Raw genomic sequence first — 191,655 nt, forward strand, 5'->3', positions numbered from 1 at the left:
GCCGTTGCCAGCTTCACGGTGGCTTCGACGCCGCGCACCTTCGACCGCCAGAGCGGCGAGTGGAAGGACGGCGAGGCGCTGTTCATGCGGTGCAGCATCTGGCGGCAGGCCGCTGAGAACGTGGCCGAGTCGCTCACCCGTGGTGCACGGGTGATCGTGACCGGCCGGCTCAAGCAGCGGTCCTACGACACCCGTGAGGGTGAGAAGCGCACCGTCATCGAACTGGAAGTCGACGAGATCGGTCCCTCGCTGCGGTACGCCACCGCGAAGGTCAACCGTGTCAGCCGTGGTGAAGGCGGCGGCGGTGGATTCGGTGGTGGCGGCGGAGGCAACAGCGGTGGCGGCAGCCGGCAGACCGTGCCCGCCGACGACCCGTGGGGCTCAGCGCCTCCGGCCGGTGGCGGCGGCGGTGGCGGCTTCTCCGACGAACCGCCTTTCTAACCCCCAGATCTCTCAGGAGTAGTTCTCGTGGCCAAGCCACCCATTCGCAAGCCGAAGAAGAAGGTCTGCGCGTTCTGCAAGAAGGACGCCGTGGACACGTTGATCGACTACAAGGACACCGCGCTGCTGCGCAAGTTCATCTCGGACCGCGGCAAGATCCGCGCTCGCCGGGTGACCGGCAACTGCAGCCAGCACCAGCGGGACATCGCCATCGCGGTGAAGAACGCCCGTGAGATGGCGCTGCTCCCCTACACGTCGACCGCGCGCTGATCGGAGGGACAGAGATGAAGCTGATTCTCACCACCGATGTGAGCGGCCTCGGCGGCCCCGGCGACATCGTCGAGGTCAAGGACGGGTACGGCCGTAACTACCTGCTCCCGCGTGGCCTGGCGATCCTGGCCACCAAGGGCGCGGAGAAGAACGTCCGCACGATCCGCCGGGCGCAGGACGCTCGCCGGGTGCGCGACCTCGACCACGCCAAGGAGATCAAGGCCACGCTCGAGGGCCTTGGTGCGGTCCCGCTCAAGGCGAAGGCGGCCGCCGGTTCCGGTAAGCTGTTCGGTTCGGTCACCACGGCCGACATCGTCTCGGCGATCAAGGCCGCCGGTGGTCCGCAGCTGGACAAGCGGACCGTCGAGCTGCCCGGTCACATCAAGAACGTCGGCAAGCACACCGCCAGCGTCCGGCTGCACCCGGACGTGAACGTGTCGGTGAAGCTGGAAGTCACCGCCGCCGGCTGACGTCGGATCTGCTGCGAGCCACCCTCCCGGGGCATCCTCGGGAGGGTGGCTTTGTTATCCACAGGCTGTCCCCACGATGGGGTGAAACCAGACATCGCGACACGCCGACGGCCACTTTCCGCGCGACACGCCGACGTATTTTCGACGAGTTTTTCCACACCTCGTACACAGGCCCTGACCTGCGGATTCGATTCTTATACCGGCAGTTGTCCCCAGCTTGCCCACAGGCCCATCGATGCCTGTGGTCAGCTCCGGTCATCCATCCACAGGTTGTCCACAGAAGCCTCCCCAGCACGGTTTGGTGACTGTCGGACAAGCCCTCTAGCGTGCATCGCGACACCCCGATGACGTTGCCTGACGCGGTACCGCCCGGGGTGTAAGTTCGAACATATGAGCGAGGAGGGGCTGCTCTGTGGCGCTGACGGATGACCGGGGACCAGCACCGGTTGACAACGGCGGGAGCCACCCGACGTTCGACAAGCAGCCGCCGCAGGACCTGCCGGCCGAGCAGTCCGTGCTCGGCGGGATGATGCTGTCGAAGGACGCGATCGCCGACGTGGTCGAAGTCCTGCGGCCCGGTGACTTCTACCGCCCCGCGCACCAGGCGGTCTACGACTGCATCCTCGACCTCTACAGCCGTGGTGAACCCGCCGACCCCATCACGGTCGCCGCGGAGATGGAACGCCGCGGCGAACTGCGCCGCATCGGCGGCGCCCCGTACCTGCACACCCTGATCGCCACCGTGCCGACCGCGGCGAACGCCGGGTACTACGCGGAGATCGTGGCGGAGAAGGCGGTGCTGCGCAGGCTTGTCGAAGCAGGCACCCGCATCGTCCAGCTCGGGTACTCCGGCCAGGACGGCAGCGACGTGAACGAGATCGTCGACCGCGCCCAGTCAGCGATCTACGAGGTCACCGAACGTCGCACGACCGAGGACTACGTCGCCCTCGAAGAGCTGCTGCAGCCCACGATGGACGAGATCGACGCCATCGCCTCGCGCGGCGGCTCCTCCCTCGGCGTCCCCACCGGCTTCGCCGACTTCGACGAACTCACCAACGGCCTGCACCCCGGCCAGATGATCATCGTGGCGGCCCGTCCCGGTGTCGGCAAGTCGACGCTGGGACTGGACTGGGCCAGGTCCTGTTCGATCAAGCACGGGATGAGCAGCGTCATCTTCTCGCTGGAAATGAGCAAGACCGAGATCGTCATGCGGATGTTGTCGGCGGAGGCGAAGATCCGGCTCGCGGACATGCGTGGTGGCCGGATGACGGACGACGACTGGACGCGGCTGGCGCGGCGGATGAGTGAGATCTCCGAGGCGCCGCTGTTCATCGACGACTCGCCGAACATGACGATGATGGAGATCCGGGCGAAGGCGCGCAGGCTCAAGCAGCGCAACGACCTGAAGCTGATCGTGCTCGACTACATGCAGCTGATGACGTCGGGCAAGCGGGTGGAGAGCCGCCAGCAGGAGGTCTCGGAGTTCTCCCGGTCGCTCAAGCTGCTGGCCAAGGAGCTCGAGGTTCCGGTGGTCGCGATGAGTCAGCTGAACCGTGGTCCTGAGCAGCGGACCGACAAGCGCCCGATGCTGGCCGACCTGCGTGAATCCGGTTCGCTGGAGCAGGACGCCGACATGGTCGTGCTGATCCACCGGCCGGACGCGTGGGAGCGGGACGACCCGCGGGCCGGCGAGGCCGACCTGATCATCGCCAAGCACCGTGCCGGTCCGACCGCGACCATCACCGTGGCCCACCAGCTGCACTACTCGAAGTTCGCCGACCTCGCCCAGGCCTAGTCACTTGTGAAGTAGCCGGGGGACGCTGCCTGGTGCGGTCGTCATTGGTACGGGATGGGGACGCCCGCGGCCCGCAGTTTGGTCTCGACGAGCGCGTTCAGCCGGGTCCAGGCCGGTGCGTGATCTTCGAGGTGGTGGTTGATCAGCCCGTATCGGGTGGCGTCGTCGGACCGGGGCCGGTAGTCGGTCGGCAGGGTCAGGTGCTCGCGGTTGGCCAGCAGGTTGTCGGCCAGGTCGGACGCCAGCTCGTCGATCCGAGGGTCGTCCGGCGGCCAGGACCGCGCGTCCCAGCCGCGCTTGGTCAGGGCGACGAACTGCGGGTCGTCCAGCCGGTGTTCGAGCTGGGTCAGGAAGATGTCGAAGAACTTCGGTGCCAGTGCCCTGGCCAGCACCAGGCCTTCCCGCTGGCTGGCCACGTAGACCGGGTCGAAGCCGAGATCGGTGAGCCGGTCCAGGATCGCGAGGGCGCGGCCGGGCAGCAGGAGCCGGTCGCCGTCGGCGAGCTGTCGCAGTGTGTCGCGCCGGGCGATCAGGTCGGCGATCCGTTCGGTGAGGCGACGTTCGACGTCGGCGAGTGCGGCGGTGAACTGCTCGGCGTCGGCGTCGAGCAGTGCCCCGACTTCGGCCAGCGGCACGCCGGAGCTGGCCAGGGTTCGGACCTGGACCAGCCGCAGCAGGTCAGCCGATCCATAACGCCGGTAGCCGGAGCTGTCGCGTTGTGGTTCGTTGAGCAGTCCGTGCTGGTGGTAGTGCCGCACGGTTTTCACCGTGACCCCGGCGAATGCCGCGGCCTGGCCGATCGTGACGCCTGTCGACTTGACCGAGATGGTCGGGGAAGCCATGCGACGAGTGTGCAGCCTGCCCCTAGGTCAAGGTCAACCCGACTGTCCTCGTACCGCACCGCCGCAGAACACCTCGTTGAGGAGCTTGTCCAACGCCTTCGGGTAGTCCGCTACCAGGTCGATGTCGGCGTCCCCGCTGGTGATCGAGGCGGTCAGGGTTTTGCTGCCGTCGGGCGTGCTGTACATCAGCGCTCCGTAGCCGATGGTGCTGCCGTTGTGGAAAAAGAGGGTGCCGCCGCAGTTCGGGCTCGCGTCCTGCACGCGCAGTCCCAGGCCGAAGCCGCTCTTCGGGTGTGGCGTGCGCATCTCGGCCAGCAGCGGGGCGGGCAGGAGTTTGCCGCCCAGCAGCGCGGAGAAGAACGTGTGGAGATCCTCGGTGGTCGAGATCATGTCACCGGCGGCGAACAGCAGGGAGGGGTTCTGGCGGGTGACGTCGACCGTCTTCGGTTGGCCGTCGTCCTGGTAGCGGTAGTAGCCGTGGGCGTGCGGCCCGGGGATGCCCGACCAGGCACCTGGCACCACAGTGCCCCACAGCCGGAGTGGCCGCAGGATCCGCCGTTGCATCTCCTCGGCGTACGAGCGGCCGGTGACCTTCTCGATCAGCCGCGCGGCCAGCGTGTAGTTGGTATTGGAGTAGTTCCAGTCCGTTCCCGGCGTGAACAGGGCCGGCTTGGACAACGCGAACCGGACCAGTTCGTCGGGTTGGTAGGTGCGGAACCGGTTGTCCACCCATTCCTCGCCCGTGGAGGGGAGGCCTGGCATGGCCGTGCCGTTGTAATAGTCGCCGGTGTGGTTGAACACTCCGCTGGTGTGTTGCAGCAGCATCCGCACCGTGATCCGCCGGTCCAGCGCGAACTCGGGCAGGTAGCCGTGCACCGGGGTGTCCAGTCCGATCTTGCCCTCGGCCACCAGTTGCAGCACCACGGTCGCGACGAAGGTCTTGGTGTTGCTGCCGATCCGGAACCGCCCGTTCACCGGCGGCTTCGCGGCGTCGCCCAGCTTGCGGACCCCGGCGCTGCCCACCCACTCGCCTCGCTGGTCGTGCACACGTAAGTGCATCCCGGCGAAGCCGATGTCGACGAACGTCTGGATGGCCTCCTGGAGTTCCGGACGGCTCTGCTGCCCGGCGGCCGCCGCGCCGGCCGGGGCGGCGACTCCGGCTACCACCGCGGCAGCCAGAGCCGTGACCGCCACTCGCCGCAACCCTCCGACCGGCGAAGTAAGCCGAGCCGTGGAAGTGATTTCGTTCTTCATGCGGCCAGGCTCCACCTTGCCCCAAGGGCGGGGTCAACTCCCGGAGATCACTTTCCGCCGAGCTTCCTGAGGGCCGCGGCCGTCAGGTCGGTCGCGGGCTGGCAGTTCGTGTCCTCAGGTGCTTCGCGGTAGACGCTGACCCGCAGCCGTTCGACTGTCTTGGTGCCCATCGGGCGATCGAGGGGCCGGTACGCGAGCTCGGCCGAGCAGCTCGGCACGTGCCGGTTGGCGCCAGAACCGCTGCCTGCCCAGGTGTCGGTGACCGCTTCGCGGCCGTCGATGGTGATCGCGCGGTCGGTCTTCTCGTCGACCTCCGGCCGGTGGCCGCGGACGAAGGTGACCAGGAGGCTCGGGTCGGCCGGGCCACCGGTGTCGATGGTGCAGGTCTGCCGGTTGTACGCGGGAGTCAGCTTGACGGGGTCACGGCCGAGCACTCGCCGGATCTCGGTGAACTCGATGACGTGGCAGGCGTCGTGGCGGGCGAGCGAGTCCGGTGACACCTCGGCAGGTTTCAGTTCGCCCCGCGCCAGCTGCGGCACCATGCCGTCGACCACCGCGTCCGCGAACTCGCACGCGGGTCCGCGAACCGGAGCACGGCTCGCGGCGACGAAGATCGTCGACTGTTCGGACACCACGATGTACCGGCGGCACCAGTTGGTGTCCTCGTCGCCGTGGAACGTGATGCCGTTGCGGGAGATCGGTTTCGCTCCGGCAGGCGGTGCGAACCTGAAGGCGACCTGAACGGTTGCCTGATCGTGTCGCGCCATGACGACAGTCATCTCGCACTCGGTGAACGCTATGCCGATGTTCATCGACACCCTGCCGAACTTCGCCAGCGAGTCCTGGTTCATCAACGCGCATGGGTCGGCCTGGGCGAGTTGTTCGGCGGTGACCGCGATACCGCCGGTAGGTGGCACCGCCGCGACCGACGTCACCGTCGTCGGGGCTGGTGGTGGCGGCGGCGGTGCCGGTTCGGACGTGCAAGCCACCGCGCACAGCAGCGCTACGAAGATGAAGCTGTGCCGGACCATGATCCGAAGGTAGTCACGATCGGCGGGACCCCTCCCGGTCAGTTCCGCGCCCGGTCGGCAGCGAGTCCATACCGGCCGGGATGGCGTCCGGCCGGATCACCGACAACCCGGTATTCGCCCTGATAGACCGGTCAGTCGCGGGCCTTGGGACGTATCCTGCTGGAGCGAGTGGCGACAACCGCGGCCGCACTGATGTAGCCTTGTTGTTGAAGATTCAACATTGGAGCCGCCTGATGAGCACCATGCCTGTGCTGTACCTCAGCCACGGCGCGCCGCCGCTCGCCGATGACCCGGTCTGGACGCGCCAGCTGGCGCAGTGGTCGCGTGACCTGCCGCGACCCACGGCGATCTTGGTGGTGTCGGCGCACTGGGAAGAGGCCCCGCTGACCATTGGCGCGACCACGTCCCAGCCGCTCGTGTACGACTTCTGGGGCTTCCCCGAGCGCTACTACCAGGTCCAGTACGCGGCGCCCGGCGCTCCGGAGCTCGCCGCGAAGGTCCGCAAACTCGTGCAGTCGCCCGAGACGCCGGTGCGCGAGGAGCCGTCGCGGGGCCTGGACCATGGCGCGTACGTGCCGCTCGTCGAGATGTACCCGGACGCGAACGTCCCCGTGCTGCAGATCTCGATGCCGACGCTGGACCCGACCGGTTTGCTCGATCTCGGTCGCAAGCTGGCGCCGTTGCGTGACGAAGGCGTGCTGATCATCGGCAGCGGCTTCTTCACCCACAACCTCACCGGCATGAACATGGCCGCGGGCACGGACATCACGCCGCCACAGTGGTCGAGCGAGTTCGACGACTGGGGCAGGCAGGTGCTCACCGAACGGGACATCGACGCGCTGCTTGACTTCGACCGCAAGGCACCCGCCGCGCGGCTCGCGCATCCGCGGACCGAACACTTCGCGCCGCTGTTCGTCTCGCTCGGCGCGAGCATCGACCGCAACGAGCACGCGGACACCACGATCGACGGTTACTGGTACGGCCTGTCGAAGCGATCACTGCAATTCGACTGAGAACTCACCGGCCAGGGTCCTTGTGAGTCCTACTTGGACAGTGGAGACTCGGCGCATGCGCGCGCCGGAACTCATCGTCGGGGTGTTGCGTGGCAAAGGTTTGCTCGATCCCCGGACCGGACTGCCCGGCCGTGAACTGCTGATCGACCGCCTCAGCCTCGCCCTCACCCGAGCCAGGACACACGGCACTCTGGTGAGCCTCGTGCTCGTCCCCGGGAACGCCGAAGTGGCGATGCTGCTGAGGAAAACGATGCGCGACGACCACACCGTCGCCAGGTACGAACCGCTCCTGGTCGCGATCGTCGCCGAACACCCGCACGGCGACGCCCGCCCGATCGTGGAGCGTGTCCGGACTGTCACCAGCGCCAGAACTGCGTGGTACACCAGCGATGGCACTGCGCGCGTGCACGAAGTGCTGTTCCGCGCCGAAGCCACGTTGATCCGGCAAGCCGGTCCACAGCAAAACGGGCCCGGGAGCTTCGTTGCTCCCGGGCCCGGTCAGCGCAACCCGCGACTCAGATCTTCGGCAACGAGAGCAGACCGGTCAGGGCCTTGAGCTTGGTCAGCTCCTTGAGCTTCGACAGGTCGTTGATGCTCGGCATCCCCGGGGTCTCGACGCCGGACACCGCGGGCAGGTTCTCAGGCACGCCGCCGCTCTGCACGCTGACGGTCTGCGGCGCGGTGGCGGGCAGCTGCGGGATGTCGGTCTGCGAGTCGGCGGCGGCCGCCTCCGAATTGGCGACCTCCTGGACGTCCACGCCGTCGACGCCACGAGCCACCTTCTCGACGAGACGCTTGTGGCCGTCCTCGCCCAGCAGCGGCAGGCGGTGTTGCTGCAGCATGTCGACGATCGGGGAGTCGGTGATGTCGCTGGGCCGGGTCGGCAGCTTGGGCAGCGGGATCAGCTGCGAGAGGTCGAGGGGCAGCCCGTCGAGGCTCGCCGTGGGCAGACCGAGGTCGCCGGTCAGCAGGTTGCTCGGCGCCAAACCGTCGGTCGGCAGTCCTTCGGTCGCCACAGTCCCTTCGGCTGCCAGCACGTCCTGGATGGGCAGGCCGTCGGTCGGCAGCAACTGCTTGGTCGTCAGCAGGTCCTGGGTCGGCAGCAGCCCGGCCATGTCGGTCAGGTCGCCGAGGCCGAGCAGGTCCTTGGCGAGCGAGGCGGCCTTGAGCAGGTCGTCCAGTTCGCCGGTGCCGGTCAGGTCGCCGAGCGGGAGGTCGCCGAGCGGCAGGTTGCGCGACTCCGCGCCGGGCATCGTCGGCATGGTGGGCATGGTCGGCAGGAGCGAAGTGCTTTCGGTCAGATTCGACAGGCTGTCCAGGTTGGTCAGCGCGCCCAGGCCGGACAGCGGCAGCTCCGGCACGGTGGGCACCGGCGCGGCGGCCGCCTGGAAGAGGCCGAAGCCGACGGCGCAGGCGGCGGTCGCGGTCACGAAGATGCTGCGGCGGATGGTCTTACGCACGAGATTTCTCCTAGAAAACGGGTGAGGAACAAGGGATTCCGAGTGGCCGGGGACAACGCCCCGGCCACTACCGGGGTCACGTCAACTTCGGCAGGTCATCGAAGTCCGGCTGCACGGGCAGCTGCTTGACCACGTCGATGGCGGGCAGCGTCTGCGTCACGTCCAGTGTGGACGGATCGGCGGCGCGGAGGATGTTCTGGATGCGCGACAGCTGAACGCCGTTGATGCTGCCGGTACCCAGCGCCTCACTGTCTACATTGGACAGTACCGGAAGCCCGTTGGGCCGTGCCGACCGGGTCCGGTCCTCCGACCGGGCCTCGGCCATGCCGATCGGCTGCGTCCGGGTGATGTCGTCGGCGACGTCGTCCAGGAACGGCAGGCCGAAGGCGCCGACGTTCGCGGCGTCCAGGTCCGGTGCCACGCTGAACTGCGACCTGACCAGCCTGTCCGGCAGCCCGGCCAGGTCGTTGACCGGGGTGTCCGTACGGGTCTGCTGCGGCGGGAAGGTTCCCCACACCGGCAGCCGCGGCAGCTTGTCGGCGGCCAGCCCGCCACCCTGACCGATGGGCAGCTCGACGATCGGCGCGGTGTCCTCGAGCTTGGCCAGCGGGTTGGTCCTGCCGTTCGCGACGGCGTGTGCCACAACGGGGACGGGAACGGCGAACACCTGCGGAGCGGCACCGGCCGGGGCCGAGTGGTTGACGCCGGACAGCGTGTGCAGCGGACCGTCGGTGGTGGCGGCACCGCCCACGTTCGTGCTGGTGTCGTTCTGCGCGGCACCGGTGGAGTGACCACCGCCGGAAGCGGCGTTGCCGTAGGCCTGCGGAGCGGCCCCGACAGGCGCGGTGAACAGGTTGCCGGACAGCGAACCGAAGTCACCGCTGCTCTTCGCGTCACCGCCGGACAGCGCGTTGGTGTCGTTCTGCGCGGTACCGGTTCCGTTGCCGACGACCGAAACCGCGTCGCCGAAGCCCTGCGGGCTCCCGGCGACCGGCACGCTGGCCAGGTTGCCGGACAGGTTGCCGCCCTTGGCGGACGTGGTGTCGTGGCCACCGGTGACGGCGGTGATCTCGTTCGGCCCGGTGCCGTTGGCGGTCCCGCCGACGCCGGCCGCGTCGCCGAAGACCTGGGCGATCGCGGCGACCGGCACGTCGGCCAGGTTGCCGGAGACCGAACCACGGTCGCCGTTGGTGGTGATGTCGCCGCCGTTGGTGACCTTGGTGTTGTTGTCGCCCCTGCCGTTCACCAGGCCGGAGAGCGCCGTGGCGTTGCCGAAGGTGTGGCTGGCCGCCAGCGGCTGAGCGCTGGCCACGTTGCCGGAGACCGAACCGTCCGCGCCGTTGGTCACCACGTCGCCACCAGCGGTGGAGGCGGTGGTGTTGTCGGCGGAACCGTCGACGACCGAGGCGATTCCGGCCGCGTCGCCGAAGAGTTGGACCGCACCGGCGCCGGGCACGGAGGCCGCGTTGCCGTTGATCGTTCCGGCCTTGCCGTCGGTGCTGATCCCGCCACCGGAGGTGGACGAACTCTCCCCGGTCACCCACGAGTTGGACTTGCCCAGCACGCCCGTGGCCGTTCCGAAGGCCTGCGAGGGCATGGCCACCGGGGCGGCCGCGACGTTGCCGGACCCGGCGCCGCCGGTGCCCTGGGCGATGGCCGGGCCGCCGGCCTTGGCCGTGGTCTGCTTGATCGCGGAGGCGTTGGAGATGCCGCCGCCCGTGGCGGAGTTGCCGAACAGCTGCGCCGGACCGGCCAGCGAGGTGACCACCGCGTTCGACGCCAGCACACCGGCGTCGTCGTGGGTGTTGGTCGCGGCACCGGCCACGGTGACCTTGTTCTCGTCGACCTTGCTGGAGGACAGGCCGCCGACGTTGGCGGTGTTGCTGAACACTTCGGCGGGCATGCCGACGGCCGGGGTCACGGCGTTGCCGCCGCCCGTGCTGTCGTTGCCCGTCGTCCCGGTGTAGCCACCGGCGGTGGTGGTCACGTCGTTGCAGACATCGGAGTTGCCGCGGCCGAGAACGGTCGCCGAGTTGCTCAGCACGTGGACGGGGCCGGCGGCCGACGGCCGTATGGCGCTACCGCCGATGACGGACTTGTCCGCGTGCACAACCGACTCGCCACCCGCGGTGGTGACCTTCTGCTCACCGACGAGCGCCTCGGCCTGGCCACCCACCGAATCCGCGAGACCGAAGCCCTGGGCGGGCATCGCCACAGCGGCGCTGCCGACCGTGCCGGAGGCCACGCTGTTGTCCGCGTTGGACAGCCCGTTCCCGCCGGCCTTGGTGACCGTGCCGTTCAGCGAGTCGGTCTTGGAGGTGCCGAGCACGCTGGCGGCGTTGCCGAACGTCTCGGCCGGGCCGGCCACGGCCGGATCGGCGATGGTCCCGGCCAGCACGGCGTCCTTGCCGCTGGTGACCGTGGTGCCACCGGCGTTCGACACGTCCGAGTTGACGTGGTCGACGCTGGTCAGGCCGGCCGCCGTCGGCGATCCGGCGAAGACCTGCACCGGCGAAGCGACCGACGGGGTCAGCGCGGTACCGCCACCGGTGGACTTGGTGCCGTCGGTCGCGGTGGACCCGCCTGCCTTGGTGACGGTCCCGGTGCCGCCGACGCAGTCCCCGGTGCCCAGCACGGTCACCGCGTTACAGGTCGCGTCGGCCGTCGTGGCGATCGCGGGCTCGGCGACAGCGCCGGACAGCACCGACTCCCGGCCGCTGGTGGAGATGTAGCCGGCGCCGTTCTTGGCACCGATCGGCTGCCCGGCGGTCGCGCCGACCAGGTTCTTCTCGTCGACCCAGGACTTGCCGCCCGCGGAGATGGCGTTGCCGTGCACCGCGGACGGCAGGGCGACCGGGACACCCGTGCCGGTACCGGCGACGACACTGTTGTCGCCGTTGGTCTTGATGGTGCCCGGCGCGTGCGCCTGGTCGTCCATGTCGGTGGTGGCTTTGGCGATCCCAGCGCCGCTGACCGCGTTACCGGTGACCTGAGCAGGCGTGGCCAGCTGCTCGGACACCACGTTGCCGGCCAGCACACTGTCGCCGCCGTTGGTGACGACGTCGCCACCGACGACGGTGGCGCTCCTGGACACGTAGTTCGTGGTCGCCTTGCCGGATGCTGCGGCCGCGTTGCCGCTGACCCGGACCGGCATGGCCCAGTCGAGGTTGACGACGTTGCCGGCGCCGACCGCGTCCTGGCCGTCGGTGTACACCGGCGAGTGCCCGGCGTACGTCTCGTTCGAGGTGGCGTTCACGTGCGCGTCGTGGCCTGCGGCGATCGCGTTGCCCGCGGCCTCGACGGGGACGATCATGTCCCCACTGACTTTGTTGCCTTGGAACACATCCTTGGCTTTCGGCGTGATACGGCCGATGCCGGGCAGTTTCTGTTCCGCCAGCCTGCCCGCGACCGACTGGGCCTTTTCGATGATGGGAGCGGCCTTCGCGACGGGCGTGCCCTTCGTCACCGCCTCCGTGCTCACCACGACATCGCGGTTCACGGTGGGGATGTTTTTCTGGCCGAACGGGGTGCCGATCGCGTTGTCGTGCACCCTTACCGGAATCTTCACTCGCGGATCGAGCGGCGAGGCCGGCCGATCCGGGTTGACGTTCTCGTTGGCAGAAGCGATGCCGGTACCGAGCATCAGCAAACCACCGGTGATCAGCGCGGTCTGGAGACTGCGCCGCGCCCAGGTTTGCATCGGGGTGTTTCTCCTTTTCCTTGTGCATGCAAGGGATGGGAAACGGGTGGCCGGACGCGAGAGGCGTCGGGGCATGCGACCACCCGGGTCTGAGGGGTGGGATGCGCGGCCGGCAGCGCGAAAGCACACGGGCGCCGTCAGAGGCCGCGCGTGGTTGAGTCAGTCAGGGGTGACGCCGGGCTGCGCACCGGCAGCCGGGGAAACGTGCTGCGAGATCAGGCGCAGCGCCTGCGAGGTGGCCGATCCGGAAGCCGGGAAGGGCCACGCGTGAGCACCCGCGATGCCGAAGTCGTCGTTCGATCCGCTGGTGCCGCACGAGGAGCACGCGCCGGCGGGCGCGGCCGGTGCGGGCAACGGCATCGGCATCGGCAGGCGGGGGAGAGCGGGGAGTTCCGGTGCCGGGTCGCCTGCCGACGGGGCAAGCCGGGGCGACTCGGCAACGGAGGCACGACGCACGTCGTGCGCCGCCACTCGCTCCGGACCAGGGGTGACGACCGGAACGAGCTGGGGGATGGCGGCGACCGGGGTGACGACCGGCGACTCGTCACCGGGCGTCAGAATCCGGAGCCTGGCAGGCGTGGTCTCGCCGGACTCGGTCCGGGGCGCGGGCAGGCTCAGGTGCGCCGCGACCTTTCCGACCGTGTCCCGCACCCGCCGGCCGACCTCTTCGAGCTCGGCGGACGGGGCCTGCGGCGCCGGCAACACCGTGTCGACGAAGTCCTTGAACTGCTGGGCATCCTGCGGGGCGAACGAGGAATCCACAGGCGCGGCAACGGTCAGGGCGTCGACGACCGGCTTGATGGCGTCGTCCGGTTCGGACGACTGCGCCGACGCGGTCGCTGTCGACAGCAACCACGCGGCGGCGGCACCTCCGACGATCACGGCGGCACGCGAAAGGACGCGCCGCACTCGGGCGCCCCTCTCGGTCCTTGCCGTGTCCACGGTTCGATGCCTGTCTTTCCGGTCTGGCGATGGTGGTCCGCACACCCGGCATCGGATGGATCACGTCCGGGGTGCGTCGCAAGACTGCCAAACCGACCCCGCCCGGCGCACGCCCGAAGCGACCAGTCCGCTCGATCGTGTGAACCTGCTCAAGTCCGCTTCAGCAGCCGTGTCGCGCCGGCGGCCACTGTGGTCGCCAGCACCCAGCCCGCGGCGATGAGGACTCCGGAGACCCACTCGGACGGCCCGGCCATCCGCCACATCCTGTCCTGGCCCAGATCGATGATGGGCAGCAACAGATCCATCGACAGCAGCGCCGGGCTCCACACCGGATTCTGGTCGTTGTCCAGTTTGGACAGTTCGTGCGACGCGAACCACACCGTGCCGGCGAGCCAGAACACCGCCAGCCACACCACCGCGAGCCAGGGGCGGTAGCCGAAGCCGACCGTCTTGTCCTGCAACACCCCCCAGATCCGGCCGGGCCACTTCAGTTCCGTGTGCCGCCTTCGCTGCTTCTCCATCAGCACCTTCTCGGCGAGCTCCTCCTCGCCCGCGTCCCGGTACACGGTCACCAGCTGGTCGTACGGCCCGGGCGCGAAATCCGGCTGCACCTGGCGCAACCACCGCAGCCGGTCCTTGACGGTGGCGTTCCCGTTGGCCTCGATGGACTCGTACACGAAGTCGTCGACGTCCACTCCGCACGTGGCGGCCCACAGCCCGGGGCCGTCGGACAACTTGCGGACATGCGCGTTGCCAAGGCGGACGGCCCCTTGCGGCGGTTCGTCCGGTGCGAAGTGCATGACGAGGTGGTGTGCGGTCAGTCCATAGCCGTCGAACGCGACGCTGTCCGGCCGGCCGTCCCCGATCGTCGCGTGCGACAGGTGCACGGTGTGCCGGATCTCCGCCACCCGCGCGCTCACGCCGCCCGTCGCGACGACGTTCCTGCTGCACAACAGGTTGTGACCGATGGAAGCGAACTGGAGGTCCAGCGAGGGCTTGCGGGTCCCGTTGGCGCGCAGCCGGGGCTCGGTGAACGTCGAGCCGGTGACGTTCAGCGAAGCGCCGATCCTGGCGTCCTGTAACCGGATCGACCCGGTGGCCTGAACGCCCTCCAGGAACAGGGTTTCGCCGATCGACAGCCGGTCGGCGAACAACGCGTCCCGTCCGGCGCAGTGCAGCCGTGCGCCGGACAGGCTGGCACTGCCGTCGATCTTCGCGCCGGGCAGCCGGACCTGGCCGTAGGCGACCAGCGGTTTCTCGTTCGGCGCACCGGCGATCGCGCCCGATCGCGCGTTCAGGTCGCCGCCGAGTTCGATGCCGTCGCCGAACAGCGCGCACGGAGCGCGGTACGGGTCGGGTTCGTCCTCCTCGCATCCCAGCGTGGCGCCGGTGAGCCGGAGGAAGCCGCCGATCCGGGCGTCCGCGAGCCGCACCGAGCCACGGGCGGAGAAGCCGTTGTCCAGGGAGACGTTGCCTTCCACCCTGATCCGGTCGGCGTCCAGCGGTGGCCTGCCGGGCGGCGCGGTCATGTCCGCGCCGGTGAACCTCGCGTCGCCGCCGATGTGCGCGCCCCGGAACAGAACCCGGCCGACCGACCGGAACCGGCCGCCCTTGGCGTCGGCCAACAGGTTGCCCTCGACGGTCAGGCCGCTGCCGTCCAGCGCGATGCCGTCCCGGTTGGTCAGGCACGCCCCGGTCAGTTGCAGGTTCCCGCCGACCTTCGCGCCCGACAACCGCATCTCGCCGTTGGTGCGCAACACCACAGCCTGCAGCGATCCGGAGATCCGCAGTCGTGCGCCGAGGAACGGGCCGTGCAGCACGGCACCGGAGATCCGCAGCGATCCGTCGATGCTGGCGTCGGTCAGGTCCAGCGCGCCGTCACACGTGAACCGCGGCTCCAGGATCAGGTCGCTCTCCACGCGCAGGTTGCGGCCGATCACGCCAGGCATCCGGCACGCGTGCATGCGCAACCCGATCAGCCGGGCCATCCGCAGGTCCAGCCGGTGCTCGAACACGCAGTCCCGCAGGTCGATCACCTGCCGGACACGTTTGCCCTGCAGGCTGAAGTACTCGGTGACCCGCGCCCCGGTCAGCCGGATCACGCTGGGCGACTCCGACCCGTCGAGCAGCTCGGCGAGCACCTGGCCACGGATCGCCTTGCCGCCCAGATCGATCCGGTCACCACGCCGGAACGCGTCGACGAGGTGCTGCTCGGTCTCGGTCAGCTCGTAACGGGACACACCGCGATTCTTTCGTGCCGACCCTTGTGCACGGCGCCCTTTCGCAGGCCCGTACCGATAACGTGACGCGCGTGACAACCGAGCCGAGGAAGCGGCCTGTGGCCCCGATCGAAGTGACGAATGTGGTGCCACGCGGCCTGCGGGTCGCCGCCGCGCTGGCGTGGCGGCTGGCCGTGGTCGCCTTGGCCCTGTACGGGATCATGCTTGTCGCCGGGTACTTCGCCACCGTGCTCATCCCGGTCGGGATCGCCCTGCTGCTCGCGGCGTTGATGGTCCCGGCGGTCGACAAGCTGGTCGAGTGGCGGATAGCGAAGGGGTTCTCCACCGCGATCGTGCTGATCGCGGGCCTCGGGGTGATCGGTGGCCTGCTGACGTTCGTGATCTCGGAGTTCTCCAGCGGCCTGCCGCAGTTGCAGACCCAGGTCGGCCAGTCGCTGGACACCATCGAGAACTGGCTGGAGCACGGCCCGCTGCACCTGCGTGACGAACAGATCAGGGACTTCATCAGCAACATCATCGAGACGATCAAGACCAACCAGGCCGCGATCACCTCGGGCGCGCTGACCACCGCGGTCAGCATCGGCGAGATCCTCGCCGGGTTCGTGCTGACGCTGTTCATCCTGATCTTCTTCCTCTACGACGGCGAGGGGATCTGGACGTTCCTGGTCCGCGGCGTGCCGGCGAACGTGCGCGAGCGGGTGGACGTGGCCGGCCGGCGCAGCTTCTCCTCGCTGGTCAGCTACGTGCGGGCGACCGCGGCCGTCGCGGTGGTCGACGCGGTCGGCATCGGCATCGGCCTGGCGATCGTGGGCGTGCCGCTCGTGGTCCCGTTGTCCGCACTGGTGTTCCTCGGCGCGTTCATCCCGATCATCGGTGCTGTCATCGCCGGGGCGGTGGCCGTGCTGGTCGCGCTGGTGGCGAACGGTTTCGTCGCGGCGCTGATCGTGCTGGCCATCGTGATCGGCGTGATGCAGCTGGAAAGTCACATCCTGCAACCGTGGCTGCTCGGCCGGGCGGTCCGGCTGCACCCGTTGGCCGTGGTCCTCGCGATCACCGCCGGGTTGGTCGCGGCTGGTATCCCCGGCGCGTTGCTCGCGGTCCCGCTGCTGGCGGTGCTGAACGCGGGCATCCGGTCGTTACTGAGTGACCGCGACCGGTTCACCGACGCCGACGACGTCGACGTGCTGGACGACGCGGGTTCGAGGCCGGGAAGCCATGCAAAGGAGTGACGCGACCACGCCGCTCTGGTCGAGCGTCGCCATTCTGCGGCTGGTGACGTTCGGCTTCGCGGTGGTGGCGGTGTTCGTGCACCAGGACCGCTATCAGCGGCCGCAGCTCGCGTGGATCGTGCTCGGCCTGATCGCGGTGTGGACGGCGTTCACCGTGAGCGCGTACCTGATGAAGTTCGGCCGCCGGGTGGCGGTGGTGTGGACGGACGTGGCGGTCACGTGCGCGCTGATGTACACCTCGGTGTGGATCTTGTCGCCCCAGCAGATGGAGGACATCGCGCCGCTGATCACGACGGTGTGGGCCAGCGAGCCGCCGATCGCGGCCGCGGTCCTCAACGGCCGGACGGCCGGTGTGCTGGCGGGGGTCGTCGTCGCGATCGCCACGGGGTTCACGCGCGGTGCGCTGACCACGGACGTGACGAGGGACGCCGTCTTGTTGATGGGCAGTGGTTTTGTGGTCGGGCTCGCCTCGGTCACGGCGAGACGCGCGCAGGAGCGGATGGCCCAGGCGGCACGAGTCGAAGCCGCGACCGCCGAACGGGAACGGCTCGCGCGCAACATCCACGACAGCGTGCTGCAGGTGCTGGCCCGGGTACGCAAGCGCGGCAACGAACTGGGTGGCGAGGCCGCCGAGCTGGCCCGGCTCGCCGGTGAGCAGGAAGTGGCGCTGAGATCACTGGTCGCGGCGGCCCCACCGGACTCCACCGACGACGGCACCACGGATCTGCGGTCGCGCCTGCAGGTGATGGAAACCGGGACCGTGCAGGTCTCCGTGCCCGGCACGGCCGTGCAACTGCCCGAGACGACAGTCACAGAGCTGACGTCCCTGGTGTCCGAGGCCCTGGTGAATGTGGCCAGGCACGCGGGCGACGGCGCCCGGGCCTGGGTGCTGCTCGAGGACCTCGGTGACGAGGTGGTGATCAGCGTGCGGGACGACGGGGCCGGGATTCCCGCGGGCCGGCTGGATCAGGCGGCGTCCGATGGCAGGCTGGGAGTGGCCCGGTCCATTCGTGGGCGTGTCGCCGACCTGGGTGGCACGATCACCCTGGAGACCGCGCCCGGCGCGGGCACCGAATGGGAGATCCGGATTCCGCGGGAGCCGGGCGGCCGGAAGGCGCGTCACAGGATGGGAGGTGGCCGATGACCAAGGCGATTTCGGTGATGGTCGTCGACGACCATCCGATGTGGCGTGACGGCGTGGCCCGTGATCTGGGGGAACGTGGCTTCGACGTCCGCGCGACGGCAGGCGACGCGGGTGCGGCGGTGCGGATCGCCAGGACGGTCACGCCGGACGTCGTGCTGATGGACCTGCAACTGGGCGACGAGTCCGGGGTGGACGCGACCCGCCAGATCGTCCAGGACGTGCCGGGCACGCGGGTGCTCGTGCTGTCGGCCAGCGGCGCGCACAGTGACGTCCTCGAAGCCGTGAAAGCCGGCGCCTCGGGTTATCTGGTGAAGTCCGCGTCGGCCGAGGAACTCGTGGACGCGGTGAACCGGACCGCGGACGGCGACGCGGTGTTCACCGCCGGGCTGGCCGGGCTCGTGCTCGGCGAGTACCGCAGGATGGCGGCCGCGCCCGCGGAGGCCGAGGCCGCGCCGAAACTCACCGACCGGGAGACCGAGGTGCTCCGGCTGGTGGCCAAGGGGATGACCGCACGGCAGATCGCCGACCGGCTCGTGCTGTCGCACCGGACCGTGGAGAACCATGTCCAGTCGACGTTGCGCAAACTGCAGCTGCACAACCGGGTCGAACTGGCTCGTTACGCGATCGAGCACGGTCTCGACGCCGAGTGACAGTAGGGTTTGCGCGTGACCGACCCACGCGACCTCCGTGTGTCCGACAGCGAACGTGAACACGTCGTGGGACTGCTGCACAAGGCGCTGGCGCAGGCCCTGATCACGCCGGAAGAGTTCACCACGCGCTCGGCGGCCGCGCTGGCCGCCAGGACCAGGTCCGAGCTGAACGGTGTGTTGATCGACATCCCGGGCGTCGTGCGTACCGGAACCGTGCCCGAACAGCGCCTCGAACTGCGCAGTGTGTTGTCGAAGATCCGTCGCCGTGGCCGGTGGGACGTGCCGAGCGAACTGGTCGTGCACTGTGATCAGAGCTGGTGTGAGCTCGACTTCGCGGTCGCCCGCATCCCGTACCAGGTGGTCAAGGTCGAGTTCGATGTGCGGGCCGCGCACGTACGGCTGATGCTGCCGTACGAATCGACGTTGGACGCGTCGATGCTGCAGGTGATGAACTGCCGCTACGTCAACAAAGTGCGACCCGGGCCGGTGCCCGGGCCGCAGTTCCAGCTCAGCGGGAAGGTGCGCGGCGGCACGTTGACCATCACCCGGCCGCCGGTCCTGCGGCTCGGTTCGGTGATGGTGCGCTTCCCGTTGAAGATCGACCGGATCGACTAGGCCGTGTTTCAAATGCCCGATCGCGATAGCCGGGCCGGATGCGGCCCCTGACGCCACCGCGGGACCGCCCAAAGACAACCAGTATTCGCGGCGATCCCGCGGCGACGCCAGGAACCGCCCCGATCCCGACTCTCATCGACCGGGACATTCAAAACACGACCTAGCTCAGCATCGCGTGCACGGCCGCCCGCGCGTCCGCGGGCGTGTGTGACACCAGTGCGGCCCTGGCGACCTGGCGGTAGGTGTCCTCGGTCTGCTTGGCCAGTGCCGCACCGACTTTGCGGATCGCGGCCGCGTTCATCGACAGGCTGCTGATGCCCAGGCCGACGAGCACACCCGCGAGGTTCGGGTCTGCGGCCGCCTCACCACAGACGCCCGCGGGCTTGCCCGCCTTGGTCGCCGCCTGGCCGATCATGCCGATCAGTCGCAGCAACGCCGGCTGCCACGGGTCGTTGAGGGCCGCCACGGCGCCGAGCTGACGGTCCGCCGCGAGGGTGTACTGCGCGAGATCGTTGGTGCCGATGCTGACGAACTCCACGACGCCGAAGATCTCGTCGGCGACCAGTGCCGCCGCCGGGACCTCGATCATCACGCCCGCTCGTTCGACACCCGCGGCGTGCGCCCGCTCGGCGAACCACGCGGCTTCTTCGACAGTCGCGACCATCGGCGCCATCACGGAGACTTCCGCGCCCGTCTGGTCGGCGGCGGCGACGATCGCGGCGAGCTGGCGGTCCAGGACGCCGACCCGTTCGCGGGACACGCGGATGCCGCGCACACCGAGCGCCGGGTTGGGCTCGGGATCGGGTGAGAGGAACGCGAGTGGCTTGTCCGCGCCTGCGTCGAGCGTCCGGACGATGATCGGTTTCCCGTGAAACGGTGCCAGCACCGCGGCGTACGCGGCCTGCTGTTCTTCGACCGTCGGTTCGTCAGTCGCGTCGAGGTACGAGAACTCAGTACGGAACAGGCCGACACCTTCGGCGCCCGCGTCCACGGCCGCCTGTGCGTCCTTCGCGGAACCGACGTTCGCCAGCACCTTGATCCGCATGCCGTCCGCGGTCACGCCCACGCCGTTCCAGTCCGCCGAAGCGCTGACTTCCGCGGCGAACGGCGTGATCGGGCCGCTCGGCACCTCGACCACACCGGTCGCACCGTTGACGATCAGCTGCTTCGGCTCGGCCGCGAGCACCCCACGAACCGCGACGACCGCGGGAATTCCCAGCGCCCTGGCCAGAATCGCGGTGTGACTGGTCGGCCCGCCCTCCTCGGTGACCAGGGCGAGCACCTTCGCCGGGTCGAGCCCGGCCGTGTCCGCGGGCGCGAGGTCCTGCGCGACAAGCACACTCGGTTCGGTCAGGTCCGGAACTCCGGGTGGTGCGATGCCCAACAGGTCAGCCACCACGCGGTCGCGGACGTCCTCGATGTCACGGACCCGCTCGGCCATGTAGCCGCCCGCCGCGCGCAACGCGTCGGCGAAACCCGCGGCCGCTTCGTAAACCGCACGGGCGGCAGGCAACTGCTTGGTGGTGACGAGTTGTTCGGCCTGCGTGACCAACGCGGGGTCCGCGGCCATCATCGCCGTGGTCTCGAGAAGTTGTTTCGCCTCACCGGTCGCCGCTTCCGCCCGCGCCGTCAGATCGGCCGCGACACGTTGCGTCGCGGGTGCGATCCGCTGCGACTCGGCCGCGGGATCAGACGGAGGCGGGCCCGCGGGTGGTTCCCCCGCGGGCTGCGCGACCACGACTACCGGGCCTGCGGCCCGACCAGGACTTACGCCGACACCACTGAACATGGCCCGACATTACCCGCGAACTTCCTCCGCTGTGGGATACGACGGCTGGGCACCTTTGCGGGTGACCGAGATGGCGGCGACCTTGACGGCGAGGTGTGCCGCCGTGACCAGATCGGCACCTTCCGCCAGTTGAGCGGCGAGCGCGCCGGTGAACGCGTCGCCCGCGCCGGTGGTGTCCACGGCGTCCACCTTGGGTGATTCGACCTCGTGGGTGCCGTCGGCCTCGATCACCAACGCACCGCGGGCGCCCAGCGTGACCACGGCCGAACGCGGCCCGAGATCGAGCAGTCCGCGCAGATCAGCGCCTTGGCCGATCAGCTGGGCGGCTTCGTGTTCGTTGACCACGACCGGGTCCAGTGCGGCCAGCGTTCCCGCGGACAACTCGGCCATCGGCGAAATGTTGACGACCGGCCGGATTCCGCGCTGCACAGCCACCGCCACCGCGTGCTCCACCGTCGGCAACGGGACTTCCAGCGACGCGACGAGCACGCGGGCATCCGCCAGATCCACGTCCTGCTCGCTCAACGCGCTGTTCGCACCAGGGGAAACGAGGATCGAGTTCTCGCCGTCCGGCGTGACGAAGATGTACGCGGCCCCCGTCGGCCGATCGCTGCGCCGCACCAGCGAAGTGTCCACACCGGCCGTGCGCAACGATTCGAGCAATAGTTCGCCGTGGCCGTCGTTCCCGACCGCGCCGAGCAAAGCCACCTTCGCACCCAGCCTGGCGGCGGCCACCGCGGTGTTCGCGCCCTTGCCGCCCGGGAGCACCGAAGTATCCGAGCCGAGCACCGTTTCCCCTGGCCCCGGCCGCCTTTCGACGGCCACTACCAGGTCGGCATTGGCCGAGCCCACCACGATAAGATCCAGCCCGAGATCAACTCCCACGGGCGACACCTAACCATGCGAAAGCCTGGGCGTCATGCGCATCTGTTAACGATTGCGGCTCTCTGTGGATGGTTGGTGCCACAATGTGAGTGAACGTCGTGTATACCCGTCGGGGACAGATAGGCCCTCGCTGCGACCATCATCGCAGTGGTGGGGTTCAGTTCCGCCAGATGGCGAAACTGGACTTCTGTGCTGTCGGTGTCGGTCGTGTAGCCCCCCGAGCGACCGGCACCGGCAGCACAATTAACGGATCCGGTGTCGGTCGTGTAGCCCCGCGGTGCCGATCCGGGGCGAACCGGCACCGGCAGCACAATTACGGCCTTCCAGCGCTAACGGCGTCGGTCGTGTAGCCCCGCAGTGCCGATCCGGGGCGAACCGGCACCGGCAGCACAATTAACCGCCTTCCCAGCGCTAACGGCGTCGGTCGTGTAGCCCCGCGGTGCCGATCCGGGGCGAACCGGCACCGGCAGCACAATTAACGGATCCGGTGTCGGTCGTGTAGCCCCGCGGCGCCGATCCGGGGCGAACCGGCACCGGCAGCACAATTACGGCCTTCCCAGCGCTAACGGCGTCGGTCGTGTAGCCCCGCGGCGCCGATCCGGGACGAACCGGCACCGGCAGCACAATTAACCCTAAACCCGCTCCAACTCTTTCTTATTTGATATATCAGCTTCGCCCATGCCTGCTTTCTGTTGCAGGCGCTTCAGGGACCTGGGCGCCCACCAGACGGCGTCGCCGAGCAGGCGCATGACCGCCGGAACAAGCGTCATCCGCACAACGGTCGCATCCAACACGAGAGCGACGATCATTCCTACGCCGACGAAACGCATCATCGAAAGCTCCGACAACGCGAACGCGCCGGTGACGACGATGAGCAGCACCGCGGCCGCGCTGATCATCCGGCCGGTACGGACCAGTCCCGTCTGGATCGCGTCCGGTGTGCTCAGCCCGGACTGCCGTGCCTCGATCATCCTGGACAGCAGGAATGTCTCGTAGTCCGTGGACAATCCGAACACGACCGCGCCGATCAGCACGAACATCCCGGCCTGCAACGGTTCCGGCGTGACGCCGAGCAAGTCGGCGCCGTGTCCCGACTGGAAGACGAAGACCAGCACGCCGTACGTCGCCGACAGGCTCAACGCGCTCATCAGCACTGCCTTGACGGGCAGCAACACCGAGCCGAAGGCCAGGAACATCAGGATCAACGTGGCGACCACCAGAATCCCGACCATCAGCGGCGCGTTCTCCACAATGGACTGGTTGGCGTCCATCACCTCGGCGGTCAGCCCGCCGACCAACACCTGGGAACCGCTCGGCGGCGGCAAGGCGCGTAAGCCGTCCACAGCCTGACGTGCGGCGTCACCGACCGGTTCGCCGGCCAGCTGGGCGTGGATCAGCGTGACGCCGTCACGTCCCGCGCTGACCGCGGCCTGTTCCACGCCAGGGATTTCGTTCACCTGCGAGACGAACTGCTCCACGTTGGCGTTCCCGCGCACCACGATCTCGGCGGTGTTGCTGCCGACGGCGGGGAAGTTGCCGTTGATGGTCTCGATGGCCTGGCGGGTCGGGTCGTCCGACGGAAGCTGCTTCTCGGTCACCGCACCGAAGCTGACCTTCGCGAACGGCAGCGCCATGACCACCAGCACGGCCAGGATCGGCAACGCGAACACAACCGGCCTGCGCATCACCGCGCGGCCGAGGCGCGCCAGCCCGCGCGGGTCACTGACCGGCTTGTCACGCCGCCACGGCAGAGACAGCCTGTCCACCTTGGGCCCGAGGATGCCAAGCATCGCGGGGAGCAGGGTCAACGAGATCACCGCCGCGATCGCGACCGCGGACATCCCGCCGTACGCCATGGACCTCAGGAAGTCGAGCGGGAACACCAGCAGCCCGGCCAGCGCGATCACCAGCAGTGTCGCGGAGAACGCGATGGTCCGGCCCGCTGTGGCCACCGTCCGGCGCACGGCCTCCTCGGTGCCGCGGCCTTCGGCGAGTTCCTCACGGAACCGCCCGACAGCGAACAGCCCGTAGTCGATGGCCAGGCCAAGGCCCAGCAGTGTGGCCACGTTGATGGCGAAGTTGTTCACGTCCACCACGTACGACAGCGCGTTCAACACGCCGAGCGACCCGAGAATCGCCAGGCCGCCGACCAGTACCGGCAGCAGCGCGGCCACCACGCCGCCGAAGATCAGTAACAGCAACAGCAGCACGACCGGCAGCGAGATGGCTTCGGCCATGGTCAGGTCGGACTTCGACTGTTCGCCGATGGTGTGTTCCATCGCGGTCGTGCCCGCGACTTGTTCGCGGAGCCCGTCGACGGCCAGCTTGTCCTTGATGCGCTCGAAATTCGCCAGTCGCGCGCTCTCGTCGTCGCCTGTCAGGGTGATGGTCACGAGGCCGTGTCGTTTTCCGGCGTCGGCCAGTGCCGGATTCTTGGTTTCCCAGTACGAGACGCGTTGTCGGACGGCATCGGCGGGCAGCATGTTGAGCTTGCCGACAACTCGGGCGGCCAGGGCGGGATCGTCGACGGACTTGCCCTCGCCCGCGTCGTAGACCACGACGACATCGCTTTCCCGCTGACCAAGGGCCTGTTCGGCGATCCGGCCCGCCTCGGCGGACTGGCTGGATTCGTTGTAGTACCCGCCTTGTTTCATCCGGTCGAAAACGCCGAAACCCCACAGTCCACCGAGGACCGCCAGGACGAGGACCGTGACCAGTACGGTCCACCGCCTGCGGTGCGCCACCATTCCCCAGTTGCTGAACACTTGTCCGTCCTCCCGTTTCGGTGGTGCACGACGGCCGTCGTGACTACCGTCGGCGTGAACGGGTCGAAACCTCGGTAAACACCGTTCACTGTCGCTGAGGGCCAGAGTACGGATGGTTAACGGTGTTTACAAGACGATGGAGTCAACCATGAGCGAGCCCACACGGCGCGAGCGTGCCCGGGCGGCGACGGATCGCGAGATCCGTCAGCAGGCACGCACCCTGCTGATCAACGAAGGGCCCGAGGCGGTCACGCTGCGCGCGATCGCCCGGCAGCTCGGCATCACCGCACCGGCGCTCTACCGCTACTACTCCTCACGCGAGGACCTGGTGCGCCACGTCCGCATGGACATCTGCGCCGATCTCGCCGACGACCTGACGGCCGATTTGGCCGAGGTGCCGGAGAGCGACACCGTGCAGCAGGTGCTGACGATCTGCCGCGGCTTCCGGCGCTGGGCGCTGGCGCACCCGCGCGAGTTCTCGATGGTCTTCGCGACCCCGCAGGGCACGACCGACGACCTGGCCGCCGACCCCTTCGGCCGGATCTTCCTGTCGGTCGCGGGCAAGGTGCTGATCACCAAGCAGATCAGCCCGCCGCCGGACGACGCCGTCCCGCTGCCGATGCGGGCCGACCTCGAGGCCTTCCGCGCGGATCTGTTGTCGACGATCGCGCACTCCGGGGTGGCCGTCCCGGAGGACATCCTGAGCCTCGGGACCGCGTACATGATCCTCCAGTTCTGGGTCCGGCTCTACGGCCAGGTCGCGCTGGAGGTGTTCGGCCACTTCCCGATGCTGATCAGCAACACTGAGAACTTCTTCGAGATCATGCTGGCCGACCTAGTCGCGGACGCCGGGCTGAACGTCACGTGACGTCCTATCTCGAACGCCGTCGGCACATCACCGAACGTGCGCCGCACGCCGACCTGGCCGAGGTCTGGGACGAGGACCCGGACCTCGCGCTCGACATGGCCGAAGTGGTCAACCACCTGCCGACCTTGCGGCGCGGACTGACATCCGGCGTCGTCGACCGGCAAAAACGAGTCGCGGCTTCGTCCAGCCTGCCCCGGCTCGATCCCCGCGTGGTCGTCGAGGCCCTGCCCGACTTGCCGATGGACGTCCGCCGTGTGTTGTTCCGCCGGGTCAGGTCCAAGCGGATGACCGCGCTCGCCGACGCACTCCTGTTGCCACTGCACGACTCGTGGGGCGCGTACGAGGCTGCCCAGTTGCTGCCGGTGTGCAGCCGTCAGGTCGTGGCGGAGTGGCTGCCCAAGCTGGAACACGTCGTCTCGTTGAGTGCGATCGCCAGGCGCTACCCGGACCTCATACTGGCCAAGGCACAGGCGGAACTGCCGGACGCGGACCGGGACGCGTGGTGGGGCCGCAACCTGGTCGCCGTCGACGAGGTGATCCCGCACTTCCCCGCCGAGGTGCTCGACCTGGTCGAACAGTTCGGGCCGACCACACTCATGCCGTTCACCCAGGCGAGGTCGGCGTATTTGGCCAAAGTCGACGCCGGTCGGTTCCTCCGCGTGTTACGGAACCGGAGCTACCAGCTCAGCAGGTCCGCGTACCGCGTGTTGGCCGAGGCCAACCCGCCTGAGCTGGTGTGGCTCGGCCGCCAGGACGCGCTTCCGGTGTTGCGCGCCATGCCGCCGTCCCGGCGCGAGGCGTTCTGGGACGCGGTCAACGCGGACAAGGACATGAGCCAAGCCGACATCGGCTTCCAGACCATGCATGTCCTGCCTCGCGAACGGCGTGCCGACGAGGCCCGTCGCATGCGGGCGATCGCGTTGAAAGAAGGCAAGGAGAACAAGGCCAACCTGCTCGCACAGTTCCTGCCGTACGACGAAGGCCGTGCGATCCTGACTGAACTGACGTACGCGGGTGAGGCGACCGATCGCCAGCTGGGTTACGGACTGCTGGTCGGCTGTGCCGCCAAGGACTTCCGGCTCGCCGAACTGCTGCCGTGGCTGGTCGACCGGCTCAAGCGGGACCAGGACCCGGTGCGGGTGGCGGCTTTCCGGGCGTTGACGGCGGCAAGCCCTCGCGCGTTCGGCGAGGCGGCCGAACTGACCCAACTGGCCACTGATGCCTTCAACGCACGCGACCTGTCCGTCGAATCGACCGACGCGCTGCTCCGGCTTTGCCTGAAACTGCTGGTGCACAACGACTCCCAGGTCGCGCTGGGAATCATCGAGGCGCTGTGGAAGCGGGACAGTCCGACCGGGCTCGGGCGACTGGACCGGATGTTGCGGCGCGGCCAGGAGCACGACATCTACCGCGTGCTCGCGCCGGTCATCCACGAACACGCGGCGCGGGCGACCTACTACCCGGCGCTGGTCCTGGCCGGCTCACTCGGCCGCCGCGCCTGGGACATGCCGGACCTGCTCGAACCGCTCTGGTCGGCGATCAAGGACGGCGACGACGCCGAAGCCAGGTCGGCGATCCGTTACCTGCTCGCCGATCCGCGCGCACGCGGTGAACGGGTCGAGCGAGTCCTGGCGATCGAGCCGAGTGCGGTGTTCCTGCCGCAGGTGATGAACGTCGTGCAGTCGGCCCGTACCGACCTGCTCGACCTGGTGTTCGGCGACGAACCACCGCACGGCCGGTTCGCACCCGGCGATGTCCGGCGGATTCCGTTGGGAATGCGGCAAACCCAGCGGTGGCTGCCGTCGCAGCGAGCCCGGTACGCCGAGTTGCTGGAGTCCTTGGCGGACTCGGACCACTCGCGGGAAGTCCGCGCAGCGGCGGTCCGGACGCTGGGCACTGTTCGCGGCCACAACGCGATCCGTTATCTGTCCACGGAGGACGAACTGATCGCCCAGGCCGCGATCACCGTCCTGCCGTTGCTCCCGGACCCGGTCGAAGCGCTCCGGCTGCTGATGGACCGGGCGCTGTCGGACAACCGTGGCCAGGCCGAACTCACCGCGATGTACACGATCCGCCGTTGCGCACGCCGAATCCCGCCGAGCGTGCTGGCCGAAACGCTTGCCGTGCAAGGTGGACGGGTCACGGTCCGCAAGGAACTCGTCCGGCTGATCAGCGACTTCCGCCTGCCGGACACCGTGGGCATGCTGCATCGCGCGTGGCACGGGGAGAACCAGCACCGCGATGTCCGGGCGGCGATCGCGTTCCAGGCACTGTCCTGGTTGGACGATCCTCGGGCCTGGGAACTGTTGCGTACGGCCGTGACCGGTCCACGCGAGGTCGCCATGCAGACGCTCCGGGTGCAGCCGTACTCGGTTCCCGTTCAGCACAGGGCCTCGGTCGCCGCGCTGATCCACGAAGTCGCGACCGGCTCGGACGAACGCCTGCGCGGCGAAGCACTGTCCCAGCTCAGTGCCTGGTTGCCGTGGTATCCCGAGGCTTTGCCGGTCCTGCGTGACGTCATCACGAATCTCGACGAGCGGGCAACGTGGCGCGCGGCGGTCAACGGCCTGATCCGCCTCGTGTGGCAGCCTGAAATCCAGGCCGCGGTACTTGATGTCCTGCGGACGTTGGCCACGGCCACGGGCCACGACGCGCAGAGCGACCGGGACCGCCCGGCATTGCAGCGGATGCGGGCGATCTTCGACGGGCTGTACCGCATGTCGAGCTGGCGTCAGCGCATGCACGACTTCGCCGGCGACTTGGTCGAGGCACTGTCCGGGGTCGAGGAGATCCGGCGGGAGCTGGTCCAGCTCAAGTTCGCGACGGTCCGGTTCTCCTCGCCGGACGAAAGCGAGCCCGTCGCGGATCTTCGTGCCGTCGACGCCCTGGTGGCAGGCCGTCCACTGCTCGCGAGCAACGCGATCTGGAACGTGCGGGCACGCCAGTGGAACGCCGACGCCATGCTCACCGCCGCCCGTAGCGTCACGAGCGGTCACCTGGCGTTACGGCTGCTCGCCATCGGCGGACCGCATTTCGGCTGGCCCGAGCGCTGGCGCGAGCTGCTGCGAGAGCTGCGCAGGCACCCGGACGCCGACGTGCGGGACGCCGCCATGCAGATCATGACGGCGTCCGAATGACTCAGAGGACCACGTTCACCAGACGGCCGGGCACCACGATCACCTTGCGGGGCTCGTTGCCTCCGGTCAGCGCGACGATCTTCTCGTCGGCCAGGGCGGCGGCCTTCACGTCGTCCTGACTCGCGTCCGCGGCGACGGTCACCCGTGACCGGACCTTGCCGTTGACCTGCACCGGGTACTCGATGGTGTCCTCGACCAGGTACCGCTCGTCCGCCACCGGGAACGGGCCGTGGATCAGCGACTGCTTGCCCAGCCGCGACCACAGCTCCTCCGCCACGTGCGGGGCCAGCGGAGCCAGCATCAGCACCAGCGGTTCGACCAGGGCACGCGGCGTGCCCGCGGTCGAGCTGTAGGTCTTGGTCAGGTGGTTGTTCAGCTCGATCAGCTTGGCGCCCGCGGTGTTGAACCGCATCTCCCGGTAGTCCTCCCGGACCCCGGCGATGGCCTTGTTCAGCTGCCGCAGGTCGGTCTCGGTCGGCTCGTCGTCGGTGACCCGCAGCTCGCCGGTCACCTCGTCGACGACGTTGCGCCACAGGCGCTGCAGGAACCTGTGCGCACCGACGACGTCCTTGGTCGCCCACGGACGCGAGACCTCCATGGGGCCCATGGACATCTCGTACAGCCGGAACGTGTCCGCGCCGTACGTCTCGCACATCTCGTCCGGGGTGACGACGTTGCGCTCGGTCTTGCCCATCTTGCCGTAGGTCTGGGTGACCTCCTGGCCTTCGTAGAAGAACTTGCCGTTCTCCTCGACGACCTCGGCCGCGGGCACGAACTGGCCACGGGAGTCGGTGTACGCGTACGCCTGGATGTAGCCCTGGTTGAACAGCTTGCGGTACGGCTCGGGCGAGCTGACATGGCCCAGGTCGTACAGCACCTTCTGCCAGAACCGCGAGTACAGCAGGTGCAGCACCGCGTGCTCGACGCCGCCGATGTACAGGTCGACGCCGCCCGGGTCGTTGCCCCCGAACTTCTCGGTGCGCGGGCCCAGCCAGTAGCGCTCGTTCTCCGGGTCGGAGAAGCGCTCGTCGTTGGTCGGGTCGACATAGCGCAGCTGGTACCAGCACGAACCCGCCCAGTTGGGCATCGTGTTGGTGTCCCGGCGATACGTCTTCTTGCCGTCGCCCAGGTCCAGCTCGACGTTCACCCAGTCGGTCGCGCGCGACAGCGGCGGCGACGGCTCGGTGTCCGCGTCCTCCGGGTCGTACGTGGTTGGGGAGTAGTCGTCGACCTCGGGCAGCTCGATCGGCAGCATGCTCGCCGGCACCGGGTGCGGCAGGCCGTCCTCGTCGTAGACGATCGGGAACGGCTCGCCCCAGTAACGCTGCCGGGAGAACAGCCAGTCGCGCAGCTTGTACTGGATGGTGCCGCGGCCGCGGCCGTGCTCCTCCAGCCACGCGATGATCGTTTTCTTGGCCTCGTCGATCCCCATCCCGTCCAGGAAGCCCGAGTTGATCGCCGGGCCCTCGCCGGTGTACGCCTCGCCGTCGAAGCCCTCGCTGGGCTCGACGGTCCGGATGATCGGCAGGCCGAACGCCGTGGCGAAGTCCCAGTCGCGCTGGTCCTGGCCGGGCACCGCCATGATCGCGCCGGTGCCGTAGCCCATCAGCACGTAGTCGGCGATGAACACCGGGATCTTGGCACCGTTCACCGGGTTGGTGGCGTACGCACCGGTGAACACACCGGTCTTGTCCTTGTTCTCCTGACGGTCCAGTTCGGACTTCATCGACGCGGCACGCCGGTACGCCGCGATGGCCTGCGCCGGGGTGGCGGCGTCACCGGTCCACCGGCTGTCCACATCGGACGGCCACGCGGCCGCCGCGATCCGGTCGACCAGCGGGTGCTCCGGAGCCAGCACCATGTACGTGGCGCCGAACAGGGTGTCCGGCCGGGTCGTGAACACCTCGATGTCGGTGTCCGACACCGCGAACTTGACCTGCGCGCCGTGCGAGCGGCCGATCCAGTTGCGCTGCATCGCCTTGATCTTGTCCGGCCAGTCCAGCCGGTCCAGGTCGTCGATCAGCCGGTCGGCGTACGCGGTGATCCGCATCATCCACTGCCGCAGGTTGCGGCGGAACACCGGGAAGTTGCCGCGCTCGGACCGGCCGTCCGCGGTGACCTCCTCGTTGGAGATGACCGTGCCCAGGCCCGGCACCCAGTTCACCGGCGCGTCGGACAGGTAGACCAGCCGGTGCGAGTTGATGATCTCCTGCTGCTCGACCACGGTCAGCTCGCACCAGTTGCGGCCGTCCGGCGTGCGCCGCTTGTCCTGCGCGTACTGCGTGACCAGCTCGTCGATCGGCCGCGCCTTGCCGGCCTTCTCGTCGTACCAGGAGTTGTAGATCTGCAGGAAGATCCACTGGGTCCACTTGTAGTAGCCCGGGTCGATGGTGGAGATCCGGCGCCGCTCGTCGTGGCCCAGGCCCAGCCTGCGGATCTGCCGCAGGTAGGTGTTGATGTTGTCCTCGGTGGTCTTGCGCGGGTGCTGGCCGGTCCGGATGGCGTACTGCTCGGCGGGCAGGCCGAACGCGTCGAAGCCCATCGTGTGCAGCACGTTGTGGCCCAGCATCCGGTGGTAGCGGGCGAAGACGTCGGTGCCGATGAACCCCAGCGGGTGACCGACGTGCAGCCCCGCTCCGGACGGGTACGGGAACATGTCCTGGACGAACATCTTGTCGTCCGGGACGTCCCCCGCGAGCGGGCCGACCGGGTTGGGCGCCTCGTAGGAGCCGTGCTCCTGCCAGTATTGCTGCCACTTCCGCTCGATCTCGCCGGCCAGCGCGGCCGTGTAGCGGTGCGCCGGTACAGCCTCAGCGCTTTCGCTCATCGCTTGTCCTTCCGCCAGGATTCTCGGCCCTGAACAACGCGAAACCCCTCAGCCCTTCTCGGGCATGAGGGGTCGCCGCGCCAACCAGTTCCTGCAGGTCAGCGCGGCCGGCGAAGAAGTCGGCGGGCCGTGCCCATGTCACCGAGGATAGCGGACGGCCAAAGCGACTATCTGGGTGACCTGGGAAGCCGAGAAGTTGTCGTCGCTGACCAAGATCAACGTGCGCTCGCCGCCGGGCAGCCGCGGGCCCCACGTGATGCCCTCGATGTTGTCCAGCCTGCTCAGCCCGGTGTCGGCCAGGTCGGCGAGCAGCTTCTTGCGCATCGGCCTGGCCTTGCCGAGGTCCTTGTCGTGGACGTTGGACGCGCCGCGGGTCGACGCCTCGTAGATCCGCACCTTGTTGCCCACCCCGGTCACGAACGCCCGCTCGACCACCAGGAACCGGGTCGGGTCGACCGGGTCGGCGGCCACCATCGCGGAGATGCCGTTGTTCCCGGGCGCCGCGGTCGGCGGGTTGGGCGAGGCGAAGACCGGTTCGAGCGGATAGGCGTACTGGGCGACGACGTGACCCGTCCGCGTCTGCACGGTGATCCGCGACAACGCCCCCTTGTCGACAGTGGGCGACGGGCCGTCCTGCTTCAACGGCCCCTCGACCGAGCTGACCACGAGGGTGCCCGCAGCGGCATAGGTCAGGCCTTCGAGCACGTCGTTCGGCTTCGGCCCGGTGGTCTGCGTGACGCGCAGGTTCCGCGGCAACGGCAGTTCGTTGACGAACTTGCCGTCCCGCCCGGCGTTACGGATCGACGGGTCGAGCGAGAACGGAGCGGTGCCGCCTTCCTGCGACCACGTGTAACGGCCGGTCCACGGATCCACCCGGATCTCCTCGGGATCCACCGCACCGGCGGGGTAGGTGGTGCCGTCCGGCTGGAGGAACGGGCGCGTGCCGGTGAACTCGACCGCGCCGAGTCCCTTGGCGGTCACGTCGATCCGCGCGGTGTAGAACCGCGCCGGTTGCAGCGTGGACCGGTCGTCGCTGATCAGGACGTATTCGCCGGTCCGCGGATCACGGTCGATCCCGGACAGGCCACCGACTGTCGTGCCCTCGAAGAGGAACCTGGGCACCACCGTCTCGCCGAGCAGGCGCACGTCCTTCGACGGCGAGGCCGAGGCGGGCGCGGCCACCAGGCCGGTGGTGATGACGGCGGCGGCAGCGGCCGCGATGAAGCGTGCAGACATGGCGTGAAGCACATCCGATGAGGGTGTCCGTTGGGTTGAATGCAGCTGACACCTAACATCGATCGTGTGATCGTCGCATCCCTGGTCGGAGCAATCGCACTCGTCGTAGGCGGCCTTGCCGTGACAGTGACGGGTCTGCTCGGTTTTCGTGAGCGGCTGCCGCTGAACAGGTACGCGGGGGTGCGCACCGCCGCGTCGATGCGTGACTCCGACACCTTCCGGGTCGCGAACAAGGTCGCCGGGCTGCCGTTCGCCGTCGCGGGCCTGATCGGCGTGCTCGGCGGCGTCCTGCTGCTGGTGATGCAGTCGGGCGGGCTGGTCGCGCTGATCATCAGCCTCGGCGGGATGGTCGTGATCGCCGCCGCGGGCGGGCTGCTCGGCCACAAGGCCGCACTCGCCGTGCCGGAGCCCGAGCCGGAACTGCCCGCCGGCTGCGCCGGATGCGCCTGCGGCAACTGCGGTGTCGCCAAGCTGAGGGCCTAGGCCGTGTTTCAAATGCCCGATCGCGATAGCCGGGCCGGATGCGGCCCCTGACGCCACCGCGGGACCGCCCAAAGACAACCAGTATTCGCGGTGATCCCGCGGCGACGCCAGGAACCGCCCCATCGAGCCGATTCCGGCCTCCGGCCGGGGCAGACTCTCATCGACCGGGACATTCAAAACACGACTTAGTTCACCCGCACCTCACCCGGATGCGTGGCCAGCAGGGCGATCGGCATGCCCTGGCGGCGCAGCACACGGCCCCATAGGTCCTGGTCGGGCGAAGCCAGCACGTCGTCGGGCAGCGCCGGGACCACGATCCAGTCGCCGCGCTCGATCTCCCCGGCCAGCTGATCCACGTTCCAGCCGGCGTACCCGGCGAAGACACGAAGTCCCCGGACCTTCGGCGCGACCGTGTCCGGATCGGTGTCCAGGTCCACGAGCGCGACCGGGCCCCGGACGCTGATCACTCCCTTGATGCCGGCCGCGTCCTGGCCGGTGCGCAACGCCGCCAGGCAGAGCGCGGTCTTCTGCTCGACCGGCCCGCCGACGAACAGCGACCGCGGCTCGCTGACGTGATCACCCCAGGCGGGTAAGACGTCGCGAACCGGCACTTCACTGGGACGGTTGAGGACGACGCCGAGGGTGCCCTCGCCACGGCGGTGATCTATCACATAGACCACCGTCCGGCGGAAGTTGTCGTCGAGCAGGGTGGGCGCCGCCACCAGCAGCGTTCCTGGCTCTACGTCAGCGTCGGGTCGCACAACGCACATGATCCCATCAGCCCCGGCACGCCCCCGACAGCCCAAGCTTGTCGCGAAAAACGCTGGATGATCCTCGGGAACATCCACAGGACCCGGTAACGTTAGGAGCTAGGTCGGTACGCCAACGTGTCCCCCGGGCTCAACCACAAAAGCCTTCATGGAATACCGGTAGCGCAGGAGCCATGTCGCGCCATTCGCCGTGAGGCGACCGGGCGTACCGACCGTCCAGCCTTCGGGCGTTTCTTTCCTGTCCGGTTGCTCGATGGTGGCTGCCGGTTTCCCTTCTTGCGTAGGCTGGACGCTCGTGACGGCGGTGGTCGACGAGAAGCAGAAGGTGCCCGCGCGGCAGTTGCTGGCGCTGCGGGAGTTCCGTCGATTGCTTTACCTGCGGTTCTCCTCGCAGTGGGCGGACGGGCTGTTCCAGACCGGCCTGGCCGGGGCGGTGATCTTCAACCCCGAACGCGGCGCCGATCCGCTGACGATCGCCACCGGGTTCACCGCGCTGCTGCTGCCGTACTCCATCGTCGGTCCGTTCGCGGGTGCCTTGCTGGACCGCTGGGACCGCAGGCGCGTGCTCGTGGTGGCGAGCCTGCTTCGTGCCGGACTGATCCTGGCCGCGACGGTCGGGCTGCTCGCCGGGGCGCCGAGTGGGTTGCTGTTCCTGATGTCCTTGATGGTCCTGGGCGTCACCAGGTTCATGGGCTCGGGTCTGTCCGCCGCGCTGCCGCACGTCGTGCCCGAACGAAATCTGGTGCAGGCCAACTCGATCGCCGTGACCCTCGGCTCGATCGTCGCGGTGATCGGCGGCGGCTGCGCCATCGTGCTGCGCAAGGTGTTCGGCGAGGACGACTACGGCTCCGGCATCACCACGTCGTTCGCGATCATCGGCACGGTGCTGGCCGTGTTGTTCGCGGTCCGGTTCCAGCGCGGCAAACTCGGGCCGGACGAAGTGGACGAGCCGGCCGGGACGGTCCTCGCGGTCGCGCGTGGTCTCGTCGACGGCGCCAAGGCGGCCTGGCGTGCGCCGCGGGTGATCGCCGGTTTTGTCGCGTTGTTCGCCCACCGGATCTCCCAGAGCATCGCGTTGCTGCTGGCCGTCCTGCTGATGCGCTACTACTTCACCGACTTCGGCTGGCTCAAGGCCGGCCTCACCGGTCTCGGCGAGATCGCCGCGTTCGCCGGGATCGGCATCTTCATCGCCGGGTTGGTCACGCCGAAGCTCGTCGACCGGTTCGGCAGGCACGCGGCGATCATCGGCTCGCTGCTGCTCGTCGCCGCCGCGATGGCCGGGCTCGGCCTGCCGATGACGTTGCCGACCATGCTCGGCGCGGCGTTCCTGATGTTCGGCGCGGGTCAGGTGATCAAGCTCTGTGTGGACGCGGTGATCCAGAGCGACATCGGCGACGAGTCCCGCGGCCGGGTGTTCTCGCTCTACGACACGCTGTTCAACGTCACCCAGGTGGTGTCGATCGCGGTGGCCGCGGCGGTTGTCCCCGCCAACGGCCACTCGCCCGGCCTAATCGTCGCGACGATCGTGTTCTACCTGCTCGGCGCGGTCGGCTACGTCTTCGCCAGCAGGCGGGACCACGCCCCGCACGTCATCTAGCCCCTGCTCGGCGGCCCAGCGCCGCAACTCGGCCACGGCCTCGTCGTGCTCGAGCGGGCCGCGGTCCAGGCGCAGGTCCTTGAGGAACTTCCACGCCTTGCCGACCATCGGGCCCGGCCGCAGCCCGAGCAGCCGCATGATCTCGTTGCCGTCGAGGTCCGGCCGGACCTTGGCCAGGTCCTCCTCGGCCGCGATCCGGGCGATCCGGGTCTCCAGGTCGTCGTACGAGCGCTGCAACGCCTGCGCCTTGCGACGGTTGCGGGTCGTGCAGTCGGCACGGACCAGCTTGTTCAGCCGGTCCAGCAGGTCACCGGCGTCGGTGACGTACCGGCGCACCGCCGAGTCGGTCCACTCGCCCTTGCCGTAGCCGTGGAACCGCAGGTGCAGGAACACGAGCTTGGCGACGCTCTCGATGATCTCCTTGGAGTAGCGCAGCGCACGCAAACGCTTGCGGACCATCTTGGCGCCGACCACCTCGTGGTGGTGGAAGCTCACGCCACCGCCGGGGATGTGCCGCCGGGTGTCCGGCTTGCCGATGTCGTGCAGCAGCGCGGCCAGCCGCAGGATCAGATCCGGCTCGCTGCCCTCGTCCTCCAGGTCGATCGCCTGCTCCAGCACGACCAGCGAGTGCTGGTAGACGTCCTTGTGCTGGTGGTGCTCGTCGATCTCCAGCCGCATCGCGGGCACCTCGGGCAGCACGTGCCCGGCCAGTCCCGAGTCGACCAGCAGCTCGATGCCCTGGCGCGGGTGCGTGCCGCAGAGCAGCTTGGACAGCTCGGCCTGGACGCGCTCCGCGGTGATCCGCTCGATCTGGCCGGCCATCCGCCCCATCGCGTCGATCACGCGCGGCGCGGGCGTGAACCCGAGCTGGCTGGTGAACCGCGCGGCCCGCATCATCCGCAGCGGGTCGTCGCCGAACGACTCCTCCGGCGGGGCGGGGGTGTCCAGCACCTTCGCCTCCAGCGCGGCCATCCCGTCGTACGGGTCGACGAACTGCTTGGTGGCCAGGTTCACGGCCATCGCGTTGACGGTGAAGTCACGACGCTTGAGGTCTCCCTCGATCGAGTCACCGAACTTGACCTCGGGGTTGCGCGACACGCCGTCGTACTCGTCGGCCCGGAACGTGGTGATCTCGCAGGTGAGCCCGTTCTTGGTGGCCCCGACCGTGCCGAAGGCGATGCCGATGTCCCAGACCGCGTCCGCCCAGCCCGACACCAGCCGCATGACCTGTTCGGGCCGCGCGTCGGTGGTGAAGTCCAGGTCGGTGCCCAGCCGGCCCAGCAGCGCGTCCCGCACGCTCCCGCCGACCAGGAACAGACTGTGACCCGCCTTGGCGAACAAGGCGGACAGCTCTTCCGCTACCGGGGAGACGCGCATCAGTTCCACAACCGCATTCTGCTTGGCCAGCATCGTCGACACGGCGAATCAGGCTAGTTGACGCCGGGACACGATTACGATCGAGTTCATGCCCTCGTCATCAGGCCGTTCTCCCGGCACCCGGTCCGGGCGCCGCGGCAGGCGCCGGGGCAGGCGGCTGACGACGGTCGACGAGACGTCCGCCGGGGGCCTGGTGATCGACGAGGACAGAGCCGCGGCGGTGGTCATCGGCCGGCTCGATCGCCGGGGGCGGCTGCTCTGGTCACTGCCCAAGGGGCACATCGAGGCGGGTGAGACGCCCGAGCAGACCGCGGTCCGCGAGGTCAAGGAGGAGACCGGGATCACCGGCGAGGTGGTCCGCTCGCTCGGGTCGATCGACTACTGGTTCGTCGCGGAGAACCGGCGGGTGCACAAGACGGTGCACCACTACCTGCTGACCGCGCTGTCCGGCGAACTGTCCGATGAGGACACCGAAGTGACCGAGGTGGCGTGGGTCGCCCTCGATGATCTTGACGGCCGGCTGGCGTATGCGGACGAGCGCCGGTTGGTGCGCAGGGCGATGCAACTACTCTCTGAGCCGGCAAACACACCGTATGAGGGTGATGTGTCGTTCTCGGACGGCCTTGACGCGCCGAAGGGTCGAAAACAATGAGTGGGCTGCGTTACGCAACCCGTCACAAGCTGGCCGCCGCGGTCGCGGCGGGTGTCCTGCTGGCCGGGTCGGCTCCGCTGACCGCCTTCGCCCAGCCACCCGGTCCGGAGCCGCTGATCGCGCCGATCGGGCTGGCCAGGACACAACCGGCCAACTCGCCACCCCGCCTTCAGCTGGACATCGACCAGCTGGACCCCCGGGTGGTCCGCTCGGACACCCCGACGGTCACCGTCAAAGGCCGGGTGACCAACGTCGGTGACCGGCGGATCGACCAGGTCGAGATCCGGCTGCAGCGGGGCGAGCCGCTGGCCGACGAGGGCAGCCTGCGGGCCGCGATGAGCCAGCCGCCGTCCGCGGAGATCGCCAAACCGCAGTTCACCCCGGTCACCAGGACGCTGGACAAGGGCGCGAGCGCCACCTTCACCGCCACGTACTCGCTCGAGCAGCTCAGGCTGGACCAGCCGGGTGTCTACCCGGTCCTGATCAACGTCAACGGCAGGCCGGAGTACGGCGGCGTGGAACGGCTGGCCGGCCTGAACGTGCTGCTGCCGGTCCTGTCGCTGCCCGGCCGCACCGCGCCGCCGCCGCAGGCCCCGGCCAGGATCACGCTGCTGTGGCCGCTGGTCCACGACCGCCCGCGAGTGGTCCGGGAGGCCGACGACGACCAGCAGCTCGTGCTGGCCGACGACGATCTGGCGTCGTCGCTGCAGATCGGCGGCAGGCTCTACGGGATGCTCAACGCGGTCGAGGCCGCCACGAGGTCGAACACCGAGCTGGCGTCGTCGATCTGCTTCGCGATCGACGGGGACCTGCTGGAGACCGTGCAGGCGATGGCCGGCGGCTACCAGGTGCAGCGGCCCAACGGGCCGATCGTTCCCGGCAAGGGCAAGGACTTCGCGCAGCGCTGGCTGGTCACCCTGCGGGCGTTGACCAACGGGCAGTGCGTGATCGCGCTGCCGTACGCCGACGCGGACGTGTCCGCGCTGTCCCGGGCCGGGGCGGCGGAACTGGCGAAGAACGCCGTCAACGAGAGCGTCACCGCCGTGGGCACCATCCTCCAGCCGACCAAGCCGCAGGCCGGGGTGATCTGGCCGGTCGACGGCACGATCGACCAGCGCGCGCTGAGCGACATCGCGGGAGCGGCGCCGACGATCGTGGTCGCGAACCCGGACCGGCTCAAGGGCGTCAACGGCGCCGCGCCGCTGTCGGTCGGCAAGTCCGACCGGGTGATCCCGCTCGACCAGCTGACGTCGTCCTCGCTGGCGGGCAGCGCCGCCGCGGCGAGCGGTCCGGTGTCGGTGCAGAACGGGCTGGCCACGCTGTTGTTCCGGACCACGCAGTCCGGCCAGTCCGTGCTGGTGGCGCCGCCGCGCCGGTGGACGGCACCGGCCAGCGAACTGACCGTGTACCTGCAGTCGATCGGCCGGATGATCACCGACCGGCTGGCCACCGCCCGCCCGCTGGCCGACCTGGTCGGCGCGCCGCCGGGTGGCTCGGCCACCGCGCTGGACTACCCGGAGCAGGACATCGCGGCCGAGGTCCCCGCCGCGGTGATCAGTCAGGTCGTCCAGAGCAACGACGTGCAACGGGATCTGTTCGGCGCGATGCTGCCGGACAACACCCGGCCGGTGAACCCGGAGACGCTGATCCACCCGCTGCGCAACGGCCTGCTGCGGGCCTCGTCCAGCGCCTGGCGCGGCGACCCCGAAGGCGGCAGGCAGGCCGCGGTCACCGTGGTCAGGCAGGTGGACGAACTGCGCAGCCAGGTGACCGTCAACCCGCCGGGGCCGCCGATCACGCTCGCGTCGTCCAACAGCCCGATCCCGATCCGGATCGCCAACAACCTCCCGGTCACCGTGCGGGTCAAGCTGGTCATCGCGGAGAGCGCGGGCCTGCGGCCGGGCACGATCCAGGAGCGGCCGATCCCGGCGGGCAACACGTTCACCGAGATCGTGCCCGCCGAGCTGCTGCGCGCGGGCAAGTTCACCGCGGACGTGTGGGTGACCACACCTGATGGCACTCCGTTGGGTTCCGTCTCCAGAATTGAGATTTCGTCGGGGTCGTACGGCACGATCACGGTCGCGGTCACCAGCATCGCCGGAGGCATGCTGGTACTGCTCGCCGCCCGGCGCGTCTACCGTCGGATCAAGCAGAAGAAGAACCAGGAGCCCACACCGGCTTGACCAGAGCGAGGACAACCGTGCCCCCCGCCGGCGGCGGCAGACCCCGACAACCCGAGAAGCCCGCGGCTGCCCAGCGCCGAGGGTCCTTCGGGCGTGCCGTCGGGTCGATGGCGATCGCCACCCTGGTCAGCCGGATCACCGGGTTCCTGTGGAAGGTCATGCTGGCCGCCGCGGCGGGCCTTGATCTGGTCAACGACTCCTTCACGATCGCCAACACGCTGCCCAACATCGTGTTCGAGCTGCTCATCGGCGGTGTGCTGGCCAGCGTCGTGGTCCCGCTGCTGGTCCGCGCACAGGACGACCCGGACGGCGGCATCGAGTACACCCGGCGCCTGCTCACCGTCGGGATGACGCTGGTCGGTATCGGCACGGTCGTCGCGGTCGCGCTGGCGCCGGTGATCACCCGGCTGTACGTGGACGACTCGACAGGCACGGCGAACATCGACCTGGTCAACGCGTTCGCCTACCTGCTGCTGCCGCAGATCTTCTTCTACGGCCTGTTCGCGCTGCTGACCGCGATCCTGAACGCCAAGCACGTCTTCGGCCCCACGGCATGGGCACCGGTGATCAACAACCTGGTGGTGATGGTGACCATCGGGGCTTACGTGATCGTGCCCGGCGAGATCTCGCTGGACCCGGTCCGGATGGGCGACGTCAAGCTGCTCGTCCTGGGCATCGGCGTGACGCTGGGCATCGTGGTGCAGTCGCTGATGCTCGTCCCGGCGCTGCGCCGGATCGGCTTCACGTTCAAGTGGACCTGGGGTTTCGACGCGCGCCTCAAGGAGTTCGGCGGGCTGGCGCTGTGGATCCTCGGCTACGTCGCGGTCAGCCAGGTCGGCTGGGTGATCAGCACGCGCGTGCTGACCGCGGGCGCGCCCGGTGGCGCGGCCATCTACAGCTACTCATGGCTGCTGCTGCAATTGCCGTACGGCGTCATCGGCGTCTCGCTGCTGACCGCGATCATGCCCCGGCTCAGTCGTGCCGCCGCGGACGGCGACGACCGCAAGCTGATCGCGGACCTGTCGTACGCCAGCCGCCTTTCGTCCGTGATCCTCGTGCCGATCTCGGCCGTGCTGACGGTGACCGGCACGTCCATCGGCATCGTGCTGTTCTCCTACGGCGCCAGCGACACGACCCAGGCGACCCGGCTCGGTGAGTCGCTGGCGGTGTCGGCGTTCGGCCTGTTGCCGTACGCGCTGGTGATGTTGCAGCTGCGGGTCTTCTACGCGATGAAGGACGCCCGCACGCCGACGCTGATCATGATCGTGATGACCGTGGTCAAGATCCCGCTGCTGTACATGTGCCAGGCGGTGCTGGCGCCGGAGCACGTGATCATCGGTGTGATGATGATCAACTCGTTGAGTTACGTGGTCGGCGCGGTGCTCGGTCAGGTGTGGCTGTGGGTGCGGCTCGGGCACCTGAGGACCAAGCGGGTCGTCGGCGTGACGCTCTTCTCTGTTTTCGCCGGCGCGCTCGGCGTGGCCGCCGGGCTCGGCATGGCGAAGCTGCTGGGCGGTTTCCTGCCGGAAGCGGCCGCTGCCAGGGCGTTGATCTCCTTGATCATCGAGGGGATCGTCGCGGGCGTGGTCTCGTTCGGCGTGCTCGTGCTGCTCAAGGTCGACGAGCTCAAACCGGCCACCGCCAAAATCACCCGTCTGATTCGTCGGCGCTGATCTGGGTGTCCGTCATGCTTTCCGGGTTTCCCGTACGCTCGCTACGAGGTATCCGTTGCGCGCGGACAGATGGCGCGTCAGACGGGAGAGTGCGGTGACACCCAGGAGGACCGACCACACCAACGACGCGACCGTCCGGGGCGTTCGCGCGACGGCTGGCGACCTGCTTCCCGGCGGCGTGATCGGCGACGGTCGCTATCGGCTGCTGGCACCGTTCGGGGTGGATCTTCGTGGCAACGCACACATGTGGCGGGCCCGGGACGGCCAGCTGCGCCGCGACGTGGCGCTGACCGTCCTGGTCGGTGATCCCACCAACCGTGACGCGACGCTGGCGGCCCGCCGGACGTTGGAGCGCGCCGCGCACGCCGCCCGGTTCATGAACCCGACTGTCTCCCGGGTGCTGGACGTCCTCGGTGTGGGCGGTGGCATCGACCCGAGCGAAGGCGTGCTCGGCGTTGTCGTGGCGGACTGGGCGCAGGGCACGGACCTGATCGACCTGATCGCCGAACACCCGCTGCCGGCCGGGACCGCGGCACGCCTGCTCGAACCGTTGGCCATCGCCGTGGAAGAGGCCCACCACACCGGGCTGGTGCTGGGCGTGGACCACCCGCAGCGAGTGCGGATCGGCCCGGACGGCGCGTTGCGGCTGGCCTTCCCCGGACCGCTGCCGCAGGCCTCGTTGCAGGACGACGTCAAGGGCCTCGGCGCGATCCTGTACCTGCTGCTGACCGGTCGCTGGCCGTTGCCCGGCGGCCCGCCGACCATCCCGCAACCACCCCGCGAGCGCACCGGCGCTCCGGTCTCGCCCGCGCTGCTGCGCCAGGACGTGCCGGACGACCTGGCGGATCTGGCCGTGCGCAGCATCGTGGACACGTCCTTGGGCGGAATCCGCACCAGCTCGGCGTTCCTGACCGTGCTCGAAGGTGTCGCACAGCGGGCGGAACTGATCGAACAACAGACCCAGCTGATCGACCCGGTGGTGCCGGGCGAGGTCCAGCTGGCCGACCAGGACACCATCTGGACCACCAACAAGCGTCCGCCGAGGGACGACGACCGGCGCCGCAAGCTGGCGATCGGCGTGACCGCGTTGACGGTCGCGACGGTCGGCGTGCTCGCCTGGGTGGGCATGCAGCTGATCAGCTTCTTCGGCAGCGACCCCGTTCCCGCCGCGGTCCAGCAGTCCGTGGTCGCCGCGCCGCCGTCGACCAGCAGCAACCCCGGCAACGAACCGCAGGCCAACCCGCCGCCCGCGCCCAAGCCGGCCGCCCCGGTCAAGCCGACGAAGGTCGCCGTCTATTCGGTCAAGGGCGACAAGGACAACGCCCGCAACGTCGCCCGAGTGACGGACGGCAAACCGAACACGTTCTGGGCCACGGGTCAGTACAAGCAGCCGTTCCCGGCGCTCAAGCCGGGCATCGGCGTCATGGCGACCTTCGAGCAGGCGACCAAGATGGCGTCGGTGTCGATCGACTCGCCCAGCGAGGGCACGGTCGTGGAGATCCGCTCGGCCTCGTCGGCGACCGCGAAGTTCGACGACACCAAGGTGATCGGCACCGCGACGCTGACCAACGGCAAGACCGACATCGCCCTGTCCAACGCCGAGCCGACCGAGTTCGTCCTGGTGTGGATCACCAAGCTCGGCGTCGACGGCAACCAGAACGTCAGCCAGATCAGGGAAATCGAGTTCCAATCGGCCCAGTAAATGGCCGCCTGCCAGGACATGGATAAGCTGCGCGGGTGACCGCCGCAGCAAGCTCGGACGCAGCGCTGATCGCGTCCCATGCCGCCGGGGATCCACACGCGTTCGCCGAGATCGTTCGCCGCCACCGGGACCGGATGTGGGCCGTGGCGTTGCGTACCCTGCGCGATCCGGAAGAGGCCGCCGACGCGTTGCAGGAGGCCTTCATTTCGGCTTTCCGCAACGCCGGGTCGTTCCGTGCCGAGTCACAGGTGACGACCTGGCTGCATCGGATCGTGGTGAACGCGTGCCTGGACCGAGTCCGGCGCCGACAAGCGCGCCCGACAGTTCCTCTGCCGGAGACCGGGCCTGGTGAGCCGGTCACTCCTGGTGACGCGATGTCGGAACGGGAGACAAGTCTGGTGGTGCGCAACGCGCTGGCCGAATTGTCCGAGGAACAACGCGTACCGATCGTCCTCGTCGACGTGGAGGGCTATTCGGTCGCCGAGACGGCCAAGATGCTCGGGATCGCCGAAGGCACCGTGAAAAGCCGTTGTGCCCGAGGGCGGGCCAAGCTGGCCAAAGTTCTCGGGCATCTGCGGAACCCGATTGCTGATGCGAACGTCCCAGGTGACGCAAGCGAAAAGCGCGAGGGGCGTCCACGGCGTCAGTGGGAGGGGACATGACCGGCATCGGACGGGGGAGCGGCGGGCCGCCGTGGTCGGTCGACCTGCTCGCCGACCTCCAGGCGGGTGCGCTGGACCCTCAGCAGGCCGACCAGCTGTGGCCGCGGGTCAACGCCGATCCCGAGGCCCGCGAGATCCTGGCCGCCCTGGAGGCGACGCAAGCGGACCTGCGTGAGTTCGCGAACGTGCCGGCGCCGCCGATGCCCGCGGAGTTCGCCGCCCGGCTGGACGCCGCGATCGCCGCCGAGTCACAGGCCCGCGCCCAAGCCACCCAGACCCAGACCGCACCACCGCCGCCCCAGCCACAGCCCGCTGCTCCCGTTGTCAGCCTTGACGAGGCACGCAAACGGCGTAACCGCAGGCTGGGTGTCGGCGTCGGGATCTTCGCCGCGGCGGCGGCAGCGGTCGGCATCACCTTCGCCACGCTGCCCAGTGGCAGCGACAGCGGCCCGCCGGTCGCGGCACCGGGACCGCTGAACTTCAAGTCCGAGCAGATCGGCCCCGAGCAGTTGCAGGCCGCCAAGGGCGGCGGCGACTACGGCCCGTTCAGCGACAAGACCAAGCTGGCCGGGTGCTTCGAGGCCAACGACGTGGCCGCGAGCGCCGAACCGATCGGCGTCAAGCAGGTCACCGTCGACGGCAGGCAAGGCACCCTGTTCGTCCTCGCCTCGACGCCGCCGGGCACGTTCCGGCTGCTCGTGGTGGGTCCGGACTGCGGTCCCGGCAACGCGGACACGATCGTCAACAAGCCCGGTGTGAGGTAGTCGCCCCGGTTTTCCCGTCAGTGCTCCCGGTCACCCGGACGGTCTGGAACAACCAGCACCTACGATCGGTTGTCCTAGATGTCACTGGCGGGAATTCCACGGAGGGCAGATGACCGCGCAAGACGAGGTCCGCAACCTGATCATCGTCGGTTCGGGTCCGGCGGGATACACGGCCGCGGTGTACGCCGCGCGCGCGCAACTGTCTCCGCTGGTGTTCGAGGGCAGCCAGTTCGGTGGCGCGTTGATGACCACCACCGAGGTCGAGAACTACCCCGGCTTCCGGGACGGCATCATGGGTCCCGAGCTGATGGCCCAGATGCGTGAGCAGGCCGAACGGTTCGGCGCCGAGCTGAGGACCGAGGACGTCGAGACGGTCGAGCTGGCCGGCGAGGTCAAGTACGTCACCGCGAACGGCGTCCGGTACGCGGCGAAGGCCGTCATCCTGGCGATGGGCGCGGCGCCACGGTATCTGCACGTCCCCGGTGAGCAGGAACTGCTCGGCCGCGGTGTGTCGGCGTGTGCCACGTGTGACGGCTTCTTCTTCCGTGGTCACGACATCATCGTGGTCGGTGGCGGCGACTCGGCGATGGAGGAGGCCATCTTCCTGACCAAGTTCGCCGACTCGGTGACCATCGTGCACCGCCGCGAGGAGTTCCGTGCCTCGCGGATCATGCTCGAGCGCGCCAGGGCCAACGAGAAGATCAAGTGGCGGCTGAACGCCGAGGTGGTCGAGGTGCTGGGCACCGACGGCAAAGTTTCCGGCGCACGGTTGCGTGACACCCGGTCGGGAGAGACCGAGGACATCGACGTGACCGGTGTGTTCATGGCGATCGGCCACGATCCGCGCAGCCAGCTCGTCGCCGGTCAGGTCGACGTCGACGCGGACGGGTACGTGCAGGTGGAGGGCCAGAGCACCTACACCAACCTGGACGGCGTGTTCGCCGCGGGCGACCTCGTCGACCGCACCTACCGGCAGGCCATCACCGCCGCCGGCTCCGGATGTGCCGCGGCGATCGACGCGGAACGCTGGCTCGCCGAGCACGGCGAAAGCCATGCCCACCAGGCCCCTGAACTCGTCGGGGGCGGCTACGCCCCGACCAACAACTGACACGAGGGAGACACCGTGAGCGGCAAACCCGTCACCGTTACCGACAAGTCATTCACCGAGGACGTGCTGCAGAGCGACAAGCCGGTGCTGGTCGACTTCTGGGCCACCTGGTGCGGGCCGTGCCGCATGGTCGCGCCGGTGCTCGAGGAGATCGCCTCCGAGCACGCGGAGAAGATCACCGTGGCCAAGCTGGACATCGACGCCAACCCCGAGGTGGCGCGGGACTACCAGATCATGTCGGTGCCCACGATGATCGTTTTCCAGGGCGGCCGCCCGGTCAAGCAGATCGTCGGCGCCAAGCCGAAGGCGGCGCTGCTGAACGATCTCGCCGACTACGTGGCCTGATTCCTCCACGAGCAACCCCGGCCCGGGACTCTGACGCCTGTCGGCGAGTCCCGGGCCGTGTCATGTCTCACACTTGATCGAGTGGTGCCGTGTCGGCCTGGACGCGGGACGTGACCCTAAGCAGACCGGGACGGCAGGCAGGGCACAATAGCCTGCGACACAACGTGAGATCGTCGGTTTCTGTATTTTCTGACCTGAGTGAGGGGTGCATGCGGGAACTCCGCCCCGGCGACGCCGGACCGGCTGTAGCCGAAGTGCGGGCCACGCTCGCCAGCCTGGGCCTGCTGCCCACGGTCAACGGCATGGGCGACCCGTCGGTGTACGACCTCGCCGTCGAGCACGCCGTGCGCGCGTTTCAGCAGCAGCGCGGCCTGATCACGGACGGGATCGTCGGGCAGGCGACCTATCAGGCCCTGCGCGACGCCACCTACCGGCTGGGCGGCCGCCCGCTCGCCTACCTGGTGTCCGCGCCGGTGAGCGGCGACGATGTCCTGGAGCTGCAGGAGCGCCTGCTGCAGCTGGGCTACAACGCCGGCCGCCCGAACGGCGTCTTCGGCCCGCAGACCGAGCGTGCGCTGCGTGAGTTCCAGCGTGACTACGGCCTGACGGTCGACGGCATGTGCGGCGCCGAGACCGTCGGCGCGTTCGCTCGGCTGTCCCCGCGTGCCAGCGGTGGACGGCCGGTGCTGCTGCGGGAGCAGGAGAAGGTCCGCAACGCCGGTCCTCGCCTGCGTGGCAAGCGGATCGTGATCGACCCGGGCCACGGCGGTACCGACACCGGGGTGACCGTGGACGGCATCCGGGAAGCGGACCTGATGTGGGACCTGGCGCGCCGCCTGGAGGGCCGGATGGTGGCCACCGGGATGGAGGCCATGCTGTCCCGTGGGCCCGACCAGTGCCCCACCGAGGCCCAGCGCGCGCACTTCGCCAACGAGGCGGGCAGTGACGTCTTCATCTCGCTGCACTGCGACCGCAACTCGTCCCCGCACGCGTCCGGCCTGGCGACCTTCTACTTCGGCACCGCCCGCCACAACACGTCCACCCTGGGCGAGGCGCTCGCCGGGCTCATCCAGCGTGAGCTGACCGCCCGGACCGGCATGTTCAACTGCCGGACGCACGCCAAGACGTGGGACTCGCTGCGGCTGACCCGCTGTCCCGCGGTCCGGCTGGAGCTGGGCTACCTGACCAACGCGGGCGACCGGGCCAGGCTCGCCGATCCGGCGTTCCGGGACCTGGTGGCCGAAGGCATCCTGGTGTCGGTCAAGCGGCTCTACCTGCTGGGCGAGAACGACCAGCCGACCGGCACGTTCACCTTCGCCGACCTGATGCGGCACGAGCTCACCAAGAGCTGAAACCCACGGGCTGAGGCACGGTCAGCGCTGGTACACCGGGCTCGCGGTGGTCACCGAGACCGTGCCCAGCAGGCGTTCCAGCGCTGCCTCGACGTCTTCCTTCCAGGTGATCGCGCTGCGCAGTTCCAGGCGCAGCCGCGGCCACCGGGCGTGTGGCCGGACGGTCTTGAAACCGACCGAGGCCAGGAACTCCGAGGGCACGACGCAGCAGTTGTCCTCGTCCGCGTCCTCGGGCTTGGCGTTGCCGAACGACTCGATGGCCTTCACACCGCGGCGGGTGAGGTCCTTGGCCACGGCCTGGACCAGCATCCGGCCGAGCCCCCCGCCACGGAACTCCGGCAGGACGTAGAACCCGGTCAGCATGACCGCGTCCGGGCTGATCGGCGACGTCGGGAACGCCAGGGAACGCGGTACGGCGTTCGGCGGGGCGTAGAGGACAAACCCCACCGGCAGCTTGTCGGAGTAGACCAGACGGCCACAGGAGCCCCACTCCAGCAGCATGCTGGAGACCCAGGCCTCCTTCTCCAGTTCGGTCTCACCGAAGGCCTCGGCCTGTTCCTTCAGGTGCGGTGCGAGCTCCCAGAACACACAGCCCCGCGAGTGCTTCGGGAGGTGCTCCAGGTTGTCCAGCGTGATGCCGACGACGCGTCGCGACACCCAACCTCCCCGGCTGCGGCGAAGGAACCTGACAAGGACGTGCGAGAACCACAGGTCCGGCGTCCAGAATAGGGGGATGTGACAAGTGCCGGAAGGACAACGACCTGATAGAGGCCAGAGTTACACTCGCTTGACTGACGAACGAGGTGGCGCATGCACTCGGAGGAACCGGAGGGCAATCAGGTGACGCCCTCCACCGGCCAGAATCTCGATCCGCACCTGAAGCGCTACGCGGCGCGGGCGGAGGGGATGACGGCGTCGGAGGTGCGTGCGCTGTTCGCGGTCGCGAACAGGCCGGAAGTGGTCTCGCTTGCCGGTGGCATGCCGAATCTCGCGGCACTGCCCCTGGACTCCATCGCGGCCGAGGTCGCCAGCCTGATCGCCAAAGAGGGCCTGGTGGCCCTTCAGTACGGCTCGGCACACGGCCTGCCCGCGCTGCGTGAACAGATCTGTGACGTGATGTCCCTTGAGGGGATCACCGGACATCCGGACGACATCGTGGTCACCGCGGGTTCCCAGATGGCGCTGGACCTGGTCACCCGGATCTTCATCGATCCCGGCGACGTGGTGATCGCGGAAGGTCCTTCGTACGTCGGCGCGCTCGGCACGTTCGCCTCGTACCAGGCGCAGGTCGTGCATGTGGAGATGGACGCCGCGGGCCTGGTCCCCGAGGCGCTGCGGCAGGCGCTCGCGGTCGCCCAGGCGCAGGGGCGCCGGGTCAAGTTCCTCTACACCATCCCGAATTTCCAGAACCCCGGCGGCGTCACGCTGGACGTGATCCGGCGCGCGGAGATCCTGGAGATCTGCCGCCAGGCGGGTGTGCTGGTGGTCGAGGACAACCCGTACGGACTGCTGGGCTTCGAGGGCCAGACGTATCCCGCGTTGCGCTCGATGGACCCGGACAACGTGATCTACCTGGGTTCGTTCTCCAAGACGTTCGCCTCCGGCCTGCGGGTCGGCTGGGCGCTCGCGCCGCACGCGGTGCGCGAAAAGCTTGTCCTGGCAGCGGAAGCGGCCGTGTTGTCGCCGCCGGTGCTGAGCCAGATGATTGTGTCGCGTTACCTGTCGACGCACGACTGGCAGGGCCAGATCAAGTCCTTCCAGCAGATGTACCGGGAGCGCAGGGACACGCTGCTGGCCGGCCTCGACCAGCACATGCCGGCCGACTGCACGTGGACCAAGCCGGACGGCGGGTTCTTCGTCTGGATGACGGTGCCGGAAGGCATCGACACCAAGGCGATGCAGCCGCGGGCGGTGACCGCACGGGTCGCGTACGTCCCGGGGATCGGCTTCTACGCGGACGGCTTCGGGTCCCGCCAGATGCGACTGTCGTTCTGCTTCCCGACGCTTGACCGGATCCGGGAAGGTGTCCGCAGGCTCGCCGTCGTGCTGGAGCAGGAGATGGAGCTGCTGCGCACGTTCGGGCCCGCGTCGAGGCGGATTTCGTCCGGTCCGCAGACGCCGAGTCCGGACACGGCATAATCCGGGCGTGTCAGATCGAACTGTTGCCGTCCTGTCCGGCGGGCTTTCGCACGAGCGTGATGTTTCCCTGCGGTCCGGGCGGCGGCTCTCGGCCGCCCTGCGCGCGGTCGGTCTGACCGTCGACGAATGGGACACCGACGGCTCGCTGCTGATGAAGCTCAGCACGCAGAAACCCGACGCTGTCGTGATCGCCCTGCACGGTGGTGAAGGCGAGAACGGATCAATCCAGACCGTGCTGGAGATGCTCGGGCTGCCCTTCGTCGGCACGGACTCGCACGCCTGCCGCCGTGCCTGGGACAAGCCGACCGCCAAGGCCGACCTGGTCCGCTCCGGTCTGCTCACCCCTGACTGGGTCGTGCTGCCGCACAGCACCTTCCGGGAACTCGGCGCCCAGGCGGTGCTCGACGCCATGGTCGAGCGACTTGGTCTGCCGCTGATGCTCAAGCCGGATCAGGGTGGCTCGGCGTTAGGTGCTCAGGTCGTCTGGGACGCGACCGAGTTGCCTGCCGCGATGGTCAACTGTCTGGCGTACGGCGAAACCGTTCTGGCCGAGCAGTTCATCTCCGGGACCGAGGTCGCGGTGACCGTCGTCGACAGCGACGAAGGACCGGTCGCGCTGCCGGCCGTGGAGATCACTCCGGAGAGCGGGGTGTACGACTACACGTCTCGGTACACCGCGGGCTTGACCAACTTCCACACCCCGGCCCGGCTCTCGGCCAAGGCGGCGAGTGAGGTCGCCGACTTGGCGGTGGCCGCGCACAGACTGTTGGGTCTGCGCGATGTATCCCGGACCGACGCGGTGGTCGCCGAGGACGGTTCGATCTACTTCCTCGAAGTGAACGTGTCGCCCGGACTGACCGAGACATCGCTGCTGCCGATGGCGACCGAAGCGGCCGGTCGCTCACTCGGCCAGATCTACGCCGACTTGGTCGACCGGGCCATCGCTCGCGGATGATTCACGTGAAACAAGCAAAGAGCCCCGGCACTCGCCGGGGCTTTCTGATGAGCTGAGCGACCGAGCGCGACGCCTCCTTAAATCGGGCAAATCGAGATCGTCACCGTGACGTAATGGCCTGGGGTGGTTGTACGTCGCCTCACGATGTCCCTTTTGCCCCATTTTGGTTGATGATGTCAACGATCCGTTCAAGATCGTCCACCGAGCCGAACTCGACGACAATCCGGCCCTTCCGCTGCCCGAGTTCGACCTTCACGCGGGTGTCGAACTTGTCCGAGAGTCGCTCGGCGAGGTCCTGCAGACCGGGGGCGTGGATCGGCTTGCGCGGCGCCGCCTTCTGCTTGGCCGGCTGGTCGTGCTTGGCGAGGGTCACCGCCTCTTCGGTCGCACGGACCGACATGCCCTCTTTGACGATCTGCGCGGCGAGCGCTTCCTGACGCTCCGGATCCTCCAAGCCGAGCAACGCGCGAGCGTGGCCCGCCGACAAGATGCCCGCCGCGACCCGGCGCTGCACTGGCAGGGGGAGCTTCAACAAGCGGATCGTGTTCGTGATGACCGGACGGCTGCGCCCGATGCGCGACGCCAGTTCCTCGTGGGTCACCTCGAACTCGTCGAGCAGCTGCTGGTACGCCGCCGCTTCTTCGAGCGGGTTGAGCTGGACCCGGTGGATGTTCTCCAGCAGGGCATCGCGGAGCATCGCGTCGTCCGCGGTCTGCCGGACGATGGCCGGGATCTTCTCCAGCTCGGCCTGCTGCGAGGCCCGCAGCCGCCGTTCACCCATCACCAGCTCGTACGAGCCGCTGCCGAGATCGCGCACCACGATCGGCTGCATCAACCCGAACTCGCGGATCGAGTGTTCGAGCTCCGCCAGCGCCTCCTCGTCGAAGACCTGGCGTGGCTGCTTCGGGTTCGGCTTGATCGCGGAGGTGGGGATCTCGCGGTAGACCGCGCCGGCCACCTCACCGCCCGGCTCGGGCGCGGGCACGCCCCGAGCCGGGACCGGGCGCCGGGGGACGGCCGGTGCGGCCGCGTCGGCTTCGGGACCACTGGGGATCAGGGCGGCCAGGCCTCGGCCAAGGCCGCCCTTGCGTGCCGGAGGGGCCGCTTCCGGCTTGCTCATTCCGCCGCACCTCGTTCTGCGAGTTCACGGGACGCGTCCAGGTAGCTCATCGCTCCCCGGGAACCCGGGTCGTACGCGAGCACGGTCTGGCCGAAGCTCGGCGCCTCGGAGACCTTCACGTTCCGCGGGATGACCGTCTGCAGGACGACGTCACCGAAGTGCTGCCGTACCTCCGCGCTCACCTGGTCGGCCAGCTTGGTCCGGCCGTCGTACATGGTGAGCAGGATCGTGGACAGGTCCAGATCCGGGTTGAGGTGCTTCTGCACCAGATCGATGTTCTTCAGCAGCTGACTCAGACCTTCCAGCGCGTAGTACTCGCACTGGATCGGGATCAGCACTTCCTGCGCGGCCACCATCGCGTTCACCGTGAGCAGGCCGAGCGACGGCGGGCAGTCGATGAAAACGTAGTCCGGGCCGAGCTCGTCGAACGCCTCGTCGGTCAGTGCCGCCTTGAGCCGCGACTCCCGGCCGTGCATCTCGACCAGTTCGATCTCCGCACCGGCGAGGTCTATGGTCGCCGGCACGCAGAACAGGTTCGGCGACTGGTCGCTGACCTGAGCCGCTTCCTTCAGCGACACCTCACCGAGCAGCACCTCGTAGATCGACGGGGTGCCGGAGCGACGGTCCACGCCAAGCGCCGTGCTGGCGTTGCCCTGGGGGTCGAGGTCGATGACGAGCACGCGCAGTCCGTGCATCGCCAATCCAGCGGCGAGGTTCACCGCGCTGGTCGTCTTGCCGACGCCACCCTTCTGGTTGGCGATGGTGAAGACACGGCGATGAGCCGGCTTGGGGAACTGCTTCTCGGGGTGCAGGAGCTTGGCGGCCCGTTCGGCCTCTTCGGCGATCGGCGTCCAGTTCACAGGTGGCTGCACCTCCTCGGCGCCGACGGCACCGTCTCAAGTTTCACGTGGAACATGCTCGGTCCGATCCTTCCTTATCGCCGCTTGCGGGTACGCCCGGCAGGCGGTTCAGCGCGCCGCACGACCACAACGGTCGTGGGTTCGGCGAGGAACCCACCACCACACGTCCGTACCTCCGGGTCGACGCCGCCCGCGCGAGCGATCTCGGCCCGATCTCGTTCTATCTCCTCGGCGGCACTCGATCCCTTGAGCGCGACCAGCCGACCACCGGCCCGAAGCAGGGGGAGGCACCAGCCGGCCAGCTTGCCCATCGGCGCCACCGCTCGCGCGGTGACCACATCCCGGTTGGCGAGCGTGCGCCGGATCTCCTTCTCCTCAGCCCGGCCACGGACCACCGTCACGTCCACCTCGAGCTTGGCCGCGACCTCTTCCAGCCACGCCACGCGTCGGGCCATCGGCTCCAGCAGAACGACAGACAGATCGGGCCGCGCGATCGCCAGGGGGATACCAGGGAAGCCGGCGCCCGATCCGACGTCGACCACGGTCGCACCCTCGGGCACGCACTCCGCGATCGCCACCGAGTTCAACAGGTGCCGGTCCCAGAGCCGATCGACTTCACGTGGACCGATCAGACCGCGCTCGACACCGTGTTCCACGAGCAGTTCGGCGAACTGCGCTGCCCGGTCTGCGCCGGCGCCGAACGCCTGCGACACCACGTCGGTCATGAGCTCCATCCGATGTTCCACGTGAAACCGCGCCGTCTCGATTGTCGCCGATCGGCAACTCTCGCCCCACCGACTCACCGCATCCGAAGGGCAGTTTCACGTGAAACACGCGTCGCGTGGGGACCCGGATCAGGATCTCACATCACGCGCACAAAAAAGGAACGCGGCCCGCCGTGTTCGGCGGACCGCGTCCAAACTCACTCAATAGAGTCAGGGCTTCGGGAAAATCACCACACGGCGGCGGGGATCTTCTCCTTCGCTCTCACTGTGCACGCCTTCGATCTCGGCGACCGCGTCGTGCACGACCTTGCGCTCGAACGGAGTCATCGGCTGCAGCCGGACCTTCTCGCCGGTGCTGAGCACCTTCTCCGCGCTGGCCTTGCCGAGATCGCGCAGTTCCTCGCGACGCTCCGCCCGCCAGCCGGCGATGTCCAGCATCAGCCGGCTGCGCACGCCGGTCTCCTGCTGCACCGCGAGCCGGGTCAACTCCTGCAGCGCCTCGAGGGCATTGCCGCGCGGGCCGACGAGCTTCTCCAGATCGTCACCGCCGTCAATGCTGACGATGGCTCTGCCGGCCTCGACGTCGAGATCAATGTCACCGTCGAAGTCGAGCAGGTCCAGCAGGCGCTCCAGGTAGTCCCCGGCGATGTCGCCTTCCTGAACAAGCAAGTCCTCACCGGTCGGACCGGACCGCCCTGGCTTCTCCTCGGCGGCGTCTTTGTCGACCTGCCCGCCCTCGGCCCCGAGGTCGGTGTCGGCTGCCGTCACGGTCTCTCCTCTCCAGGCCTCGGATCGCGTCACGGACGCTTCCGGCCTGACTTCTTGCTACGGGATCGGTCTGGCGTCAGACCGGGAACCTTGGTGCCGCCGGTGTGGTTGGTGTTGCCGCCCGCGGCGGGCTTCTTGGTCGTTTCGTTCGCGGGCTTCACCGACGGCTGCTTGGCCGGCCACTTCTTGGCCGGCTTGCCCTTGTTCTGTGCCGAGTTCGTCGTCTCGTCGGCGGAGGTCTCGTCCGTGGCGGGCCGCGCGGGGGTGGGGCGCTTCTTCGGCTGGGTCGGCTTCTGCCCGACCCGCGGGCCGAGGTTGTTGCGCTTCTCCTGAACCTGCGCCTTCTGCTCTTCTTCTTCGCGGTCGATCTTCTTGTAGATCAGGAACTGCTGGCCGAGGGTCCAGATGTTGTTGCTCAACCAGTAGACGAGCAGACCGATCGGGAAGAAGGCACCGAACACGAGCACACCGAGCGGGAACACCCAGAGGGTGATCTTGTTCATGATGCCGGTCTGCGCGGTGGCGGTCGCCGGGTTCTGCCGGGCCACGTTGTGCTTGGCGGTGAAGTGGGTCGCGACGCTGGCGATCACCATCAACGGCGCCGACACGAAGATGACCGACGTGAGGTTCGAGCCGATGTTCGTGATCTCGTGGCTCGCCTGCGCGATGTAGTTCGACAGCCGGGCGCCGAACAGGTTGGCGTTCAGGTACGAGCTGACCTCGTCCGCGCCGAAGTAGTAGTTTCCGGTGGCGCCCGGCTTGAACCCCTGCAACACGTTGTTCAGGCCGAAGAACACCGGGATCTGCAACAGCATCGGCAGACAGCCGCCCAGCGGGTTCACCCCGTGCTGCGACTGCAGCTTCTGCATCTCCTGGGCGAGCTTCTGCCGGTCGTTCTTGTACTTGGTCTGCAGCTTCTTGATCTCGGGCGCGAACTCCTGCATCTTGCGCATCGAGCGAACCTGCTTGATGAACGGCTTGATCAGAATCGCGCGGACGGTGAACGTCAGGAAGACGATCCCGAGTACCCAGGCGATGCCGGTGGCCGGGCCGAACACGGCACCGAAGACCTTGTGCCAACACCAAAGGATGAAGGACACCGGGTAGTTGATGAAATCGAGCACGGAGCTACTCCTCGGCGGAACTGTGGTGAGCCGGGGTCAACGTCCCGGTCGGCATGCGCCGGGTACGACGGGGTGGCACGGGGTCGATACCCCCGGGGTGCCAAGGGCCGCAACGCAGCAACCGGCGTACGGTGAGCCACGTTCCCTTGAAGGCACCGTGGACCTGCAGGGCCTCCACGGCGTACGCGCTGCAGCTGGGGTAGAAGCGGCAGGTGGGCGGCAGCGCGGGCGAGATCCACTTGCGGTACGCGTGGATCGGCAGCAGCAGAACCCATGCCACAGGACCGGGCCGGCGCCGCGCACCGTCCGGGCTCTCATCATGATCGTGATGATCGTGCGAGTCAGTCACTGTTCCACCGCCAGCTTGAGCCGCCGGACGGCCGCGTCGAAATCATGGGCGAGTTCAGCGCTCGACGCTTGGGCAGCCGGCGGGAGCGCCCGGACGACCAACGAGCTACCGGGAGCCAGAGTTCCGAGCCGGTCGGCCACGACATGGCGCAGCCTGCGGCTGACCCGGTGACGGACCACCGAGTTGCCCACGGCCTTGCTCACAACGAAGCCAACCCGGACGGGCGAGCCCGTCCGGGTCAGCGAGGTCTCAGTTGTCGGTTCCGTCATCGCCGCCGCCTGCACCGCGTGCACGACGAGCCGGGGTCGCCCAGCGCGTCGGCCGTGCCGGGTCACATGGGCGAAGTCGCCGCTACGCGTGAGCCGGGCGGTTGCGGGCAGCACGGCGCCGTGCCGCCTGTCAGGCCGACAGTTCGGCGCGGCCCTTGCGGCGACGAGCCGACAGGATCGCCCGCCCCGCACGGGTACGCATGCGCAGCCGGAACCCGTGGGTCTTGGCACGACGGCGGTTGTTCGGCTGGAAGGTGCGCTTGCCCTTGCTCACGGCTTCGTTCTCCCGATCTTGTCTTGAGGTCGCGTGTCCCCAGCTGGAGGTTGGCCCTCGGTGGACCGGCATGCGTCGTGGTGGTTCGAACGGCGTGAGTGGGCACGCAGAACACACCCGAAGCTAGCGGGAGACCTTTCGAGGGTACGCACCCGGCCGTCACCGGCCAAATCCGGGTCGCCTTTGTGACCGGCCACCGCGACACGCCGCCGCTGGGCGCGCTGTCCACGACCACGTCTTGTGGGCGGGGGCGGCGCTTGTTAGCGTGCGGCTTCCGGTTTGGTCACACGGGGAGTGGGAGCCCCGCCGTGTCACGTCCCGCCACTCGGTACGTTGAACCGAATAGGGGCTTCGCTGCGGTTCGCCGTATCTTCGTGCACAGTTGTGGACAACCCTGTGGATGCCCTCGGTTCGGGTGACCTCGGGCAGCGGCTGGCCCGCTATTCACAAGAAAGTACGAGGGGAGGGGAGCCCGCCAGGTGTCCGAGCACCAGATCAACTTCGGTCTCGTATGGGAACAGGTCGTACGGGAACTGTCTGCCGGGATCCTGTCACGCCAGCAACAGGCGTGGATGCGGGTGACACGACCGATCGGTCTGCTCGACGGAACCGCGTTGCTGGCCGCACCGAGTGACTTCGCCAAGGAAGCGATCGAGCGCGCACTGCGGGAACCGATCACCGACGCGCTCTCGCGCAGGCTGGGCCGGACCATCTCCCTCGCTGTGAAAGTCGACACGGTCGGCTCGCCGACCCCGGCCGTCGCGCCCCCCGCCCCGGCGATCGAACCGGTCGGCGTGAGCGCGCCGCTGGCCACCGCCGTCCCGGAGATCGACATGCCGTCGGTCACCGAGACCGACGGCGACGAGGTCGACGAGGAAGGCGAGGCGCTCGCCGCGGCCCGTGAGGTCTGGCCGACGTTCAACGGCAAGCAGCCCGCCGCGGTCGGCCAGCCGTTCACCGCGCCCGCGCAGCCGCAGACGTCCAAGACCCGGCTGAACGAGAAGTACACGTTCGACACGTTCGTGATCGGCGCGTCCAACCGCTTCGCCCACGCCGCCGCGGTCGCCGTCGCCGAAGCGCCGGCGCGCGCGTACAACCCGCTCTTCATCTGGGGAGAGTCAGGGCTGGGCAAGACGCACCTGTTGCACGCGGTCGGGCACTACGCCCAACGGTTGTTCCCCGGCATGCGTGTGCGGTACGTGTCGACCGAGGAGTTCACCAACGACTTCATCAACTCGCTGCGTGACGACCGGAAAGTCGCCTTCCAGCGCAGGTACCGCGACATCGACATCCTGCTGGTCGACGACATCCAGTTCCTGGAGGGCAAGGAAGGGACCCAGGAGGAGTTCTTCCACACCTTCAACACGCTGCACAACGCGAACAAGCAGATCGTGGTGTCCTCCGACCGGCCGCCCAAGCGGCTGGAGACGCTGGAGGACCGGCTGCGGACCCGGTTCGAGTGGGGCCTGATCACCGACATCCAGCCGCCCGAGCTGGAGACCCGGATCGCGATTCTGCGCAAGAAGGCCGCGCAGGACCGGTTGAACGCGCCCGCCGAGGTGCTGGAGTTCATCGCCGCCCGGATCGAGCACAACATCCGTGAACTGGAGGGCGCGCTGATCCGCGTCACCGCGTTCGCGTCGTTGAACCGCCAGCCGGTCGATCTCGGCCTGGCCGAGATCGTGCTGCGCGACCTGATCCCGGACTCCCAGGTCCCGGAGATCAGCGCGTCCACGATCATGGCGGTGACCGCGGAGTTCTTCGGCGTGACGATCGAGGACCTCTGCGGCCCGGGCAAGACGAAGGCGCTGGCGCAGTCCCGTCAGATCTCGATGTACCTGTGCCGTGAGCTGACCGATCTCTCGCTGCCGAAGATCGGCCAGACCTTCGGCGGCCGCGACCACACCACTGTGATGCACGCGGAGAAGAAGATCCGTAAGGAGATGGCCGAGCGCCGCCGGACCTACGACCAGGTCCAGGAGCTCACCTCCCGGATCAAGCAGCGCGCCCGCGGTTAGTCGTCGTCGTCGCAACGGGCAGGCGTTCGCGCCTGCCCGTTTCGCGTACCCACCCCGGCACGAAGGTGATCGGTAGGACACGTATCGCCGCGCGCGGAGTTTTCTGGCACCACCCCTGAGCCCAACCACCCACCCAGAAAACTCTCGCTTGCCCGTCGCGCCCGGTACTCCTCACCCCGGAACACCGCTCCGGAACGCCACCGGCTGACCAACGGCCCTCAGCCCATCCACCTCTGGAGAAAAGTTCCGCGGCGGCCGTCTGCTGATCCTCGCGCTCGCCCGCCGGTCCAGGGGTAACCAGCCGACCCTGCTTACGTCTTCTGCCAGACCCCCTCGGTCCAAGCCACCGATGTCCGGAGAAACCTTCAGCCCGCGCGGACGGGCGCCACATCGTCGGTCCGATCTTTCTGGTGAGCCGCCCGGCCCGGGCCGACCCCTTCCCGAGAAACCTCGGCGGCTACCTCACCTGTTCAGCCGCCACGTCCTCGATCAACCACCGCCGCGAGCCCGTCTGGTCCGGCACCGCACCTTTCTGCGACCACACCGGGCCTCGACCCACCGGCTCGCCAGAAAGATCGGCCGCCCGCCACCCGTCCCTGAAGGCCCGGCGGCGCACTTCACCCCGTCAGCGGCCATTCACAGGGTTGTCCACAGCCCCACACCAGCCAAAACCCGCCTGGACCAGCCCCAACGCCGCGACGATCCACACCATCCACCAAGATCATCACCAGCACTTCAGAAAAAGAACAGCCCCCGCCCATCCCTAGGGGGTGGGGGCTCCCCGGCTTCGAGTGTAGTCGTCGAAATGGGGCTTGAGCAGGGAAAACGTCAGCGGGCCGGTGCGAACGGACCGTTCGTACGAAGTTCACTCCGCTGCGCCACCGGTCGGGTGATCGTCCGCGGCGCCCGCGTGTCGACGGGGCTGTGACCGGCGGAAAGCCGATCATCTGGGGCGGCCGGCGATGCGGACCGGGCGGATCGGATCCGAGACTTTTCTGGGGCTGTGGAGAGTTGTCCACAGCCCCAGAAACATGCCGGAGGGCCGCCGGGCATCACCCAAGGGGGCGATTCGCGTCACTTCTCGGCATGCACAGCCCCTGGGCATGAATCGACCCACATCTGGGGATGAGGCTGTGGACAACTGGCGCTTCATGTGGACGGATGAGGGCCGGTCGAGAGTTGTACACCGCCGATCGGGTCTATCCACCGATCACATCCCGTGGTCTTCCACAGTCCGACGCGGCGCCCGACCAGCGCGGACGCCGGGCATCCACACAACCCACAGCCCCTATCTCTGTCACTGCTTTAGCTCTTTGAAGGAATCAACAGAACAAAAACAGGCGCCGTGGATGGTTGAGGACAACCGGCTCGCGACAAAAGCCGTCGGGCGACGCCCCGGATGACGGGACCGCCCGGCACGCTCTACGGTTGGAGCCTCTGCACCTCGAGGTGAGTCACTCCGGGGATCAACAGGTCGAGTCTGAAAGGACCTCCATGAAGATCCGCGTCGAGCGCGACGGTCTCGCCGACGCCGTCGCCTGGGTCGCGCGCAGCCTCCCGTCCAGGCCACCCGTCCCCGTTCTGGGCGGAGTCCTGTTGGACGCCGGTTCGCCGGACTCCGAAGGCGAAGCACTGACCATCTCCGGTTTCGACTACGAGGTGTCGGCCACGGTCGGTGTCCCGGCGACGATCGCCGACGGCGGCCGCACCCTTGTCTCCGGCCGGTTGCTCGCCGACATCACGAAGGCGTTGCCGAACCAGCCCGTCGAGATCGCCGTCGACGGCGCCCGTGTCTCGATCACGTGTGGCAGTGCGCGCTTCTCCCTGCCGACCATGCCGGTCGAGGACTACCCCCAGTTGCCGCCGATGCCACCGCACGCCGGTGAGCTCACCGGTGAGGTGTTCGGTCAGGCCGTCGCCCAGGTCGCCATCGCGGCCGGCCGCGACGACACGCTGCCGATGCTGACGGGTGTCCGTGTCGAGATCAGCGGTGAGACCTTGACGCTCGTCGCGACCGACCGTTTCCGGTTGGCGATGCGCGAGTTCACGTGGAAGCCGTCCGGTGACGTGGAGGACGCGGCGGTGCTCGTGCCCGCGCGGACGCTCGCCGACGCGGCCAAGTCCCTCGGCACTGCGGGCAAGACGGTCGAGCTGGCGCTGTCGTCGAGTGACGGTCTGCTCGGTCTGTCCGGTACCGGCCGTCGGACGACCACCCGGTTGCTCGACGCGGAATTCCCGCGCTACCGCCAGCTGCTGCCGACCGAGCAGACGTCGAACGCGATCATCGAGGTGTCGCCGCTCGTCGAGGCGATCAAGCGCGTTTCTCTCGTCGCCGAGCGGGGAACCCAGGTCCGGCTCGAGTTCACCGGCGGCGGGCTCAAGCTGTCGGCCGGTGGTGACGACGAAGGCAGCGCCGAGGAGGAGCTGCCCGTGCAGTTCGACGGCGAACCGGTCACCATCGCCTTCAACCCGGGCTACCTGCAGGACGGCCTTGGCGCGTTGCACACCGACCGCGCCGAGTTGTCCTTCACCACGCCGAACCGGCCCGCCTTGATCAAGCCGGTCGATGAGAACGGCGAGGTCGTCGCCGGATACTTGTACCTGCTTATGCCCGTGCGCCTGCCGGGCTGATCACCAAGGGGAGAACACCGTGCAGCTCGGGCTCGTCGGCCTCGGCCGAATGGGTTTCAACATGCGCGAACGTTTGCGCAAGGGTGGCCACGAAGTGGTCGGCTACGACCGCAACCCGGACGTCAGCGACGCCGAGTCGCTCGCCGACCTGGTGGGCAAACTCGACGCGCCGCGTGCGGTCTGGGTCATGGTGCCCGCGGGGGACCCGACGAGGCAGACCGTCGAGGAGCTCGGGTCACTGCTGTCCGAGGGCGATCTGGTGATCGACGGAGGCAACTCGAAGTTCACCGAGGACCAGCGCAACGCGGCCAAGCTCGCTGAGCGCGGCATCCACTACCTGGACGTCGGCGTGTCCGGCGGCGTGTGGGGTCTGGAGAACGGCTACGGCCTGATGGTCGGCGGGGCCGAAGAGGACGTCGAGCGGATGCTGCCGATCTTCGACACGCTGCGGCCGGAGGGCCCGCGCGAGGAAGGCTTCGCGCATGCCGGCCCGATCGGCGCCGGGCACTACGCCAAGATGGTGCACAACGGCATCGAGTACGGGTTGATGCAGGCGTACGCCGAAGGCTTCGAACTGCTCGACACCGCCAAGATCGTCGAGAACGTGCCCGCGGTGATCAAGGCGTGGCAACGCGGAACCGTGGTGCGGTCGTGGTTGCTCGACCTGCTCGTCCGCGCCCTGGACTCCGACCCCGAGTTGGACGACCTGCGCGGATACGTCGAGGACTCCGGTGAAGGCCGGTGGACCGTGGCCGAAGCGATCGACAAGGCGGTGCCCGCACCGGTCATCTCCGCCGCGTTGTTCGCACGATTCGCTTCCCGGCAAACGGATTCGCCCGCGATGCGGGCGGTCGCCTCACTGCGCGCGCAGTTCGGCGGGCACGCCGTGCAGAAGGCCGGCCCGAGTTCGGGATCCGGCAGCACGCAGGCGTAGGTGTACGTCCGGCAGTTGCAGGTGGTCGACTTCCGGTCGTGGAAGCAGGCCGACCTGACCTTCGAACCTGGGCCGTGCGTGCTCGTGGGCGCGAACGGCCAAGGCAAGACCAACCTGGTCGAGGCGATCGGGTACGCCGCGACACTCGGCTCGCACCGGGTGGCGACCGACGCGCCGATGATCCGGCACGGTGCCCAGCGGGCGATCGTGCGCACGGCGGTCGTCAACGAAGGCCGTGAGCTCACGATCGAACTGGAGATCACGTCGGGCAGGGCGAACCGGGCCCGGGTCAACCGCGGTCCGGTGCCCCGGCCTCGGGACGTCCTCGGAATTCTGCGCACCGTGTTGTTCGCGCCGGAGGATCTGGCGTTGGTACGCGGCGATCCCGGTGAGCGCCGTCGTTTCCTCGACGACCTCCTGGTGCTGCGCGCGCCACGGTACGCCGGTGTCCGCTCGGACTACGAAAGAGTGCTGCGGCAGAGAAACGCGTTGCTGAAGTCGTCCGGTGCCGCGCGGCGCGCCGGTTCGAAAGGCGACATCGCGACTCTCGACGTGTGGGACGGGCACCTCGCGACACACGGCGGACAACTTCTCGCCGCACGGCTCGATCTCGTTGCGGATCTCGCGCCGCACGTGATAGCCGCATACGCGGGGGTTGCGGGCAGTGACACGACCCGGTCGGCGGCCGTCGCGTACAAGTCGTCGATCGCCGACAACCTCGAACCGGGGTACGGCGTGCCGGGCGGGGACCGTGCCGATCCGGAGGTCGTCGCGGACGCGCTGCTCGCGGCGATGGCGGCAAGCCGGTCACAGGAGTTGGAGCGCGGGGTCAGCCTGGTCGGACCGCACCGGGACGAGCTCGAACTGATCTTGGGCGAGGCGCCGGCCAAGGGATACGCGAGTCACGGCGAGTCATGGTCGTTCGCGTTGGCGCTGCGGCTCGCGGCGTACGAGCTGCTGCGGGGCGAGGGAGCCGAGCCGGTCCTGGTGCTGGACGATGTCTTCGCCGAACTGGACCAGCGCCGCCGGACGCGACTCGCCGAAGTGGCCGCGGGCGCCGAACAGGTCCTGATCACGGCCGCGGTGGCGGAGGATGTGCCCAGCGAGTTGGCGGGCACACGGTTCGCCGTCGCGGACGGGGAGGTGCGTCGTGCGGGATGACGAGCAGCTACCGGACATCACCCCGAGTGGTGTGACCCGTCGCACAACTGGGGACAACTCTGTGGATAGTGTGGATAACACGGTGACCCCGAGCGGTACGCAGGGCGCTAACCCGGACATTTCGCCCAGTGAAGGCGCTCGATCGGGGGATGCCGCGACCGAAGGTGACGGGAGTCTGCGCGGTTCGGACCTCGCCCGCGCCGCGTTGCGGGCGGCGAAGGAAGCGGCCGGAACCAAGCGCAAGCTCCAAGGCAAGAAGACTCAGGCGCCGCACACCGGCTCCCGGAAGCGTCGGCGCTGGTCAGGAGCGGGTGCCGACAGCCGCGATCCGCAGCGGTTCGGCGCGCTTCTGGGTAAACTCGCAGCTGAGCGAGGGTGGGCCGACCAGCTGGCGAACGGTGAGGTGTTCGGCCGGTGGACGGCGATCGTGGGCGCCGAGATCGCCGAACACGCCAAGCCGCTGTCGTTGCGTGACGGTGAGCTGACCGTGCAGGCGTCTTCAACCGCATGGGCGACACAGTTGCGGTTGCTGCAGCGCCAACTGCTGGTGAAGATCGCCAAGGGCGTGGGCGATGGCGTGGTCAAACGGCTCAAGGTGCACGGTCCGGCGGCACCGAGCTGGCGGTACGGGCCCAGGCACGTGGCCGGGCGCGGGCCGCGTGACACGTACGGCTAACCTCAGCGTCTGAACCTGTCTTTCGGCCGGTGCCACCCGGCGAAGTTCACGGTATGACGTCTGTGAGCAATCTAGAGGTGTCCTAAGGCCGGTTCTGGCGAGCTAGACCAGTAAGATGTAGAGGGGATCAAAAGCAGGCCCGTCCAGGCCTCGGCGAGACGAGGAGAACCCACGCCCGTGGCAGCCAACGAGAACGGTAAGAGTTACGGCGCCGAGTCCATCTCCGTGCTCAAGGGTCTGGAAGCCGTTCGGCTCCGGCCGGGCATGTACATCGGGTCGACCGGTGAGCGAGGCCTGCACCACCTGGTCCAGGAAGTCGTGGACAACTCCGTCGACGAGGCGATGGCGGGGTACGCGACCAAGGTTGAGGTCACCCTGCTCCAGGACGGTGGTGTGCGCGTCGTCGACGACGGCCGTGGCATCCCGGTCGCCCAGCACGAGGAAGAGGGACGGTCCGCGCTCGAGGTCGTTATGACCGTGCTGCATGCGGGCGGCAAGTTCGACAGCGACAGTTATGCGGTGTCCGGCGGTTTGCACGGTGTCGGTATCTCCGTGGTGAACGCGCTGTCGACGCGCCTGGAAGCTGTCGTGCACCGGGACGGCTATGTATGGCGGCAGACCTACGTGGCGTCCGAGCCGACCGCGCCGATCGAGCGGGGCGAGGACAGCGACCACACCGGTACGTCGATCACGTTCTGGCCGGACCCGGAGATCTTCGAGACGGTCACCTTCAACGCCGAGACCATCGCCCGCCGCCTTCAGGAAATGGCATTCCTGAACAAGGGCCTGACGATCGTGCTGCGCGACGAGCGCGTCTCCGACGAGGAGGCGCAGGAGGACGCCGAGGGCCAGGCCGCGCGGATCAAGGAACGGGCCTACCACTACCCGGGCGGTCTCGAGGACTTCGTCAAGCACATCAACCACGCGCGCGAGGCCGTGCACAAGTCGGTCATCGCGTTCGAGGCCAAGGGCACCGGCATCGAGGTCGAGATCGCGATGCAGTGGAACACCGGCTACACCGAGTCGGTCTACACCTTCGCGAACACGATCAACACGCCCGAGGGCGGTACCCACGAAGAGGGCTTCCGCGCCGCGCTGACCCGGGTGGTCAACGTGTACGCCCGGGACAAGAAGCTGCTCAAGGAGAAGGACGCGAACCTCACCGGCGAGGACGTCCGCGAAGGCCTGGCCGCGATCGTGTCGGTCCGGCTGGCCGAGCCGCAGTTCGAGGGCCAGACCAAGCAGAAGCTGGGCAACACCGAGGCGAAGACCTTCGTGCAGCAGACCAGCAACGAACACCTGATGCACTGGTTCGAGGCCAACCCGGCCGAGGCCAAGACGATCGTCACCAAGGCGGTGTCCTCGGCGCAGGCCCGGATCGCGGCCCGCAAGGCCAAGGAACTCGTCCGCCGCAAGGGTGCGCTGGACATCGGCGGCCTGCCCGGCAAGCTGAAGGACTGCCGCTCCACCAACCCGGAGGAGTGCGAGCTCTACATCGTGGAGGGTGACTCCGCGGGTGGCTCGGCCAAGGAAGGCCGTGACTCGCGCTTCCAGGCGATCCTGCCGATCCGAGGCAAGATCATCAACGTGGAGAAGGCCCGGATCGACCGGGTGCTGAAGAACACCGAGGTCCAGAGCCTGATCACCGCGCTGGGCACCGGCATCCACGACGAGTTCGACCTGTCGAAGCTGCGGTACCACAAGATCGTGCTGATGGCCGACGCCGATGTGGACGGTCAGCACATCCGGACCCTGCTGCTGACCCTGCTGTTCCGGTTCATGCGGCCGCTGATCGAGGCCGGCCACGTGTACCTGGCCTCGCCGCCGCTGTACAAGATCAAGTGGCAGCGCGGTGTCGACCCCGAGTTCGCCTACTCCGACCGCGAGCGCGACGGGCTGATCGAGCAGGGCCTCGCGGCAGGCAAGAAGCTCGGCAAGGACGACAGCATCCAGCGGTACAAGGGTCTCGGCGAGATGAACGCCGACGAGTTGTGGGAGACCACAATGGACCCGGCGAACCGGGTGCTGCTCCAGGTCACCCTGGACGACGCGGCGACCGCGGACGAGCTGTTCAGCGTGCTGATGGGCGAGGACGTGGAAGCACGCCGGTCGTTCATCACCCGCAACGCCAAGGGAGTCCGCTTCCTTGACGTCTGACGCGGCCACGTCCTTGGAACAATGCCCGGTCTGCGACGGAACCGGGCAGAACCCGAAGGACAGCAGATACATCTGCCCGAGCTGCGGTGGTTCAGGAAAAGGGCGCTGACGTCCGACCCGCTTGAAAGGAACAACTAGTCGTGACCGAGACGACCCTGCCACCGGAGCGGGACCGCATCGAGCCGGTCGACATCCAGCAGGAGATGCAGAACTCCTACGTCGACTACGCGATGAGCGTCATCGTCGGTCGAGCGCTGCCTGATGTCCGTGACGGCCTCAAGCCGGTGCACGTCCGCGTCCTGTACTCGATGTACGACTCGGGCTTCCGCCCGGACCGCGGGTACGTGAAGTGCTCTCGCGTCGTCGGCGACGTGATGGGTAACTACCACCCGCACGGCGACTCGGCCATCTACGACACCCTCGTCCGGCTCGCCCAGAGCTGGTCGATGCGCTACCCGCTCATCGACGGCCAGGGCAATTTCGGCTCTCCGGGCAACGATCCGGCAGCCGCGATGAGATATTGTCTCTCTGCCAATAGCAGGATTCGACTGGCCGACGGCGCGACTATCCGGATCGGCGACATCGTTCCGGACGCCAAACCGAACTCGGACAACCCGATCGATCTGAAGGTCCTGGACCGGAACGGCGATCCGGTCCGCGCCGAGATGCTGTTCCACTCCGGCGACCACCCGACGCTGAAGCTCACCACCCGCGAGGGCTACGAGCTGACAGGTACCCACAACCACCCGGTGCTCTGCCTGGTGAACCTGCTCGGCGTGCCGACGCTGCTGTGGAAGCTGCTCGAGGAGATCCAGCCGGGCGACCGAGTGGTCATGCAGCGCACGCCCCAGGCCGAGGAGTACGTGCCGGTCAAGGACTACGACGCGGCCATTGTCGCTGGGGCCTTCGTCAGCGAGGGCTTTGTCTCCGAGAAGCGTGCCGGGTTCAACAACATCGACACCGAGTACTTCGCCACGGTGCTGGCGGCTTATGACGCCGCCGTCGGCGGTCCCCGGTACGTGTCCTCGCGAACGATCAAGTCCGGCTCAGTGCTGCACGAGATCGATGTCCACGACCTGACCGCGCTCCGCGGCAGTGCGCTCGGCGAGATGGTCGGCCAGCGCAGCGCCGACAAGCGTGTCCCGGAGTTCGTGTGGAACGGCGGGGTCACCGTCAAGCGTGCTTTCCTCAGCTCGCTGTTCACCGGGGACGGCTCCGCTTCCGCGTTGCCGCGGAGCACCGTCCAGGTCTCCTACTCGACTCGCAGCTCCCGCCTCGCCGCAGAGGTGCAGCAGTTGCTGCTGCAGTTCGGCGTGGTGAGCCAGCAGGTCCGGTACGAGAAGGGCGAGTACAAGGTCGTCATCACGAACCGGCGGAACGCTCGTCTGTTCGCGCTGCACGTCGGCTTCCTCGGCGCCAAGCAGGAGAAGCTGATCAAGATCCTCGACGCGGTACCGCTGGCGAGCCGTGCCATGTCGAGCGACCACGTGCCGTTCGTCGGCGACTACATCCGTGAGCACGGTGCCAGCCGGTGGACCGAACGGGACTGGCTGCGCCGGCACAACGTCGACCGGATCGAGCGGTGGGAGACCACGCGCGACGAGATCACCGAACGGATCACGAACACGGAAGTTCTCGACGTCGTCGAGCCCTTGGTGGACGGGCGGTTCTACTACGCCGAGGTCAAGTCCATCGTGGACGCCGGGGTCCAGCCGGTGTACAGCCTGCGGGTCGACACCGATGACCACGCGTTCATCACGGATGGCTTCGTCAGCCACAACACCGAGGCGCGGTTGACGCCGTTGGCCATGCACATGCTGGCCGACATCGAGGAAGACACCGTCGACTTCCGAGCGAACTACGACGGCCGGACGCAGGAACCCGTCGTCCTGCCCTCCCGGGTGCCGAACCTGTTGATCAACGGCAGTTCCGGCATCGCCGTCGGCATGGCGACCAACATCCCGCCGCACAACCTCCGCGAGGTCGCGGACGGAGTCGTGTGGGCGCTGGAGAACTGGGAAGCCTCGGACGAGGAAACCCTGGCCGCCTTGATGACCCGTATCAAGGGACCGGACTTCCCCACGCACGGCCTGATTCTCGGCACCGCCGGCATCGAGGACGCGTACCGCACCGGCCGAGGGTCGGTCCGGATGCGTGCCGTCGTCGAGGTCGAAGAGGACGCCAAGGGCCGCACGATCCTCGTCGTCACCGAACTGCCGTACCAGGTCAACCCGGACAACCTGATCGAGAACATGGCCTCGTTGGTCCGTGACGGCAAGATCGCCGGGATCTCCGAGATCGCCGACGAGTCCAACAAGCGTTCCGGGATGCGGATCGTGATCACGCTCAAGCGGGACGCGGTCGCCAAGGTCGTGCTGAACAACCTGTACAAGCACACCCAGCTGCAGCACAACTTCGGCGTGAACATGCTGGCGCTGGTCGACGGCGTGCCGCGCACGCTGCGCCTGGACCAGATCGTCCGGCACTACGTCAAGCACCAGGTCGAGGTCATCGTCCGGCGTACCCGCTTCCGCCTGCGCAAGGCCGAGGAGCGGGCGCACATCCTGCGCGGTTACGTCAAGGCGCTGGACATGCTGGACGAGGTGATCGCCCTGATCCGGCGGTCGCGGTCGACCGAGGAGGCCCGCAACGGCCTGATCGCGTTGCTGGACATCGACGAGATCCAGGCGACCGCCATCCTGGACCTGCAGCTGCGCAGGCTGTCCGCGATGGAACGCCAGAAGATCATCGACGAGCTGGCCGAGATCGAGCGCTACATCGCCGACCTGCAGGACATCCTGGACAAGCCGGAGCGCCAGCGCACGATCGTGCGCGACGAGCTGATGGAGATCGTCGACAAGCACGGCGACGACCGGCGCACGAGGATCATCCCGTTCGACGGTGACGTCTCGGTCGAGGACCTGATCGCGGTCGAGGACGTGGTCGTCACCATCACCCGGACCGGCTACGCGAAGCGCACCAAGACGGACCTGTACCGCGCGCAGAAGCGGGGCGGCAAGGGTGTGCAGGGCGCGGGCCTGAAGCAGGACGACATTGTGGCGCACTTCTTCGTGTGCTCCACGCACGACTGGATCCTGTTCTTCACCAACAAGGGCCGGGTCTACCGGGCGAAGGCGTACGAGCTGCCCGAGGCCAGCCGCAACGCCCGCGGCCAGCACGTGGCGAACCTCCTGGCGTTCCAGCCGGAGGAGCACATCGCCCAGGTCATCCAGATCAAGGACTACCAGGTCGCCCCGTACCTGGTGCTCGCCACCAAGGACGGCCTGGTCAAGAAGAGCCGGTTGTCCGACTTCGACTCCAACCGCAGCGGTGGCCTGATCGGCATCAACCTGCGGGAGGGCGACGAGCTGGTCGGCGCGGTGCTCTGCTCGGCCGAGGACGACTTGTTGCTCGTGTCCGCGGGCGGTCAGTCGATCAGGTTCCACGCCAGCGACGAGGCGTTGCGGCCGATGGGCCGGGCGACGTCCGGTGTGCTCGGGATGCGGTTCAACTCCGGCGACGAACTGCTTACCCTCGGTGTTGTGAGGGAAGGCACATTCGTGCTGGTCGCCACGGACGGCGGGTATGCCAAGCGCACGCCGATCGAGGACTACTCGGTGCAGGGTCGTGGCGGCAAGGGTGTGTTGACCATTCAGCACGACACCAGGCGTGGCAGGCTGGTGGGAGCTCTCATCGTCGAGGCACAGGATGAGATCTACGCCATCACGTCGGCCGGCGGTGTCATCCGTACCTCGGCCGGCCAGGTCCGCAAGGCGGGACGGCAGACCAAGGGCGTTCGGCTGATGAACATCGGCGAGGGCACGTTGCTGGTGGCGATCGCCCGCAGCGCCGAGGACACTTCCAACGTCGAGGCCGTCGTCGATGAGGATGAAGGCGCCGAAACGGCCGAGGAGACAACCACAGACCCATCCGGCGCGTCATCGGAACAGCCCGCAGAATAGATCTAGCTCGCGGGACACCGCCGACGAGGAGACGAGGATCAGCTCGTGACACCCCCCGAGACCCAGGACGGTCGAGGAACGGACAAGACGCAGGAGGCGGACGTCGACCAGACGTCCACCGTGTCCACGGCGAACCGTTCTGAGCCGGCCACACCGCCGGAGTCGCAGTCCAACGGGCAGGGTGAGAAGACCGAGGCCACCATCAAGCCGGTGGTGGCCGAGGAGGACGCGAACGGCGCGCCGCCGCCATGGCAGCGCGTCACCAGTGACGCCCAGTACGCGGACCCGGAACCCGCGCCTGCGGCCGAGCCGGAGCCCGCCGCGGCACCGGAGGCCTCGGCGGCGGCACCGTCCGAGGACGCCACCCGCCCCAGGCTGGCCGACGAGCAGACCGTGAACATGGCCCGTCCGGTGCTCACGGGCACGGCCGCGCCCCGGGCACTTGGCGAGTATCCGCCGGTCGGCCTGCATCAGACCGGCCCGCAGCCGCCCCTCGGCGCACCGGCCAGGACAACTGTGAATCTCGGCACAGGGAGCGGCTCCGTGCCGGGCGGCATGGCGGGTGCGGCCCAACGTGCGGGTACGGCTCCGCCGAGCGCCCTGCGTCGTCCAGGCCGGGGCCCACGGCGAGCGAACCTGCAGATCAAGCGCTTCGATCCCTGGTCGGTGCTCAAGCTGTCGCTGGTCCTGGGCGTGGCGCTGTTCTTCGTCTGGCTGGTGGCGGTGGGCGTGCTCTACGCCGTTCTGGACGGCATGGGCGTCTGGGACAAGGTCAACGGCACGGCCAACGAGCTGTTCTCCGCCAACGCCAACGCCGCGGCGGAACCGTTGATCAGCGCGGGCCGGGTGTTCGGCGTCGCGGCCATCATCGGCGCGGTGAACATCGTCCTGTTCAGCGCGTTGGCCACGGTCGCCGCCTTCGTCTACAACGTGTCCGCCGACCTCGCGGGGGGTCTGGAGGTCACTCTGGCGGAGCGCGAGTGACAAAAGGGGATACCGGTTTTGGGACCCGGGAAGGCATGCGGTAATCTTCTCGACGTTCCCAAGGGCCCATAGCTCAGGCGGTTAGAGCGCTTCGCTGATAACGAAGAGGTCGGAGGTTCAAGTCCTCCTGGGCCCACGATCGATTGGGTGACGTGTGTCGGCCTGTCGGCCGACCTTCATCGATCGTCATAATTTTGGGGGGCCCAGCCCCCCATGCCCCCCAGGAAAAGCAGGCGCTCCGCGCCCCCGCTCACAGCGTGGGGCGCGTAGTGTGGGGGAATCTGGGGAAAGCAGAGCATGTGCCTGAAGGAGGCCTGAAGTGAAGAAGCTTCTCGGACTGGTGGCTGTTGCCGGTGCCATCTTCCTGGTGGTTCGCCGTAGCCGTTCCGCGAAGGCCGAGGCCGACCTGTGGCGCGAGGCCACCGCCCCCGCGGGCAACAACGGCGCCGCCAAGTAAGACCGACCAACGCCGGTGGCCACCCCAGGCCACCGGCGACGGTTCCCCACCCGGGGACGTAGCTCAATTGGCAGAGCACTGCCTTTGCAAGGCAGGGGTTAGGGGTTCGATTCCCCTCGTCTCCACGGCCTCAGGCTTGCCCTGCTCGTTGCTCGCAACTTCGCCGGGTCGGCCGTCCAATTTTGGGGGGCCGAGCCCCCCAAGCCCCCCACGGTGCGTGCTCCGCACCTTCCAGCGCTGGGGCTTTGCGCGTTGACCAGCGTACCTTCACAGACTTCTGCCCGGGCTTCGCCCGGGCTTTGCTTTTTCTGAGCTTGGCTTCGGGATCTGATGGGGGATGATCACGTCCTCGCTTGGCACGTAGAGTGCGGGTGTGCGGGAGCGTGGCGGGTTCTGGGTGGGGCTTTTCGCTTCGGTGTTCTATCCGTTCACCTGGGCGTTGACGCGCCGGACTGTGCGTGGGATGCAGCACATGCCCGTGCGGGGTGGTGCGCTGTTGGTGCTGAACCACCCGTCGTACATCGATCCGATCGTCGACGCGGTCTTCGTGCACGAACACGGGCGGGTGCCGAGGTTCTTCACGAAGCACACCCTGTGGAACATCCCGTTGCTCAACCGGGTGCTGGACGGCGCCGGGCAGATTCCGGTGTTCCGGGGGACGGCCCAAGCCGGTGACAGCCTGCGCGGCGCGCACGATGCGCTGAAGGCAGGCAAGGTCGTGGTGATCTACCCGGAAGGCACGCTGACGAAGGACTCTGACGGGTGGCCGGTCGACAACCGGACCGGGGTGGCCAGGCTGGCGCTGGCCAATGATGTTCCGGTGATCCCGGCCGCGCGGTGGGGAACGCGGGAGATCTTCGACAGCAGGCGCAGGCGGTTCCGGCCGTTTCCGCGTAAACCGGTGAACATGGTCGTCGGCGAGCCGCTGGACCTGAGTGCGTACCGCGGCCGGGAAGTCGACGGCGAGCTGCTGCGTGAAGTCACCGAGGTCATCATGGACCGCGTGCGGGAGCTGTTGAAGGAACTGCGCGCGTGAACGTCGTGCGGGTGTCGAAGTTCCTGTCCCGGCACCTGCGGCATCGGCCGGCGGACATCGGGCTCACGTTGGACGAGGGCGGCTGGGTCGACGTCGACGAGCTCCTGGCGGCGTGCGCGCGGCATGGTGTCGTGATCACGCGGGATGAGTTGGAGCTCGTCGTGGCGAGCAATGACAAGCAACGTTTCGCCATCCAGGGCACCAAGATTCGGGCGAGTCAGGGTCACTCGGTCGCGGTCGACCTCGGGCTGGTGGCGACTTCACCGCCCGAGTTGCTGTATCACGGCACGGTGGCGGCGAACTTGGCGAACATCCGGGCTGAAGGGCTCAAACCCATGGCACGCCGGGATGTTCATCTCTCATCCGATGTGGACACCGCTGAACGGGTCGGCGCCAGAAGGGGAAAGCCGGTCGTGCTCACCGTGCGGGCGGCGGCTATGCACGAGGAAGGTTATGAGTTCCGGCTTTCCGAGAACGGCGTGTGGCTCGTGGCCGAGGTTCCGCCGCGATTCCTGCTGTGACAGCGGTTTCCACGTCCAGCCAGGTCAGGGTCGGCACGACCCAGTCCGGCGGATCAGCTTTCTGCGGGCCGAACAGGTAGAGGTGCTCGACGGTGTCCCGCAGGTGCCGCAGGACGTCCTGACGGTCGTCGATGAAATGTGTGATGCCAAGCCGCTTGCAGTGCACGGCTTTCTCCGGTCGTTTGCGGCAGAACCGCGTGTTGGCACGAGAAACACCGGTCGCTGACCAGAAACCATTGTGGTCCAACCACTCCATTGTGCGCTGCTGGATTCGTTCGCCCGCCTTGGACACGATCCAGACCTTCCCGTCGAACGCTTCGGTCAACCTGGCCAGGGTTTCGAACGCGCCGGGCATGGCGGGGGTTCGCATGGCCTCGTCGAAGCCACCGGTGAGGAACACCGTGTCGTCACCGCCCGGGTGTGAGGCGCCGTCGTTGATCACTCGGCCGAAGTCCACGCCGAGTCGTAACTCCTTTCGCATGCGCCCAGCGTGCAGCACCACAAACTCAATCTGAACTAGCTAAACTCGCGTAGCTATAGTTTCAGATTATGTTTCCGGCAGAGTCGCTCCCGGCGTTCCTCGTGTTCGCGGAGCGCCTCAACTTCACCGCGGCCGCGCGGGAGCTGCATATCTCGCAACCCGCGCTGCACGTCAAGGTGCGGAAGCTGGCCGAGGCGGTCGGCCGTCCGTTGTACGTGCGCCACGGTAAACGGCTTGTGCTGACCGCCGAAGGCGAGGCGTTGGCGCGGTTCGCGCGGGAACGGGCGGACCAGCTCGACCAGTTCCTCGCCGAGTTGGGCGGTGAGCAGCGCAGAGTCGCGCTCGCGGCTGGCCAGGGCGCGTACCTCTATCTCCTCGGCGACGTGATCGCGCGCGAGTCCGAACGACTGCGGCTTTTCACCGCGTCACGAGCGCAGACGTTGACGTTGGTGCGTGACGGACGTGCACAGCTCGGCGTCTCGGTGCTCGACGAACTGCCTGACGACTTGGACACCGTCAAACTCGCGACGTACGACCAAGTGCTGGTCGTACCGCATGACCACCCCCTGGCGAGCCGCGACCAGATCCGTCTGCCGGACCTCACGGGGATGCGCATGGTGCTGCCGCATCCCGCGCAGCCGTTGCGGGTGTCGCTCGAACGTCTGCGGTCGGTCGCCGACTTCGAATGGGAGGTCGCCGTCGAAGCGGGTGGGTGGCCGCTGATGCTGCACTTCGTCGAACTCGGTGTCGGCGCCGCGGTCGTCAACGGATGTGTGCGCACCGACCTGGCGAAGGTGCCGATCGTGGACCTCCCGCCAGTGCCGTACTACGCGATCCACCGGCCGGGTGCGCGGGCCGACCGGCGAGTGGCGCAGTTGCTGGACCAGATCTGTCACTCGCTTGGTTCAACGTGAAACAACCGGGATGATCGTGGGTGTGACTCAAGCGGCCGGAGTGGTCTTGGCGGGGGGTTCGGGCACACGTGTCGGACGGGAAATCAACAAGGTCTACCTGCCGATAGCCGGACGACCGGTGCTGGCGTGGTCGCTGGAGGCGTTCGCCAGTCACCCCGGCATCGGGCCGGTCGTACTGGTGACGCGACCGCAGGACGTCGAGCACGTCCAGGAAGTCACCGAAGGCCTGGACGTCGAAGTGGTGTCCGGCGGCAGCACGCGGCAGGGCTCCGAACTCGCCGCCCTCCGGCAGCTCGCCGGACGCATCAACGCCGGCGAGGTCGACACCGTGCTCATCCATGACGGCGCACGTCCGTTGGTCAGCCGAGAACTTGTTGCGGCGGTACTGCGGGCTGCGAGACAGTATGGCGGCGCGATCCCCGGGATGGTGAGCGAGGATCTGGCACTGGCGACCGACGAGCACGTCATCCCGATCTCCGAGGAACTCGTCGCGGTCCAGACACCACAGGGTTTTCTGGCGGCGCCCCTGCTCGCTGCCTACGAGCGGGCGGCTGAGGAGGGGTTCGTGGGCACGGACACGGCGTCCTGCATCGAGCGGTTCACCGACATCGAGGTGCACTGGGTACCCGGGGAACAACGCAACATCAAGATCACGTTCGGGCACGATCTCGTTGTCGCCGAACGGATCCTGGAGTCACGGTGACCCTGCACGCCCATTTGCTCGACTCGCTCGGCCTCGCGCTGACCTCAGGGAGATACCCACCCGGCACGATTCTGCGGCTGGACGAGCTGACCACTCAGTACGGCGTGTCGAGAACCGTTGGCCGGGAAGCGGTCCGGGTCCTGGAAGCGCTGCGGATGGTGCGCAGCCGGCCCAAGATCGGGCTGATCGTGCTGCCGACCTCCGAGTGGAACCTCTTCGACCCACAGCTGATCCGGTGGCGTCTCGCGGGTTCCGACCGCCGGGAACTGCTCAGGCAGATGTCCCAGTTGAGGGCGGCCGTCGAACCGGTCGCCGCGGGATTGGCGGCCGCCAACGCGTCCGACGAACAACGCGGCGAACTGCTGCGGCTGGCGGACGAGATGCGCAAGCACGCCGTCGCCGGGGATCCGTTGCCCTTCATCGAGGCCGACATCGCGTTCCACCGGCTGATCTTCGTCGCGTCCGGCAACGACTTGTTCGTGCAGGTCGGCGAAGTGACCGCGGAGGTGTTGCACGGCCGGGCCGAGTTGCAGCTGTTCCCGCCGGACCTGCAGAACACGGCGTTGGACTGGCACTTGCTGGAGGCGGAGGCCGTCTCGCGGGCGGATACCGCTGAGGCCGAACGGGTTTCGCGGTGCATCGTGCTCGACTCGGCGGCCGAGGTGGATCGGCTGCTGGACTCCTGAGCCCTGGCCGCGCTGCCAGGACCCAGGACGCCGCTCAGCCGACCGCGGTCGACGCGGTCTGCTTGTTCCTGTTCCACAGCCGGGACAACGTCCACGTGCCTGGCCCGAAGAAGGCGATCAGCAGGAACGTCCAGCAGTAGACCGCGGCGAGTTCCCCGCCGTTCTCCAGCGGCCACAACGCTTTCGACTGATGGCTGACGAAGTACGCGTAGGCCATCTCACCCGAGCAGATCAGTGCCGCGACCCGGGTGCCGACCCCGAGCATGACGGCGCCGCCGGCGACGAGTTCGATCAGGCCCGCGTAGAACGACGGCCAGGCCCCGAACTGGACTGTGCGTCCACCCAGCACGCCGAACAACTTGGCGGCGCCGTGGCTGACGAACAACAACCCGATCACGATCCGGAACAGTGAGAGCAGGTCTTCTCTGCGCCTGAGGATGTTCTCCATCCGATACCCCTTACGTATGCAGGCTTGGCAAGGTGGTGCGGAGGGGACTACGCCGGGCGGTTGGAGAAGGTTCACCAGATGCCGCGACAGGCCGTTCACAGGACTCTGGTTGACTGGCGCACCTATGAAGCGACTGACTTCAGCCCTGCTGCTCGCGTGCTGCCTGGCCGGTTGCTCGACCGGCCCTGACGCCGAGCCCGGGCCGCAGCCGACGGAGCGCCCGCGGGTCACGCCGACGACCACGCAGCCGGAAGGCCCGCCACCGGCGCCGGAACCTGTGGCCGACGGCCCGTGCCCGTACCTGGAAAGCGCCTTCGTCGCCGAAGCCAACGGCCAGCGCGCCACCAAGGTCCGTATCTCCGCGGACAAGCCGCATCCGGCCTGCTTCTTCTACCGTGCCGACGGCAAGGTCCAGCTGACCGTCCGCGTGTACGTCGGCACCGCGAAGAACGCGAAGGCACTGGTCGACGAGGCCGCCCCGATCGACAGCTCGAACCCGGCCAACGCGCCGTCAGGCTGGAAGGGCGGCTCGATCGGCGCCGACAAGGGATCGGTCTACGCGGTCGCCAAGCAAGAAACGGCGGTCATCGTGACGACCAACCAGGCGCAGTCGATCAAAGCCCGCCAAGTCGCCGAGAAGGCGATCGCCACCCTCGGCCTGTAGGCGACTGACCGTCACCACAAATCGGGACGCCACCCACCACGTGGCGTCCCGGAGTGAACTTCGTGCGAACGGTCCGTTCGCACCGGCTCGTGGAGCCAGAACCCCTGTTCACCCCGTTCCCACCGACTAGAATTGATGCCGGGGAGCCCCCACCCCCTTGGGATGGGCGGGGGACTGTCCTGGGCGCGGCGAGAAGTTCGTGGGTGGGCGAACAGGGGTTCGGGGCGTTACTTCTTCGGCTGGCTGCTGGTCGACTCCGCCGGTTGCGGCCTGCCGTTGTCCTGCTGCTTCGGTGTCTCGGACGGCTTCTCGTCCTCGGTGCGCGGCTCCGGCGGGACGGCCTCTTCCTGCTGCTGCGCCGCCATCGAGCGGACCGCGATGACCGTGCCCGCGGCGGCCACGAGCAAAGCGATCATCCACGGCCAGCGGCGGCGGCGCCGAGGTTGCGCGCCTGCCAGGTGCTGCGCGGTCACCTTGGCCTTCTTCGCGTTCTTCATCAGGTCCTTGCGGGTGGCCTTGGCCTTGCGTGCCAGCTTGCGGCGGGTTCGGCGGGTCTTGGTCGCGACCTCCCCAGCGCTTTCGACCAGCTTGTGCTCCGCCCGGCGGACCGCGTCGACGGCCTTGTCCACCGCCTCTGGGGCCCGAGTCATGTGCCTTCACCTCGCCAAGTGGGTTCGGGGGTGGTTCGTTGATAGACAGGTTCCCCATCCTGCCCCTTCCGAACCGTGCCCGCTCTGGATGGCACGATTGGAGGCGTGGCAGACAGCAACGAATCACTCGTCGGGATCAAGGTGACGGCCACCCTGCAGACTACGCTCGGTGACATCCGGATCGCCCTTTTCCCTGATTACGCCCCGAAAACCGTGAAGAGCTTCGTCGGGCTCGCCGAGGGCACGAAGGAGTATTCGCCGCAGAACGCACAGGGCGGTACATCCGGCCCCTACTACGACGGTTCGATCTTCCACCGGGTCATCGACGGTTTCATGATCCAAACCGGTGACCCGACGGGCACCGGGCGCGGCGGGCCCGGTTTCACCGTGCCGGACGAGTTCACCGCGGAGCTCCAGTTCAACAAGCCGTACCTGCTGGCCATGGCCAACATCAGCCGGCCGAACACGAACGGCTCGCAGTTCTTCATCACGGTCAAACCGACGCCACACCTCAACTTCAAGCACACGATCTTCGGCGAGGTCACCGACCAGGAGTCGCGCAACGTCGTGGACGCCATCTCCCGGGTGAGGACCGCGGACGAGGACCGGCCGGTCGAGGACGTCGTGATCAACCGAGTGGTCATCGAGCGTGGCTGACCAGGCCTGCGTGCGGCACCCGGACCGGCCGACGGGGTTGCGCTGTGTCCGGTGTGAACGGCCTGCCTGTCCCGAGTGCCTGCGGGAGGCCTCGGTCGGGTACCAGTGCGTCGACTGCGTGAACGAGGGCATGCGGACGCAGCGGCGCGCGGTGACGGTGGCCGGCGCGGAGTTGCACACCAAGCCGCTGGTCGTGCCGATCCTGGTCGCGCTGAACCTGGCGGTGTTCGCGCTGAACGCCTTTCAGGCGCAGAGCGTCAACAACAACGACCTGTCGTTCTCGTTCGACATCGGCGTGCTCTGGCCGCCCGCGGTGGCGGGCGGTGAGTGGTGGCGGCTGATCACCAACGGCTTCCAGCACTTCGGGGTGATCCACCTCGTGGTGAACATGGTGTCGCTCTACATCGTCGGCCGTGATCTGGAGATGTTGTTCGGCCGGATCCGGTTCCTCGCGCTCTACCTGGTGTCGTTGCTCGGCGGCAGCACCGCGGTCTTCCTGTTCGACGCCCAGGAGGTGCTCCGGACCAGCACCGGTCTGGTGCAGGACTACGGGAACACGGCCGGTGCGTCGGGCGCGATCTTCGGCCTGATGGGCGCGCTCGCGGTCGCGGTGTTCCGGCTGAAGATGCCGATCGCGCCCGCGCTGGGCATCATCGCGCTGAACCTGGTGATCACGTTCACGATCCCGAACATCTCGTGGCTCGGGCACATCGGGGGCCTGGTCACCGGTGCCGCCGTGGCGCTCGGGTTCCTCTACCCGCCGGCGAAGATCCGGACGAAGGTGCAGATCGCGACCGTGGTCGTGGCACTGGTCGTGCTGGTCGGGCTGGTGTTCGTCCGGGACAGCCAGTTCGTCGGACCAGCGGTGTGTACCTACGAGAACTCGCAGGTCAGCTGTTTCCGACTGTCAAGTGCGTAGTTCGCGCAGCGCGTCGGCGACGTCTTCGGGCGGGACGCCGAGGTCGAGCCAGCCGAGGACGACCAGGTCGTCCTCGGCGTCGAGCTCGAGCGTGCTCACCTGACGGCCGAGCCTGCGGGTCCGGACCAGCCGGACGTTGACCTCGGCCCAGGCCCACTGCCGCCTGCTGGCGAACCGGCGCAGGATCAGCCCGTTGCTGTCGGCGGTGAGGCGCGGCCGCGCCAGCGTGCCGTGCAGCGCCAGCAGGGCCGCGATCAGCGTGGCCAGACCGACGAGCACGCGACCCGGCGTGTCCTCGGTGAGGATGGCCCAGGCCGCGCCACCTGCCGCGGCCACCCAGCCGACGGCGACCAACACCGGTGGCGTTGACCAGACAAGACGGGCTTTCGGTGACGTCACGTGACGCTGCGTCCTACTTATCCACAAGAGTTGTCCACACTGGGGATGAGTTACATCCTTGTGGTTCAGTGACGCTGGGCTGAACGGGTGTAGACCAGCATCCCACGACCGGGTGAACAGCGGGTATCGTGTACCGGGGTCAGCGCCACCGCATGGTCATCAGCAGACCACCGATCATCAGGGCGAACCCGATCGCGAAGTTCCAGTTGCCGAGATCGGCCATGAACGGGATGTCCTGCCCGGCGATGTAGTTGACCACCAGCCAAGCAAGGCCGATCACCATCACACCGAGCATCACCGCGATGTACAGCGGATGCGAAGGGCCGCCCCCACGCACCTTCACCGGGGTACGGCGATCGCTGGCGGGCGCCGTGTAGACGCTCTTCTTGCGAACCTTGGACTTGGGCATCGTGTCCTCGCCTGGCGTTATGCGTGCGTATACGGCGGCAAGCGGAGGTCCGCAACTGCCGCCGTGGGAACACGTTAACGTAGTCGAAAAGGCTCGCGAACCACCAGGGGAGTACGAGTGGGAACTCATGAGGGTGACTACGACTCTGGACGCTTGTACGGCGACCTACAGGACGGGCCGCCACAAGCCGGGGATCGGGCGCGCAACGTGGTGCGCAACCTCGGTGAACTGCTCATCACCGCCGGCATGATCGTGCTGCTCTTCGTGGTCTACGAGCTGTACATCACCGACCTGTTCTCCGCGGGCAAGCAGCGTGAGGCCACCGCGGCGCTGGATGACGAGTGGCAGCACCAGCCCGGTGCGGACGTCGTGGAAGGCGGCGAACGGACCAACAAGATCGAGCTGGAGGACGGCAAGGGCTTCGCCAAGCTCTACATCCCCAAGTTCGGCGCGGATTTTCACTTCACAGTGCTCGAGGGCACCAGCGACAAGACGCTGGAGAGCGGACCGGGCCACTACAAGGGCACGGCGCTGCCAGGCGAGCACGGCAACTTCGCCATCGCGGGCCACCGGGTCGGCAAGGGTGCCCCGTTCAACGACCTCGACCTGCTCAAGTCCTGCGACGCGGTCGTGATCGAGACCTCGACCAGCTGGTTCACCTACCGGATGCTCCCCGTGGAGTCCGAGGCCAGGAGGTGGGAATCGGTGAAGACCAAGAGCCCGCGCTGCGAGCGCGTCAACAAGCTCGGCGCCGAGTACAACAAGGTCTACGGACGTGACATCGTCGCCCCGTCGCAGGGCGGTGTCATCTCGCCGGTGCCGTACGCCACCCCCGGCACGAAGCCCGGCGTGGCCCTGCTGACCCTGACCACGTGCCACCCGAAGTTCTCCGACGAGCAGCGGCTGATCGTGCACCTCGTGCTGACCGACCAGGAGGCCAAGAACCCGGCCGCGCCGAACCAGTTGCCCGCCGCGCTCTCGGAGAACGACTGATGTACGGGTGGATCTGGCGCAAGCTCCCCGGGCCGCTGGGCGTCCGGATCACCCTGGCCACGGTGCTGGCTCTCGGCGTGATCGCGCTCCTGCTGTTCGTCGTCTTCCCGTGGCTAGAACCGAAGCTGTGGTTCAACAACGTGACGACTGAGCAGTGACGGTCGGCGCTCCAGCCAAGCCCTGGACCGTACGAACGGTCCGTTCGCAAATCTGGTTGTCCACAACCGCTTAGTAACCCTCTTCACCAGCCCTTATCGCCGGTAGGCTGGGTGCGGGGTCGCCCCCCGGGAGTGGTGGGGGCTGCGCTGAGGGCGGTTGTGGGTTCGACGGGGTTGGTGTGCCTTCCTGGGGAGCGGTGCCTCCGAGGTGTCTCGATTCCCTGCGGGTGGGCGAGTCAGAAGTGCTTCAGCAGGTCGGTGAACCGCTCCAGGTGCAGGACGCCCTCGTCCGACGGGTCGAGTTCCTCCTCTTCGAGCACCCAGGTGTGCACGTTCGGGATGAACACCGCCCGCATCCCGGCCGCCCGGGCGGACAGGATGTCCGACTTCGGTGAGTTTCCGATCATCCAGGTCGTGGCCACGTCGAGGGACAGCTCGGCGGCGAGCTTGCGGTAGGTGGCCGGGTCCTTCTCCGGCACGATGTGGATGCTCCGGAAGTGGTGGGCGAGGCCGGACGCGTCGATCTTGCGTTGCTGCTCCTCGCGGTCGCCCTTGGTGAGCATCAGCATCGTGTGGCGGGTGCTCAGCTCGGCGAGGGTCTCCGGGACGCCCTCGATCAGTTCCACCCGGTGGTCGATCAGGGTGACGGCCAGTTCCTCGATCTCTTTGCTCTCCGCCGCTGTCACCTTGCGCTCGTAGAGGTGCTCGAACGTGTCGTGGAGGTTGCGCAGCAGTGCTTTGCTGCCGTAGCCGACAGTCACTATGTTGGCGCGCTCGATGTCGTCGAGGATGGGGCGCAGCTCGGCCTTGGCCAGGGAGGGGTGCGCCAGCCACTCCAGGAAGTCGTCGATCACCCGCTCGAACAGGATGTTGTTCTCCCACAGGGTGTCGTCCGCGTCGAAGATCAGCACACCGGAAGGGTAACCGGGAAAGTGGTACGGGCGCACCACTTTTTACCGGCGATACGAGAAAACACCAGAGCGCGTGGCGACTGGAGCCGCATAGCATGTCGGCATGCGCGTGCTGGTGGTCGACAACTACGACAGCTTCGTCTACAACCTGGTCCAGTATTTGGCCCAGCTCGGTGCGGAGTGCGTCGTGCGGCGCAACGACTCGCCCGATCTCGAGCTCGACGGGTTCGACGGGGTGCTGGTCAGTCCTGGACCGGGCACGCCGGAGCGGGCTGGCCGGAGCATCGAGTTGATCAAGCAGGCCGCGACGAGCCGGGTTCCGGTGCTGGGCGTCTGCCTGGGGCACCAGGCGATCGGCGTGGCGTGGGGCGCGACCGTCGACCGCGCGCCCGAGTTGCTGCACGGCAAGACCAGCCAGGTGCACCACTCCGGTGCGGGCGTGCTCGCCGGCCTGCCGGACCCGTTCACCGCGACCCGTTACCACTCGCTGACCGTGCTGCCCGAGACGATCCCGGCCGAGTTCGAGGTCACCGGGCAGACCGAGACCGGCATCGTGATGGGCATGCGCCACCGTGACCTGCCGATCGAGGGCGTGCAGTTCCACCCCGAATCCGTGCTCACCGAGGGCGGCCACCGCATGCTGGCGAACTGGCTGGCCAAGTGCGGCCACCCCGTCGCTGAGGACAAGGTGGCCGAGCTCGAGCGCGGGATGCGCACGCTGACCGAAGCCGCTGTGCTCCGTTAGGTCAGCAGTTCGGCGGCGTTGTGGTCTCGCCGGGGAACGACGGCACGTCCGTCGGCGCCGACGAGGGTGGTGTCGTCACCGTGCCGCCTGCGGGCGTGCTGGCCGGCGTGGTGGGAACCGACGACGTCGGCGGCGGGCAGTCGGTCGGCTCCTGGGGCTGCTGTTGGTCCTCCCGGCGCCACGTGTTGATGGTCTGGCGGGCCGCCTCCAGGTCGCCGACGGGGAAGCCCTCGTTCGCCTTCGTCTTGTTCGACGCGCCGAGGTCGTCGATCCGCAGCGGCTGACACGTCGGACCGTCGATGGGTGCACACGAGCCCTCGACCTTGCGGTGCAGCTCCACGCCGAGCACGGTCCCGCGAACGCCCTGGAACACCGCGATCTCGCCGCCGTCGCTGACGCCGACGTAGTAGTTGGTGTACGCCAGGTACCGGATCCCGGCCGCCGCCAGCGCGAGCAGGATCACGGCCGCCGCGACGATGATCGCGATCTTGCGGCCGCGCTTCTTCTTCTGCGGTGGCGGCGGTGGCTGCTGCTGCTGCTGCATCGTCGGCTGTTGCTGATGCGGCGGCTGCTGCTGCGGGGGCATGGGAACCGGCTGGCGCGGCGGTGACGTGGTCGGGCCGACCGGCTGCATGTGGTTGTTCGACGAGTCGAACGACTGCGTGACCTGAGGTTCCTCGTCCACCACGTCGGCGACGATCACGGTCACGTTGTCCGGGCCACCGCCCTGCAGGGCGAGCTCGATCATCTTGTCCGCGCACATCTGCCGGTCCGGGATCTGCATGGTCTCGGCCAGCTTCTCGAACCCGACGACGTCCGACAGCCCGTCGGAGCACAGCAGGTACCGATCGCCCACCCGGGCCTCGCGTACCTGCAGGGTCGGCTCGATCACCTCGTGGCCGACCAGTGCGCGCAGCACGAGCGAACGCTGCGGGTGTGTGAGCGCTTCCTCGGGCGTGATGCGTCCTTCGTCCAGCAGCGACTGGACAAAGCTGTCGTCCCGGGTGATCTGGTTGAACTGCCCGTCGCGCAACAGGTACGTCCGCGAGTCCCCGATGTTCACCAGGCCGAGCCGGCCGCCGCCGAACAGGATGGCGGTCAGCGTCGTGCCCATGCCTTCGAGATCAGGGTCCTGCTCGACCAGTTCGGCGATCGTGTGGTTGCCCGAGATGACCGCCTCGTGCAGCTTTCCGAGCAGGTCGTCACCAGGGACGTCCTCGTCGAGAGGCGCAAGCGCGGCGATGACCACCTTGCTGGCCACCTCTCCCGCGGCGTGCCCGCCCATCCCGTCCGCGATGGCGAGCAGGTGCGGCCCGGCGTACACCGAGTCCTCGTTGTTGGACCGGTGTAACCCGCGGTCGCTACGTGCCGCGTACTTCAGCGCAAGCGTCATGGCCGGCTGAGACTCTCACCGGAGCCGACTACCGCTGCGGGAAGTCGCCCAACCATTGCATTCCGCCTTTCTCAAGACGCTGCGGCGCGTCCGGGTACCGCCAGGCCAGGATCTCGGGGCAACAACATACAAAACCATGGATCACACACCGCAAGCCGTCAGGGTGTGCCGCCCGGTTTGAAGGTTCTGAACACTCTGACGTTGATGGTCTGGTTCTTGGCGATCTTCGTGCCGGGCTGGACGTCCTGCTCGGCGACCTCGTTGAGCTTGGTCACGTCGTTGGTCTCGTCCGCGTCGATCCGCATGTCGCCGTCCCAGCCGAGCACGCGCAACTCCTGGCGTGCGGCGGCCTCGCTCTTCCCGACCAGGTTGGGCATCGTGATCTGGTTCGGGTCCTGCTGCGGCTGACCCTTGGAGACCTGCAGGGTGATCGTCGAACCCGGCCGGGCCTTCTTCGGGTTCATCGCGACCACGATGTCCTTGGGCTGGTCGGACTCGATGTCGGTCCTGGTGACCTTGAAGCCCTCGTTCTCCAGGTTGGTCTTGGCCGAGTTGAAGTCCTGGCCGACCACGTTCGGCACGTCGACCTGCGCGGGCTGCTTGCCGACCACCAGCTTGACCGTGGTGCCCTTCGGGACCTCGACGCCGATACCCGGGTTGGTGTTGGTCACCTTGCCGACCAGCCTCGTGTCGGTGGTCTCCTCGGTGACCTCGTCCGGTGAGACCGTCAGGCCCGCCTCACCGAGGGTCTTCGCGGCGTCCTCCTTGGACTTGCCCTTGACGTCGGGGATCTTGACCGCGCTGGCGCTGCGCCCGATCTGCAGCGTGACCGAGCTGCCCTGGCCGAGCTTGCCGGGCGGCGGATTCTGCTGGATCACGGTGCCGACGTCCTCCGCCTTGCACGGCGCCTCCTGGCCGGGGCCAGGAGGCTCACAGGGGACGTTCTCGATGGTGACCTGGAAGCCCAGGGCTTCGAGCTGGTTGCGGGCCGCGGTCTCCTGGGCCCCCTTCACCGAGGGCAGGTCGACGAACTGGGTACCGCTGTCGTCGCCGGCCAGCAGTTTTGTGGTCAGCCAGATGCCGAGCACGATCACGGCGACGACGAGCAACGTGATCACCGCTGTCATCCACGCCTTACGGCGCTTGCGTTTGCGCTCTTCCTCACCGGCGTCGTAGTCGTCGTAGTCGTCGGCGAGCGCGTCCGGGCGGTGTCTGCCGCGCGGGTTGTCGTTGATCCGCGTCTGCTGGCCCAGCATCGCGGTGCGGTCGTCCTCGGTCATCACCATCGGCGCGGCCGGGCGCTGCCCGGACAGCACACGCACGATGTCCATCCGCATCTCCGCGGCCGACTGGTAGCGGTTCGCGGCGCCCTTGGCCATCGCCTTGAGCACGATCGCGTCGAGCTGCGGGCTGACGCGGGAGTTGAGCTGCGACGGCTTGCGTGGGTCCTCGCGGACGTGCTGGTAGGCGACAGCGACAGGGGAGTCACCGGTGAACGGCGGCTCCCCTGTCAACAGCTCGAACAGCACGCAACCTGTTGCGTAAACGTCACTTCGCGCGTCGACCGTTTCGCCGCGTGCCTGCTCCGGCGACAGGTACTGCGCGGTTCCTATCACCGCGGCGGTCTGTGTCACGGCCGCTTGGCCGTCATGCACCGCGCGGGCGATACCGAAGTCCATCACCTTGACGGCGCCGGTCTTGGTGATCATCACGTTGGCGGGTTTGACGTCGCGGTGCACGATGCCGTGCCGGTGGGAGAAGTCCAGTGCCGCGCAGACGTCCGCCATGATCTCCATGGCGCGCTGGCCGGGCAGTGGTCCTTCGGTCTTGACGATGTCGCGCAGGGTCCGTCCGTCGACGTACTCCATCACGATGTACGGCAGCGGGCCGTACTCGGTGCGCGTCTCGCCGGTGTCGTAGACCGCGACGATCGCGGGGTGGTTGAGCGCGGCCGCGTTCTGGGCCTCGCGCCGGAACCGTTCCTGGAACTGCGGGTCCCTCGCCAGGTCGGCACGCAGCACCTTCACCGCGACGTCACGACCGAGCCGAACGTCACGGCCCTTGTGAACCTCGGACATGCCGCCATAGCCGAGCGTCTCGCCCAGCTCATAGCGATTGGAGAGCAGTCGCGGTGTCGTCATCGCTGCGTAGTCCCGCTCCTAGTCAACTTCTCGGTCCCATCATGCCCGCTCTTGCCGGTCCGCCAGGCCGTTTTCAACCAGGTGGCTGTCTGTCCGGGTCGCATTCAACAGTCACCTTCGACCCCTGGTCCACCTGTCCGATCGGTTGCACGCTTGTCACGTAGCACGTCCGCAGGTCCTGCGACGGTTCGCCCGACAACGGTAGCGACCGAACTTCCGGTTGAAGACCAGCCTCTCGCAACCGCTCGACTACTTCCGAAGCGGGGTGGCCGAGCAGTTCCCCGGCCTTCACCTGGGCCACGGCCGGCCGCCCTTGTCCGTTCGGCTCACCATATGCCGGTCCGTCCGGCGGGAAACTGACCCCGGGGTTCTGGGTGGCGCTGCCGGAGACCGGGTTGGGCGTGCCGGGTGAGCGGGACGTGGACCCGGTCAGCCGCGGAATCGCCCAGATCGCCAGCACGACCAGCGCCACCAGCAGTAACGCCAGCAAAGTCCACAGCCAGGCCCGGCTGCCGCGGCGCGGCCGGCGGGGTGGCAACGGGAACGAGCCGGTGCCGTGCACCATCGGCGGGGGCATGCCCGCCGGGACGACACCCGGATGAGTCCCGGGATGTGTCACGGGGTGTGCGGCCGCCAACGCCATTCCCGACGGTGTGGGCAGCGGACGACCGGCACGGACCGCGGCGACCGCCGCGGCGAACTCGCCGCCGTTGCTGTAGCGCTGGCGCGGGTCCTTCACGAGGGTGGCCTCGATGACGGCCCGTGCACCAGGCGGCACGTCCGGCGGCAACGGCGGCGGGATGTCCCTGATGTGCATCATCGCCACCGTGACAGCGTTTTCCGACAGGAACGGCCGATGCCCCATGAGGCACTCGTACCCGACCACTGCCAGTGAGTACACATCGCTGGCCGGCTCGGCGTCGTGACCGAGGGCCTGTTCCGGCGCGATGTAGTGGGCCGTGCCCATGACCATGCCCGACCGGGTCACCGGAGCCGCGTCGGCGGCCTTGGCGATGCCGAAGTCGGTCAGCTTCACCACACCCGCGGGCGTGATCATGATGTTGCCCGGTTTGACGTCCCGGTGGACGTACCCGCCCGCGTGCGCGGCCTGCAGCGCGTTGCCCGCCTGCTCGAGGATGTCCAGCGTCCGCTCGGCGTTGATCCGGCCCTCCCTGGCCAGGATGGACGCCAGCGGTTCGCCCTCGACCAGCTCCATCACCAGGTACGCGGTGTCCTGCGGCCCGTCCGCCGTGGCGGCCGTCTCGCCGTAGTCGTGCACCGAGGCGATGCCAGGGTGGTTAAGCGAGGACATGGTCCGTGCCTCGGTCCGGAACCGGTGCAGGAACTCGGCGTCGCCGCACAGCTCGGGTTTGAGCACCTTCACCGCGACGGCACGGTCCAGCCGCGTGTCGGCGGCCTCCCACACCTCACCCATGCCGCCGACGGCGATGCGCCGCACCAACCGATACCGGTCGGCGAGCAGCTGCCCCGTCGTCAGCATGCTCACCTACCTCCGATGCCCGGCATGGCGTTGATCGTGGCCCGGCCGACCGACGCGGCCACCGAGCCACCGGTCGCGGCGAGCCCGCGGTTGCCGCCGCTCTCCACAATGACGGCTACGGCGATCTGCGGGTTGTCCGCGGGCGCGAAAGCGACGTACCACGCGTGGGGCGGAGTGTTCTTCGGGTCGGTGCCGTGCTCGGCGGTACCGGTCTTCGACGCGATGGTCAGACCGTTGACCTTGCCGTTGCCCCTGGTGTTCTCCTCGGACTTCTTCATCATGTCGCGCAGCACGCCCGCGTTGGACGTGGACATCGCGCGGCCCAGTTCGTCCGCGTCGAACTTCGACATCTCCGACAGGTCCGGGGCCAGCACCTTCTGCACCAGCTGCGGGCGCATCAGCACGCCGCCGTTGGCGATCGCCGAGACGATCATCGCGTCCTGCAGCGGCGTCAGCCGGACGTCGCGCTGGCCGATGCCGGTCTGGTAGATCGAGGCGGCGTCGGGCAGCGGGCCGATGCTGGACTCCTCGACCCCCATCGGGATCTGCAGGTCGGTCTGGCCGATGCCGAACTTGGCGGCCTGGTCCCGCAGCTTGTCCGCACCGAGCTGGTCGGCCAGCGTGGCGAACGCGGTGTTGCACGACAGCGCCAGCGCGGTCTCCAGCGACGCGGTGGCCTGGTCGTTGGGACCGCAGTGGCCGCCGTTGAAGTTCTCCAGATCGGTCCGGGTGCCCGGCAGCTGGACGCTGTTGGCCGCGGTCAACTGGGCGTCCTTGGTGACGCCGTCCTCCAGCGCGGCGGCGGTGACCACGAGCTTGAACGTCGAGCCGGGCGGGTACGTCTCCTGGATCGCCCGGTTGAGCATCGGCTTGAGCTTGTCGTCGGCGTACGCCCGGTAGGCCTTCTCCTGCTCGTCGCCGTCGTGTGACGACAGCGGGTTCGGGTCGTAGGACGGCGTGGACACCATCGCCAGGATCTCGCCGGTCTGCGGCCGGATCGCGACCACCGAGCCGGTGTAGTTGGCGGCTGTCATCGCGTCGTACGCGGTCTGCTGGATCCGTGAGTCGATGGTGGTCTGGATGTTGCCGCCGCGCGGGTCGCGGCCGGTGATCAGGTCCGAGAGCCTGCGCACGAACAGCCGGTCGTCCGACCCGTCCAGGATTTCCTTCTCCGACCGCTCCAGCGCCCGCGAGCCGTAGCGCACCGAGTAGTACCCGGTGACCGGCGCGAACGCCGCGCCGAGCGGGTACTGGCGCAGGTAGCGCAGCCGGTCGTTGGTCGGCGTGACGGTCGCGATCAGCTTGCCGTCACTGGAGATGATCTTGCCGCGTTCCCGGGAGTACTCGTCGAACAGCACCCGCTGGTTGCGCGGGTCCGCCCGGTAGTCGTCGGCGTTGACCATCTGGATGTAGGTGATGTTGGCCAGCAGCAACACCACCATGAGAAGCATGGCGAGGCCGACCCGGCGAAGAGGTGTGTTCATGACGGCCGCTCCACCATCACCGTGCTCGCCTCCGCGATTGGTGCCTGCTGGACCGGCCGCGGGCGCGACCCGGTCTGTGGCCGCCGCGCGGCGTCGGATATCCGCAACAGCAGGGCTATCAGGATGTAGTTCGCCAGCAGTGAGGAACCGCCGTACGAGAGGAAGGGCGCGGTGATACCGGTCATCGGGATCAGCGCGGTCACGCCGCCGACCACGACGAACAACTGCATGATGATGGCGAACGACAGGCCGCCGCCCAGCAGTTTGCCGAAGCTGTCGCGCACGGCGACCGCACTGCGCAGGCCCCGCATCGCCAGGATCATGTACACCATCAGCAGTGCGGTCAGGCCGATGAAGCCGAGCTCCTCACCGATCGCCGCGGTGATGAAGTCGGTGCTGGCCTCCGGCACGATGTCCGGCCGTCCCGCGCCGAGTCCCGTGCCCGCCATCCCGCCGGTGCCCAGGCCGAACAGGCCCTGGGCGATCTGGAAGCTGCCGCCGAGCTTCTCGAACAGGTCCTTGTCCATCGGGGTCAGCCAGTTCGCCACCCGCTGCTGCACGTGCGTGAACAGCGAGAACGCCACCAGACAGCCACCGATGAACAGCGACAGGCCGATGACCACCCATGCGGCGCGTTCGGTCGCCACGTAGAGCATCGCGAGCACGATGCCGAAGATCAGCAGCGACGTGCCGAGGTCCTTCTCGAAGACCAGGACGCCGAGCGCGACACCCCACGCGACCAGGATCGGCCCGAGGTCCCGTGCCCTGGGCAGTTCCATGCCGAGGAACCGGCGGCCTGCGACCATGAACAGGTCGCGTTTGGACACCAGGAACGACGCGAAGAACACCATCAGCAGGATCTTGGCGAACTCACCCGGCTGGATGTTGAAGAACCCGAGCTTCAGCCACACCTTGGCGCCGTTGGCCTCCGAGATGCTGGCGGGCAGCATCGCGGGCAGGGCCAGCGCGAACAGGCCGACCAGGCCGGCGGTGTAGCCGTACTTCGCCAGCACCCGGTGGTTGCGCACGACGAACAGCACGACCAGGAAGAACACCAGCGCGATGGCCGTCCACAGCACCTGTTTCGGTGCGGATGGGGCGTACTCCCGTGCCCTGGCAAGCGCTTGCTCAGCCTTGGCCAGGTCGATCCGGTAGATCATCACCAGGCCGAACCCGTGCAGCAGCGCCACACACGGCAGGATCAGCGGGTCCGCGTACGGCGCCCACTTGCGCACCGCCAGGTGCGCGATGGTGAACACGGCGAAGAACGCCAGGCCGTACCAGAGGATCTGGATCGTCAGCTCTTGCTTCTGGTTGATCGAGACCAGCGTTAACGCGCTGGTGACCAGCGCGGCGGCGAAGGCGAGCATCCACAGCTCCGTGCCGCGCCTGGTCGGCGCGACCGGCTGCATACCGGGACTGCTGTTGTTGCCCTGCCCGGTCGCCGTCGCCGGACCCGCCCCGACGGGGACCGGTTGCGCCATCAGCCGCCGCCACCCTCGTTGTGCTCGGGCCGGCAGTCCACACCCGGACGCGGCGACGACGACGGCATGGTGCTCGCCATCTCAGGGTTCGCCGGGTCCGTCGGCGGCGTGGACGTCGCCGACTGGTTCTGCTGTTGCTGCTGTGCGATCACGTCCGGGCACGGGTCGAGCACGTTCTCGGTCCGCAACCGGTTGATGAACTCACGTGCCTCGTTCAGGCTGCCATAAGTGTTGCTGCCGCCGAGCACAGTCGCCTTACCGGTTTCGTCGAGTTGGTCCACGTAACGCTTGTTGCACTTGGCCAGCGCCGGATCGCACGACCCCTGCACCTCACGCTGCAAAGGAATACCCAGCACGCTGCCCGGAACACCCTGGAAGATCGCGATCTCGCCCTTGAACTGAGCGGTTCCTTCGCCCACGTAGTAATTTCGCAGCACGAAGTACCGGATGGTGAACACCCCGCCGACGACCAGGACCAGCACCGCCAGCACCAGCGCGGCGATCTTCAACCGCTTGCGGCCCTTGGCTTTCGGGTCTTCCGGCTCGGGCTGGTCCAGCTTGCGCGGTTCGGGACGCGGCTGCGCGGCGGCGGTCATCGCCGCGGCACGCGACGCGGAGGAGTCCGGCGGAGGCGGGTCCTCCCGGCCGTCTCCCGCGGCACCACCGACGATCGGGTCGTCGTCGCCGTAGTCGACGTCCACGACATCGGCGACGATCACGGTGATGTTGTCCGGGCCACCGCCCTTCAACGCCAACTCGATCATGCGGTCCGCGCACGCCTGCGGATCAGGGATCTGGATCGCCTCGGCCAGCGTCTCGTAGCTGACCACCGAGGAGAGCCCGTCGGAGCACAACAGGTACCGGTCGCCCGCACGGGCCTCCCGGACCGTCAGGCTCGGCTCGACGTCATGCCCGGTCAACGCACGCAACAACAACGACCGCTGCGGATGGCTGGACGCCTCCTCCGCGGTGATCCGGCCTTCGTCGATCAACGACTGGACGAACGTGTCGTCATGGGTGATCTGCGAGAACTGGTCCCCCCGGCGCATGTACGCGCGCGAGTCGCCGACGTGCACCAGCCCGATCCGGTTGCCGGCGAACAGCATCGCCGTCAACGTCGTGCCCATGCCGTCCAGCTCGGGATCGCTCGTCACCAGCTCGGAGATCGCGTTGTTGCCCGCGACGGTCGCGTCGCGCAACGGACCGAGCAGATCCTCACCAGGTGTGTCGTCGTCCAACGGCGCCAACGCGCCCACGACGACCTTGCTCGCCACCTCACCGGCGGCGTGTCCCCCCAGCCCGTCCGCAAGCGCGAGCAGGCGCGGTCCTGCGTACACGGAGTCCTGGTTGTTCGAACGCACCAGGCCCCGGTCGCTGCGGGCCGCGTAACGGAGGACAAGGGTCATGAGCGCAGCTCGATCACCGTCTTGCCGATGCGGATGGGAACCCCCAGCGGCACCCGCATGGGAGCCGTGACCTTCGCACGATCCAGATACGTGCCGTTCGTCGAGCCCAGGTCCTCCACGTACCAGTCAGTCCCGCGCAGGGAGATGCGCGCATGCCGGGTGGACGCGTAGTCGTCGTCCAGCACGAGCGTGGAATCATCGGCCCGGCCGATCATGATCGGCCGACCGTCCAACGAGATCCGCGTGCCCGCGAGCGCGCCATGCGTCACCACGAGCTGCCGCGGCGCCTTGCCGCGCGCCTTGCCGGACTTGTCCCGGCGGAACCCCGGTATGCCGACCTTCAGCCCGGACGCCGCGTACAGATCCGAGCGGACAATCCGCAGCGCGGCAACCACGAACAACCAGAGCAGGACGAGAAACCCTGCTCTGGTCAGCTGCATCACCAGCTCTGGCACCTGTTGTGACCGCTCCCTAAAAATCGCAGCCGACACCGCTTGAATACAGAGACTGTATTCAAGCCCTGCGAACGACTGAACGTCAGCCCTGGGTGCGGAACACTAGGGACGAGTGACCGATGCGGATGACGTCGCCGTCAGCCAGTTGCCACGTCTGCACCGGAGTGCCGTTCACCGTGGTGCCGTTCGTCGAACCGAGGTCTGCGAGTGTGGCACTCTGGCCGTCCCACGTGATCTCGAGATGACGCCGGGAGACACCCGTGTCCGGCAGCCGGAAGTCCGCGTCCTGACCACGGCCGACCACGTTTCCGCCCTGCTTCAGGGAGTACGTGCGGTTCGACCCGTCGTCCAGCTGCAGGCTCGCTGCCAGCTGACGCGGCCCCGTCTGCACGGCAGGTGGCGCATAACCCTGCTGGCCGTACGGGTCGGCCTGCTGGCCGTACGGGTCCGGCTGACCGTAGCCACCGGGCTGCTGGCCGTACCCACCTTGCTGCGGGTAGCCGCCGGGCTGCTGGCCGTAACCCTGGTCGTAACCGGGCTGGCCGTAGCCGCCCTGGCCGTAACCCTGGTCATAGCCGCCACCTTGCTGCGGGGGCTGGCCGTAACCCTGGTCGTAACCGGGCTGGCCGTAGCCACCACCGCCGGGCTGCTGGCCATATCCCTGGTCGTAACCGCCCGGCTGCTGACCGTAACCCTGGTCATAGCCTTGCTGGCCGTAACCCTGCTGGCCGTACCCCTGGTCGTATCCGCCTTGCTGCTGCGGAGGCTGACCGTAGTTCTGATCGTTGCCGTATTGGCCCTGGCCGTATCCGTACTGGCCTTGCTGGCCGTACGGGTCACCCTCAGGCGGTTGGCCGTAGCCGGGAGGCTGGCTCATGGATCGGTCTCCTGCGTTGCGAGGTGATGCCGGCCGTCGGCTTACGTCAGGGTCGACGGACGAGCGTGTTCGGAACTGTCCGGTGTGCAGCGCGTCGGAGCGCTCCAGGGAGACTACGACGTCACCGTAGGTGTCCCACCCGTGCTCGGCGAGATTCTCGGAAATGACGTCCGTGAGCAGCGTGACGATGCGTTCCTCATCCACTGCGAGCCGGTCGTGGTCCGCCGGTCCCAACTGCACGACGTAGTGGTTGGGAGCCAGCAGCCTGCCGCCGGCCAACTCACGGATGTTGTCCTCGCTCTCTCGCTGAAGCGCCTGCGCGACCTCCTGTGGCACGACGTTGCCACCGAACACACGCGCGAAGGTATTACCCACGATGCCTTCGAGCCGGCGCTCGAAGCGCTGCACGAGGCCCACGGATCATCCCTCCACACGTACGCTCCTCCCCCGATCGTATCCGGGCGCGGGCCGGGAGACACCGGGATGTTCCAACCCCCCGCAAACTGCCCCCAAACGCCGTGCTACGCTTCCGCGGTCACTTCAGGGCGAGTGGCGGAATGGCAGACGCGCACGGTTCAGGTCCGTGTGTCCGAAAGGACGTGAGGGTTCAACTCCCTCCTCGCCCACGAGACGCTTAGGCGCTCCCTGCTCGGTTGCTTCGCAACCTTCGCCGGGAGCGCCTCGTCATTATTTTGGGGGGCCGAGCCCCCCACACCCCCACGGTGCGAGCTTCGCACCTTCCAGCGCTGGGCGCCTTGGTCTCGGACCAGCGTGTTTGCGGCTTCGCCGGGAGTGCCTCGTCGTTATTTCGGGGGCCGAGCCCCCCACACCCCCACGGTGCGAGCTTCGCACCTTCCAGCGCTGGGCGCCTTGGCCTTGGACCAGCGTGTTTGCGGCTTCGCCGGGAGTGCCTCGTCGTTATTTCGGGGGCCGAGCCCCCCCATGCCCCCACGGTGCGAGCTTCGCACCTTCCAGCGCTGGGCGCTTTGGTCTTCACCAGCATGTTTGCGGCTTCGCCGCAAAATAGACGGGTTGGGACCTGTGCCGTTCTTTCGGTGGCTTTGCTGTCTTGGTCACATTCGTCCGGGCGTCTTGGGCGTTGGCTGTGTGGGGTTCCGCTCTCAATTCGGCACTGTGGGGCGGGGAATTACAGGCTTGTCATTCGGGTAATTGTGGCGGTGGTCACTTTCGGCCGGTGTGGTTCTTGTGGGGGACCGTCCGGCTTCTTCTCACCCGGACGGCCGCATCGCCCGGCTGAAGTCGTTCGACGGCTCACCGACCGGTCACCGACCGCTCAGCGCCGCCGGTCGCAGGGGAGCGGAACTCCGATCCCTGGGGCTGGCGTAGCTGGTACCAAATTCCATGTACCAGTTCGGCCCGTGACCACCCAGGGGACACGGTCGAGTCGAAGGAGGCGGGGCTTCGTGACCGGCATTCCAGGGCGCATGGCAGCAGTGACTCAGGACGCTGCTTCACTGCCGATTCCGTCCGCCGTCGAGCTGCCCGCTCCGGACGACGAGCTCGCCTCGGCGGCCGTCGCCCAGCTCGGCTGGCCGGGTGTGGCTCTTCCCCCGATGACGCTGCTCGGTCGCCGGGTCTCGCTCGTCGCCGAACTGCTTCCCGACGCGCACGCCGAGCGGATCTGCCTCGGCCAGGCGCCGGTCACCGACCGGGCCACCGTCGCCACGTGGGTGTGGCCCGAGTTCGCCGGCCAGGTTCCTGCCGCGGCCGTGCGGATCGTCGGCGTCCTCGCCGTCGTGCGGCACTGGCGGACCGGTCTCGCCGCGCTGGCGCCGTTCGCGCGCTACGGCGACACCGCGATGGTCGTGCCTTCGTCCGTCGTGTTGACGCACGACTACCTCGCCAACTGCCTGCCGCGGGCGCGCAACTACGGCATCGCCGTCGTCAGCGCCGACCCGGACAACGGTGTCGAGCTGGACCTGCCCGGCCGCAACGACAAGGTCACCGCCGGGATCGACGCGGTGTCCCGGTGGGTCAACGAGGTGGCCTACGAGCGAGTTCTGTCCGCCTGACCCAACCGCTCTACGCTGGTCCGCATGCGAGTAGTCATCGCCGGTGGACACGGCAAGATCGCCCTGTACCTCGAACGTTTCCTCGCGACACGTGGTGATGAACCGGTCGGCTTGATCCGCGATCCGGCGCAGGCCGAAGACCTGCGCGACGTCGGCGCCGAACCGGTCGTGCTCGACCTGGAGAAGACCGGCCCCGAAGCCGTGGCCAAGGTGCTGACCGGCGCGGATGCCGCGGTGTTCGCGGCGGGAGCCGGGCCGGGCAGCGGGATCCAGCGGAAGGACACCGTCGACCGGGCCGCCGCGGTCCTGTTCGCCCAGGCCGCCGAGATCGCCGGAGTGCGACGGTTCCTGCAGGTCAGCTCGTACGGACTCGACCGGGCCGAAGACCCGTCACTCGACGAGGTGTTCCGCGCCTACCTCAAGGCCAAGGCCGCCGCGGAGGAGGACCTGCGGTCCCGTGACCTCGACTGGACCATCCTGCGACCGGTGCAACTGACCGACGAGGTGGCGACCGGCCTGGTCAACCTCGACTTCCACGTGCCGCCGGGCAAGATCCCGCGCGAGGAGGTCGCCGCGGTGCTGGTCGCGTTGCTCGACGACAACGACACCATCGGGCTAACCCTGGAACTCGCCAAGGGACCGACACCGATCGAGATCGCCGTCGATCAGGTCACATCGAGCACACGCTCCAAGTAGGCGTTGCGGAACACCCGCTCGGGATCGACCTCGGCCCGCACCCGGCGGAAATCCTCGAACCTCGGGTAGAGCGCGCCCAGCGCGGCGGCGTCCAAGCTGTGCATCTTGCCCCAGTGCGGACGCCCACCGACCTGCGCCACGATCTTCTCGAAGGTGTCGAAGTACTCCCGATAGGGCATGCCCGGGTACTGGTGGATCGCGAAGTACGCGGAATCCCGCTGGTAGGCGGTGGACAGCCAGATGTCGTCGGCCGCCGCCACCCGCACCTCGACCGGCAGCATCACCGGGTTCGCCAGCTTCGGCACCATCGCGCGCAGCTCGTTCAGCACGTCGACCAGGGACTCCCTGGGCACGGCGTATTCCGACTCGACGAACCGCACGTTTCGCTCGGTCACGAAAACGCGGTGCGACAGGTCACTGTAGGAACGCGGCGACAGCGCTGTCGACGAGAGCCGGTTCAACGGCTCCACCAACTTCGGCACCGCCCGGCCGGTCCGGCAGACCGCGTCGAACACGACGTTTTCCATGAAGGTGTATTCGAAGAACCGCCTGGCGCGGCTGAGCGGTCGTACTGCCGCGTCGAGCGGTAGACGGTCGTTCCGTTTCACTAAAGCCTTACGGCCATAGGGGAACCAGTAGAACTCCATGTGGTCGTGCCCGGTGATCAGTTCGTCGAGCCGCTCGATCACTTCCTCCAGCGGAACCGGCCGTTCGTCGGCCTGCAGGCAGAATGAGCGTTCGCAGCGCAAGGTCACCGTGCTGATCACGCCGAGAGCGCCGAGCCCGACCCGCGCGGCGGAGAAAAGATCCGGCCGTTCTTCAGCCGAGCAGGTGACGACGGACCCGTCGGCCAGCACGAGCTGGAGCGCGACGACCTGGGTCGCGATTCCGCCGAGCTTGGCGCCGGTGCCGTGCGTCCCGGTCGAGATCGCCCCGGAGATCGTCTGCGCGTCGATGTCGCCGAGATTGATCATGGCGAGGCCGAGCCGGTCCAGTGCGGCGTTGAGCTGCTTGATCGTCGTTCCCGCGCGGACGGTCACCAGGCCGGACTCGACGTCGGCCGACTCGACCCCGGTCCACCGGGACAGCTCGACGGCCGCGCCCGCGTGCGCCGAGGCGATCGCGGTGAAGGAGTGGCCCGTGCCGAGCGCCTTGACCGGCAGCTTCTTGGCCCGGGCTGTGGTGACGGCCTCGCAGATCTGTTCGACGCTGGCCGGCCGGGACACTGTCGCCGGGGCCGCGATCTCGTTGCGCGCCCAGTTCGTCCACCGGATCTGACCGTCAGCGCTGGTGTTCAGAGCAGTCATCGACGCAAGGCCTTCCGCGGCAGGTGTTCGCCACACCGTAAGTGAATCCTATTCACATTTCAACCGGAATCGACGTACTGTGGACACGTGACCCAGCAGGCCGACTTGGACACCGCCACCAAGGGACTGGACCCCCCGTTCGCCGTGGTGGACCTCGACGCGTTCGACGCCAACGCGCAGGAACTGGTGCGCCGCGCCGGTGGACGTCCGATCCGGGTGGCCAGCAAGTCGGTCCGATGCGCCTACCTGCTCGAACGCGTGCTCGGCCGGCCGGGCTTCCAAGGCGTGATGGCGTACTCGTTGCGCGAGGCCCTGTGGCTGACCCGCAAATGGCGCGGGACTCCGTTGGCGGACACAGACATCCTGGTCGCCTACCCGACAACGGACCATGCCGCACTCCGTGACCTCGCCACCGACCCCGAAGCCGCCAGGGTCATCTCGGTGATCGCCGACTCGACCGGGCATCTCGACCTGATCGACTCGGCGCTGGGTGCCGATCATCCTCCGATCCGCGTCTGCCTGGAGTTCGACGCGGCCTGGCGTCCCATGCCCGGCGTGTACGTGGGCACCCGCCGATCCCCGGTCCACACCCCACGCCAGGCGGCCCGGCTGGCCGCGGCGATCGTCCGCCGCCCAGGCTTCGCGCTGGTCGGAGTGATGTCCTACGAGGGCCAGATCGCCGGCCTCGGCGACAAACCGCCGGGCAACCCGCTGAAAGGCGCGGTCATCGCCTGGATGCAACGCCGCTCCGGCCCGGAACTGATCAACCGCCGCAGCGCGGCCATCGCGGCGATCCGCGCGGTGGCCGACCTGGAGTTCGTGAACGGCGGCGGCACCGGCAGCCTCGAACTGACCTCCGGCGACCCGTCGGTCACGGAACTGGCAGCAGGCTCGGGCCTGATCGGCCCGTGGCTCTTCGACAGCTACCGCGGTTTCACCCCGCGGCCGGCGGCGTTCTACGCCCTGCCGGTGGTCCGCCGTCCCGCACCCCGGATCGCCACCTTGTTCGCGGGCGGGTACGTCGCCTCCGGGACCGGCACGCCCGACCGTCTGCCGCAGCCGTTCCTGCCGCACGGCCTGAAGCTGCTCGGCTTGGAAGGCGCGGGCGAGGTCCAGACTCCCGTCGTCGGCAAGGCCGCGGACACCCTGAAACTGGGCGACCGCGTCTGGATGCGGCATTCGAAGGCAGGCGAACTGGCCGAGCGCTTTCAGGACTACCACCTGGTCAGAGGCGACCGCATCGAACGGACCGTCCCGACCTACCGGGGCGAAGGCGTGAACTTCGGCTGACCCGCCGCCCCTCGCCATTCCGGCCCCAGTACAGCCCCCACCACTCCCAGGGGGGCGACCCCGGACCCAGTCTACCGGCGGGTAATGCCTGGTAGGAGGGTTACCGGCGGGTTGTGGACAACCAGATTCGCCGACGGTTCCACCGGTACGGTCGCGGCGTGTGGCCAGGCCTGCTCGACGGGGTAATCCAGGCGCCGCGACCGCGCTACTCGCCGACCTTGCTCGACAGGTATTGCCTGAGGAGGTATTTGCCCTCGTCGATGATTGTCTGGTCGCCTCTCGGGTCGCGGCGGAAGGCCAGTTTGTGGATGCCGTCCGTCGCCTCGACCGCGATGGTGATCGGCAGGATCAGGTCTTCGGCCGGCAGGCCCGCCTTGGACGCGACGATTTCCGTCAGGCGCTCGGACACGACCTCGTTGTTGTGTTTTCCTTCGCCGTCGTCGAGCAGTTCGAGGTCGACCACGTCACCGAAATGCAGTTTGCTGAAGCCGGGAATCGTCCTGTGCATGTCGACGTAGATGTCGATGGCCAGGTCGACCGCGTCCCACCAGTGGTCGACGCAGGTTGTCTCGAATCGTTCGCTGACGACTTTGAGGAAGTGCTCGAGGTTGCGGCGGGTCAGTTCCCGCACGACCGCCCGCTTGTCGGGGAAGAACTGGTAGAGCGAGCCAACGGCGACGCCCGCGCGCTCGGCGATCAGGGTGGTGGTCACGCCGTCGTAGCCGACTTCCTCGATCAGCGCCGCGCAGGCCTCGAGCATCTGTTCCACGCGCTTCGTGCTGCGCTGCTGTACCGGCCTTCGCCGCAGTGGTGTCGGACTCGCCACAAGTGTCTCCTCTGCTCAACCCCTATCTTGCCGTGAATCGGCCGCTGGCGTGTGAGTGACATCGCCTCTAGCATCCGAAGGAATTTCACGTTCTGCCCGGCTGAGTCGAGATGAGGTGCGGATGGCGTTCCCGGACGACTTCGTGTGGGGTGTGTCCACGTCGGCCTTCCAGATCGAGGGCGCCACGAGGGAGGGTGGGCGCGGGGTGTCGGTCTGGGACACCTTCTGCGCGACTCCCGGCAGGATCCGCGACGGGCACAACGCCGACGTCGCGTGCGACCACTACAACCGGTTCCCCGAGGACGTCGCGTTGATGTCCGAACTCGGTGTGGGGGCGTACCGCTTCTCCGTCGCGTGGCCCCGGATCCAGCCCACTGGCCAGGGCGCGGTCAACATCGAAGGGCTCGACTTCTACGACACGCTCGTCGACGCCCTGTGCGAAGCGGGCATCGCGCCGGTCGCCACGCTCTACCACTGGGACACGCCGCAGCCGATGGAAGACGCGGGCGGCTGGCTTGTCCGGGACACGGCAGAGCGGTTCGCGGAGTACGCGCAGATCGTCGGAGAACACCTGGGCGACCGGGTGGAAATGTGGATTCCGCTCAACGAACCGATGGTGGAGACGCTCTTCGGCTACGCGTTGGGCGAGTACGCGCCGGGCAAGACGTTGCTGTTCGACGCCTTGCCCGCAGCGCACTACCAGAACCTCGCGCACGGTCTCGCCGTCAGCGCTTTGCGTTCCGTCGGGGCGAAAGCCGTTGGCACGGCGAACAACCACAGTCCGATCTGGCCGGCCAGTCAGGACGCGGACGACCTGGTGGCGGCCAGGCACCTCGGCGCCGTGATCAACTGGATGTACTCCGATCCCGTGCTGACCGGAACCTATCCGGCCGAAGTGATTCCCTACCTGCCAACGGGTTTCGCCGACGACCTGAGCGAAATCGCTGTGCCGCTGGACTTCTACGGCGTCAACTACTACGAACCGCAGGGCGTCGGCAAACCCGGTGCGGGCAACCCGTTGCCGTTCGAGTTGCGGCCGGTCGAAGGATATCCCTTGACCACCAACGATTCCCCGGTCGTTCCTGATGGGCTACGGCAGTTCCTGACCAGCCTCAAGAGCCGGTACGGCGACAAGCTGCCGCCGGTCCACATCACCGAGAGCGGCTGCAGCTTCGACGGCATCCACGACCGGCAGCGCATCGAGTACCACGCCGAACACCTTGCGGCGCTGGAGAAAGCGATGTCCGAGGGCGTCGATGTGCGTGGCTACTTCGTCTGGTCCCTGTTGGACAACTTCGAGTGGTCGAAGGGGTACCAACCTCGGTTCGGCTTGGTCCACGTCGACTACGAGACCTTGGCCCGTACTCCGAAGGACTCGTTCCACTGGTACCGCGCGCTGATCGGGGGCGCTCGGTGACGACCGCGTTGGCGGAGCCGACGCGACGGGTCCGCGCGGGCTGGATCAGCCTGCTGTTCCTGGCCAACCTCGGGCTGTGGCTGGCGATCTACGCGCCGATCCAGATCCTGCTGCCGCAGCAGGCCGAACTGCTCGACGCCGCCGACAAGGAGCTGGTCTTCGGGATCGTCACCGGCGCGGGCGGCCTGGTGGCGCTGATCGCCAACCCGGTGGCCGGGCTGCTGTCGGACCGGACCACGTCCCGGTTCGGCAGGCGGCACCCGTGGACGATCGGCGGCGCGGTGGTCGGCGCGGCCGGGTTGGTAGTGCTGGCCTTGGCGGGCAATGTCGCCGTGATGGTGCTCGGCTGGTGCCTCGTGCAGGCCGGGCTGAACGCCATGCTGGCCACGTTGATCTCCGCCATCCCCGACCGGGTGCCGGTCGGGCAGCGCGCGCAGACCGGCGGGTTCGTCGGGATCAGCCAGATGTTCGGCACTGTGCTCGGCGCGGTCCTGGTCACCTCGATCGTGACGGGTCTGGTCGCCGGCTACCTCGCGTCCGCGGTGGTCCTGCTGCTCGGTGCCGCCGCGTTCGTGCTGTTCACGCCGGACGCCGTGCTCCCGAAGGAGCTCGTCCCGAAGACCAGGCTGGAGCTCTGGGTCTCGCCGCGCCGGCACCGGGGCTTCGCGTGGATGTGGTGCTGCCACTTCGTGATCAACCTCGGCAACGCGTTCGGCACGTTCTACCTGCTGTTCTTCCTCAAGGACGTGGTCGGGCGCGCGGACCCGGAGGGATCGCTGCTGGTCCTGATGGCGGGCTACGGTCTCGCGCTGATCCTCGGCGCGCTCGTGGCCGGGCGGCTCTCCGACGCGTCCGGCCGACGAAAGCCGTATGTGCTGGTCGCGGTCGCGTTCATGGCCGGGGCCGCGCTGGTTCTGGTGGTCTGGCCGACCTGGGTGGCGTCGTTGATCGCCGGTCCGCTGCTCGGCGCGGGGTTCGGCATCTACTGGGCGGTCGCGATCGCGTTGCTCACCCAGTTGCTGCCCGCGGCCGCCGACCGCGCCAAGGACCTCGGCGTGGTGAACATCGCCAACGCATTGCCACAGGTCTTCGCGCCACTGCTGGCCTCGGGAATCCTCGCCGGCCTCGGGTACGCCGGTCTGTTCGGCGCGTCCGCGCTGGCCACCCTCATCGCGGGCGTCTTCGTCACGCGAATCAGAACGGCTGCGTAGCCGTCCGCCCGGCAGAGAGTGGGAGCCGCAGGCCGGCGTTGTCGGGGGAGGGGGGAGTGCAAGACGCCGGCCTGCGGGGCTGTGGATGACGGTCCGGTTCGCCTCGCTCGGGGGGACGGACGAACCGGACCGCCGGTCTATCGGGCGCCGGCTACTACTCGGCGCGGAGTGGTCGAAGCCCTGCGGACGTGCCTGCCGCCTGCCGGCGCGAGACCGCCTGCGACCAGGTGCTCGTAGGCCGCACGCCAGACCGAGCACGGCGCCTTCTGCTGGCGCCACCGTGACGAACAGGTCGGGCAGTTGCCTCGCTCGTCGGGCTCGTGGGCCGAGAGCATCGCGCGCCAGCCTTCGGTCAGGCGGGGCAGCTCGGATCGGGCCACGGACAGCAGGGACGGGGCGTCTGCGCGGGTCGCCAGCTCGGAGAGCATGTCAAGGCGTTCCCACACCGCATTGCGCAAAACCTGGCCGAGTATCTCGTCCACGGGAGCGTCACCGTCACCTTTCCGCCTGCTCGGCGGCTTCTCGTAGGGCGTCCCGCAGCTGGCCGAGCTGGCCGCTGGACAGGACAGCGGTCTCGCCGGGAGGTCCGACGAGCACCACCTTGTTCTGATCATTGACCAGCACAGTGAGACAGCGGTCGCGGTTGATGACGTCGCCGCAGCTGATGTGCCACACCTGACGGCCGCTGAACGAGCCGGTCAGATCTCTGAGGCCAGGGTTGTCCTGCGACTCCCCCTGCGGTGTTGTCGCAGGTGAGGCCGCTGGGGCGGGGCGAGTCACTGTCGAGCCGACCAGGTCCACGATCCGAAGTTTCCCTCCGTGCTCGAATGCTTACCAGAAACTAGATTGGTACGTGGCAAACTCGAGTGGGGTGATGGTGAGCTGATCGGGCAAGGTTTCACGATAAGCGGTCAACGGACTTCGGCCCGACCGATCAGCCCGACCGATCACCACTTCTCGGCCCTGCCGCAATGTGTTTACTCTGCGGTTGACGCCCAACGGACTGCAAGGGGGCGCGAGTGAACTCCACCGGGTCACAAGGTGCTGTGGTAACCGCCGATGTCTGGGAGAAACCGGAGATGCGGGCAGCCCTCGCCGCGAGGGAGATCAGTCAGGTCTACCGGCTGCTGCGCAAGCACGGCATCTCGCAACGGCAGATAGCCGCACAGACCGGCCAGTCGCAGTCCGAGGTATCGGAGATCCTCAAAGGTCGCCAGGTCATGGCCTATGACGTACTCGCGAGGATCGCCCAAGGCCTGGGCGTTCCAAGGGGATACATGGGCCTCGCGTATGACGAGGAGACACGGGTCAGGGTCGTCGCCACAGTCGACGACCAGACCCCCGAGGAGGCAGAGTCGGTGAAGCGTCGGAAGTTCCTCGCGCACGCCGCGGCCGTCACGATGGGCGCGAACGTGTTCGGCGCGGACTCCGGGCCGTGGGTGTCGAACCCGATCCAGACTCCGGCACCCGGACGGATCGGCATGACGGATGTGCGCCAGGTGGAGGCCGCCACCAGGGCGTTGCGGTCGTTGGACTACCAGTACGGCGGCGGGTCCTGCCGGGACGCGGTGATCGCGCAGCTGTCGTGGGGACAGCAGATGCTGGGGGCGTCGGCGACGGACGTGGTCAAGCAACGGCTGCACGTCGCCTTGGCGGACCTGCACAACCTGGCCGGCTGGACGTCGTTCGACATCGGCCTGCTCGATTCCGCCCGCAACCACTTCGGCAAGGGCCTGGAGCTGGCCAAAGAGGGCCGCAGTGAGCCGCTGGTGGCCAACATCCTCTACCGGATGGGCCGCGTCTACCTGCACAACGGCGCGCCGAACGACGCGCTCAAGATCTTCTCGCTCGGCCAGATCGCGGCGCAGAACTCCGGCTCGGAGCTGGCGGTGGCCGTGCTGTGCGCCAACGAGGCATGGGCCTACGCGATGATGGGCCAGCGTGAGCAGACGATGAAGCTGCTGGGCCGCACGCGTGACGAGTTCGCCCGCGCGGACCTCGACGGCGCCGAGACGTGGGTGAAGTTCTTCACCGAGACCGACGTGCACGCCATGATCGGCACCGTGCACACCGTGTTGGCCCAGGAGGTCGACACCAAGCACACGAAGTACGCGATCCCCGCGTTGCAACGCGCCATCGACGCGTACGGCGACGACATGGCCCGCAGCAAGACCTTCAACCTCAGCGCGCTGGCCACCAACCACCTGATCGAGGGCGACATCGACCACGGCGCCAAGGTCGGTCGAGCGGCGGTGGAGCTGGCCGAGAACCTGACCTCCGGCCGTGCCAAGGACCGCATGCGGCCGCTGAAGCAGGAGGCCGACAAGCGCCGCAACAACACCCAGGCCCGTGAACTCTCCGACGCGCTCAACAAGTACTTCGACGCGGACGCGTGAGCCGGCCGGGCCGCCCCGAGTACGGTCGATGGAGACCTCGGAGGAACGGTTCAGCAGGGACAGCCTTGCCGCGGCGCTGACCCAGATCTGCGATTCGATCGGTCTGGACGCGACCGGGGCCACCTTGCTCAGGTTCACCAACAACGCGGTGTACCGCCTGGCCGGCGACACCGCGGTGGTCCGCATCGTCGGGTCACGCGGGCTGCGGCACCGGGTCGAGAAGGTCGTCAGGATGGCCGCGTGGTTCGCCGAGCACGACATCCCGGCCGTCCGGCTGCTGGCCGGTGTCGAACAGCCCATCCGCGCGGGTGAACATCTGGCGACGGTCTGGGACGTGGTGCCGGAGGGCGGCCGCCGGCCACGAGGGCGTGATCTCGGCGGGTTGCTGCGGCGCGTCCACAGCCTGCCGCCGCCGTTGGACCTGCCCGAGTGGGATCCGTTGGACGACGTGCGCAGGCGGATCGACGACGCCGAGGACATCGCGGACGAGGATCTGCAGTTCCTGCTGAAGACCTGTGACCGCCTGCGGGAGGAACTCGCCGGGCTGGAATTCGAACTGCCGCCCGCGATGCTGCACGGTGACGCGCATCTGGGAAATCTGATCCCGTCACCGGACGGGCCGGTGTTGTGTGACTTCGATTCCACTTCGGTCGGTCCGCCTGAGTGGGATCTGACGCCTGTCGCGGTGGGTGTCGGCCGGTTCGGTGAGCCCGCGCGTACGTACCGTGAGATTGTTCGGGCGTATGGCTTCGACGTCACCCGATGGTCCGGCTTCCGGGTGTTGCGCGAGGTCAGGGAGCTGAAGCTGATCACCAGTGTGCTACCCAGCGTGCGCAGCAATCCGATGGTCCGTCCCGAGCTGATGCGCAGACTGGGTGATTTCCGGCGTGGCGACACCCGTGCGCGATGGGTCCGGTACACCTGAATGGCGGTAACGCCAGGGCCCTGAAGAGCGAATCCTTTCTCGACGGAGAGTTGCCGTTGCCCCAACCGGGTTATCGGCTACTCTGTGTTCAAGTTCTCGTGGAATTTCGCTCACCAAGAGGTGATTGATCACGGTGTTGGGGCTGCTGAGCAGGACAGTAGGTGATGGTCGGCGCGCCAAGCGTGCGCTGCGGTCCGCGCAGGTGCTGGACGAAGTCGTGGAAGCTCAGCTCGCCCTGGTCTCCCGGTTGCCCGAGGACAGTCGCCGCCGTGCGGCGGACTACCTCGCCGAACTCGTGATGCTGGCGCAGAACTACCGGCACTACGCCGCGGGCTGGATCACCCGCAAGGAGCTGGAGAAGCGTGGGGCCGCGACCATGCAGCGGCTTGCGGAGCTGCGCCGACCCCGCGAACAGGCGCAGTTCACCGAACAGGACTGACCGCTCGACTCTTCGGCATTTCACACCGTACCGGCCGACGAGTGACGGCCGCCACATAATCTTCCACATGCGACGAACGGCGCATCCTCAAGCGACCGGCGCACGGGTGAGGACGACCGCGAAACCAAAAGCCAGACCCATGATCGTGAGTTCGGCCGTCGCCCAGCCGGCCAGCGCGGTCCGCTGGTGGCGCATGATCCCCGGCAACAGCCGCCAGCGGATGTTCGCGCCGAGCAGTCCGAGCAGGACAATGCAGACGATCTTGAACAGCACCAGCAGGCCGTAACCGGTTCCGAACAGGTCACGCCACACCGAGCTGCCCGGCGTGAGCAGCAGTTCGGCGAACCCGTTGAACAGTCCGGTCACCGCGGACACCGCAATGCAGACCGTCGCCAGTTTGGAGAACCGCGGCAGCGCGTGTGCCAGCAGCGTGCGGTTGGCAGCCAGAAGCACCACGACCGCGCCGAGCCCGCCGGTCCACGCGACCGCCGCGAGCACGTGCAGTTCCATCGAGACCATCGTGATGTCGTGCCAGGACCAGTCGGTGGCGTGACCGGTCACCGGCAGCGGCAGGAGCGTGAACAACGCGGCGGCCGCGCGCAGTTCGGCGGGGACGGACTCGCCTTTGCGGACTGTCCACACCGCTAACACCGCACACAGCATGGCGAACAGGAACACCGCCACGAGCGCCTTGCCGGCGCCGACAGTCCGGACGTAGTCCCAGATCGCGTCGAGCGTGACCGATTGGGACAGTCGCAGCTCGGCGGTCTGCAGCACGAGCGCGACCAGCGCGGTGACCGCCCACGTCAGTGCGCTGATGACAGCCACCCGCCGGGTGCCCGCGAGCACGGCCTCGGCGAGCTTGGGCCGGTCGAAGCCGATGAGCAAGGGCAGCAACGAAAGCCCGACCGTGACCACGGCCGCCATGTCCAGCAGCACCCGCACGACCGGAATGCCGTACCGGACCACCGCGTCCGGCTCGACGATCCCCGGCAGCGCACTGGTCGCGGTGATCGTCAGTCCGATGAGGACACCGATGATCGCCGCCATGACCAGGACACCGACCAGGGCGAGCCGAGGAGCCGCGGTGGTCCGGTACGGCATCAGGCGTCTTCCTCTTTACCGCCCATCCGCAGCGCGAACACGATGCCGGCGCCGAGCACCACGACAGCGCCGACGATCCACACCCAGGTGGGGATGCCGCCGCTGTCCTCAGTGGCGCCGGGCTGCGCGGTGCCCGCGCCGTTCTTGAACTTCGCCAGTTCGTCCGCGGGCAACGGCGTGCCGTTGCCCGCCTTGCTCAACGTGAACGACAGCTGGCCCTGCACGGGATGACCGTCGGCCGACAGCACCCGCCACGAGATCTGGTAGACCCCGCTCGGGCCGAGCGGCCGCACCGGCGCGCTCACGACCGTGCTGTCCACCTGCGGCGGAGCCGCTTCCCAGTGGTTGCCCTGCGGGTCGAGGACCGAGATCGTGTTGATCCCCTCGACGTTCTGCACCGGCTGGTCGAACGTCAGCTTGACGGTCTGCGGGCCCGTCTCCACGGACGCCTTGTCCTTGGGGTTCGAGTCCACCAGCGAGTTGTGGGCGAGTGCCGGGGTGGCCAGCCCGACGAAAGCCAGGCCGGCCAGCACGGCAGCGGCTGCGAACCGCCTCATGCCTGCTCGCCTCCGCGAGCGGCGGCGCTCACCCGCTTCGCCCGCAGGGTCGCGCCGAGGCCGAGACCCAGGCCGAGCGCACCGACGACCAGGCCGATGCCGCCCAGCCACCGGGCGGTGTTGTCCGTGCCCGCCGAGGCGGCCTCGGTGTTCGTGTCGGTGGCCGCGGGCTTCACGTCGGCCTGCGTCCCGGCGCTGCCGTGGGCGTCCTCACCCGTACCTGCGGCGACCAGCTTGACGACCGGGGCGGGGTGCTCCGGCTCGGCGCCGGTGGTCGGCGGGGCGTCCCACTTCACGTCGCCCTTGGCGCCGTCGTACGTCTGGATCGCCGGGATGACCAGCTGGTCGGTGTCCGGCAGCGGGCCCGCGGAGACGTCGAACTCCTGGAACTCGCCCGGGTTGATCCGGGTGCCGGGCTGCGCGGTCCAGGTGATCGTGTCGATCGCCTCCTTGATCTCCGCGCCGTGGCTGCCCTTGACCGGCTTGTCCAGCGCGACCTTCTTGACCTCGGAGGTCCAGCCCGGCACCGGCTTGGGCCGGGCACCGGTGAGCGGGGTGTCCTTGGGGAACACCAGCGTCAGCTTGATCGTGCCCTGGGTGTTGTCCTCGTTCGGCACCCGGAAGGTGATCTTCGAGTAGCCGCCCTTCTTGGCGGGCTCGGTGACGTTGGCCGTGACGTGGGCGCTGGCCACGCCGCCACCGGCGAGCACGACCGCTCCGGCGGCGACCGCCACCGCGAAACCGCGCGCCAAGTATCGATTTGTAGACATGGTGTTACTGCTCCTGAGTATGCAGGGATGAGTGGAAAGTGTCGGTTTCTCAGGAACAAGCAGGTGGACCCCGCCGGGCGTGCACTCGGCGCAGCAGTACGGCACGGATGTGATCGGTACGTTCCGGCGCGTCAGGCAGCGCGTGGATCGCGCTCGCGACCGCCGGGAACCGGGGTGGCTCGATCAGGTCGAGCAGCAGCCGCATCGCCGAGCCGATCAGGCTGACCGCCGCGTCGGCCTTGGCCAGCAGCGAGGCGGTCACCACGGTCGCGACCGCATGGGTCGCCAGCATCACCATCGGGTCGACGGGTGCCGCTTGGTGACCGATGTGCGAGGGCACCGCGTAGTTGAGTACGAGGTGCATCGCTCCCTGGGCCATACCCAGGGCTGTGAGCACCGACAACAGCCCGTCGAACCGGCTGGCGACAGCTGTGCCCGCCCACGCGACGATCATCGTCAGCAGGACGGCCAGGGCAGTGTCCGGCGTCGCCCCGCCCGCCATGCCGTGCGCGGCGATCGCCAGCGCACCCGAGCTCACGGCAAGCGTCCAGCCGCGCATCGCACTGCGTGCTGTGGCTCGGCGCTTCCTCACAGGCAGGAGCGTAGCCAACCGACACGGTGAAGCGTGTCGGCCGGATTAATGAAACACCGACCGCTCAGATGCCCAACTTGTGCAGGATCCGCTGCTCCAGCTGGTCCAACTCGGCCGAGACCGCCTTGTGCACCGTCTTGCGCCGCGCGGTGGGCATGCGTTCGGCCGCCCGCACGGCGGAGGTGAGCTGACCGAGCTTGTCCGAGGTCTCGGCGGTGAACGCGGTGTCCTTGCCGCGGTCGGACAGCTCCTGCAGCACGTCGGCCAGCCCGGCCATCCGGGCGTGCAGCATGGCCCCTTTGCCGGTGTATTTCGCCAGGTCAGTGACGGGCACGCCAAGCTTGTGCGCCCGGCGGGCGTCCTTGAGGTCGCGCAGCGTGGCGGCGGCCTTGGCGACGAACGGGATCAGCACGGGCGCCACCGCCGGACCGATCACCTTCGCGACGGCGACAGCGTTCTTGGCGTTACGCGGGTTGATCCGTGGCGTTCGCTTCGTCACGCTCATGCTCGACAACCTACTGGCGAGGGGCAACAGGAGCATCTCGGCTGTCGGTGGGCTCGCCTAGAGTGCTCACTGTGATGGATTCGGTGCTGCTCGACGCTGGTGTGGTCAACCGTTGCCGGCGGCGGGTGCACTTGGAGCACGACCCGGCCATGCGGGACGCTCCCAGAGCCGCCCCGGACCCCACCGGCCAGCAACGCAAAGCCGACGCGACGGCGCACCGCAGGGCGGTCGCCGACCGTGTCGCGCGACTGGTCGGACCGGACTGGATGGAGGTCCCGGCAGGCGCCGACCTGCGTGGATCCGACCGTGAGCAGGCGACGCTGGCGTTGCTGACCGCGGGCGCCCGGTTCATCTGGGCCGCGCAACTGCCGCGTGATCCCCTCGGTGGCCGTCGAGGCTCGATCGACCTGCTGGTGAAGAGTGACAAGGGGTATGTGCCGGTGCTGGTCGTCCGGCACAAGGTGACCGACCCCGGGCAGGGTGCCCGCACGTCGCCGCTGGGTGAGCCGATGCCGGGCGGCAGCCGCGTGGACCCGTTGCGCAAGATCCGGCCGCAGCCGCGTGACCAGATGCGACTGGCGCATGCCTGGCGGATGCTGCAGGCCGCCGGGTACGCGGCGACCGGCCGTGCCGTCGGCGGAGTGATCGGCCTGGACGCCGATGTGGTGGCCTGGCACGACCTCGAGGCGCCGACGTGGCCGGGTGGCCGGACCGCGCTGTCCGAATACGACCACCGGTTCTCCGACCGGCTCGCCGTCGCGGCCGCGGCCGCCAACGGCGGGCAGCCGCTGGCGCGCCCGTCGCGGATCCTGGAGTGCCGCAGCTGCCCGTGGTGGCCGATCTGTGAAACGGTCCTGTTGGAGAAGCGGGACGTCAGCCTGGTGGCCCGCGGCGAGGACGCGGTGACGTTGCGGGCGGCCGGCGTGCAGACGGTCGACGAACTGGCCCAGGTCCCGGCAGGCACCGACCTGCAACTGGTCGGGCTGCCCTCGGACGACGCGATCGCGCTGGCCAAGGCCTGGCTACGGGACCTGACCATGGTCCGCCGTGTGTCCGAGGTGTCCGTGCCACGGGCGGACGTCGAGGTCGACGTCGACATGGAGAGTTTCGGCGACGCGGGCGCCTACATGTGGGGCGTGATGCTCAGCGGCGTCGACGTCGGTGAACGGCAGGGCTATCGCGCGTTCGTCACGTGGGAGCCGTTGCCCACCAAGGACGAGGCGCGTTCGTTCGCCGAGTTCTGGGAGTGGCTGACCAGCGTGCGCCTGCGGGCTCGTGCGCGTGGCCTGACGTTCCGGGCGTACTGCTACAACGAGCTCGCCGAGAACCGCTGGCTGCTCGCGTCCGCCCGCCGGTTCAAGGGCCGGCCGGGCATCCCGACCGAGAGGCAGGTGCAGGACTTCATCGACTCGGACGCCTGGTTCGACCTGTTCCGCAGCGTCCAGGAGCAGTTCCTGTGCGCGCAGGGCAAGGGCCTGAAGATCATCGCCCCGGCGGCGGGCTTCAGCTGGCGCGACCCGGAGGCCAGCGGCGAGAACTCGATGCGCTGGTACCGCGACGCGGTGGGGATGGACGGCGGCGAACCGCAACCGGACCAGCGCACCCGCCTGATCGAGTACAACGAGGACGATGTCCGCGCGACCATGACGTTGCGGCAGTGGATGTCCTCGCCGGAGGTCAAGAAGATCCCGTACGTGGGGGATCTGTGATCAGGCGGATGTCCGTCTGGACGCTGGCCGAGGTGCTGGAGCGGGCCGGGACGACGGATCGGGTCACGATCGCCCGGCTGGTCGAGCCGTGGCGTGATGCCCGGGAGATGCCGGTCATCCCGTTCGCCGAGCCGCAGGGGAGCCAGGCATGACCGAAGCCAGAATGATCATCTGGTTACCGGCGCCTGTCGACGAGGTACGTCAGGCGCTGCACAAAAGCGGTGTCGGCGCGGGTGTGGTGGTTCCGGTCGAGTCGGGGACAGTGGTGGTGCCCCGGGGCCTGATGGGCCTGTCGATCGCCGCGCAGTGGATCTATCGGGCGCGTCGGCGGCTGGGCAGGCCCGCGCTGCTGATCGGGTGGGACGACGAGGCGTCCGTGGTGTCCGTCCTCGGTGGTCCGGCGACGCTGGCCTGGGGGTGGGGCAGGGTGGCGGCCGGGCGCCGGTTGTTGGCGCGCCTCGGTGGTCTCGGGCCGCTGCGGCGAGCGCTCCTGTCCCTGAACGTGGCACTGGTCGGGTCACAGCGTGGTTCACGCAGGCAGGCGAAAAGTGCCAGAACCATCGCGACCGCGTTGGGTGCCGACGAAGCCCTTGTGCTGCGGTACGTCCAGCAGGACGAGAAGCGGCTGCCGCCCGAGGTGCTGCTGCGGGAGGTCGGCAAGCCGGACGTGGCCGACCTGGTGGTCATGGTCGAGCGCGGGGCGTTCGACAAGTGGCGCACGGGCAAGCCGGTGACCATGGGATGGGCCAACGCGTTGCTCGCACTGGCGTTGGTCGTCGCGACGGCCTTGCTGTTCTTCGTTCCGGTTGAGGCTCTGGTGGTCTATCTGATCGGACTTGTGCTCACCGTTGTGCTTCTTGTCGTCTCGCAGCGGCTTCGTTACCGGTATGCGCGTCAGCCCGTCGACGAGGTGCTGCCGGTGGCGTCGGACAACCAGTCGGCCAGATAGGTCGCGAACGAGCCGCGCACGAGCAAGCGGTAGACCGGTTCGTCCGAGGTCTGCCAGAGGATCACCTGGGTACGGGCGATCATCGTCTGCGCGCACCGGCCGGCGTGGAACGCGCGCGGGTGCAGGTCCAGTGTGCAGCCGTGTTCCAGCAGGTCACGGCTGCGTACCTCGATCGTCGTGCGGTTCGCCGACACGTCCACAACGGACGCCGACGGTTCTCGCAGCAGGTCCGGCAGCCCGGTGTCGCCGTCCGGGCCGACCACCAGCCACTCGTCCGGGCCGAGCATGAGGATGTGCCGGGAACCGGCGTCCACCACGGAGTTCGGCACGACCGGCAACGGGCCGCCGAGCCGTTCGGAGATCCGCGCGGCCGCGTCGCCGGTCGGCCTGACCCGGACGTTGACCATGGTCAGGAACGGGATCTCGGTGATGCCCGGGTAGCCCGCCAACGGGCTGCGGCGCAGTGACATCAAGGGGGACTCAACCGTCACGGCGGGCGCCTTCCTTGTCGTAGAACACCGGCTCGGTCACGGTCGCGGCGATCACCCGGTCGCCGAGCGGCGCCAGCAGGGTCTCGCCGATCCGGTGACGGCCGTTCTTGATCAACGCCAGCGCGAACGTCCGCTCCAGCACCGCACTGCGGTAACTCGAGGTCACGTGTCCTTCCATCGGGACCGGCGGGGTGAGCGGCGCGTCGGAGGCGACCATCTGCGCGCCTTCCGGCAGCAACTCGGCCGGGTCGACGGGCAGCAGCCCGACCAGGTGTTTGCGGTCGGGCCGGGCGGTGTCCGGGCGCCTGAGCGAGCGCTTGCCCACGAAGTCCTTCTGCCGGGACACGATCCACGACATGCCCAGGTCGTGGGGTGTCACCGTGCCGTCGGTGTCCTGCCCGACGATCGGAAAGCCCTTCTCCGCTCGCAGGACGTGCATCGTCTCGGTGCCGTAGGGAGTGATGTCGTACGGCTTGCCTTCGTCGTGAATCGCGTTCCATGCCGCGAGGCCGTACCAGCCGGACACGTTGACCTCGTACGCCAGTTCGCCGGAGAACGAGATCCGCGCGATCCGGGCGGGAATGCCGTTCACCAAGGTTGTCTCGCGGAACGTCATGAACGGGAAGGCTTCGTTGGACACGTCGAGATCCGGCGCCACCAGGCCGATCACCGCGCGGGACTGCGGGCCGACGACCGCGATCGTGGACCACTGCTCGGTCACCGACGTGAAGCGGACGTCCAGCTCGGGCCATTCGGTCTGGGACCACTCCTCGAACCAGTCGAGCACGTTCGCCGCGCCACCGGTCGTGGTCGTGACGTAGTAACGGTCGTCGGCCAGCCGCATCGTCACGCCGTCGTCGAAGACCATCCCGTCGGCCTTGCACATCATCCCGTACCGGGCCGACCCGACCGGCAGCTTCTTGAAACCGTTGGTGTACATGCGGTTCAGGAACTCACCCGCGTCCGCGCCGACCACCTCGATCTTGCCGAGCGTGCTCGCGTCCTGCATGGCCACCCCGGTACGGGCCGCCCGGCATTCGCGCAGCACGGCCGTTTCCATGTCCTCGCCGGGTTTCGGGTAGAACCACGGCCGTTTCCAGTGACCGACGTTCTCGAACTCGGCGCCGTGCGCGACGTGCCACGAGTGGATCGGCGTCGTCCGGATCGGATCGTGCAGCTTGCCGCGATCACGGCCCGCCATCAGCGCGAACGACACCGGCACACTCGGTGCTCGGAACGTTGTGGTGCCCAGGTCGCCGGGCGTCACGCCGAGCTCGGCGGCGATCACGCCCAACGCCGGGACGTTCGAGGTCCGGCCCTGGTCGGTGCCTGTGCCGATGGTCGTGTACCGCTTGACGTGCTCGGGTGACCGCATCCCGGCACCGACCGCGCGCCGGATGTCCGCGACCGTCGCGTCGCGTTGCAGGTCGACGAACTGGTTCCGCGGATCACCGGGCACGAGCCACACCGGGCTCGCCGGCGTGATCTCCCGTTCCCGCACGGCAGGAAGAGGCGGTGGCGGCACCGGATAGCCGACTGCTGCCGCGGCTTCGACGCCTGCCTCGGTTGCCTCGATCAGCGCCGCTCGGGTGTCGAAGGTTCCGTTCGCGGCGCCGACCACATGGTTGGCCTGGGCCGGTGTGTCCGGGACGAACGCCTGGCCGTTCCACCGCAACGTGCCGCGGGACTGGCTGAACAGGTGCACCGCGGGCTGCCAGCCGCCGGACACCGCGAGCAGGTCGCACTCGATCCTGCGGTCTTGTGTGGACACTGCGGTGAGCCGTTCGGGCCCGTCGGTGTTCGTGATCAGGCCACTGATCACCTCGACGCCTTGGGGCGCCAGATCAGGCGGATTGGGCCGTGAATCGACGACCGTCACCTCAGCGCCGGACTGCACGAGAGCGGCCACGGTCGCGTACGCGCTGTCGTTCGTGGTGAAGACAACGGCCTTACGGCCGGGTAGGACCGCGTAGTTGGTGATGTACTTGCGGACCGCGCCTGCCAGCATGATCCCGGGGCGGTCGTTGTTCTCGAACACGATCGGCTGTTCGTGCGCGCCGGTCGCCAGGATCACCCGACGAGCCCGGACGTGCCACAGCGTCTGCTGGTGCGCGACCAGAACGTAGTTGCTGTCGTAGTACCCGAAAGCCCTGGCACCACTCAGAACCCGCAGCTCCGCAGCCCCGTCCGCAGGAGGAATTCCCTGGGGGGAACCCCTGAATCTCACGTTACCGGAGGGGTACGACAATCCGACGAGCATGACGCGGGCACCACCGGCAGCCGCGGTCGTGGCGGCCATGCGCCCGGCCGGGCCCGCGCCGATCACCAGCACGTCCGTGTGCGTGTATCGCTTGTCGTACCTGCGTTGTCCGGAGTCCGGCGTGAGACGGCCGACGCCGGACAGCGTGCGGGCCACCAGGCCGTCGGTGAGCCTGACCGTCGTCGCCTGGAGCGACGGCTCGGGACCGACTTGGACGAGCGCGTTCGGCTCCTCGATGCCCGCCGAGAAGATGCCGCGTGGCCGGTGCCGGTACAGCGAAGGCGCTACCTGCAGAACACCGTTGGCGATCATCGCGGACGCCAGCGTGTCGCCTTCGAAGCCCGAGTACTCGACGCCGTCGAGAGTGAACGTGAGTGGTTTCGTGCGGTCGATCTCGCCGCCCTCGGGCAGCCTCATGACTGGAACTCGTTCGTCACGGTGTCGCGCACGGTGTTGAACCAGCGACGGCACCCGGCGCTGTGCACCCAGCGCTCGGCGAAGGCGCCCTTGGGGTTGTCACGGAAGAACACGTACTGGGCCCATTCCTCGTCCGACAGCGACTCAGGATCAGCGGGATAGGCGACGAACGCCTGGCCGCCGTAGTGGAACTCGGTCTCCTCGCGTTCACCGCACCAGGGACAACTGATCAGCAGCATGCGGCCCCTCCTAGTGGGCCACGGCGGCGGCGCCGTGTTCGTCGATCAGGGCGCCTGTGGTGAAGCGCTCCAGGGTGAAGGGTTCGTTCAGGGCATGCGGTTCACCGTGCGCGAGCGTGTGCGCGAACACCCAGCCCACGCCGGGTGTCGCCTTGAACCCGCCGGTTCCCCAGCCGCAGTTGACGAACAGGTTCTCCACCGGCGTGCGGCCGATGATCGGCGACGCGTCCGGGGTGACGTCCACGATCCCGCCCCAGGTGCGGATCAGGTGCGCGTTCGCGAAGATCGGGAACAGCTCCAGCGCCGCGGCCATCTGCTGCTCGATCACGTGCACCGAACCGCGCTGGCCATAGGAGTTGTACGAGTCGATGCCCGCGCCCATCACGAGCTCACCCTTGTGCGCCTGGCTGACGTAGACGTGCACGTGGTTCGACATGACCACGGTCGGGTGCACGGGCTCCAACAGCTCGGACACGAGCGCCTGCAACGGATGGCTCTGCAGCGGCAGCCGGATTCCCAGCGTCGAGGCGAGCACGCTCGTGTGCCCGGCTGCCGCGAGCCCGATCCGCCCCGCGTGGATCGGGCCACGATTGGTCCGCACGCCGGTGACCCGGTCGCCGTCGGTGATGAACCCCGTGACCTCGCAACCCTGGATGAGGTCGACGCCGTACCGGTCGGCCTTACGCGCGAAAGCCCAGGCCACGTAGTCGTGCTTGGCGATCCCGGCGCGCGGTTGCCACGTGCCGCCGAGCACGGGATACCGCACGTCCGGCGACACGTCGACGATCGGGCACACCTTGGCGACCTCGTCAGGAGTCAGCCACTCGCCGTCGATCCCGTTGAGCCGGTTGGCGTTCACCCGCCGCGTGCCCTCGCGGACGTCCTGCAGCGTGTGCGCCAGGTTGAGCACGCCGCGCTGGCTGAACAGGAAGTCGTACTCCAGGTCCTCCTGTAGGCCTTCCCACAGCTTCAGCGCGTGCTCGTAGATCGCCGCGCTCTCGTCCCACAGGTAGTTGGACCGGATGATCGTGGTGTTGCGGGCCATGTTCCCGCCGGCCAGCCAGCCTTTCTCCAGCACGGCCACGTTCGTGATGCCGTGGTTGCGCGCGAGGTAGTACGCGGTGGCCAGGCCGTGGCCGCCCGCCCCGACGATGATGACGTCATACGACCTGCGCGGCTCCGGCGTGCGCCAGAGCCAGTCGGGGTGCTCCATCCGTTATCCCCTCAACCGCGTCATCTTGGGGTCGAACAACGGCTCTTCGGTGACGGTCGCCTCGATCCGGCGGTCGAAGTATCCGATGTGGACAGTCTGGCCGGGGGTGGTCAGCTCGGTGGGCAGCCAGGCGTAGGCGATGCCTTTGCCGATGGTGTGGCCGTAGGCCGCACTGGTCACGTAGCCGACGCACGTCTCGCCGTCGAAGACCGGCTCCTTGCCCATCACGGTGTCGTCCAGCGTCAGGCACGTCAGTTTGCGCTTCGGATCGCCGGGCCGTAGCGCGGTCTTGCCGATGAACTCCTCTTTGGCCAGTTTCACCGCGAAGCCGAGGCCTGCCTCGAAGGGATCGTGCTCGTAGGTCATGTCGGTGCCGAAGGAGCGGTAGCCCTTCTCCAGGCGCAGGCTGGTGAACGCGGCCCGACCGCCCGCGATCAGGCCGTACGGCTCGCCGGCCGCCCACAGCGTGTCCCACAACTTCAGGCCCATGTCGGCCGTCGTGTACAGCTCCCAGCCGAGCTCGCCCACATAGGACAGTCGCAGCGCGGTGACCGGGACGTTGCCGATGTAGCCCTGCTTGCCGCGGAAGTACTTCAACGCGGTCAGATCGATGTCGGTCAACGGCTGTACGAGATCACGTGCCCGTGGTCCCCACACGCCCAGACAACACGTGCTGGCGGTGATGTCGCGGACGGTCACGTCATCGGGCAGGTGCCGGGTGAACCAGTCCAGGTCCAGGTTTCCGTTGGCGCCCACCTGGAACTGGTCCTTGGCCAGCCTGGCGACGGTCACGTCACTGCGGATGCCGCCGTCGATGTCCAGCAGCAGGCAGTACGTCACCGAGCCGACGGACTTGTCCACGTCGCCGGTTGTCATGCGTTGCAGGAAGTCCGCCGCACCACGGCCCTCCACCATCAACCGCTTCAACGCCGTCATGTCGTAGAGCGCCACACGTTCCCGCGTGATCTGCGCTTCCACCGCCGCGATGGGCGACCAGTAGCCGGCGGCCCACGCGTTCGGCTGGTGCACCTCACGGTCCTGTAGCTGGTCGAGGTTCACCTCGTACCACTGCGGCCGTTCCCAGCCGTTGGCTTCGAGGAAGTACGCGCCGAGTTCCTTCTGGCGCGGGTAGAACGGGCTCGTGCGCAGCGGCCGTGGCGCCTCCATCGGCTGCAACGGGTGCTTGATGTCGTAGACCTCGACGAAGTTCTGGCAGCCACGGGCCTTGATGTAGTCCGGCGCCAGGTGGTGCTTCTCGAACCTGTTCACGTCACATTCGTGCAGGTCGTAGGACTCGCAGTAGCCGTCGACCAGCCACTGCGCCATGGCGTGGGCCACGCCCGCGGAGTGCGTGACCCAGACCGCCTCGGCGACCCAGAACCCGCTGACCGTGGGCGATTCGCCGAGCAACGGCATGTCGTCGACGGTGAACGAGAACAGGCCGTTGATGCCTTCCTCGATCTTGGCGTCCTTGGTCGACGGCAGCAGCCAGTGCGTCTCGTGCCACGCCTCTTCGAAATCCTGCTCGGTGAACGGCAGCACCGACGGCATGACCTCGGCCTGGTCGACGCCGACGATGTCGTGCACGTCGACCGGCATCGGCCGGTGGCCGTAGAAGCCGATGCCGATCGTGTCGTACCGGTCCCGGTAGTACAGGTCCGCGTCCTGGTGGCGCAGGATCGGCCGGACCGCCTCGGCCCGCTGCCCGGCGATCGCGGGGACCTGCCCGGTCCACGCGAGCTGGTGGGCCAGCGGGACCAGTGGCAACGTCATCCCGACCAGACCGGCGACCTTCGGGCCCCAGATCCCGGCGCAGCACACCACGATGTCCGCGGGCAGTTCGCCCTTGTCCGTGACCACGCCGGTGACGCGGTCGCCGTCAGTCCTGATGTCGAGGACTTCGTGGCGCTCCACCAGTTTCGCCCCGCGCTCCGCCGCGCGCCTCAGTTGCACGTCCACGGCCTTGACCGCATTGGCAAGGCCGTCAGTCGGTACGTACAGGCCGGCGCGCACGGAGTCGTCGCGCAGCAACGGGTGGAGTTTCCTCGTTTCGTCAGCGTCGAGGATCGTGCCCTCGACACCCCATGCGGTCAGCCAGCCGAGCCTGCGGTGCAGCTCCTGCTCGCGTTCCGGCGTGACGGCCACTTCCAGGCCGCCGACCTGCCGGAAACAGTCGAGGCCGACCAGCTTCTCGACGGTGTGGCGGGCCAGCTCGGTCATGGTCTTGGACGGGTTGGCCTGGAACACCAGACCGGGCGCGTGGGACGAGGAACCGCCGGGTGTGGGCAGCGGGCCCTGGTCGACGACCGTGAGGTCGGTCCAGCCTCTGGCGGTCAGTTCGTCGGCGAGGGCGGCGCCGACCACCCCCGCCCCGATGATCACGACCTTCGGTCCGGCCACACCAGCCTCCCGTGTGCACTATTCGCAACACCACGCAGCTTGCGCAACAAGCGTCGCGCGGCGGTGCTTTCGTGTCAAGCGTCGGGCAGCCAGTTGCCGTGGAAGCCCGCCGGAACCCGGCGGGGCAGCCGGACCGACGCGGTGAACTCCAACGTCCTGGCGTCCAGGACAAGCAGTTCGGAGCCGCTGCCGTCGTGCTCGGTCACGACGGACATCAGCCAGCCGTCGTCCTCGTCCTTCGCGTCCTGCCTGCGGACGAACTCCGCCTCGCCGGGGTTTCGGCCCAGCTCGTTGACCTCGTTGTGGCCGTTTCCGGTGTCGTACTTGACGATCGCGTTGTCGGTGACCGTGTACAGGTACCGGCTCGGGCGGCCCAGGTGCTCCTCGTTGAACGACGGGAACTCGATGTCCCGGTCGTCCCGCAGTTCTTCCACGACCTTGCCGGTGTCCAGGTCGAGGATCCACCGGTACAGCCCTGATCCGACCGCGGCGACGACAGGGTTGGTCTCGCCGCTGACCTCTCCCCAGATGTCGGCGAACTTGCCTGGCGAGTACCGCACGGCGTCGAGCACGATCCGGCCGTGGTCCTCGTAGGCGTTGCCGACGTGGAAGACGTAGCACGGGTCCACGTCGAACCACTGGACCTCGCCGCCCCGGGGCATGACGCCGATCCGGGCGCCGTAGTCGTCGTCCCACCTGACCGGCATGCCGGAGTCGAGCAGTGACAGGTCGAAGACCGCGGGCAGGTCCAGCCAGATCACGTGGTTCTCGGTGATCGCGAAGTCGTGCATCATCGTCGGGCCGGGCACGTCGATGACCCGGCTTTCGGCCAGGTCACCGGCCGCGGTCAACCGGTGGTAGGTCAGGAACGGCGCGACGACGCTGTAGCCGAAGAAATGCAGTTCACCGGTGACGGGGTCCTCTTTGGGGTGCGCGGTCATCGCGCTGGTCAGCCTGCCGTCGAAGTCGCACGGCCCGACAGTGTCCAGATCGGGCGTCATCTCGTACGGAAACCCGCTCTCCACCAAGGCGAAGATCTTGCCGGCGTGCCGGATGACGTTCGTGTTCGCGTGGACCGCGGTCAGGTCGAACCCTTGCTCGGTGATGTACGGGGCGCCGTCCAGCAGCCGGGTCTTGACCCAGCGGTTGCGGTACCACTCGGCCCGGCCGTCGCGGATCCGGACGCCGTGGATCATCCCGTCGCCCGCGAACCAGTGCCCGGGATCTTGGCCGGGCAGCGGGTTCGGGCCGTTGCGGAAGTACCGCCCGGTCAGTTCACGGGGCAACTCGCCGGTCACCGGCAGGCTGACCGCCTCGATCTCGTCGGCCACTGGCGCGAGCAGGCCTTCCAGGTACGCGGGCATCACGTTCTCCTTCCAGTAGTGACATGTCAAAACTAGAAGGTCAAAATTCGACATGTCAATGCTGGAATGTCAAAATGACCGGCATGAGCCTTCGCCACGCCGTGCTCGGTCTGCTCACCACGGGCCCGGCCAGCGGCTACGACCTGCTGAAACGCTTCGAGGTTTCGCTCGCCTACGTCTGGTCGGCGACGCAGAGCCAGCTCTACGGCGAACTGGCCAAGATGGCCGACGAAGGGCTCGTCGAAGTCGCCGCCGAAGGCCCGCGCGGCCGCAAGGAGTACGCCATCACGGCGGACGGCCGAGCGGCCCTCCTGCACTGGATGACCGAGGTCGAGCCGGAACCGTTGCGCCGCAACGGGATGCTGCTACGGGTCTTCTTCCTGCACCTGGTCGACCCGGACAAGGCGGTCGCCTTCCTGCGTCGCCAAGCCGACCTGGCCGCGCAACAGCACGACGAGCTCAGCAAAGTCGCCGAACTCGTCGAACAGGAAGAACCCGACCAGGAGAACAAGTCCGGCCGGGTGGTCCTGGAATGGGGCCTGCGCGCCAGCGCGACCTACCGCGACTGGGCCCGCTGGGCCGAAACCCAGATCTCCTCGTGAGTGTTTGTCCGGGTTAGAACACGGACAAACACTCACGAGGGCTGATCAGGAGGAACTCGGCAGCCAGGCCTTGACCTTGTCCGGGTTCTCGTCCACCCACTTCTTGGCCGCGGCGTCCGGGCTCATCTTGTCCACCGCGATCCACCTGGCGACGATGTTCTGGTCGTCGTTGGTCCACTTGAAGTTCTTCACCAGCTGGTACGCCGGACCGTTGGCGTCGGCGAACTTCTTGCTGACGATCTTGTCCAGGTCGTAGTCCGGGTAGTCACAGGCGACCTTCTCCGGCACCGCGTCACAGCCCGGCGTGTACGGCGGCAGCTTCACCTTCTCCAGCTTGATCTCCGAGAACAGCCACTGCGGCGAGTAGAAGTAACCGATCAGCGGCGTCTTGCGCTCCTCGGCCTGCTTGAACGCCTGGATCAACGCGGTCTCGCTGCCGCCGTAGACCACCTTGTAGTTCAGGCCGAGGTTCTTCACCAGCGCCTCGTCGTTGGTCACGAACGACGGGTCGCCGTCGAGCAGCTGACCCTGGGCGCCGGACTCGGAGGTCCGGAACATCTCCGCGTACTTGTTCAGGTTGTTCCAGTCCAGGATGTCCGGGTGCTGCTTGGCCAGCCACGGCGGGACGTACCAGCCGATCTGCCCCTTCACCCCGGTCGACCCGGCCGAGACGCCGGTCTTCTGCTCGTCGATGTACTTCTTGCGCAGGTCGTCGTGGCCCCAGTTCTCCACCACCGCGTCCACTTCGCCGGTGCCGAAGCCCTGCCAGGCCACTTCCTCCTTCAGGTCCTTCTTGGTCACCCGGCAGCCGAGATTCTTCTCCGCGACGTACGCGATCACCGCGGCGTTGGCCTCGTAGCCGACCCACGGGTTGATCGCGATCTTGAACTCGCCGCACGACGCCTGCGAACCGCCGCCGCCACCGCCACCAGGGCTCTCACCGACCTTCGCGCCGCCGCAGCCGGTCAACGCCAGCCCCGCGACCGTGAACACGACCGCCAGAGTCCTCTTCACCGTGAACCTCCTCTTTGCGTGCGGTTGGCCGCCGCCTGAGTCAGGCGGTCGAGCATCACTCCGAGCAACACGATCGCGATACCGGCCGCCAGTCCCTTGCCGTAGAGCTGGCCCTGCGAGAACCCCGCGACGACGTCGTAACCGAGCGCTCCCGCGCCGACCAGGCCGCCGACGACGACCATCGAGAGCACGTAGATCAATCCCTGGTTGGTGGCCAGCGTCAGGGCCCGGACCGACATCGGCAGCTGCACCTTGGTGATCGTCTGCCAGGTGCTGGAGCCGGACGCCACCGCCGCCTCCACTGTCGTCGCCGACACGCCGCGGATCCCGTCCGCGACGATCTTCACCGCGACCGGTGCCGCGTACACGACCGCCGCGGCGATCGCGGTGAACCTGCTGGCCGCGAACAAGGCCAGGAACGGCACCAGGTACACGAACGCGGGCATGGTCTGGGCCGCGTCGAGCACCGGCCGGATCACCCGGTCGGCCCGCTGCGAACGGCCCATCCACACGCCGACGACGACCCCGATGACCATCGTGAACACCGTGGCCACGAGCGTCGACGCCAACGTGGTCATGCCGTCGGACCACAATCCCGTCGCGACAAGCAATCCCAAGCACACCGCGGACACGATGGCTGCCCGCACACTGCCGATCACCACCGAGATCGCGACGATCGCCACGGCTACCAGCCACCACGGCGAGTCGGCGAGCAAGGCTTGCAACGGGTCGATCAGCACCCACGTGAAGGCGTCCTTGATGCCGTTGGTGACCGGCGCGAGGGTCGACTGCACCCAGTCAGTCGCTTCCCCGGCCCATAAGACGATGGTGCTGCCGATGTCCAGCCGTGCATCGAACTCCGCGGCCCAGAGATAGGTGTACGACAACCAGATCGCGAACACCGTCGCCGCCGCGCCGGCCAGCAGGACGATCCGGTTCGGCCGCCGGCGGCCCCGGTCCGCGGCCGCGGTGGTGACGCGGTCGAGCACGATCGCCATCACGACGATCGCCAGGCCGGCGTTGAACGCGGTGCCGACATCGAGTGTCTGCAACGCCTTGATGACCGTCTTGCCCAGACCCGGCGCGTCGATCAGGGCCGCGATGGTGACCATCGCCAGCGCCGCCATGATCGTCTGGTTCACGCCGAGCACGATGGTCCGTTTCGCCGCGGGCAGCAGAACCTTCGTCAGCATCTGGGTTCTGGTCGAACCGAGCGATTCGCCCGCCTCGACGGTGTCGTGCGGCGCGGATCTGATGCCGTGCGCGGTCAGCCGGATCACCGGCGGGGCCGCGTAGATCAGGGTCGCGATCGTCGCGGACGCCGGGCCGATCAGGAAGAACAGCGTCAACGGCGCCAGGTACACGAACGACGGCATGATCTGCATGAAGTCCAGCACCGGTGTGATCAGCCTGGCGAACCGGTCGGACAGGCCCGCCCAGATGCCCAGCGGGATGCCGATCACCAGCGAGATGATCACGGCGGCCAGCGTGAGCGCGAGCGTGTCCATGCTTTCGCGCCACAACCCTTGCAGACCAAGGACGAAGAACCCGGCGGTGGCCAGCACCGCGACACGGATGTTGGCCACGGCGTACGACACGAAGCCGACCAGCGCGACCACGCCGAGCCAGCCGATCAGCGGTAACGGCCTGCCGAAGGACGGCTGGGCGATGACCGACTGGACGAAGATGACGAACTCGTCGACGAACAGCCGGATGTAGTTGAAGAAGTACAGGAAGACCGGGTTGGAGTTGCGGTTCGCCCCGATCACGTCGTTGAGGTTGTTGAACCAGTGGTGGACCGACGTGAGCTGCGCGCCGCCGAGGGCCAGTGTGTGCATCCCACGCAGGAACACCCACAGCAGCAGCCACACGGCCAGGATGCCGAGCACGATCCGGCCGCGGTCGCGCACCACGATGTGCACCCTGGGCAGCGTCCTGGACACCGGGGAACTCGATGTCGCCGCCATCAGGAGTCACTTCCTCCCGCGATGACCGACAGGATCTCCTCGTCGCCGACGATGCCGAGCAGTTCACCGTCCCTGACGACCTTCACCGGCTTCTCCGCCGCGAGCACGCTGCGCGTCGCCTCCCGGACGACCACGTCCGGTCCCAGTTCCGGCCCGTCGAGCGGGTCGTCGTCCCGCGGCGGGCGCATGATCCACTTCAGCGTCAGCACGTGCGAGCGCGGCACGTCCCGCACGAAGTCGCGGACGTAGTCGTCGGCCGGTGCGGCGACCAGTTCGTCACCCGTGCCGATCTGGACGAGCGCGCCGTCCCGCATGATCAGGATGCGGTCGCCGAGCTTGAGCGCCTCGGACAGGTCGTGGGTGATGAACACCATCGTCTTGCCGACCTCGCGGTGCAGCCTGATCACCTCGCTCTGCATGTCCCGCCTGATCAGCGGGTCGAGCGCGGAGAACGGCTCGTCGAACAGCAGCACGTCCGGGTCGACGGCGAGCGCACGGGCGAGCCCGACTCGTTGCTGCATGCCGCCGGAGAGCTGGTCGGGGTAGGACATCTCGTACCCGCCGAGGCCGACGAGTTCGATGACCTCCTTGGCGCGCTTGGTCCGTTCGGCCTTGGCCACGCCACGGATCTCCAGGCCGTACGCCACGTTGTCGACGACACACCGGTGCGGCAGCAGCCCGAAGTGCTGGAACACCATGGCGAACTTGTGCCGTCGCAGGTCTCTGAGCCGCTTGGGGTCGCAGGCGAGGATGTCCTCGCCCTCGAAGATCACTTCGCCCGCGGTCGGCTCGACCAGCCGGGTGAGGCAGCGCACCAGGGTCGACTTGCCCGACCCGGACAGGCCCATCACCACGAAGACCTCGCCGGGGGCGACGTCGAAATCGATGTCGCGGACCGCGGCCGTGCAGCCGGTACGGTCCATCAGTTCCCGCCGGGACAGCGCACCCAGCTCGGCCGAGCCGGGAACCCGCGCGGCCTTGGGTCCGAACACCTTCCAGAGGTTCCGGACAGAGATGACCGGTTGTTGCGTATCGTGCACCTGAGTTCCGTGCATGGAACACCATCATTCTACGACCGGTTCTTAGTCAAGACCGCGTCGTGGTGCAAATGGGTTTTCAGTGGCCATGCCATCCCAGTCTGCGGGACACCTCCCGTCCGGCGGCCACCACTCTGGCGGCGACATCCGGCACGTGATCAGGTGTGATGCGGAAGCCGGGACCGGAAGCACTGATGGATCCGACCACTGTTCCGTCGGCGCTGCTGATCGGTGCGGCGATGGCGGTGAGCCCGATCTCGAGCTCGTCGATGGCGACCGCGTAGCCGCGCTGCCGGACCTCGTCGACCTGGGCCCGCAGTTCGGCGCGGTCGGTGATGGTCTTGTCGGTGAAGCGCTTCAGCGTGCCCGACGTCAGCTCGTCGAACCGCACTTCGGACAGGCTCGCGAGCAGCACCTTGCCGTTTGACGTGGCGTGCAACGGAATCCGCTGGCCGACCCAGTTGTGCAACTGCAGCGCCGCCGAACCGGCGACCTGGTCGACGTACAACGCCTCATGACCGGACAGGACCGTGATGTTCACGGTCTCGCCGACCACCTCGGCCAGCCGCTGCGACACGGGCTTGGCCCGTTGCACCAGGTCGAGCTTGGCCGTGGTGGCGCCGGCGAGTTGCAGCACGCCGACGCCCAGCCGGTACTTGCCGCGTTCCGAGTGCTGTTCCACCAGGTCGTGCAGTTCCAGTGTGGTGACCAGGCGGAACGCCGTCGACTTGTGCACCTTCAGCTTGGCCGCGATCTCGGTGACGCCCAGTTCGCCGTGCCGGGCGAGCAGCCGGAGCACGGTCAACGCCCGGTCGACGGACTGGATCGTGCTCCCGCTCTCGCCGCCGGCCCTCATGGCTTGTGGTGGCGGTAGAAGGTGACGTCGGACGGCGGCAGTGGCGTGTTGCCGAGGATGAGGTCGCTGGCTTTCTCGGCGACCATCATCACCGGCGCGTAGATGTTGCCGTTGGTGACGTACGGGAACACCGACGCGTCCACCACACGCAGGCCCTCGACGCCGTGCACGCGCATGGTCGCCGGGTCCACAACGGACATGTCGTCGACGCCCATCTTCGCCGTGCACGACGGGTGGTACGCGGTCTCGGCGTCCTTGGCGACCCATTCGAGGATCTGCTCATCGGTCCGGACCCCGGGCCCTGGCGAGATCTCGCCGTCGTTGAACTCGTCGAACGCGGGCTGGCCGAGAATCTCGCGGGCGACCCGGATCGCCTCGACCCATTCCCGCCGGTCCTGGTCGGTGGACAGGTAGTTGAACCGCAGCGCCGGGTGCTCCCGCGGATTGGTGGACCTGATCTTCACCGAGCCGCGGGCGTCGGAGTACATCGGCCCGATGTGCACCTGGTAGCCGTGGCCCGCGGTCGGCTGCGAACCGTCGTAGCGCACGGCCAAAGGCAGGAAGTGGAACATCAGGTTCGGGTACTCGACGTCCTCGTTGCTGCGGGCGAATCCGCCGCCCTCGAAGTGGTTGGTGGCGGCCGGGCCTTTCCTGCCCAGCAGCCACTGCAGGCCGATCAGCGGACGGTTGCGCCACTTCAGCGCGGGGTTGAGCGACACGGGCTTCTTGGACGCGTGCTGCACGTAGACCTCGAGGTGGTCCTGCAGGTTCTCGCCGACGCCAGGCAGGTCGTCGACCACGTCGATGCCCAGCGCCTGCAACTCGGAAGCGTTGCCGATGCCGGACAGCTGGAGCAACTGGGGTGTGTTGATCGCGCCGCCGCAGAGGATGACCTCCTTGCCGCGCACCGTTCTGGTCCGGCCGAACCGGCTGATCTCCACGCCGGTCGCGCGCTTGCCGTCGAACAGCACCTTGTTGACGTGCGTGTAGCACTTGACCGTCAGGTTCGGACGGTCCATCACCGGGTGCAGGTACGCGCGGGCCGCGGAGAGTCGCCGTCCTTTGTGGATGTTCCGGTCGAACTTGGCGAAGCCTTCCTGCTGGAAACCGTTGACGTCCTTGGTGATCGGGTAGCCGGCCTGCTGCACGGCCCGGAAGAACGCGCCGAACAGGGGATTGGTGGCCGGGCCGCGTTCCAGCACCAGCGGCCCGTCGTCGCCGCGCCACGCGTCACCGCCTGCCAGGCAGTTCTCCATCTTCTTGAAGTACGGCAGGCAATGCGCGTAGTCCCAGTCCTTCATGCCCGGGTCGGCGGCCCAGCGTTCCAGGTCCAGCGGGTTGCCGCGCTGGAAGATCATGCCGTTGATGCTGCTGGAACCGCCGAGCACCTTGCCGCGGCCGTGCGAGACCCGGCGGCCGCCCATGAACGGTTCCGGCTCGGAGTGGTACTTCCAGTCGTAGAACCGGTTGCCGATGACCATGGTCAGCGCGGCGGGCATGTGGATGAAGACGTCCCAGCTCCAGTCCGGCCTGCCTGCCTCCAGGACCAGCACTTTTGTGGAGGGGTCCGCGGACAGCCTGTTGGCCAGCGCGCAGCCGGCCGACCCGCCGCCGACGATGATGTGGTCGTAGCCCATCGCACCCTCCATGTGTTGCGTAATACCCAACCCCGTTCGTAATGCGAAGCATTAGCAGGCTAGCCGGGGTTGACGCCGACGCCAACCGCTGCCGAAACTGTTGCTTATTGCGTTTTATGTCGCGTACAGCGCAACAGGAGGTCGCCGTGAGCGATGAGTTCGTGCTGACCCTCACCTGCCCCGAGCAACTCGGGATCGTGCACGCGGTCTCCGGGTTCCTGCTGGACCACGGCTGCGACATCGTCGACAACCGCCAGTTCGACTCGGAACGGTTCTACATGCGCGTGCACTTCGCCGCCCGCCGCGAACCGGTCGCGCTGGAGACCCTGCGCGCGTCCTTCGCCAGGACCGCGACCGTCTACGGCATGGAATGGCAGCTGCACGCGGTGGACGAACGCCCACGCGTGCTGATCATGGTGTCCCGGTTCGGGCACTGCCTCAACGATCTGCTCTACCGCTGGCGGACCGGTCAGCTGAAGATCGACATTCCGTTGATCGTGTCCAATCACCGCGACTTCGAGCCGCTGGCCCGGACCTACGGCATCCCGTTCGAACACATCCCGGTCACCAGCGAGACCAAAGCGGACGCCGAGGCACGCCTGCTCGAACTGCTCGAACGCCACGACATCGAGCTGACCGTGCTCGCCCGCTACATGCAGGTCCTCTCGGACGACCTGTGCCGGAAGCTGGACGGACGAGTGATCAACATCCACCACTCGTTCCTGCCCGGTTTCAAGGGCGCCAAGCCCTACCACCAGGCGTTCGAACGTGGTGTGAAAGTCGTCGGCGCCACGGCCCACTACGTCACGGCCGACCTCGACGAAGGGCCGATCATCGAGCAGGAGGTGATCCGCGTCGACCACACCCAGGACGCGAACCAGCTCGCCGTGATCGGCCGGGACGCCGAATGCCTGGCCCTGTCCCGAGCCGTCCAGTGGCACGTCGAGCGCCGTGTCCTGCTCAACGGCCACCGGACGGTCGTGTTCCGCTGACTCAGGCCTCTCCGAAGTAACCCACGCGGGAGCTGATCTCGGCGGCGCCGACGCGGAGCGTCTCGGCCACCGCCGGGAAGGACTCGACGGTGAGCCGGTAGGCCGGCCCGGAGACGCTGACCGCGGCGATCACGTCGCCGCTGCCGCCCCTGATCGGCGCCGCGATCGCGTTCAGCCCGATCTCCAGCTCCTCGTTCGTGCTGCCCCAGCCGCGTTCGCGGATCAGGTCCAGTTCGGACAGCAGCTTCGACCGGCTGGTGATCGTGGACGGGGTGTAGCGCTCCAATGTGTCCGTCGCGGCGGTCAGTTCGTCCTCGTCCGCCCAGGCCAGCAGGACCTTCCCGCTGGAGGTGGCGTGCAACGGGGTCCGCTGCCCGATCCAGTTGCGGGTCGTCACGGCCGCGGTGCCGTAGACCTGCGTGATGTTGGTGGCCTGCCCGGAGTCCAGCACCGCGACGTTCACCGTCTCGTCCAGTTCGGACGCGAGTCTCTCGCAGACGGGCTGGCTCTCTCTGGGCAGATCGAGTCTGGCGGTGGTGGCGCCGGCGAGCCGGACGATGCCGAACCCGAGGCGGTACTTGCCGCGCTCGGCCACCTGTTCCACCAGCCGGCGCTGTTCCAGCGCGCCGATCAGCCGGAACGCCGTGGACTTGTGCACGTCCAGTTCGGCCGCGATCTCGGTGACCCCGGCCTCCCCTCGGATGGCCAGGATGTCCAGGATCGCCAGCGCGCGGTCTACCGACTGAACCTGGACCGTGGCGGGCTTTTCGTTCCCCATGCCGCAACTTTACTCACCGGTCACGTACTTCCCCTGGTTGAACCCTTGACGCACCTCGAACCAAGCCTCACTCTGTTGCTTATCGCACGACTTGTTGTGTATCGCACAACGGAGGCTGAGCATGATTCCAGTCTGCGCGCTGGCCGACATCCGTCCCGGCGAGGCGGTCCGGGTGGACGGCGACCCGCCGATCTCGGTGTTCAACGTGGACGGCGAGCTGTACGCGATCGACGACACGTGCACCCACCAGGACGCCTCGCTGGCCGACGGCTGGCTGGAAGGCTGTTTGATCGAGTGCCCGTTGCACGCGTCGTGCTTCGACCTGCGGACCGGTCAGCCGACCGGCCCGCCCGCCAAGGTTCCTGTGCGCACCCATGAGGTGGTGGTCCAGGACGGTCACGTCTACGTACTAGCCGTCGCCGTCCCGGTCACGACCTGATGCGCACGATCACCGTGGTCGGCGCCTCACTCGCCGGCCTTTCCGCCGCGCGTGCCTTGCGAGCACAGGAATTCGCGGGACGCGTCATCGTGCTCGGCGACGAGCGACACGAGCCGTACGACCGGCCGCCGTTGTCCAAGACCTTCCTGGACGGTTCCGCGTCACTCGACGACATCTCACTGATCACGTCGGACGACAACCTCCTGGACATCGACTGGCGCCTCGGCACTCGCGCCGCCGCGCTGGACCCGTCGGAGCGTGCGGTCGTGCTCGACACGGGCGAACGCGTCGTGACCGACGGCGTTGTCCTGGCCACAGGTGCTCGCGCCCGGAAAATGCCAGGTCCGGCGGGCGTCCACACGCTCAGGACGCTCGATGACGCGCTGGTTCTCCGTGAGGAGCTGAGGCAGGGCGGCTCGGTGGTCGTCATCGGCGCGGGCTTCATCGGCGCCGAAGTCGCGTCGACCGCCCGTCGACTGGGGCTCGACGTCACGGTTGTGGAAACGCTGCCCACGCCGATGGCCGGACCGCTGGGCGTGGAGATGGGCCAGGTCTGCGCGGGATTGCACGCCCGCAACGGCGTCCGGCTCATCACGGGCGTACCGGTGTCCGGATTGGTCGGCTCGTCCCGTGTTCGCGCGGTGCGGTTGGCCGACGGGCGGGAGATTCCGGCGGACATCGTGGTCGTCGGCATCGGCGCGGTCCCGAACGTCGAATGGCTGGCCGGATCGGGACTGACCATCAACGGCGGCGTCGTGACCGACGCACGGTGCATCACCGACATCCCCGAAGTGGTCGCCGTGGGGGACTGTGCGTCCTCGTTCAACGACCACGCGGGCACGGTGATCCGTCTCGAGCACTGGACGAACGCGTTGCAGCAGCCCAAAATCGCCGCCGCGAGCTTGCTCGGCCGCACCAGCGTGCACGCCACGCGGTACTCCGTGCCGTACTTCTGGTCCGACCAGTACGGCTCACGGTTGCAGTTCGCCGGTCACCGTCGTGACGGCGACGAAGTCGAAGTCGTCGAAGGCTCGCTGGACATGTCGTTCGTCGCCGTCTACCGCCGCGACTCGCGGCCCGTCGCCGTGCTCGCCGTCGACCAGCCTCGCTTGTTCGGGCGCTGGCGCCGTGAGCTTGCCTCAGAAGGGGTGTTGAGTTGACCGTCAGCCTGCCGCCCAGCCTGCTCGCCACGCTGCCGGGCCGCTTCTACACCGACCCGTCGATCTTCGCCGTCGAGCAGGAGCGGGTCTTCGAGTCGATGTGGTTCGCGGTCGCGCGGTCGTCCGACCTCGCCACACCCGGCAGGTTCGAAACCGCCGACGTGGGCCGCGAAAGCGTTCTGATCGTGCGTGGGCGCGATGGGCGGTTGCGGGCTTTCCTCAATGTTTGCAGGCATCGTGGCGCCAAGCTGTGCGTCGAGCCTGCGGGCGAGACCAAACGCCAGCTGCAATGTCCTTACCACGCTTGGACTTATGGCCTGGACGGCAAACTGGTCGCCGCGCCGAACCTGACGAAGATGCCGGACATCGACCGGGTCGAGTACGGCCTGATCCCCGTGCACCTGCGGGAATGGCTCGGCTACGCCTGGGTCTGCCTCGCCGGCGATCCACCATCCTTTGAGGACACCGTGGTGGGCGCGGCCCGGGCGCGTCTCGGTGACGCGGAGATGATCAACCACTGGGAAGTGGACACGCTCGACGTGGGCCGCCGGATCGTCTACGACGTCAAGGCGAACTGGAAACTGATCATCGAGAACTTCATGGAGTGCTACCACTGCGCGACCATCCACCCGGAACTCACCGAGGTCCTGCCGGAGTTCGCCGACGGGTACGCGGCGCAGTACTACGTCGGGCACGGCGCGGCATTCGCCGAAGAGGCACAGGGTTTCACGGTCGACGGCAGCGAGGGCTTCGACAGGATCGGCGGGGTGGGCGAGGAGCAGGACCGCAAGTACTACGCGATCACGGTGAACCCGCAGGTGTTCATCAACCTGGTGCCCGACCACGTGATCTTCCACCGGATGTTCCCGAGGTCGGCCGACCGGACCGTGGTGGTCTGCGACTGGCTCTACACCAAGGAAGTCGTGGCCGGCGGGAAGGACGTGTCGCGTTCGGTGGAGCTGTTCCACCGGGTGAATCGACAGGACTTCGACGCGTGCGAACGGTGTCAGCCCGCGATGTCGTCACGTGCTTACGCGAAAGGCGGCGTGCTGGTGCCGAGTGAGCACCACATCGCCGCCTTCCACGACTGGCTCACCGCGAAGTTGGCCTAGCGGTGGGAATCGCGACCACGAGCGACGCAGGCGGCCCACAGCGAAGGCGCGATTTTGTGTGGCGCAGAGGCTCCACACCAAATCGCGCCGCCCCAGCTACCGAGGAGCCATCCGCAGCGCACCATCCATCCGGATGACCTCGCCGTTCAGGTAGTCGTGGTCGATGATCGCCAGCGCCAGCTTCGCGTACTCGGCGGGCAGCGCCAGGCGCTTCGGGAACGGCACGCCGTCGGCCAGCGCGGCCCGGAACTCTTCGCCCACCCCGGCCAGCATCGGGGTGTCGACGATGCCGGGGGCGATCGTCATCACGCGGATGCCGGACGAGGCGAGATCCCGCGCGGCAGGCAAGGTCAGGCCCACCACGCCGCCCTTGGAGGACGAGTACGCGGCCTGGCCGATCTGGCCGTCGAACGCGGCGATCGAGGCGGTGTTGATGATCACGCCACGCTGGCCGTTCTCGTCGGCGTCGGTCTTGGCGATCGCCTCGGCCGCCAGCCGCAGCACGTTGAACGTGCCGATCAGGTTGATCTCGATGACCTTGCGGTAGACGTCCAGGTCGTGGACGCCCTTCTTGGACAGGATCCGGCCGGCCGTGCCGATCCCGGCGCAGTTCACCGCGACCCGCAGCGGCGCCTCGCCCGCGGCCTGGTCCACCGCGGCCCGCACCTGCTCCGGGCTGGTCACGTCGGCCGCGACGTACGTGATCCCGTCGACGGCGTCCGCCTTCTCGATCGCACCGGGCAGATCGAGCGCGAACACCTTGGCGCCCTGCTTGGCCAGCGCCTGGGCGGTCGCACCGCCGAGACCTGACGCGCCACCCGTGACCACCGCCGCGATACCGCTGACCTGCATGCCTGCTCTCCTTTGGGCTCTGAACGGGAGAGAGGCTAGCCGTCGCGGTCAGGCGCGGTCGCTTGGTGTGACCTCCTTAACGGGTTGCCGTTGTTCCACCGCGTGCAACAGCAGCACGAGCGGCACCGCCGCCAACGCGGCCAGCACCACGACCCCGAGCACGATCGCCATGACCTCCCACATGCCCTCCACTCTCGTCCGCGCAGCACCACGACCGCGTCGGCCGGCAGTGCGGTATTCGAGTCCTTCCGAGGGACGTCCCAGATCACCCACCGCTACGACTCAGGTCTGACGTCGCCCTGTCAGGGCAGCCCTTGCGTCAGCCGGGCTCGGGCGATAACACCCAACGGGAGACATCCGACTGTGTACGTGTAGTGATCACTCGACACTAGGGGACCGCGTTGCCGGAGCAATGGCCGAAAGGCACCCTGATGGCCGGCCTTTCCACACAGCATCGCGAGGAGTTGCTTTCTCTCGCACCGTCGATGCGGTATCCGGCGAATGCGGTCCTGCTCCGCCAGGGTGAGTCGAGCACGAACGTGTACTTGCTGCGCGGCAGCCCGAACGGGCACCTGGCGTGTGTCAAGGTGACTGCTTCGCTGCGCGACGGAACGGAGGCGTTGCTGGGCATCCGCGTCGTCGGCGACATCGTGGGAGAACTCGCGACACTACGCGAGACGCATCGAAGTGCGACGGTCACTACTTGCATGCCGATCGTTGTGCACGCGATCCCGAAGAACAGTTTCCAAGCGTTTCTCGATCGGCACAACAGTGCCTGGCAGGCGATCAGCCGGATGGTCGCCGACCGGCTTGACTGGGCGAACCGGCGAAGGCTCGACTTCGCCGCCTATGACGTACCTGTCCGGCTTGCCAGGGTGCTGATCGAATTGCGCGAACGATTGCATCAGGATGGCCGCGAGTTGGGAGTGGATCTGTCCCAGACCGAGCTCGGCAGGCTTATCGGTGCGAAAACCGATGCGGTCGGCATGGCCATCCGCAAGCTGGGGGCGCTCGGGCTCATTCGATGGAGTTACCGTAAGGTAACCATTCTGAACCTCGACGCACTGTTGGAGTTCGCCGATCTTGCCTAACGAAATGTGGCAAACCCGTAGTTTTCCGTAGTTCCCGTTACTCCGCGCAGGCAAACTACCGTCCGATCGTGGCAGCCTCAGCCGAAGGACGTAGGTACGTTGCCTGTGGAAGAAGACTTCACTCGTCGCCTGTTCATCGCCATGGACGCCAAGGGGTACGGGAGCGCGGATCACCTTCAGCAGAAAGACATTCAGGCCGCACTGCTACTGGCGGCGGACACCGCCGCGCTCCGCAGTGGACTCGACCGCTCCACTTGGGACAAGCAGCCCGGCGGCGATGGTGAACTCGCCGCGCTGCCCGCGGACATGAGTGGCATTGAGCCGAAGGTGGTCGATGACTACCCGCGTGAATTCGCCGCCGCACTGTCCAAACACAACCACTCGCTGCGGCCGGCAATGCGGCTGCGCGTGCGGATGGCCATTCATTATGGGGTGGCGACTCCCGGACCGAACGGACACGTCGGCCAGGGGCCCGTTGTGGTCAGCCGGCTTGTGGACAGTGCGCCGGTGCGCGCGGTTCTCGCCGTGAACGACCAGATCGACTTCGTGGTCGTGCTGTCCCGCCAGGTCTACACAGACGTGGTGCTCCAGCGGCACACCTCGTTGCGGCCGGAGCACTTCCGTCGGGTCGCGGTCCAGAACAAGGAGTTCACCGAAGAGGCATGGGTGCGGGCTCCGGGACACGAGATTTCCGAGCTCAGTGTCGACGAGTCCGGGTCGGCCCCGGTGACGCCGCCCGCGTCCGGAGATCACCTGCACGCCTCGGTGATCAACAAAATGGACTACGTTCACGCGCCGAACTCGGTTTTCGGAGTCTCGAACCCCTGATGACCGAAACTCCCGAGAAGACGGAGAGTCCGTCAGCGACCGCAGCCGGTCCCGCCGCGAGCAAACAGGCCGACAGTTCGCGTGAGCAGATCAAAGGCGCCGCCGTGAACTTCACCATCGAGACGCTCAATGCGCATGGCTCGGTGTTCGGTGCGACCGAGCGGCCGCCTGCCCGGCTGCGTGCCGACACCGGACGGCTCGATGACCCGGAAATTGCGAAAGAACTTCGGGTGTTCGTGCCGCCAACGTCCTTCGACGACGCGTTGGCCTCGCTGAGCAGTGACCACGCAGTCGTTCTGCAAGGGGATGCTGGGACAGGAAAGCGGTTGTCGGCCATCGCGTTGCTGCGGGAGGTGACGGACGGGCCGTTGGCCCAGCTCTCGCCGATCATCACCTTGAAGCAGTTGGCCGAGCGCGAGTACGCCAAGAACAACGGATACATAGTCGTCGACCGCAAAACGGAAGACCGCGCCGCGGACACTGACTTCACCTGGCGCACTGTTCGTGACCGGGTCCGTGACCACGGAGCTTTTCTGGTGGTCACCGCCACCTGCAAGGCGGACAAGGCTGCCGCCGAAGCCGTGGCGCACATCGACTGGCAACAGCCGGAGTTCAGGGATGTCCTGCGAGCACATCTGGACACCATGGCGGACCCGGAAACGGTGATCGCCGAACTGGTGGAGATGTGGCCAGGCTGCCGCAAGCTCGCGGACGTCGCCGCCGTGGCCAAGGGCATTGCCGACGGCAAGGATCTGACGGCCGCGTTGGATTTGCTGGATACGACGTCATCGCAGGAGGTGCACCAGTGGTTCAACGAACCACGGTCGCGCCAGGAAGTGCTCAGCGTGACGGCACTGGCCTTTTTGGCGGGAGTCAGTCAGCGCACGTTCGAGTCCCTCCTGGCCGCCCTGGCGTCGAAGGCCGACGAGTTCATCCCGGTCGACAGCGGACCCGAGGATCGGCCCACGCCCACCGATCTGATGCCACAGAACCGGCGTCAGCTCTACCCCGAGGACGGACTGGTCAAGGTGGTGCGTGCCGACGCCCAAGGCGTCGCACGCCACCAAGTCCACTTCGCGGAGGGCAGGTATCGGCAGCATGTGCTGGCCGAACTGTGGCAACGCATGGACGCGCCCTTCTGGGACGCCGTCAGGGCTTGGCTTCCTGACGTCATCGAGGAACACGGCCTCGAAGTCGCGTCCGGGCTCACCGAACTGGCCAGGACGGCTTTCGACGAGGTCGACGATCTGATCTGGCCGTGGTCCGACGGTGAACTGGGCTGGCCCGGCCAGATCACCGCGATCTACGTGCTGTGGCTGATGTCCTTCGACGACACGCTGGCACCGGAGGCCTTGCAACGCGCGACGATGTGGGCCAACAGCACTCCGGCGCGGCGGTGGACGGCTGCTGTCTCGTTCAGCCAGGTCCTTGGTGTCCGGTATCCCCATGAGGCGGCCAAGAGACTGTGGCAGCTGATCAGGCAGAGCGACGCCGTCGCAGGGGACGCTTACTACGCGCTAGCCGCACTGTTCTGCACGCTCACCGAGGAGACCGACGACGCGGGCATCGTGTTGGTTCTGCTTGACGGACAACTCAACAAAACGAGGCCGAAACCGTGGCTGAGGAAGGTCACGATGACGGCGACCGTGATGGTCCTTCTGGCCACTGAGCGCACAGGGCGTTCGGCAGTCATCCGCTACCTCCATGACCGCCCGGAGAAAGCAGGTGTACTCGGCAGGCTTTGGGCAGCTGTCATCCGTAACCGTCCGACCAGGAAGAACGCGCTCATCGCCCTGCGGGACGGGCTGAAGGACCTCAGGGATATCAGCGATGACCCGGGCAGTCTCGCCCGCACCTTGGGCGAGGCGCTGGCGAGCAGCCTCCCGGCCGACGAACACGAGCCCTTACGCCGGGATCTGGCCTCGCTGGAGGCCCGCAACCGCAAGGACACGTCTCCCTTGATCGAGCAGCTACTCGACGCGATAACGCAGATAACGCAGGAGAAGGAAACGGGATGAGCTACCCGATCGTGCAACAGCGACCGCTTGACCCGTCCCAGAAGCGTGGATGGCTTGGCTTGCGCGGACGGGCACGCGAGTCTGGTGAACTGCCCAAGCCCGCCGCGCACCAGGTCCTGGTCTACCGGGTCAACGGCCACTACGTGGTGGACAACGCCGAACGGGCGCTGAACTCCGAGGACGTGGTCGAAGCCTCGCACGTGAGCGTGGTCGACATGACCCGCAACGCCGAGGTCATGGTGCAACTGGGCATTCCGTCGAAGGACGCCGACCAGTTCACCATGCAGGTCACGTTCGTCTGCACCGTCTCCAACCCGGCAGTGGTGGTGCGTGAGGGGATGACCGACGCGCAGGCCATGCTTCGTGCGTACCTCAAGAGCCACAACCGGATCTTCGAGCTGGGGCTGGCGCACAAGCTCGACGACGTCAACGAGGTCCGGCGGAACGTCAATGCTCAGGTCAAGGCGTTCGCGACGGTCAAACCGCCGGTGATGCCCGGGATCGACATCGAAGTCCGCAGTGTCGAGGTACTGACTCCGGCCGGACTGGCCGAATTCGAACGCAAACGCACGCAGCAGCAACGCCAGCATCGGCTCGTGGCCGAGCAACAGGGGTTCGACCAGGCACGGGAGTTGGACCAGGACGAACACACCCAGCTGCGGTCCACCAAACAACAGCGCCACGACCTCAGTCGTGAGGCGGAACGCAAGGACTTCGACAGGTACCAGCGGCGCGAGGACCGCCTGGAGTTGAACGAGCTGTCCGAGGCTATTCGCAACGACCCGCAGCGGGTGTTGCTGCTGGCCTGGGAACAGGGCCTGCTCGGCCCAGTCGAGATGGCGGAACGGATGTCGGCCGAAGCACGTCGGGTCGAGGACAACGCGCGCGAGGACCGGGCGGCCGAACTCGAGCACAAACGGGCGATGGAACGTGCCCAGTTGGAGCAGTCCACGGAAGATCGTCGATGGCGACGGGACATCGAGCAGCAACAGCTGCTCTGGCGGCGCGAAGACGAGAGCTTCCGGCGTGAGGACGTCCGTCAGCAGCGGCAGATCAAACTCGAGGTGATCAGGGAACTCGGCAAGCATGGGTACCTCGACATGACAAATCTCGACCCCAACCGCCTGGTGGACGAACTCACCACCAAGGACGACGCGCCGCAGGTGGGCCCCGCGGACGAAACGCCCGCTTTGCCCAGTGCCGCGGACGTGGACCTGGAGGACGACGAGGACGACGAGGACACGGGCGTGAGGGAAGAGGATGCCGGTTAAGCACCACATTGTCAGCCGTGCCCTGCCTGCTGACGTTCCACTCGGAACGTACCGTCCGGCTGTCTCGGTCACCGGCCCCAGCACATGGCTGCGGCGGGTCGCTGGGATCCGCGAGGAGATCCTCGATTGGGTGCCCGAAGAGCGGCCCAAGTACACCAGGCTGGGCGCGATCGTGCTCAACACCGGTCTGCTCGCCGGGATCTCACTGCTGGTCGCCCTTGCGCGGCTGGTGGACGCGCCTTGGGTGGTGATCCTTCCCGCGGCCATGCTGTGGGCGTTGTTGATCATCACGTTGGACAGCTGGCTGGTGGCCAGCACGCACGGGATATCCAGTGTGAGCAGAGTGGTGAAGTTCCTGCCTCGCCTGGTGATCTCCGTGCTGATCGGCGCGGTGATCGCGGAACCGCTGTTGCTGTGGGTGTTCCAGCCGGCCATCCACAAGGAGGTTCAGGACTTCCGTCAGCAGGAACTGATCAGCTACGAGAGCGCGTTGCGCAACTGCAATCCGCCGAGTGGTGAACTCGTCGCGAACCCCGCCTGTGCGGAGATGCTCGTGAACATCCCCAACTCCCCGCAAGCCGCCCGGGACGAGCTGGCCACGGTCGTCAAGAATCGCGACGAGCACAAGGCGATGGTCGAAGGCCTCACCGCGCAGTGGGAGCAGAAGGAAAAACTGGCTCGGGACGAATGCGCGGGTACCAGCGGCCAAGGGCTGTCCGGGGTTGTCGGCAACGGCCCGGAATGCCGGCGTAACCGGGAGATCGCCGACAAGTTCAAGGTGGACAGCCAGCTGACCAAGCACCAGGAGAAACTGCTGGCGTTGAACAGCCTGGTCGACGACATGACCAGGAAGAGGGCGGACGCCGAACAGACAGCCGCCCAGCAGATCAGTACTGCAATCAGGACGAAGGTCGACGAGAAGCGCAGTCATCAGAACAAGATCGGAATCCTCGACGAAGCAGCCGCGCTGGGGCGTCTGTCGGACCAGAGCGCATTCGTGTTCGTGGCCCAATGGCTGGTGCGGTTGTTGCTCGTCGCGATCGACTGCATGCCTGTGTTGGCCAAGCTGATGAGCGGTTCGACCAAGTACGACGTTCTCGTCTCCAGGCAGATGGACACGGCCAACCGGCTGCATGACAAGCACGTGACCATGCGTGAACGTCAGGACGCCGGTGACATGGACGTGCAGTTGCACCGGTTCGACCACAACCAGCGAACTCGGATCAAGAACATTGACGAAGAGGACCGGGCGGCTCGGGCCAAACAAGCAGCCGACCTGGACGCTGAGATCGACGCACTGGCCGCGAAACTCCGCGAGCAGTAGTTGACGCCCGTCCTGAGGACCTGGTGAAGGCGGCCGTCATCGGCCGCCTTCGTGGTCCGCGCGACTGCGGACATGGCGGTCCACCGATTACCATGAGGCCTGGGCCGTGACTGGCGTTCAGGTGGAGTACCACCGGGGAGCGGCTCCGCAGAGTCCTGCCGCGCGCCTGGGCGATTTCCTCACCGCAAGGAGTCGCGGATGGCCCTGATGTCCGGCACCGATGTCGCACGGGAGATCACCGAGCAGACGACCAAGCGTGCCCACGAGTTCGAGCAGCGCACCGGCCGGAAGCCCTGTTTGGCCGCGGTCCTCGTGGGCGAGGACCCGGCGTCGGTCACCTACGTGAAGATGAAGCGCAACCGAAGCGCCAAGGCCGGGATCGAGTCCCGGTTCGTGCATCTGCCCGCGGAGACCACGACCGAGCAGCTCGTCGCGGAGATCACCAAGTTGTCCCGGGACCCCGGGGTCGACGGCATCCTGTTGCAGCACCCGGTACCGCACCACATCGACGAGCGGGCGGCCTTCGAGGCGATCGCGCCGAGCAAGGACGTCGACGGCGTGACCATGCACTCCTTCGCGGCCATGGCGTTCAGCGAGCCCGGGTTCGCCTCGGCCACGCCCGGCGGCATCATGCGGCTGCTGGAGGCCTACGAGGTCGACCTGAAGGGTAAGCACGCCGTCGTGGTCGGCCGTAGCCCCATCCTGGGCAAGCCCGTGGCCATGCTGCTGCTGGCGAAGGACGCCACCGTGACGATCTGCCACTCCAGGACGGAGAACCTCGGCGAGATCGTGCGGACCGCGGACATCGTGGTGGCCGCGGTCGGCAAGCCCAGGTTCATCACCGACGTCAAGCCCGGCGCCGTGGTGATCGACGCCGGCTACAACGAGGGCAACGTCGGCGACGTCGACTTCGACAAGCTGGCCGGCAAGGCGGGCCTGATCACGCCGGTCCCCGGTGGGGTCGGCCCGATGACCATCGCCTTGCTGCTCGAACAGACGGTGTCAGCGGCGACCAGGCGGGCAGATCTCGTCGATGAGCGCGAGATCCTCGGCTGACGGGCGCCACTTGACCGCGGCGGCGTTCTCCACGACCTGCTCGGGCGTGGTCGCGCCCGCGATCACCGAAGCCACCGGGTTCTGCGCGGTCAGCCAGGAGATCGCCAGCGTGGTCAGCGAGATGCCCCGCTCGTCGGCGAACGCCCGGAGCCGTTCGATCCGGTCCCACGGTGCCTCGGCCAGCAGCTTGCGCCTGCCCGCCAGGCGGGCGCCGGGCGGTGGTTCGCTGTCCCGCCGGTACTTGCCCGTCAGCAGGCCGTTGGCCAGCGGGAAGTACGGCAGCACACCGAGCCCGAACCGCCGGGCGGCCGGGTTGACGTCACGCTCGGCCTCCCGCTCCAGCAGCGAGTAGTGGTTCTGCGCGGCGATCGGCTGGGCCGCGTGCTGGGTCCGTGCCGTCCACGCCGCGTCGGCGATCTGCCAGCCCGCGAGGTTGCAGACGCCGGCGTAGCGGATCTTGCCTTCGGTGATCAGCTCGGACAGCACGCCGAGCGTCTCGCCGATCGGTGTCTTCGGGTCCGCGCGGTGCAGCTGGTACAGGTCGATCCAGTCGGTGCCCAGGCGGCGCAGCGACGACTCGACCGCGCGCCGGACGTACCGCCGTGAGCCGCGTGCGCCGAAGTCGGGGCCGTTGCCGCCCTGCATGTCCACGCCGAACTTGGTGGCGATGATCGCGTGGTCCCGTCTGCCGGCTAACGCCTGGCCAAGCAGTTCCTCACTGCGGCCGCGGGGTGCGCCGTACACGTCGGCGACGTCGAAGAAGGTGATCCCGGCGTCGAGGGCGGCGCCGACGACGGCCCTCGATCCGGCGAGTGACTCCGCGGGTGTTCCTGGCCTGCCGAGGTTGTTGCAGCCGAGTCCGACGGCACTGACCACGAGCCCGGACTCACCGAGATGTCGGTGCTCCATGCAGCGGGACCCTATGTCGGAGTGAGCCGGGAGTTCCAGCCGCGTGGCGTCGCACGGAGTATTCGAGCTCGCCAGCTGGAGTTTTCGCGGCGGTCAACTCCGGCTGCGACCGTCCCCAGTAACGAACGGGGGTGGTTCGATTGCAGCGAAGGATCGCGGTGGTCGGCACCGGGTACGTCGGCCTCACCACCGGGGCCTGCCTGGCCGCGTTGGGACATCACGTCGTCTGCGCGGACATCGATCAGGGCAAGGTGGACCGGCTGCGCCACGGCCTCGTGGACATCCTCGAACCCGGACTGGACGAGCTGGTCAGGCGCGGGCTCGCGGCGGGCAACCTGGAGTTCGTCCTGGGCGCGGCGAACGCCGTTTCGGCTGACACCGACGTGCTTTTCCTCTGCGTCCCGACGCCGATGGGTGCGGACGGCGCCGCTGACCTGCGCGCGGTCGAGTCCGTGCTCGCCGAGGTCGGCGACTTGTTGCCGGCGGGCTGTGCCGTCGCGACGAAGTCGACGGTCCCGGTCGGCACCACGGACCGGTTGCGGCACATGGTCAACGTGCCGATCGTGGCGAATCCCGAGTTCCTGCGGGAGGGCAGCGCGGTCGACGACTTCCTGAACCCCGACCGCATCGTCGTCGGTTCGGCGGATCGCGAAGCGGCGCAACGGGTCGGCGAACTGTACGCGGCGTTGCAGGCACCGACGCTCGTGCTCGACGCGGCCAGCGCGGAGATGGTCAAGTACGCGGCCAACTGCTTCCTCGCGGTGAAACTGTCCTATGTCAACGCGATCGCGCAGCTGTGCGACCGGGTCGGCGCGGACGTCCGTGAGGTGACCGAGGGGATGGGCCTCGATCCGCGCATCGGCCGGTCGTTCCTCCGGCCCGGGCCCGGCTGGGGCGGGTCGTGCCTGCCCAAGGACACCAACGCGTTGCTGCACGTCGCCGAGTCCGCCGGGTTGGACTTCGCGTTGCTGCGGGCGGCGATCGAGCAGAACGACCGTCAGCGGCAGGACGTGGTCGACCGGATCAGGCAGGCGTGCGACGGCACGATCAGCGGTGCGCGGATCGGCCTGCTGGGCCTGGCGTTCAAGGCGGGCACGAACGACCTGCGGGACTCACCGGCGATCCGGATCGCGGACGCGCTGATCGCCGAAGGCGCGGAGGTCACCGCGCACGATCCGGCAATTTCGGGTGAACTGCCGGGAATGCGCCTTGTGGACGATCCCTATGAGGCGGTGAAGGGCGCGATCGCGGTGGTCGTGCTCACCGAGTGGCCGGAGTTCCGCACATTGGACTGGACCAGGGTGGCGGAGCTGATGGACGGCTTCACGGTCGTGGACACCCGTGATCTGCTCGACGGCGCCGACCTGGCCCGGGTGGGCCTGCGCTGGAAGGCCATCGGCCGGGCCGGTTGAAACGATCGAACGCGGCGGCTTAGATAGTTAGCTATGTTCACGACTCGTCCCGAGCTGGCCGGTACGCACGGAATGGTGGCTTCCACCCACTGGCTGGCCTCGGCGGCGGGGATGGCGGTCCTGGAGGACGGCGGCAACGCGTTCGACGCCGCCGTGGCGGCCGGGTTCGTGTTGCAGGTGGTCGAACCGCACCTCAACGGCCCGGGCGGGGAAGTGCCCGCGGTGTTCCAGGCCGCGGGCGAAGCGCGGCCACGAGTGCTGTGTGGACAGGGCGTCTCGCCGGCAGGCGCGACCATGGCGCACTACCGTGACCTCGGCCTGGAACTGGTCCCCGGCAGCGGACTGCTCGCCGCGACCGTTCCGGGTGCGTGGGACGGGTGGCTGATCCTGTTGCGCGACTACGGAACCAAACGTTTGCGCGACGTCCTCGACAAGGCGATCGGCTACGCCCGAAGCGGATTTCCGATCCTGCCGAGGATTCCGGACACGATCGACGCGGTCACCACGCTGTTCAGGGACCACTGGCCCAGCTCGGCCGAACTCTGGCTGCCCGGCGGGCGATCGCCCGCGGCGGGCACGCTGTTCCGCAACCCGGTACTGGCCGACACCCTGGAGCGGTTGCTCGCCGAGGCCGAACGCGCGGGCTCTGACCGGGAGGCCCAGATCGAAGCCGCCCGCCGGGCCTGGTACCAGGGTTTTGTGGCCGAGGCGATCGACTCGTTCGCCCGCAACGCCTTCCACGACGACTCCGGCCGGGACCACGCCGGTGTGCTGACCGGCCAGGACCTGGCTTCGTGGCAGGCGTCCTTCGAGGACGCGCTGACCGTCGACTTCGGCGACTGGACCCTGGTCAAGTGCGGCCCGTGGACCCAGGGCCCGGTGCTGGCGCAGCAGTTGCGCCTGCTCGAAGGCTTCGCCGACCGACTGTCCTATGTCGACTCGCTGCCGACCGCGGAGACGATCCACCTGGCGATCGAGTGCGCCAAACTGGCCTTCGCCGACCGGGAAGCGTGGTACGGCGACGATCCCTCGGTGCCGCTCGGCACACTGCTCTCCGAGGACTACGCGGCCAACCGGCGTGCACTGGTCACGTCCCACGCGTCGTTCGAGTTACGCCCGGGCTCACCCAACGGCCGACCGCCCCGACTGCCGGAGTTCGCGGTGCCGTATTTCGTGCCCGCCGAGGAAATCTCCGGCGCGTTGGGCGAACCGACCGTCGGCAACAGCGGCGTCGTCCGTGGCGACACAGTCCACATCGACGTGGTCGACGCGGCCGGGAACATGATCTCCGCGACCCCGTCGGGCGGTTGGCTGCAGTCCTCGCCGACCATCCCCGAATTGGGCTTCTGCCTGGGCACGCGCGCCCAGATGTTCACCCTGGAACCGCATTTCGCGAGCTCACTGCACCCAGGACGGCGACCCCGGATCACGCTGTCGCCGTCGATGGCGTTGCGTGACGGCGTCCCACGGCTGGCGTTCGGCACGCCCGGCGGTGACCAGCAGGACCAGTGGCAGCTGTGTTTCTGGCTGGCCCACATCGGCGCGGGCCTGAACATGCAGGAAGCGATCGACGCGCCCACCTGGCACTCGGGTGCGTTCCCGAGCTCGTTCTTCCCGCGCTACTGGCAACCAGGCGAACTGGTGGTGGAATCGCGGATCGGCGAGGCCGCCATCGCGGAGCTGCGTGACCGCGGCCACCTCGTGACCGACGCCGGCCCCTGGACCCTCGGCCGGATGTCCGCCGTCTCCCGTGACCCGGCGGACGGAATGCTGCGCGCGGCGGCGAATCCGCGCGGCATGCAGGGATACGCCGTCGGCCGCTAGGTCGTGTTTCGAATGTCCCGGTCGATGAGAGTCTGCCCCGGCCGGAGGCCGGAATCGGCTCGGTGGCGTCAGGGGCCGCATCCGGCCCGGCTATCGCGATCGGGCATTTGAAACACGGCCTAGCTCTTACGGGGCCGCTTGAGCAGGACGTGCGTCAACCGGCCCAGGAAGAACGCGGTGACCAGGGCCACGATCGCGACATGTACCCACATGAGGCCTCCGTCGGTGGTCGTCTTACGTTCCTTGGACGTCCACGGGGCTGCGTCGGTTGAGTCTGTGACCCGGGTAACACGGTGGTGCGCTACTTGCGGATCGGGTTGTCCTTCAGCACACGGATGATGCCGTCCACGACCTCGGGTTGCAGCAGCTGGTTGTTGCCCGACGCGATGGTCCGTTCGACCACCTCGATGGCCACGACCTCGTTCTGCGCCAGCATCTCCCCGGCGGCCCGGCCGTTGTCGGTGTTCACCTTGCCGTAGTGCAGCACGGTCAGATCGCCGAACGAAGCGGCCAGGTACCGCAAGGCCCGGATGGTGAACGAGTCGCCGAGCATGCCGACCGACTGCGTCACGGTGCCCTGGCCGGTCGCGTGCCCGACCTGGACCGGCGTGGAGAAGTCCGGCGGAACGGCCCGGGTCTGGTCGCGCACGCCGTCCGGCTTCAGCGAGTACATGAACCCCTTGTTGGTCCCGGACAGGCCGATCAGCGGAGGAGTGTCGGCCGGGACCGAGTACTCCTCGGTCGGCGTGGTCACCCATTTCCGGGTGATCGTCGGGTGCACGGCCTCGGCCATCCGGCGGGCCATGATGATGCCGCCCTCGTCCCACCAGTGGCCGTCCAGCGGCGGGTAGACCGGGTGGCCGAGTTGCTTTCCGCGCGCCTGCAGTTCGCCGCGCAGGTCGACCATGCCCGCCTCCGCGGTGAGCAGCGGCCACATCTCGCCGTTCACCTTCTGCAGGCAGTCCTTGCCCGCGTAGGTGTTCGGCAGGTTCTCCGGCACGATCGTGGACTTGTCCGGGGCGACCACCAGAACGAACTTGCGGCCGGACGCCTCGACGCCTTCCCGGAGCCGGCGGATCAGGTCCAGTGTGGACCTGAGGTCGCGTACCTGGTTGCAGCGGCTGACCACGTCGTCGCCGTAGTACATCCAGCCGTTCTTGCCCTCGATCGCCAGCGGGATCGTGATGCCCGGGTTGATCTGGCGTTTGTCCCCGCCCTGCGGGCCGGGCACCCCGGCGACCGGGCCGGACGACTGCGGGCTGCGGCCCAGGGCCGGCGGCTCGCCGAACAGGCCGCGGCTGATCCCGTTGACCGCGTCGATCGCTTCCCGGCGGAACGGCAGGTGGTCATTCGACCAGCCGTTGAAATTGGTGAAGAACGACCAGCCGTCACCGGGATTCGGAAATGACGCCAGCCGGTGGTTCTCCAATTCCGTCGGACGCATTCCGACGGCCAGGGAAATGACCGGCATCGCGAAGAAGACGACCGCGCAGATGATCGCGGTGAGCTGCCGGGCGCCGTGCCTCGGCCGGTAGAGGGTGTGTTCCTTGGGCAGCCACGCTTCGTGGATCGGAGGTAACGTGCCGGTCGCCATGAGTCATACCCTAGCCCGGTTCGGCCGGTCATAGACCGTGATTGATGTCCACCCGGTATTCGCCGACCTCGATCGCGTAGAAGTAACTCACCCAATCGCTGCCCGCGCGGTCGTCCGGCGTGGCCTCGAGCACGGTGCAGCCGATTTGCTCGAACAAGGCACACACAAGGTCCTTGCGCACGCCGTGCATCTCCATCGCGCCGATGGTCGCCGGGGCGGCGGCGGGCTCGGGAGTGTCAGCCGGCGAAGGCGCTTCGACGGCGGGAGCGGCCGCACGGACCTCGACGGGCACGCGCACGGTCTGGCTGCCGCGATCCGCCCACCAGGCCACGGATTCCTGCACGACGTCGACTTCCAGCTCGTACGAGCCGGGCTCGGCGGGTGCCTTGATCCGGATCAGCGCCTCGGTGTGCTCGCCCGGCTTCAACGGGCAGCGGACACTGTCCCGCCCGTCGTCCTGCACGGCCATCAAACCGTTGCGGCGCCAGTGGTTGCCCGCGTTCAACAGCTGCCCGGACGGCCATTCGCCGTCACTGGCGTTGGTGACGCCGACGCGGATGTAGCTGTTCTCGCCGACTTCGAGCGTCGACGGCGCCTCCAGCACGTGCAGCTCGGCTTTGCTGTGCCACGGCGGGATCGGCCGCACGGCCGGGATGTGGCTCGGGACCTGGAAGAGCAGGTGCCCGCCGGGGCGGACGATCCTGGCCATCTCCAGCATGTAGCGCAGCGACAGCGCGGGCCTGATGTGCTGCAACGTGATCACGCTGATCACCAGGTCGACCGAGTCGTCGTCGAACGGCAGCGTGGCGGCGTCGTTGTGGACGAACCGCACACGGTCGGGGAACGGGTTGCTGGCCCGTGCCTCCTCGATCATCGAGCGGGCCACGTCAACACCGGTGACGTGCTTGAAGTGCTCGGCGAGGGCGTAGCTCAACCGGCCGACACCGCACCCGAAGTCCACGGCGGCGTCGCCGTACGGCCTGCGGTGCTTGTCCAGGACGTCCAGCAGCTTGCGGATCTCGGCACGGCCGCTGTCGAAGAACCTGGTCTTCGCCTCGCCACCGTGGAACTCGTGTTCGGTGAGCACCGCCCAGTACGGGTCGGACGTGCCCAGCGTCTCCCACGCGTCGCGGACCCGGTCAAGCTCCTTGCTCATCTGACGATTCCCCTCTGGCAAGTCGTTCGTCCAGCATCCGTTCCACCTTGCCGAGCTGCTCGGTCAGCTGCTCGATCCGGTCGGACACCTGGTTCTCCAGCAGGTCGATCCGCATGTTCTGGGCGTCGGTGGTGTCCACGAACCGGCGGTTGAGCCGGTCGAGCGCGTTCTGCACGCCGTCCGTCAGCGTGGCCATGACCTTGCGCTGATGCACGTCGTAGTGGTCGATCACGCGCAGCACGACGCGTCGCATCGCGGGCGCCAACGGCAGCCGCGACGGACCGTTCGTCTCCGCACGCCACCGCACCGCCTCGCGTGCTTCGACCAGTGGCCGCAGCACGGGATCGGTCGACGCCAAGGACGGTGACGATGTCTCGGTCTTGCGTTCCTGCCATGTCTTGTAGGCGTCCCGCAGTTGTGTGGTGACCCAGGCCGCGGCGGCCTCCGGGGAACGGGTCCGCAGGACGTACTCCCGGGCGGCGCGGCCACGGCGGTCGGCTTCCGCCGGGTTGTCCGCGATCTCCCGCATCGCCTCCGCGGCGGCGTCCAGATCCGGATCGGCCCACTGCGCGTTCTCCTGGTACGGCGCCCAGCCAGGGCCGACTTCGACCATCCGGTACGGGATCGGCCAGCCGACCTCGTCGTTGAAGAACTCCGTCGTGCTGGAGTAGTCCGTGGAGATGACGGCCATTCCGCGCACCATCGCCTCGGCGACGGTCAGGCCGAAACCCTCACTGCGGTGCAGCGAGACGTAGCAGTCGCTGTCGGCGTAGAGCTTGTTGAGCTCCGCCACGCTGAGGTACCGCTCGACCAGTTCGATCCGCGGGTCGCCGTCGATCACGTGCAGCAGGCGCTCAACCGCCTTCGCGTGCAGCTGCCCGTTGGTCGCCTTGATCACCAGCTTGACGTCGTCCCGGCCTTCGAACGCCTTCTTGAAGGCGGTGACCACGCCCCAGGGGTTCTTGCGCTGCCCGGTGCTGTTGTAGTCGAACGCGAAGAAGAACTGGACGGTCTTGCCCGGGTCACGCGGCGGCCGCGGCGGCAGCCCGGGATCCATCACCGGAACCGGGATCACCTTCACCGGCACCGGCGAGTGCTTGGCGAACGCCTTGGCGCAGAACTCGCTGACGGTCCAGATCTCGTCGACGAAGTCGTAGCCCATGTGCTGCCACGCCGGGAAGTCCTCGAGTTCCCACGCCCACAGCCCGATCCGGTACCGCTCGTGGCCGACCTCCGGGTAGCTGGCCATCAGCAACTCGGTCTGGTCGGCGTTCACCGCCATGATGGTGACCGGGAACCGCGGCCTGCCCGCGGTCGGCGGCAGGTCCAGCGCGGTGCTACAGGCCAGCGAGTGCTCCTCGACCACGGACACCAGCGGAACTCCGGCCCGCTCGACCACCTTGCTGATGATCCGGCCCATTTCGCCGAGCCCCAGTTCCGCGGTGAGGTACCCGGCGATGTTCACGCCGAACTCGTCGACCGGCGCCCGCAGCGACCGGGGTTCCTTGGGCAGCGCCCATTTCGGGACCATCTTCTCCTGCACGCCGTACGTCCGGCACCACTGCCGGTACGCCGCCGCATCGGCACCGCACGGCCACGGGAAGGCACGCTGCAGGTCACCGCGGTTGGCCCAGACGGCCATCAGCAACCGGTTCATGCCCGCCGCCTCCTCGGGCGGCGAGCTCGGCGAGGCGAGCCAACGCTGGAAGCCGACTCCGCCGTCGGGGCCGAACGGGTGCGGCGGGATCTCGGTGATCGCCCGCTTGAACCGGAGCTGTTCGGCGTCCGGCTCCTCGGCCTCCATCCAGGCGTGCCGGAACATCCGGCGCAACGGCATCGTCAGCTTCGTGCCGTCCGGCAGGGTGTCGAAACCGTACGGAACCGACTTCAACGGCTCGACGTACCCGTTGGCCAGCAACGACTTCCGGTAGTCGTCACACAGCCGCTTCAAGTCGGGGTGCTCGGAGAGCCGCACGCGCGGCCGGACCTGGCAGTGCCTGCTCAGCAACCACGGGTCCTCCGGCCGGTACCCGCTGAAGTGGAAGAACCGCACCGGCGCCGGGCCGGCTAGCAGCGTGCCGTCGGCCTTCACCGTCAGCGGCCGCTCGTGCAGGTTCCAGTACGCGACGTTGAAACCGGGGTCGCGGATCACCGTGTGCCGGAACAGGGTCGGGATCTGGTCGGCCCACCGCTGGTCGGCGAACATCTGCACGGCGGTGTCGATCACCGCGTCCTGGCGCAGCCGTTCGGCCCAGAAGTCCAGGAAACCCCTGGCGCCCCGGCTGACCGCGAGGAAGCCGAGGTCGAACATGCCCTCGCCGAGGATCGCCGCCTCGGTGGGTTCCCGGCCGTCCCGCGGAAGCGGGTTGAGAAACCGGGGCGTGAGCACGATCTCGTGGTTCGCGGCCAGCTCCGCCACCTCGGGCATCGGCGCGAACACCTGGATGTCCGGCTGGAGGTAGACCACGACCGGAGCCCGGTCGAGCAACCGGCGCAGCAGCAACGGTTTCACCGCGCCGGCCAGCTCGGCGACCGAGTACGAGGTCGCCATCCGCAGGTAGTCGGTCTCGCTGACGTCCAGCAGCTCCGGCCCGGCCAGCTGGTAGCCGTCGCCGGTCACGCCCTCGGGAACGCCATCGGTGACGACCACGACGAACTCGTGGTCCGGATGGTGGTCCAGGTACGACTTCGCCAGTACACGCGCGAGAGGCAGGTAGTTACGCGCGACGATCGTGCACGCGATGACGCCGAGTCTGTCAGCCATTCGCGGCCAGGATCTTCAGCTGCTCGGCGAGCAGGTCGTTGAACGCCTCGGTGACGGTCACCAGGTCGTTGCCCGCGACCTGGATGCGGACCAGGGTGTTCTTGTGGGCGTAGTGCGCCCGGATGAACGCGGGGGTCTCGCCCTTCTTGTCGGCCTTGGCCGCGACCACGCCGGTCGGCGGGTTCTCCACCGCTGTCGCGCCGTAGACCAGCTGCTGTTCGGCCAGCTTGTCCCGGGCGGTGGTCGCGGTCTCGGCCGAGGTCGCCTCGGTGGTGAACACCAGGACGTTGATGCTCTCCGGCGTGTCCGACACCGCCAGGCGGGCCTTGCCCGCGCCCGCGTCGGTCAGGATGCGGATCTCGTCCGGGGTGAGGAACTTCACGTTCTGCGCGTCCGCGAACGTCTTCACCTGGCTGAAGTCGGAGGCCTTGCCGGGCAGGTCCGCGATCGACAGCGAGTCGCGTGGCTTCGGCGCGGAGGTGGACGTCTGCGACGGGGGCGGCGGTGCCGCGGTGGCGCCCGGGTCGTTGTTGTCCTTGCCGGTGAAGAAGACGAAGTAGGCGCCCACGCCGAGGCCGATCACCAGCACTAACGCGACGAGGATCTTGGCGCCCTTGCCGAACTTCGAGCCCTTGTCCTCGGCGAAGACCTCCGGGCCCTGCGCGAGCCACGTCGGCTGCAGCGACGGCATCGGCTGGTCTTCCATGCCCCACGGCGACCCCTGGTTCGGGGCCGGCGGCGTGGAGTGCCACGGCGCCTGGTGCTGGACGCCCGGCTGCCCGACCGGCCGCACCACCTGCGTGCGCTCGGCCTCGGCACCCGACTGCGGGCCCACGACCTGCGTCACGTCCGGGTTGCCGCCCGGCTGCTGGCCCACGATCTGGGTGGACTCGTTGGTCGCCTCCCACCGGAAAGGCGTCGGGAAGGGCCCGCTGTTGGGCGACTGGCCACCGGGCTGGTGCACCTGCGTCGCCTCAGTGGACTGCGGTGGCTGCGCGGGCGTGGGTGGCTGCGGCTGCGGGGCCGGCTGAGCCGGCTGAGCCGGGAACGGGTTGCTGGTCGGCTCGGAGACCGCTGGGGGCGTCGTCGCCCCGGTGGCCGTGGCCAGCAGCTGATCCCTGCGTTTGCGGTAGTCGTCGGCGTGGATCCGCCCCTCCGCAAGCGCTTGGTCAAGCTGCCTGAGGTCTTCCTGCCAAGACATCCGACCCTCCAGAATCGTTCAACGGGTCTCATTGTTGCGCATGCTCCCCGAGCTCCCGACGTCGCTGTCGTCCGCTGGATATGCGCTGGGTATCGCGGTGTTACTTCGGCTTGATGGACGTGACCGCCATTTCGACGGTCCGCTTCATCGCACCGGCCACCTGCCGCTCGTTGTTCGGCCCCGACTGCAGTACGACGAGCCGGACGGCACCGCGTTCCGTCGGGTACACCGCTTCGTAGATCGCGGAGCCCTCGACGAGGATCTTCGTGACGGTCACGTTGGCGGGCAGGCCGTCGATTGTGGCCGAGGTCATGCTGGCCCGCTTGCCGCGCTCCAGTGCTCCGGAGACGATCCGTGCGCCGCCTGTGTCGGTCTGGGTCTGGAACGCGAAGAGCTGGTAGCTGAGGTTGCCGACGACGACCGTCCGGAAGTAGATCCGCTGCAGGTCGGTGGCGCTGAGGTACGCCGCCTCGTCCGGCCGGATCAGGTTGTTGGTCTGGGCCTGGTCGACCGTGAGCACGCCCGCGGTCGACAGCGGGGAGTCGGTCGGGTTCGGCAGCTTCTCCAGCGTCAGCTCGCTGCTGACCGGGGGCGGGGGCGGAGCGGCCGTGCCGTTGCCGGTGTTGCCGTTGCCGCGGAACGCGAACCACCACGTGCCCGCGGCGATCAGGGCGAGCACCACGACCGCGATGAGGAATTTGGGCACCTTGGACGACTTGGCCGGGCCGGTCGGCGGCGTGCTGAAGACCTCGGAGCCGATCATCGGACCGGGGGGCGGTGGCGGCGGCTGGCCGATCGGCGGGCCGGACGGCTGCTGTTGCGGCGCCTGTGGCGGCCGGGCCGTGGTCCACGCGCCCGGCGAGACCTGCTGGGTCACGTCGGCCGACTTGCCGGTGTCCGGCTTGGTGTCCCCGTTGAACGCGTTGGCGATGGACGGCTTCGCGATGGACGGTGACTTCTGGCGCTGCACCCGGCGCAGGCTGACCGCCCCGCTCGATGCCGCGGCGAGCAGTTCGTCGCGGCGTTTGCGGTACTCCTCGGCGCGGATCTGGCCCGCGGACAACTGCTCGTCCAAGCTCTGCAGCTCATCCTGCCAACCCATGTGTCAGCCCCCTTCATCCCGGCAGTGGAAGCCCTGTGGCGATTCTCGCTCCCAGCCGTCAGCGGTGCGGCGCGACCGGGGCGGACTTACGTATCGGCAAGGTCGAGGCCCTGCGAACAAGGACGGTGATCAATCCTCTCGGGTTGCCGGCGGTTCACCGTGACAGGCGAATCTTGCCATTGTTGTACTACGGACAGTTCATGGCGGTCACCCGAATGGGCTTATCGGGATGTCAGCGGTCGGCCTGACGCGCCCAGTGGACCGAAGTATTTGCTTTCGCATGGTCGGAGCGTTCCGTCGAGCGGTCCGCCCGGCCCGCCCCGGTCAAGTATTGTCGCCGCTGGGTGTTCGCTGCTCAAGGGACGCGCGGCCCGTGAATCCGGTGGTTGCGGGGGGATAGTTGATCACTGAAGCGGTTGCCCCTGAGCGCACCGGGTCGGGCTGGCTCGAGCCCCCGGCCCGTGCGGGGCGTGCCAGACGGCTGCGCGAGCCGCTGCTGGTCATGTCCGGCGGGCTCGCCCTGACGCTGGCCTTCTGCTGGCCGATCGTGCGTGACCTGCGGTCGACGGTCCTGTTCGACCTCGGCGACCCGTTGCTGCAGACGTGGGAACTGGCGTGGTTACGCCACTTCCTGTTCAACGGCGGGGAGTTCTGGACCGCCAACATCTTCAGCGGCGCGGAGAACAACTTCGCGTTCACCGACTCGCTGCTGGGTTATCTGCCGTTCAGCCTGATCGGCGGCGACGGTCAGCACGGCGCCATCCTGCGCTACAACGTGGTCTACCTCTTCGCGACCACACTCGCGTTCGCCGGTGGCTACGCGCTTGTGCGGCAACTGGGCGCCAGTTGGCACGCGGCGGCGCTCGGCGCGGTGATGTTCACGTGGGCACCGTGGCGGCTCGCACACGCCCACCACCTGAATGTGCTTTCGACAGGCGGAATCGCGCTGGCGATGTTCGCCCTGGCGCGTGGCCACGGTTTCTCGCTGCGGCACGGTTTCCGGCCGGAACTCGGCAAACCCGGCTGGGTCGTGGCCGGTTGGCTGATCGCGGCGTGGCAGATCTCGCTCGGCTTCGCCACCGGGCTGCCGTTCGTCTACGCCATGGGACTGATCACCTTGGCGATCGCGGTGGGGCTGGTGTTGCGGCGGCGCATGGTCACTCGCCGTCTCGTCATCGTCAATGTCGTTGGGGCCACGCTGTTCTTCAGCGTCACGTACCTGATGACGATCCCGTACCGCCGGGTCGTCGAGCTCTACCAGTTCACCCGGACCTGGGCCGACATCCAGAACTTCTCCCCGCCGCCGCAGGGACTCGTGACCTCGTCGCACTTCTCGTGGCTGTGGAGCGACACCGCGCTCACCCGCTGGACCTGGGAGATGGAGCCGGCGCCGTGGGAGAAGTGGATCTTCCCCGGCTTCGTGCTGCTGCTGTTCGCGGTGCTCGGCCTGGTGGTGAGCGTGTGGCCGCGCCGAGTCCGGATCTGGTTCGGCGTCAGCGCGGTCGTGACCGGGATCTTCGCGTTGGGCTCAAGCTTCTTCCACGGCACGTTCACGTACCAGTTGGTCTGGAAGTACCTGCCGGGCTGGGAAGCGCTGCGCACGCCCGGCCGGCTGATCCTGTGGACGACGCTGTTGCTGACCGTGCTCGCCGCGGGCGCCGTGACCAGACTGGCGCAGACGTTGGCGGACAGGAGAATCCAGTCCCCGGCCAAGCGCAGGCTGCTCAGCCTGGTGATGGTCCTGCCCGCGCTGGGCGCGTTGCTCGAGTCCGTGCCGGTCTACCCGTACGCGCACCCGCCCGAGCTGCCCGCCGGGCTGCGCCAGGAGTTCGAGCGGCACTCCGACGGGCCGATCCTGGTGCTGCCCATGGACGTCATCGGCGACTCGATCCCGATGTTGTGGTCCACCAGTGGATTCCCGCTGCTGGCCAACGGCAACTCCGGCAACTACCCGAAGCCGTGGGTCGAGATGTCCGTGGCCACCAAGGCCTTCCCGAGCAGTCGCAGCATCGAGACGTTGGAGAAGCACGGGGTCCGCAAGGTCGTGGTCGTGAAGTCGTTGCTGGACAAGACGCCTTACCGCCGATCGCTGACGCGTTCGGTCGACGGCCTGCCGGTGACCAGGGTCGACCGAGGCGACGTCGTGGTGTTCACCCTGCGCTGAGGCCGGCCTAGCAGATCAAGCTCGTGCAGCGGGTGGTCGTCGTCGTGGTGACCGGCGGCTTGGTCGTGGTGGTGGTCGTCGTGGTAGTGGTCTTCGTCACTTCTTTGACGGTCGTGACGGTCTTGGCGCTCGTCGTGGTGGTTTTCGAGCTCGACTCGGACGATGCCGAGGAGCTGGACGACGAGGAGGAGGAACTCGACTGGGAGCTTGAGGACGTCTGCTCAGGGGCGGACGGTGCGCTTGTCGTGGACGTCGCTGACGAGGTCGTTCCGTGCGTGGCCACGTGTTCCAGCTGCACAGGCGCGCGATCGCCGGTGTGGCCACTCGTGACACCGACGGCGAACAAGGCCGCGGCGGCAGCTCCCAGGAACGCCCCCACGGCCACCCGTAACGGCGCGCCTCTTCTGTCAGGCACGGGTTACACCTATCGGGTTAACCCGTTCGGGTCAAGCGAAGTGGACGAACTGACCAATACCGCCTGCCCGGAGTACCAGGTCCGGATACAAGAAAACGACGTGTGTCCTGACTGTCCGCGGACACACGTCGTCTGAGTGAGCGGATGACGGGACTCGAACCCGCGACCCTCACCTTGGCAAGGTGATGCGCTACCAGCTGCGCTACATCCGCGTGGCGTTCTTCAACGCTGAGAACACTCTACCTGACCGTCGCGCCCGGTTTTACGGAGGGCCGCCCTCCCCCGTACGGGTGTAGTTCATTCGCACGACACATGAGCGATTCAGGCAGCTGAACAGCCGAGCCGATCAGGTTATCTGGCTCACATCCATGGTCTGATGTCACGAAGAGTCTTCACACTACCCACACTCGGCGACGCCTGGATGTGGCATGTTGTTCAACGTTCGCGTGTATCCGGAGGGAGGTACCTAGCCGGATGACCGCAACGGGCAACCCTGCCCTCGACGCTGGCGAGGAACCGTTCCACGATCGGGACTTGCTCGCCGCTCTGCGCGCCGGGGAGGACGCCGCCTTCGGCGAGCTGTTCTCGCGGCACGCGGACGCCGTGCGGCGGTTGGCGCGGAGTCTCGCGGCCGATCGCGCGGACGCCGAGGACCTCACGGCGGAAGCCTTCTTCCGGGTGCTGCAGGCGATCCGCCGCGGTGCCGGCCCTGTCGACAACGTCCGCTCCTACCTGCTGATCGTCACCCGGCGAGTGGCGTGGGAGTGGAGCGAGCGGCGCCGGGACGTCCCGGTGTCCGACGAGGTGCTGTCGCACCGGGCGGGCGAGAACCCGGACACGTCCGGCCAGGCCCACGAACGCAACCTGATCACGCGGGCGTTCACCAGCCTGCCCGAGCGCTGGCGCAGCGTGCTGTGGAAGGTCGAGGTCGAGGGCGAGCGGCCCGCGGTGGTCGCGGACAACTTCGGCCTGAGCGCCAACGCCACCGCGGCGCTGGCCCGCCGTGCCCGCCGTGGGCTGCGCGCGGCCTACCTCCAGGCGCACCTGTCCACCCACCACGGCTCGACCGGCTGCCGGTCAGTGCTGGAGAAGCTCGGCGCGTACACCGCCGGGACGATCAAGGGCGCCGAGCGGCGCCGCGTGCGTGCCCATCTGGTCAGCTGTTCGTCGTGTCAGTCGACACACGACGAGCTGCGCGACGTCTGCGCGGGCCTGCGTTCCTATGCGGGCCTGATGGCCGCTCCGGTCGCGCTCGGCGGGCTGGTGGTGCACAAGACCGGGTTCTGGACCACGCTCAAGGGCCTGGTGGCGTCCACGGGCGCCAAGCTGACCGTCGCCGGGTCGTCGGTGCTGGCGGCCGGTGTGGTCGGGCTGACGGTCGTGCCGGGCGAGCCCGACAACGCGGTGCTGGCGGCGCTGGACTTCACCGGGCAGGGGCCGTCCGAGCTGATGATCACCGAATCCCCGCTGCCCGAGGTCACGCCGGCGACCGGGTCGCTGACGTCCGCCGTGCGGTCGACGCGGACCAGCCGGGCGAAGCCGGAGCAGCGGAACCCGCTGCCGGACTCCCAACGGGACCACGACGACGCGGGTCCGATGGCGGTGCCCGGCGAACCGGCCGCGCCCGAGGTCAAGCACCGCGAGATCGAACTGCTGCTGGGCCGTGACTCGTCCTCGCCGACCGGCGCGCCCAGGGACATCAACGCGTCGGGGACGGAAGGCTCGACCAGCGTGCTGGTCGGCCCGCCGGACGAGACGTGCCCGACCAGCACCGACCGGAAGATCGCCTCGGAGACCGGGACACCTGTGTCGACACCCGAATCGGAGACGAAACCGACGGTGGCGACGACGGAGCAGACGACTCCCGCCCCGCGGAACACCACCAAGTCCACATCGGCCGAAACCACCGGCAAACCGACGCGCTGAGTGACGATCGACTTTCACCCGCTGGGCCTAGTCACGACACGGTACCGTTGAGGACGTGCGCGACCGCAGACCATGGGTCGGCGCCTACGCAGACGTGTCGTGGAGGAGGCGAACAGCATGACGCGCCTGGTACGTGGTGCAGACGGCCGTATGTGGACCGTACGTGGCGAATTGGAGTGGGGGCGCAAGCCCGCCACCGCCGAGGACTTCGAGCACGATGTGAGCGGTGGGCACGGCCCCGGCATCGTGATGGCGCTCCTGGTGATCCTGCTGGGGCTGATCTGGGTGGTCAGGATGCCCGCGGACGTCGTGGTGCCCGCCTGGGTGGTGCTGGCGCTGCTGATGATCTTCCTGTTCTTCCCGGCCCGCTGGGCGCTGCGCCGCCCGTGGAAGCTGGTCGCCGAGACCGGTGACGGCACGCCCGAGGCACCGGTCGAGAAATGGGTCGGCACGGTCCGCGGCATGTTCAACGTCCGCTCCGAGGTCGCCAAGGTGGCCAGGGACATCCAGCGCGACACGATGCCCAGCTTCGACGGCCCGTTGCATCCCGTGGAGTGACAGACCCGCCCAGTGGAGTGAACTTCGCGTCACTCGTGGCTTCTTGCCGCCCGATCTTTCCCGGACGTACAAAACTCGTACGTCGCAGGAAGGGCGCCAGTGAGAACCATGAGCTACTCCGAGTCTCGCGCGAAGTACGCCGAGACCCTTGACTCCGTGGTCAACGACCGCGACGAGGTCGTGATCACGCGCGCCGGACACGAGCCGGTCGTGATCGTGCCCCTCGACGACTACCAGTCGCTCAAGGAGACCGTTTACCTCCTTCGTAGCCCGGAGAACGCGCGGCGTCTGGTCACCGCCATCGAGCGACTGGAGTCCGGCGGCGGGAAAGCATGAACTCGTTGAATGACGAGTTCGCAGGCGAAGAGATCCGAATCGCAGCCTGCCGCTACCACTACGGCAAATAGTGGTGGCGGCAGAGTGACAGACCCGCCCGGTCGGGTGAGACTGTCGGTGTGCCAGAACTACCTGAGGTCGAGGCGCTCGCGCATCACCTGCGTGAGTTCGCGGTAGGCCGTACCGTCCACCGGGTCGACGTGGCCTCGCTGCAAGTGCTGAAGACAGCGACGCCACCGTGGACCGAACTGCACGGTCGCACAGTGACCGCCGCGGGCCGTTACGGCAAGTACCTGGACATGGACTGCGACGGGCTGCACCTCGTGGTCCATCTCGCCCGTGCCGGCTGGCTGCGCTGGGCGGACACTCTCAGCGCCGCGCCGCCCAAGCCAGGCAAGGGTCCGCTCGCCCTGCGCGTGCACCTCGGCCCGCCCGGCGAGGGCCCCGGCTTCGACCTGACCGAGGCGGGGACGAAGAAGGGCCTCGCGGTGTGGATCGTGACCGATGTCCAGCAGATCCCGCAGATCCAGTCCCTCGGCCCGGACGCGCTGTCACTGTCCGTCGAAGACTTGACGAACCTGCTGTCCGGCCGCACCGAACGGCTGAAGAACGCCATCACCGACCAACGCCTGCTCTCCGGCGTCGGCAATGCCTACTCCGACGAGATCCTGCACACCGCCAAGCTCTCGCCGTACGCGACCGCAGGCAAGCTGACCGACGGCGCCCTGGCCCGTCTGCACGAAGCCATGCAGTCGGTCCTGAAGGACGCGGTCGACCGCTCGGTAGGCCAGTCCGCGGCACGCCTGAAGGGCGAGAAACGCTCCGGTCTCCGCGTGCACGCCCGCACCGGCCTGCCCTGCCCGGTCTGCGGCGACACGATCCGCGAGGTCTCGTTCGCCGACAAGTCCTTGCAGTACTGCCCGACCTGCCAGACCAACGGCAAACCCCTCGCCGACCGCCGCATGTCCAAACTGCTCAAGTGAGCTGCGCGGACTTCTGAAAAAGTTCAGAATTGAGGCGTGGCTACCGAGGTGCAGTGGAGCGACCTGCAGCGTGATCCCAGGAGCGTCGCCGCACTCGCCGACGAAGGCGATGTGCGAGTGCGCCGCCGGGATGGCGTCGCGCTCCTGCTGACCAGGGAGGACCGGGTCCTGTCGGCGGCCGAGGGCTCTGTGGCCGCGGCCAGAGCGTTGCGCAATGTGCTGGCTCACCTGCCTTCCGACCTGGTCACCACCGCACTGCTGGACGAGTTCCCGTGGGTGGATGTGCTGCCCGACAGCGAACGTGCGCAGTTCGTCGCCGATTTCGCCCGCGCGTTCCAGGCGTCGGCGGAGCTCGGCCAGTGGTCGGTCCTGGCTCAGACGATCAGGGAATGGCAGAGCACCGCTGCCATCCATGCCGATCCGGTGCTGGCCAGGCAACTCAGCCGTCCGATCGACGACGATCTCGGTCCGGTGCCCGCACCGACGCATCCCAAGGGCACTGAGTGATCGGCTCAACCGTTGACGATCAGGACTTCGAGGGTTCGGGGGCCGTGTACGCCTTCGACCCGGTCCAGTTCGATGTCGCTGGTCGCGGACGGGCCGCTGATGAACGTCAACGGCCGGGTGGGTTCGAGGCGTTCCAGGGCTTCGGGCACTGTGCCCGCGATCTGGTCGGCTCGGACCACACACAGGTGGTAGTCGGGCAGCAGGGTGATGACACGGCGGCCTTGGGCGACGCCGCCGTCCAGCACGATGGTGCCGGTTTCGGCGATGCCGGCCGCGCAGCCGGTCAGTACGCCGTCGCACCCGTCCAGGTCCGCGTTCGACAGCGGCTCGTGCAGCCACGTCACTTCCGGCACGAGCCATTCCGCGGGCAGGTCGGGCGGGACCGCGATTCGCTTGCCCGCCAGCAAGGACCGGACCATGGCCACGGGGTCGTCCACTCGGTGCACGATCGCCCGGTAGTCGGCCACCCGTTCGGCGAAAAGGTCCAGTACCGACGGGAAAGGCCGGGAGCGCTGGTATTCGCGCGGGATCGGCCGGGCCGCCGGGCGGTTGCCGAGTGCGGTGCGGATCCGGCCCAGGATCACGTCCTTCGCCGCCGAATCAGCCACGGGTCCGCTTCCACCAGGCACTGAACGACTCCTTCGCGGGTGCGGGCAGGTCCCGGCTGTCTGTCCACTTCGAACCGGGGAACGGCAGTCTGCGGATCTTCCCGCCCCGGGCCAGCAATCGGCCGGCGGTGGCGAGGCGTTGTGCCACATGGAATCTGCGGGGCCCCGCCATCACCCACGACATCGCCGCCATGCCGATCGCCTCGGGGCTGTACCGGGGTTTCGCCGCAACGGCCTCCGACCGCAGGTGGACGAGCACGGAAGGGATGTCGATCCGCACGGGGCACACCTCGAAGCACGCGCCGCACAACGAAGACGCGAAAGGCAAGGACGCGGCGTGCTTGTCGTGCATGTCGCCGGCGAGTTGCGGGGTGAGGATGGCGCCGATCGGCCCGGGGTAGACCGAGCCGTACGCCTGACCACCGGTCCGCTCGTACACCGGGCAGACGTTCAGGCACGCCGAACACCGGATGCACCGCAGGGCCTGCCGGCCCACCGTGGAGGCCAGGGTGTCGGTACGGCCGTTGTCCACCAGCACGAGGTGGAAGTTCTGCGGGCCGTCGCCGGGTGTCACGCCGGACCAGATCGACGTGTACGGGTTCATCCGTTCCGCGGTCGACGAGCGGGGCAGCAACTGCAGGAACACCTCAAGGTCCTGCCAGGACGGCACGAGCTTCTCGATGCCCATCACGGTGATCAGGGTCTCCGGCAGCGTCAGGCACATCCGGCCGTTGCCCTCGGACTCCACGATCACCACCGAACCGGTCGACGCGACACCGAAGTTCGCGCCGGACACGGCGACCTTGGCGGACAGGAACTTGCGCCGCAGGAACGCCCGCGCGGCCGCGGCCAGTTCGACGGGTTCGTTCGTCAGGTCCTCGGTGCCGGGCATGGTCGTGCGGAAGATGTCCCGGATCTCCGTGCGGTTCTTGTGGATCGCGGGCACCAGGATGTGCGACGGCCGGTCGTCGCCCAGTTGCACGATCAGCTCGGCGAGGTCCGTCTCGATCGGCTTGACGCCGCCTGCCTCCAGCGCCTCGTTCAGGCCGATCTCCATGGTGGCCATGGACTTGATCTTCACGACCTCGTCCGCGCCCGCCTCGCGGGCCAGCCGCAGCACGATCTCGTTGGCTTCGGCGGCGTCCGCGGCCCAGTGCACGACACCACCGCGTGCGGTCACCGACTCCTCGAACCGCAGCAGGTACGTGTCGAGGTTGGCGAGCACCTCGTCCTTGATCGCCTCACCGGACAGCCGCAGCTGCTCCCAGTCCGGCAGTTCGGCGACCGCGCCCGCGCGCTTGTTCCTGATCAACCCCGTGGCGTGGTTGAGGTTCCGACGCAACTGGTCGTCGGCCAACGCCGTGCGGGCGGCTGTCGGGAAGGCCGGGCTGCCCAGCCAGGTCACCGGGTTGCGGCCCATGGCTCCTCCTCGGTGCTCGCCAGGATCTCCGCCAGATGCACCGGATGCACTCCGGCCCGCAGCCGCGACAGCCCGCCGCCGATATGCATCAGGCACGAGTTGTCGCCTGCCGTGACTACGTCCGCGCTGGTGTCGAGCACGCACGACATCTTGTCCGCCAGCATCGCCGAGGACACGTCGGCGTTCTTCAGGGCGAACGTCCCCCCGAACCCGCAGCACGAGTCGGCCGCGGGCAGCTCGACCAGGTCAAGGCCTTTGACCGCACGCAGCAGCCGCAGCGGCTTGTCCCCGACACCGAGCATTCGCAGCGAGTGACACGTCGGGTGATACGTGACCCGATGCGGGAAATACGCGCCCACGTCCTCGACTTCGAGCACGTCGACGAGGAACTCGGACAGCTCGTACGTCGGCGGAGGCGTGACCGACAGGTCGGGGTAGACATGCCGGACCATCCCGGCGCAGGAACCGGACGGCACGACGACCGCGTCGTAACCGGCGAACACCGTGGCGACGTTGCGTGCCAGTGGAGCGGCCTTGGCACGGTAGCCGGTGTTGAAATGCATCTGGCCGCAGCACGTCTGCGCTTCGGGAAACTCCACTGAACAGCCGAGACGCTCCAGCAGCCGGACCACCGCGCGTGCGGTGTCCGGGAAGAACGTGTCGGTCAGACAGGTCGCGAACAGCGCGACCCGTCTGGTTGCTCGCTCGGTCGGCACACCGACACCCTGCCTGAATGATTCATCGGATGTCTACTAATCTAAGAGCGAGAGCTTGCCTGTGGGTACCGAAAGCCAGAGCATTGACAAGTGGTCCAGTTCCTGACCGAGCACGTCGTCCTCAGCGCCATCGCGACGATGGCCGTGCTTGGCCTTTTCGTCTTCCTGTGCCGGACGCGGCGCGTGAGCACGTCGGTCGATGAAGCGCAGCTGGACGCGATCCAACGGCTGTCCAAGGCCGCGCCGGAACTCCGTGGCGGGCTGACCGAGGCCTCGGCCGACCAGACCGCGAAGCACCTGGTCGAGCTGCTCAAGTGCGTCGCGGTCGGGCTGAGCGACGCGAACGGCTCGCTGCTGTCGTGGGACGGGCAGGCCAACCACCACTACCGCGACCTGGCCGATCACATCGTCGCCGCGGTCTCGCGCGGGCAGCGTGAGCACGTGCCGCACGAGAGCCTGCCGTGCAGCAGGCGCGGCAGTTGCCCGATGCGCACGGCGGTGATCGTGCCGCTGATCGTCGAAGGCGCGGTCGAAGGCGCGCTGATCGTCGTCGGCGGAGTGAACTCCAGCCGGCTGATGCGGATGGCCGACGAGGTCGCGAAGTTCGTCTGCATCCAGCTCGAGCTGGCAAAGCTCGACGAGGCCAAACAGCAGCTGGCGCAGGCCGAGGCACGGGCGCTGCGGGCGCAGATCTCGCCGCACTTCGTCTACAACGCGCTGAACACGATCTCCTCGCTGATCCGCACCGATCCGGAGCAGGCTCGTGACCTCGTGCAGGACTTCGCGGACTTCACCCGCTACTCGTTCCGGGCGTCGGGCTTCTTCACCACACTTTCGGAGGAACTGCGCAACATCGACCGGTACCTGACCATCGAGAGCGCCCGCTACGGCAACCGGCTCAACGTCCGGCTCAAGATCGCGCCCGAGGTGCTGTCCGTGGTGGTGCCGTTCCTGGTGCTGCAACCGTTGGTGGAGAACGCGGTCCGGCACGGCATCGCGCGCAAGCCCGGCGGCGGCACGGTCACGGTGATCGCGCAGGACAACGGTTCCGAGGCGCTGATCAGCGTCGAGGACGACGGCGTCGGCATGGACGCGGACCGGCTGTTCGCGGACCTGCGGGACGCGCACAAGACCGGCTCGCACGTCGGCATCGGCAACATCAACCAGCGGATGCGGTCGGTGTTCGGCGACGAGTACGCGCTGATGGTGGAGACCGCGCCGGGCGCCGGGATGAAGGTCATCCTGCGGGTGCCGAAGTCGTTCCCCGGTGTGCGGCCGGCGCTGCCGGACTACTCGCACCCGGAGGCGGACGACGACTACGCCCCGGTGCCGGGCCCGGCTTCGCCATCCGCCAACGGTCACGCGCCGAGTCCGTAGAGTTTTGGTCATGAGCGTGACCGAGAAGCTGGTGTCCCGGTTGCCCGGGTTGGGTGACCGGATCGACCGCAAGCCCGTCGTCGCCGTGGTCAAGTTGCACGGGGTGATCACGCCGTCCCCGTCGCCGCTCGGCCGCGGTTCGATCAACCTCAACTCGATCGAATCCGCGTTGACCAGGGCCTTCGGCCACGACCGGCTGGTCGCCGTGGCCCTGCAGATCAACTCGCCCGGCGGCGCGCCGACCCAGTCGGCGCTGGTGGCCGAGCGGATCAGGCAACTGGCCGCGGCCAAGGGCGACGTGCCGGTCATCGCGTTCTGCGAGGACGTCGCCGCCTCCGGCGGGTACTGGCTGGCGTGCGCGGCCGACGAGATCTACGCGCACCGGACGTCGCTGATCGGTTCGATCGGCGTGATCAGTGCCGGGTTCGGGCTGCACGGTCTGTTGGAGCGGGTCGGTGTCGAGCGCCGCGTGCACACCGCGGGCACCAACAAGATGCGGCTGGACCCGTTCCAGCACGAGAAGCCCGAGGACGTCGAATGGCTGGTCGGGCTGCAGGGCCAGCTGCACGAACAGTTCGTCGACTGGGTGTCCGAACGGCGGGGTGACCGGTTGACCAAGGAGTTCGACGACGTGTTCTCCGGCGAGGTGTGGACCGGTGCCGGCGCGGTGGAGCGGGGACTGGTCGACGGGCTGGGCTCGTTGCGTGGCGTGATCTCGGAGCGGTTCCCCGACGCCGAGGTCTCCGTCGCCGAGCCGCGGCGGCCGTTGCTGGCCAAGCTGGGCGTCGGTGGTGGTGCGGCGACCGGGTTGCTGGGCGCGGCGATCGAGGCGATCGAGCAGCGAGCCACCTGGTCGCGATTCGGTCTGTGATCCTTGTTCCGGCGAAGATCACTCGGCAGAGTGGCGGTAAGGATGGCCATGGACATGAGGACGGTGCGATAGGCAAGATGCACCCCACCGTGACTAACGAGAGCGCTGCCGGACTCGTCGTGCTGTGCGTGGACGACGAGAAGGCCGGCATAGAGATGATCACCGAGCGGCTGGAGAACAACCGGCACGTTCGCAAGATCCTGACCGCCTTTGACGCCGCCGAGGCGCTGCGGGTGCTCAGCGGCAACGACGAGGAGCTGGTCACCCGCCGCAAGGCCGGGATGCCCGCGGTCGACGCGGTGTTCTGCGACCTGAACATGCCGGGCCTGACCGGCATCGAGATGGGCCGGGTGCTCTCGGAGTTCAACCCGCCGCCCTGCCTGGTGTTCGTCACCGGCGTCGGCGGCGACGAGGCGGTGGACGCCTTCGAACTCGGCGCGGTGGACTACCTGCTGAAACCCCTGAACGACCAGGCCAGAGTGGACAAGGCGGTCGACCGGGTGATCGCGAAGCTGCGCCTGAACAACCTGCCCGCGTCCGGCGCCGCGCCCGGTGCCGTCGCGGTGCCGGAGAGCAGGGACGACGAGGTCATCCCGGTCGAACTCGCCGGCACGACCAAGCTGGTGGCGCGCAACTCGGTCCGGTGGGTCGAGGCGCAGGGCGACTACGCCAGGCTCTACACGTCCGAAGGGTCGCACCTGGTCCGGATTCCCTTGGCACAGCTGGAGGAACGCTGGGGCAAGGTGGGTTTCGTGCGCATCCACCGGTCGTATCTGGTGCCGTTGAACCTGATCACCGAGCTGCGGATGGGAGCGTCCGGGTACACGGTCGTGATCGGCAGCGAGGAGAAGGAACTGCCGGTGAGCCGGCGGCACACGCGTGAACTGAAGGACAGGCTGGTCCGGTCGCCGCGGGCCGGTTTCGGGTCATGACCGGCCCGGCACCCCGTGTCCGCCTTTCCGGCACCCCGTGTCCGCCTTTCCAGCACCGTGAAATTCCCCCGGGAGGGCCGGCATGAGCAGGCACTCCGCCGGGGCCGGGCCCGGCAGATCCCCGCGCGACTCGCAGGAGAACGGCGTCGCCGGTCCGCCGCCCCGCCGCAAGCGGGTCGTGCTCGCGGATTCCCGTGCGCCCGTCACGGTCCTGCGTACGGTCGTCGAGCTGGAAGAGCAGACCAGCTACGGCGAGGAGCTGGTGCGCGGATTCATCCGGATCCAGTTCCGGACCGCCGTCCGGCTGGCGTTGCTGGCGGCCGTCCTGCTCTGCGGCCTGCCCGTGTTGTTCTACTTCGTCCCGGCCATCTCCGACATCACCGTGGCCGGGGTACGGCTGCCGTGGCTGTTGTTGGGGGTCGCCCCGTTCCCGGTCCTCTTCGGTATCGGATACTGGTACAACGTTCTGGCCGAACGGCACGAACGCGACTTCGTCGACATGGTCGAGAAGTAGCCCGAAGGGTTGTCCAGTGGGTGGCACGGCCGTTGAGCTGAACCTGTGGGCCGTGTCCGGCATCGCGCTGGTCGCGGTGATGACCTTCTATGTCGGTTTTCGCAGTTCACGGGCTGCCAGCACGACTCAGGACTTCCTGGTCGCCCGGCGGACGGTCCGCTCCCGCCGCAACGCCGCCGCGGTGTCGGGCGAGTACCTGTCCGCCGCCTCGTTCCTCGGTGTCGCCGGGCTGATCCTCAAGGACGGCGTCGACGCGCTGTGGTACCCGATCGGGTTCACCGCCGGGTATCTGGCGTTGATGTTGTTCGTGGCCGCGCCTTTGCGGCGGTCGGGCGCGTACACGCTGCCGGACTTCGTCGAGGCCAGGCTCGGGTCGTCCGGGCTGCGCAAGCTGGCCACGTTCTTCGTGATCTTCATCGGCGTGCTGTACCTGCTGCCGCAGTTGCAGGCCGCCGGGCTGGTGCTGTCCCGGATCATGCCTGTGCCGCAATGGGTCGGGCCGGTCATCGTGATCGTCGTCGTGGTGGTGAACGTGTTCGGCGGCGGCATGCGGGCGATCACGGTCGTCCAGGCCTTCCAGTACTGGCTCAAGCTTTTCGCGATCGCCGCGCCGACCTTCGTGCTGTGCGCGATCTTCATCGGGCGTGGTGGCGCCGGGACGGACACGACCGCGCTGACCGCCGACGCCCCGCCGACGTTCGCCGAGACCACCACGGTCCGGGTCGAGACGCCGGTTCGGTTGCAGGTCAAGGAACCTGTGTGGTTGTGGGCCGACGGCCGGGTCAACGGCGCGCCCGCGTCGGGTGACGTGTTCTGGCGGCCCGAGGTCGGCGAGGTGACCGTCGACGCGGGCACGACCTTGCGGTTCAACGCCGGTTCCGCGGTCCCCGTTGTCGCCGGGGCGCCCGCGGACAACGAGAGCTGGGCGAAGCCGTCGTCGGGCGGCGCTGGTGACCTCTTCACCACGTACTCGCTGATCTTCGCGACATTCCTGGGCACGATGGGGCTGCCGCACGTCCTGGTCCGCTTCTACACCAACCCCGACGGCAAGGCCGCGCGCCGCACGACGCTGCACATCATGCTGCTGCTCGCGTTGTTCTACATGTTCCCCTTGCTGCTGGGCGCGTTGTCCCGGATCTACGTGCCCGAGCTGCTGGTCACCGGCCGGACCGACGCGGCCGTCACCACGCTGCCGGTGAAGGTCATCCCGGGGATTCCCGGCGAGATCCTGAGCGCGGTCACCGCGGCCGGGGCGTTCGCGGCCTTCCTGTCGACGTCGTCCGGGCTGGTGGTGAGCGTGTCCGGCGTGCTGTCCACGGACGTGCTGCGCGGCCGGGTGCGTGACTTCCGGTGGGCCGCGCTGATCGCGGGGATCGTGCCGCTGGCCCTGGCCCTGGTGCTGCGGCCCAACGACGTCTCGCTGAGCATCGGTGTCACGTTCGCGCTCGCTGCCTCCACGTTCTGCCCGGTGCTGCTGCTGGGCATCTGGTGGCGCAAGCTCACCTGGGTCGGTGCGGGCGCGGGCATGATCGTCGGTGGTGGCCTGGTGATCGCCGCGATCGCGTTGGACGTGGTGAGCCGGTACACCGGGGACTGGGCGCCGTCGTTCGTCAAGCAGCCCGCGTTGATCACGGTGCCGATCGCGTTCTTCGTCGTGTACATCGTCAGCAAGGCGACGCATCGGCGGCAGCCGGGGGATACCAGCCGGACGCTGCTGCGAATGCACGCGCCGGATCCGCTCGGATTCATTCGCGACCGCGACGTCGCCCGGTTCGGGACTGCCGAAGAACGGGCCCGGCTGGCCGACGGGCGTCACCGTCGGTGAACTCAAGACAACTCGTCGGCGACACAAAGTCTTCTTACGGGTGCAAAATATTCCAACCGCCGGTTTACGCGTCCCCCGATCCGGGTAATCCAGTTCCCCTCTTTTGAGCGATAGCGATCATGAAAGGAGTGTGGGGGCACTTCGTCGGACGACAATGACCGTTCACCGCATCGCCGAACAGGCTGAGCGACACTGCCCGAACGGCCGCTTACGCGAAGGTCATCGCTTACCTAACGTCCGATCAGTTGCCCGGACACGAAGTGGCTTAGCGGGGAGGTCAAGTGAGCACAACCGAGCGAACTGGGGCCGAACACCTGCCGCCTGACCCGGCCAGGTGGCGTGAAGTGCAGGATTCCGCGGACTTCGCGGAACTGCGGCGCAGGTTGCGCCGATTCGTCTTTCCGATGACCGGGCTGTTCCTGGTCTGGTACCTGGTGTACGTGTTGCTCGCCGACTACGCGCACGGCTTCATGTCGACGCGGTTGTTCGGCAACATCAACATCGCACTCGTACTGGGTCTCCTGCAGTTCGTGTCGACATTCGTGATCACCATGCTGTACGTGCGGTACGCCAACAGGAGAATCGATCCGCAGGCCGAGAAGATCCGCGCGCAGATCGAGGGAGCGGACAAGTGACGCTCGCCCAGGGGGTCGCCGGCTCCAGCCCGGCGCTGAACATCTCGATCTTCGCCGCGTTCGTGCTGATCACTTTGGTGGTCGTGTTCCGGGCGAGCAAGAACACCCGGACCGCCGCCGACTACTACGCCGCGGGCCGCGCGTTCACCGGCCCGCAGAACGGTATCGCCATTTCCGGTGACTACCTGTCCGCCGCCTCCTTCCTCGGGATCGCGGGTGCGATCGCGTTGAACGGCTATGACGGATTCCTCTACTCGATCGGGTTCCTGGTGGCCTGGCTGGTGGCTTTGCTGCTGGTCGCGGAGCTGTTACGGAACACCGGGAAATACACCATGGGCGACGTGCTGGCGTTCCGGATGCGCCAGCGCCCGGTGCGGGCCGCGGCGGCCGTGTCGACGCTCGCGGTGAGCTTCTTCTACCTGCTGGCGCAGATGGCGGGCGCCGGTGGGCTGGTCGCGTTGCTGTTGGGCATCACCAACCCGGTGGGCCAGGGCGCGGTGATCGCCGTGGTCGGCCTGATCATGATCGTGTACGTCCTGGTCGGCGGCATGAAGGGCACCACGTGGGTGCAGATCATCAAGGCGGCGCTGCTGATCGTCGGCGCGGCCGGGATCACGGTCTGGGTGCTCGCCCGGTTCGGCTTCAACCTGTCGGCCATGCTCGGCGGGGCCGTGGAGAAGGGCGGCGCGGCCGTCCTCGATCCGGGCAAGCAGTACGGCAAGACCGGGCTGACCCAGCTGGACTTCGTGTCGCTGGCGTTGGCTCTCGTGCTCGGAACGGCCGGCCTGCCGCACATCCTGATGCGCTTCTACACCGTGCCCACGGCCAAGGACGCACGGCGATCGGTGGTCTGGGCGATCTGGCTGATCGGCATCTTCTACCTGTTCACCCTGGTCCTCGGCTACGGCGCGGGGGCGATCGTCGGTCCGGAGGCGATCAACGCGGCACCGGGCAAGGCGAACTCGGCGGCACCACTGCTGGCTTCCGCGCTGGGCGGACCGGTGCTGCTCGGGTTCATCGCCGCGGTCGCGTTCGCGACGATCCTGGCTGTGGTCGCGGGGCTGACGATCACAGCCTCGGCGTCGTTCGCGCACGACGTGTACGCGAACGTGATCAAGAAGGGTGAGGTGGACGACAAGGACCAGGAGGTCCGCGTCGCCCGGATCACCGCGCTGGTGATCGGTGCCGTGGCGATCGTCGGCGGCATCGTCGCCAACGGCCAGAACATCGCGTTCCTCGTCGCGCTGGCGTTCGCGGTGGCCGCGTCCGCCAACCTGCCGACGATCCTGTACTCGCTGTTCTGGAAGCGGTTCAACACCTCGGGCGCGTTGTGGAGCATCTACGGCGGCCTGGCCGTGTGCGTACTGCTGATCGTGTTCTCACCCGCGGTGTCCGGCAACGCCACCGCGATGTTCCCGGACGCGGACTTCGATCTCTTCCCGCTGGCCAACCCCGGAATCGTGTCCATCCCGGTCTCGTTCGTCCTCGGCTGGCTCGGCACGGTGCTGTCGAAGGAGCGCAACGACGACAAGTACGCCGAGATGGAGGTGCGTGCGCTGACGGGCGTGGGAGCCGAGAAGGCCGTACAGCACTAGAACGGGTACGGCTGAGCAGGCATAACAGCATTCCCACGCGGATCGTGGCAGCATTCGGGGCGTGACTATGCCCAACGTGCCGTCCGTGACGGTGAACGACGTGCCGGCCGACGTGACGCTGCTCGACGTGCGCGAGCAGGACGAATGGGACGCCGGTCACGCCCCGGAAGCGCTGCACATCCCGATGAGCGAGCTGGCCGGGCGGCTGGAGGAGCTGCCCAACGACAAGGACGTCTACGTGATCTGCCGGAGCGGCGGCCGGTCCGCCCGGGTGACCGCGTACCTCAACGGCAACGGCTGGGACGCCACCAACGTCGACGGCGGTATGCAGGCGTGGGACGTCGCCGGCAAGAAGATGGTCAGCGAGTCGCAGGCCGACCCGGTGGTCATCTGACCGTGCACCCGTATTACCAGGCCAGACCGCCTGCACCGCCGACGCGCTGGGTGGCGACCGTGCCTCCCGGCGCATACCAGCGTGGCTCCGGCGGGCGAGGACGTCGTCGGCCGTACGCCGGTCCGCCCGCGTACCCGACGCCGCCGAGGTGGGGTTTCCCCAGCGTGGCCTGGCGGTGGCCGACGTCCGTGCCCGGGGCGTTGCAGGAGACGCCCGCCGCGGTGGACCGCGTCAGGTCGATCGCCAAGCACACGGTCGCCATGCTCTGGCTGCTCGCTGGCCTGGCCGTGCTGGCGGCTGCGGCCGAGGTCTGGCGGTACGTGTTGCTGCTGCAAAGCCGGTTCGGTGCGCTGAGCAGCGGGGTCGTGTCGACCTCCGACACGTTCGTCTACACCGGGTCGATCCTGGCGCTGGCCGTCGGCGCGATCGCCGTCGCGCTGACGATCTGGTGGCTGTACGTGGCCAGGATGGCGGCGGCCGAGGCGTCCGGTTTCCGGCCGGGCCGCACGAACAAGCAGTTCTTCCTGGGCATGCTGATCCCTGGCGTCAACCTCGCGGTGGCCGGTTCGGTGTTCGCGGAGATCGAGCACGCCGCCGAACGCGGTGACCCGAACGACCGGCCGACACCGAGCAGGCTCGTCAAGTGGTGGTGGGGGATATGGATCGCCGACGCGTTGTTCATGGGATTCACGTTCGCCTGGCGGTTCCGTGACGGCGTGCAGGCCCAGGCTGACGGTGTCGTGCTGGCTGCGGTGACCGACCTGCTCGGAGCCGCCCTCGCGGTGCTCACCATCCTGCTGATCCGCAAACTCGTGGCGCTGCTCGCGCCCATCGACACCGTCAGCTTGCGACCGATGCGTGTGCTCAAGGTGGTCGACGCGCCCGCGCCGCCGCTGCGTGCGACCCGGGCATTCGGTTCCTCCCGGTGATGCGACCAGCTGACGCGCAGCGTCCCGCCTGGGACGCCTACGACTTCGCGGCGCTCAGTATCGCCCCGACCTGTGTGTCCACCAGCTTGGAGATCGGAATCGGCTCGGCGACCGAGTCCTCCTCGGCGAACCACTTGTCGAAGAGTTCGCTGAACGCTTGGCGGTGCTCACCGTCGACTATCCGCAGCGCTGTCGCGCACGCTCGAAGCCGGATCATGTGGGCGATCTGCCTGAGCCCGAACCGTTCCGCGACTGTCGCTTCGCCTTCGGCCTGATGGGCACGCATGGCGTTCGCGAATCGTTCGGCCGCAGGCTGGACCTCCAGGAACGAACGCGACAACGGCGAATCGGGTACGGCGGGCAGCTCCGGTAACTTGCGGACGTCGTCGATCATGTCCGCCACCTCCGCGAACACGTCGGCGCGGGGCAACCCGCTGCTCGTCGTGTCCGAGCTGCGGGGATCGGACCAGAGCGGCACTTCGACGACCAGGCTGAACGTTCCGTACTGGCTCGCGTAGTGCACGCTCGACATGCCGGGCACGAATTCGTGGCCCGGGAACAGGAACACCCCTGGCCGGATCCGCTGCGTTCCCGGCAGTTCGGCATCCCCGACGTGCAGCGGGATGCCTGTCGGCAGGTCGGCCAGCGCGTCCGCGAGCCCAGGACGGTCCGCACTGACGTAGTAGAAGACGCCACCGACTTCGCCGTTGTGCAGTGAGCACATCAGGTCGGGGCGGACCTCGTCGATCACGGCCCGCAGCGCCCGGGTTTCCGGCATGCCGTCCGGGAACGTCCATTCGACCTGCTCGTCGAACGGTGGCCGGTAGAACCCGCGGAAGTAGCGCTCGCGGCTCAGCGGCCCGGCGTACCAGCCTTCGTTGAGCCGCGCGCCGTCCGGATCGACGCAGCCGATGAGGTGCCACGTGAAACCAAGGTCGTCCCTGGTGACCGACTCGGCCAGCCGCGGCACGGTCAGAAAGCCGATCGGCTCGTTCGGGTGCGGTCCGGCGAAGACCAGGGCGCTGCGCGGGCCGTTGCCGATGCTGACCATCGTGATCGGTTCGCCCAGCCGTGACCTGCCGATCTGTCGCGGCGGGCCGAACTCGGCCAGCCGGGCGGTCACCTCGTCGGGGTGGGGGAAGCTCATAGATAATGACATTATTCAGATAGTGCTATTATTTCAACATGCCGAGCAGAGCGGAGACGCGGGAGCGCAGCCGTCGTGCCCTGATCACGGCGGCGATCGACCTGATCGCCGCGCAGGGGTACCGGGCCGCGACCGTCGAGGCGATCGCGGCGAAAGCCGGCCTCACGACCGGCGCGGTCTACTCCGGGTTCGGCGGCAAGCGGGAACTGTTCGCCGCGGCCGTCGAGCACTGCCGTGCCGAACGACCGCTGGATCTCTCCGGCGACACGCCCGTCGAGGTGCTGCGGAACTTCGGCACGGCGATGGCCGCCGCCGGGTCCACTTCGGACACCCGACGGCTCTTCCGGTTCGAGGCCGAACTCGCGCCGTTGGTCCTGCACGACCCCGTGTTCGCCGAACGGCTCAGCGCGGACCCGATGGTCGACGCGCTCACCGAAGCCCTGGTCGGCACGGGCGTCACACAGCACCACGCGGAGCGCGTGGCCATGTCGGCCGCCGCGCTCGCGCGTGGTCTGCTGCAGCAGTGGCTGTTGCGGGGCGCCGAGGTGGATGCCGAGCTCGTCACCACCGCTTGTGGAGCGTTAGCCGGTCTTCTGGAACTCGAAGGCCTTCGCGGCGTCTGACGTCGTGTTGTACTTGACCGTCTTCAAGCCGAACGGCTTCGTCGGATCGACCGCGAACAGCGTGCTGGATCGTGGCGGGTTACGGGACTCGACGGGGCCGTACTGGTAGTCGTCGGTCAGGCCGTCGAACGACACCCGGCCGAGCTGGTTCATCGCGTTCAGAATCCCGTCACGGGACAGGTTTCCGAGCTCGACGGCCTTCTCCAGGACCGCGGTCATCGCGCGGCCCTGGTTGTAGCCGAACGCGAGGTAGTAGTCCGGCTGCTGACCAGGACCGAACTGCGCGGTGCGGGCCACCAGGTCCTTCATGCCGGGCACCTTCTCGTCGCCCCACTCCGTGCCCTCGGCCACGATCAACGTGGTCTGTTGCAGGTACGGCGTGATCGCCGACTTCGACATGGCCGACGCGTAGGCGGGGGACTGCGCGTACCAGCGTGGCGTGAACTTGGCCTGCGCCGCCGTGCCCCAGATCTTGCCCGCGTCGGTCGGGGTCGCGGTCAGGAACACCATCTGGCAGCCCGCGCCGGCCAACGCCTGGATCTGACCGGTGAAGTTCTCCGTGCCGGTCTTGTACCGCTGGGTGTTGGCGATGCTGAACCCGTACTTCTGGGCGGCGTACTGCAGGCCCTGCAACCCGGCCTCGCCGTACACGTCGTCCTGGATCATGTTGCAGATCTTGGCGTCCTTGCTGCCGCCACCGTCGGTCAAGTAGTGGTCGAGCGCGTTGATCACCTGGATCTGGTACGGCCCGCCGACCGGCAGCAGGTTCGCCTCACGTACCCACAGCGCGTCCAGCGAGGCGGGCGCGGCCAGCACCTTGTCCGTCTTGAGCTGCGGTAACACCGCGAGAGTCGGTGCCGTGCCGAGGACCTGGGTGAACGCGACCACGTTGCCCTTCACCTTGTTGTACTGCTGCACGGTCACGTCCGGCTTGTACTGGGTGTCCTCCTGGACAAGCTCCACCTTGTACTTCCCGGCGACGCCGCCGCGCTGGTTGAGCGCGTCGAACCAGATCTTGTTGCCCGCGGTCAACGGCAGCCCGATCACCGCGACCGGCCCGGAAAGCGGGGACAGCACGCCGAGTTTGATGGTGGTCCCGTCGAACCCGGTGGTCGACGGGGGCGCTCCGGCGGTGCCACCGGAGCCACCGCCACCCTGATCCCCGGCGCCTCCGCAGCCCGCTATCACGAGCATCGCGGCCAACGCCAGTGTGATGCGTCGATGCATGGTGACGGCCTCCTAATACGAGAATGGCCAAGACTTGAAGTAAGCCTTGATCCGTAACCAGATCCCTGCCAGCCCCCGTGGTTCGAGCACCAGGAAAAGCACGATCAGCACTCCGAAGATGGCCTGGTTCAACGCGAACACGCTGATGAACCCCTCCCCGCCGACACTGGTCCGCACGCCGGGGATGGCGTCGCCGAACCGGTCGATCAACGCGGGCAGCGCGCCGACGAAGACGGCGCCGAGGATCGACCCGAACACCGTGCCGAGCCCGCCCACGATGACAATCGCGATGTACTGGATGGACAGCAACAGATTCCACTCGTCCGGGCTCACGAACTGTTGATAGGACCCGAACAGCGCGCCCGCGACGGACGCGATGGCGCTTGAGACGACGAACGCGCCGATCTTGTACCGGCCTGCCCGTACCCCGATGACCTCGGCCGCCTGGTCACGATCACGCACTGCTTGCAGCGCGCGTCCCGGCCTCGTCCTCACCAGGTTCTTCACCAGCAGGGCGACGATCGCGACCAACGCCCAGACGAGCCAGAAATACCCCTGGTTGCGGGAATACACCTCACCCGCGAGTTCCACGCGGTTGAAGTCGATCGGCCCCAGGCTGACCGGTGCGTTGACGGACGTCCCGGAATTGCCGCCGGTCAATCCCCTGAAGTTGCGCCACAGGTGTTCCCCGACGAACACCAGGCCGAGCGTCACGATCGCCAGATAGTGGCCGCGTAGCCGGAGCGCGAACGGCCCGATCACCGCACCCAGCAAACCACCGGCCAGTGCGGCCATCGGCAACCAGAGCACCAGCGGCAGCCCGAGCTCGCCGCCCGCCCAACCGGTCACGTACGCACCCGCGCCGATGAAGAACGCGTGCCCGAGCGATATCTGTCCACAGTAGCCAGTCAGGAGGTTGAGCCCGATCGCGCCGACGGCCGTGATGCCGACGTAGACCAGGACGCTGAGCCAGAAGTCGTCCTGCACCACCATCGGCAGCATAACGAGGGTGACCAGCATGGCGGCGAGTCCGGCTCGCGCGGCCGGTGACCCGAACAGGCGCAGGTCCTGCCGGTAGTCCCGGACGAGATTGCGGTGCGGCTTGGCCATCAGACTCGCCTCACGTCCTTCGTTCCGAGCAGCCCGTACGGCCGGATCAGCAGGATCACGATCATCAGGATGTAGGGAACGATGATGGAGACGTTGTCCCCGGCCCATGAGAACAGTTGGTCCTGGTAGCCCCGAGTCAGCGCCTCGGCGAGCCCGATCACCAGCCCGCCAAGCACGGCGCCGCCCGGCGAGTCCATCCCGCCCACGATCATCGCCGGGAACGCCGCCAACGCGATGAACCCGATCGACGGACTCAACCCGCCCGGCCCCGCCGCCATCGCGATCCCGGCGAGCGCGGCCAACGCCGCCGCGATCGCCCAGGACACCGCGTACACCCGCCGCGCGCTGATCCCTTGCGCCAGCGCGGCTTCCGGATCGAACGCGGTCACCCGCATCGCCAGACCCAGCGGCGAGTACTTGAAGAAGGCGAAGAACCCGATGACCACGGCGGTCGTGAGCCCGATCGTCCACAGGTCCTTGACCCCGAACACCAGCCCGCCGAGCTCGACGGTGTTGATGTTCCACGGATTGCGCACCTGCAGGTTGTCGAACCCCCAGATGGCGGTGATCACCGGCTCCAGGATGAAAAGAAGCCCGATGGTGATCATGATGACCGCGAACGGCGGCTGCCCCACCATCCTGCGCAGCACGATCCTCTCGAACCCGGCCCCGACCAACGCCGCGGCCAGACAGGCGAGCAGGATCGCGACCCCGAACCCGAGCAGCAGGTTGTTGGAGAAGGTGTACCCGAGGTACGCGCCCAGTGCGAGCAGCCCACCCTGCGCGAAGTTGATCACCCCGGTCGACTTGAAGATCACCACGAACCCCAGCGCGACCAAGGCATAGGTGGATCCAAGCGCCAGCCCGGCGAAGCAGTTCTGCAGAAAGGCGGTCATCCCCGTCCCTCCCAGCTCACCCCTCGTGAGTGTTTATCGGGGTTAGAACACGGATAAACACTCACGAGGTCTACCTGGGCTTTCATGGGTACATCGCCTCGATCTCGGCGTGGAACCGGCGTTCGATCGCCTTGCGTTTGACCTTCTGCGTCGCGGTCAACTCACCGTCCTCGTGGTCGAGTTCCTTGCTGATCAGCGTGAACCGTTTGATCTGCTCGACCTGGGCGAGTTCCTTGTTCGCAGCGCTCACGACGGTGCGGATCAGCGCGTGCACTTCCGGCTTCTCGGACAGGTCCGCGTAGGTCGTGTACGCCAGGTTCCGGCGGGTCGCCCAGTTGCCGACGGTGTCGAGTTCTATCCCGATCAACGCGGTCAGGTACTTGCGTTTGTCGCCGATCACCACGGCTTCGCGGACGTACGGCGAGACCTTGAGCAGGTTCTCGATCTCCGACGGGGAGATGTTCTTGCCGCCCGCGGTGATGATGATGTCCTTCTTGCGGTCGGTGATCGTCAGGAATCCGTCGTCGGACAGCTCGCCGACGTCACCGGTGTGCAGCCAGCCGTCCGCGTCCACAGTGGCCGCGGTCGCCGCGGGGTCGTCGAGGTAACCCAGGAACACACCGGCCGAACGCGTCAGGATCTCGCCGTCGGACGCGATGCGGACCTCGACGCCGGGTAACGCGCGGCCGACGGTCCCGAGCCGGACGTCGCCGGCCGGGGTCAGCGTGCAGATCGCGGTGTTCTCGGTCTGCCCGTACCCCTCACGAACGGGAATCCCGATCGCCCACAGGTACTCCAGCACTTGCGGAGCGATCGGCGCCGCCCCGGAGACCGGTACCCGGACCCGTGACATGCCGAGTTTCAGCCGCAACGGCCGGAACACCAGCAGCTCGCACCCGGCGAGCACCAGCTTGTCCACGACACCGAGCCGCCCGGCCATCCGGCGAGGAGCGAGCCGACGCCCCTGCTTCAGACACGTCCGGTACGCGAGGCGTTTCAGCCACGAGGCGTCGGCCATCCGGATCTCGACGCCGGCCATCATCTTCTCCCACACGCGGGGCACGCCGAGGAACACCGTCGGCTGAACGTCCCGCAGGTCCTGGGGGAACGCCTCGCCGCCCTCGCCGAAGTTCACCGTCGACCCGGCCCACACGGCGTCGATCACCGAGATCAGCCGTTCGGCGATGTGACATAACGGCAGGTAACTCAGCACTTCGTCGCGCGGACCGGCACCCAGGGCCGAGACGAAACTCCGGCCCGAGGCCACCAGGTTCGCGTGCGAGATCAACGCGCCCTTCGGCGGGCCGGTCGTACCCGACGTGTACACGAGGATCGCCGGTGCGGACGGATTCAACGAGGCGACCGACGAGGCATAGGTGTCCAATGAGGACTCAGTGGCCACGAGGTCGGCGAACACCGGAATGTCCTTGGCCCGCACGCCACGAGGATCGATCACCACGATGTGCCGCAGCGCGGGTAACTGGTCACGCACCGACAGCACCTTGTCCAGCTGCTCTTCGTCCTCGGTGATCAGCACCGAGACGGCGGCGTGCCTGAGCAGGTAGGAGATCTCCGCGGCGGGCGAGGTCGGGTAGATCCCGACGCTCACCCCACCGAGTCCCTGCACGGCGAGGTCCGCGATTATCCACTCTGGACGGTTCTCGGCGTGGACGGCCACCCGGGACCCCGGGCCCACGCCTAACGAGCGGAGACCGGCCGCGACCCTGGCGACTTGGTCCGCGTACTCGGCCCACGTCGTCTCACGCCAGCGGCCCCAGTGCTTGTGGCGCAGCGCGACCTCCTCGGGATGCGCCGAGGCCAGCTCCAGCAACCGGGCCGGCAGCGTTGATATGTCGACAGCGGACTTCTGCAGTGTCGCGCTCATGCCGCACCGCCCAGGTATGCCTCGATGACCTGCGGATCGTCCTGGATCTGGGCCGGTGTGCCGGACGCGATCACCACGCCGAAGTCCAGCGCGAGCACCTGCGTCGCCAGGTCCATCACCAGCCGCATGTCGTGCTCGACCAGAATCATCGTCAACGGCAACTGCCTGCGGACCTCGGTCAGGTACCGCGCCATGTCCTCGGTCTCCTCGAGGTTCATCCCCGCGACCGGCTCGTCCAGCAGCAGCAACGCCGGTTCCATCGCCAGGGCACGGCCGAGCTCGGCGCGTTTGGCCACGCCGTAGGGCAGCAGCCCGGCGGGCATCCGCCGGTACGACTCCAGTTCGAGCAGTTCGATGATCGACTCGACGGCCTCGCGGTGCGCCAGCTCCTCGCGTTTGGCCTTGCCCCACCAGAGCATCCCGGACAGCATCCCGGTGCTCATCAGGTGGTGACGGCCCAGCATCAGGTTGTCGATCAGGCTCAGGTGCTCGAACAGCCCGAGGTTCTGGAACGTCCGCGCGACCCCGAGCGACGCGATCGCCGCAGGGGACCGGCCGGTCAACGGGGTCCCGTCGAGCGTGATCGTGCCCTGCTGGGGCCGGTAGACACCGTTGAGGCAGTTGAAGATGGACGTCTTGCCCGCGCCGTTCGGCCCGATGATCGCGAAGAGCTCGCCCGCGCCGACGTCGAAGCTCACGCCGTCCAGCGCGGTCACCCCGCCGAACCGCAACACCAGGTCGCGCACCTCGAGCAACGGCGTCAGGCGCTCCAACGCTTCCTCCTCCGGTAGCTCTTGACGTCGGCGAACGACCGGCGCTCACCGGAACCCAGGTAGAACTCGCGGATGTCCTCGTCGGCCAGCAGGTCCGCGGCCGGGCCGTCCTTGACGACCTTGCCGTTCTCCAGCACGTAGCCGGAGTTCGCGATGGCCAACGCCATGACCGCGTTCTGCTCGATCAGCAGCACGCTCGTGCCCTGCTGGTTGATCTGCACGATGATGTCCCGCACCTGCTCGACCAGTCGCGGCGCAAGCCCCAGGGAGGGTTCGTCGAGCAGGAGCAGCCGGGGAGAGGCCATCAGCGCACGGCCGATCGCGAGCATCTGCTGTTCGCCGCCGGACAGGTACCCGGCGATGGATTTCCGGCGTTGCGCCAGGACCGGGAAGAGATCGAGCACGCGGGCGTACGACTCTTTGACCTCCGCCCGTGATCGCCGCGTGTACGCCCCGGCCTTGAGGTTCTCGTCCACGGTGATCTCGGCGAACACCCGTCTGCCTTCGAGCACCTGCGCGATGCCCCGGCGGACGATCTTCGCCGGGTCGGCGCCGGTGATGTCCTCGCCGTCCAACCGGACTGTGCCCTTGGTGATCCGGCCGCGGTGCGGTCCGAGCAGTCCGGTGACCGCCCGCAGCAGGGTCGTCTTTCCCGCGCCGTTCGCGCCGAGCACGGCCACGATCGAACCGGCCGGAACGTCCAGGCTCAGCCCGCGCAGGACCAGGACAACGTCGTCGTAGACAACTTCCAGGTTGCTGACCGACAGCATCCGCGCCCTTCCTTTGCGACGGTGCAAACCGGGCGTAGTGATCTGGATCACGACTATCGGAAGGTAGCTCTGGGTCTCGCGGACGAGCAAGCGTCAGGCCGAACCGTGACCTGACGCGTCGGTAGGTAGCTAGCCGGTCACGGGGAGCGTGCGCAGGCCGCGGATGACGAACTCCGGGCGCCGCTCAGGCTCGCCCGCCAGGTCGAGGTCCGGCATCCGGGTGGTCAGCGCCCGCAACGCGGCCATGATCTCGACGCGGGCGAGCGGAGCGCCGACGCAGTAGTGGATTCCGGCACCGAAGCCGAGGTGCGGGTTGGGATTGCGGCCGACGTCGAGGGTGTCCGGCTGGTCGAACACCTCCGGATCGCGGGCCGCGGCGCCGAGCAGGGCCGCGATCTTCTCGCCGGGCTGGACGGTGTGGCCCGCGATCGTCACCTCCTGCGTGGCCGTGCGCTCGAACATCTGCAGCGGTGCGTCGTAACGGATCAGTTCCTCGACAGCCGTTGGCAGCAACGAAGGGTCGTCGACCAGACGCTGCCATTGCGCCCGGTTGCGCATCAGCGCGAGTACGCCGTTGCCGATCACGTTCACGGTCGCCTCGTGGCCCGCCATCAGGAACAGCACCGCCGTCGCGACAAGCTCGTCCTGGTCGAGTTTCTCGCCGTCATGCGCCGCGACCAGGTCTTCGATCAGACTGCCGGGCGCCGGTTCCGCGGCCAGGTCCCGCAGGTACGCCACGAATTCGCCGGCGGCCTGTTCGGCTTTCCGCCGGGACTCCTCGGGCAGGCCGTACTCGTACATCTTCACGATCGCGTTCGACCACGGCACCAGCTTCGGCCGGTCCGCCTCGGGAACGCCGAGCAACTGGGCGATCACCTCGACCGGCAGCGGCGCGGCCAGCCGCTCCAGCAGGTCACCGCCGCCTTTGAGGTCGTCGACCAGCCGTCCGGCCAGCTCTTCGACCCACGGCCGGAGCCGCTCGGTGTGCCCGCGGCCGAACGCGGCCGAGACAAGTCGCCGCAGCCGCGTGTGCGTCGGCGGTTCGTTCTCCAGCAGAGAGTTGCGGTGCAGCAGGTTGAACGACGTGAACTGCTCGACCGGAGTGGCGTCCCGCCAGATCCGGCCCAGCCCGCGGTGACGCAGCACCTCCGAGCTCGCGGTGTGCGACACGGCGATCGCCAGGCCAAGATCAGGATGGACGTGCACCTGCGCCTGCTCACGCAGCGCTGCGAACGTCGGGTACGGGTCGGCCACGAATTCGGGGTCCCTGGGGTCAAACGGCATGTCAGCAACCGTATGTCCGCAGTTCACACGGTTGCCAGGCGGCTCGTGCGACGATCGCGAGGTGTTGCCCGAAATCGTCGCCCACCGTGGTGCTTCCGCTGACCTGGCCGAGCACACGCTGGCCGCGTACGAGCTGGCACTGGCCCAGGGGGCCACCGGCCTGGAATGTGACGTCCGGCTGTCCAAGGACGGCGAGCTCGTCTGCGTGCACGACCGCCGTGTCGACCGCACGTCCTCAGGGCGCGGTGCCGTCAGCACCATGACCCTCGCCGAACTCGACGAACTGCGCTGGGGCGGCGAGGACAAACCCGGTGTCCTGCGGCTGGAGTCCCTGCTCGACCTGCTCCCGCCCGGCGTCCGGCTGTGGATCGAGACCAAACACCCGGTCCGGTACGGCGGACTGGTCGAGGCCAAGCTGGTCGCGCTGCTCGCCAGGCACGGACTGGCCAAGCCGCCGAGCAAGGACGATTCATCCGTCGTGGTGATGTCGTTCTCGGCACACGCGATCCGCCGGGTGCAGCGGCACGCGCCGAGACTGCCCACGGTGATGCTCAGCGGAATCCGGCTGACCCCGCGGATCGGCGACTACGCCGGGCCGTCGATCGAACGGCTGCGGGCGGATCCCACGTATGTGGAACGTGCGGGCAGGCCGGTGTACTGCTGGACGGTGGACGACCCCGCCGACGTCCTGCTTTGCCGGCGGCTCGGCGTGCGGTTCATCGCGACCAACAAGCCCGCCGCGACCTTGGAAGTTCTGCGCGGTACGGTCCCGGAGACCGAACCGTCGAGATAGGGAGTTGTCGTGGGTAAGGGCGCCGGGGCGAAGCAGGCCAGACGAGCACGGCGTTCGGCGGCCGGCGAGGAAGGGATCAACCCGCGCCAGGCCTGCCCGTGCGGCTCGGGCAAGCGCTACAAGGCGTGCCACGGCGCGCCCGGTGGAGTCACCGAGGTCGCCGTCGCGCGGCCGTTCGAAGGGCTTGTCGGTGAGTGCGAACTGGTCGCGCTACGCGAGTTCGTGCCGTCGGCCACCGTGCGGCTGAAGCTCGCGTCGGACGCGAAGCGTCCGGTCACGCTGGGAACCGTGCTGCCGCTGGCGTCCGCCGGTCTGGTCCGTGCTGACGGCGACGAGGCCGCGTTCATCGGTCTGCAGGTGCAGACGCGGTCGCTGGACATCAGTCGTGACGTCGCCAGGGCCGTTCTGTGGACGCAGGAGGCCGAGCCTGGTGACGTGCTGAGCGTGGTCAGCCAGGACGACGAGCGCACCGAGCGGTTGCAGGACATCCTCGACGCGGACGCGCCGTTCGAGCCGGAGATCCACGACAACTTCAACTGGTGGCTCGCGCCGGACACCGAGCCGACCGGTGAGGTCGCGCTGTCGCTTGAGCGCGCCAACGAGGCCATCATGCCCACCCAGCGGATCGGCGACGCCGCCTACTGGACGCTCGCCGGCGACAAGGCGTACCTGCGCTGGGTCCGCCCGGAGCCCGAGGAAGAGCTGATGGCCGCGCTGGCCCGGCTCAGCGCCGCGGGCGGCCTGACGCTCGGCGAAGGCTCGAAGTACGCGGGCTCGTTCCGTGCGCACGGCCTGCTCGTGCCGGTGTGGGACCTGGACAACGAGATGCACGCGCGCGAGTGGGAGAAGCCCGTCGCCGAACTCGGCGCCCGGCTGGCCGAAGCACTCGTCGACAAGCCGTTGACCAGCGAGGAACGCCGTGCCCGGGACGGCCTGATCGGTCGCCAGGTCACGATCCGGTGATCCTGCACATGTGTGGCCGGGACGAATGGCCACCACAGGACGAGTACCGCCCGGAGTCCCTTGAGGTCGAGGGCTTCGTGCACTGTTCGGACCTCGGCACCGTGCACCTGCCGGCCAACCAGCTGTTCAGCGGACGGACCGACCTGGTGCTGCTGGTGATCGACCCGGCCCGGCTGGACGCTCCGGTGAGGTGGGAGCGTCCGGTCGTCGGGCCGCCGGACGGCCCGTGGTTCCCGCACGTCTACGGCCCGATCAACCCGGGCGCGGTGATCGACGTGATCGACTTTCCGCCCGGCCCGGACGGGGTTTTCACGCTGCCCGCGGTGCTGGCGAACCCGTGACGCAAGTCGAGGCAACCCCGGCCGCGGCTGGGGCGTGTTCGTCGTGTGACGGTGGCGGGAACGCTCAACCCCGGCTTGGGGGAGAGCTACGCCGTGGATGACTTCGGCGAGTTCGTCCGGGCCGCTCTGCCCGGGCTGCTTCGCTACGGCCACGCCCTCACCGGCAACCCGCATGACGCGGCTGACCTGGTGCAGACCGTGCTGGAGAAGGTTGGTTCGAGGTGGGCTCGTGTTGTCCGGAACACCGGGGACCCACTCGCCTACACGCGTCGCGCCATGGCCAACACGCACATCAGCAGGTGGCGCCGTACCCGCAAGGAAAGCCTCGTCGCCGAGCTGCCCGACATCGCGGCGGCCGCGACACCGGACCCCTTCGAGAACGAACCTCTCTGGCAGGCACTGCGTGCGCTCCCACCGAGACAACGTGCGGTAATAGTGCTGCGCTACTACGAAGGGCTGTCCGAAGCGGAGATCGCTTCGACGCTTGGCGTGAGCGCGGGGACAGTGAAAAGCCAGGCCAGCAAGGCGATGGCGACCTTGCGGACGCGCCTGAGCGCGACGGAGGAAGGGAGGTGTTGAGATGGATCTGGAAGACGAGCTGAATCGCCTGTTCCATGACGAGCGCCTGGACATGCGGGTCGCGCCCGACGCCGAAACGCACGTCGTCGCCGGCGCCCGCCGGGTTCGCCGCCGCCGCGTCGCGTTGATGTCCGCGGCCGGTGTCCTGAGTGCGGCGGTGCTCGCGGGCGGCGCCTTCGTGCTGGCCCGGCCGACCCCACCCTCGAACGGGATCGCCCAGCAGCCCACCCTGCCCATCGAGACGACCTCCTCCCCAACGCCTACTGGTGCGCCGTCCTCCTCCGGCCCGACGGAGTCGTCGACAAGGCCGGAAGTCCAAGCCCCGTCAGCGGGAACGAGCCGGCCGGCAGCGCCGACAGCGGGCACCCGGTCCACCACACCGCCGCCGAGCGCGACGATCCCGTCGCCCGTCGGCCTGGCCATCCTCGGCCCTTCCGGAGTCGGGAGAATGCGCCTCGGCATGACCGAGGAACAATTGCTCGCCACCTCCCAGGTCCACTCCCCGGAACGGTCCAGCGCCGGCTGTGCGCTCTACACCTCGAAAACCGCAACCGGCACAGTCCACCTTTCCGCGGACAAGACGGTCGTGGCCTTCGCCTTCACCTCGGGCGTCGTAACGCCCGAACGCGTCACCATCGGCTCGCCCGAGGAAGCCGTGCGAGCGGCCTATTCCGGAATGACCGGCAACAGCGTGAGAGCCCCAGGCAACGCCAACGCCACGTATGAATTCACCTTCATCGGCGGAAAAGTCAGCAAGATCGCCCTCGTCGCCGCGCAGCAGTCCGAGTGTGATTAGCCGGTTCGGCGGTCACCCCCTCTCTGTTGATCTCGTACCGTGCTTACGCGACTGCGGAACGTATTGACGCGCCCGCGCGTCGAAGTCCCGCAGGCAGCAGTTCGCTACGGGGAGAGGGGAACTCATGTCCAACGAGGGCTTCCGGATCGACCTCGACGAAGCCGAGAAAGCCGCCAGTCGTTCGTTGCCCAGCGCGGTTCAACGCCTGCTTCCACCCATGACCACGTTGCGGGCGCACGAAGGTTTCAAGGGATCGGGCAGTTTCGACGCGGCTGATCGGTTCGAGTCCGCCTACCAGGGCTGGAGCGACACGCAGGCTCGCCGGCTGCACCACCTGTGGGACGTTCTGAACGGCAACATCGAGGCGCTGACCGAGATCATCAAGCTCTACCGCCGCGTCGACGGCCGGATTTGACCATGGCCGGCTGGCGATCGAACGAACAGATCGAAAACGCTGCCGAGCATCTCAAGGCGACCTTCCGCTGGCTGAAGGACGACGAGTGGTTCGCCTCGGGCAATCCGCGGGAACACATCGACATCATTCCGCGAGACGTGCGCATCGTCCTGAGCCTCGATCCGCAGAAGCTCGCCGACGAATACGAGCGGATGCACAAGGCCGCGCGAGCCGTCGGAACCAATGGTGATCTTGAAGCCGACCTCGCCGAGAGTGCCGCGCATCTCGCCAACTGGACTGGCGACGCCGCTGACGAGTTCAGGCGGCAGGTGAAGAAGATCGAGACATTCTGCGACGACCAGCAAGGCCGCATTCTCCGCGGCCTGCAATGTGTCGCAGCCGCCTACGCACTCGCGACGGAAGTACGGGACAGTTACCACAAACTGGTTCAGGCGACGGAAGCCGCTGCTCGTATCGCGAAAGAGGATGCGGAGAAGGAGGACACGAAGCTCTACTGGGCGATTCTGCACAACCTCGTGGACGGCATGCTCAATTCCAGTCCGAGGAATTTTCTCAACCAGGGCGCGGTAACCGGTGTGCAGATCTCGAAGGACATCACCCAGCGTGTCATCGAAGGGGACGACGCCGACCAGGTGATGGCTGCTTACCGCCGGGAGGCCGATGGCCTGTGTGAGTCGTTCGGCAACGCACTCGACCGGATCACCCAGGACCTCAGCGGGCAGGTCCAGGACGCGGCTGATCCGGAGACCCTGTGCAAACCGCTGCTGCCGATCTGCCATGTCCACAGTCCGGCGTTCCGGTACGAGAACTTCAAGAACGAGATTCGTGGCGTTGGCCCCATCGGCCCCATAGTCGCGGAAGAACGCGAGAAGTACCTCGCGGAGAAGAAGGTCGACGCACCGGGCGACAGCGAGATCGGTCGCAGGCTGGGCAAGGGGAGGGCAGTGTGATGACGCGTCGAGTCGTTGCCTGTCTGTTGATCCTCGCGGCCGGGTGCACCGCGTCGCCGCCGAACGAGGAACAAGATCCTCCACCGACCACACATGTGCCCGCGCCATGGCGGGGGATTCCGCCCACTCGGCCGCAGATCCCGCCGCTCGACGCCAGCCGGTATGGCGACAAGCCCTGCGACTTGTTCACCGACGAGCAGGCCAAGGCGCTTGGTTATGTCAGGGAACGAGATCCCCTGGTCGAAACTGACGTGCAGCGGTGTATCCGGCGGGCCGAGTACACCACCGATACGACGCTCACGATCTTGTTCTACCCGGATGCCGATCATCTGGGGCGGATCTACCGGCGCGAGGCCGAATGGCCTGCCAACGACGCCACCGCACGCGACATCGGCGGCCAGCCCGCGGTCAGCGTGGTGCTGGATCGCCAGTCCACGTGTTGGCTGGTGGTCGGGCTCACGGACACACAGAGCGTCGAGGTGAGGACCACGAACACGAAGAGCGCGGGATGTGATCAGGCCACAGGTATCGCCGAGGCGATAGTGGCCCGGCTCAGGTGAGTCGCGTGTGGACACTGCCGACTGGGTGGCAGGAGAGTGGTGTGAGGCTTCGACGGCTTGCGATCGGGACGGCGTCGCTGTTCCTGCTGTCAGGGTGCTCAGAGGGCCCGACGGGCACGCCTCCGGGTACGCCATCAGTGACGTCCACGCCCGTGACGACCACCAAGGGGATCCCGACCAGCCCGCCGCCGATCCCGCGGCCACTGGACGCGAGCAGGTACCGCGACAAGCCCTGCGACCTGTTCACCGACGAGCAAGTCCAAGCCCTGGGCTATCCGCCGATCAAGCGTTCCGGTGTGCTGACCAACGAATCTCAGTGCACGCGTCACGACGAGTCGAACCTGGATCTGCACTTCTCCATCTGGTACCGGCACGACGGCACTGATCGGTTCGCGAAGGTTCATCGCAGAGAGGAAAGTTGGCGCTCCGACGACGCCGTCTCGATCACGGTCGAAGGGCAGCCCGCAGTCAGGCTGCCGGGCACTCGGATGTGCACAGTGCTCATAGGACTGTCGAGCACCGAAAGCATCGAAATCCACTTCGGGGACCCGAAAGTGGATTCCTGTGACCGGGCCGTTCGCATCGCCGAGGGAGTTGTCCGGAACGTGCGGGGGTGACCCGGTCAGCCAGGTGTCTACAGTGAACCGCCCGCGGCGCGTGGGGCGCCGGAGTCGGTGCCGTTGTCGCCGACGGACTCGCGGGCGATGAAGGTCTCCACGTCGAACAGGTTGCCGTTGCTGCGCTTGACGACGTTGAGCAGGGTGGACATCTGCGCGACCTCCTCGACCTGCTCCTTGAGGAACCACTGCATGAACTGCTCGCCCTTGTAGTCGTCCTCGTCGCGCGCGGCCTTGGCCAGGGCGATCACCTCGTCGGTGACCTGCCGTTCCTGGTTGAGGGCCAGTTCGACCAGCTCCGCGGCCTCGGTGAAGTCGTTGCGGACCTCGTCCACGCCGGGGATGGTCACCTTGATGTCGTTGTCCAGCAGGTACTGCACGATCATCATGGCGTGGTTACGCTCTTCCAGCGCCTGATGGTAGAAGTGCCTGGCCAGCTGCGGCAGGTCCTGGTCGTCGAACCACACCGCGAGCGCGATGTACTGCTGGGATGCCGTGAACTCGTTGCGGATCTGCTGCTGCAGGAGCTGATGGAACTTGCTGGTCATATTTCCACAGTAACTCCATCACCCTAAAGAGACCAAATAATGTGGCGAATACCAATCGATTGTGCTCAAATTTAGGAAAGCCTAACTGAAAATAAGGGTCGCCTATTTCAGGTTAGGCATTCCTAATCCTCCTAGAGTGAGTCGCGGTTGATCGGGCACGACATGCAGCGCGGCCCGCCGCGGCCCGAGCCCAGCTCAGAGCCGCTGATGCGGAGGACCTCGATGCCCGCGTCCTCGAGCCGGGCATTGGTTTCCACGTTCCGCTCGTACGCCACGACAACGCCGGGTGCCAATGCGAGCGTGTTGTTGCCGTCGTCCCATTGCTCACGTTCGGCGGTCACGGAGTCGAGGCCGGTGTCGATCACCCTGAGCCGCTCGATTCCCATTGCCTCGGCGGCCGCCGCCAAGAAAGGCACGGGACCCGACGCGACGACTCCGCCGGAGCCGTCGGACTGCATCGGGTACGCGACCAACGTGTCCCGGACGGCCGGGTACATCACGACCGCGTCCCGGTCGACCATCGTGCACACGGTGTCCAGGTGCATGGTCGCGCGGTCCTGGGCGATCGGCACGGCCAGCACCGTATGCGCGAGGCCGTCGTTGAAAGCCGAGCGTGCGAGGGATTCCGCGCCCGCGGGCGTGGTGCGCTCGCCGACGCCGATCGCCAGAACCCCGGGCGCGAGAAGCAGAACGTCGCCGCCCTCGACCGGCGCGGAGTGTGCGCCGTACGCACGGCCGGACAGCCGGAAACGCGGGTGGTACGCGTAAACCAGGTCCAGCACAGAGGTTTCCCGTACGCGCGCGGGCATGGCGAGCGACGCGATCGCGACACGGTCGCCGATCCACACCGACGAGTCGCGGCTGAACAACAGGTTCGGCAGCGGGTCGATCGCGAAGTCATGCGGCGAATGCATCCGCCGGACCAGCGAAGCGCCTTCGGCGACCGGCAGTTCCTCGAACGTCATCCCCGCGGTCAGCACGTGCGCCAGGGTCCTGGCGTCCACGCTGGACAGATGCGACCGCAGCGAGTCCGCGAGTTCGTAGCCGAGGCGGCGTTCGTCGACGGCGGTCAGCACACCGGTCGTCCGCGCGCGGCTGTCCTCCAACGCCTTGCCGAGGACGTCGGACAGCAGCATCACCTCGACACCGCGGCCGGTCAGCACCTCCGCGAACGCGTCGTGCTCCTCCTGCGCGCGGTCCACCCACGGGATACCGTCGAAGAGCAGCTTGTCGTTGTTGCGCGGGGTGAGCCGTTTGAGTTCGGCGCCTGGCCGGTGCAGCAGCACCGAACGGAGCGTGCCTACTTCGCTGTCGACGCGGGGCTGTGCCTGGACTTGCACGTCTGTGGTCACGAGAACCCAGCTTAGCCGCTGGCTATGTAAATCGTCGTGCCGCGACGGCATTTCCGATGGAAACATACGGTGAAGGAGGCTGAAAACAGCGAATCGTTTCGTCAAATGGCTGAATCGTGCGTTGTTTGTTGTGTCATGATCCGGCGGGTATGGTCCGGTCGGAGTTCAGCGAAGTCGGGGAGCTGAGTTCATGCGTGGTGCCGTCGTCTGCGCGGCGATAGGGCTGTTGCTGGCCGCGGGATGCGGTGGCGGCGACGAGCCGCCCGCCGGTCCCGGAATGACCATCGGCATCCGGTTCGACCAGCCGGGGCTCGGCATGCGCGATCCCGGCGGCGGGTTCACCGGGTTCGACGTGGATGTGGCCGAGTACGTGGCCGCCCAGCTGGGCACGGACAAGCGTGACATCACGTTCGTCGAGGCCCGCCCGGCCGACCGGGAGACGATGCTCGAACAGCACAAGGCCGACCTGATCGTGGCGACGTACTCGATCACCGAGGCCCGCAAGCAGCGGGTGGACTTCGCCGGGCCGTACTTCGTCACCGGCCAGAGCCTGTTGGTGCGCAAGACCAATTCCGACATCGACGGTCCCGAGTCGTTGAACGACAGCGATTGGCGGCTGTGCTCGGTGACCGGATCGACGCCCGCGCAGCACGTCCAGGCGAACTACGCGCAAAGCGTCACCCTGGAGCAGCGCAACTCCTACCGCGAGTGCGTGGAGGCGTTGCTCAAGGACGAGGTCGACGCCGTCACGAGCGACGACGTGATCCTGGCGGGTTACGCGACCGAGCAGCCGGACAAGCTCAAGGTCGTCGGCAGACCGTTCTCCACCGAGCGCTACGGAATCGGTCTGCGCAAAGGCGATACGCGGCGTGCCCAGGTGACCGCGGCACTGCGCGCCATGATCGCCGACGGCAGCTGGGACCGGTTCGTGCGCGACAACGTCGGCCGGTCCGGCTACCAGGTCCAAACCCGCCCGGAGATTGTGGACGATCCGTAGGCTCGGTGTATGGGCATTCTGGACGGCAGGGTCGTCATCGTCACGGGCGCCGGCCGCGGCATCGGCCGGGCTGAGGCGCTGGAATGCGCGCGTCAGGGCGCGTCGGTCGTACTGGCCGAGTACGACCCGTCGCCTGCGTACGACGTGGCCGACGAGATCATCGCGTCCGGCGGGCGGGCGATCGTCGCCTCCGGTGACGTCGCGGACACCGACTTCGTCGACCGGACGGTCGCGGCCACGGTCGAGGAGTTCGGGCGGCTGGACGCCTTGGTGAACAACGCGGGAATCCTGCGCACGAGCGAACTCGCCGACATGTCCGACGACGAGTGGGACTCGGTGATCCGCGTCCACCTGCGCGGCACGTTCGCCCCGACCCGGGCGGTCTGCCGCTACTGGCGAGGCAGCGGGCGGCACGGCCGGATCGTGCACACCACGTCGATCGCCGGGCTGTACGGCTTCCACGGCCAGGCGAACTACGGCAGCGCCAAAGCGGGAATCGCCGCGTTCACCGCGATCGTGGCAAGCGAGATGCAGCAGTACGGCGTCACCTCGAACGCAATCGCGCCGATGGCGTTGACCCGGATGACCACGGACGTCGTCGACGAGAACCCGTCGGACGGCGAGTTCCGGTTCCTCGCGGCCGACAACGTCGCGCCTCTGGTGACCTACCTGTGCTCGGAGGACTCCGGGCACATCAGCGGCAAGGTGTTCGGCGTGCAGGGCGACAGCGTCGAGATCTTCCAGCCGTTCACGTCCGTCGCCGAGATCAGGGCAGGCGGCAGGCGCTGGGACCCGGCCGAGCTGTCCGGCCGGATCGGCGAGCTGTTCGAGGCGTCCGGCATCCCGGCCGGGCCGGAGAACGGCATGGCCAAGATGCGGTACAAGCCCGGCTAAGGAAGCCAGGAAACGCCGCGCAGCAGCGAATATCCGACAAACGCGACCACGTCCAACAACGTGTGCGCGATGACCATCGGCCACAACCGGTTGGTCTTCTGCCAGACGCGGCCGAACACCAGGCCCATCACGACATTCCCGACGAACCCGCCGAACCCCTGGTACAGGTGGTACGAACCACGCAGCACGGCGGAGACCACAAGTGACTTGTTCTCGCCGAAACCGAGCTGCCGGAGCCTGGTGATCAGATACCCGATCACGAGGACCTCCTCGGCCCACGCGTTGCCCGCCGCGGAGATCGTCAGGGCGATCGGCCGCCACCAGGTGTCGGTCAGCGTGGTCGGCACGACCTCGAGGCTCACCCCGATCGTGTACGCCACCAGGTAAAGCCCCAGGCCGGGGATGCCGATCAGCGCGGCCAGGCCGACGCCCCGCAGCGTGTCACCGCCGATGAACCGGCGGTCCAGCCCGACGTCGGCGAGCCTGCTTCCCGCGCGCCACACCAGGAACAGCCCCAGCGCGCCCCACGCGAACAGCTGTGTCGCGCCGAGCAGCTGCTTGAGCAGGTCGAGGAAGTCCAGGTCGGCCTGCGGCACGTTCAGCGCGACACTCTGGTCGGCCAGCGGCTCGGGCCGCAGCAGCGCGTCGATCAGGCTGACCAGTGACCGGGCGCCGGACATGCCGAGCGTCACCGCGAAGACGACGACCAGCTCGATCTTGATCGCGCGGCGCTCGGCCGGATCGGTCACGGCGTCCTGCGGGCGGGTGGGCGCCAGCCAGGCGCGGAGTCGGTTCGCCACGTCCGCACGTTACCGTTAGCCCATGGCTCGACGGATCGCGACGAAAGACAAAGTGGACCGTGCGGCGCTCATCGACTTCCTGCGCCCCAGGCATCACACGATCCTGGTGACGCGGCGGGCCGACGGCAGTCCGCAGATGTCCCCGGTGGCCTGCGGGATCGACCCCGAAGGGCGCGTGGTGATCTCGACGTACCCGCAGCGCGCCAAGGCGGTCAACGCCCGGCGGGACCCACGGGTGTCGCTGTGCACCCTGTCCGACGACTGGGACGGCCCGTACGTGCAGGTCGACGGCCAGGCCGAGGTGCTGGACATGCCGGACGCGCTGGAGCCGTTGGTCGAGTACTTCCGGTGCATCTCCGGCGAACACCCGGACTGGGACGAGTACCGCGAGGCCATGCGCAAGCAGAACAAAAGCCTCATCCGGGTGACGATCGAGCGCTGGGGCCCGATCTCCACCGGCGGTTTCCCGCCCGAGCTGGCCGACTGACCTAGGCCGTGTTTCAAATGCCCGATCGCGATAGCCGGGCCGGATGCGGCCCCTGACGCCACCGCGGGACCGCCCAAAGACAACCAGTATTCGCGGCGATCCCGCGGCGACGCCAGGAACCGCCCCGATCCCGACTCTCATCGACCGGGACATTCAAAACACGACCTA

At 68.0% G+C, this 191,655-nt stretch carries 178 protein-coding genes, 4 tRNA genes and 1 riboswitch (1 of these 183 running past the window's edge); of the genes, 101 read left to right on the forward strand and 81 right to left on the reverse strand.

What is annotated here, in order from left to right:
* From GC106_RS05895 to dnaB, 4 genes are all read left to right on the forward strand, one after another.
* Positions 1–441, forward strand: partial view of a single-stranded DNA-binding protein gene (locus GC106_RS05895; RefSeq protein ID WP_173125202.1) — the 3' portion only. It extends 78 nt beyond the left edge of the window; only the last 441 of its 519 coding nucleotides appear in the window; its start codon lies beyond the left edge, outside the window; it ends in the stop codon at positions 439–441.
* Positions 442–468: 27 nt separating this feature from the next.
* Entirely contained in the window at positions 469–711 is a 243-nt protein-coding gene (gene rpsR, locus GC106_RS05900; protein ID WP_033380198.1) for a 30S ribosomal protein S18, read from the forward strand.
* 14 nt (positions 712–725) lie between these two features.
* Positions 726–1,181 (forward strand): 50S ribosomal protein L9, encoded by a 456-nt coding sequence (gene rplI / locus GC106_RS05905; protein ID WP_173125204.1) that lies wholly within the window; start codon positions 726–728, stop codon positions 1,179–1,181.
* A 412-nt stretch (positions 1,182–1,593) separates the two neighbouring features.
* Complete coding sequence (gene dnaB / locus GC106_RS05910; protein WP_173125206.1) at positions 1,594–2,976, forward strand: replicative DNA helicase; 1,383 nt, start codon at positions 1,594–1,596, stop codon at positions 2,974–2,976.
* 41 nt (positions 2,977–3,017) lie between these two features.
* On the opposite strand, the gene GC106_RS05915 is transcribed toward dnaB, so the two are convergent.
* The 3 genes from GC106_RS05915 to GC106_RS05925 are packed head-to-tail and all read right to left on the reverse strand — an operon-like array spanning position 3,018 to position 6,103.
* Positions 3,018–3,818 carry a MerR family transcriptional regulator gene (locus tag GC106_RS05915; protein WP_173125208.1) on the reverse strand — a complete coding sequence of 267 codons (801 nt, stop codon included), beginning with the start codon at positions 3,816–3,818 and terminating at the stop codon, positions 3,018–3,020.
* Between the two features lie 33 nt (positions 3,819–3,851).
* Positions 3,852–5,072 carry a serine hydrolase domain-containing protein gene (locus GC106_RS05920; RefSeq protein WP_173125210.1) on the reverse strand — a complete coding sequence of 407 codons (1,221 nt, stop codon included), beginning with the start codon at positions 5,070–5,072 and terminating at the stop codon, positions 3,852–3,854.
* Positions 5,073–5,119: 47 nt separating this feature from the next.
* Positions 5,120–6,103, reverse strand: coding sequence for a hypothetical protein (locus GC106_RS05925; RefSeq protein WP_173125212.1), 984 nt, complete (start codon positions 6,101–6,103; stop codon positions 5,120–5,122).
* 233 nt (positions 6,104–6,336) lie between these two features.
* Between GC106_RS05925 and GC106_RS05930 the strand changes: the two genes are divergently transcribed.
* Together GC106_RS05930 and GC106_RS05935 are read left to right on the forward strand one after the other, a co-directional pair.
* The gene (locus GC106_RS05930; protein WP_173125214.1) at positions 6,337–7,116 is read left to right on the forward strand and encodes a dioxygenase family protein; all 780 of its coding nucleotides are present in this window, start codon (positions 6,337–6,339) and stop codon (positions 7,114–7,116) included.
* Between the two features lie 55 nt (positions 7,117–7,171).
* Positions 7,172–7,672 (forward strand): nucleotidyl cyclase domain-containing protein, encoded by a 501-nt coding sequence (locus tag GC106_RS05935; protein WP_173125216.1) that lies wholly within the window; start codon positions 7,172–7,174, stop codon positions 7,670–7,672.
* On the opposite strand, the gene GC106_RS05940 is transcribed toward GC106_RS05935, so the two are convergent.
* The 4 genes from GC106_RS05940 to GC106_RS05955 form a co-directional block, all read right to left on the reverse strand.
* A complete protein-coding gene (locus GC106_RS05940; RefSeq protein ID WP_173125218.1) occupies positions 7,632–8,576 on the reverse strand; it encodes a hypothetical protein in 945 nt (314 codons plus the stop codon). The genes GC106_RS05935 and GC106_RS05940 overlap by 41 nt on opposite strands.
* Before the next feature lie 76 nt (positions 8,577–8,652).
* The gene (locus GC106_RS05945) at positions 8,653–12,276 is read right to left on the reverse strand and encodes a beta strand repeat-containing protein (protein ID WP_173125220.1); all 3,624 of its coding nucleotides are present in this window, start codon (positions 12,274–12,276) and stop codon (positions 8,653–8,655) included.
* Positions 12,277–12,435: 159 nt separating this feature from the next.
* The gene (locus tag GC106_RS05950) at positions 12,436–13,185 is read right to left on the reverse strand and encodes a hypothetical protein (protein WP_173125235.1); all 750 of its coding nucleotides are present in this window, start codon (positions 13,183–13,185) and stop codon (positions 12,436–12,438) included.
* 182 nt (positions 13,186–13,367) lie between these two features.
* Complete coding sequence (locus tag GC106_RS05955) at positions 13,368–15,458, reverse strand: translocation/assembly module TamB domain-containing protein (protein WP_312872458.1); 2,091 nt, start codon at positions 15,456–15,458, stop codon at positions 13,368–13,370.
* Positions 15,459–15,556: 98 nt separating this feature from the next.
* Here GC106_RS05955 and GC106_RS05960 point away from each other — a divergent pair, with 98 nt between their 5' ends.
* Genes GC106_RS05960 through GC106_RS05975 form a run of 4 tightly spaced genes read left to right on the forward strand, consistent with a single transcriptional unit; the run spans position 15,557 to position 19,096 of the window.
* The gene (locus GC106_RS05960) at positions 15,557–16,687 is read left to right on the forward strand and encodes an AI-2E family transporter (protein ID WP_312872459.1); all 1,131 of its coding nucleotides are present in this window, start codon (positions 15,557–15,559) and stop codon (positions 16,685–16,687) included.
* Positions 16,674–17,831, forward strand: a complete 1,158-nt coding sequence (macS, locus tag GC106_RS05965) for a MacS family sensor histidine kinase (RefSeq protein WP_173125237.1) — start codon at positions 16,674–16,676, stop codon at positions 17,829–17,831. The genes GC106_RS05960 and macS overlap by 14 nt, the downstream gene beginning before the upstream one ends.
* A complete protein-coding gene (locus tag GC106_RS05970; protein WP_173125239.1) occupies positions 17,828–18,481 on the forward strand; it encodes a response regulator in 654 nt (217 codons plus the stop codon). Before macS ends, GC106_RS05970 begins: the two co-directional genes overlap by 4 nt.
* Before the next feature lie 15 nt (positions 18,482–18,496).
* The gene (locus GC106_RS05975; RefSeq protein WP_173125241.1) at positions 18,497–19,096 is read left to right on the forward strand and encodes a DUF1707 SHOCT-like domain-containing protein; all 600 of its coding nucleotides are present in this window, start codon (positions 18,497–18,499) and stop codon (positions 19,094–19,096) included.
* A 160-nt stretch (positions 19,097–19,256) separates the two neighbouring features.
* Here the strand turns inward: GC106_RS05975 and ptsP are convergent, their stop codons facing one another.
* The 3 genes from ptsP to GC106_RS05990 all read right to left on the reverse strand — a co-directional run bounded on the left by ptsP (position 19,257) and on the right by GC106_RS05990 (position 24,535).
* On the reverse strand, positions 19,257–20,885 hold the full coding sequence (ptsP, locus tag GC106_RS05980) for a phosphoenolpyruvate--protein phosphotransferase (RefSeq protein WP_173125243.1): 1,629 nt from the start codon (positions 20,883–20,885) through the stop codon (positions 19,257–19,259).
* Between the two features lie 9 nt (positions 20,886–20,894).
* Positions 20,895–21,770, reverse strand: coding sequence for a ribokinase (locus GC106_RS05985; RefSeq protein WP_312872460.1), 876 nt, complete (start codon positions 21,768–21,770; stop codon positions 20,895–20,897).
* 632 nt (positions 21,771–22,402) lie between these two features.
* The gene (locus GC106_RS05990) at positions 22,403–24,535 is read right to left on the reverse strand and encodes an MMPL family transporter (RefSeq protein ID WP_312872461.1); all 2,133 of its coding nucleotides are present in this window, start codon (positions 24,533–24,535) and stop codon (positions 22,403–22,405) included.
* A 148-nt stretch (positions 24,536–24,683) separates the two neighbouring features.
* Between GC106_RS05990 and GC106_RS05995 the strand changes: the two genes are divergently transcribed.
* Together GC106_RS05995 and GC106_RS06000 are read left to right on the forward strand one after the other, a co-directional pair.
* Positions 24,684–25,403 (forward strand): TetR/AcrR family transcriptional regulator, encoded by a 720-nt coding sequence (locus GC106_RS05995; RefSeq protein ID WP_173125245.1) that lies wholly within the window; start codon positions 24,684–24,686, stop codon positions 25,401–25,403.
* Complete coding sequence (locus tag GC106_RS06000) at positions 25,400–28,540, forward strand: hypothetical protein (protein ID WP_173125247.1); 3,141 nt, start codon at positions 25,400–25,402, stop codon at positions 28,538–28,540. Before GC106_RS05995 ends, GC106_RS06000 begins: the two co-directional genes overlap by 4 nt.
* A gap of 1 nt (position 28,541) precedes the next feature.
* On the opposite strand, the gene leuS is transcribed toward GC106_RS06000, so the two are convergent.
* Entirely contained in the window at positions 28,542–31,367 is a 2,826-nt protein-coding gene (leuS, locus tag GC106_RS06005) for a leucine--tRNA ligase (protein ID WP_173125250.1), read from the reverse strand.
* A 138-nt stretch (positions 31,368–31,505) separates the two neighbouring features.
* Positions 31,506–32,603, reverse strand: a complete 1,098-nt coding sequence (locus GC106_RS06010; protein ID WP_173125252.1) for an esterase-like activity of phytase family protein — start codon at positions 32,601–32,603, stop codon at positions 31,506–31,508.
* A 39-nt stretch (positions 32,604–32,642) separates the two neighbouring features.
* Here GC106_RS06010 and GC106_RS06015 point away from each other — a divergent pair, with 39 nt between their 5' ends.
* Entirely contained in the window at positions 32,643–33,086 is a 444-nt protein-coding gene (locus GC106_RS06015) for an SdpI family protein (RefSeq protein ID WP_173125254.1), read from the forward strand.
* A gap of 185 nt (positions 33,087–33,271) precedes the next feature.
* On the opposite strand, the gene GC106_RS06020 is transcribed toward GC106_RS06015, so the two are convergent.
* On the reverse strand, positions 33,272–33,856 hold the full coding sequence (locus tag GC106_RS06020) for a YqgE/AlgH family protein (protein WP_173125256.1): 585 nt from the start codon (positions 33,854–33,856) through the stop codon (positions 33,272–33,274).
* Between the two features lie 295 nt (positions 33,857–34,151).
* Here GC106_RS06020 and GC106_RS06025 point away from each other — a divergent pair, with 295 nt between their 5' ends.
* A complete protein-coding gene (locus GC106_RS06025) occupies positions 34,152–35,453 on the forward strand; it encodes an MFS transporter (RefSeq protein WP_312872463.1) in 1,302 nt (433 codons plus the stop codon).
* On the opposite strand, the gene GC106_RS06030 is transcribed toward GC106_RS06025, so the two are convergent.
* Positions 35,364–36,863: a CCA tRNA nucleotidyltransferase gene (locus GC106_RS06030; RefSeq protein WP_173125586.1), complete on the reverse strand. Its 1,500-nt coding sequence runs from the start codon at positions 36,861–36,863 to the stop codon at positions 35,364–35,366. The genes GC106_RS06025 and GC106_RS06030 overlap by 90 nt on opposite strands.
* Positions 36,864–36,918: 55 nt before the next feature.
* Here GC106_RS06030 and GC106_RS06035 point away from each other — a divergent pair, with 55 nt between their 5' ends.
* The 9 genes from GC106_RS06035 to GC106_RS06075 all read left to right on the forward strand — a co-directional run bounded on the left by GC106_RS06035 (position 36,919) and on the right by GC106_RS06075 (position 47,271).
* Positions 36,919–37,482 (forward strand): NUDIX hydrolase, encoded by a 564-nt coding sequence (locus GC106_RS06035; protein ID WP_173125260.1) that lies wholly within the window; start codon positions 36,919–36,921, stop codon positions 37,480–37,482.
* The gene (locus GC106_RS06040) at positions 37,479–39,665 is read left to right on the forward strand and encodes a DUF6049 family protein (RefSeq protein WP_173125262.1); all 2,187 of its coding nucleotides are present in this window, start codon (positions 37,479–37,481) and stop codon (positions 39,663–39,665) included. The genes GC106_RS06035 and GC106_RS06040 overlap by 4 nt, the downstream gene beginning before the upstream one ends.
* A gap of 107 nt (positions 39,666–39,772) precedes the next feature.
* Positions 39,773–41,338 carry a murein biosynthesis integral membrane protein MurJ gene (murJ, locus tag GC106_RS06045; protein ID WP_173125264.1) on the forward strand — a complete coding sequence of 522 codons (1,566 nt, stop codon included), beginning with the start codon at positions 39,773–39,775 and terminating at the stop codon, positions 41,336–41,338.
* 94 nt (positions 41,339–41,432) lie between these two features.
* Positions 41,433–43,040 carry a protein kinase family protein gene (locus GC106_RS06050; RefSeq protein WP_312872464.1) on the forward strand — a complete coding sequence of 536 codons (1,608 nt, stop codon included), beginning with the start codon at positions 41,433–41,435 and terminating at the stop codon, positions 43,038–43,040.
* Between the two features lie 35 nt (positions 43,041–43,075).
* Positions 43,076–43,702, forward strand: a complete 627-nt coding sequence (sigM, locus tag GC106_RS06055) for an RNA polymerase sigma factor SigM (RefSeq protein WP_173125266.1) — start codon at positions 43,076–43,078, stop codon at positions 43,700–43,702.
* Positions 43,699–44,466, forward strand: a complete 768-nt coding sequence (locus GC106_RS06060; protein WP_173125268.1) for an RsmA family anti-sigma factor — start codon at positions 43,699–43,701, stop codon at positions 44,464–44,466. Before sigM ends, GC106_RS06060 begins: the two co-directional genes overlap by 4 nt.
* Before the next feature lie 109 nt (positions 44,467–44,575).
* Positions 44,576–45,574 (forward strand): thioredoxin-disulfide reductase, encoded by a 999-nt coding sequence (gene trxB / locus GC106_RS06065; RefSeq protein WP_173125271.1) that lies wholly within the window; start codon positions 44,576–44,578, stop codon positions 45,572–45,574.
* Positions 45,575–45,589: 15 nt separating this feature from the next.
* Positions 45,590–45,919, forward strand: coding sequence for a thioredoxin (gene trxA / locus GC106_RS06070; RefSeq protein ID WP_042183983.1), 330 nt, complete (start codon positions 45,590–45,592; stop codon positions 45,917–45,919).
* 209 nt (positions 45,920–46,128) lie between these two features.
* A complete protein-coding gene (locus GC106_RS06075; protein ID WP_173125273.1) occupies positions 46,129–47,271 on the forward strand; it encodes an N-acetylmuramoyl-L-alanine amidase in 1,143 nt (380 codons plus the stop codon).
* Between the two features lie 21 nt (positions 47,272–47,292).
* Here the strand turns inward: GC106_RS06075 and GC106_RS06080 are convergent, their stop codons facing one another.
* A complete protein-coding gene (locus GC106_RS06080; RefSeq protein ID WP_173125275.1) occupies positions 47,293–47,928 on the reverse strand; it encodes a GNAT family N-acetyltransferase in 636 nt (211 codons plus the stop codon).
* A gap of 153 nt (positions 47,929–48,081) precedes the next feature.
* Here GC106_RS06080 and GC106_RS06085 point away from each other — a divergent pair, with 153 nt between their 5' ends.
* Together GC106_RS06085 and GC106_RS06090 are read left to right on the forward strand one after the other, a co-directional pair.
* Complete coding sequence (locus GC106_RS06085; RefSeq protein ID WP_173125277.1) at positions 48,082–49,410, forward strand: aminotransferase-like domain-containing protein; 1,329 nt, start codon at positions 48,082–48,084, stop codon at positions 49,408–49,410.
* A gap of 7 nt (positions 49,411–49,417) precedes the next feature.
* Positions 49,418–50,365 carry a D-alanine--D-alanine ligase family protein gene (locus GC106_RS06090; protein ID WP_173125279.1) on the forward strand — a complete coding sequence of 316 codons (948 nt, stop codon included), beginning with the start codon at positions 49,418–49,420 and terminating at the stop codon, positions 50,363–50,365.
* Positions 50,366–50,504: 139 nt separating this feature from the next.
* Here GC106_RS06090 and GC106_RS06095 read toward each other — a convergent pair whose 3' ends face one another.
* The 8 genes from GC106_RS06095 to rpmH form a co-directional block, all read right to left on the reverse strand.
* Complete coding sequence (locus GC106_RS06095) at positions 50,505–51,485, reverse strand: ParB/RepB/Spo0J family partition protein (protein WP_173125281.1); 981 nt, start codon at positions 51,483–51,485, stop codon at positions 50,505–50,507.
* Positions 51,482–52,345: a ParA family protein gene (locus GC106_RS06100; protein ID WP_312872465.1), complete on the reverse strand. Its 864-nt coding sequence runs from the start codon at positions 52,343–52,345 to the stop codon at positions 51,482–51,484. The genes GC106_RS06095 and GC106_RS06100 overlap by 4 nt, the downstream gene beginning before the upstream one ends.
* A 74-nt stretch (positions 52,346–52,419) precedes the next feature.
* Positions 52,420–53,079, reverse strand: a complete 660-nt coding sequence (gene rsmG, locus GC106_RS06105) for a 16S rRNA (guanine(527)-N(7))-methyltransferase RsmG (protein WP_173125285.1) — start codon at positions 53,077–53,079, stop codon at positions 52,420–52,422.
* 201 nt (positions 53,080–53,280) lie between these two features.
* Positions 53,281–53,838 (reverse strand): Jag family protein, encoded by a 558-nt coding sequence (locus GC106_RS06110; protein WP_173125287.1) that lies wholly within the window; start codon positions 53,836–53,838, stop codon positions 53,281–53,283.
* Between the two features lie 29 nt (positions 53,839–53,867).
* Positions 53,868–54,962, reverse strand: a complete 1,095-nt coding sequence (gene yidC, locus GC106_RS06115; RefSeq protein ID WP_173125289.1) for a membrane protein insertase YidC — start codon at positions 54,960–54,962, stop codon at positions 53,868–53,870.
* Between the two features lie 4 nt (positions 54,963–54,966).
* Positions 54,967–55,311, reverse strand: a complete 345-nt coding sequence (yidD, locus tag GC106_RS06120) for a membrane protein insertion efficiency factor YidD (protein WP_173125291.1) — start codon at positions 55,309–55,311, stop codon at positions 54,967–54,969.
* Positions 55,308–55,694: a ribonuclease P protein component gene (rnpA, locus tag GC106_RS06125; RefSeq protein ID WP_173125293.1), complete on the reverse strand. Its 387-nt coding sequence runs from the start codon at positions 55,692–55,694 to the stop codon at positions 55,308–55,310. The genes yidD and rnpA overlap by 4 nt, the downstream gene beginning before the upstream one ends.
* Before the next feature lie 16 nt (positions 55,695–55,710).
* Positions 55,711–55,854: a 50S ribosomal protein L34 gene (rpmH, locus tag GC106_RS06130; protein WP_173125295.1), complete on the reverse strand. Its 144-nt coding sequence runs from the start codon at positions 55,852–55,854 to the stop codon at positions 55,711–55,713.
* 479 nt (positions 55,855–56,333) lie between these two features.
* Between rpmH and dnaA the strand changes: the two genes are divergently transcribed.
* From dnaA to GC106_RS06195, 13 genes are all read left to right on the forward strand, one after another.
* On the forward strand, positions 56,334–57,872 hold the full coding sequence (dnaA, locus tag GC106_RS06135; protein ID WP_173125297.1) for a chromosomal replication initiator protein DnaA: 1,539 nt from the start codon (positions 56,334–56,336) through the stop codon (positions 57,870–57,872).
* A gap of 1,494 nt (positions 57,873–59,366) precedes the next feature.
* Positions 59,367–60,503, forward strand: coding sequence for a DNA polymerase III subunit beta (gene dnaN / locus GC106_RS06140; protein WP_173125299.1), 1,137 nt, complete (start codon positions 59,367–59,369; stop codon positions 60,501–60,503).
* 19 nt (positions 60,504–60,522) lie between these two features.
* Positions 60,523–61,437, forward strand: a complete 915-nt coding sequence (gnd, locus tag GC106_RS06145) for a phosphogluconate dehydrogenase (NAD(+)-dependent, decarboxylating) (RefSeq protein WP_312872466.1) — start codon at positions 60,523–60,525, stop codon at positions 61,435–61,437.
* On the forward strand, positions 61,438–62,598 hold the full coding sequence (gene recF, locus GC106_RS06150) for a DNA replication/repair protein RecF (protein WP_173125303.1): 1,161 nt from the start codon (positions 61,438–61,440) through the stop codon (positions 62,596–62,598). It begins immediately after the preceding gene.
* 82 nt (positions 62,599–62,680) lie between these two features.
* Positions 62,681–63,274 carry a DciA family protein gene (locus GC106_RS06155; RefSeq protein WP_376777705.1) on the forward strand — a complete coding sequence of 198 codons (594 nt, stop codon included), beginning with the start codon at positions 62,681–62,683 and terminating at the stop codon, positions 63,272–63,274.
* Positions 63,275–63,451: 177 nt separating this feature from the next.
* The gene (gyrB, locus tag GC106_RS06160) at positions 63,452–65,431 is read left to right on the forward strand and encodes a DNA topoisomerase (ATP-hydrolyzing) subunit B (RefSeq protein WP_173125307.1); all 1,980 of its coding nucleotides are present in this window, start codon (positions 63,452–63,454) and stop codon (positions 65,429–65,431) included.
* A 140-nt stretch (positions 65,432–65,571) separates the two neighbouring features.
* The gene (gene gyrA, locus GC106_RS06165) at positions 65,572–69,393 is read left to right on the forward strand and encodes an intein-containing DNA gyrase subunit A (RefSeq protein ID WP_173125309.1); all 3,822 of its coding nucleotides are present in this window, start codon (positions 65,572–65,574) and stop codon (positions 69,391–69,393) included.
* A 399-nt stretch (positions 69,394–69,792) separates the two neighbouring features.
* The gene (locus tag GC106_RS06170) at positions 69,793–70,377 is read left to right on the forward strand and encodes a DUF3566 domain-containing protein (protein WP_173125590.1); all 585 of its coding nucleotides are present in this window, start codon (positions 69,793–69,795) and stop codon (positions 70,375–70,377) included.
* Between the two features lie 62 nt (positions 70,378–70,439).
* Positions 70,440–70,513, forward strand: a tRNA-Ile gene (locus GC106_RS06175).
* A 183-nt stretch (positions 70,514–70,696) separates the two neighbouring features.
* A complete protein-coding gene (locus GC106_RS06180) occupies positions 70,697–70,834 on the forward strand; it encodes a DLW-39 family protein (RefSeq protein WP_168211497.1) in 138 nt (45 codons plus the stop codon).
* Positions 70,835–70,886: 52 nt separating this feature from the next.
* Positions 70,887–70,959: transfer RNA gene (locus tag GC106_RS06185), tRNA-Ala, on the forward strand.
* A gap of 248 nt (positions 70,960–71,207) precedes the next feature.
* Entirely contained in the window at positions 71,208–71,870 is a 663-nt protein-coding gene (locus GC106_RS06190) for a lysophospholipid acyltransferase family protein (protein WP_312872467.1), read from the forward strand.
* Positions 71,867–72,391, forward strand: coding sequence for an RNA 2'-phosphotransferase (locus GC106_RS06195; protein WP_312872468.1), 525 nt, complete (start codon positions 71,867–71,869; stop codon positions 72,389–72,391). Before GC106_RS06190 ends, GC106_RS06195 begins: the two co-directional genes overlap by 4 nt.
* Here GC106_RS06195 and GC106_RS06200 read toward each other — a convergent pair.
* Positions 72,306–72,872: a hypothetical protein gene (locus tag GC106_RS06200; protein WP_173125311.1), complete on the reverse strand. Its 567-nt coding sequence runs from the start codon at positions 72,870–72,872 to the stop codon at positions 72,306–72,308. The two genes, GC106_RS06195 and GC106_RS06200, sit on opposite strands and share 86 nt — an antisense overlap.
* A 68-nt stretch (positions 72,873–72,940) precedes the next feature.
* On the opposite strand from GC106_RS06200, the gene GC106_RS06205 reads away from it, so the two are divergent.
* Genes GC106_RS06205 through GC106_RS06215 form a run of 3 tightly spaced genes read left to right on the forward strand, consistent with a single transcriptional unit; the run spans position 72,941 to position 75,175 of the window.
* Complete coding sequence (locus GC106_RS06205) at positions 72,941–73,786, forward strand: LysR family transcriptional regulator (protein ID WP_173125313.1); 846 nt, start codon at positions 72,941–72,943, stop codon at positions 73,784–73,786.
* Positions 73,787–73,796: 10 nt separating this feature from the next.
* Positions 73,797–74,489 (forward strand): 2-C-methyl-D-erythritol 4-phosphate cytidylyltransferase, encoded by a 693-nt coding sequence (ispD, locus tag GC106_RS06210; RefSeq protein ID WP_173125315.1) that lies wholly within the window; start codon positions 73,797–73,799, stop codon positions 74,487–74,489.
* Positions 74,486–75,175, forward strand: coding sequence for a FadR/GntR family transcriptional regulator (locus GC106_RS06215; protein WP_312872469.1), 690 nt, complete (start codon positions 74,486–74,488; stop codon positions 75,173–75,175). Before ispD ends, GC106_RS06215 begins: the two co-directional genes overlap by 4 nt.
* Positions 75,176–75,209: 34 nt before the next feature.
* Here GC106_RS06215 and GC106_RS06220 read toward each other — a convergent pair whose 3' ends face one another.
* The gene (locus GC106_RS06220; RefSeq protein WP_173125317.1) at positions 75,210–75,623 is read right to left on the reverse strand and encodes a DoxX family protein; all 414 of its coding nucleotides are present in this window, start codon (positions 75,621–75,623) and stop codon (positions 75,210–75,212) included.
* A gap of 124 nt (positions 75,624–75,747) precedes the next feature.
* On the opposite strand from GC106_RS06220, the gene GC106_RS06225 reads away from it, so the two are divergent.
* The gene (locus tag GC106_RS06225) at positions 75,748–76,287 is read left to right on the forward strand and encodes a DUF2020 domain-containing protein (protein ID WP_173125319.1); all 540 of its coding nucleotides are present in this window, start codon (positions 75,748–75,750) and stop codon (positions 76,285–76,287) included.
* 227 nt (positions 76,288–76,514) lie between these two features.
* On the opposite strand, the gene GC106_RS06230 is transcribed toward GC106_RS06225, so the two are convergent.
* Positions 76,515–76,937 (reverse strand): hypothetical protein, encoded by a 423-nt coding sequence (locus GC106_RS06230; RefSeq protein ID WP_173125321.1) that lies wholly within the window; start codon positions 76,935–76,937, stop codon positions 76,515–76,517.
* 105 nt (positions 76,938–77,042) lie between these two features.
* Here GC106_RS06230 and GC106_RS06235 point away from each other — a divergent pair, with 105 nt between their 5' ends.
* Complete coding sequence (locus GC106_RS06235) at positions 77,043–77,594, forward strand: peptidylprolyl isomerase (protein WP_376777706.1); 552 nt, start codon at positions 77,043–77,045, stop codon at positions 77,592–77,594.
* On the forward strand, positions 77,587–78,513 hold the full coding sequence (locus tag GC106_RS06240) for a rhomboid family intramembrane serine protease (protein ID WP_173125323.1): 927 nt from the start codon (positions 77,587–77,589) through the stop codon (positions 78,511–78,513). Before GC106_RS06235 ends, GC106_RS06240 begins: the two co-directional genes overlap by 8 nt.
* Here the strand turns inward: GC106_RS06240 and GC106_RS06245 are convergent.
* Together GC106_RS06245 and crgA are read right to left on the reverse strand one after the other, a co-directional pair.
* Complete coding sequence (locus tag GC106_RS06245) at positions 78,502–78,912, reverse strand: PH domain-containing protein (RefSeq protein ID WP_173125325.1); 411 nt, start codon at positions 78,910–78,912, stop codon at positions 78,502–78,504. The two genes, GC106_RS06240 and GC106_RS06245, sit on opposite strands and share 12 nt — an antisense overlap.
* Before the next feature lie 139 nt (positions 78,913–79,051).
* On the reverse strand, positions 79,052–79,321 hold the full coding sequence (gene crgA, locus GC106_RS06250; protein ID WP_173125327.1) for a cell division protein CrgA: 270 nt from the start codon (positions 79,319–79,321) through the stop codon (positions 79,052–79,054).
* Positions 79,322–79,438: 117 nt separating this feature from the next.
* Here crgA and GC106_RS06255 point away from each other — a divergent pair, with 117 nt between their 5' ends.
* A complete protein-coding gene (locus GC106_RS06255) occupies positions 79,439–80,314 on the forward strand; it encodes a class E sortase (RefSeq protein ID WP_312872470.1) in 876 nt (291 codons plus the stop codon).
* Positions 80,314–80,472: a hypothetical protein gene (locus GC106_RS06260; RefSeq protein ID WP_173125330.1), complete on the forward strand. Its 159-nt coding sequence runs from the start codon at positions 80,314–80,316 to the stop codon at positions 80,470–80,472. Before GC106_RS06255 ends, GC106_RS06260 begins: the two co-directional genes overlap by 1 nt.
* Positions 80,473–80,708: 236 nt before the next feature.
* On the opposite strand, the gene GC106_RS06265 is transcribed toward GC106_RS06260, so the two are convergent.
* Complete coding sequence (locus GC106_RS06265; RefSeq protein WP_173125332.1) at positions 80,709–81,383, reverse strand: HAD family hydrolase; 675 nt, start codon at positions 81,381–81,383, stop codon at positions 80,709–80,711.
* Between the two features lie 103 nt (positions 81,384–81,486).
* Between GC106_RS06265 and GC106_RS06270 the strand changes: the two genes are divergently transcribed.
* Positions 81,487–82,128 carry an aminodeoxychorismate/anthranilate synthase component II gene (locus GC106_RS06270; RefSeq protein ID WP_173125334.1) on the forward strand — a complete coding sequence of 214 codons (642 nt, stop codon included), beginning with the start codon at positions 81,487–81,489 and terminating at the stop codon, positions 82,126–82,128.
* 1 nt (position 82,129) lies between these two features.
* Here GC106_RS06270 and GC106_RS06275 read toward each other — a convergent pair whose 3' ends face one another.
* The 8 genes from GC106_RS06275 to GC106_RS06310 form a co-directional block, all read right to left on the reverse strand.
* On the reverse strand, positions 82,130–83,521 hold the full coding sequence (locus GC106_RS06275) for a PP2C family protein-serine/threonine phosphatase (protein WP_173125336.1): 1,392 nt from the start codon (positions 83,519–83,521) through the stop codon (positions 82,130–82,132).
* Positions 83,522–83,679: 158 nt separating this feature from the next.
* Positions 83,680–85,662, reverse strand: coding sequence for a Stk1 family PASTA domain-containing Ser/Thr kinase (pknB, locus tag GC106_RS06280; RefSeq protein ID WP_173125338.1), 1,983 nt, complete (start codon positions 85,660–85,662; stop codon positions 83,680–83,682).
* Positions 85,663–85,735: 73 nt separating this feature from the next.
* Complete coding sequence (locus GC106_RS06285; protein ID WP_173125340.1) at positions 85,736–87,163, reverse strand: serine/threonine-protein kinase; 1,428 nt, start codon at positions 87,161–87,163, stop codon at positions 85,736–85,738.
* A gap of 2 nt (positions 87,164–87,165) precedes the next feature.
* The gene (locus GC106_RS06290; protein WP_173125342.1) at positions 87,166–88,647 is read right to left on the reverse strand and encodes a peptidoglycan D,D-transpeptidase FtsI family protein; all 1,482 of its coding nucleotides are present in this window, start codon (positions 88,645–88,647) and stop codon (positions 87,166–87,168) included.
* Positions 88,644–90,131 carry an FtsW/RodA/SpoVE family cell cycle protein gene (locus tag GC106_RS06295; protein ID WP_173125344.1) on the reverse strand — a complete coding sequence of 496 codons (1,488 nt, stop codon included), beginning with the start codon at positions 90,129–90,131 and terminating at the stop codon, positions 88,644–88,646. Before GC106_RS06295 ends, GC106_RS06290 begins: the two co-directional genes overlap by 4 nt.
* Positions 90,131–91,537, reverse strand: coding sequence for a PP2C family protein-serine/threonine phosphatase (locus GC106_RS06300; RefSeq protein ID WP_173125346.1), 1,407 nt, complete (start codon positions 91,535–91,537; stop codon positions 90,131–90,133). The genes GC106_RS06295 and GC106_RS06300 overlap by 1 nt, the downstream gene beginning before the upstream one ends.
* Positions 91,534–91,992, reverse strand: a complete 459-nt coding sequence (locus GC106_RS06305; RefSeq protein WP_173125348.1) for an FHA domain-containing protein FhaB/FipA — start codon at positions 91,990–91,992, stop codon at positions 91,534–91,536. The genes GC106_RS06300 and GC106_RS06305 overlap by 4 nt, the downstream gene beginning before the upstream one ends.
* Positions 91,993–92,074: 82 nt before the next feature.
* A complete protein-coding gene (locus GC106_RS06310) occupies positions 92,075–93,286 on the reverse strand; it encodes an FHA domain-containing protein (protein ID WP_173125350.1) in 1,212 nt (403 codons plus the stop codon).
* 126 nt (positions 93,287–93,412) lie between these two features.
* Here GC106_RS06310 and GC106_RS06315 point away from each other — a divergent pair.
* The 3 genes from GC106_RS06315 to GC106_RS06325 all read left to right on the forward strand — a co-directional run bounded on the left by GC106_RS06315 (position 93,413) and on the right by GC106_RS06325 (position 95,598).
* A tRNA-Leu gene (locus GC106_RS06315) sits at positions 93,413–93,495 on the forward strand.
* Between the two features lie 819 nt (positions 93,496–94,314).
* Positions 94,315–94,902, forward strand: a complete 588-nt coding sequence (locus GC106_RS06320; RefSeq protein WP_173125352.1) for a hypothetical protein — start codon at positions 94,315–94,317, stop codon at positions 94,900–94,902.
* Between the two features lie 24 nt (positions 94,903–94,926).
* Positions 94,927–95,598 carry an NAD(P)H-binding protein gene (locus GC106_RS06325; RefSeq protein WP_173125354.1) on the forward strand — a complete coding sequence of 224 codons (672 nt, stop codon included), beginning with the start codon at positions 94,927–94,929 and terminating at the stop codon, positions 95,596–95,598.
* On the opposite strand, the gene GC106_RS06330 is transcribed toward GC106_RS06325, so the two are convergent.
* The gene (locus GC106_RS06330) at positions 95,568–96,905 is read right to left on the reverse strand and encodes a D-arabinono-1,4-lactone oxidase (RefSeq protein ID WP_173125356.1); all 1,338 of its coding nucleotides are present in this window, start codon (positions 96,903–96,905) and stop codon (positions 95,568–95,570) included. The genes GC106_RS06325 and GC106_RS06330 overlap by 31 nt on opposite strands.
* An 87-nt stretch (positions 96,906–96,992) precedes the next feature.
* Here GC106_RS06330 and GC106_RS06335 point away from each other — a divergent pair, with 87 nt between their 5' ends.
* Positions 96,993–98,195, forward strand: coding sequence for an amino acid deaminase/aldolase (locus GC106_RS06335; RefSeq protein ID WP_173125358.1), 1,203 nt, complete (start codon positions 96,993–96,995; stop codon positions 98,193–98,195).
* Between the two features lie 205 nt (positions 98,196–98,400).
* Here the strand turns inward: GC106_RS06335 and GC106_RS06340 are convergent, their stop codons facing one another.
* Positions 98,401–99,021, reverse strand: coding sequence for a TetR/AcrR family transcriptional regulator (locus GC106_RS06340; RefSeq protein ID WP_312872471.1), 621 nt, complete (start codon positions 99,019–99,021; stop codon positions 98,401–98,403).
* A 121-nt stretch (positions 99,022–99,142) separates the two neighbouring features.
* Here GC106_RS06340 and GC106_RS06345 point away from each other — a divergent pair, with 121 nt between their 5' ends.
* Positions 99,143–100,438 carry a GH1 family beta-glucosidase gene (locus GC106_RS06345; protein ID WP_173125360.1) on the forward strand — a complete coding sequence of 432 codons (1,296 nt, stop codon included), beginning with the start codon at positions 99,143–99,145 and terminating at the stop codon, positions 100,436–100,438.
* Positions 100,435–101,649, forward strand: a complete 1,215-nt coding sequence (locus tag GC106_RS06350) for an MFS transporter (RefSeq protein ID WP_173125362.1) — start codon at positions 100,435–100,437, stop codon at positions 101,647–101,649. Before GC106_RS06345 ends, GC106_RS06350 begins: the two co-directional genes overlap by 4 nt.
* Positions 101,650–101,786: 137 nt before the next feature.
* Here the strand turns inward: GC106_RS06350 and GC106_RS06355 are convergent, their stop codons facing one another.
* A complete protein-coding gene (locus GC106_RS06355) occupies positions 101,787–102,131 on the reverse strand; it encodes a hypothetical protein (RefSeq protein ID WP_173125364.1) in 345 nt (114 codons plus the stop codon).
* Between the two features lie 13 nt (positions 102,132–102,144).
* Positions 102,145–102,453: a hypothetical protein gene (locus tag GC106_RS06360; RefSeq protein ID WP_376777709.1), complete on the reverse strand. Its 309-nt coding sequence runs from the start codon at positions 102,451–102,453 to the stop codon at positions 102,145–102,147.
* Positions 102,454–102,728: 275 nt separating this feature from the next.
* On the opposite strand from GC106_RS06360, the gene GC106_RS49945 reads away from it, so the two are divergent.
* The 3 genes from GC106_RS49945 to GC106_RS06375 all read left to right on the forward strand — a co-directional run bounded on the left by GC106_RS49945 (position 102,729) and on the right by GC106_RS06375 (position 105,409).
* The gene (locus GC106_RS49945) at positions 102,729–104,045 is read left to right on the forward strand and encodes a helix-turn-helix domain-containing protein (RefSeq protein ID WP_173125603.1); all 1,317 of its coding nucleotides are present in this window, start codon (positions 102,729–102,731) and stop codon (positions 104,043–104,045) included.
* A 28-nt stretch (positions 104,046–104,073) separates the two neighbouring features.
* Positions 104,074–104,970 (forward strand): aminoglycoside phosphotransferase family protein, encoded by an 897-nt coding sequence (locus tag GC106_RS06370; RefSeq protein WP_173125366.1) that lies wholly within the window; start codon positions 104,074–104,076, stop codon positions 104,968–104,970.
* A 133-nt stretch (positions 104,971–105,103) separates the two neighbouring features.
* The gene (locus GC106_RS06375) at positions 105,104–105,409 is read left to right on the forward strand and encodes a hypothetical protein (RefSeq protein ID WP_312872489.1); all 306 of its coding nucleotides are present in this window, start codon (positions 105,104–105,106) and stop codon (positions 105,407–105,409) included.
* Positions 105,410–105,496: 87 nt separating this feature from the next.
* Here the strand turns inward: GC106_RS06375 and GC106_RS06380 are convergent, their stop codons facing one another.
* The 5 genes from GC106_RS06380 to GC106_RS06400 all read right to left on the reverse strand — a co-directional run bounded on the left by GC106_RS06380 (position 105,497) and on the right by GC106_RS06400 (position 108,937).
* Positions 105,497–106,516, reverse strand: coding sequence for a CopD family protein (locus GC106_RS06380; RefSeq protein WP_376777710.1), 1,020 nt, complete (start codon positions 106,514–106,516; stop codon positions 105,497–105,499).
* Positions 106,513–107,070: a copper resistance CopC family protein gene (locus GC106_RS06385; protein ID WP_173125370.1), complete on the reverse strand. Its 558-nt coding sequence runs from the start codon at positions 107,068–107,070 to the stop codon at positions 106,513–106,515. Before GC106_RS06385 ends, GC106_RS06380 begins: the two co-directional genes overlap by 4 nt.
* On the reverse strand, positions 107,067–107,840 hold the full coding sequence (locus GC106_RS06390) for a YcnI family protein (RefSeq protein ID WP_173125372.1): 774 nt from the start codon (positions 107,838–107,840) through the stop codon (positions 107,067–107,069). The genes GC106_RS06385 and GC106_RS06390 overlap by 4 nt, the downstream gene beginning before the upstream one ends.
* A 49-nt stretch (positions 107,841–107,889) precedes the next feature.
* Positions 107,890–108,432: a hypothetical protein gene (locus tag GC106_RS06395; protein WP_312872473.1), complete on the reverse strand. Its 543-nt coding sequence runs from the start codon at positions 108,430–108,432 to the stop codon at positions 107,890–107,892.
* A gap of 64 nt (positions 108,433–108,496) precedes the next feature.
* Positions 108,497–108,937, reverse strand: a complete 441-nt coding sequence (locus GC106_RS06400; protein ID WP_173125374.1) for a DUF6474 family protein — start codon at positions 108,935–108,937, stop codon at positions 108,497–108,499.
* Between the two features lie 74 nt (positions 108,938–109,011).
* Between GC106_RS06400 and GC106_RS06405 the strand changes: the two genes are divergently transcribed.
* The 3 genes from GC106_RS06405 to GC106_RS06415 are packed head-to-tail and all read left to right on the forward strand — an operon-like array spanning position 109,012 to position 111,595.
* Positions 109,012–110,646, forward strand: coding sequence for a TM0106 family RecB-like putative nuclease (locus tag GC106_RS06405; RefSeq protein WP_217280165.1), 1,635 nt, complete (start codon positions 109,012–109,014; stop codon positions 110,644–110,646).
* A gap of 8 nt (positions 110,647–110,654) precedes the next feature.
* A complete protein-coding gene (locus tag GC106_RS06410) occupies positions 110,655–110,798 on the forward strand; it encodes a hypothetical protein (protein WP_173125377.1) in 144 nt (47 codons plus the stop codon).
* Positions 110,795–111,595: a hypothetical protein gene (locus GC106_RS06415; protein WP_173125379.1), complete on the forward strand. Its 801-nt coding sequence runs from the start codon at positions 110,795–110,797 to the stop codon at positions 111,593–111,595. Before GC106_RS06410 ends, GC106_RS06415 begins: the two co-directional genes overlap by 4 nt.
* Here GC106_RS06415 and GC106_RS06420 read toward each other — a convergent pair.
* The 6 genes from GC106_RS06420 to GC106_RS06445 form a co-directional block, all read right to left on the reverse strand.
* Complete coding sequence (locus tag GC106_RS06420) at positions 111,541–112,086, reverse strand: sarcosine oxidase subunit gamma (RefSeq protein WP_312872474.1); 546 nt, start codon at positions 112,084–112,086, stop codon at positions 111,541–111,543. The two genes, GC106_RS06415 and GC106_RS06420, sit on opposite strands and share 55 nt — an antisense overlap.
* The gene (locus GC106_RS06425; RefSeq protein WP_173125381.1) at positions 112,076–114,763 is read right to left on the reverse strand and encodes a 2Fe-2S iron-sulfur cluster-binding protein; all 2,688 of its coding nucleotides are present in this window, start codon (positions 114,761–114,763) and stop codon (positions 112,076–112,078) included. Before GC106_RS06425 ends, GC106_RS06420 begins: the two co-directional genes overlap by 11 nt.
* On the reverse strand, positions 114,760–115,002 hold the full coding sequence (locus GC106_RS06430; protein WP_173125383.1) for a sarcosine oxidase subunit delta: 243 nt from the start codon (positions 115,000–115,002) through the stop codon (positions 114,760–114,762). The genes GC106_RS06425 and GC106_RS06430 overlap by 4 nt, the downstream gene beginning before the upstream one ends.
* Positions 115,003–115,012: 10 nt before the next feature.
* Entirely contained in the window at positions 115,013–116,215 is a 1,203-nt protein-coding gene (locus GC106_RS06435) for a sarcosine oxidase subunit beta family protein (RefSeq protein ID WP_173125385.1), read from the reverse strand.
* Between the two features lie 3 nt (positions 116,216–116,218).
* Positions 116,219–118,615, reverse strand: a complete 2,397-nt coding sequence (locus GC106_RS06440) for a GcvT family protein (protein WP_173125387.1) — start codon at positions 118,613–118,615, stop codon at positions 116,219–116,221.
* Between the two features lie 74 nt (positions 118,616–118,689).
* Positions 118,690–119,979, reverse strand: coding sequence for a carotenoid oxygenase family protein (locus GC106_RS06445; RefSeq protein WP_173125389.1), 1,290 nt, complete (start codon positions 119,977–119,979; stop codon positions 118,690–118,692).
* A gap of 83 nt (positions 119,980–120,062) precedes the next feature.
* On the opposite strand from GC106_RS06445, the gene GC106_RS06450 reads away from it, so the two are divergent.
* Complete coding sequence (locus GC106_RS06450) at positions 120,063–120,581, forward strand: PadR family transcriptional regulator (protein WP_173125391.1); 519 nt, start codon at positions 120,063–120,065, stop codon at positions 120,579–120,581.
* Positions 120,582–120,626: 45 nt separating this feature from the next.
* Here GC106_RS06450 and GC106_RS06455 read toward each other — a convergent pair whose 3' ends face one another.
* From GC106_RS06455 to betA, 5 genes are all read right to left on the reverse strand, one after another.
* On the reverse strand, positions 120,627–121,595 hold the full coding sequence (locus tag GC106_RS06455) for an ABC transporter substrate-binding protein (RefSeq protein WP_173125393.1): 969 nt from the start codon (positions 121,593–121,595) through the stop codon (positions 120,627–120,629).
* A complete protein-coding gene (locus GC106_RS06460) occupies positions 121,592–123,562 on the reverse strand; it encodes an ABC transporter permease (RefSeq protein WP_173125395.1) in 1,971 nt (656 codons plus the stop codon). Before GC106_RS06460 ends, GC106_RS06455 begins: the two co-directional genes overlap by 4 nt.
* Positions 123,562–124,554, reverse strand: a complete 993-nt coding sequence (locus GC106_RS06465) for a quaternary amine ABC transporter ATP-binding protein (RefSeq protein WP_312872475.1) — start codon at positions 124,552–124,554, stop codon at positions 123,562–123,564. Before GC106_RS06465 ends, GC106_RS06460 begins: the two co-directional genes overlap by 1 nt.
* A gap of 124 nt (positions 124,555–124,678) precedes the next feature.
* Positions 124,679–125,455 carry an IclR family transcriptional regulator gene (locus GC106_RS06470; protein WP_173125400.1) on the reverse strand — a complete coding sequence of 259 codons (777 nt, stop codon included), beginning with the start codon at positions 125,453–125,455 and terminating at the stop codon, positions 124,679–124,681.
* On the reverse strand, positions 125,452–127,092 hold the full coding sequence (betA, locus tag GC106_RS06475) for a choline dehydrogenase (protein WP_173125402.1): 1,641 nt from the start codon (positions 127,090–127,092) through the stop codon (positions 125,452–125,454). The genes GC106_RS06470 and betA overlap by 4 nt, the downstream gene beginning before the upstream one ends.
* Before the next feature lie 146 nt (positions 127,093–127,238).
* On the opposite strand from betA, the gene purU reads away from it, so the two are divergent.
* Complete coding sequence (gene purU, locus GC106_RS06480) at positions 127,239–128,084, forward strand: formyltetrahydrofolate deformylase (protein ID WP_312872476.1); 846 nt, start codon at positions 127,239–127,241, stop codon at positions 128,082–128,084.
* 1 nt (position 128,085) lies between these two features.
* Here purU and GC106_RS06485 read toward each other — a convergent pair whose 3' ends face one another.
* Complete coding sequence (locus tag GC106_RS06485; protein ID WP_173125406.1) at positions 128,086–128,862, reverse strand: IclR family transcriptional regulator; 777 nt, start codon at positions 128,860–128,862, stop codon at positions 128,086–128,088.
* Between the two features lie 121 nt (positions 128,863–128,983).
* Between GC106_RS06485 and GC106_RS06490 the strand changes: the two genes are divergently transcribed.
* The 3 genes from GC106_RS06490 to GC106_RS06500 are packed head-to-tail and all read left to right on the forward strand — an operon-like array spanning position 128,984 to position 131,573.
* Complete coding sequence (locus GC106_RS06490; RefSeq protein WP_173125408.1) at positions 128,984–129,301, forward strand: bifunctional 3-phenylpropionate/cinnamic acid dioxygenase ferredoxin subunit; 318 nt, start codon at positions 128,984–128,986, stop codon at positions 129,299–129,301.
* Positions 129,301–130,461, forward strand: coding sequence for an NAD(P)/FAD-dependent oxidoreductase (locus GC106_RS06495; protein WP_173125410.1), 1,161 nt, complete (start codon positions 129,301–129,303; stop codon positions 130,459–130,461). Before GC106_RS06490 ends, GC106_RS06495 begins: the two co-directional genes overlap by 1 nt.
* A complete protein-coding gene (locus GC106_RS06500; RefSeq protein ID WP_173125412.1) occupies positions 130,458–131,573 on the forward strand; it encodes an aromatic ring-hydroxylating oxygenase subunit alpha in 1,116 nt (371 codons plus the stop codon). The genes GC106_RS06495 and GC106_RS06500 overlap by 4 nt, the downstream gene beginning before the upstream one ends.
* 96 nt (positions 131,574–131,669) lie before the next feature.
* Here the strand turns inward: GC106_RS06500 and GC106_RS06505 are convergent, their stop codons facing one another.
* A complete protein-coding gene (locus tag GC106_RS06505; RefSeq protein ID WP_173125414.1) occupies positions 131,670–132,425 on the reverse strand; it encodes an SDR family NAD(P)-dependent oxidoreductase in 756 nt (251 codons plus the stop codon).
* 48 nt (positions 132,426–132,473) lie between these two features.
* Positions 132,474–132,608, reverse strand: coding sequence for a hypothetical protein (locus GC106_RS48695; protein ID WP_281368385.1), 135 nt, complete (start codon positions 132,606–132,608; stop codon positions 132,474–132,476).
* Between the two features lie 218 nt (positions 132,609–132,826).
* Here GC106_RS48695 and GC106_RS06510 point away from each other — a divergent pair, with 218 nt between their 5' ends.
* The 6 genes from GC106_RS06510 to GC106_RS06535 all read left to right on the forward strand — a co-directional run bounded on the left by GC106_RS06510 (position 132,827) and on the right by GC106_RS06535 (position 140,013).
* The gene (locus GC106_RS06510) at positions 132,827–133,516 is read left to right on the forward strand and encodes a Crp/Fnr family transcriptional regulator (protein WP_217280090.1); all 690 of its coding nucleotides are present in this window, start codon (positions 132,827–132,829) and stop codon (positions 133,514–133,516) included.
* Positions 133,517–133,621: 105 nt separating this feature from the next.
* Entirely contained in the window at positions 133,622–134,344 is a 723-nt protein-coding gene (locus GC106_RS06515) for a hypothetical protein (RefSeq protein ID WP_312872490.1), read from the forward strand.
* Positions 134,344–136,362 carry a hypothetical protein gene (locus GC106_RS06520; RefSeq protein ID WP_173125416.1) on the forward strand — a complete coding sequence of 673 codons (2,019 nt, stop codon included), beginning with the start codon at positions 134,344–134,346 and terminating at the stop codon, positions 136,360–136,362. Before GC106_RS06515 ends, GC106_RS06520 begins: the two co-directional genes overlap by 1 nt.
* Complete coding sequence (locus GC106_RS06525; protein ID WP_173125418.1) at positions 136,359–137,633, forward strand: hypothetical protein; 1,275 nt, start codon at positions 136,359–136,361, stop codon at positions 137,631–137,633. The genes GC106_RS06520 and GC106_RS06525 overlap by 4 nt, the downstream gene beginning before the upstream one ends.
* Positions 137,623–138,957 carry a DUF4407 domain-containing protein gene (locus tag GC106_RS06530; protein ID WP_173125419.1) on the forward strand — a complete coding sequence of 445 codons (1,335 nt, stop codon included), beginning with the start codon at positions 137,623–137,625 and terminating at the stop codon, positions 138,955–138,957. Before GC106_RS06525 ends, GC106_RS06530 begins: the two co-directional genes overlap by 11 nt.
* Before the next feature lie 96 nt (positions 138,958–139,053).
* Positions 139,054–139,136: riboswitch (ZMP/ZTP riboswitch) on the forward strand.
* A 19-nt stretch (positions 139,137–139,155) separates the two neighbouring features.
* Positions 139,156–140,013 carry a bifunctional 5,10-methylenetetrahydrofolate dehydrogenase/5,10-methenyltetrahydrofolate cyclohydrolase gene (locus GC106_RS06535; protein ID WP_173125421.1) on the forward strand — a complete coding sequence of 286 codons (858 nt, stop codon included), beginning with the start codon at positions 139,156–139,158 and terminating at the stop codon, positions 140,011–140,013.
* On the opposite strand, the gene GC106_RS06540 is transcribed toward GC106_RS06535, so the two are convergent.
* On the reverse strand, positions 139,960–140,922 hold the full coding sequence (locus tag GC106_RS06540; protein WP_173125423.1) for an aldo/keto reductase: 963 nt from the start codon (positions 140,920–140,922) through the stop codon (positions 139,960–139,962). The genes GC106_RS06535 and GC106_RS06540 overlap by 54 nt on opposite strands.
* 140 nt (positions 140,923–141,062) lie before the next feature.
* On the opposite strand from GC106_RS06540, the gene GC106_RS06545 reads away from it, so the two are divergent.
* Both GC106_RS06545 and GC106_RS06550 read left to right on the forward strand, forming a co-directional pair.
* A complete protein-coding gene (locus GC106_RS06545; protein ID WP_217280091.1) occupies positions 141,063–142,334 on the forward strand; it encodes a UDP-glucose dehydrogenase family protein in 1,272 nt (423 codons plus the stop codon).
* Positions 142,335–142,367: 33 nt separating this feature from the next.
* On the forward strand, positions 142,368–144,158 hold the full coding sequence (locus tag GC106_RS06550; RefSeq protein WP_173125425.1) for a gamma-glutamyltransferase family protein: 1,791 nt from the start codon (positions 142,368–142,370) through the stop codon (positions 144,156–144,158).
* A 301-nt stretch (positions 144,159–144,459) separates the two neighbouring features.
* Here GC106_RS06550 and GC106_RS06555 read toward each other — a convergent pair whose 3' ends face one another.
* The 5 genes from GC106_RS06555 to GC106_RS06575 form a co-directional block, all read right to left on the reverse strand.
* Entirely contained in the window at positions 144,460–145,752 is a 1,293-nt protein-coding gene (locus GC106_RS06555; protein WP_173125427.1) for an alginate O-acetyltransferase AlgX-related protein, read from the reverse strand.
* Positions 145,753–145,780: 28 nt separating this feature from the next.
* Positions 145,781–146,908, reverse strand: a complete 1,128-nt coding sequence (locus tag GC106_RS06560; RefSeq protein ID WP_173125429.1) for a class I SAM-dependent methyltransferase — start codon at positions 146,906–146,908, stop codon at positions 145,781–145,783.
* Complete coding sequence (locus tag GC106_RS06565) at positions 146,892–149,672, reverse strand: glycosyltransferase family 4 protein (protein WP_173125431.1); 2,781 nt, start codon at positions 149,670–149,672, stop codon at positions 146,892–146,894. Before GC106_RS06565 ends, GC106_RS06560 begins: the two co-directional genes overlap by 17 nt.
* A complete protein-coding gene (locus GC106_RS06570) occupies positions 149,665–150,873 on the reverse strand; it encodes a hypothetical protein (protein ID WP_173125433.1) in 1,209 nt (402 codons plus the stop codon). The genes GC106_RS06565 and GC106_RS06570 overlap by 8 nt, the downstream gene beginning before the upstream one ends.
* A 100-nt stretch (positions 150,874–150,973) precedes the next feature.
* Positions 150,974–151,975 carry a hypothetical protein gene (locus tag GC106_RS06575; RefSeq protein WP_173125435.1) on the reverse strand — a complete coding sequence of 334 codons (1,002 nt, stop codon included), beginning with the start codon at positions 151,973–151,975 and terminating at the stop codon, positions 150,974–150,976.
* Positions 151,976–152,375: 400 nt separating this feature from the next.
* Here GC106_RS06575 and GC106_RS06580 point away from each other — a divergent pair, with 400 nt between their 5' ends.
* Together GC106_RS06580 and GC106_RS06585 are read left to right on the forward strand one after the other, a co-directional pair.
* Entirely contained in the window at positions 152,376–154,139 is a 1,764-nt protein-coding gene (locus GC106_RS06580; RefSeq protein WP_173125437.1) for a putative glycosyltransferase family protein, read from the forward strand.
* Between the two features lie 32 nt (positions 154,140–154,171).
* Positions 154,172–154,690, forward strand: a complete 519-nt coding sequence (locus GC106_RS06585) for a hypothetical protein (protein WP_173125438.1) — start codon at positions 154,172–154,174, stop codon at positions 154,688–154,690.
* Between the two features lie 3 nt (positions 154,691–154,693).
* On the opposite strand, the gene GC106_RS06590 is transcribed toward GC106_RS06585, so the two are convergent.
* Positions 154,694–154,766, reverse strand: a tRNA-Gly gene (locus GC106_RS06590).
* Positions 154,767–155,028: 262 nt separating this feature from the next.
* Here GC106_RS06590 and GC106_RS06595 point away from each other — a divergent pair.
* The 5 genes from GC106_RS06595 to GC106_RS06615 all read left to right on the forward strand — a co-directional run bounded on the left by GC106_RS06595 (position 155,029) and on the right by GC106_RS06615 (position 158,864).
* Positions 155,029–156,480: a sigma-70 family RNA polymerase sigma factor gene (locus tag GC106_RS06595; RefSeq protein ID WP_173125440.1), complete on the forward strand. Its 1,452-nt coding sequence runs from the start codon at positions 155,029–155,031 to the stop codon at positions 156,478–156,480.
* Positions 156,481–156,597: 117 nt separating this feature from the next.
* Positions 156,598–157,038, forward strand: a complete 441-nt coding sequence (locus GC106_RS06600) for a DUF983 domain-containing protein (RefSeq protein ID WP_173125442.1) — start codon at positions 156,598–156,600, stop codon at positions 157,036–157,038.
* 108 nt (positions 157,039–157,146) lie between these two features.
* Positions 157,147–157,374 (forward strand): type II toxin-antitoxin system Phd/YefM family antitoxin, encoded by a 228-nt coding sequence (locus tag GC106_RS06605; protein ID WP_217280092.1) that lies wholly within the window; start codon positions 157,147–157,149, stop codon positions 157,372–157,374.
* Positions 157,375–157,493: 119 nt separating this feature from the next.
* Entirely contained in the window at positions 157,494–158,357 is an 864-nt protein-coding gene (locus GC106_RS06610) for an Fpg/Nei family DNA glycosylase (protein ID WP_173125446.1), read from the forward strand.
* A gap of 36 nt (positions 158,358–158,393) precedes the next feature.
* A complete protein-coding gene (locus GC106_RS06615) occupies positions 158,394–158,864 on the forward strand; it encodes a DUF6247 family protein (RefSeq protein ID WP_173125448.1) in 471 nt (156 codons plus the stop codon).
* Positions 158,865–158,869: 5 nt separating this feature from the next.
* On the opposite strand, the gene GC106_RS06620 is transcribed toward GC106_RS06615, so the two are convergent.
* Genes GC106_RS06620 through GC106_RS06630 form a run of 3 tightly spaced genes read right to left on the reverse strand, consistent with a single transcriptional unit; the run spans position 158,870 to position 161,608 of the window.
* Entirely contained in the window at positions 158,870–159,472 is a 603-nt protein-coding gene (locus GC106_RS06620) for a LutC/YkgG family protein (RefSeq protein ID WP_312872477.1), read from the reverse strand.
* Positions 159,465–160,892: a lactate utilization protein B gene (locus GC106_RS06625; protein ID WP_173125452.1), complete on the reverse strand. Its 1,428-nt coding sequence runs from the start codon at positions 160,890–160,892 to the stop codon at positions 159,465–159,467. The genes GC106_RS06620 and GC106_RS06625 overlap by 8 nt, the downstream gene beginning before the upstream one ends.
* Positions 160,874–161,608 carry a (Fe-S)-binding protein gene (locus GC106_RS06630; RefSeq protein WP_173125454.1) on the reverse strand — a complete coding sequence of 245 codons (735 nt, stop codon included), beginning with the start codon at positions 161,606–161,608 and terminating at the stop codon, positions 160,874–160,876. The genes GC106_RS06625 and GC106_RS06630 overlap by 19 nt, the downstream gene beginning before the upstream one ends.
* A 138-nt stretch (positions 161,609–161,746) precedes the next feature.
* Here GC106_RS06630 and GC106_RS06635 point away from each other — a divergent pair, with 138 nt between their 5' ends.
* The 9 genes from GC106_RS06635 (at position 161,747) to GC106_RS06675 (ending at position 170,680) form a co-directional block, all read left to right on the forward strand.
* Entirely contained in the window at positions 161,747–162,985 is a 1,239-nt protein-coding gene (locus GC106_RS06635; RefSeq protein ID WP_173125616.1) for a sensor histidine kinase, read from the forward strand.
* Between the two features lie 10 nt (positions 162,986–162,995).
* Positions 162,996–163,856 carry a S49 family peptidase gene (locus GC106_RS06640; protein WP_173125456.1) on the forward strand — a complete coding sequence of 287 codons (861 nt, stop codon included), beginning with the start codon at positions 162,996–162,998 and terminating at the stop codon, positions 163,854–163,856.
* Positions 163,857–163,933: 77 nt separating this feature from the next.
* The gene (locus GC106_RS06645; protein ID WP_173125458.1) at positions 163,934–164,788 is read left to right on the forward strand and encodes a LytR/AlgR family response regulator transcription factor; all 855 of its coding nucleotides are present in this window, start codon (positions 163,934–163,936) and stop codon (positions 164,786–164,788) included.
* Positions 164,789–164,870: 82 nt separating this feature from the next.
* On the forward strand, positions 164,871–165,302 hold the full coding sequence (locus GC106_RS06650; protein WP_217280093.1) for a hypothetical protein: 432 nt from the start codon (positions 164,871–164,873) through the stop codon (positions 165,300–165,302).
* Between the two features lie 79 nt (positions 165,303–165,381).
* On the forward strand, positions 165,382–167,127 hold the full coding sequence (locus GC106_RS06655; RefSeq protein WP_173125620.1) for a sodium/solute symporter: 1,746 nt from the start codon (positions 165,382–165,384) through the stop codon (positions 167,125–167,127).
* 281 nt (positions 167,128–167,408) lie between these two features.
* The gene (locus tag GC106_RS06660; RefSeq protein ID WP_173125460.1) at positions 167,409–167,762 is read left to right on the forward strand and encodes a DUF485 domain-containing protein; all 354 of its coding nucleotides are present in this window, start codon (positions 167,409–167,411) and stop codon (positions 167,760–167,762) included.
* Entirely contained in the window at positions 167,759–169,357 is a 1,599-nt protein-coding gene (locus GC106_RS06665; protein ID WP_173125462.1) for a monocarboxylic acid transporter, read from the forward strand. Before GC106_RS06660 ends, GC106_RS06665 begins: the two co-directional genes overlap by 4 nt.
* 67 nt (positions 169,358–169,424) lie before the next feature.
* On the forward strand, positions 169,425–169,751 hold the full coding sequence (locus GC106_RS06670; protein WP_173125622.1) for a rhodanese-like domain-containing protein: 327 nt from the start codon (positions 169,425–169,427) through the stop codon (positions 169,749–169,751).
* Between the two features lie 59 nt (positions 169,752–169,810).
* Entirely contained in the window at positions 169,811–170,680 is an 870-nt protein-coding gene (locus GC106_RS06675) for a DUF4328 domain-containing protein (RefSeq protein WP_312872480.1), read from the forward strand.
* Positions 170,681–170,717: 37 nt separating this feature from the next.
* Here the strand turns inward: GC106_RS06675 and GC106_RS06680 are convergent, their stop codons facing one another.
* Positions 170,718–171,827, reverse strand: a complete 1,110-nt coding sequence (locus GC106_RS06680; protein ID WP_173125464.1) for a M14 family metallopeptidase — start codon at positions 171,825–171,827, stop codon at positions 170,718–170,720.
* A 38-nt stretch (positions 171,828–171,865) separates the two neighbouring features.
* On the opposite strand from GC106_RS06680, the gene GC106_RS06685 reads away from it, so the two are divergent.
* The gene (locus GC106_RS06685; RefSeq protein ID WP_173125467.1) at positions 171,866–172,450 is read left to right on the forward strand and encodes a TetR/AcrR family transcriptional regulator; all 585 of its coding nucleotides are present in this window, start codon (positions 171,866–171,868) and stop codon (positions 172,448–172,450) included.
* Here GC106_RS06685 and GC106_RS06690 read toward each other — a convergent pair.
* The 7 genes from GC106_RS06690 to GC106_RS06720 all read right to left on the reverse strand — a co-directional run bounded on the left by GC106_RS06690 (position 172,409) and on the right by GC106_RS06720 (position 180,395).
* A complete protein-coding gene (locus tag GC106_RS06690) occupies positions 172,409–173,677 on the reverse strand; it encodes an ABC transporter substrate-binding protein (protein WP_173125469.1) in 1,269 nt (422 codons plus the stop codon). The genes GC106_RS06685 and GC106_RS06690 overlap by 42 nt on opposite strands.
* Before the next feature lie 12 nt (positions 173,678–173,689).
* Positions 173,690–174,787: a branched-chain amino acid ABC transporter permease gene (locus GC106_RS06695; RefSeq protein WP_173125471.1), complete on the reverse strand. Its 1,098-nt coding sequence runs from the start codon at positions 174,785–174,787 to the stop codon at positions 173,690–173,692.
* Positions 174,787–175,683: a branched-chain amino acid ABC transporter permease gene (locus tag GC106_RS06700; RefSeq protein ID WP_173125473.1), complete on the reverse strand. Its 897-nt coding sequence runs from the start codon at positions 175,681–175,683 to the stop codon at positions 174,787–174,789. The genes GC106_RS06695 and GC106_RS06700 overlap by 1 nt, the downstream gene beginning before the upstream one ends.
* A gap of 82 nt (positions 175,684–175,765) precedes the next feature.
* Positions 175,766–177,568, reverse strand: coding sequence for an AMP-dependent synthetase/ligase (locus GC106_RS06705; protein WP_173125475.1), 1,803 nt, complete (start codon positions 177,566–177,568; stop codon positions 175,766–175,768).
* A complete protein-coding gene (locus GC106_RS06710) occupies positions 177,565–178,341 on the reverse strand; it encodes an ABC transporter ATP-binding protein (RefSeq protein ID WP_173125477.1) in 777 nt (258 codons plus the stop codon). Before GC106_RS06710 ends, GC106_RS06705 begins: the two co-directional genes overlap by 4 nt.
* The gene (locus GC106_RS06715) at positions 178,329–179,111 is read right to left on the reverse strand and encodes an ABC transporter ATP-binding protein (protein ID WP_173125479.1); all 783 of its coding nucleotides are present in this window, start codon (positions 179,109–179,111) and stop codon (positions 178,329–178,331) included. The genes GC106_RS06710 and GC106_RS06715 overlap by 13 nt, the downstream gene beginning before the upstream one ends.
* Before the next feature lie 129 nt (positions 179,112–179,240).
* Positions 179,241–180,395, reverse strand: coding sequence for a cytochrome P450 (locus GC106_RS06720; RefSeq protein WP_173125481.1), 1,155 nt, complete (start codon positions 180,393–180,395; stop codon positions 179,241–179,243).
* Positions 180,396–180,456: 61 nt separating this feature from the next.
* Here GC106_RS06720 and GC106_RS06725 point away from each other — a divergent pair, with 61 nt between their 5' ends.
* The 9 genes from GC106_RS06725 (at position 180,457) to GC106_RS06765 (ending at position 186,409) form a co-directional block, all read left to right on the forward strand.
* Positions 180,457–181,188, forward strand: coding sequence for a glycerophosphodiester phosphodiesterase family protein (locus tag GC106_RS06725; protein ID WP_312872481.1), 732 nt, complete (start codon positions 180,457–180,459; stop codon positions 181,186–181,188).
* A 9-nt stretch (positions 181,189–181,197) separates the two neighbouring features.
* Positions 181,198–182,151 (forward strand): DUF5926 family protein, encoded by a 954-nt coding sequence (locus GC106_RS06730; RefSeq protein WP_173125485.1) that lies wholly within the window; start codon positions 181,198–181,200, stop codon positions 182,149–182,151.
* On the forward strand, positions 182,148–182,492 hold the full coding sequence (locus GC106_RS06735) for a DUF952 domain-containing protein (RefSeq protein WP_312872482.1): 345 nt from the start codon (positions 182,148–182,150) through the stop codon (positions 182,490–182,492). Before GC106_RS06730 ends, GC106_RS06735 begins: the two co-directional genes overlap by 4 nt.
* A 45-nt stretch (positions 182,493–182,537) precedes the next feature.
* A complete protein-coding gene (locus GC106_RS06740) occupies positions 182,538–183,071 on the forward strand; it encodes a SigE family RNA polymerase sigma factor (protein WP_376777707.1) in 534 nt (177 codons plus the stop codon).
* Position 183,072: 1 nt separating this feature from the next.
* Positions 183,073–183,867: a hypothetical protein gene (locus GC106_RS06745; protein ID WP_173125487.1), complete on the forward strand. Its 795-nt coding sequence runs from the start codon at positions 183,073–183,075 to the stop codon at positions 183,865–183,867.
* Between the two features lie 124 nt (positions 183,868–183,991).
* On the forward strand, positions 183,992–184,282 hold the full coding sequence (locus GC106_RS06750) for a hypothetical protein (protein WP_173125489.1): 291 nt from the start codon (positions 183,992–183,994) through the stop codon (positions 184,280–184,282).
* A gap of 2 nt (positions 184,283–184,284) precedes the next feature.
* Positions 184,285–185,232, forward strand: a complete 948-nt coding sequence (locus tag GC106_RS06755) for a hypothetical protein (RefSeq protein ID WP_173125491.1) — start codon at positions 184,285–184,287, stop codon at positions 185,230–185,232.
* Positions 185,232–185,792: a DUF3558 domain-containing protein gene (locus GC106_RS06760; protein WP_173125493.1), complete on the forward strand. Its 561-nt coding sequence runs from the start codon at positions 185,232–185,234 to the stop codon at positions 185,790–185,792. Before GC106_RS06755 ends, GC106_RS06760 begins: the two co-directional genes overlap by 1 nt.
* Positions 185,793–185,833: 41 nt before the next feature.
* Complete coding sequence (locus GC106_RS06765) at positions 185,834–186,409, forward strand: DUF3558 family protein (RefSeq protein WP_173125495.1); 576 nt, start codon at positions 185,834–185,836, stop codon at positions 186,407–186,409.
* A 17-nt stretch (positions 186,410–186,426) separates the two neighbouring features.
* Here GC106_RS06765 and GC106_RS06770 read toward each other — a convergent pair whose 3' ends face one another.
* Both GC106_RS06770 and GC106_RS06775 read right to left on the reverse strand, forming a co-directional pair.
* On the reverse strand, positions 186,427–186,957 hold the full coding sequence (locus GC106_RS06770; RefSeq protein WP_173125497.1) for a ferritin: 531 nt from the start codon (positions 186,955–186,957) through the stop codon (positions 186,427–186,429).
* A gap of 131 nt (positions 186,958–187,088) precedes the next feature.
* Complete coding sequence (locus GC106_RS06775; RefSeq protein ID WP_312872484.1) at positions 187,089–188,309, reverse strand: arginine deiminase; 1,221 nt, start codon at positions 188,307–188,309, stop codon at positions 187,089–187,091.
* A gap of 190 nt (positions 188,310–188,499) precedes the next feature.
* Between GC106_RS06775 and GC106_RS06780 the strand changes: the two genes are divergently transcribed.
* Both GC106_RS06780 and GC106_RS06785 read left to right on the forward strand, forming a co-directional pair.
* Positions 188,500–189,306 carry a glutamate ABC transporter substrate-binding protein gene (locus GC106_RS06780; RefSeq protein WP_173125501.1) on the forward strand — a complete coding sequence of 269 codons (807 nt, stop codon included), beginning with the start codon at positions 188,500–188,502 and terminating at the stop codon, positions 189,304–189,306.
* 9 nt (positions 189,307–189,315) lie between these two features.
* Complete coding sequence (locus GC106_RS06785) at positions 189,316–190,200, forward strand: SDR family NAD(P)-dependent oxidoreductase (RefSeq protein WP_173125503.1); 885 nt, start codon at positions 189,316–189,318, stop codon at positions 190,198–190,200.
* Here GC106_RS06785 and GC106_RS06790 read toward each other — a convergent pair.
* Entirely contained in the window at positions 190,197–191,000 is an 804-nt protein-coding gene (locus tag GC106_RS06790; protein ID WP_173125505.1) for a CPBP family intramembrane glutamic endopeptidase, read from the reverse strand. The genes GC106_RS06785 and GC106_RS06790 overlap by 4 nt on opposite strands.
* 22 nt (positions 191,001–191,022) lie before the next feature.
* Here GC106_RS06790 and GC106_RS06795 point away from each other — a divergent pair, with 22 nt between their 5' ends.
* Positions 191,023–191,487 (forward strand): PPOX class F420-dependent oxidoreductase, encoded by a 465-nt coding sequence (locus GC106_RS06795; RefSeq protein ID WP_173125507.1) that lies wholly within the window; start codon positions 191,023–191,025, stop codon positions 191,485–191,487.
* Positions 191,488–191,655 lie beyond the last annotated feature (168 nt).

The sequence above is a fragment of the Kibdelosporangium persicum genome (assembly GCF_013280595.1).
Classification (GTDB): Bacteria; Actinomycetota; Actinomycetes; order Mycobacteriales; family Pseudonocardiaceae; genus Kibdelosporangium; species Kibdelosporangium persicum.

What these genes read in the sequence shown, in the direction of transcription:
- GC106_RS06405 (WP_217280165.1), top strand. Translation starts at nt 109,012, where the DNA reads ATGGATTCGGTGCTGCTCGACGCTGGTGTGGTCAACCGTTGCCGGCGG.
- GC106_RS06720 (WP_173125481.1), bottom strand. Translation starts at nt 180,395, where the DNA reads ATGCCGTTTGACCCCAGGGACCCCGAATTCGTGGCCGACCCGTACCCG.
- GC106_RS06015 (WP_173125254.1), top strand. Translation starts at nt 32,643, where the DNA reads ATGCAGCTGACACCTAACATCGATCGTGTGATCGTCGCATCCCTGGTC.
- GC106_RS06205 (WP_173125313.1), top strand. Translation starts at nt 72,941, where the DNA reads ATGTTTCCGGCAGAGTCGCTCCCGGCGTTCCTCGTGTTCGCGGAGCGC.
- GC106_RS06095 (WP_173125281.1), bottom strand. Translation starts at nt 51,485, where the DNA reads ATGAGCAAGCCGGAAGCGGCCCCTCCGGCACGCAAGGGCGGCCTTGGC.
- GC106_RS06300 (WP_173125346.1), bottom strand. Translation starts at nt 91,537, where the DNA reads ATGACCCTTGTCCTCCGTTACGCGGCCCGCAGCGACCGGGGCCTGGTG.
- GC106_RS06345 (WP_173125360.1), top strand. Translation starts at nt 99,143, where the DNA reads ATGGCGTTCCCGGACGACTTCGTGTGGGGTGTGTCCACGTCGGCCTTC.
- GC106_RS06385 (WP_173125370.1), bottom strand. Translation starts at nt 107,070, where the DNA reads ATGAGGCGGTTCGCAGCCGCTGCCGTGCTGGCCGGCCTGGCTTTCGTC.
- GC106_RS06275 (WP_173125336.1), bottom strand. Translation starts at nt 83,521, where the DNA reads ATGACGCTTGCGCTGAAGTACGCGGCACGTAGCGACCGCGGGTTACAC.
- GC106_RS06030 (WP_173125586.1), bottom strand. Translation starts at nt 36,863, where the DNA reads ATGCTGGCCAAGCAGAATGCGGTTGTGGAACTGATGCGCGTCTCCCCG.
- GC106_RS06450 (WP_173125391.1), top strand. Translation starts at nt 120,063, where the DNA reads ATGAGCCTTCGCCACGCCGTGCTCGGTCTGCTCACCACGGGCCCGGCC.
- ptsP (WP_173125243.1), bottom strand. Translation starts at nt 20,885, where the DNA reads ATGTTCAGTGGTGTCGGCGTAAGTCCTGGTCGGGCCGCAGGCCCGGTA.
- GC106_RS06540 (WP_173125423.1), bottom strand. Translation starts at nt 140,922, where the DNA reads ATGGAGCACCGACATCTCGGTGAGTCCGGGCTCGTGGTCAGTGCCGTC.
- pknB (WP_173125338.1), bottom strand. Translation starts at nt 85,662, where the DNA reads ATGACGACACCGCGACTGCTCTCCAATCGCTATGAGCTGGGCGAGACG.
- GC106_RS06085 (WP_173125277.1), top strand. Translation starts at nt 48,082, where the DNA reads ATGCACTCGGAGGAACCGGAGGGCAATCAGGTGACGCCCTCCACCGGC.
- GC106_RS06705 (WP_173125475.1), bottom strand. Translation starts at nt 177,568, where the DNA reads ATGAGCGCGACACTGCAGAAGTCCGCTGTCGACATATCAACGCTGCCG.
- GC106_RS06655 (WP_173125620.1), top strand. Translation starts at nt 165,382, where the DNA reads ATGACCTTCTATGTCGGTTTTCGCAGTTCACGGGCTGCCAGCACGACT.
- GC106_RS06640 (WP_173125456.1), top strand. Translation starts at nt 162,996, where the DNA reads ATGAGCGTGACCGAGAAGCTGGTGTCCCGGTTGCCCGGGTTGGGTGAC.
- GC106_RS06490 (WP_173125408.1), top strand. Translation starts at nt 128,984, where the DNA reads ATGATTCCAGTCTGCGCGCTGGCCGACATCCGTCCCGGCGAGGCGGTC.
- GC106_RS06555 (WP_173125427.1), bottom strand. Translation starts at nt 145,752, where the DNA reads ATGGCGACCGGCACGTTACCTCCGATCCACGAAGCGTGGCTGCCCAAG.
- GC106_RS06755 (WP_173125491.1), top strand. Translation starts at nt 184,285, where the DNA reads ATGGCCGGCTGGCGATCGAACGAACAGATCGAAAACGCTGCCGAGCAT.
- GC106_RS06760 (WP_173125493.1), top strand. Translation starts at nt 185,232, where the DNA reads ATGACGCGTCGAGTCGTTGCCTGTCTGTTGATCCTCGCGGCCGGGTGC.
- GC106_RS06600 (WP_173125442.1), top strand. Translation starts at nt 156,598, where the DNA reads ATGACGCGCCTGGTACGTGGTGCAGACGGCCGTATGTGGACCGTACGT.
- GC106_RS06685 (WP_173125467.1), top strand. Translation starts at nt 171,866, where the DNA reads ATGCCGAGCAGAGCGGAGACGCGGGAGCGCAGCCGTCGTGCCCTGATC.
- GC106_RS06230 (WP_173125321.1), bottom strand. Translation starts at nt 76,937, where the DNA reads ATGACTCGGGCCCCAGAGGCGGTGGACAAGGCCGTCGACGCGGTCCGC.
- macS (WP_173125237.1), top strand. Translation starts at nt 16,674, where the DNA reads ATGCAAAGGAGTGACGCGACCACGCCGCTCTGGTCGAGCGTCGCCATT.
- rplI (WP_173125204.1), top strand. Translation starts at nt 726, where the DNA reads ATGAAGCTGATTCTCACCACCGATGTGAGCGGCCTCGGCGGCCCCGGC.
- GC106_RS06565 (WP_173125431.1), bottom strand. Translation starts at nt 149,672, where the DNA reads ATGGCTGACAGACTCGGCGTCATCGCGTGCACGATCGTCGCGCGTAAC.
- GC106_RS06425 (WP_173125381.1), bottom strand. Translation starts at nt 114,763, where the DNA reads ATGAGGCTGCCCGAGGGCGGCGAGATCGACCGCACGAAACCACTCACG.
- GC106_RS06400 (WP_173125374.1), bottom strand. Translation starts at nt 108,937, where the DNA reads ATGAGCGTGACGAAGCGAACGCCACGGATCAACCCGCGTAACGCCAAG.
- rsmG (WP_173125285.1), bottom strand. Translation starts at nt 53,079, where the DNA reads ATGGAGCTCATGACCGACGTGGTGTCGCAGGCGTTCGGCGCCGGCGCA.
- GC106_RS48695 (WP_281368385.1), bottom strand. Translation starts at nt 132,608, where the DNA reads ATGTGGGAGGTCATGGCGATCGTGCTCGGGGTCGTGGTGCTGGCCGCG.
- GC106_RS06560 (WP_173125429.1), bottom strand. Translation starts at nt 146,908, where the DNA reads ATGAGCAAGGAGCTTGACCGGGTCCGCGACGCGTGGGAGACGCTGGGC.
- GC106_RS06530 (WP_173125419.1), top strand. Translation starts at nt 137,623, where the DNA reads ATGCCGGTTAAGCACCACATTGTCAGCCGTGCCCTGCCTGCTGACGTT.
- GC106_RS06505 (WP_173125414.1), bottom strand. Translation starts at nt 132,425, where the DNA reads ATGCAGGTCAGCGGTATCGCGGCGGTGGTCACGGGTGGCGCGTCAGGT.
- GC106_RS06325 (WP_173125354.1), top strand. Translation starts at nt 94,927, where the DNA reads ATGCGAGTAGTCATCGCCGGTGGACACGGCAAGATCGCCCTGTACCTC.
- GC106_RS06680 (WP_173125464.1), bottom strand. Translation starts at nt 171,827, where the DNA reads ATGAGCTTCCCCCACCCCGACGAGGTGACCGCCCGGCTGGCCGAGTTC.
- GC106_RS06645 (WP_173125458.1), top strand. Translation starts at nt 163,934, where the DNA reads ATGCACCCCACCGTGACTAACGAGAGCGCTGCCGGACTCGTCGTGCTG.
- GC106_RS06170 (WP_173125590.1), top strand. Translation starts at nt 69,793, where the DNA reads ATGGCCCGTCCGGTGCTCACGGGCACGGCCGCGCCCCGGGCACTTGGC.
- GC106_RS05935 (WP_173125216.1), top strand. Translation starts at nt 7,172, where the DNA reads ATGCGCGCGCCGGAACTCATCGTCGGGGTGTTGCGTGGCAAAGGTTTG.
- GC106_RS05995 (WP_173125245.1), top strand. Translation starts at nt 24,684, where the DNA reads ATGAGCGAGCCCACACGGCGCGAGCGTGCCCGGGCGGCGACGGATCGC.
- GC106_RS05925 (WP_173125212.1), bottom strand. Translation starts at nt 6,103, where the DNA reads ATGGTCCGGCACAGCTTCATCTTCGTAGCGCTGCTGTGCGCGGTGGCT.
- GC106_RS06295 (WP_173125344.1), bottom strand. Translation starts at nt 90,131, where the DNA reads ATGGCGCAACCGGTCCCCGTCGGGGCGGGTCCGGCGACGGCGACCGGG.
- GC106_RS06635 (WP_173125616.1), top strand. Translation starts at nt 161,747, where the DNA reads ATGGCCGTGCTTGGCCTTTTCGTCTTCCTGTGCCGGACGCGGCGCGTG.
- GC106_RS06270 (WP_173125334.1), top strand. Translation starts at nt 81,487, where the DNA reads ATGCGCGTGCTGGTGGTCGACAACTACGACAGCTTCGTCTACAACCTG.
- GC106_RS06330 (WP_173125356.1), bottom strand. Translation starts at nt 96,905, where the DNA reads ATGACTGCTCTGAACACCAGCGCTGACGGTCAGATCCGGTGGACGAAC.
- GC106_RS06410 (WP_173125377.1), top strand. Translation starts at nt 110,655, where the DNA reads ATGTCCGTCTGGACGCTGGCCGAGGTGCTGGAGCGGGCCGGGACGACG.
- GC106_RS06785 (WP_173125503.1), top strand. Translation starts at nt 189,316, where the DNA reads ATGGGCATTCTGGACGGCAGGGTCGTCATCGTCACGGGCGCCGGCCGC.
- GC106_RS06060 (WP_173125268.1), top strand. Translation starts at nt 43,699, where the DNA reads ATGACCGGCATCGGACGGGGGAGCGGCGGGCCGCCGTGGTCGGTCGAC.
- murJ (WP_173125264.1), top strand. Translation starts at nt 39,773, where the DNA reads ATGGCGATCGCCACCCTGGTCAGCCGGATCACCGGGTTCCTGTGGAAG.
- GC106_RS06700 (WP_173125473.1), bottom strand. Translation starts at nt 175,683, where the DNA reads ATGACCGCCTTTCTGCAGAACTGCTTCGCCGGGCTGGCGCTTGGATCC.
- GC106_RS06010 (WP_173125252.1), bottom strand. Translation starts at nt 32,603, where the DNA reads ATGTCTGCACGCTTCATCGCGGCCGCTGCCGCCGCCGTCATCACCACC.
- GC106_RS06625 (WP_173125452.1), bottom strand. Translation starts at nt 160,892, where the DNA reads ATGGGCCGCAACCCGGTGACCTGGCTGGGCAGCCCGGCCTTCCCGACA.
- GC106_RS06750 (WP_173125489.1), top strand. Translation starts at nt 183,992, where the DNA reads ATGTCCAACGAGGGCTTCCGGATCGACCTCGACGAAGCCGAGAAAGCC.
- GC106_RS06605 (WP_217280092.1), top strand. Translation starts at nt 157,147, where the DNA reads ATGAGCTACTCCGAGTCTCGCGCGAAGTACGCCGAGACCCTTGACTCC.
- dnaN (WP_173125299.1), top strand. Translation starts at nt 59,367, where the DNA reads ATGAAGATCCGCGTCGAGCGCGACGGTCTCGCCGACGCCGTCGCCTGG.
- GC106_RS06575 (WP_173125435.1), bottom strand. Translation starts at nt 151,975, where the DNA reads ATGGGTTGGCAGGATGAGCTGCAGAGCTTGGACGAGCAGTTGTCCGCG.
- GC106_RS06220 (WP_173125317.1), bottom strand. Translation starts at nt 75,623, where the DNA reads ATGGAGAACATCCTCAGGCGCAGAGAAGACCTGCTCTCACTGTTCCGG.
- GC106_RS06370 (WP_173125366.1), top strand. Translation starts at nt 104,074, where the DNA reads ATGGAGACCTCGGAGGAACGGTTCAGCAGGGACAGCCTTGCCGCGGCG.
- GC106_RS06745 (WP_173125487.1), top strand. Translation starts at nt 183,073, where the DNA reads ATGGATCTGGAAGACGAGCTGAATCGCCTGTTCCATGACGAGCGCCTG.
- GC106_RS06795 (WP_173125507.1), top strand. Translation starts at nt 191,023, where the DNA reads ATGGCTCGACGGATCGCGACGAAAGACAAAGTGGACCGTGCGGCGCTC.
- leuS (WP_173125250.1), bottom strand. Translation starts at nt 31,367, where the DNA reads ATGAGCGAAAGCGCTGAGGCTGTACCGGCGCACCGCTACACGGCCGCG.
- GC106_RS05930 (WP_173125214.1), top strand. Translation starts at nt 6,337, where the DNA reads ATGAGCACCATGCCTGTGCTGTACCTCAGCCACGGCGCGCCGCCGCTC.
- GC106_RS06695 (WP_173125471.1), bottom strand. Translation starts at nt 174,787, where the DNA reads ATGGCCAAGCCGCACCGCAATCTCGTCCGGGACTACCGGCAGGACCTG.
- GC106_RS06770 (WP_173125497.1), bottom strand. Translation starts at nt 186,957, where the DNA reads ATGACCAGCAAGTTCCATCAGCTCCTGCAGCAGCAGATCCGCAACGAG.
- GC106_RS05915 (WP_173125208.1), bottom strand. Translation starts at nt 3,818, where the DNA reads ATGGCTTCCCCGACCATCTCGGTCAAGTCGACAGGCGTCACGATCGGC.
- GC106_RS06485 (WP_173125406.1), bottom strand. Translation starts at nt 128,862, where the DNA reads ATGGGGAACGAAAAGCCCGCCACGGTCCAGGTTCAGTCGGTAGACCGC.
- GC106_RS06650 (WP_217280093.1), top strand. Translation starts at nt 164,871, where the DNA reads ATGAGCAGGCACTCCGCCGGGGCCGGGCCCGGCAGATCCCCGCGCGAC.
- GC106_RS06435 (WP_173125385.1), bottom strand. Translation starts at nt 116,215, where the DNA reads ATGGAGCACCCCGACTGGCTCTGGCGCACGCCGGAGCCGCGCAGGTCG.
- GC106_RS06445 (WP_173125389.1), bottom strand. Translation starts at nt 119,979, where the DNA reads ATGCCCGCGTACCTGGAAGGCCTGCTCGCGCCAGTGGCCGACGAGATC.
- GC106_RS06200 (WP_173125311.1), bottom strand. Translation starts at nt 72,872, where the DNA reads ATGCGAAAGGAGTTACGACTCGGCGTGGACTTCGGCCGAGTGATCAAC.
- GC106_RS06020 (WP_173125256.1), bottom strand. Translation starts at nt 33,856, where the DNA reads ATGTGCGTTGTGCGACCCGACGCTGACGTAGAGCCAGGAACGCTGCTG.
- GC106_RS06550 (WP_173125425.1), top strand. Translation starts at nt 142,368, where the DNA reads ATGTTCACGACTCGTCCCGAGCTGGCCGGTACGCACGGAATGGTGGCT.
- GC106_RS06285 (WP_173125340.1), bottom strand. Translation starts at nt 87,163, where the DNA reads ATGCTGACGACGGGGCAGCTGCTCGCCGACCGGTATCGGTTGGTGCGG.
- GC106_RS06035 (WP_173125260.1), top strand. Translation starts at nt 36,919, where the DNA reads ATGCCCTCGTCATCAGGCCGTTCTCCCGGCACCCGGTCCGGGCGCCGC.
- GC106_RS06320 (WP_173125352.1), top strand. Translation starts at nt 94,315, where the DNA reads ATGGCAGCAGTGACTCAGGACGCTGCTTCACTGCCGATTCCGTCCGCC.
- betA (WP_173125402.1), bottom strand. Translation starts at nt 127,092, where the DNA reads ATGGGCTACGACCACATCATCGTCGGCGGCGGGTCGGCCGGCTGCGCG.
- GC106_RS06715 (WP_173125479.1), bottom strand. Translation starts at nt 179,111, where the DNA reads ATGCTGTCGGTCAGCAACCTGGAAGTTGTCTACGACGACGTTGTCCTG.
- GC106_RS06260 (WP_173125330.1), top strand. Translation starts at nt 80,314, where the DNA reads ATGTACGGGTGGATCTGGCGCAAGCTCCCCGGGCCGCTGGGCGTCCGG.
- GC106_RS06290 (WP_173125342.1), bottom strand. Translation starts at nt 88,647, where the DNA reads ATGAACACACCTCTTCGCCGGGTCGGCCTCGCCATGCTTCTCATGGTG.
- GC106_RS06690 (WP_173125469.1), bottom strand. Translation starts at nt 173,677, where the DNA reads ATGCATCGACGCATCACACTGGCGTTGGCCGCGATGCTCGTGATAGCG.
- GC106_RS06460 (WP_173125395.1), bottom strand. Translation starts at nt 123,562, where the DNA reads ATGGCGGCGACATCGAGTTCCCCGGTGTCCAGGACGCTGCCCAGGGTG.
- GC106_RS06570 (WP_173125433.1), bottom strand. Translation starts at nt 150,873, where the DNA reads ATGTCTTGGCAGGAAGACCTCAGGCAGCTTGACCAAGCGCTTGCGGAG.
- ispD (WP_173125315.1), top strand. Translation starts at nt 73,797, where the DNA reads ATGATCGTGGGTGTGACTCAAGCGGCCGGAGTGGTCTTGGCGGGGGGT.
- GC106_RS06415 (WP_173125379.1), top strand. Translation starts at nt 110,795, where the DNA reads ATGACCGAAGCCAGAATGATCATCTGGTTACCGGCGCCTGTCGACGAG.
- GC106_RS06390 (WP_173125372.1), bottom strand. Translation starts at nt 107,840, where the DNA reads ATGTCTACAAATCGATACTTGGCGCGCGGTTTCGCGGTGGCGGTCGCC.
- GC106_RS05920 (WP_173125210.1), bottom strand. Translation starts at nt 5,072, where the DNA reads ATGAAGAACGAAATCACTTCCACGGCTCGGCTTACTTCGCCGGTCGGA.
- GC106_RS06075 (WP_173125273.1), top strand. Translation starts at nt 46,129, where the DNA reads ATGCGGGAACTCCGCCCCGGCGACGCCGGACCGGCTGTAGCCGAAGTG.
- GC106_RS06670 (WP_173125622.1), top strand. Translation starts at nt 169,425, where the DNA reads ATGCCCAACGTGCCGTCCGTGACGGTGAACGACGTGCCGGCCGACGTG.
- GC106_RS06520 (WP_173125416.1), top strand. Translation starts at nt 134,344, where the DNA reads ATGACCGAAACTCCCGAGAAGACGGAGAGTCCGTCAGCGACCGCAGCC.
- GC106_RS05945 (WP_173125220.1), bottom strand. Translation starts at nt 12,276, where the DNA reads ATGCAAACCTGGGCGCGGCGCAGTCTCCAGACCGCGCTGATCACCGGT.
- GC106_RS06780 (WP_173125501.1), top strand. Translation starts at nt 188,500, where the DNA reads ATGCGTGGTGCCGTCGTCTGCGCGGCGATAGGGCTGTTGCTGGCCGCG.
- GC106_RS49945 (WP_173125603.1), top strand. Translation starts at nt 102,729, where the DNA reads ATGCGGGCAGCCCTCGCCGCGAGGGAGATCAGTCAGGTCTACCGGCTG.
- GC106_RS06595 (WP_173125440.1), top strand. Translation starts at nt 155,029, where the DNA reads ATGACCGCAACGGGCAACCCTGCCCTCGACGCTGGCGAGGAACCGTTC.
- crgA (WP_173125327.1), bottom strand. Translation starts at nt 79,321, where the DNA reads ATGCCCAAGTCCAAGGTTCGCAAGAAGAGCGTCTACACGGCGCCCGCC.
- GC106_RS06470 (WP_173125400.1), bottom strand. Translation starts at nt 125,455, where the DNA reads ATGAGGGCCGGCGGCGAGAGCGGGAGCACGATCCAGTCCGTCGACCGG.
- GC106_RS06535 (WP_173125421.1), top strand. Translation starts at nt 139,156, where the DNA reads ATGGCCCTGATGTCCGGCACCGATGTCGCACGGGAGATCACCGAGCAG.
- GC106_RS06495 (WP_173125410.1), top strand. Translation starts at nt 129,301, where the DNA reads ATGCGCACGATCACCGTGGTCGGCGCCTCACTCGCCGGCCTTTCCGCC.
- GC106_RS06225 (WP_173125319.1), top strand. Translation starts at nt 75,748, where the DNA reads ATGAAGCGACTGACTTCAGCCCTGCTGCTCGCGTGCTGCCTGGCCGGT.
- GC106_RS06040 (WP_173125262.1), top strand. Translation starts at nt 37,479, where the DNA reads ATGAGTGGGCTGCGTTACGCAACCCGTCACAAGCTGGCCGCCGCGGTC.
- trxB (WP_173125271.1), top strand. Translation starts at nt 44,576, where the DNA reads ATGACCGCGCAAGACGAGGTCCGCAACCTGATCATCGTCGGTTCGGGT.
- GC106_RS05970 (WP_173125239.1), top strand. Translation starts at nt 17,828, where the DNA reads ATGACCAAGGCGATTTCGGTGATGGTCGTCGACGACCATCCGATGTGG.
- GC106_RS06525 (WP_173125418.1), top strand. Translation starts at nt 136,359, where the DNA reads ATGAGCTACCCGATCGTGCAACAGCGACCGCTTGACCCGTCCCAGAAG.
- GC106_RS06430 (WP_173125383.1), bottom strand. Translation starts at nt 115,002, where the DNA reads ATGCTGCTGATCAGTTGTCCCTGGTGCGGTGAACGCGAGGAGACCGAG.